207 protein-coding genes, 4 tRNA genes, 4 pseudogenes, 3 riboswitches and 1 other annotated feature (1 of these 219 cut by a window edge) are annotated in these 225413 nt (G+C 41.7%); of the genes and pseudogenes, 58 read left to right on the top strand and 157 right to left on the bottom strand.

Annotated elements, in window-relative coordinates:
- The 15 genes from cydC to MHB69_RS18365 form a co-directional block, all read right to left on the bottom strand.
- Nucleotides 1–1630: the 5' portion of a thiol reductant ABC exporter subunit CydC gene (gene cydC / locus MHB69_RS18295; protein ID WP_061110253.1), read on the bottom strand. Its footprint begins 104 nt before the window's first position; the window shows 1630 of its 1734 coding nt (coding positions 1–1630); its start codon is at nucleotides 1628–1630; its stop codon lies off the left edge, out of view.
- A complete protein-coding gene (cydD, locus tag MHB69_RS18300; protein ID WP_065214943.1) occupies nucleotides 1620–3356 on the bottom strand; it encodes a thiol reductant ABC exporter subunit CydD in 1737 nt (578 codons plus the stop codon). Before cydD ends, cydC begins: the two co-directional genes overlap by 11 nt.
- On the bottom strand, nucleotides 3356–4372 hold the full coding sequence (cydB, locus tag MHB69_RS18305; RefSeq protein ID WP_065214944.1) for a cytochrome d ubiquinol oxidase subunit II: 1017 nt from the start codon (nucleotides 4370–4372) through the stop codon (nucleotides 3356–3358). The genes cydD and cydB overlap by 1 nt, the downstream gene beginning before the upstream one ends.
- Nucleotides 4359–5774: a cytochrome ubiquinol oxidase subunit I gene (locus MHB69_RS18310; protein ID WP_034281341.1), complete on the bottom strand. Its 1416-nt coding sequence runs from the start codon at nucleotides 5772–5774 to the stop codon at nucleotides 4359–4361. The genes cydB and MHB69_RS18310 overlap by 14 nt, the downstream gene beginning before the upstream one ends.
- Before the next feature lie 321 nt (nucleotides 5775–6095).
- Nucleotides 6096–7217 (bottom strand): heme oxygenase, encoded by a 1122-nt coding sequence (gene isdG, locus MHB69_RS18315; RefSeq protein ID WP_144496452.1) that lies wholly within the window; start codon nucleotides 7215–7217, stop codon nucleotides 6096–6098.
- 1 nt (nucleotide 7218) lies between these two features.
- Complete coding sequence (locus MHB69_RS18320) at nucleotides 7219–8232, bottom strand: iron ABC transporter permease (protein ID WP_061110257.1); 1014 nt, start codon at nucleotides 8230–8232, stop codon at nucleotides 7219–7221.
- Complete coding sequence (locus MHB69_RS18325; RefSeq protein ID WP_070326182.1) at nucleotides 8229–9167, bottom strand: ABC transporter substrate-binding protein; 939 nt, start codon at nucleotides 9165–9167, stop codon at nucleotides 8229–8231. The genes MHB69_RS18320 and MHB69_RS18325 overlap by 4 nt, the downstream gene beginning before the upstream one ends.
- 18 nt (nucleotides 9168–9185) lie before the next feature.
- The gene (gene srtB / locus MHB69_RS18330; RefSeq protein WP_144496453.1) at nucleotides 9186–9938 is read right to left on the bottom strand and encodes a class B sortase; all 753 of its coding nucleotides are present in this window, start codon (nucleotides 9936–9938) and stop codon (nucleotides 9186–9188) included.
- A 26-nt stretch (nucleotides 9939–9964) separates the two neighbouring features.
- Nucleotides 9965–10735, bottom strand: coding sequence for an ABC transporter ATP-binding protein (locus MHB69_RS18335; protein WP_070326184.1), 771 nt, complete (start codon nucleotides 10733–10735; stop codon nucleotides 9965–9967).
- Nucleotides 10722–11708, bottom strand: coding sequence for an iron ABC transporter permease (locus MHB69_RS18340; RefSeq protein WP_041118234.1), 987 nt, complete (start codon nucleotides 11706–11708; stop codon nucleotides 10722–10724). The genes MHB69_RS18335 and MHB69_RS18340 overlap by 14 nt, the downstream gene beginning before the upstream one ends.
- Before the next feature lie 33 nt (nucleotides 11709–11741).
- The gene (gene isdE / locus MHB69_RS18345; RefSeq protein WP_070326185.1) at nucleotides 11742–12629 is read right to left on the bottom strand and encodes a heme ABC transporter substrate-binding protein IsdE; all 888 of its coding nucleotides are present in this window, start codon (nucleotides 12627–12629) and stop codon (nucleotides 11742–11744) included.
- A gap of 75 nt (nucleotides 12630–12704) precedes the next feature.
- Entirely contained in the window at nucleotides 12705–14516 is a 1812-nt protein-coding gene (locus MHB69_RS18350; protein ID WP_070326186.1) for an NEAT domain-containing protein, read from the bottom strand.
- Between the two features lie 19 nt (nucleotides 14517–14535).
- Nucleotides 14536–15189, bottom strand: a complete 654-nt coding sequence (isdC, locus tag MHB69_RS18355) for a heme uptake protein IsdC (protein WP_342495833.1) — start codon at nucleotides 15187–15189, stop codon at nucleotides 14536–14538.
- A gap of 20 nt (nucleotides 15190–15209) precedes the next feature.
- A complete protein-coding gene (locus MHB69_RS18360) occupies nucleotides 15210–15668 on the bottom strand; it encodes an NEAT domain-containing protein (protein WP_034281350.1) in 459 nt (152 codons plus the stop codon).
- 365 nt (nucleotides 15669–16033) lie between these two features.
- Nucleotides 16034–16366 carry a helix-turn-helix domain-containing protein gene (locus MHB69_RS18365; protein WP_034281352.1) on the bottom strand — a complete coding sequence of 111 codons (333 nt, stop codon included), beginning with the start codon at nucleotides 16364–16366 and terminating at the stop codon, nucleotides 16034–16036.
- A 177-nt stretch (nucleotides 16367–16543) separates the two neighbouring features.
- Between MHB69_RS18365 and MHB69_RS18370 the strand changes: the two genes are divergently transcribed.
- The 3 genes from MHB69_RS18370 to ribD are packed head-to-tail and all read left to right on the top strand — an operon-like array spanning nucleotide 16544 to nucleotide 19254.
- On the top strand, nucleotides 16544–17398 hold the full coding sequence (locus MHB69_RS18370; protein ID WP_070326187.1) for a VOC family protein: 855 nt from the start codon (nucleotides 16544–16546) through the stop codon (nucleotides 17396–17398).
- A 16-nt stretch (nucleotides 17399–17414) separates the two neighbouring features.
- Nucleotides 17415–18176 carry a GTP cyclohydrolase II gene (locus MHB69_RS18375; RefSeq protein WP_034281353.1) on the top strand — a complete coding sequence of 254 codons (762 nt, stop codon included), beginning with the start codon at nucleotides 17415–17417 and terminating at the stop codon, nucleotides 18174–18176.
- On the top strand, nucleotides 18163–19254 hold the full coding sequence (gene ribD / locus MHB69_RS18380) for a bifunctional diaminohydroxyphosphoribosylaminopyrimidine deaminase/5-amino-6-(5-phosphoribosylamino)uracil reductase RibD (RefSeq protein ID WP_070326188.1): 1092 nt from the start codon (nucleotides 18163–18165) through the stop codon (nucleotides 19252–19254). Before MHB69_RS18375 ends, ribD begins: the two co-directional genes overlap by 14 nt.
- 44 nt (nucleotides 19255–19298) lie before the next feature.
- Here ribD and MHB69_RS18385 read toward each other — a convergent pair whose 3' ends face one another.
- The 7 genes from MHB69_RS18385 to MHB69_RS18415 form a co-directional block, all read right to left on the bottom strand.
- Entirely contained in the window at nucleotides 19299–19667 is a 369-nt protein-coding gene (locus MHB69_RS18385; RefSeq protein ID WP_024423896.1) for a VOC family protein, read from the bottom strand.
- A 321-nt stretch (nucleotides 19668–19988) separates the two neighbouring features.
- Nucleotides 19989–20822: a polysaccharide deacetylase family protein gene (locus MHB69_RS18390; RefSeq protein ID WP_251027170.1), complete on the bottom strand. Its 834-nt coding sequence runs from the start codon at nucleotides 20820–20822 to the stop codon at nucleotides 19989–19991.
- Nucleotides 20823–20902: 80 nt separating this feature from the next.
- On the bottom strand, nucleotides 20903–21232 hold the full coding sequence (locus tag MHB69_RS18395) for a PTS lactose/cellobiose transporter subunit IIA (protein WP_024423898.1): 330 nt from the start codon (nucleotides 21230–21232) through the stop codon (nucleotides 20903–20905).
- A 19-nt stretch (nucleotides 21233–21251) separates the two neighbouring features.
- On the bottom strand, nucleotides 21252–21575 hold the full coding sequence (locus MHB69_RS18400; protein WP_024423899.1) for a PTS sugar transporter subunit IIB: 324 nt from the start codon (nucleotides 21573–21575) through the stop codon (nucleotides 21252–21254).
- A 12-nt stretch (nucleotides 21576–21587) separates the two neighbouring features.
- Nucleotides 21588–23021, bottom strand: coding sequence for a glycoside hydrolase family 1 protein (locus MHB69_RS18405; RefSeq protein ID WP_144496456.1), 1434 nt, complete (start codon nucleotides 23019–23021; stop codon nucleotides 21588–21590).
- Between the two features lie 31 nt (nucleotides 23022–23052).
- Nucleotides 23053–24363: a PTS transporter subunit EIIC gene (locus MHB69_RS18410; RefSeq protein ID WP_041118250.1), complete on the bottom strand. Its 1311-nt coding sequence runs from the start codon at nucleotides 24361–24363 to the stop codon at nucleotides 23053–23055.
- Nucleotides 24364–24452: 89 nt separating this feature from the next.
- Nucleotides 24453–26411: a BglG family transcription antiterminator gene (locus tag MHB69_RS18415; RefSeq protein ID WP_144496457.1), complete on the bottom strand. Its 1959-nt coding sequence runs from the start codon at nucleotides 26409–26411 to the stop codon at nucleotides 24453–24455.
- A gap of 136 nt (nucleotides 26412–26547) precedes the next feature.
- Between MHB69_RS18415 and MHB69_RS18420 the strand changes: the two genes are divergently transcribed.
- The gene (locus tag MHB69_RS18420; RefSeq protein ID WP_342495834.1) at nucleotides 26548–26757 is read left to right on the top strand and encodes a hypothetical protein; all 210 of its coding nucleotides are present in this window, start codon (nucleotides 26548–26550) and stop codon (nucleotides 26755–26757) included.
- Nucleotides 26758–26805: 48 nt separating this feature from the next.
- Here the strand turns inward: MHB69_RS18420 and MHB69_RS18425 are convergent, their stop codons facing one another.
- From MHB69_RS18425 to MHB69_RS18450, 6 genes are all read right to left on the bottom strand, one after another.
- Nucleotides 26806–27231: a DUF5082 family protein gene (locus MHB69_RS18425; RefSeq protein ID WP_065214959.1), complete on the bottom strand. Its 426-nt coding sequence runs from the start codon at nucleotides 27229–27231 to the stop codon at nucleotides 26806–26808.
- Between the two features lie 289 nt (nucleotides 27232–27520).
- Nucleotides 27521–27784, bottom strand: a complete 264-nt coding sequence (locus MHB69_RS18430; protein ID WP_034281361.1) for a YwqI/YxiC family protein — start codon at nucleotides 27782–27784, stop codon at nucleotides 27521–27523.
- 37 nt (nucleotides 27785–27821) lie between these two features.
- Nucleotides 27822–28247 (bottom strand): DUF5082 family protein, encoded by a 426-nt coding sequence (locus tag MHB69_RS18435; RefSeq protein ID WP_024423906.1) that lies wholly within the window; start codon nucleotides 28245–28247, stop codon nucleotides 27822–27824.
- A 296-nt stretch (nucleotides 28248–28543) separates the two neighbouring features.
- Nucleotides 28544–29950, bottom strand: a complete 1407-nt coding sequence (gene nhaC / locus MHB69_RS18440) for a Na+/H+ antiporter NhaC (protein ID WP_034281362.1) — start codon at nucleotides 29948–29950, stop codon at nucleotides 28544–28546.
- 143 nt (nucleotides 29951–30093) lie between these two features.
- Nucleotides 30094–31515, bottom strand: coding sequence for an aspartate ammonia-lyase (gene aspA / locus MHB69_RS18445; protein ID WP_024423908.1), 1422 nt, complete (start codon nucleotides 31513–31515; stop codon nucleotides 30094–30096).
- A gap of 28 nt (nucleotides 31516–31543) precedes the next feature.
- Entirely contained in the window at nucleotides 31544–32533 is a 990-nt protein-coding gene (locus MHB69_RS18450; protein WP_024427527.1) for an asparaginase, read from the bottom strand.
- A gap of 205 nt (nucleotides 32534–32738) precedes the next feature.
- Between MHB69_RS18450 and MHB69_RS18455 the strand changes: the two genes are divergently transcribed.
- On the top strand, nucleotides 32739–33086 hold the full coding sequence (locus tag MHB69_RS18455; RefSeq protein ID WP_065214960.1) for a helix-turn-helix transcriptional regulator: 348 nt from the start codon (nucleotides 32739–32741) through the stop codon (nucleotides 33084–33086).
- A 54-nt stretch (nucleotides 33087–33140) separates the two neighbouring features.
- Here MHB69_RS18455 and MHB69_RS18460 read toward each other — a convergent pair whose 3' ends face one another.
- From MHB69_RS18460 to MHB69_RS18480, 5 genes are all read right to left on the bottom strand, one after another.
- On the bottom strand, nucleotides 33141–33605 hold the full coding sequence (locus tag MHB69_RS18460; protein ID WP_024423909.1) for a helix-turn-helix transcriptional regulator: 465 nt from the start codon (nucleotides 33603–33605) through the stop codon (nucleotides 33141–33143).
- A 99-nt stretch (nucleotides 33606–33704) separates the two neighbouring features.
- The gene (locus MHB69_RS18465) at nucleotides 33705–34232 is read right to left on the bottom strand and encodes a YfjD family protein (RefSeq protein WP_070326190.1); all 528 of its coding nucleotides are present in this window, start codon (nucleotides 34230–34232) and stop codon (nucleotides 33705–33707) included.
- 21 nt (nucleotides 34233–34253) lie between these two features.
- Complete coding sequence (locus MHB69_RS18470) at nucleotides 34254–35012, bottom strand: hypothetical protein (RefSeq protein ID WP_034281364.1); 759 nt, start codon at nucleotides 35010–35012, stop codon at nucleotides 34254–34256.
- Nucleotides 35013–35024: 12 nt separating this feature from the next.
- Nucleotides 35025–36221, bottom strand: coding sequence for a glycine zipper domain-containing protein (locus tag MHB69_RS18475; RefSeq protein WP_024427531.1), 1197 nt, complete (start codon nucleotides 36219–36221; stop codon nucleotides 35025–35027).
- A 4-nt stretch (nucleotides 36222–36225) separates the two neighbouring features.
- Nucleotides 36226–36549, bottom strand: a complete 324-nt coding sequence (locus MHB69_RS18480) for a WXG100 family type VII secretion target (protein WP_024427532.1) — start codon at nucleotides 36547–36549, stop codon at nucleotides 36226–36228.
- A gap of 226 nt (nucleotides 36550–36775) precedes the next feature.
- Between MHB69_RS18480 and pepT the strand changes: the two genes are divergently transcribed.
- Together pepT and MHB69_RS18490 are read left to right on the top strand one after the other, a co-directional pair.
- Nucleotides 36776–38008, top strand: coding sequence for a peptidase T (gene pepT / locus MHB69_RS18485; protein WP_342495835.1), 1233 nt, complete (start codon nucleotides 36776–36778; stop codon nucleotides 38006–38008).
- Between the two features lie 289 nt (nucleotides 38009–38297).
- Nucleotides 38298–38477, top strand: coding sequence for a hypothetical protein (locus MHB69_RS18490; RefSeq protein ID WP_008345664.1), 180 nt, complete (start codon nucleotides 38298–38300; stop codon nucleotides 38475–38477).
- Nucleotides 38478–38562: 85 nt separating this feature from the next.
- On the opposite strand, the gene MHB69_RS18495 is transcribed toward MHB69_RS18490, so the two are convergent.
- On the bottom strand, nucleotides 38563–39240 hold the full coding sequence (locus MHB69_RS18495; protein ID WP_342495836.1) for a DUF3298 and DUF4163 domain-containing protein: 678 nt from the start codon (nucleotides 39238–39240) through the stop codon (nucleotides 38563–38565).
- Between the two features lie 210 nt (nucleotides 39241–39450).
- A riboswitch (SAM riboswitch) is annotated at nucleotides 39451–39563 on the top strand.
- An 88-nt stretch (nucleotides 39564–39651) separates the two neighbouring features.
- Between MHB69_RS18495 and MHB69_RS18500 the strand changes: the two genes are divergently transcribed.
- The gene (locus MHB69_RS18500; protein WP_034281370.1) at nucleotides 39652–40776 is read left to right on the top strand and encodes a 5-methyltetrahydropteroyltriglutamate--homocysteine S-methyltransferase; all 1125 of its coding nucleotides are present in this window, start codon (nucleotides 39652–39654) and stop codon (nucleotides 40774–40776) included.
- Between the two features lie 54 nt (nucleotides 40777–40830).
- Here the strand turns inward: MHB69_RS18500 and MHB69_RS18505 are convergent, their stop codons facing one another.
- From MHB69_RS18505 to MHB69_RS18555, 11 genes are all read right to left on the bottom strand, one after another.
- Entirely contained in the window at nucleotides 40831–42249 is a 1419-nt protein-coding gene (locus tag MHB69_RS18505; RefSeq protein ID WP_217008652.1) for a glycoside hydrolase family 1 protein, read from the bottom strand.
- Nucleotides 42221–44128, bottom strand: a complete 1908-nt coding sequence (locus MHB69_RS18510; RefSeq protein WP_342495837.1) for a beta-glucoside-specific PTS transporter subunit IIABC — start codon at nucleotides 44126–44128, stop codon at nucleotides 42221–42223. The genes MHB69_RS18505 and MHB69_RS18510 overlap by 29 nt, the downstream gene beginning before the upstream one ends.
- Nucleotides 44129–44455: 327 nt before the next feature.
- Entirely contained in the window at nucleotides 44456–45289 is an 834-nt protein-coding gene (locus tag MHB69_RS18515) for a PRD domain-containing protein (protein ID WP_034281373.1), read from the bottom strand.
- A gap of 235 nt (nucleotides 45290–45524) precedes the next feature.
- Entirely contained in the window at nucleotides 45525–46340 is an 816-nt protein-coding gene (locus MHB69_RS18520) for a YwqG family protein (RefSeq protein WP_075621455.1), read from the bottom strand.
- Nucleotides 46341–46509: 169 nt separating this feature from the next.
- Nucleotides 46510–47349, bottom strand: a complete 840-nt coding sequence (locus MHB69_RS18525) for a methyl-accepting chemotaxis protein (protein ID WP_041108429.1) — start codon at nucleotides 47347–47349, stop codon at nucleotides 46510–46512.
- Nucleotides 47350–47499: 150 nt separating this feature from the next.
- Nucleotides 47500–48234 carry an energy-coupling factor transporter transmembrane component T gene (locus MHB69_RS18530; protein ID WP_342495838.1) on the bottom strand — a complete coding sequence of 245 codons (735 nt, stop codon included), beginning with the start codon at nucleotides 48232–48234 and terminating at the stop codon, nucleotides 47500–47502.
- Complete coding sequence (locus MHB69_RS18535) at nucleotides 48224–49822, bottom strand: energy-coupling factor transporter ATPase (protein WP_342495839.1); 1599 nt, start codon at nucleotides 49820–49822, stop codon at nucleotides 48224–48226. The genes MHB69_RS18530 and MHB69_RS18535 overlap by 11 nt, the downstream gene beginning before the upstream one ends.
- A complete protein-coding gene (locus MHB69_RS18540) occupies nucleotides 49797–50396 on the bottom strand; it encodes an ECF transporter S component (RefSeq protein WP_061110279.1) in 600 nt (199 codons plus the stop codon). Before MHB69_RS18540 ends, MHB69_RS18535 begins: the two co-directional genes overlap by 26 nt.
- A complete protein-coding gene (gene tenA, locus MHB69_RS18545; protein WP_025093767.1) occupies nucleotides 50393–51079 on the bottom strand; it encodes a thiaminase II in 687 nt (228 codons plus the stop codon). The genes MHB69_RS18540 and tenA overlap by 4 nt, the downstream gene beginning before the upstream one ends.
- A gap of 87 nt (nucleotides 51080–51166) precedes the next feature.
- Nucleotides 51167–51270, bottom strand: a riboswitch (TPP riboswitch).
- Between the two features lie 56 nt (nucleotides 51271–51326).
- Nucleotides 51327–52454, bottom strand: a complete 1128-nt coding sequence (locus MHB69_RS18550; RefSeq protein WP_065214972.1) for a hypothetical protein — start codon at nucleotides 52452–52454, stop codon at nucleotides 51327–51329.
- A 141-nt stretch (nucleotides 52455–52595) separates the two neighbouring features.
- Nucleotides 52596–53252 (bottom strand): type 1 glutamine amidotransferase domain-containing protein, encoded by a 657-nt coding sequence (locus MHB69_RS18555; RefSeq protein WP_034281379.1) that lies wholly within the window; start codon nucleotides 53250–53252, stop codon nucleotides 52596–52598.
- A 255-nt stretch (nucleotides 53253–53507) separates the two neighbouring features.
- On the opposite strand from MHB69_RS18555, the gene MHB69_RS18560 reads away from it, so the two are divergent.
- Nucleotides 53508–53672, top strand: coding sequence for a hypothetical protein (locus tag MHB69_RS18560; protein ID WP_003214630.1), 165 nt, complete (start codon nucleotides 53508–53510; stop codon nucleotides 53670–53672).
- Nucleotides 53673–53706: 34 nt separating this feature from the next.
- On the opposite strand, the gene MHB69_RS18565 is transcribed toward MHB69_RS18560, so the two are convergent.
- The 11 genes and pseudogenes from MHB69_RS18565 to MHB69_RS18615 form a co-directional block, all read right to left on the bottom strand.
- Nucleotides 53707–54078 (bottom strand): DUF1304 domain-containing protein, encoded by a 372-nt coding sequence (locus MHB69_RS18565; protein WP_034281380.1) that lies wholly within the window; start codon nucleotides 54076–54078, stop codon nucleotides 53707–53709.
- 5 nt (nucleotides 54079–54083) lie between these two features.
- Nucleotides 54084–54338 (bottom strand): ORF6C domain-containing protein, encoded by a 255-nt coding sequence (locus MHB69_RS18570; protein ID WP_012011773.1) that lies wholly within the window; start codon nucleotides 54336–54338, stop codon nucleotides 54084–54086.
- Between the two features lie 206 nt (nucleotides 54339–54544).
- Nucleotides 54545–56926, bottom strand: coding sequence for an immune inhibitor A domain-containing protein (locus MHB69_RS18575; RefSeq protein WP_342495840.1), 2382 nt, complete (start codon nucleotides 56924–56926; stop codon nucleotides 54545–54547).
- A 189-nt stretch (nucleotides 56927–57115) separates the two neighbouring features.
- Nucleotides 57116–57409 carry a putative quinol monooxygenase gene (locus tag MHB69_RS18580; protein WP_024423933.1) on the bottom strand — a complete coding sequence of 98 codons (294 nt, stop codon included), beginning with the start codon at nucleotides 57407–57409 and terminating at the stop codon, nucleotides 57116–57118.
- A 25-nt stretch (nucleotides 57410–57434) separates the two neighbouring features.
- The gene (locus MHB69_RS18585; protein WP_041118286.1) at nucleotides 57435–58073 is read right to left on the bottom strand and encodes a nitroreductase family protein; all 639 of its coding nucleotides are present in this window, start codon (nucleotides 58071–58073) and stop codon (nucleotides 57435–57437) included.
- Between the two features lie 13 nt (nucleotides 58074–58086).
- A pseudogene (locus tag MHB69_RS18590) lies at nucleotides 58087–58571 on the bottom strand (MarR family transcriptional regulator).
- 151 nt (nucleotides 58572–58722) lie between these two features.
- Nucleotides 58723–60024, bottom strand: coding sequence for a pyrimidine-nucleoside phosphorylase (locus tag MHB69_RS18595; RefSeq protein WP_041087525.1), 1302 nt, complete (start codon nucleotides 60022–60024; stop codon nucleotides 58723–58725).
- 25 nt (nucleotides 60025–60049) lie between these two features.
- On the bottom strand, nucleotides 60050–61231 hold the full coding sequence (locus tag MHB69_RS18600) for a NupC/NupG family nucleoside CNT transporter (RefSeq protein WP_041118288.1): 1182 nt from the start codon (nucleotides 61229–61231) through the stop codon (nucleotides 60050–60052).
- Nucleotides 61232–61397: 166 nt separating this feature from the next.
- Complete coding sequence (gene deoC, locus MHB69_RS18605) at nucleotides 61398–62069, bottom strand: deoxyribose-phosphate aldolase (protein WP_024423938.1); 672 nt, start codon at nucleotides 62067–62069, stop codon at nucleotides 61398–61400.
- An 84-nt stretch (nucleotides 62070–62153) separates the two neighbouring features.
- Nucleotides 62154–63098 carry a sugar-binding transcriptional regulator gene (locus MHB69_RS18610; protein WP_034281387.1) on the bottom strand — a complete coding sequence of 315 codons (945 nt, stop codon included), beginning with the start codon at nucleotides 63096–63098 and terminating at the stop codon, nucleotides 62154–62156.
- 60 nt (nucleotides 63099–63158) lie between these two features.
- Nucleotides 63159–64034 carry an aldose 1-epimerase family protein gene (locus MHB69_RS18615; protein WP_120207980.1) on the bottom strand — a complete coding sequence of 292 codons (876 nt, stop codon included), beginning with the start codon at nucleotides 64032–64034 and terminating at the stop codon, nucleotides 63159–63161.
- A 226-nt stretch (nucleotides 64035–64260) separates the two neighbouring features.
- Between MHB69_RS18615 and MHB69_RS18620 the strand changes: the two genes are divergently transcribed.
- On the top strand, nucleotides 64261–66084 hold the full coding sequence (locus MHB69_RS18620; RefSeq protein ID WP_046313457.1) for an acyltransferase family protein: 1824 nt from the start codon (nucleotides 64261–64263) through the stop codon (nucleotides 66082–66084).
- A 175-nt stretch (nucleotides 66085–66259) separates the two neighbouring features.
- On the opposite strand, the gene MHB69_RS18625 is transcribed toward MHB69_RS18620, so the two are convergent.
- The gene (locus MHB69_RS18625) at nucleotides 66260–67357 is read right to left on the bottom strand and encodes a saccharopine dehydrogenase NADP-binding domain-containing protein (protein ID WP_120207982.1); all 1098 of its coding nucleotides are present in this window, start codon (nucleotides 67355–67357) and stop codon (nucleotides 66260–66262) included.
- Complete coding sequence (locus MHB69_RS18630) at nucleotides 67354–68061, bottom strand: class I SAM-dependent methyltransferase (RefSeq protein ID WP_081125137.1); 708 nt, start codon at nucleotides 68059–68061, stop codon at nucleotides 67354–67356. The genes MHB69_RS18625 and MHB69_RS18630 overlap by 4 nt, the downstream gene beginning before the upstream one ends.
- 129 nt (nucleotides 68062–68190) lie before the next feature.
- Between MHB69_RS18630 and MHB69_RS18635 the strand changes: the two genes are divergently transcribed.
- Nucleotides 68191–69198 (top strand): helix-turn-helix transcriptional regulator, encoded by a 1008-nt coding sequence (locus tag MHB69_RS18635; RefSeq protein WP_342495841.1) that lies wholly within the window; start codon nucleotides 68191–68193, stop codon nucleotides 69196–69198.
- 35 nt (nucleotides 69199–69233) lie between these two features.
- On the opposite strand, the gene yidA is transcribed toward MHB69_RS18635, so the two are convergent.
- On the bottom strand, nucleotides 69234–70046 hold the full coding sequence (yidA, locus tag MHB69_RS18640) for a sugar-phosphatase (protein WP_041118302.1): 813 nt from the start codon (nucleotides 70044–70046) through the stop codon (nucleotides 69234–69236).
- A 301-nt stretch (nucleotides 70047–70347) separates the two neighbouring features.
- Between yidA and MHB69_RS18645 the strand changes: the two genes are divergently transcribed.
- Both MHB69_RS18645 and MHB69_RS18650 read left to right on the top strand, forming a co-directional pair.
- Nucleotides 70348–70707 carry a MerR family transcriptional regulator gene (locus MHB69_RS18645; protein ID WP_061110289.1) on the top strand — a complete coding sequence of 120 codons (360 nt, stop codon included), beginning with the start codon at nucleotides 70348–70350 and terminating at the stop codon, nucleotides 70705–70707.
- Nucleotides 70708–70836: 129 nt separating this feature from the next.
- Nucleotides 70837–71820 carry a Gfo/Idh/MocA family oxidoreductase gene (locus tag MHB69_RS18650; RefSeq protein ID WP_061110290.1) on the top strand — a complete coding sequence of 328 codons (984 nt, stop codon included), beginning with the start codon at nucleotides 70837–70839 and terminating at the stop codon, nucleotides 71818–71820.
- A gap of 40 nt (nucleotides 71821–71860) precedes the next feature.
- Here the strand turns inward: MHB69_RS18650 and MHB69_RS18655 are convergent, their stop codons facing one another.
- Entirely contained in the window at nucleotides 71861–73375 is a 1515-nt protein-coding gene (locus tag MHB69_RS18655) for a PAS domain-containing protein (RefSeq protein ID WP_342495842.1), read from the bottom strand.
- Nucleotides 73376–73689: 314 nt separating this feature from the next.
- On the opposite strand from MHB69_RS18655, the gene MHB69_RS18660 reads away from it, so the two are divergent.
- Nucleotides 73690–75027 (top strand): amino acid permease, encoded by a 1338-nt coding sequence (locus MHB69_RS18660; protein ID WP_041118308.1) that lies wholly within the window; start codon nucleotides 73690–73692, stop codon nucleotides 75025–75027.
- Between the two features lie 31 nt (nucleotides 75028–75058).
- Here the strand turns inward: MHB69_RS18660 and MHB69_RS18665 are convergent, their stop codons facing one another.
- The 6 genes from MHB69_RS18665 to MHB69_RS18690 all read right to left on the bottom strand — a co-directional run bounded on the left by MHB69_RS18665 (nucleotide 75059) and on the right by MHB69_RS18690 (nucleotide 81148).
- Nucleotides 75059–76042 carry a hypothetical protein gene (locus MHB69_RS18665; RefSeq protein WP_342495843.1) on the bottom strand — a complete coding sequence of 328 codons (984 nt, stop codon included), beginning with the start codon at nucleotides 76040–76042 and terminating at the stop codon, nucleotides 75059–75061.
- 215 nt (nucleotides 76043–76257) lie between these two features.
- Nucleotides 76258–77586 (bottom strand): GntP family permease, encoded by a 1329-nt coding sequence (locus MHB69_RS18670; RefSeq protein WP_034281397.1) that lies wholly within the window; start codon nucleotides 77584–77586, stop codon nucleotides 76258–76260.
- A 24-nt stretch (nucleotides 77587–77610) separates the two neighbouring features.
- Entirely contained in the window at nucleotides 77611–79155 is a 1545-nt protein-coding gene (gene gntK / locus MHB69_RS18675; RefSeq protein WP_342495844.1) for a gluconokinase, read from the bottom strand.
- Between the two features lie 185 nt (nucleotides 79156–79340).
- Nucleotides 79341–80198, bottom strand: a complete 858-nt coding sequence (locus tag MHB69_RS18680; protein ID WP_342495845.1) for a MurR/RpiR family transcriptional regulator — start codon at nucleotides 80196–80198, stop codon at nucleotides 79341–79343.
- Between the two features lie 164 nt (nucleotides 80199–80362).
- Entirely contained in the window at nucleotides 80363–80701 is a 339-nt protein-coding gene (locus tag MHB69_RS18685; protein WP_051627327.1) for a DUF3969 family protein, read from the bottom strand.
- 3 nt (nucleotides 80702–80704) lie between these two features.
- Nucleotides 80705–81148, bottom strand: coding sequence for a hypothetical protein (locus tag MHB69_RS18690; protein ID WP_024427564.1), 444 nt, complete (start codon nucleotides 81146–81148; stop codon nucleotides 80705–80707).
- A 398-nt stretch (nucleotides 81149–81546) separates the two neighbouring features.
- On the opposite strand from MHB69_RS18690, the gene MHB69_RS18695 reads away from it, so the two are divergent.
- A complete protein-coding gene (locus MHB69_RS18695; RefSeq protein WP_098677070.1) occupies nucleotides 81547–83223 on the top strand; it encodes a hypothetical protein in 1677 nt (558 codons plus the stop codon).
- 15 nt (nucleotides 83224–83238) lie between these two features.
- Here MHB69_RS18695 and MHB69_RS18700 read toward each other — a convergent pair whose 3' ends face one another.
- The gene (locus MHB69_RS18700; protein ID WP_034281399.1) at nucleotides 83239–84138 is read right to left on the bottom strand and encodes a LysR family transcriptional regulator; all 900 of its coding nucleotides are present in this window, start codon (nucleotides 84136–84138) and stop codon (nucleotides 83239–83241) included.
- A gap of 172 nt (nucleotides 84139–84310) precedes the next feature.
- On the opposite strand from MHB69_RS18700, the gene MHB69_RS18705 reads away from it, so the two are divergent.
- From MHB69_RS18705 to MHB69_RS18735, 7 genes are all read left to right on the top strand, one after another.
- Nucleotides 84311–85306 (top strand): LacI family DNA-binding transcriptional regulator, encoded by a 996-nt coding sequence (locus tag MHB69_RS18705; protein ID WP_034281400.1) that lies wholly within the window; start codon nucleotides 84311–84313, stop codon nucleotides 85304–85306.
- A gap of 172 nt (nucleotides 85307–85478) precedes the next feature.
- Nucleotides 85479–86744 (top strand): extracellular solute-binding protein, encoded by a 1266-nt coding sequence (locus MHB69_RS18710; protein ID WP_046312690.1) that lies wholly within the window; start codon nucleotides 85479–85481, stop codon nucleotides 86742–86744.
- 167 nt (nucleotides 86745–86911) lie between these two features.
- Nucleotides 86912–88129: a sugar ABC transporter permease gene (locus MHB69_RS18715; RefSeq protein ID WP_282102253.1), complete on the top strand. Its 1218-nt coding sequence runs from the start codon at nucleotides 86912–86914 to the stop codon at nucleotides 88127–88129.
- A 1-nt stretch (nucleotide 88130) separates the two neighbouring features.
- The gene (locus tag MHB69_RS18720) at nucleotides 88131–88973 is read left to right on the top strand and encodes a sugar ABC transporter permease (protein WP_007497274.1); all 843 of its coding nucleotides are present in this window, start codon (nucleotides 88131–88133) and stop codon (nucleotides 88971–88973) included.
- Nucleotides 88974–88984: 11 nt separating this feature from the next.
- On the top strand, nucleotides 88985–90193 hold the full coding sequence (locus MHB69_RS18725; protein ID WP_061110302.1) for a glycosyl hydrolase 53 family protein: 1209 nt from the start codon (nucleotides 88985–88987) through the stop codon (nucleotides 90191–90193).
- Nucleotides 90194–90216: 23 nt separating this feature from the next.
- Nucleotides 90217–92283, top strand: a complete 2067-nt coding sequence (locus MHB69_RS18730; RefSeq protein WP_342495846.1) for a beta-galactosidase — start codon at nucleotides 90217–90219, stop codon at nucleotides 92281–92283.
- 283 nt (nucleotides 92284–92566) lie between these two features.
- On the top strand, nucleotides 92567–93895 hold the full coding sequence (locus MHB69_RS18735; protein WP_046312681.1) for a citrate:proton symporter: 1329 nt from the start codon (nucleotides 92567–92569) through the stop codon (nucleotides 93893–93895).
- A gap of 41 nt (nucleotides 93896–93936) precedes the next feature.
- On the opposite strand, the gene MHB69_RS18740 is transcribed toward MHB69_RS18735, so the two are convergent.
- The 8 genes from MHB69_RS18740 to MHB69_RS18775 form a co-directional block, all read right to left on the bottom strand.
- The gene (locus MHB69_RS18740) at nucleotides 93937–94365 is read right to left on the bottom strand and encodes a DUF4064 domain-containing protein (protein WP_046312679.1); all 429 of its coding nucleotides are present in this window, start codon (nucleotides 94363–94365) and stop codon (nucleotides 93937–93939) included.
- Nucleotides 94366–94389: 24 nt separating this feature from the next.
- On the bottom strand, nucleotides 94390–95340 hold the full coding sequence (locus MHB69_RS18745) for an ABC transporter permease (protein WP_125586948.1): 951 nt from the start codon (nucleotides 95338–95340) through the stop codon (nucleotides 94390–94392).
- The gene (locus MHB69_RS18750; protein ID WP_034281408.1) at nucleotides 95337–96266 is read right to left on the bottom strand and encodes an ABC transporter ATP-binding protein; all 930 of its coding nucleotides are present in this window, start codon (nucleotides 96264–96266) and stop codon (nucleotides 95337–95339) included. The genes MHB69_RS18745 and MHB69_RS18750 overlap by 4 nt, the downstream gene beginning before the upstream one ends.
- Nucleotides 96267–96504: 238 nt before the next feature.
- Nucleotides 96505–97026 carry a hypothetical protein gene (locus tag MHB69_RS18755; RefSeq protein WP_034281409.1) on the bottom strand — a complete coding sequence of 174 codons (522 nt, stop codon included), beginning with the start codon at nucleotides 97024–97026 and terminating at the stop codon, nucleotides 96505–96507.
- Between the two features lie 262 nt (nucleotides 97027–97288).
- On the bottom strand, nucleotides 97289–97627 hold the full coding sequence (locus MHB69_RS18760) for a zinc ribbon domain-containing protein YjdM (RefSeq protein ID WP_034281410.1): 339 nt from the start codon (nucleotides 97625–97627) through the stop codon (nucleotides 97289–97291).
- A 93-nt stretch (nucleotides 97628–97720) separates the two neighbouring features.
- On the bottom strand, nucleotides 97721–98860 hold the full coding sequence (locus MHB69_RS18765; RefSeq protein ID WP_342495847.1) for a glycerate kinase: 1140 nt from the start codon (nucleotides 98858–98860) through the stop codon (nucleotides 97721–97723).
- Nucleotides 98861–98889: 29 nt separating this feature from the next.
- Nucleotides 98890–100161 (bottom strand): GntP family permease, encoded by a 1272-nt coding sequence (locus MHB69_RS18770; protein WP_081125160.1) that lies wholly within the window; start codon nucleotides 100159–100161, stop codon nucleotides 98890–98892.
- Between the two features lie 118 nt (nucleotides 100162–100279).
- Nucleotides 100280–101392 (bottom strand): sugar diacid recognition domain-containing protein, encoded by a 1113-nt coding sequence (locus MHB69_RS18775; protein ID WP_342495848.1) that lies wholly within the window; start codon nucleotides 101390–101392, stop codon nucleotides 100280–100282.
- 160 nt (nucleotides 101393–101552) lie between these two features.
- On the opposite strand from MHB69_RS18775, the gene MHB69_RS18780 reads away from it, so the two are divergent.
- The 5 genes from MHB69_RS18780 (at nucleotide 101553) to MHB69_RS18800 (ending at nucleotide 108459) form a co-directional block, all read left to right on the top strand.
- On the top strand, nucleotides 101553–102203 hold the full coding sequence (locus MHB69_RS18780) for a TetR/AcrR family transcriptional regulator (RefSeq protein ID WP_342495849.1): 651 nt from the start codon (nucleotides 101553–101555) through the stop codon (nucleotides 102201–102203).
- Between the two features lie 69 nt (nucleotides 102204–102272).
- Nucleotides 102273–103526: an MFS transporter gene (locus tag MHB69_RS18785; RefSeq protein ID WP_120208002.1), complete on the top strand. Its 1254-nt coding sequence runs from the start codon at nucleotides 102273–102275 to the stop codon at nucleotides 103524–103526.
- Nucleotides 103523–105850, top strand: coding sequence for an ABC transporter permease (locus MHB69_RS18790; protein ID WP_342495850.1), 2328 nt, complete (start codon nucleotides 103523–103525; stop codon nucleotides 105848–105850). Before MHB69_RS18785 ends, MHB69_RS18790 begins: the two co-directional genes overlap by 4 nt.
- A 13-nt stretch (nucleotides 105851–105863) precedes the next feature.
- Nucleotides 105864–106625 carry an ABC transporter ATP-binding protein gene (locus tag MHB69_RS18795; protein WP_342495851.1) on the top strand — a complete coding sequence of 254 codons (762 nt, stop codon included), beginning with the start codon at nucleotides 105864–105866 and terminating at the stop codon, nucleotides 106623–106625.
- A gap of 655 nt (nucleotides 106626–107280) precedes the next feature.
- Nucleotides 107281–108459, top strand: coding sequence for a Rap family tetratricopeptide repeat protein (locus tag MHB69_RS18800; protein ID WP_046312658.1), 1179 nt, complete (start codon nucleotides 107281–107283; stop codon nucleotides 108457–108459).
- A 97-nt stretch (nucleotides 108460–108556) separates the two neighbouring features.
- Here MHB69_RS18800 and MHB69_RS18805 read toward each other — a convergent pair whose 3' ends face one another.
- The 4 genes from MHB69_RS18805 to MHB69_RS18820 all read right to left on the bottom strand — a co-directional run bounded on the left by MHB69_RS18805 (nucleotide 108557) and on the right by MHB69_RS18820 (nucleotide 113999).
- Complete coding sequence (locus MHB69_RS18805) at nucleotides 108557–109405, bottom strand: PRD domain-containing protein (RefSeq protein WP_034281420.1); 849 nt, start codon at nucleotides 109403–109405, stop codon at nucleotides 108557–108559.
- Between the two features lie 30 nt (nucleotides 109406–109435).
- A complete protein-coding gene (locus tag MHB69_RS18810) occupies nucleotides 109436–110902 on the bottom strand; it encodes a glycoside hydrolase family 1 protein (protein ID WP_046312656.1) in 1467 nt (488 codons plus the stop codon).
- Between the two features lie 4 nt (nucleotides 110903–110906).
- Nucleotides 110907–112766: a beta-glucoside-specific PTS transporter subunit IIABC gene (locus MHB69_RS18815; protein ID WP_046312654.1), complete on the bottom strand. Its 1860-nt coding sequence runs from the start codon at nucleotides 112764–112766 to the stop codon at nucleotides 110907–110909.
- Between the two features lie 330 nt (nucleotides 112767–113096).
- Complete coding sequence (locus MHB69_RS18820; protein ID WP_046312652.1) at nucleotides 113097–113999, bottom strand: hypothetical protein; 903 nt, start codon at nucleotides 113997–113999, stop codon at nucleotides 113097–113099.
- Nucleotides 114000–114189: 190 nt separating this feature from the next.
- On the opposite strand from MHB69_RS18820, the gene MHB69_RS18825 reads away from it, so the two are divergent.
- Nucleotides 114190–114741 (top strand): PadR family transcriptional regulator, encoded by a 552-nt coding sequence (locus MHB69_RS18825; RefSeq protein WP_046312650.1) that lies wholly within the window; start codon nucleotides 114190–114192, stop codon nucleotides 114739–114741.
- 4 nt (nucleotides 114742–114745) lie between these two features.
- Entirely contained in the window at nucleotides 114746–115228 is a 483-nt protein-coding gene (locus MHB69_RS18830) for a DUF4188 domain-containing protein (RefSeq protein WP_034281425.1), read from the top strand.
- A gap of 11 nt (nucleotides 115229–115239) precedes the next feature.
- Here MHB69_RS18830 and MHB69_RS18835 read toward each other — a convergent pair whose 3' ends face one another.
- A complete protein-coding gene (locus tag MHB69_RS18835; RefSeq protein ID WP_342495852.1) occupies nucleotides 115240–115863 on the bottom strand; it encodes a CoA pyrophosphatase in 624 nt (207 codons plus the stop codon).
- A 170-nt stretch (nucleotides 115864–116033) separates the two neighbouring features.
- On the opposite strand from MHB69_RS18835, the gene MHB69_RS18840 reads away from it, so the two are divergent.
- Nucleotides 116034–116240 carry a helix-turn-helix transcriptional regulator gene (locus MHB69_RS18840; RefSeq protein WP_003215336.1) on the top strand — a complete coding sequence of 69 codons (207 nt, stop codon included), beginning with the start codon at nucleotides 116034–116036 and terminating at the stop codon, nucleotides 116238–116240.
- On the top strand, nucleotides 116237–116917 hold the full coding sequence (locus MHB69_RS18845; protein WP_041118373.1) for a DUF3169 family protein: 681 nt from the start codon (nucleotides 116237–116239) through the stop codon (nucleotides 116915–116917). Before MHB69_RS18840 ends, MHB69_RS18845 begins: the two co-directional genes overlap by 4 nt.
- Nucleotides 116918–116964: 47 nt before the next feature.
- Here MHB69_RS18845 and MHB69_RS18850 read toward each other — a convergent pair whose 3' ends face one another.
- Nucleotides 116965–118311: an amino acid permease gene (locus MHB69_RS18850; protein ID WP_061110315.1), complete on the bottom strand. Its 1347-nt coding sequence runs from the start codon at nucleotides 118309–118311 to the stop codon at nucleotides 116965–116967.
- A 164-nt stretch (nucleotides 118312–118475) separates the two neighbouring features.
- Nucleotides 118476–118555, bottom strand: a riboswitch (glycine riboswitch).
- 264 nt (nucleotides 118556–118819) lie between these two features.
- On the opposite strand from MHB69_RS18850, the gene MHB69_RS18855 reads away from it, so the two are divergent.
- The 3 genes from MHB69_RS18855 to MHB69_RS18865 all read left to right on the top strand — a co-directional run bounded on the left by MHB69_RS18855 (nucleotide 118820) and on the right by MHB69_RS18865 (nucleotide 122388).
- Nucleotides 118820–119839 carry a LacI family DNA-binding transcriptional regulator gene (locus MHB69_RS18855; RefSeq protein WP_034281429.1) on the top strand — a complete coding sequence of 340 codons (1020 nt, stop codon included), beginning with the start codon at nucleotides 118820–118822 and terminating at the stop codon, nucleotides 119837–119839.
- A 446-nt stretch (nucleotides 119840–120285) separates the two neighbouring features.
- On the top strand, nucleotides 120286–121467 hold the full coding sequence (locus MHB69_RS18860) for an MFS transporter (RefSeq protein ID WP_034281431.1): 1182 nt from the start codon (nucleotides 120286–120288) through the stop codon (nucleotides 121465–121467).
- Nucleotides 121468–121485: 18 nt separating this feature from the next.
- Nucleotides 121486–122388, top strand: coding sequence for a quinate/shikimate dehydrogenase (locus MHB69_RS18865; RefSeq protein WP_214755314.1), 903 nt, complete (start codon nucleotides 121486–121488; stop codon nucleotides 122386–122388).
- Between the two features lie 109 nt (nucleotides 122389–122497).
- On the opposite strand, the gene MHB69_RS18870 is transcribed toward MHB69_RS18865, so the two are convergent.
- From MHB69_RS18870 to MHB69_RS18895, 6 genes and pseudogenes are all read right to left on the bottom strand, one after another.
- Nucleotides 122498–123691 (bottom strand): MFS transporter, encoded by a 1194-nt coding sequence (locus tag MHB69_RS18870; RefSeq protein ID WP_342495853.1) that lies wholly within the window; start codon nucleotides 123689–123691, stop codon nucleotides 122498–122500.
- Between the two features lie 761 nt (nucleotides 123692–124452).
- The gene (locus MHB69_RS18875; RefSeq protein WP_075621406.1) at nucleotides 124453–125118 is read right to left on the bottom strand and encodes a hypothetical protein; all 666 of its coding nucleotides are present in this window, start codon (nucleotides 125116–125118) and stop codon (nucleotides 124453–124455) included.
- A 20-nt stretch (nucleotides 125119–125138) separates the two neighbouring features.
- Nucleotides 125139–125531, bottom strand: coding sequence for an HNH/endonuclease VII fold putative polymorphic toxin (locus MHB69_RS18880; RefSeq protein ID WP_041105818.1), 393 nt, complete (start codon nucleotides 125529–125531; stop codon nucleotides 125139–125141).
- Nucleotides 125508–126083 (bottom strand): annotated as a pseudogene (locus MHB69_RS18885) (pre-toxin TG domain-containing protein); the annotation flags it as partial. The gene MHB69_RS18880 and the pseudogene MHB69_RS18885, both read right to left, overlap by 24 nt.
- Nucleotides 126084–126656: 573 nt before the next feature.
- The gene (locus MHB69_RS18890; protein ID WP_041118379.1) at nucleotides 126657–126974 is read right to left on the bottom strand and encodes a hypothetical protein; all 318 of its coding nucleotides are present in this window, start codon (nucleotides 126972–126974) and stop codon (nucleotides 126657–126659) included.
- 21 nt (nucleotides 126975–126995) lie between these two features.
- Entirely contained in the window at nucleotides 126996–128588 is a 1593-nt protein-coding gene (locus MHB69_RS18895) for a T7SS effector LXG polymorphic toxin (protein ID WP_342496247.1), read from the bottom strand.
- A 296-nt stretch (nucleotides 128589–128884) separates the two neighbouring features.
- Here MHB69_RS18895 and MHB69_RS18900 point away from each other — a divergent pair, with 296 nt between their 5' ends.
- Nucleotides 128885–129046, top strand: a complete 162-nt coding sequence (locus tag MHB69_RS18900) for a hypothetical protein (protein WP_342495854.1) — start codon at nucleotides 128885–128887, stop codon at nucleotides 129044–129046.
- Nucleotides 129047–129050: 4 nt separating this feature from the next.
- Here MHB69_RS18900 and MHB69_RS18905 read toward each other — a convergent pair whose 3' ends face one another.
- The 3 genes from MHB69_RS18905 to MHB69_RS18915 all read right to left on the bottom strand — a co-directional run bounded on the left by MHB69_RS18905 (nucleotide 129051) and on the right by MHB69_RS18915 (nucleotide 133534).
- Nucleotides 129051–130031, bottom strand: coding sequence for a restriction endonuclease (locus tag MHB69_RS18905; RefSeq protein WP_075621405.1), 981 nt, complete (start codon nucleotides 130029–130031; stop codon nucleotides 129051–129053).
- 155 nt (nucleotides 130032–130186) lie between these two features.
- On the bottom strand, nucleotides 130187–131626 hold the full coding sequence (gene bglA, locus MHB69_RS18910) for a 6-phospho-beta-glucosidase BglA (RefSeq protein ID WP_342496248.1): 1440 nt from the start codon (nucleotides 131624–131626) through the stop codon (nucleotides 130187–130189).
- 9 nt (nucleotides 131627–131635) lie between these two features.
- Nucleotides 131636–133534 carry a beta-glucoside-specific PTS transporter subunit IIABC gene (locus MHB69_RS18915; RefSeq protein WP_342495855.1) on the bottom strand — a complete coding sequence of 633 codons (1899 nt, stop codon included), beginning with the start codon at nucleotides 133532–133534 and terminating at the stop codon, nucleotides 131636–131638.
- Nucleotides 133535–133689: 155 nt separating this feature from the next.
- Here MHB69_RS18915 and MHB69_RS18920 point away from each other — a divergent pair, with 155 nt between their 5' ends.
- Nucleotides 133690–134400, top strand: a complete 711-nt coding sequence (locus MHB69_RS18920) for a GntR family transcriptional regulator (protein WP_087978680.1) — start codon at nucleotides 133690–133692, stop codon at nucleotides 134398–134400.
- Between the two features lie 42 nt (nucleotides 134401–134442).
- Here MHB69_RS18920 and MHB69_RS18925 read toward each other — a convergent pair whose 3' ends face one another.
- Complete coding sequence (locus MHB69_RS18925; RefSeq protein ID WP_342495856.1) at nucleotides 134443–135033, bottom strand: Imm64 family immunity protein; 591 nt, start codon at nucleotides 135031–135033, stop codon at nucleotides 134443–134445.
- Nucleotides 135034–135206: 173 nt separating this feature from the next.
- Here MHB69_RS18925 and MHB69_RS18930 point away from each other — a divergent pair, with 173 nt between their 5' ends.
- Nucleotides 135207–136103, top strand: a complete 897-nt coding sequence (locus MHB69_RS18930; RefSeq protein ID WP_342495857.1) for a PhzF family phenazine biosynthesis protein — start codon at nucleotides 135207–135209, stop codon at nucleotides 136101–136103.
- 39 nt (nucleotides 136104–136142) lie between these two features.
- Here the strand turns inward: MHB69_RS18930 and MHB69_RS18935 are convergent, their stop codons facing one another.
- From MHB69_RS18935 to MHB69_RS19020, 18 genes and pseudogenes are all read right to left on the bottom strand, one after another.
- The gene (locus MHB69_RS18935; RefSeq protein WP_342495858.1) at nucleotides 136143–137018 is read right to left on the bottom strand and encodes a LysR family transcriptional regulator; all 876 of its coding nucleotides are present in this window, start codon (nucleotides 137016–137018) and stop codon (nucleotides 136143–136145) included.
- Nucleotides 137019–137026: 8 nt separating this feature from the next.
- A complete protein-coding gene (locus MHB69_RS18940) occupies nucleotides 137027–137533 on the bottom strand; it encodes an LURP-one-related family protein (protein ID WP_041118400.1) in 507 nt (168 codons plus the stop codon).
- Nucleotides 137534–137638: 105 nt separating this feature from the next.
- Nucleotides 137639–137919 (bottom strand): annotated as a pseudogene (locus MHB69_RS18945) (Darcynin 2).
- Nucleotides 137920–138088: 169 nt separating this feature from the next.
- Nucleotides 138089–138937 (bottom strand): MBL fold metallo-hydrolase, encoded by an 849-nt coding sequence (locus MHB69_RS18950; RefSeq protein WP_342495859.1) that lies wholly within the window; start codon nucleotides 138935–138937, stop codon nucleotides 138089–138091.
- Between the two features lie 67 nt (nucleotides 138938–139004).
- Nucleotides 139005–140171 (bottom strand): MFS transporter, encoded by a 1167-nt coding sequence (locus MHB69_RS18955; protein WP_025093702.1) that lies wholly within the window; start codon nucleotides 140169–140171, stop codon nucleotides 139005–139007.
- Nucleotides 140172–140308: 137 nt separating this feature from the next.
- Complete coding sequence (locus tag MHB69_RS18960) at nucleotides 140309–140611, bottom strand: metalloregulator ArsR/SmtB family transcription factor (RefSeq protein WP_025093701.1); 303 nt, start codon at nucleotides 140609–140611, stop codon at nucleotides 140309–140311.
- Nucleotides 140612–141172: 561 nt separating this feature from the next.
- A pseudogene (locus MHB69_RS18965) lies at nucleotides 141173–141808 on the bottom strand (MBL fold metallo-hydrolase).
- Nucleotides 141809–141967: 159 nt separating this feature from the next.
- A complete protein-coding gene (locus tag MHB69_RS18970) occupies nucleotides 141968–143731 on the bottom strand; it encodes a DNA cytosine methyltransferase (RefSeq protein ID WP_342495860.1) in 1764 nt (587 codons plus the stop codon).
- 430 nt (nucleotides 143732–144161) lie between these two features.
- Nucleotides 144162–145973, bottom strand: coding sequence for an AIPR family protein (locus tag MHB69_RS18975; RefSeq protein WP_342495861.1), 1812 nt, complete (start codon nucleotides 145971–145973; stop codon nucleotides 144162–144164).
- A gap of 3 nt (nucleotides 145974–145976) precedes the next feature.
- Nucleotides 145977–146906: a PD-(D/E)XK motif protein gene (locus MHB69_RS18980; RefSeq protein WP_342495862.1), complete on the bottom strand. Its 930-nt coding sequence runs from the start codon at nucleotides 146904–146906 to the stop codon at nucleotides 145977–145979.
- A gap of 17 nt (nucleotides 146907–146923) precedes the next feature.
- Nucleotides 146924–149569, bottom strand: coding sequence for a Z1 domain-containing protein (locus MHB69_RS18985; protein ID WP_342495863.1), 2646 nt, complete (start codon nucleotides 149567–149569; stop codon nucleotides 146924–146926).
- On the bottom strand, nucleotides 149556–151034 hold the full coding sequence (locus tag MHB69_RS18990; protein WP_342495864.1) for an ATP-binding protein: 1479 nt from the start codon (nucleotides 151032–151034) through the stop codon (nucleotides 149556–149558). Before MHB69_RS18990 ends, MHB69_RS18985 begins: the two co-directional genes overlap by 14 nt.
- Before the next feature lie 148 nt (nucleotides 151035–151182).
- On the bottom strand, nucleotides 151183–151662 hold the full coding sequence (rlmH, locus tag MHB69_RS18995; RefSeq protein ID WP_342495865.1) for a 23S rRNA (pseudouridine(1915)-N(3))-methyltransferase RlmH: 480 nt from the start codon (nucleotides 151660–151662) through the stop codon (nucleotides 151183–151185).
- Nucleotides 151663–151742: 80 nt separating this feature from the next.
- Nucleotides 151743–151913 carry a CxxH/CxxC protein gene (locus MHB69_RS19000; protein WP_065215011.1) on the bottom strand — a complete coding sequence of 57 codons (171 nt, stop codon included), beginning with the start codon at nucleotides 151911–151913 and terminating at the stop codon, nucleotides 151743–151745.
- A 164-nt stretch (nucleotides 151914–152077) separates the two neighbouring features.
- Nucleotides 152078–152905, bottom strand: coding sequence for an energy-coupling factor transporter transmembrane component T (locus tag MHB69_RS19005; RefSeq protein WP_075621389.1), 828 nt, complete (start codon nucleotides 152903–152905; stop codon nucleotides 152078–152080).
- On the bottom strand, nucleotides 152896–154611 hold the full coding sequence (locus MHB69_RS19010; protein ID WP_327827971.1) for an ABC transporter ATP-binding protein: 1716 nt from the start codon (nucleotides 154609–154611) through the stop codon (nucleotides 152896–152898). The genes MHB69_RS19005 and MHB69_RS19010 overlap by 10 nt, the downstream gene beginning before the upstream one ends.
- A gap of 19 nt (nucleotides 154612–154630) precedes the next feature.
- Nucleotides 154631–155188: an ECF-type riboflavin transporter substrate-binding protein gene (locus tag MHB69_RS19015; protein ID WP_024424020.1), complete on the bottom strand. Its 558-nt coding sequence runs from the start codon at nucleotides 155186–155188 to the stop codon at nucleotides 154631–154633.
- Between the two features lie 14 nt (nucleotides 155189–155202).
- Entirely contained in the window at nucleotides 155203–156063 is an 861-nt protein-coding gene (locus MHB69_RS19020) for an S-adenosyl-l-methionine hydroxide adenosyltransferase family protein (protein ID WP_024427616.1), read from the bottom strand.
- Nucleotides 156064–156174: 111 nt separating this feature from the next.
- Nucleotides 156175–156445 (bottom strand) — a binding site (T-box leader).
- Nucleotides 156446–156637: 192 nt separating this feature from the next.
- Here MHB69_RS19020 and MHB69_RS19025 point away from each other — a divergent pair.
- Complete coding sequence (locus tag MHB69_RS19025) at nucleotides 156638–157327, top strand: ABC transporter permease subunit (protein ID WP_034283580.1); 690 nt, start codon at nucleotides 156638–156640, stop codon at nucleotides 157325–157327.
- On the top strand, nucleotides 157328–158209 hold the full coding sequence (locus tag MHB69_RS19030; protein ID WP_024427618.1) for an ABC transporter ATP-binding protein: 882 nt from the start codon (nucleotides 157328–157330) through the stop codon (nucleotides 158207–158209). It abuts the gene before it with no gap.
- A gap of 40 nt (nucleotides 158210–158249) precedes the next feature.
- Here the strand turns inward: MHB69_RS19030 and MHB69_RS19035 are convergent, their stop codons facing one another.
- From MHB69_RS19035 to MHB69_RS19085, 11 genes are all read right to left on the bottom strand, one after another.
- A complete protein-coding gene (locus tag MHB69_RS19035) occupies nucleotides 158250–158714 on the bottom strand; it encodes a GNAT family N-acetyltransferase (protein ID WP_034283585.1) in 465 nt (154 codons plus the stop codon).
- A gap of 68 nt (nucleotides 158715–158782) precedes the next feature.
- Nucleotides 158783–159970, bottom strand: coding sequence for a trypsin-like peptidase domain-containing protein (locus MHB69_RS19040; RefSeq protein ID WP_103132535.1), 1188 nt, complete (start codon nucleotides 159968–159970; stop codon nucleotides 158783–158785).
- Between the two features lie 81 nt (nucleotides 159971–160051).
- The gene (locus tag MHB69_RS19045; protein ID WP_034283589.1) at nucleotides 160052–160846 is read right to left on the bottom strand and encodes an MBL fold metallo-hydrolase; all 795 of its coding nucleotides are present in this window, start codon (nucleotides 160844–160846) and stop codon (nucleotides 160052–160054) included.
- Between the two features lie 6 nt (nucleotides 160847–160852).
- Nucleotides 160853–161716 (bottom strand): two-component system regulatory protein YycI, encoded by an 864-nt coding sequence (gene yycI / locus MHB69_RS19050; RefSeq protein ID WP_217008633.1) that lies wholly within the window; start codon nucleotides 161714–161716, stop codon nucleotides 160853–160855.
- The gene (yycH, locus tag MHB69_RS19055; protein ID WP_217008632.1) at nucleotides 161703–163082 is read right to left on the bottom strand and encodes a two-component system activity regulator YycH; all 1380 of its coding nucleotides are present in this window, start codon (nucleotides 163080–163082) and stop codon (nucleotides 161703–161705) included. Before yycH ends, yycI begins: the two co-directional genes overlap by 14 nt.
- The gene (gene walK, locus MHB69_RS19060; RefSeq protein WP_024424029.1) at nucleotides 163072–164910 is read right to left on the bottom strand and encodes a cell wall metabolism sensor histidine kinase WalK; all 1839 of its coding nucleotides are present in this window, start codon (nucleotides 164908–164910) and stop codon (nucleotides 163072–163074) included. The genes yycH and walK overlap by 11 nt, the downstream gene beginning before the upstream one ends.
- A 7-nt stretch (nucleotides 164911–164917) precedes the next feature.
- Nucleotides 164918–165625, bottom strand: coding sequence for a response regulator YycF (gene yycF / locus MHB69_RS19065; protein WP_024424030.1), 708 nt, complete (start codon nucleotides 165623–165625; stop codon nucleotides 164918–164920).
- Nucleotides 165626–165972: 347 nt separating this feature from the next.
- A tRNA-Phe gene (locus MHB69_RS19070) sits at nucleotides 165973–166045 on the bottom strand.
- Nucleotides 166046–166072: 27 nt separating this feature from the next.
- A tRNA-Asp gene (locus MHB69_RS19075) sits at nucleotides 166073–166149 on the bottom strand.
- Nucleotides 166150–166231: 82 nt separating this feature from the next.
- Nucleotides 166232–166303: transfer RNA gene (locus tag MHB69_RS19080), tRNA-Glu, on the bottom strand.
- Nucleotides 166304–166309: 6 nt separating this feature from the next.
- Nucleotides 166310–166385, bottom strand: a tRNA-Lys gene (locus MHB69_RS19085).
- 343 nt (nucleotides 166386–166728) lie between these two features.
- On the opposite strand from MHB69_RS19085, the gene MHB69_RS19090 reads away from it, so the two are divergent.
- A complete protein-coding gene (locus tag MHB69_RS19090) occupies nucleotides 166729–167253 on the top strand; it encodes a peroxiredoxin family protein (RefSeq protein ID WP_024424031.1) in 525 nt (174 codons plus the stop codon).
- Between the two features lie 28 nt (nucleotides 167254–167281).
- Here MHB69_RS19090 and MHB69_RS19095 read toward each other — a convergent pair whose 3' ends face one another.
- The 7 genes from MHB69_RS19095 to MHB69_RS19125 all read right to left on the bottom strand — a co-directional run bounded on the left by MHB69_RS19095 (nucleotide 167282) and on the right by MHB69_RS19125 (nucleotide 174238).
- On the bottom strand, nucleotides 167282–167479 hold the full coding sequence (locus MHB69_RS19095) for a hypothetical protein (protein ID WP_342495866.1): 198 nt from the start codon (nucleotides 167477–167479) through the stop codon (nucleotides 167282–167284).
- Nucleotides 167404–168540 (bottom strand): DUF418 domain-containing protein, encoded by a 1137-nt coding sequence (locus MHB69_RS19100; protein WP_342495867.1) that lies wholly within the window; start codon nucleotides 168538–168540, stop codon nucleotides 167404–167406. Before MHB69_RS19100 ends, MHB69_RS19095 begins: the two co-directional genes overlap by 76 nt.
- Nucleotides 168541–168677: 137 nt before the next feature.
- Nucleotides 168678–169967, bottom strand: a complete 1290-nt coding sequence (locus MHB69_RS19105) for an adenylosuccinate synthase (protein ID WP_024424032.1) — start codon at nucleotides 169965–169967, stop codon at nucleotides 168678–168680.
- 255 nt (nucleotides 169968–170222) lie between these two features.
- Entirely contained in the window at nucleotides 170223–170636 is a 414-nt protein-coding gene (locus MHB69_RS19110) for a VOC family protein (RefSeq protein WP_046312594.1), read from the bottom strand.
- A gap of 129 nt (nucleotides 170637–170765) precedes the next feature.
- Nucleotides 170766–172130 (bottom strand): replicative DNA helicase, encoded by a 1365-nt coding sequence (gene dnaB, locus MHB69_RS19115; RefSeq protein WP_003214779.1) that lies wholly within the window; start codon nucleotides 172128–172130, stop codon nucleotides 170766–170768.
- Nucleotides 172131–172530: 400 nt separating this feature from the next.
- Complete coding sequence (locus MHB69_RS19120) at nucleotides 172531–173067, bottom strand: hypothetical protein (RefSeq protein WP_342495868.1); 537 nt, start codon at nucleotides 173065–173067, stop codon at nucleotides 172531–172533.
- A 226-nt stretch (nucleotides 173068–173293) separates the two neighbouring features.
- Nucleotides 173294–174238, bottom strand: coding sequence for a DUF4885 family protein (locus MHB69_RS19125; RefSeq protein WP_342495869.1), 945 nt, complete (start codon nucleotides 174236–174238; stop codon nucleotides 173294–173296).
- A gap of 107 nt (nucleotides 174239–174345) precedes the next feature.
- Here MHB69_RS19125 and MHB69_RS19130 point away from each other — a divergent pair, with 107 nt between their 5' ends.
- The gene (locus MHB69_RS19130) at nucleotides 174346–175203 is read left to right on the top strand and encodes a hypothetical protein (RefSeq protein WP_070326252.1); all 858 of its coding nucleotides are present in this window, start codon (nucleotides 174346–174348) and stop codon (nucleotides 175201–175203) included.
- A 161-nt stretch (nucleotides 175204–175364) separates the two neighbouring features.
- Here the strand turns inward: MHB69_RS19130 and MHB69_RS19135 are convergent, their stop codons facing one another.
- Complete coding sequence (locus MHB69_RS19135; protein ID WP_024424038.1) at nucleotides 175365–175583, bottom strand: hypothetical protein; 219 nt, start codon at nucleotides 175581–175583, stop codon at nucleotides 175365–175367.
- A 534-nt stretch (nucleotides 175584–176117) separates the two neighbouring features.
- On the opposite strand from MHB69_RS19135, the gene MHB69_RS19140 reads away from it, so the two are divergent.
- The 12 genes from MHB69_RS19140 to MHB69_RS19195 all read left to right on the top strand — a co-directional run bounded on the left by MHB69_RS19140 (nucleotide 176118) and on the right by MHB69_RS19195 (nucleotide 194080).
- The gene (locus MHB69_RS19140) at nucleotides 176118–177002 is read left to right on the top strand and encodes an alpha/beta hydrolase-fold protein (protein ID WP_268456247.1); all 885 of its coding nucleotides are present in this window, start codon (nucleotides 176118–176120) and stop codon (nucleotides 177000–177002) included.
- A gap of 4 nt (nucleotides 177003–177006) precedes the next feature.
- The gene (locus MHB69_RS19145) at nucleotides 177007–177792 is read left to right on the top strand and encodes a 2,3-dihydro-2,3-dihydroxybenzoate dehydrogenase (protein ID WP_111927493.1); all 786 of its coding nucleotides are present in this window, start codon (nucleotides 177007–177009) and stop codon (nucleotides 177790–177792) included.
- A 25-nt stretch (nucleotides 177793–177817) separates the two neighbouring features.
- Nucleotides 177818–178996: an isochorismate synthase DhbC gene (gene dhbC / locus MHB69_RS19150; protein ID WP_342495870.1), complete on the top strand. Its 1179-nt coding sequence runs from the start codon at nucleotides 177818–177820 to the stop codon at nucleotides 178994–178996.
- Between the two features lie 27 nt (nucleotides 178997–179023).
- On the top strand, nucleotides 179024–180643 hold the full coding sequence (locus MHB69_RS19155; RefSeq protein ID WP_342495871.1) for a (2,3-dihydroxybenzoyl)adenylate synthase: 1620 nt from the start codon (nucleotides 179024–179026) through the stop codon (nucleotides 180641–180643).
- Nucleotides 180644–180661: 18 nt separating this feature from the next.
- Nucleotides 180662–181570 carry an isochorismatase family protein gene (locus tag MHB69_RS19160; RefSeq protein WP_342495872.1) on the top strand — a complete coding sequence of 303 codons (909 nt, stop codon included), beginning with the start codon at nucleotides 180662–180664 and terminating at the stop codon, nucleotides 181568–181570.
- 15 nt (nucleotides 181571–181585) lie between these two features.
- Nucleotides 181586–188734, top strand: a complete 7149-nt coding sequence (locus MHB69_RS19165; RefSeq protein ID WP_342495873.1) for an amino acid adenylation domain-containing protein — start codon at nucleotides 181586–181588, stop codon at nucleotides 188732–188734.
- Between the two features lie 20 nt (nucleotides 188735–188754).
- Nucleotides 188755–188982: an MbtH family protein gene (locus MHB69_RS19170; protein WP_025093680.1), complete on the top strand. Its 228-nt coding sequence runs from the start codon at nucleotides 188755–188757 to the stop codon at nucleotides 188980–188982.
- Between the two features lie 123 nt (nucleotides 188983–189105).
- A complete protein-coding gene (locus MHB69_RS19175; RefSeq protein WP_176967093.1) occupies nucleotides 189106–190731 on the top strand; it encodes a helix-turn-helix domain-containing protein in 1626 nt (541 codons plus the stop codon).
- Between the two features lie 98 nt (nucleotides 190732–190829).
- Nucleotides 190830–191795 (top strand): iron-hydroxamate ABC transporter substrate-binding protein, encoded by a 966-nt coding sequence (locus tag MHB69_RS19180; RefSeq protein WP_061110347.1) that lies wholly within the window; start codon nucleotides 190830–190832, stop codon nucleotides 191793–191795.
- A gap of 94 nt (nucleotides 191796–191889) precedes the next feature.
- On the top strand, nucleotides 191890–192624 hold the full coding sequence (locus MHB69_RS19185) for an alpha/beta hydrolase-fold protein (protein WP_061110348.1): 735 nt from the start codon (nucleotides 191890–191892) through the stop codon (nucleotides 192622–192624).
- Between the two features lie 72 nt (nucleotides 192625–192696).
- Nucleotides 192697–192843, top strand: coding sequence for a YycC family protein (locus MHB69_RS19190; RefSeq protein ID WP_064498621.1), 147 nt, complete (start codon nucleotides 192697–192699; stop codon nucleotides 192841–192843).
- 22 nt (nucleotides 192844–192865) lie between these two features.
- Complete coding sequence (locus tag MHB69_RS19195; RefSeq protein WP_034283619.1) at nucleotides 192866–194080, top strand: MFS transporter; 1215 nt, start codon at nucleotides 192866–192868, stop codon at nucleotides 194078–194080.
- Nucleotides 194081–194120: 40 nt separating this feature from the next.
- Here MHB69_RS19195 and rplI read toward each other — a convergent pair whose 3' ends face one another.
- The 3 genes from rplI to MHB69_RS19210 are packed head-to-tail and all read right to left on the bottom strand — an operon-like array spanning nucleotide 194121 to nucleotide 197515.
- The gene (gene rplI, locus MHB69_RS19200) at nucleotides 194121–194570 is read right to left on the bottom strand and encodes a 50S ribosomal protein L9 (RefSeq protein WP_008359128.1); all 450 of its coding nucleotides are present in this window, start codon (nucleotides 194568–194570) and stop codon (nucleotides 194121–194123) included.
- The gene (locus MHB69_RS19205) at nucleotides 194567–196546 is read right to left on the bottom strand and encodes a DHH family phosphoesterase (RefSeq protein WP_046312571.1); all 1980 of its coding nucleotides are present in this window, start codon (nucleotides 196544–196546) and stop codon (nucleotides 194567–194569) included. The genes rplI and MHB69_RS19205 overlap by 4 nt, the downstream gene beginning before the upstream one ends.
- A 30-nt stretch (nucleotides 196547–196576) precedes the next feature.
- A complete protein-coding gene (locus tag MHB69_RS19210; RefSeq protein ID WP_034283621.1) occupies nucleotides 196577–197515 on the bottom strand; it encodes a YybS family protein in 939 nt (312 codons plus the stop codon).
- A 303-nt stretch (nucleotides 197516–197818) separates the two neighbouring features.
- On the opposite strand from MHB69_RS19210, the gene MHB69_RS19215 reads away from it, so the two are divergent.
- On the top strand, nucleotides 197819–198745 hold the full coding sequence (locus MHB69_RS19215) for a manganese-dependent inorganic pyrophosphatase (protein ID WP_024424048.1): 927 nt from the start codon (nucleotides 197819–197821) through the stop codon (nucleotides 198743–198745).
- Between the two features lie 54 nt (nucleotides 198746–198799).
- Here the strand turns inward: MHB69_RS19215 and MHB69_RS19220 are convergent, their stop codons facing one another.
- The 4 genes from MHB69_RS19220 to MHB69_RS19235 all read right to left on the bottom strand — a co-directional run bounded on the left by MHB69_RS19220 (nucleotide 198800) and on the right by MHB69_RS19235 (nucleotide 200959).
- Complete coding sequence (locus tag MHB69_RS19220) at nucleotides 198800–199657, bottom strand: DUF3298 and DUF4163 domain-containing protein (protein ID WP_034283623.1); 858 nt, start codon at nucleotides 199655–199657, stop codon at nucleotides 198800–198802.
- Complete coding sequence (locus tag MHB69_RS19225; RefSeq protein WP_034283625.1) at nucleotides 199658–200152, bottom strand: RNA polymerase sigma factor; 495 nt, start codon at nucleotides 200150–200152, stop codon at nucleotides 199658–199660.
- Between the two features lie 148 nt (nucleotides 200153–200300).
- Nucleotides 200301–200453 carry a hypothetical protein gene (locus MHB69_RS19230; RefSeq protein ID WP_342495874.1) on the bottom strand — a complete coding sequence of 51 codons (153 nt, stop codon included), beginning with the start codon at nucleotides 200451–200453 and terminating at the stop codon, nucleotides 200301–200303.
- A gap of 8 nt (nucleotides 200454–200461) precedes the next feature.
- Nucleotides 200462–200959 carry a hypothetical protein gene (locus MHB69_RS19235; protein WP_342495875.1) on the bottom strand — a complete coding sequence of 166 codons (498 nt, stop codon included), beginning with the start codon at nucleotides 200957–200959 and terminating at the stop codon, nucleotides 200462–200464.
- A gap of 105 nt (nucleotides 200960–201064) precedes the next feature.
- Between MHB69_RS19235 and katX the strand changes: the two genes are divergently transcribed.
- Entirely contained in the window at nucleotides 201065–202654 is a 1590-nt protein-coding gene (katX, locus tag MHB69_RS19240; RefSeq protein ID WP_342495876.1) for a catalase KatX, read from the top strand.
- 49 nt (nucleotides 202655–202703) lie between these two features.
- Here the strand turns inward: katX and wrbA are convergent, their stop codons facing one another.
- From wrbA to MHB69_RS19290, 10 genes are all read right to left on the bottom strand, one after another.
- A complete protein-coding gene (gene wrbA / locus MHB69_RS19245; protein WP_034283654.1) occupies nucleotides 202704–203318 on the bottom strand; it encodes an NAD(P)H:quinone oxidoreductase in 615 nt (204 codons plus the stop codon).
- A gap of 72 nt (nucleotides 203319–203390) precedes the next feature.
- Nucleotides 203391–203999, bottom strand: a complete 609-nt coding sequence (locus tag MHB69_RS19250) for an alpha/beta hydrolase (protein WP_034622294.1) — start codon at nucleotides 203997–203999, stop codon at nucleotides 203391–203393.
- The gene (locus tag MHB69_RS19255; RefSeq protein ID WP_046312559.1) at nucleotides 203996–204946 is read right to left on the bottom strand and encodes a ring-cleaving dioxygenase; all 951 of its coding nucleotides are present in this window, start codon (nucleotides 204944–204946) and stop codon (nucleotides 203996–203998) included. Before MHB69_RS19255 ends, MHB69_RS19250 begins: the two co-directional genes overlap by 4 nt.
- Before the next feature lie 210 nt (nucleotides 204947–205156).
- The gene (opuFB, locus tag MHB69_RS19260; protein ID WP_342495877.1) at nucleotides 205157–206674 is read right to left on the bottom strand and encodes an osmoprotectant update ABC transporter permease/substrate-binding subunit OpuFB; all 1518 of its coding nucleotides are present in this window, start codon (nucleotides 206672–206674) and stop codon (nucleotides 205157–205159) included.
- Nucleotides 206667–207632, bottom strand: coding sequence for an ABC transporter ATP-binding protein (locus tag MHB69_RS19265; protein ID WP_034283633.1), 966 nt, complete (start codon nucleotides 207630–207632; stop codon nucleotides 206667–206669). Before MHB69_RS19265 ends, opuFB begins: the two co-directional genes overlap by 8 nt.
- 203 nt (nucleotides 207633–207835) lie before the next feature.
- Nucleotides 207836–208075, bottom strand: a complete 240-nt coding sequence (gene rpsR / locus MHB69_RS19270) for a 30S ribosomal protein S18 (protein WP_008359105.1) — start codon at nucleotides 208073–208075, stop codon at nucleotides 207836–207838.
- A gap of 40 nt (nucleotides 208076–208115) precedes the next feature.
- The gene (gene ssbA, locus MHB69_RS19275; protein ID WP_007497456.1) at nucleotides 208116–208658 is read right to left on the bottom strand and encodes a single-stranded DNA-binding protein SsbA; all 543 of its coding nucleotides are present in this window, start codon (nucleotides 208656–208658) and stop codon (nucleotides 208116–208118) included.
- Between the two features lie 36 nt (nucleotides 208659–208694).
- Complete coding sequence (gene rpsF, locus MHB69_RS19280; RefSeq protein WP_024424058.1) at nucleotides 208695–208982, bottom strand: 30S ribosomal protein S6; 288 nt, start codon at nucleotides 208980–208982, stop codon at nucleotides 208695–208697.
- A gap of 108 nt (nucleotides 208983–209090) precedes the next feature.
- A complete protein-coding gene (gene ychF, locus MHB69_RS19285; RefSeq protein ID WP_024424059.1) occupies nucleotides 209091–210191 on the bottom strand; it encodes a redox-regulated ATPase YchF in 1101 nt (366 codons plus the stop codon).
- 217 nt (nucleotides 210192–210408) lie between these two features.
- A complete protein-coding gene (locus tag MHB69_RS19290) occupies nucleotides 210409–210615 on the bottom strand; it encodes a DUF951 domain-containing protein (protein WP_008347561.1) in 207 nt (68 codons plus the stop codon).
- Nucleotides 210616–210909: 294 nt separating this feature from the next.
- On the opposite strand from MHB69_RS19290, the gene MHB69_RS19295 reads away from it, so the two are divergent.
- Nucleotides 210910–212229, top strand: coding sequence for a hydrolase (locus MHB69_RS19295; RefSeq protein WP_342495878.1), 1320 nt, complete (start codon nucleotides 210910–210912; stop codon nucleotides 212227–212229).
- Nucleotides 212230–212244: 15 nt separating this feature from the next.
- Entirely contained in the window at nucleotides 212245–212655 is a 411-nt protein-coding gene (locus MHB69_RS19300) for a hypothetical protein (RefSeq protein ID WP_034283636.1), read from the top strand.
- A gap of 38 nt (nucleotides 212656–212693) precedes the next feature.
- Here MHB69_RS19300 and MHB69_RS19305 read toward each other — a convergent pair whose 3' ends face one another.
- Nucleotides 212694–213734 carry a hypothetical protein gene (locus tag MHB69_RS19305; protein ID WP_227001755.1) on the bottom strand — a complete coding sequence of 347 codons (1041 nt, stop codon included), beginning with the start codon at nucleotides 213732–213734 and terminating at the stop codon, nucleotides 212694–212696.
- A gap of 75 nt (nucleotides 213735–213809) precedes the next feature.
- On the opposite strand from MHB69_RS19305, the gene yyaC reads away from it, so the two are divergent.
- A complete protein-coding gene (gene yyaC, locus MHB69_RS19310) occupies nucleotides 213810–214436 on the top strand; it encodes a spore protease YyaC (RefSeq protein WP_034283638.1) in 627 nt (208 codons plus the stop codon).
- Nucleotides 214437–214461: 25 nt separating this feature from the next.
- Here yyaC and MHB69_RS19315 read toward each other — a convergent pair whose 3' ends face one another.
- From MHB69_RS19315 to rpmH, 11 genes are all read right to left on the bottom strand, one after another.
- Nucleotides 214462–215316, bottom strand: a complete 855-nt coding sequence (locus MHB69_RS19315) for a ParB/RepB/Spo0J family partition protein (RefSeq protein ID WP_046312548.1) — start codon at nucleotides 215314–215316, stop codon at nucleotides 214462–214464.
- Entirely contained in the window at nucleotides 215309–216070 is a 762-nt protein-coding gene (gene soj / locus MHB69_RS19320) for a sporulation initiation inhibitor protein Soj (protein WP_008360890.1), read from the bottom strand. Before soj ends, MHB69_RS19315 begins: the two co-directional genes overlap by 8 nt.
- 236 nt (nucleotides 216071–216306) lie before the next feature.
- Entirely contained in the window at nucleotides 216307–217131 is an 825-nt protein-coding gene (locus tag MHB69_RS19325) for an orthopoxovirus pf05708 family protein (RefSeq protein ID WP_034283641.1), read from the bottom strand.
- Nucleotides 217132–217260: 129 nt separating this feature from the next.
- Nucleotides 217261–218136 (bottom strand): nucleoid occlusion protein, encoded by an 876-nt coding sequence (noc, locus tag MHB69_RS19330; RefSeq protein WP_024424067.1) that lies wholly within the window; start codon nucleotides 218134–218136, stop codon nucleotides 217261–217263.
- Nucleotides 218137–218241: 105 nt separating this feature from the next.
- Nucleotides 218242–218961 carry a 16S rRNA (guanine(527)-N(7))-methyltransferase RsmG gene (gene rsmG / locus MHB69_RS19335; RefSeq protein ID WP_024424068.1) on the bottom strand — a complete coding sequence of 240 codons (720 nt, stop codon included), beginning with the start codon at nucleotides 218959–218961 and terminating at the stop codon, nucleotides 218242–218244.
- Between the two features lie 13 nt (nucleotides 218962–218974).
- A complete protein-coding gene (gene mnmG / locus MHB69_RS19340; protein ID WP_046312540.1) occupies nucleotides 218975–220861 on the bottom strand; it encodes a tRNA uridine-5-carboxymethylaminomethyl(34) synthesis enzyme MnmG in 1887 nt (628 codons plus the stop codon).
- A gap of 17 nt (nucleotides 220862–220878) precedes the next feature.
- Complete coding sequence (gene mnmE, locus MHB69_RS19345) at nucleotides 220879–222258, bottom strand: tRNA uridine-5-carboxymethylaminomethyl(34) synthesis GTPase MnmE (protein WP_024424070.1); 1380 nt, start codon at nucleotides 222256–222258, stop codon at nucleotides 220879–220881.
- A gap of 401 nt (nucleotides 222259–222659) precedes the next feature.
- Nucleotides 222660–223283 (bottom strand): RNA-binding cell elongation regulator Jag/EloR, encoded by a 624-nt coding sequence (gene jag, locus MHB69_RS19350; RefSeq protein ID WP_034283644.1) that lies wholly within the window; start codon nucleotides 223281–223283, stop codon nucleotides 222660–222662.
- Nucleotides 223280–224062 (bottom strand): YidC family membrane integrase SpoIIIJ, encoded by a 783-nt coding sequence (spoIIIJ, locus tag MHB69_RS19355; protein WP_087976621.1) that lies wholly within the window; start codon nucleotides 224060–224062, stop codon nucleotides 223280–223282. Before spoIIIJ ends, jag begins: the two co-directional genes overlap by 4 nt.
- 158 nt (nucleotides 224063–224220) lie before the next feature.
- The gene (gene rnpA / locus MHB69_RS19360) at nucleotides 224221–224580 is read right to left on the bottom strand and encodes a ribonuclease P protein component (RefSeq protein WP_024427652.1); all 360 of its coding nucleotides are present in this window, start codon (nucleotides 224578–224580) and stop codon (nucleotides 224221–224223) included.
- A 78-nt stretch (nucleotides 224581–224658) separates the two neighbouring features.
- Entirely contained in the window at nucleotides 224659–224793 is a 135-nt protein-coding gene (gene rpmH, locus MHB69_RS19365; RefSeq protein WP_073208224.1) for a 50S ribosomal protein L34, read from the bottom strand.
- Nucleotides 224794–225413 lie beyond the last annotated feature (620 nt).

Below are 225413 nucleotides of genomic sequence, written 5' to 3' on the forward strand. Positions count from 1 at the left end.
CAATAAACATGATGCGGTCACACGCCTCACAGCCAGTCAGATGATGGGTGATCCAAATAACTGTTTTCCCTTTTAACACACGGAAGATGGTTTCAAGCAATTCACGCTCTTTCCGTGGATCAAGCCCGACGGTGGGTTCATCTAATACAACAACCGGCGTGTCCTGAAGCAAAATTCGAGCTAACGCCATACGCTGTCTTTCTCCACCTGAAAATCGAACCCCTGTCTCCTGAACACCTGTGTGATAACCTTCTGGCAAAGACTCGATGTCATCATGCAGCTGCACTTGTCTAGCTGCTTCTTTTACCTGCTCTTCTGTTGCCTCTGGAGATCCTAAACGAATATTGTTTAAAACAGACGTATCGAATAAATATGGCTGTTGATTCAGCACAGATACATAGGCAGACACCTTCTCTTGAATGCTTTGAACCGGTTTTCCTTGAATGCTGACAGTCCCTTGATTTGGAACAACTGCCCCTTCTAACAATTTCAAAATGGTCGATTTTCCTGCACCGCTTTTTCCTAAAAGCGCGAGTGATTCCCCTTGCTTCAGAGAAAAGGACAGGTCTTGAAGGACATATTGATGCGTGTCATACCGAAAGGACACTTGATCAAAACAGACAGCTTCATCGTGAGAAAGGGCTGATTGATCCACTGCCTTGCTCTCAGCTTCTCCTTCATATGACTGCTTTTCATAATGATGTAATCTGCTGACAGCATGCTGATAGACGGGAATATCACCTGCCGCATCTGACAGCGGAAGAAAGGCTTCTGTTAATGGAAACAGCACAAGTACAAAGGCTGCAATCAGTGTGTGTGACATGGATCCTGACTGAACGACCGAGCCGCTCCAATACACAACAAGCACGACAGCCCCTCCAATCAAGAGCTGTGCCAAAAATTGACGCACGCGGATAAATCGGTGTTTCGCTGCTTCAAGCGCTAACAGCTGCGCTTCTTTTTGTTCATATCCATCCACAAAATCTTTCTGCCTGCCGCTGAACAGCCAGTCACTAACGCCCATGACTGCATCTGTTAAATGGCTGTACAGTTCATTTCTGCCTTTTTTCATTTGAATTTGTCTTGCCCGGTTCACAAGCACTGTGACGTATGGGAAAACGAATACGAGAAGTGCCATATAAAGCAGCATCAGTCCAGCAAAAGGCCATGAGAAAAGGCCAAGTGCTCCAATGGATGCGGCATATAAAAGCAGTGCACCGATGGATGGAAAGATGGTTTTTAAATAGGCATCCTGCAATCTCTCCACATCATCTGACAAGAGACCAAGCATTTCACCTGTCCCAAGCTTAGTCTGTTTGGCACTTCGTTCAGCCATGTCATAGAGGCGTACACGCATTTTTTCAATCATTGTCAAAATGAGCTGATGGCTTGCCAGCCTTTCTGCGTAGCGGGCAGCAGAGCGCGAAATACCAAAGGTACGTACAGCCACAATTGGGACGTAGACCATGAGTATATTCTCAGGTCTTGTCGCAGCCTTTGAAATGAGAAATCCCGACGTGTACATCAGCATAGAAGCAGAGAATACCGCAATGGCTCCTAAAAATAAAACCAAGGCAAACAGCTTTTGATTCTCCTTGATATAAGGTATAAACCAGCCTTTACTGACCATGTGTGACCGCCCCCATTTGCTCCTGTACCAATTGATAATACACGCCTTTTCTTTGCATTAATGATTCATGTGTCCCCATTTCTGCGACGGTTCCTTGATCCATGACAATGATTTCATCCATGTCCGGCATCCAATGGAGTCTGTGTGTCGCTAAGAACACAAGTTTATGTTCAAACAGTGGAAGCATTGTTTTCTTCAGTTCATACTCTGTTTCAATATCGAGATGCGCCGTTGGTTCATCTAACAGCATAATGGACCGCTGGCCCAGAACAGTTCGAGCAAGCGCAATTCTTTGCGCCTGTCCTCCGCTTAGCTCTCTTCCCTGTTCTCCAATGACTTCGTCCAATCCGTTTGGCAGCTGCGTAACCAGCTGAGATAAGCCAGCTTCATGCACCGCTCTTTCCACTTCTTCCTCTGTTGCATTTGGTTCATAAAAACGAATGTTTTCTCTTAATGTCATGTGAAATAAATAGGGGTGCTGCGGCATATAGACAACTTCCTTTTGCCATTCGTTCATCTGTAAATGACCAAGCGGCTGGCCGTTTAGCGTGATTTGACCCGAAGACGGCTCAACAAAACCGCCGAGGACATCGGTTAGTGTCGATTTCCCTGAACCACTGGCACCAATGATGCCGATTTTTTTCTTCCCTTTGACAGTGAGATCCACATCCTGAATGGAATAAGGGGCATGTTCATCATGCTGAACACAAACATCCTGCAGGGTGAGCACGGATTGTTCATCCCACTTATTCAGCTGCACAGATTGTGTCTCCTGGGCGCGGAAGCCTTTTTCTTCTAGAATGACCTGCATGGCTTCATTCGCTTCTTTTCCATTTAACGTCGCATGATAATCATTTCCCACTTCACGTACCGGCAGAAAATACTCCGGCGCCAGCATAAGCGCCGTCAAAGCCGGAAATAACAGAAGCTCTCCTTCAATTAAACGTAAGCCAAGAAAAACAGCGACGGTTGCAATTGATAGCATGGAAAAGAAATCGAGGGCAAACGATGACAGAAAGGCGACCTTCAGTGTACTCATGGTCGCTTTTCGATATCGCTTTGACACCTCCGCAATATGACGGGAGTGTTTTTTGCTGATACCTAAGTAACGCAGCGTCTCAAGGCCCCGGAGAGAGTCAGTAAAATGATTGGATAATTTCTCATACGATCTCCATTGTTTGGCCGCTTTACGCTGAGCAACAAGGCCTAGCAAAATCATAAAAATAATTAAAATTGGCAGCGTCACAATTAAAATGACGGCTGATGTTTCATCTAATGTCCACACATAGATAAGGACCATCGCCGGAATCACTGCCATGTTCACCATTTTCGGCAAAAACAGCTGTAAATACTGACGGTATTGAGCAATTCCTTCCATTGCTAATGTGACAAGCTTTCCTGTCCCTTTTTTCTTTGCGAAGGCAGGCCCTAATCGAAAGAGTTGGTCTAACAGCTGCTTTCTGACGTCTGCTCCAATTCGGGAAGAGTAGGTAAACATGACCTTCTCCCGAATCAAGGTGAGACCGTGCCGCACAACAAAGGCAGCAAGAAACAGCATGACATAAGGCGTTGCCTGCGAGAGGCTTTTCCCGTCAAACAGCGTTGTAATGGCATGTGCCAGCCACTGTGCTTGGAAAATAATACTTGCTCCTTGGATGAGTGACACAATACCTAAGAGGGCAAGAAGCCCTCTCATTCCTTTTAATTGAAGCAAACGTTTATCCATTAGTAGGTCATTGGCTCCTTACCGCTTACACGTTTACGGAAGACGTAATAGCTCCAAATTTGATACCCAAGCACAAAGGGCAGCAAAGAAACAGCAACAATCGTCATGACCGTCAGTGAATAAGATCCAGATGCAGCGTTTTGAATTGTGAGATCAAATGAATGACTGATTGAACTAATCATGACGCGCGGGAACAATGCAGTGAACAGCATGGACACCGTCACCATGATGCCTGCGCCTGTGAATAAGAAAGTCCAGCCATCACGTTCTTTTCTCATCAAAACAAGGGCAGCTACATAACAAACCACAATCAGCACAGTTAACGGAATGGTGATGATCGGGCGTACAGAATAAATATCTGTTTCAATGATGGACACACCGACAAATATAACAAGAACAGGGAGTGCAATGAGCAGGACACGCTGGCCCAGTTTTCTTGCACGATCTCTTAAGTCACCCTCTGTACGAAGTGTGACAAAAATCAAGCCATGCAGCAGGCAAAGAACCGTCACAGCTAACCCGCCGATCACTGAGTAAAGATTCACAAAGTCCGTAAATCCAGCGTACATGTTCATGTCTTGATCAATTGGCATCCCGCGTAAAATACTCGTGAATAACACACCGAGCAAAAACGGCGGAAGCAGACTGCCAAAGAAGATCACCCAGTCCCACGCCTTAATCCAAGAGGCTTTCTCAACCTTCCCTCGGAATTCAAAGGCGACTCCGCGCCCAATGAGCGCTAAGAGGAGAACCGCAAACGGAATATAGTATCCGCTGAACATCGTGGCATACCAGTGAGGAAATGCAGCGAAAATAGCGCCGCCAGCTGTAATCAGCCAGACCTCATTCGCATCCCAGAAAGGACCAATCGTATTGATTAAAATTCGGCGCTCGTGCGCGTCCTTTCCAAGCAGCTGCATGGACATCCCGACACCAAAATCAAATCCTTCTAAGAAGAAAAATCCAACAAACAATACTGCGACAAGAATAAACCAAATCTCGTTAAGATATGCCATGATATGCGCCTCCATCAAATGGATCTGTAGACAGGTCCGTTTCATCCTTTTGATCTGTATCCTCTTCAGAATGTGCACCTTTTTTAATTTCTCGAATGAATAAGTAGGCAAGCAAAATGGCAAGAATCAGATACATCACCGTAAAGCTAATGACTGAGAATAACAGCATGCCATACGATACGTTCGGTGAAATCGATTGAGCTGTCGTCATCATACCAAAGACGGTCCACGGCTGACGCCCAATTTCAGTCATGATCCAGCCGGCTGAGTTCGCAATAAACGGAAACGCGATCATCCCTACCATGAAGCGTAAAAACCATTTGTTCGTTTCTAGTTTCTTTCTAAAGCTCAAATATAAGCCAATCATACTAGCAAAAATCATCAGCATTCCAGCACCGACCATGATTCTAAAGCTCCAGAATGTTGTTTTCACTGGCGGAATGTAGTCTCCAGGGCCAAACTTGGCTTCATATTCTTTTTGAAGTGTCAGCATGCCTGGAACATCTCCACTGAACTTCTGATACGCCAAATAACTTAAAGCAAACGGAATATTGATCTCCGCAGAGTTTTCTTTTTTATCTGTGTCAATGTTGGCAAATAGTGTCCAAGCTGCTGGATCTCCACTATCCTTCCAAAGGGCTTCACTTGCTGCCATCTTCATTGGCTGTGATTTCATTAAGTGTTTCGCTTGATCATGTCCAGAGAACGCCACACCTAAACCAGAAATTAAAGCGAGGACCATCGCAATCTGGAATGACTTTTTGAAAAAGGCGATTTCTTGTTTTTTGATCATTTTATAGGCACTAACTCCTGCAATAAAGAAAGCTCCTGTTGCCAGTGCACCAAATAGAACGTGCGGAAACTCAACCCAAAGCTGCGGGTTCGTCACAAGAGCGCCAAAATCATTCATTTCTGCACGGCCATTTTTAATGGCAAATCCAACTGGCTCCTGCATAAATGAGTTAGCGAGTAAAATCCAAAATGCCGAAAAGATCGTACCAAGGGAAACAAGCCAAATGCACAATAAATGAATCTTCTTCGGCAGACGATCCCAGCCGAATATCCAAAGTCCAATAAATGTAGATTCAAGGAAAAAGGCCAAAAGTGCTTCAATGGCAAGCGGTGCACCAAAGACATCACCGACAAACCTTGAATAATCTGACCAGTTCATCCCAAACTGGAATTCCTGCAGAATCCCTGTTACCACACCTACTGCAAAGTTAAGTAAGAACAGGTGACCCCAAAACTTCGCCATCTTTTTATAGATGTCTTTTTTCTTGACGACATAAAGGGTCTGCATCAATGCGACGATAAACACCAAACCTATTGACATAGGAACAAAAATAAAATGAAATAATGTCGTTGAAGCAAATTGAAATCTTGCTAAAAACAGCTCACTCACAGCCTTACATCCTCCCTTACTTTCACATGCCGAACGATTCATGCTCACCACTTCACAAAATATTCACCATTTGTTCAATGTTTCACAAATAAAAGTCCATTTGAAATGGTTCACTCGGTGAAATTTTACTCTTGATTTTCATTCGGTTAGTTATTTATACCTGTACTTTACACCCATACGCTTCAAAAATAAAGTAAATTTTACCTAAAAATTGGATGGTATTGTGTCAGTTGTTTGAATACTTTGTCAAAAATATGTGACGGAAAATAAAAAATCGCAAAAAAACAGCGCTGCATGTGGGCCGCAGCGCTGTGTTTCTTTTTAGGCTTTTTTCTGTAAAGCAGGTCTTGTCACTTGGACTTCATAGTACGTAATTTTGTTTTTTAATAGGCCTTCAGGTTTCGCTTTTCCGTGAGCGTGTGCATCTCCAAATGCCTGAGATTTTGTCCAGTTCACAAAGTCTTCTTTTCGATTCCAGCGGGTATGAATGGTCACCTCATCGTAATCAGTTGTCTGCTGCGTGACCCAGACTTCCATGCCTAAAAATCCTTCCATGAATTCTACTTGTCCCTGCTTGTTAAAACGCTTAACAAGGTGGTCTGCACTGCCTTTTTCTACTCTAACCTGGTTGTTTACAATGATCATGTTTGGTTCATCTCCCTTTTGTTGTTGGATCGAAGCGATTGGGATAATGAGCGGATGCTCTCCAGCTAGGTGAACCTCTGCCTGAATCCCAAATACCTCTTTGAAAAAGTTTTCTGTTAATACTTCCTTTGGTGTCCCTATTTGGTAAACTTGACCACGCTTCATCGCAATCAGGCGGTCACAATATTTTGCTGCCTGCTGCAGGTCATGAAGTACCATTAAAATGGTGATTCCATGTGTTTCATTCAGCTGTTTGAGCAGCTCTAGTAAATCAAGCTGGTGCGCAATATCTAAGTAAGTGGTAGGCTCATCCAGAATAATCGTCTCTGTCTTCTGAGCCAGTGCCATTGCAATATACGCCTTTTGCCTTTCTCCGCCTGACAATGTATGCAGCATCCTGTTTTCATTCACGCGGCTATTTGTCACATCAAGCGCCCACTCTACCGCTTCCTGATCTGTCTTCGAGCTCTTTTTCCAGAACGAACGATGCGGACTGCGTCCAAGTGCGACCAGCTCACGTACTGTCATCGATGGGATCGCCGTTCTCGTCTGCATCAGAACGGCGATTTCCTTTGCAATCTCCTGTGCTGTCATTTCTTTTTGCGGGATATCGTGAATATAAATCATGCCGCTTTCAATCGACGTAAGACGTGCGGCTGCTTTAATAAACGTCGACTTCCCTGACCCATTTGGTCCAATAATGCCTGTTACACTTCCTTTAGGCACAGCTGCTGAAATAGAAGACAGCCGAAAGCCTCCTTGACTGAGGCTCACGTCATCCATCGCAATCACATCCAACTTAACCCCTCCCTTTCTTTTTTAATAAATAGAGGAAGAAAGGTGCACCGATACAGGCAAGCAGGATACCAACAGGCAGTTCAACCGGTGTAAACCATACCCGTGCTGCTGTATCAGCAAAGACCACAAGTACGCCGCCGCCAAGCATTGAGATCGGCAGCAGGTACCGGTAGTCATCTCCAATTAAAAGGCGGATAAAATGAGGGACGACAAGACCGACAAATCCAATTAATCCGCTCACGCTTACAGCTGCACCCGCCAAAAGCGCCGCCAGTGCAATTAAGAAAAATCGGGTTCGCTCGACTCTAAGTCCTAGCAGCTGCGCTGACTCATCACCTAGCAAAAGGAGATTTGCCGGCTTGATCGCAAAAAAACAAAGACACAATCCAGCAATCGCATAAGGTGACACAAAGCTCAGGTGATGCCAGCTCCGTCCATTTAATCCTCCTGATAAAAAAGGCAGAACAGCCTGCACACGCTCACTATAAAGCACCATAAATCCATTCATGACCGCACCAAGCAGGGCATTAACTGCCACACCCGCCAGAATCAATTTCAGTGGTGAAACTCCTTGATCAAACGACAACATATACACAACAAGTGCCGCTAATAAAGCGCCAAGGAAGGCAGCTGCTGGAAGCAGATATGTGAATTGCGGAAACACAATCATGCTGAGTACAGCAGCTAACCCGCCGCCGGCGGTCACACCGATGATCCCGGGGTCAGCGAGTGGATTTCGGACGACTCCTTGTAAAATGGCTCCTGATGCTGCGAGACAGGCCCCGACGATGAAACCTATGAGAACGCGCGGCAGGCGTAAATCCATGACGATTTTTTCATGGACTGGCTGGCCTGATCCCGTCAAAGCAGCGATTAAATCTGGCAGCGATAATTGAACAGAACCTAAGGCAAGCCCTAAACAAATGCCCACACCTAGCGAAAGAAGCAGTCCCGGTATCAGCCATCTTCGTCTCGACTGTCTTTTTTGAAAATCTAACTCTGCATTCATCTTCATGATGACAATCGCTTCAATCTCTTCTCTAGTTCATCAATCGCCTTTATGACGTCTGCGCCTGGATTCGTCCCGAATAGATCACTAGGCAGAATCTCCACGCGGCCATTCTTGACAGCTGATACGTCGTGCCATGCTGCATTCTGTTTCATTTCACTCATAAAACCTGCTTTCACATCTTCAGGATTGCTGTGTGTCATGAGCAGAATGAGATCAGGATCGGCTTCGATCACCTTTTCTGCATTGATTTGGGCGTATTGAGGGAATTTTTCGAGTGCCGGTTCATTCTCAGCGATGTTTGCACCCCCTGCGATATGCAGTAAATCTCCGCTTAAGGATTGAGGAAGCGCCGCCATATATGTGCCGGGTGCCCCGTACACAACGAGTGTTTTCACTTTTTTCTTAGGCTGCTTGACCTGCTTTTTTCGCTCATCAATTTGATCATTGAGTGCTTTAGCCTGTTGCTGCTTTCCGAGCAACTCCCCAAATAACGAGATTTGGCGCTGGATGTCCTTCACTGAATTGGCGCTTGTCAAAAGAAGCTGTGAACCAATTCCTTCTATTGTAGAGATGTCCTTGCTGTTTAACTGTTCATTTCCAAGCACAACATCAGGCTTTAAGCTTGTGATCAGCTCTACATCAAATTGATGCGTTGTGCCAATCGTTTGTACGGACTTTGCCTTTTGTAAGCTGTCTGGTAACTCGGCAGTTGGCCGGCCGACCACCTCACCGCCTAAAGCATACACAATACTCATGTCCCCAGACGACAAAGCGACGATACGCTGAGGGGGTTCATCAAACGACAGCGTTCTTCCGGTAAAATCCTTTATCTTCAGCGCTCCTTGCCCGCTTCCATTCTCTACAGGTGCTGCCTGACTGCATCCCCCGAGGAGAAGCATCAAGACGAGTCCCGCCAAGATCACATGTGAAAATTTCAACCGTCTGTCTCTCCTTTTCTAGTAAACTTTCTTTAGCTTTGCCTGTACCACGAGACGCCCGTTTTTAGGTGCAAGCACATGATCACAGGTCGATAAGGTGAGGATGAGGTCATCTGTGGACACGTCTGTCTTCGTTTGATAGATTGATTTCTTCCGTACAGCTTGCAAGTAGTGCGCATATTCGCCAAGATCTTGAAAATCGGTTTGAATATAGTCGAAGTCAACCGTCGTTTCATACACAGCAAAAATCTCCGCTTCATAGCTTTGATACAGCGTATCGTAATGAAATGTCCGGTGCTCTTGGAAGAAATCTTTTTTTAGATAGTTTGTGAGTCCAGCGAACATGGATCCATCCCTCATCCGATGGCCGTACACGACTGTATTTGGGCTTTCATGCAGGACATCATTACGATAATCCATAAAGATACTGCCTGCCCGGGTGTCTTTTTTTAAATAATTGCGAGTTAAGTAGAATGCATTATCCCGAGATTGAACAATCGGATACTGAATCATCGTGTCCTTCATATTGATCCAGCCGACAATATCCTCATTCACCTTCCGCAGCTCATCAAATGACGAACGGATCTTTCCCGGCTCCCGTTTTTCAGTCATTTCTTCTTGATGTCCATACATCGTTTGGGCCTTTGCAAGCACCTGGCGATTTTGATAATAACCGAAAAGTTCGAAGCCGATGGCTGTACCGCTATAAATAAACACGCCTAAACAAACAATCGTCAGCATCCGCTGCCAGAGCCGTTTTCCTCGTTTCACACTGTCTCACCTGCTTTTTGCACAGCTTATATACCAACAGGCACGATATACATCCCTGTTTCTGCATCCTGTCTAATCGTGACGGACACATCATAAATGTGACGCACGTTTTCCTCTGTTAACACATCGTTTGGCTGTCCTTCACTGATAACCTGTCCATCCTTCATCGCTATGATGATATCGCTGTAGCGGACAGCCTGATTCATGTCGTGCAGTACCATGACAATGGTTAATCCATGCATGGCATTCAGCTCACGGATCAGCTCAAGAATGTCAAATTGATAGTAAATATCCAAATAAGTTGTCGGTTCATCTAAGAAAAGGATTGGTGTTTTTTGCGCAAGTGCCATCGCAATCCATACACGCTGCCGCTCTCCACCTGACAGTGAGGCGAGCGGCACCTTTCGTTTTTCCGTTAGCTTTGTACTGGACAGCGCCCACTCTATTGCTCTCTCATCCTCTTCCTTGTCTCCTCCGCGCATCGTCTGGTACGGCGTTCTGCCGAATGCCACGACCCGTTCGATCGTTAAATCAAGCGGCGCTTCATTTTGCTGATGGACGACAGCGAGCTTTTTTGCCAGCTCCTTTGGCTTGAACGCATTCAGCGCTTGCCCGTCTAAGTGAATCTTCCCTTTATTTGGACAATGATTATTCGCCATCAAGGAAAGCAGTGTGGATTTTCCCGAGCCATTTGGACCGATAATGGTTGTGATTTTCCCCTTTTCAATCTGTGTTGTGACCGATTGAACGATGTCCTTCTGCTGGTCATATGAGAATGACACCTCACGAATGTCCATGGAGACGGTCCCCCCTTCTTAATAAAAAGATCAGAAACGGCCCGCCTATCACGGCCATGATCGTAGAAGCAGGAATCTCATTTGGCGCCACAAGCGTCCTGCCGAGCGTATCAGCCGTTAAAATAAGCAAAGCCCCGCTTAACGCAGAAAATGGAATCAGTACCCGGTGATCCGAGCCGACGAGTCTTCTTGAAATATGCGGAATGAGCAAGCCGACAAAGGCTATCACGCCCGCTACTGCAGCTGTCACCGCCGCAAGTAAAACGGCTGTGATGGAAATCAAAAGGCGCATTCTGGTCACACGCAATCCTAAATTTTTCGCTGTCTTGTCCTGAAGAGCCAGGAGGTTGCACCATCTGCTGAAGAAGAGTGCAACGACAAGGCCGGCGACACCATAGACACCGATTAAACGGACATCTCCCCACGTTTTCATCGTGAGATTCGACTGCCCTGACTGATTAATTGTGATATTGAAATAGCTGCAAATGGTCACAAATGCTTCAGCCATCCCAGTAAACATGGCATTGATGGCGATCCCAACCAAGATCATGCGGATCGGGCTTAAACCACCCTTCCAAGACAGAACGTACACGAGGAAACACGCAATAGCCCCGCCTAAAACCGAAAATAAAGGAGAGTAGAAATAAAATTGAGGAAGCGCTGTAATCGCCATTAATGAAAAGAAGCTGGCTCCTGATGAAATGCCAATGACGCCGGCATCAGCTAACGGATTCCTCATGACCGACTGCAGCAGTACACCGGAGACAGATAAGGCGGCCCCTGTAAACATCGCGATAAGCATGCGGGGAATTCTCAAATCTTTAATGATTTCTACCTGTGCATGTTGACCGGTGATGAGCCCTTCTAATAATTCAAATGGGGTGACATGAATGCTCCCAGTAATGGCTGAATAAATAAATACGCAGACCAGTAAGAGACTGACTATCAGAAATAAAATCCCTGTTTTTTTCATCTTGAACGTCCTTTTATCATTAAGATTCGCCGCTTATGACGGATACAACATACGAGTCAATTCATCTAATGCTTCTGCTGCCTTTAAATTGCCTGTTGTCCCGAATAAGCTTTCTTCGAGATCATACACCCGGTCTTGTTTGACCGCATTGAAATGTTTCCAGATGTCATTTGTTTTGAATTCTTGATCAAACATTTGGACGACTTCGTCTGGCATCCCATGTGCGGCCCGGAGAATGATATCTGGATTGGCTTTTTGTAAATATTCCGTATTGGATGCCAAATACTCCATTTTCTCGCCTTTGACAATATTCTTTCCTCCTGCGATACGCACAAGATCACCAATATATGAATTCTCTGTCGCCACCAAATAACTGCCTGGCACACCAAGCAAAATCAGAACGGACGGCTTGCGTTTTCCTTTCGTCCTCTCTTGAATGTCTTTCTTTTTTTGCTCAAACTCAGACACAATGCGTTCAGCCTGCTTCTTTCTGTCATACTGATCTCCAAGCTTCGTGATGGCCTTCTCCATGTCAGCCATGCTCTCGAGATTTAGGTATGTGGCAGGGACACCTGCTTGCTGAAAGGGTGTCTCTAAATCATATTGAAGGGTTGTGACAGACAGGACATCTGTCGGTTGAAGTGATTGGATGATTTCCATGTCCGGGCTCATTGGGTTACCGACTTCCGGCAGTCCTTTGTAACGAGCTGGCAAGGATTTTTGACTTGTTGGCACCCCGACAAGATCCACCTCTAAAGCATTCATGATCTCCGCAGCAGCTACAGTCGTTGCTACAATGCGCTCACTTGATTCAGCGCTTTTTTTGCCTTTTGCTGAGCTTTCAGCTGACTGTGAGCAGCCCGATAAGATCATGCACACACTGAAGGCAGCGATCAAGGTACATAATATTCGATGCTTCAAAAATAGAAGCCTCCTTTCGAAAAAAGAGAGTGGATGCGCCAGCATAAATGGCGCATCTCACATAAAATAAACAGTCTATCTTGTCCGTGTTTGATATTTTCTGACGAGTACGAATAACGAACCGCCGAATAAAAGAATATACACCCAAAGAAGAGAGGTATCTCCCGTTTTCGGATTCAGCTGTCCAGACTCAGATTTGGTTTGATCATCTGATGGCGTAAATGTCATCTGCTCCGCACCCGTTTCCTCAGGTACTGCATTCTCAAGTTGATTCGTTTGAGAATCGTGATCATTTGGATTTTTGATAAAGCCGATACTCTCATCGTCTCCAATGACCGTTGCAATTCCGCTTCCCTCACCGAGAGCGATTCCTTTTGTGTCATAGACGAGTTTGACATCGTACTGCTCATGGTAGTTCGCAGCTGGAATATCAATTTTTACGCGTGCAGCCTGAGCTCCACTTAAACTTTTTGCTTCATATTGAATGACGCGTGTATCTGCTTTTTGATCTGTCTTCGCGACAAGTGTCTCCTCAAACTTTCCGCCTGTTCCTACTTGGAATGACGTGATCGCTGAGCTGTTCTTCACTGTATATGAAACGAAATGGCGGCCATTTTTTACAACCAGTGTCGCAGGACTCACAACGTAATCGTTCATGCGAGAAAGCTCATCCTTGTCTGCCTTCTTCATTGAGAAAGGAAGCTTGTATACACCATCTTTTAGCTGAGCCGTCTCTTGATTTGCTCCGCCGTTATTTGTTTCTGTTGTTGGTGTGTTTGGTTTTGGTGTTTCTGGTGCAGCTGGTGTTTCTTCCTCTACCACCTGCCCGTCCTTCACTGGAGCGATACTCTTTGAATCAAATTGAAAACGAATATCGTAGGTTTGGTCATAGTTAGCGGCTGCTACTACAATGTGTACTTTTCCTTTTACCGCTTTTTTCAAATCATCTACATCAAATGAAACCACTCTTGTGTTCTTTGCTTCATCCTTGCTGACTGTTTTGGCTTCTTGATAAGAACCATTTTTCTCTGTTTTTAAAGAAGCGACAGACTTATGGTCCTTCACCGTAAAGGAAATGGTTTGCTTTCCATTTTTGACAGTTAAGGATGCAGGATGTGAGAAGTAATCACTCATTCGAGATGCCTCATCCGTATCCCCTTTTAGTACACTGTAATTGATACGATATACGCCATCTTTTAATTGATTTTGCGCGGAATCATCTGGTTTTGTGCCATTGTTATTACCTGGTTTTGTCGGTTGATCGTCTGGCTTTGTACCGTTTTGATCATCCGGCTTTGTTTCGTTATCGTCTGGCTTTGTACCGTTTTGGTCATCCGGTTTTGTTTCGTTATCGTCTGGCTTTGTACCGTTTTGGTCATCCGGTTTTGTTTCGTTATCATCTGGTTTTGCAGGCGTAACGAGTGTGAGGCTGCTTTGATCGAATGCAAGCTGTACGTCATATGCTTCGTCATAAATAAAGCCGCCTAAATCCCAGTAAATTTTCACCCAGCCGTTTAATTTCGCTGATAAGTCGTCGACATTAAATTTGATCACACGTGTATTGGCTGTTTCGTCCTCACTGACCGTTTCAGTGGTAACGAGAGCACCATTTTGTTCGACCTTGAAATCTGTTATTTCTTTGCTTTGCTTCAGTGTGACATAGGCTGTTTTCTTGCCATTTTCCACAATCAGCTTAGCTGGCTTTTCTGTATAAGTATCCATCATGGACGCTTCTGTGCTGCCATTTTTTAAAACGGTGAATCCAACTGTGTATTCACCATCAACGAATGATGCCGCTTGAGCTGTTCCTTGAGGAATCTGAAACGCAGTCAACAAACTGAATAAAATGAGCAGAATGGCTGCCTTTAGATGAAAAAGACGTTTCAAATGGTGACACTTCCTTCCGTTAATGCTTGATGATCCACTTTCTTGCTAAAAACCCGCCTGAACATAAGACAAGCACAAGGAGCCACCCTGTCTGGCTTGTATCACCAGTCTGAGGATTTTCTTCTTGTTTCTTCGTGGATGAATCAGCTTTGTTCGTTGATTCTTTTGATGGCTGCTGACTTTCTGCTGCACCCGCTGATTGATTTGCATTGTTAGACGAAAGTGACTTGATGCTGCTTTCATCGAATTTCAGCTGAATGGTGTAATCATGATCATAATCAGCAGATTTCACAGTGACATGAATTTTTGACTTGATTGGTTTAGACAAGCTTTGAGCTTGGAACTGAACGAGCCTTGTATTGGCTTTTTTATTTGTTGAGAGAACGGTTGTATCGACATAGCCGCCATTTCCCGGTACTTTAAATTCCGTTACCCAGCTGCTATTTTTAATTGTCATTTGCACTTTCAGGTTCCCATTTTTCGCTATCACTTTTGCTGGTTTTAGCCAGTAATCATTTGCCATTGAGACCGCATTTCCTTCAGCTTTTAGCACTGTATAATTGACGGAGTATGTACCATCCTTTAATGCGGCAGCCTGTGCGTTTGAAAAAGGCAGCATAAGTGCCAGTAAAAAAACCGCCATGAAGACTGACAGCCTCATTCTTTTTTTCATCAAGCGAATTTCCTCCCTTTCTATTGAACAGATGCCGCATCAAACTTGAGGCGAATGTCGTAATTGCCTGTATATCCGATAGCCGGTACAGTCACACTCACTTTTGCTGGTACGGCCTCAGTCAGGCTGTTCACATTGAATTCTACTGTTCTCTTATTAGCAGCTGTATTTGTACTGATCACCTTCGCATCTTTATAGACACCTTGATCGAGCGTTTTAAAGCTTGTGATCCAAGAGCTATTCGTTAACGTGACTTGCGCTTTGATTTTTCCATCCTTTACGACAAGCTTGGCTGGTTTTTCGAAATACGTATTCGCTGTTGAAGTCGAATCGCTATCAGCTTTCCATACCACATATTGCGCTGAATATTGACCATCTGCTAAGCCAGCTGCTGAGGCTGAGCTAACAGGAGCTAGAGCAAATAATAGAACAAAACTAAGGAATAATAATACGGGTGACGTTGAACGAATGACTTTCATGTGAGCCCTCCTAAATGATATTGATAATTATTCTCAATAGACAATAAAAAAAATAACCTTCATAAGTGCTGGAACACACTTATAGATGATTATGATAATCATTATCAATTGAGTTGAAAAAATAAATCTTTGCTTCCTAAAGTCAAAGATGTCTGCTTCTAAATGATGGATAAGAGTTTTAGGCAATCTGTCCCATTCATAATACCATGGCATAACCTCCATTCCATTACAGGGAAAAGAACCCTCTTCTCCTTGATATTATATAATGGGTGAAATAATTGTCAATATCATTTTTCATACTATTGTCTTAGTTTTCTGGAAAATCACACAAAAAAATTTCGATCAGACACACTGATCGAAATCGATTAAGAAGGAACATGTTCCTCTATTTTGCTGTTTTTACGCTCTAAAGACCATGCATACATTTCACGAATAATCGGTTCAGTTTTCTTTCCTTGCACTGTTAATTCGTATTCTATCCGCACTGGAATGTCGGGATATACTTTTTTCTCAACAAGTCCCTCAGCTTCTAAATCCTTCAGCCTTTCTGATAGTAATCTTCCGCTGATGTTCATTTCATTTTCAAGCTGACAAAAACGCTTAGGCCCTGTCAGAAGCTGATTGATGATGAGAATGACCCACTTCTTGCCTAGAATCTCCATGGCATCTGTAATTGGGCAGCCATCTACTTGAGCCATATCTTACTCCCTCCTGCTTTTTTCTCTTTTTTTCATTATAACACAATTAATTACTTGAAATAAGTCACTAACTATTATATAGTTTAGTTACTAAAAGTAACAAGGTATTCATTTTTTATAGATTTTCAAAAACATTTGAACATGCCGATGCATATATCATGAAGGAGATGACCGAGCTTGAAGACAATTGAGCAGCTAAGGTTGGGTGTGACAGAATTACATGTGTCCAGCTTTGATCGTTCTTTACCTTTTTATACAGACATTTTAGGATTTACTATATTAGAAAAAACAGATTCCACGGTGACACTTGGCAGCAATGCAAAGGAACCGATTCTTTTGTTAAAAGAAGATGCACAGCTCAAAGAGAAGCCTGATCATGAGCCAGGACTTTATCACTTTGCTGTTTTATTACCTACCAGAAAAAACCTGGGCACATGGCTGGCACATGTGATCAAAAAAGGCTATCCTTTAATTGGAGCAAGCGATCACTTTTTCAGTGAAGCCATTTATTTAAGTGATCCTGACGGCATTGGCGTAGAAATTTATGCTGACCGTCCTGAGGACATTTGGGTAGGTGAGCATGGAGAACTGAAAGGTGGCGGAAATGCGCCGCTTGATGGAGATGGACTCCTGCAGGAAGCCGCTGATACCACATGGGAAGGACTCCCTGCCGGCACAGTGATGGGACACTTGCATTTTCATCTCAACCCAGAAGAAGCAGATTCCTTTTATGTCAATACGCTCGGTTTTCATATCCGAATGGCTCCACCAGCAAGCCTATTTATCGCTGCTGGTGTGTACCACCACCACCTTGCATTTAATGCATGGGGACGCGGACGAAAAGGAGCCATTGATCCACGTTTTTCAGGAATTAGAAGCTATACACTGGTTTTCCCAGAAGAAGCAGACAGACAATCCGTCATCGAACGCCTGACAAAAGCAGGCACTCAAGTCAACACGACAGGAAAAAGCAGCGAATTTGTTGATCCATTTGGCGTTCTCGTTCGTTTACAGATTGAAGAAACAGACTAAAAAGAAGGTGCAGAATATGGACAAACACACAGAGCTTAAAACAGCCATATTAAAAGATAAAATCAAACGAGTACAGCAAGAAGACGGGTATATATATATCACTGGACCCATTAAACTGCCAGTGAATTTAGACGGCAGAACCGTCATGTTCAACTGGTATTCATGGTTAAAAGACGATGGAAGAGAGCCATTGTCAGATGAAGCTTTAATTGAAAGCCTCTCGTCCCGCCAGCTTGCTGATCATCAGCAGTCAAGCGTTCTAGTATACGGGGATTTTGAGCAAGCTGACGAAGCCCTTATCCGCATGCATTCCATTTGCCACACTGGCGATATTTTCGGAAGCAAGCGCTGTGACTGCGGATTCCAATTGAAGCAGTCTATGCGAATGATCGAGGACAATGGGGCAGGAGCCCTGTTTTACTTAGCCAATCATGAAGGCCGCGGCATTGGTCTTTTCAGTAAAGCCATGGCTTATATTCTTCAAGAAAACGGCTACGATACAGTAGAAGCGAACGAAGCACTTGGTTTTGAAGATGACACACGTCAATACGAAGAAGCCATTGCCGTTCTTCAAACACTTCGTACAAAGCCAGTCAGACTCATTACCAATAATCCGAAAAAGACAGATGCGATCAGCCATGCAGGCTTATCTCTTTCTGGACGCATTCCGCTTTGGGGAGATGTCTCTGAATTTAACGAAAAATACTTGCAGACAAAAATCAACCGCTCAGGTCACATGAAGGCGGAGCAAGAGGTGCGTACGATTGCCACATCATGAGCGATATATGAAGCTAGCCCTTGATAATGCACGGGCAATGAAAGGTCAGACATCTCCGAACCCGCTCGTCGGGGCTGTGATTGTGCGAGAGAATGAAATTGTTGGAGTCGGTGCTCATATGAAAGCCGGTGAACCGCATGCTGAAATTCATGCACTCAACATGGCCGGAGACAAAGCAAAAGGAGCCACTATTTATGTGACCCTCGAGCCTTGTTCCCACCATGGCCGCACAGGCCCTTGCGCGGAAGCGCTTGTGAAAGCCGGCGTCGAAACTGTTGTCGTGGCGGCACTTGATCCGAATCCGCTTGTCGCTGGCCGCGGGATTGCCATTTTACAAGACGCAGGCATACAAGTCATCACAGGCGTACTTGAACAGGAATCCATTCTGATGAATGAAGTATTTAATCACTTTATTACGAAAAAAACACCTTTTGTGACGCTCAAAGCAGGCATTACCTTAGATGGAAAAATCGCCTCTGCCACGTCTGACAGCAAGTGGATTACATCTGAGACATCCCGTTGTGATGCTCACCATATCCGCAGTATCAATGATGCGATTTTGGTCGGTGCTCAAACCGTCATTCACGATGATCCTTCATTAACTGCGCGGATTCCAAATGGGAATAATCCGATTCGAATTGTCTTAGACTCTAAGCTGTCAACACCACTGACAGCAAAGATCGTCACGGATCAGATGGCACCTACATGGATCTTTACAACAAAGCAAGCCGATAAGGAAAAACGAGCGGCTTTAGAAGAAGCTGGCGTCCGTGTCTTCATGACAGACAGCGACACGCGGGTGCCCCTGAAAGAAGTGCTTCAAGTGCTGGGAGAAAAAAATATCTCCTCTCTCATGATTGAAGGCGGCGGCCAGATTAACGCCTCATTCTTAGAGCAGCAGCTTGTAGATAAACTCGTCATCTATATGGCGCCTAAGCTCATTGGAGGACGACTTTCCCCTTCCTTTTTCGGAGGCGAAGGCATACGCCTCATGAGTGATGCCATTGAACTGGATCAACTCACCGTGGAACCACTCGGAAAAGATATCAAAATGACGGGCTATCCCGTTTATCAATAACAAGTAGGCTGTCGAGAAAATCTCGACAGCCTTATTTTTGTCTTCTAGTCTCTTCTCTCTAAAAACTCAATTCGATTCCCAAAAGGATCTTCTACATAAAACCGATTGGCTCCCTCCAATGGCTCATCTTCTTTTATACTAATCTGATGCTTCAATAATACCTCTTTTAATTCCGATAGACTCTTTACAAGAAAAGCTGGATGAGCTTTCTTTGCAGCTTGAAAATGTTCCTGAATGCCAATGTGAAGCTGATGATGACCGCATTGGAACCAGACACCTCCGCGTTTAGCTAAATTACTAGGCTTAGGTATTTCTTTCATCCCTAAAATTTCACCAAAAAACAAACGAGCTTTCTCTTCACTGCCTTTTGGGGCAGCTAGTTGAACATGGTCGATTCCAAAAAAGTTTGACATATTCCCCTCTCCCTTTCTTTTCTCAATTGGTTTTTCTATGTAGTGTGTCTTAAGTTTTTGCGATGCTGAGAAAATTTACTTGTTACTTCATTGGCGGGCTTGATACTTGGTGACTTTCTTTGAGGTGTTTCATACGATGTAGGGTTTGAATGACAATGCAGTATTTTTTTCAAAAACAGAACTCCCACGGTCATGAAAGTTCTGTCTATCTAAGTGTCTTGTAATAACAGTTGAAACCAAGACATATCATGTCAAGGTGTATGGGCGGTGATTCATTTTGGTGAAACTTGTCGAAAAATTTTTCATGTGAAACATTGATCGTTACTTCCCTTCTACCAGCCTGCCAAAGCTTTCTGGTGAAAGTCCCGGTGAAATACGGACGCGGTGCAATGACATCATGCCTTGTTCCTTCTTCGCATGTCCTGGTTCAGTGGTGACAGCCATTTGATATCCGGCTTCCTTCGCCAGCTTCAACGTCTCTTCATTATAGCGCCCGACAGGATAGCTGACCATTCTCGTACGCTGAGAAAATCGCTGATCGAAGAATGTCTTTGATCCTTTTAACTCCTCTTCCTGCTGCTGCTTTGATAATCGATTGAGCTCTAAATGATGAATCGTATGACTCTCAATCGATATCCCATGTGCCATCATCTCGTCCATTTGCTCATCCGTTAAGTGATTTGGACGGCCAATGGATTGCTCAATCATGAAAATCGTTGCTTTCAATTCATACTGCTTTAAAATCGGAAATGCCTTTGTATAGTTATCCGTATATCCATCATCAAATGTAATGAGGACACTCTTCTTACTTGGCATCGAATTTGTTGTGAAAACGCGGTACACCTCTTCTGGCGACAGTGTGACATAGTCGTTGTCCTTCAGCCATTTCATATGAGCTGCAAATTCGCTCTTTGGCACACGTAACGAGTTGCCGCTTGAGATACTATGATACATCAAAATCGGAAGCTCGACCGGCTCCTTTTGCTTGATCCAGTTTTTTGTCTCTATCACTGCCGTTTCTTTTTTCTGCTGAATGTCTTTTGTTTGTAATCGACCCTTTTCCTCTTTGATGACTTGCTGGCTTCCTCCCGCCTGCTCCTTCATTCCCATACAGCCCGAAATGAGCAGCAGCATAAGACCAATCGTCATCAGCATACATGTTTTCTTCATTCACCAATCCTGCTTTCTCTTTATCTACCGAATGATTATAACAGAAATTGGTTATTCATTGACAACTATTTTGACAGGGTATTCATTTTTTTACACATTTCGATCATTTCGATGGCGAGCAGATGAATGGTCTCTGTTGTGAGCATTTGATCTTCTGCGTGTATGAGCAGTAAAGAAAAAGGAAGCTGTTCACCTGCCGCTTCTTTTTGAATCAGCGACAGATGCAGGTTGTGGATGCTTCGAAACGCTTCCTCCCCTTTTTCGATCAACTGCTGCGCTTTTTCAAAATCATCCGCTCTTGCTAGACGAATCGCTTCTACATAATGACTTCTTGCCTCGCCTGCATGGGCAATGATTTGAAAGGCTGCTCCCTGCATTTCCTCTAATACCGTCATCTGCTTCTCCTCCAATTATTCAAGATTCATTTGCTAGTTTCAGTGCATGCTCTAGAATTTTTTCTCCGTTTGCTGTTCCGTATAATCTTACATTGACGACATCGACAGGTATTTGATAGGGTGCCGCCGTTTTTTCAGCTGCTTTTTTCATAAAGCTTACTTGCGGTCCAAGTAAAATCGCCTGTACATCCTCTCCATGCTCTTCTAGTTCATCTGCAATGGCTCCTTCAGGTATAGCATAAATATAGTAATCCAGCCCTTTAGCTTCTGCGGCAGCCTTCATTTTGGACACCACAATAGACGTTGACATTCCTGCTGCACAAGCGAGAATGATTCGTTTCATTTCTCATCACTCCTATTGATAAATGACTTCTGTTTCAACCTGCAGTTCCCTTGTTTTGATTAATGTCTGGTACCAATACGCAGATGCTTTCAGCTGACGATTTCGTTCATTCTCCAGCTGGATTTCGACTAATCCGTAGCGGTTTTTAAAGGCATTCATCGGTGAGACATTGTCTGTAAATGCCCAAAGCATATAGCCTATGCAATTTGATCCTTCTGCTTTCGCTTGAAGTGCCCGCTTCAAATGCTGGCTGATAAATGAAATGCGATATTGATCATCAATGATACCGTCTTCTGTTTTAAACCGTTCTTCCTTTTCTACACCCATGCCATTTTCGGCCACAAACCACTCAATATTTCCGTATTCTTCTTTTATCCTCATCCCCATATCATAGACAATGTTCGGGTAGATTTCCCAGCCTCTGAAAGGATTCATTTTTCTCCCTGGAAGCTCAAACATATCGTAATAATAGGATGGATGAAAAGGCGTCCCTTCATTCCAAGCCTTACTCGGTGCCTTGACACGATGCGGATAGTACAAGTTAAGCCCAACAACATCCACCGTATGATTCTTGATGATCTGAAGCTCTTCCTCTGTGGAATCGAAAAGAATATCATGCTTTTTCAACACATCGATCAGTTCCTCTGGATACTCCCCTTTGATGGAAGGATCTAGGAACACTCGATTAAAAAACAAGTCATACATACGTGCCGCTTTTTGGTCATGGGGAGCAGACGATCTTGCATACGTCACTTCTGGATTGAGAATCACGCCGATTTTGGCTCCTGCCGATTCCTTCAAGCCCATCTCCTGAAACAGCTTCACCACTTTTGCTGTTGCCAGCGCTTTATGATAGTTCCACTGCATCCATTTCTTCGTATTTTGCTCAAACGGATATCGTATCGCATCTAGATAAACACGTGTCTGAACAACAATCGGTTCATTAAAACTAAACCAATGCTTGACTCGGTCTCCGTAGCGTTCAAACACCTTTTCTGCATAGAGAACAAACAGCTCGACAACATGCTTTGATGACCATCCGCCGTACTTCTCAAGCAAAACAGCAGGAAGTTCATAGTGCTCTAAGCAAAACATTGGTTCTACACCTGATGCGATTAATTCATTGATCAGATCATCAATGTAACGAGCATAGGCCTCATCCACTATCCCATTCTCGTAATCTATGAGAAACCTCGACCAATTGATCGATGTCCTGTAATGTGTCAGCCCAATCTCTTTCATTAAGGCGACATCTTCAGGGTAGCGCTCGTAAAAGTTTGTCGCACCAGCAGGACCATAGCCTTCGTGCCACACGTGATATCCTTCCTTATACCATAAGTCGATGTACGAGTCCTGATGCGCCCGCTTTCCCTTCCATCCCTCGGTCTGCCAAGCAGAAGCCGCAGCACCTAGGATAAAATCACTTGGAATCTCAATTCTGTTCATGTCGCCGCCTCCCTTTTCTTCGTCTGAATGTTTATTCTGAATCTGGTGCTGCTTCTGGCTTGCGATTAGACAATAGAACAAACGGTAAATAGATGAAAACAGCAACTCCAATGCAGATAAGCTGTGTGATGACAGCGCCCATACTGCCAGCGGTGGACAGCCATGCATTCACAAGCGGTGGTGTCGTCCATGGCACCATCACGACCGCTTTTCCAGCGAATCCTGTAGCCGTCGCAATATACCCAATCGTACCGGTCACAAGGGGCGTGACGATAAATGGGATCGCCATCACAGGGTTTAGCATCACAGGTAATCCAAAAATAACGGGTTCATTGATGTTGAACAGTCCGGGTCCAGATGAGAGCTTGGCAATGCTTCGCATCTCTTCCCTTCTCCCAGCAATAAAAATCGCAATCAAAAGACCAATGGTCACACCTGAACCACCGATGCTCATATACACATCCCAAAACGGCATCGTGATGATATTCGGTATCTCTTTTCCCTCTTGAAATGCTGTCATATTCACTGCAATCGATCCTAATAAGAGCGGCTCCCGGATCGGCTTAATCATCTGGTTGCCATGAATGCCGATCACCCAGAAAAATTGCGCCACAAACATCAACGTTAAAATCCCAGGCAGCCCCTGTACAACACTTTCTAACGGACGCTGCACCACGTTATACACTGCTTCATGCAGATAAATGCCTGTCAACCGGTGAAATGCAAAGCCAAATGAGCTAATGATTGTAATTGTAATGATCGATGGGAAAAGTGACGAAAAAGACGTTGCCACATTCGACGGAACCGAATCCGGCATCTTGATTTGCAGCCATTTCACCTCGGTCAGCTTACAAAAAATCTCCACAGATACGATCGCAATGATCATCCCTAAAAATAAGCTTTTTGGATCAGAAAATTGTCTTGCCAACACGTCAACAACCTCACGCATCGATCCATCGACTTCAAGAAGAAGTGTCGTTGGAATAACAGATATAAATGAAATCAATGCCATCAATCCTGGGAACAGAGACTTGTGACCGTTGATTTTCCCAAGCTCAATCCCAATGAGGAACACAGCCCCAATGGTTAAAAAGTTCAGTGTGGCATAATTGATTGCCTTCATAATAGGCTGAAGCTCTGCTAAAAACCTGAATATCTCAAAATGAGCAAGCCCTGTTTCCGGGCTCATGATCATATTCGCCACCAGTACAGCAAAAGCTCCTGTAATGATGATCGGCATCAGTGTCACAAATGCCTGTTTAATCGCCATAATATATTTCTGGTTGGTGATGCGATAAGCCACATGCCCCATGACATCTGCCGCTTTCTCCTTGAAGCTCATGATCCGTCTCCCCCTTTGCAAAAACTCGTGATCATCCTCCTTTTTGATGTTATTTTAAAAGCGCTTTCATTAACATCTAATCTTTTTCCTCACAGATGCGGAAATGGGTGCCGCGTTTTTTCATTTGGATGCTCCAATATTTGAAGCGCAGCTGTCAGTTCTTCAAATGAAGCGGCTTTGATGAGCTGTTCCACCACTTCCTTCCGTTCTGTCAGCCGCACAAGAAATTGATAAAGCGACTGTAATTCTTTTTGATACGTCTTCTGGATGCTTAACAAGCATACGACTTGTACTCGATCTTCACCCCACAGCACCGGCTTTTTCAACGTACAGATCGCACAAAATGTATCATCTGTTGCCGGCTTAATTGGATGAGGAATCGCAACCAAATGACCGAAAGATGTGGGTGACACCTGCTCTCTTTCTAGCAATAATTGTTCAAACTCGTCTGGGATTCGATGCTGCTCCTTTAGCACGTTCACGAAAAATTGAAGAACCTCTTCCCTTGATTGGAGATCTTGCTGAAAAAATGTCAGCGCCGGACTCACATACCGCAAAACTCCTGTATCCTGTGAATTCTTCACAAATCGTTTCAGCCGTACAATATCATCGTCACTTAGAATCGTATGTACATCAATTACTGGCACCGGCAATGTATTCTGAAGCGGAATGGTACTAATAATAAAATCAATGCTTCTCAAATCATACGAAGGAAGTTCCCCGACACTTGCAGTTCCAGCGATCTCCAGCCTTCCGCTAAAAGCCGCCGTGAGCTTATGAAGAAGAAGCTGACTGCTGGCGACACCCGTCGCACACACAATAAGACATGTCTTTCTCACATGCTGTGATTTTGTCCGCTCGATTGCAGCCCCAATATGAAGTGCCAAATATCCGATTTCATCCTCAGGAATCTCAACACCCTCTTTTTCCTTCAGCCATCTCCCCATATAAACACCCGCCTCAAACGCAATGGGATAATACCTTTTAATGTCTGGTAAATAAGGATTTCGGATGTTCATATCGTATCTAAAACGATGAATGGCTGAACGCAAATGAAGACTTAAACCAACGATCAGCTCCTTATCAAACTGAATATCAAGTGACATGTGCTCCTCTACATAAGCAAGCAATTGGTGAGTGAAACGAAAATGATCTTCGTCCAGCAGATGAAATAGCGTATGGCCAGCCTCTCCATATGCCATCATCTTTGCCCCCATTAAGTGAATCGCGATGTACGCCATTTCTGATAGCGGAAAATCAATCGATAATACGCGGCGAATATCTTCAGCCATTTGTTGAGCTACCTGAAAAACTGGCTGTACTTGAATTTCTCTCAATTCCGCTTCTGGCATCTTGACCAGCTTTTTTTCTTCAATTCGTTTGCATGCGATAGCAATGTGGGTTACTAAATTACTTAAACCGATTTCTGATAGATGAAGTCCGGTGGCTTTTGTACGTGAACGCACGATGTCCTGAATCAATTGATATGTTTCTTCAGGTAACAGTGCAGCGTTCGCGTGCTCCTGCTGAAACACATGCTCTGCCATACAATATCTTAATTTCATTTCATCGCCTGTCAGACGCAGTCCATATTTAGGCCGGTGCGATATAGAAAGTCCATGCAATGAAAACAAGTGCCTGACAGCTTTCAAATCATTTTTCACTGTAGATTCACTCACAAATAATTCCTCTGCCAACCCCTCTAATTTGATATAGTCTTCTGACAGAAGCAGCCTTTTCAATAGATAAGCCACACGGTCCTCAGGCTGATTGGGAATGAACGGTTCCTTTTTCTCATTCCTTTCTCTCAGTGACGTTTTCAAAAATGTACGAAATGCTCCATAATCTTCAACGCTCAATGTATACCCTGCTCCGCGTTTAATATGCAGTGCGGCACCATGTTCTTCTAAGATCTTTTTAAGCGCTTTCATATCTGTTCGAATAGTTCGTGATGTGACTCCGATCACACGGGCAATTTCTTCACTTGTCAGTTCCTGCTCCGCTTGCATCAATCGTTTCAAAAGCTCCTCCTGACGTAGAGTTAGCATGGGCTCTCCTCCCTTGGCATTTACTTTTGCCTATCATCATAAACGAAAATAGAACTCTTTGCCCAGTATTTCTTTCAAATCGGGAACCTTGATATGGCTCATTCGTATGAATATGAAACTAGAGGAGGGATGCATTATGGGTACTTTTATGTTTGTGATCATATTAGTTTTTTTAGGAGCTATCATTGCCAACCAGTTCACATCAAAGGATAAACGTGCATCTGCTAACCGTTCTGCACATCATAGCTCAACGACAAGCACTTATACTGATTCGTATACCCATCACGCTTCTGATGCCTCCTGTGGGAGTGTTTCAGGTGACAGCGGCGGTGGTGGATGTGATTAAACAAAAAAACAGCCGCCCTTTTATGAGTCGGCTGTTTCATTTATGGTTTTAAAGAGCTTTCCAGCCCCGTTCAATCAAATGTTTAACATCCTTTGCAAAATCCTCGCCCTTTTCCATCACGTCCTGAGCTCTTCCTGCAAAATTACTGGCTACGGCCAGCTCCATTTTTTTCAATTCAAAGTGTAAGATTTTTTGATCAATCTCTGTTATATATTTTTCATATTCATTGTTGACGATGTCATGCATCACGCTGTAAGCGTCTTTCCGATGGCGATGAAAGTCGATCCCTCTCTTGCCTTTCCATGACGAATCTAGTGCAGGCTTCTTGATTTCTTTGATATCTGACTGGGCAAGATCTTGTTCTGTTTGAATATTGCTTTTGGCTGTCTTTAACCGAGAGATCATTTCGTCAAATTCTGCACGTTTGTTCTCAATTCCCATATGCAGATGGTACAGCATCTCGGATAAACTCATGTCATCCACCTCTATCTGACCTCATACGAAAGCATGGCGTGAGCGCCTTTGGAAACCAACGAATCACATGATTTTTCCAATCCTGACATTTCTATCGTTTTGCTTTCATTAAGTATAGTATAAGGCGAAAAGCCTCAGCCTTAAATAGGGAAAAGGTGTCCTTTTAGTGACGCGTTTGGAAGAAAAACGGAATAATACAAGGTCTTACACCCCTAATTTAATATGAGTCTTTAAGACTATAATTATACACCGCGTTAAATGTACCTATAAATAAAAGCGAGTGTGCTGATTATTTTGCAGCAATCGCTTCGTCTTGTTCTTTTAATGTTTTCACGTTAGAACGTGTATCCTGAACATTTTTAATTAAGGCTTCTTTAAAGCTTGAGACCATTTCGCTCACTTCTCTTTCACGTGCCGTCCACTTAGTTACAAATTCAAGGCTGTTTTCACCCGCTTTATCTGCTGCTTTTTTCATCGCTAAAGCTTCTACGGCTTGGGAGACTTCATCTAGTTTATCCATGACTGTTTGGTAGTTTAACTTAATTTGTCCCATTGTGATTTCCTCCAGATTTGTTCAGCATGACGCTCTCTTACAAGCTGCTCCATGCTTTTGAGATCAAGCGTTTTGCGTCCTCTACTGCGTCTTCTCCTTTTTCAGCAAGACGTGCAGCGTCTCCAGCTAAGGAACTGGCAAAGGATAACGCAGCTTGTTCTGCTTCTAATGTACTGATTTTGAATTCGATGCGGCTCACGTAGCGTGGGTATTGATCGTTCACGATTGTTTGCAGCGCATCATGTGCTTCATTTCGGTCTGTTTTGAAATCCTGGCTTCGCTCACCTTTCCAAGAGGTCCCAAGCTTTGGCTGCTTGATTTGCTTTAAATCTGTTTCTGCCGCATCTTGTTCACGTTCAACCTTGCTTTTCGCCTTTTTGAGTCGAGCAATTTTCTCTTCAATTTCTGCTTTTTTATTTGAAATGCCACCGTTAAGGGCAGACAGCATATCCGATAAGCTCATATGGGTTCCTCCTCCTGTCCAAAAATAAAAACGCTGCTTAGAGTCCCTCTAAACGAGCGTAAGGTGAATAGCACTTTTTCCAATATTGTTATTATAAGGTTCAAAGACTCATGTTTGAATAGGGATTTATGCCCTTTTTATGGGATAAATATGCTTTCATTCTGCTTTATACCACCCCTTTCGACCTCTTTTATTGGAGGTCTAAATTCCTGTTCGTTTGCTATAAGCCACATATAGTCTCACAGTCCTAGGACAAACAAAGCCGCCCCCGTTCAGGAGCGGCTTTTGCAAACGGCTTATGAGGCCGATTCTTCTCTTTCTTGTTGATCTTTCACGTACCAAATGAATTTACCCGTATATCCGTAAATGATCGCAAGACCAATGGCGACAAAGCTCAACCACATAAATGGTAAATAAGAGAATGTCGATACGCCAAGAATTCCTGCCATGTAAATACCGTTATCTGACCATGGAACCATACCAGACGTAAGCGTACCACCGACCTCAGAGTTTCTGGATAAAACTCGTCTGTCTAACTTTAATTTATCGTAGCTCTTTTCCATAATTTTTGGTGTAAGGATTAACGATACATACATCGCACAGCCAAAGATATTGGCGAAGAACGCAACAACGAGTGTAGACAGCGTTACATTCCCTGCATTATGTAATTTTTTCTCAAATGTCGCGACGATAACTTTTAATACGCCTAAATATTCAAGTACTCCACCGAAGCCAAGTCCCAGGATAATCACCACTAGAGACCCTAACATATTAACGATACCACCGCGGTTTAACAATGTATTTAAGAATTCTACATCTGAATTAATAGAGAAACCATTATAAGCTGTACCAAGTGCATCGGCTGGATTCATTCCTTGGAATGCCATTGCCCAAACTGCGCCAAGAAGCGCACCAATCGCAATAACAGGCATTGAAGGCTTTTTCAAGACAAGTAATAGCACAACAATAAGCGCCGGAATGATCATCCAAATATTAATCGTGAATGTATCTTGCAGTGCTTGTTTCAAAAACTCTACTTTTCCTTGATCAATATTTTTTCCGCCATACATAAACCCGGTAATTGTAAACATAATAGCAGTTATGACAAATGCAGGTATGGATAAGACCATCATTGCTCTAACATGTGCGAGCACGTCCACTTTTGAAAGTGAGGAAGCAAGCACAGTACTATCAGATAAAGGAGATAACTTATCGCCAAAATAAGCTCCAGATAAAACAGCACCAGCCACGATAGGTAATGGAATTCCCAAACCTTCACCAATCGCTATCATGGCAATACCTGCGGTTCCAACTGTCCCCCATGATGTTCCTGTAGCAACAGACATAATGGAACAGATAATCAGTGTAGCTAGTAAGAAAATATTAGGATGAATAAATTCCAGTCCATAATAAATTAATGTGGGTACCACTCCGCCGGCAATCCATGTTCCAACAAGTGCACCTACAGCAATTAAAATCAAAACAGCCTCTAGACCATTCGATATCCCTTTTGTAATGGCGTTTTGAAGATCTTTGTATGAATGCCCCAATCGAATACCTAAAGCAATAACCATAAACCATGAGATAAACAATGCTAACTGAATATCTAATTTGAAGTAAAGAGTAAAAGATAAAACAATCGCTAAAAACAAGCCAAGTACAGCTACGACTTCTAAAATAGATGGTAGACGTGGTGATTTCATTGTGTTTCCTCCCTTTGTGCGTTCGTTAAGCGTTTTCAAAATATTGTGAAAAAAGTGTGTCAATTCGAAAGAAAGTGAATTGCCTGTTTTTCTCTTTTTCACAGGCAATTCCACATATTAATAAAATAAAATTTTTGATATTATTATCGCTCTAGGAGCTCTGCACCTGCAATGCCAGGCTTTGTCATCTCGAATGGATTTAAGATAATATCAAGTTCTTCTTCCGTTAAAACATCGTACTGCAAGCAAAGATCTCTAATCGATTGTCCTGTTAAAATGGCTTCTCTTGCAATTCTAGCGGCTGCTTCATAGCCTAAGTGAGGGTTCACGGCAGTGATCACGCCTGCACTTTTTTCTACATATTCTTTCAAACGTATTTCATTTGCTTCAATGTCCGCTAAGCAATGATCTGTGAATGAGCGGAATCCGTTATTCATTATACTAATAGATTGAAGCAAGTTAAAGACCAGAACTGGCTCCATCACATTTAACTCAAGCTGTCCTGCTTCAGAAGCAAGACAGATCGTGTGGTCGTTCCCAATGACCTGGAATGCGATTTGGTTAATGAGCTCAGCCATGACTGGATTGACTTTCCCAGGCATGATGGAAGATCCAGGCTGGCGGGCTGGCAATGCGATTTCAGCAAGACCTGCGCGCGGACCAGATGCCATTAAGCGAAGGTCATTGGCAATCTTAGACATGTTCATCATACATACTTTTAAAGCGGCGGATACTTCTGTGTAAGCATCTGTATTTTGCGTTGCATCCACGAGATGCTCTGCGCCTACAAGAGGAAGACCAGATATATCAGCGAGCTTCTTCACCACGATTTCAATATAACGAGGATCTGCGTTTAAGCCTGTCCCAACTGCTGTTGCACCCATATTGACTTCATATAAATGCTGTTTTGATTGGTTGATCCGCTTAATATCACGGCTCAGCACGCGGCTGTAAGCTTCAAATTCCTGTCCCAAACGGATTGGAACAGCATCCTGAAGGTGCGTACGTCCCATTTTGATCACATGATCGAATTCTTTCGCTTTCTTTTGAAAGACGTCCTGCATGACTTGCATCGTTTCAAGCAGAATATCTAACTGCTTGAGCACAGCAATGTGGATCGCCGTTGGGAATGAATCATTCGTTGATTGCGACATGTTCACATGTGTGTTTGGGCTTAAATGGATGTATTCTCCCTTTTGATGTCCCATGATTTCTAGTGCTCTGTTTCCAATCACTTCATTGGCATTCATATTCATGGACGTTCCTGCCCCGCCTTGAATTGGGTCGACAATAAAGTACTCGTGCAGCTTGCCTTCAATGACTTCATCAGACGCTTGAACGATGGCATTTCCAATTCCTTCATATAAACGTCCAACTTCCATATTGGCTTGAGCTGCTGCTTTTTTCACGATGGCAAAGGCTCTGATTAGTTCCTCGTGCATCCGATATCCTGTAATCGGGAAATTCTCTTTTGCACGAAGGGTTTGAACCCCATAATACACGTCTGCTGGAATTTCTTTTTCACCAAGAAAATCCTTCTCATAGCGATAAGTTGCTTGAACCATCTCTTATGACCTGCTTTCTATAGAATAGTTAAATCACTAAATCTTCTGCGATTGGCGTTTCCATAATCTTTTTGACTTCTCTTGGATCTGTTGTTTTGCCTAGTGCCCACATCAGTTTCGGCACGATAGCTTCTGTATTCATATTTCTTGAACGTGCCACCAATTCTTGATTGATCTTGCGCCCTACCTCATACACACTCATGTCTTCTCCTTCTTCAAGACACTGAGTGGTGATGACAACAGAAATGCCTTCTTCCAGCAATTCGTTAATCTTTTCTAAAAGGTTTCTTCCTTCGAAAGGAATTCCGCCGCTGCCGTAGCTTTCAATGACAACCCCTTTGTACATGCTTTTGACTGCATCTAAAAACTCGGGCTTCAGGCCTGGGTGCAATTTTAACAGACACACATCTGTGTTCAAGGATGCATCTAATTTAAGCGGTTTCATTGGTGTTCTTTTTACTTTGCTATTGTATTCAATTTGATGGTTTTCAATTGATGCAATATATGGGTAGTTAATGCTTTCAAATGCATCGTAGCTTTTCGTTCTTAGTTTGATCGCACGTGTGCCTTGGATGACCCTGCCATCAAACACGACATACACCCCGCCAACACCGTCACATGCAAAGCGAATCGCATCTGTGATGTTTTTCTTCGCATCTGTTTTCTTAAAAGTAATCGGAATTTGTGAACCTGTAATCACGATCGGCTTATCAGGATTTTGCAGCATATAAGACAGCGCTGCTGATGTATAGGCCATTGTATCGGTTCCGTGAGTAACGACAAACCCGTCATACTGATCATAATTCTCATAAATGGCTGTTGCGATATCAACCCAGTATTCAGGCTGCATATTTGTACTATCTATACTCATTAGGGACTTTGTGTCCATTGTATATTCTGCATTAATTTCGTTTAAATAGCTCAAAAGATCCTCAGCTTTAACACCTGGAGCTAAACCATTTTCACTCTCTACAGATGCAATCGTCCCACCAGTCGTTAAAAGCAATAATTTCTTCAACAGGTCCACCTCTTTCGTAAAATTACTTCGTTTGTCACACATATTATAAGCTAGCTTGTGCTATTCTATAATATACGCTTTACGCGTACCTTCATTGCCATTATAGTCACATAACGCGAATTAATCAAGAAATTGTTACGCATAACGCGTACATTCTATGTCAAAATATGATATACTGTTGTTGTAAATAAAGGAGCGTTCATGTATGATACTCGATCGTTTAACCACCCTTAGAAAAAAGAAAAAATGGTCTCTCCAGCATACGGCAGATCGCCTAGGTATCGCCAAAAGCACCTATGCCGGTTACGAATCTGGGTACCGACGACCTTCGCTTGAAGCAGTTAAGCTGCTGGCTGATTTGTATGATACGTCCATTGATTTTTTACTTGGTAGAACGGACGAGCCAGAGATACAACGCAAAATCTCTGATATCAAAATTGAACTGACGGAAGCAAAAGAAGGAACCATTTATGTAGACGGCGTTCCCCTAAATGAAGAAGAAATCAAACAGCTTGTTGCCTTTATTCGGGCGAAAAACACTCTAAAAGTATAAACACAGAAAAGAGAGGCACCTTATAAACAGATGCCTCTCTTTCCTTTTCCAATCTCAATATGGAGAAGACAGCTGGCTTAATTCCTCTAGCCGCCGCTTCGCTTCTTCTTTATTAAACGAACTATAATAGCGATAATTCTCCTCATCTAAGATGCGGTAATGCTGACTAAGTACATTTTGCTGAAGCCGAAACGTGCCTTTTTTGACAGACGTCCTCCACCAAACCTTGCCGCCAATCGTACGCTCTACTGATAGATGCAATTCATCATGTGCCACAACTTCCAAAATCTCGAGCGGGTCATCCCCCAGGGTGCCTTTTAAAATGTCACTATCTCTGAATAATGCACATACGGCCGCGGATTGCGTCCAGTTGAGACGCAGCCTGTTTTTTTCAACCTGCTGTAGATGCCGTTTCGATAGACCAAGTACCTCCGCCATACGATCCTGCGTATAATCCTTTTCTTTTCGAATCCGTGCCATTTGCTCTGTGACGAGGTCGATTACCATCTCTTTATCCATCTCTCATCACCTCTTTCGAGTGTTCAGTCTTTACTGACATCATACACGATTTCTTCGAAAAAGTGGCGTCTCATCCTATGGAATTCTGACAAAAACAGCTTAGTCGGTCTTCTCTTCTCCTTGGCCATGCTGCTGTCTCCAATTTTCTTGGGCTGTCTGATGTAAATATGGATAGATCTCCTGTTTGACGGTCTGCTCAAATACTTCTTCATCTAAAATGCTGTATGCCGGAATTTTGATCAATTTCCCATCTACTTTCCGAATGAGCACATCCATGAAAAGAAATCCTCTTATACTGTAACGATGCCTGCGCATGTCGATTGATTGAATATCTTGAAAAGGAATCATTCGCTCCCGGTGCAGCACAGCGCCATTCTCTCCGCGCTGAATGTGAAAAATCACATTTCCCCTCTTCGTAAAAGCAGGCAAAATCATCAAAAAGGAGATCCAGCCATAGACAATACCTAATAGTCCGCCTAAAAATAAAAACAATGTATAGTTTGATTCAAATGTAAGAGCTTCTGAAAATAACCAAATACCGATAATACCGAAGCCGCCCGTTGCTAAGAATGCCCATACTCTTAAAAAAGGTCTGCTCCTTACTTCTATTACTTCACTTGGATTCAAGTGTCATTCTCCTTTTCTCCATTAGAATATAGAACGTAACCCGTCTCGATGAGCCGTCTCAATGCGAAATTGATTTTCTTTTATTCCTGATACAAGCCACGATTGGTTCTCACCTGGAATCACAAATAGCATGGACTCCACATCAGGCGTATTATTTTTGTCATAGACGACCTTCATGAGGGAGTCCATCTTTCCTTTTCTCGTCTGTACATCAGAAACAAATGCCTTCACGAGCTCTTGATTCTCCGCTTTATTCAGAAAGGATGGCCACTCATTTTTCGCTTCGCTTGCTTGTTCTAATAGCATTTCAAATTCCTCTGCCTGCAGGCTGATGACAGGTTCAGGGTGATCATTCATCTGTATGTTGAAAAAGGCTGTCACTTGCTCCTCTGCCTGCTGATCGCCATCCAGTTTGCGAATCTGATGTACTTGTTGATCATAAAGCGTATGATGCGCATATACACCCGCTTGTGTTGTGTGAAAAGAGGTGCTGACTTCTTCATCTAAATCTCCAAATCTAGACGCCTTGATCGTGTGGGAGGCATCATTCATCGCCTGGATGAAATGACGGTATTCCGTTTTATAACGGTATTGTCTGTTTCGAAATTCCAGTACACCTTTTGCGAGCAAAGAGCGGCACGCAATTTCAAATAAAAACCCCAAGCGCTCGTCCTCTACTTCAGGATAATAAGCCTCCTTTAAGGACATACCTTGTTCAAAATAGCCTTCACTGTAAAAACTAAAGATGAGTTCCTCAATACTTAGACTTAGCTGATCCAACTTGATCTCTCCTTATCCAAAAGAAAATGCACCCTTAAAGAAATCGCCTGCACCCTTTATGAGCGAATCTGCGGTTTCTTTTGTTTTTTCTATCCCTTTATGTATTACCTGATTTGCCTGATCAATGGTATCATTCACTGCTTTCACACCTTGACCCGCCAGTTCGAATGCTTTTTTCCCTTTATCCACGACTGCATGAATCGGGTCCTTTAATTTCACTGCCATCTGTTCAGCAAAACCGGATGTCAGCTTGGCGACTTTTTCTCCAATAAATCCACCTACTGCTGAACCAATGGCTCCGCCAACCACGGTTCCAATCGGACCTGCAAAGCTGCCAAGAGCACCGCCGACAACGGCACCTGCGACAGAACCGCCAGCGATAAAGACCGTATTGTTCACTGCATTTCCAACAGCCTTTGCATTTTCACGCTTAAGAACTTCTGGTTGATCGCCGAATTCTGCATAGTTCTCGGCAATTTTCAATCCACAGCCAACCGTCTCAGTTGCACCAGTGACAACTGTTGCAATGATGGCATTTCCTTTCGCAAATCTTGCACCATTTTTCAGAACAGACTTAATAGCAGCCGTGTCCTTCCAATTAATACTTCCTTTTGTAAAATCACGAACACTGTTTGTGAACGCAACTGTATCGTCAGGATAAAATTTTGTGAATTTCTTATGAACCAAGTCAGCCATCGGCCAGTTCGATCGTTTTAATAATTCTTTTTTACTCAGCCAAATCCTTGCTAACCGGTCAAATCTCGTTCCTTCTACCCGGCTGGTCAGATCAAGCAGCAGCTTTGAATGCTGCGCTGCATATCGGCCATTCTCTTTAATGAAAGTCGTCATCCCAAGCCCGTAATATTTCGCCTGCATCATCACGATACCAGCTAAGCTCGTGAGTGTACCATATTGATCATAAATACTGTACAATTTCCGCAATATATCATCTGCTTCGACCATTTTATCCGTTGCATGACGAATGGCAATATCATCACTGCTCAATTTGCTGATTAATGCCTGTCCTGCTCCCCATGCATCCCCGACACCAGAAAAACAGCTTCTATACCGAGGATCGCAGCCTAAAATCAGCCCGTCCAGTTCACTATGTAAATCGCGGTGCTTCGTTTCAATGGCTGACAGCTCGCCTACAAAATCATTCGCCAGCCCAGTCAGCTGATCTGGATCAACCACAATGTCACGTGCCATCACATCATCTCCCTTCTCGGTTTCTTTCTCTCCGTTCTTCTCGTCTCTTTCGCTCAAGCTCTTCCATTCTGGCAATTTCAGCTTTACGCTCCTCAATTTTGACCGCTGCATCCCGCAGTTCCTGACTTGTTTCAAGCAAATCCTTTTCAAATTGATCATAGCGTGCCGTTGTTTCTTCAAAGCTTTGATCAAATTTATCCCTTGCTTCTCCCTGCCAGCCTGATCCTACTGCCTTCAGCCGATTTTCCAGCAGCTGCTTGGACTGCCGAATCTCATCAGCCGCTTCCTGAAACTTTTGAGCGAGTGCCAGCGTTTGACTAGAATCCAACTTTCGCACCCCTTTCTCCCAATTTAACGTACAAATGGATGATTTTATATGTCCTCATTATAAATAAAAAGACACCCAAAAAAATCACCCTAAAGAACCATTCAGCACATCACCTAATGAAAGTAGGCCTTTTTCCTCTCTAATTGCCAGAGAAAGCCTTTCTTGTTATGAAGCGCATTCAAGACGTGATAAAATGGACGTATTCTACAAAAGGAGTGACGTATAGATGAAAGAGGAAATGATTCAGCGTTTCACAAGTTATGTGAAGGTAGATACGCAGTCGGATGCAGAAAAGGAAAGCTGCCCATCTACTGAAGGACAATTGAATCTGGCGAGACAGCTTGTTGAAGAAATGAAATCCATTGGGATTCAAGAAGTAACAATGGATGAAAACGGCTATGTCATGGGAACGATCCCTTCTAACACAGACAAAGATGTGCCGACCATTGGCTTTCTGGCTCATATTGACACAGCCACTGACTTCACCGGCAAAAATGTAAAACCGCAGCTTCATGAGAACTATCAAGGCGGCGACATTACCTTAAATGAAGATCTACATATCGTTTTATCTCCACAACAGTTTCCAAATTTACAAAAGTACCAAGGACATACACTGATCACAACAGATGGCACAACCCTGCTTGGTGCAGATAACAAAGCTGGTATCGCAGAAATTATGACCGCTATGCATTACCTCATCGAACACCCAGACATCAAGCATGGAAAAATCCGTGTCGCTTTTACGCCAGATGAAGAGATTGGCAGAGGGCCGCACAAGTTTGATGTTGATGCCTTTGGCGCTTCCTATGCGTACACAATGGACGGCGGACCGCTTGGCGAGCTGCAATATGAAAGCTTCAACGCAGCGGGCGCGAAAGTATCCATTAAAGGAAACAATGTCCACCCAGGAACAGCAAAGGACAAAATGGTCAGCGCTGCGAAAATTGGGATGCTCTTTCACAACAAACTTCCTTCTGACGAATCTCCGGAGTATACAGAAGGCTACGAAGGCTTTTTCCACCTGACGAAATTTGTAGGAGAAGTAGAAGAGGCTGAGCTGCAATATATTATCCGTGATTTTGATAAAGAGAAATTCAACAATCGCAAGGCCCTGTTTGAAAAAATAGCAAATGACTTAAAAGCCACATACGGAGAAAACAGCATCACCCTCAGCATTCAGGATCAATATTATAATATGAGAGAAAAAATTGAGCCGGTAAAACATATTGTAGACATTGCTCATGAAGCCATGGAAAACCGCTCAGTAACACCGGTTATTGAACCAATCCGCGGCGGCACAGATGGCTCCCAGCTTTCATATAAAGGTCTTCCAACGCCAAACATCTTTACCGGCGGTGAAAACTTCCACGGTAAATATGAATTTATTTCCGTTGAAAACATGGTGAAAGCAACCGAAGTTATCGTTGAAATTGCCCGTTTATTTGAAGAAAAAGCATAAACATGTTTACAACCGTTCCTGTTCGGGAACGGTTTTTTAATAAAAGTTTACAATTTTCTGAAACTTTTATGACACTTATTCGTACTAATAGAGACAACCCCAGAAAAAATTCTTCTTGACGAGTGAAATAACTGGAAATATAATAGTTAAAAACAACCAGTATTTTAGACCTAAAATAGCAGATCGAATGAACCTTAAGAACTAAACCGATTCTACTGCTTATTTTCAGTTATAAACATCACTCACCCTGTCTACACTTAAAGAATAGGATGAATTGGAGGAATGTCATATGATGATTTTATTGATTATCGCTTCACTTTGCTGCTACTTACTATTCTCTTTCAAAAAAGATAACCGCACCCAAAAAAGAAAAAGCGCAGAGCTTTCGGAGTTTGAAATCTTTCGTATGCGCCGCCACTACAACGGAAAACGCCGTCACCCACTAAACGATGCACCTAAACAAGTATAAATCCAAATAAAAGAGCCTCATGAGGGGCTCTTTTTTGTTTGCATAAACAGCAAAAAACGACCAGATTCAGTGGTCGTTTTTCTTTTTATTTATATACCTTCGCAGGAACTTGAATCATAGGAATTCCAACATAATAAGGTGAAATTTCATATGGCTGGAAGACAACAGCAATTCCCTTTTTCGTGAAGTAATACTGCGTGTTGTAGTTGATTTCAATGTCGCTTTTTTTCAGGTTCGCGTAGAATTTGCTTTTATGTTTCTTTGTGTAGTTATAAATATAATCTCTTACTTTCGTACGCTTTTTCTTTGTTTTCACAACGTCTGTCAAGAACAGCTGCTTTGTTTTTTCCTTTGTTAACACATAGTTCATGCTGGAAACCATTGTGTCTCCGTGCGCTCCACCGTTATACATGTAATCATAGTTTAAGATACTCAGTTTCTTACCATTGTTAAATTTCGTTTTATACGTTCTCTCATACGTGACCTTCCCGTAGCCTTCCTTTTTCGCTTCGTCCTTTAAAAACAAGTACGTAGAATAAGAGAATGCAATATCTTCTTTTAAATCACGATTGATGGTTTTCATATGCGCCTTGCTGAGGTTTTTCACCTGTGCATATTTGAACGTTTTTTTCTTTTTATAATAGTGTGTGCTTACTTTTGCCTTTTTTGCTTGTTTGGCATCCGCAGATCCAACTGGCGCAAACAAGGAAACAATCAGTGAGAATATGAGCAGGCTGATCGTTAGGCCTTTTTTCATTGTCATAGTAAAAACCCCCATTTTTGTCTATTACCAAATGAGTATACCATGACAAAAGAACCAAAAGAAGTATTTTTTCCATATTATTCTTCATTTTTCCACATCGGGTTTGTTTCCCTTGATTTGTTCATTTTGAAAATTAAACGATAAAACCATTGACTTTTCCTCGAAAAGGTTGAATAATTGTGTTTATTAAGAAAATTGAATCAAAAGGTAACCTTATTAAGAGTGGTGGAGGGACTGGCCCTGTGAAACCCGGCAACCGCTGTTCCTAGGAACAGAATGGTGCTAATTCCTTAAGCAAGCAAATGCTTGTTTGAAGATAAGGCAGAGTTCTCACAGTATATGATGCTCTTCCTTATCTAAGGAAGAGCTTTTTTATTTGATTTTTTAACCTGAGGAAAGAAGGGATTCAGCATGACACAAGTACAAACCATTGGAAAGAAAACAACGAAACCGCCATTCCGCGCAGATCAAGTAGGAAGTTTACTTCGTTCAGAGCGCATCAAGGAAGCACGCAAGCAAAAAGCAGACGGTACGCTGACAGCAGAGCAGCTCCGACAAATTGAAAACGAAGAAATTACACGTATTGTAGAGAAGCAAAAAGAAATTGGGTTAGAGGTTGTCACAGATGGTGAATTCAGACGTGCATGGTGGCATTTTGACTTTCTTGAAGGACTCGATGGAGTTGAAGGATTTGAAGCAGATCAAGGCATTCAATTCCATAACACAACGACAAAAGCTAGAGGTATCAAGGTAACAGGTAAGATCGATTTTACAGATCATCCAATGCTGGAGGATTATCGTTTCCTTCACAGCATCGCTGGTGATCATACGGCTAAAATGACGATTCCAAGTCCGAATATGCTCTTTTTCCGTGGAAAGCTTGAAGAAGGAGTGTATGACAGCTTAGAGGAATTCCACCATGATGTGGCACAAGCGTATAAGAAAGCCATCCGTGCTTTTTATGATGCAGGCTGCCGCTACTTGCAGCTGGATGATACGGCATGGGCAGTGTTCTTTTCTGAAAAAGGCCATGAACAAATCAAAGCCTTTGGCCGTGAAGAAGATGAACTTCGTGAATCGTTTGCGAAGACAATCAATGAAGCTGTTGCCGACCGCCCAGAGGATTTGGTGATCACCATGCATATTTGCCGAGGTAACTTTAAATCGACATGGGCAGCTGAAGGTGGTTACGAAGCAGCGGCAGAAACAATTTTTGCCGGCTTAGATCTTGATGGTCTCTTTTTAGAGTTTGACGACGATCGTTCTGGCGGATTTGAGCCCCTTCGATATGTGAAGAACCCAAACCTTCAAATCGTACTAGGCCTTGTCACTTCAAAATACGGAGAGCTTGAGCCAGTTGAACAGATTAAAAAACGCATTGAGGAAGCGGCTCAATATGTAGACATTAACCAAATTTGTTTGAGTCCACAATGCGGATTCGCCTCAACAGAGGAAGGCAACCTGTTAACAGAAGAGCAGCAATGGGAAAAGCTGCGTCATGTGATTGAGATTGCAGATCAAGTGTGGACTTCGTAGTCCCTCAGAGAAGAAAAAAAGACAAACCGCAGTATGGCGGTTTGTCTTTTTCTTTTATGCATCCAAATGTTCACCATTCGTCGCAATCACTTGTTTATACCAATCGAAACTTTTCTTTTTCTTTCTATCTAATGTACCGTTTCCTTCATTATCACGGTCAACATAAATGAAGCCGTAGCGTTTTTTCATTTCAGCCGTTGATGCGCTGACAAGGTCAATTGGGCCCCAGCTTGTATAACCGATCAGGTCAACTCCGTCTGCGATCGCTTCTCTCGCCTCTAGCAAGTGGCTTCTGAGGTAATCAATTCGGTAATCGTCTTGAATGGATCCGTCTTCTTCTACTTGATCGACAGCACCCAATCCATTTTCTACGATAAACAATGGCTTTTGGTAACGGTCATACAGCTGATTCAGTGTTGTACGAAGTCCTTTCGGATCAATTTGCCAGCCCCAATCACTTGCTTCTAGATAAGGGTTTTTCACACCTTCAAATAAGTTACCGCCAGTCACTTGTCCAAGAATCTCTGGATCTGTACTTGTCACAAAGCTCATATAATAACTGAAGCCAATATAGTCCACTGTATGGTTTCTTAAAATGTCTTCGTCCCCGTCTTGGAACTCAATGTTGATATCATTTTCAAGGAAATAACGTTTCATGTAACCTGGGTAATAGCCTCTTGCCTGTACATCTGAGAAGAACAATGTTTTACGGTCTTGCTCAATTGCAGCAAACATATCTTCTGGTCTTGAGCTGTACGGATAAGTTGTCATCGCTGCAATCATACAGCCGATTTTCGCATCAGGAATGATTTCGTGTCCTGCTTTGACAGCCAAAGCACTTGCAACAAATTGGTGATGCGCTGCTTGATATTGAATGCTTTTCTCGTCATCACCCTCTTCAAATACAAGTCCGCCGCCAGTGAAAGGCGCATGTAATACAACGTTGATTTCATTGAAGGTCATCCAATATTTTACTTTGTCTTTAAAGCGGGTGAACAATGTTTTCGCGTATGTTTCATAAAGATCCACAAGCTTACGGTTTCTCCATCCGCCGTAGTTTTTCACAAGTGCGAGCGGCATTTCATAGTGAGAGATGGTGACAACTGGCTCAATTCCATGCTTATGCAGTTCATCAAATACTTTTTCATAAAAAGCGAGGCCTGCTTCATTCGGTTCCGCATCGTCGCCATTTGGGAAAATACGCGGCCAAGAAATGGATAATCTGAAGCACTTGAATCCCATTTCTGCAAAGAGTGCAATATCTTCTTTATAGCGATGGTAGAAATCGATTGCATCATGATATAAGTTAAGGTCTTTCATTGATTCATCGAATGGGTGCATAATACCATTTGGTGATACATCAGCTGTCGATAAGCCTTTTCCATCTTGATTATATGCGCCTTCAACTTGGTTGGCTGCAACAGCGCCGCCCCATAAGAAACCTTTAGGAAATGTTTTTTCTAACTTGTTCATGTTGAATACCCTCCTCTTTTTCTTCTACACTGACTGTAAGCAGTGTCTCTTTCACTGTGATCGTTCCATCTGTTTTCGCATCAACTTGTGCAAAATCGTTTGTGTTGGTGACAATTACAGGTGTGGTGACATCATAGCCTTCTTGCTGAATGCCCTCGATATCAAAATCAATGAGTACATCTCCTGCTTGAATCAGATCACCTGACTGCACATGACTTGTAAAATACTTTCCGTCAAGTTTTACCGTGTCAATCCCCACATGAATGAGAAGTTCTGTACCTTGTTCACTCTTCAAACCAATGGCATGTTTTGTGTGGAAAATGGTTTCAACCTTGCCGTTGAAAGGTGCTACAACACGCCCAACTGTTGGTACAATGGCTGCACCTTTACCCATGATTTCATTAGAGAATGTTGCATCATTTACTTGATTGAGCGGCTTTAGTTGACCTTCAAGCGGGCTTTGTACCACTTCATTTTGAAGTGCTGCTGTGTCTTTCTTTTCTTCTGGTTTGTCTGCTTTTGTATCATCTTTCACTGGTACATCTTTGAATCCGAGAACAAGTGTCATGATCGTTGCTACGACAAAGGCGATTACTAAGCCGATGATTGAGTAGACAAATGTTGGTCCAATGAATGTTGGGAGACCTGGAAGGCCTGCTGATCCAGATATCACATATGATTTTACTTTAAAGATTGACATGAACACGCCGCCTGCTGCTGCACCAATAAGGGCTGCAAGGAACGGTTTTTTCAATCGCATGTTCACACCATACATAGCAGGTTCAGTAATACCCATTAATGCTGTGATACTTGTAGACATCGCCAATGATTTAAATGTTTTGTTTTTTGATCTTAAGAAGACACCGAATGCTGCGCCTGCTTGTGCCATATTTGCTACAAACATCATTGGAAGAATGAAGTCAAAACCGTTTAACGTAATGTTGTTGATCATGATTGGAAGCAGTGCATAGTGCATGCCCGTAATGATCAATGGTGACATGAAGCCGCCGATCAAGAGTCCGGCCAAAAGACCTGCATGTTTGAACAATAAATCAATTCCACCTGAAAGGCCACTTCCGATAATCCCGCCAAGCGGTCCAACCGCGATGAGCATAACTGGTACAACGACTAGAAGTGTGACGGTTGGAACAAGGATGATCTTTAATGATTTCGGACTATATTTTTCTGCGAATCTTTCAACATATGAACCAAGCCAGATGGTGAGTAGAATTGGAATCACCGATGAAGAGTACACAACGGCAACCACTGGCAAGCCTAGAAATTCTGTATTTCCCGCGCCCAGTAAAGCGGTTAACTGCGGGTGCAGTGCTGCTGCTGCAATGGCAGCCGCGATATACTGATTTGTGCCAATTTTTTTGGCTACGCTTACAGCAAGCAGAATCGGTAAGAAGTAAAAGGCTCCATCTCCAATGGCTGTTAAAATCGCATACGTACTGCTTTTATCTGATATCCACTGGAATGTGAGCATCAGTGCCAAAATCCCTTTGATCATACCGGCCCCAGCGATGGCTGGAAGAATCGGTGTGAAGACACCAGAGATAAAATCGAAAAGCTTTGATATCACATTTTGCTTTGACGCTTCTTCTGTACCGCTTGACTTTACATCAGATGATAGACCTGAGTCAGCGATCATCGCTTGATAGACATTTGAGACATCATTGCCGATAATGACATGATATTGGCCTCCGCTTTGATTCACGCCCATGACGCCATCTGTTGATTGCAGCTTCTCTTTATCTGCCTTGCTTTCATCGTATAAGTTGAAGCGAAGTCTTGTCATACAATGCGTAACTTGCTTAACATTCTTTTCACCGCCGACAAGTTCTAGCACTTCTTTTGCTGTTTGTTTGTGGTTCATTGTATTACCCTCCAATCGTTGATTTCATCTTGATATAGAAAAAACCTAAACATCCATTAATGTCCGAGAAATAGCGATTCAGACATTAATCGATATTTAGGTTTTGCCTGCTTAACCAGTAACAATCCTTCATAGCGATTGATCGTTATTTAATTTTTATAAGTCTTTAGATATAAAAAAACCTAAATCACGCCTTATCATAGATAGGGACAATGATTTAGGTTTTGCCTGCTTGATCAGTAACAATCCTAAAAGATTGTGGTTATTTAGTTTATAGTTATAAATTATCATGTTAATTTTGTGATGTCAACGCTTTCTTTTTTGAATTTATTTTCTTTTTATTACTCTGTCTATATGCAAAGTTAAATATAGCATTTCATCTTCTATGAGACTTCGGTTGTATTCTTTTTGAACATAATCGTTAATTTTTTCTGCGCACTGAAAAGCTGCGGTGTTTTTCTCTTTTACCACTTCATACAGAAACTCGTTTTGATTTTCCATCTGTGTTTCGTTAAACAGACGCTGACCAAAAAACTTCAAATGCGTAACAAAACGGAAATAATTTAATGATTCCTCGTCCAAATCAATTTGAAAGTGATACTTAACGATGTTTAAAATGTCTTGAATGAGTTTGGTGATTTGAATAACGTTTGGCATTTCTTCATTGAGCTCTGCATTGACAATATGCATGGCAATAAAGCCGGCTTCATCCTCAGGAAGATGGATGCTCAGCTTGTCCTCAATGATCCGAATAGCTTCTAAACCGCATCTGAACTCATCTTTATACAGCCGTTTGATTTCCCAGAGCAAGGCATTTTTGATGTCCATTCCTTTTTGATGACGTTCAATGGCAAAGGTGATATGATCCGTCAGCGTCACATAGATGCTGTCATTTAAATTTTTGTTAAGGGTTGTTCTCGCATGCTCAATAATCGCCTCACACACTTGCATATACTCGATTGGAATATCATAAAGCAGGGTTTTGAATTTTTCTGATATATCTTTATTTTGAATAGAAAATACTTTTTCGATTCGTTCTTCGTCAATCGGGTCTCCACTTTTCTTTTGAAACGCGATCCCTCTGCCCATAATGACCAGCTCATGCTGCTCGTCATCATATGCACTGACAACATTATTATTGATTACTTTAGAAATGATCAATTGATACCCCCCAGTACATTCCGCTTTTTCGAGCATTTTATCGTTGATTCATATGTCATGTTATTATTATTTTCAAAAAAGAGGACTTTAAGATGATTTTACATTTTTTTTTGATACGGTCAACTAGAAAGAATGACATATTACCTCTCAAAAATGACGAAATAGGGGCAAAAAAGTCTAAAAAAATACACAAAAACACTCTAAAAAGAGTGTTTAAAGTGTGTATTTTACAAAATCAAGAGCAGTCCCAATTATAGACGACATTCTCGAAATTTTTTCGTTTAAGGTCTTCTGGTTTGATAAAAAAGTTGGCAATACCGCAATCTCCCCACATCAGATCTACTTCATCATCTGAGTCAATTTGTAATAACAGAACGGTATGTTCTTGATCTACATAGGTACGCGGGTCTTCTTGTGTAAACCCTGGATACCCGCCCAATTTGTGACCAAAGCCACTCGCTGTTTCATAAAACTCATCCAGCAGGGCATCTGCTTCATCGCCATTAACACCATCTGCATCTTCGAATAGGTCCCAGCTGTTCTTTCCTGTGACTTTTTCAAAGCGGAAATCTCCTACACTGATCGTTTCGCTTGATAATTCACCTGTAATCGCACCTTCCTTCGTCACAGGAAAATAAAAATCATCTGGAATTTTCACAAAAGAAAAATCAGTCATTAACTCTTCTTCTGCCAAGAAAGGTTCCTCAATAAATTTGATGCGAAAATCTTTTTGCTCTGTTTTATGGTCAATATTCATCCCATAAAGATCATCATGCACAGAAATAAAAACTTGCAAAAGTCCTGTTTCTGGATAATCCTTCAGCTTGGGCAGCTGGCCGAAATTAATTTGTGCCAAAAGTTTCATAGGATGTCCTTCGCCGTCAACTGGATATTCGTCGTTTTTTGGAAAATAAGGATCACCAGCTATTTTGCTGTCGTATGGTCCTGTTTTTCCTTGTTTCATCTGTAATTGAATCATTGGTTTTTCCGTTTCATCTAACAACGGACGGTAGGGTGCAAGTATTTCCTGCAGCTTCGCTGATTGTGTCACGATGATCTTCCTCCTTATGAATAGGTCTAATGCCAAAACTTGTCTCTCTTTTTCTATCATACAGAAGTGTACCCTGCCTGTCAGCGATAAAACGGTCATAATCCTAACAAGTTTCTCACCTTGAAATGATAAAAAAACCTCCGATTCAGCTGGAGGTTTTGTCGTTCTTTTATTTCACTTGATAGTTTACTAAGTCGTTTGCTAATGCTTTCATCGTTTCGTTTGTTTCGTGAAGACCTTCAATAATTTTCGTAAAAGTGCCTACTAGCTCTGCCTGATGCTCAGAGGAAGCGACAATTTGCGCAATTTCTTCTTCCATTCCTTTGATCGATCCCTGCACATCTTTTAGGGCTGTTTCAATATCAGTCGTCGCTTGTTTCGCATGAGTTGACAGCTTTCTCACTTCTGTTGCGACCACTCCAAAACCTGCTCCTGCTTCCCCTACTCTTGCAGCTTCTATTGATGCGTTGAGTCCAAGTAAGTTCGTTTGATCAGAGATACCTTTGATGAGATTGGACACTTGATTGATTTTAGAGGAATTTTCGACAGTGGTTTTCGTATTTTGTAGAATTTGTTCACTTGTCGCTTGTAGTTCCTCTGAATGTGCGGCAACCTGCTGTACCATTGCGACTAGTTTTTCGGAAGCTTCGTTGCTCTCCGTCATGATGTGATCTAATCGTTGTTGATTCGTTTGGTCATAGGCCACACAGAAGGCAGCAACCACTTGACCTGATTCATCAGTAATTGGAACGGCTACGATATCCATTGGAATCCCGTATACTTCTTTTGGAATTTGAATAAACGATGGTTCTCTCCCATTTTTCAGCATCGCAAAGTTTTGGAATCCAGCATCTACTGTATCACCAGCTTTAAATCCTAAATCAATATTCCCATGCTGCTGATAATAAAGAACCTTCTCTTTCCCTAAAACAGAAAAGGTTAGCTGCTCTCTCATAGCAAGTCCAATGATTGGTAAAGCGTCTATTATGTTATCAATTCTCTGTGACATTCGCTTACGTTCATCCTCTCTATTTCTCAGTACACCTTCTTTATCGGTTCGTTATATGATCTATTACAGCCTGTAATGTGCACTAATATCAATCAAATGACCTAAGACATATAAAAAGCCCACATTCTATCAAGAGAATGTGGGTGTTTTTTAAACAAAGTAAATGCACATGAAGACACTGACACCGATGAGAAAAAGATACATATAGTCAATCCATGAGGTGCTGATGTTTTGATAATACGTTCGCTCTTTCGTCCCTGTGAAGCCCCTGGCTTCCATCGCAATCGCTAAGCGCTCTGATTTTCGTACACCTTGTGTAAAAAGGGGCAATGCATAACGCATAAAGGCTTTCCAGCTGTTTTTTTGCTTGTAGCCTCTGATTTTATGTGCAGCTTTCATTTGTTTTAATTCACTTTGAAATAACGGAATAAACCGGAAGCCGGCAAGCATGCCATACGCCCATTTTGGGGACATTCGGCATTGGTGAATCAGACTCATCATAAATGCCGTCAAATCTGTTGTGGACGTAAAAAGGAGACCAAATGTCACAAATCCAAGCATTCTAAAAGCGATGGTGAGCCCATTTCTTAAACTCTCCTCTGTGATATGAAACCACGCCCACTTCCAAACGGTATGATCTCCCTTGCCGAAGGCCGCCATCATCCAGAACACGAGAATAAAAAAGAGCAGATAAGGGACAAGCCTTGTAACGATATACTTCATATTCCATCCACCTAAAACAACTCCAATGCCAAGAGCAAACAGCCAAATGATAAAGGTTGTTTTAGGGTCAGAAATCGCCATAAGACAGCACATCGCAAGCAGATGAGCGAGTAATTTCATGACTGGATTCACAGTAGAAAGAAAGGAATGATTACTTTGCAATCGTCAGCACGTCCTTTCTTTCTGCCACATAGCGATAATGCAAAGGAGCTCTTAGCCGATAAGTATCAACAAGTTCCTGATTTGAAAATAAATCATAAGGAGTGCCATCATACACATGCTTCCCTTGATGAAACAGAAGCACTTGATCGGCACACTCATCGACAAGCTCCATATCATGTGTGACCATCACAATGGTAGTGCCTTGGCGCTGACGCTCTTTTAAACGCCTCATTAATTCCTTCGCCGTTTTTTCATCCTGCCCGAAAGTCGGTTCATCTAACAGCAATACATCTTGATCAAAGAGGAGCATCGTGGCAACACTCAATCTTCTTTTTTGCCCTAAACTTAAGGTGAAGGGATGTGCTTTTGCATGCTTCTCTAAACCGAACTCTTCCAGCAGCTGAACCGTTTTTTCTTGGACGACTGATTCTGGCCAGTTTCGCTGTCTGCCGCCAAAGGCAATTTCATCGAATACTGTGTCTTGTATGAATTGAAGCTCCGGATTTTGAAACACAAAGCCTGCTTTTTCATATAGTTCTCGGTCTGACCACTTTTTTAGGAGTGTATCTTTTAAGAAAATGTGGCCTTTTTTCGTTGGCTCTAAACGAACCAAATGTTTGAGAAGTGTGCTTTTTCCACTTCCATTTTCCCCAATGATCGCCACCCAATCTCCTGATTTGATATCAAGCTGGAGATCACTCATAATCCTTTTTTTCCCGTAGCTTAATTGAAGATTTTCTGTACGAATCATTGTCTTTCGTTCGATTGATGGCACTTTTTCACGCTGCTCTTTTCGTGCTTTAAAGGTTTGCATAAAGGTTTGACCCAGTGGATGAAATGGATCTTGAATGATCGTGGACCATTTCTCGGGAAATAATTTGGGCCGCCAAATTCCTGCCTCTTTCATTTCTTCCTCATATGCCGCGAGCACATCATTTGGAGCTCCATCTGCTAAAATGCTGCCTTGATCATCTAATAAAATCACCCGGTCCATCCATTCGATGACACCATCAAGCACATGCTCTACAAAAATCATGGTCTGATGCTGATCGGCTGCAAGCTGCTGCAGCAGTTGAAATATGTCCATTCTACCTGCCGGGTCAAGCTGTGCGGTCGGTTCATCAAAGAATAGAACATTCGGCTGTAATGCGAGTAGACAAGCAAGTGCCAATCGCTGCTTCATGCCGCCAGATAAAGTGTGAATCTCTGTATGCGGATCGACATCCAGTTGGACTTTTTGCATGAGCTGCTGAATGATGTCATCCATCTCCTCACGAGGGACGGAACGGTTCTCTAAGCTAAAGGCAATTTCTTCATTGACGCGGTGCATACAAAACTGAGAGTCTGGATCTTGAAACATGACGCCTGTATGTCTTTGTAACACCACTTCGCCCTGCATGTCTGCTTCCACATGCTCTGGAATGATTCCAGCCAGAACCGAAATGAGCGTAGATTTCCCGCTTCCGCTCGGTCCTAAAATAAGCACCTTTTCCCCTTTTTGAATCGTAAGGGAGATTTGATGCAAAACGGGCTTAGGCTGTTCATAAAAACGGACAGAGAGTTCATTGCACGCGAGAAATGAATTCATGCTGTTCACCTTTGTTTCGTTTTTCTTTCATGATGGCATATTGATTCAGTACACCTGTTTTGGATAGTGCGTCCACCACCACTTTCGCAAGGCAGCCGCCAAGTATCATTCCACTAATGATTTGAGTCACAAGCGTCATAAGTAAAACTTGAGGCGTGTAATATCCAAAGCCATTTGCCACGAGACTGTAAGACATCGCTCCGATAGCGGCAAAGGCACCAGAGAGCATCAGTGTCCACATGCGATACCGTTTATAACCAAAAAGAGCAAAGGCGATTTCTGCCCCAAGCCCTTGGCATACACCAATCAGCAGAGCTGAAAGTCCAAAGTGGCTTCCTGTCAATAATTCCACAGCAGCGGCGGCTGTTTCCGCAATCAGAGCAGCTCCCGGCTTTTGAATGATATATGCAACGATTGGACTGGCAATGACCCATATTCCAAACATGATGTTGCCTCCTGCTGGGCCAACAAGTGCTGTAATCGGTAAGTATAGCGTGGACCATCCTAAATAGATCACACCGCATGCAACGGATAAAATCACCGCAAGAACGACTTCTTTCATCTTCCATGTCATGATGAATGCACCTCCAGTTGAACTGGCCACTCTTCAACAGTGAAGGCCATTTCCCAAAACTTGTACTCGAGCTGGCAGCTTAAGATAAAATGCTGTTTCATTTTTTCCTTTTCCTTCTCACTTGCTGCTTCCGCCAACTGATCGAGCCGCTTGCAAAGCTCACCTGTAACAGAATCGGTTAATCCTCCATAAAACGTGATCCACTCATAAAACGGATGTGACGGGTCCGGCTGCACATCTGTAAGCATTCGTTTCCCTATTTCCCAATATGTCCAAGGACATGGAAGCAGGACAGCGATGATTTCACCAAGCGTGCCTTCTTGCGCAACTTGCAGCATGTGATGAATATAGTGATGAGCACTCGGAGCCAAAGAAGCACCTTGGAGCTCATCATATGCTACTCCTGCCACTCGGCAAAGGTTTTGATGAGGGTGCGTCTCACTATCTAGTACAAACGCAATCTGCTGATGAAAAAACGCAATATCCTCTCTGTCTGTACATCTGCTGAGCGCTGCTGCATAAATTTTAATGAATGCTTGTAAGTATTCTGCATCTTGTTTGACGTAATGAATGATTTGTTCCTTTTCCAGCTTTCCTGCTGCCAGGCCTCTGACGAACGGATGCTGATAAATGGCTTCAAATAACGGTTCTGCTTCTTTCCTTAATTGCGTAGAAAATGTCATAAAAAAAGCCTCCTCTTCTTCAGTTGAATAAATGAAAAAGCCACCCCAAATGGAGCGGCCTTCTTATCAATTCAATCATGAATAAGACAAGGTCCAGCTCCACTTCCCTCCGCTAGTACGAACTAGATCAGGTTCAAAGGGTCCAAGATTTTCTCTTGTCTCAGTCATACATGACTCCCCTAGTGGACTTTTGTCATTTAATTATCTTTACTCTACACATGTGGCGATTTGATGTCAACCGCCTTTATTAATTCAACGTTCTGATTGTTGGCAGCTTCTCGATCCCTGCAGCATAGTAGAAATTCAGCACACTGAAGAAATCAATCGGCTTTCCTGTTTTTAAATCTACAGCTAAAATATGATCACCGTAATTTGTCATATCATCAATATCTAAGCGTCTTGGTGTTGTCTTCCCGAGTGTATCAACAAAGGTATCATGGTAATATTGCCCGCTTGCATATGATGATTGATGGTACATAAACAATGTCTCAACATCTAAGTAAACGAGGATGGCTTCTGAGGAGCTCGCATAAGGAGCTGAGTATGACACAGGAGCCGAAATGTTTTTTACTTTCACACTTGAGATTGAATGAGTTCTTTGTTCGTATTTTCCATCATAAGAGAAATAAAAAACACGCTCCCATTCATAATTTGCTGTCTTTGTTTGCTTATTGTATACTTTTGTACCATTTGCAAATACATCACCGTTTGCATACTCAGCTACAAAATATTGCAAGGTGGACGAAAGAGATACAGCCCCCGTGAAATTGGGCGGGTTTTTTGCATTTACTTGTATCGTGTAGGAATCTCCAAATTCTCCGCCGCTTGTAATACCGAATGCATAATCACCTGCTGGTAAGTTGGTCAATCCAAGCAGGCTGCCTGCCGGTTGAATCAAATCTGTCGGGTAGGCTTGTCCTGTTTCATAATCAACAACAAATAATTGAACAAAATAATCAGGGTTTGAAGAGGTAATCCGGCTGATGAGTGCCTGAGGTGAAGATGTGCTTAAAAACCATAAATCAACTGGGTCGTCCTCTGTTAAGACAGCCGATTGATTAATAGCTAGTCCATCAATGGAGCGAACGGCAGACGTGCGCATTTTGCCTTCTTTAGCAGCTTTTCGTTTGATACTGATTCCTTTCTTCTTATTCACTTTAAATGATTTTTTCACTTGCTTCTGTTGAATAGCGGTTCCTTCATCCTGCTTTTCAAACGATTCTTGCACTTGCTGAATCGCTTTTTCCGTCAGTGGTGATATTTTCCCTTCTGATTTCGGTGCTTCTTCTGCTTTTAATGCTGGTGACAACAAACCTGTTGCGACGAGTAAAACAGATAGTAAAGCTGCGGTGATTTTGACATAAAATGCTCTCACAGGAACATCCCCTTTTTCCTCATTTGGGTTTTTTACCCTGTGATTATTTTACCATTATTCTAATTATTGTTTTGGTCTTTTTTGGGACATTTTTATAACAAAAAAACCAGCCGCATGAGTCACGACTGGTTTTTGATCGTTTTATGCAATAGTTTTGACAAACAAGCGTGCTGTTTCTGCACTTGATCCCGGGTTTTGTCCAGTGATGATTTGTCCGTCAACGACAGCAAATGGCGCAAAGGCGTCTCCTTTTTCAAACGCTGCCCCCTGCTCACGAAGTTTTGTTTCCAATAAAAATGGAACCTTTGATGTCAGCTGCACGGCTTCCTCTTCTTCGTTTGTAAAGCCTGTGATTTTTTTGCCTTCGATAAATGATTTGCCATTTTCATCCTTCACATCAACGAATGCTGAAACACCATGACAAACGGCTCCGATCGCACCATTTTTATCTGAAACTGCTAAGATCGCATCCGCTACCAGTTGATTAGACGCAAAGTCGATCATAGGACCGTGCCCTCCAGCAAAGAAAATTCCGTCATAATCAGCGGGATTCACATCTGTAAGCGCCTTTGTGTCTTGAAGTAATTCATATACATCTTGATATTGCGCTGGGACACCTTCAGGAATTGAATTTTTGTCAATTGGTACAGTGCCACCTTGAATAGAGACAATTTGTACTTCTAGTTCATTTTCTTTAAAAATATGAAATGGCTCTGCCAACTCTTCTAGCCATAAGCCTGTTGGATGTCCATTCATTTCTGGGCTGCTTGTCGATACTAATAACACTTTCTTACTCATCTTGATCATCCTTTCGATTTATCCTGTGGTTATTTTATATTTTGCACAATTAAATATCAAGCAATATGACTTTAGGCCAGCTCATTATGTTATACCCGATTTTCTAAAAAATATGGTATGACTCGAAATCTAATCAATATGTCACATTCTATTGGTAGGGAATTTCATGTAAAATTGTCATTGAGTGATATAATATGAGGAAAGATTGACAGATCTCTCGTCACATGAGGGGATTTTTAAAGGAGTGGAAAAGAGATGAAAACCTATTCGATTGTGATGATCATCATCACGCTCTGTATTATATTGGCCGTCTTTTTGATGAACCTAACGGGGGTCATGTACGGAAAAATCATTTTGGCCGTTGCCGTTGCCCTTTGTCTGACATCCATTATTCGTTTAATGGGTCTTCGAAAAAGATAAAAGCCGCCCTCACCAGGGGCGGCTTTATTTAAGATTAGATCGCCAGCATCAGTGCAATGAGTGCAAGCAGTGCTGGTACTCCTTGTTTGATGATAATTGATTTATTGGATGTTACACCGCCAAATACTGCTGCGATGATCACACAAAGAATGAAAAACAGCTGAATCATATATCCAACGGTATTCGATCCAAGAATGAGCCCCCAAATGAGTCCTGCAGCTAAAAACCCGTTATAAAGCCCCTGATTGGCAAACATTACTTTGACATTTGGATCTTTTTGCAAGTGTTCTGGCAGCTTAAAAGACCGCTTCGCCATCTTTGATTCCATAAAAAACATTTCTAATAACATGATGACAATGTGTTCTAATGCGACAATTCCTACTAAAATCATTGCTAAAATATTCAATTTAGTTAATTCCTTTCTGATAGACGGTCACGAATCTCTATTTTGTCCGTGTATAAATCAAAGTCTTGTATTAATTCTAGTGCTTCTGTAAAGCGACTTTGTGGAATGTCTTTCATTTTTCTCACGCCGAATTCCTTTTTAATAAAAGCCATGATGGTATTGATATGAAGCTTACCGTGGCCATCATACTCCAAATGGCTGCAAAAAGTCTGCATCGTCCCTCGAATCACCTTTAATTGCTTGGCAGTGACACAACTCATTGGTAACGCTCATCCTTTCCTTTGTTTTAACAGCTAAAAAGAATCTTGGTTGAAAGAAAAACCTTCCAGTGTCTATTATATAATGGTTTCATTCGGATATCAAAATAAAAAAGAACAGACATTCGATTTAAAAAACAATCGTGCCCTCACAATCCTTTTCTCACATATCAAAAAGCCGGATTCAATGGTAGAATCCGGCTTTCTATTTAGTTACTTTTCGAAATTAATACCTTTCCAACAGAACGATCCTTACTTTGTCCAACGACTTTAAAGGATAACCCATATGTCGGTACATCGCGTCCTGCATCTGGGTTGTTTGGATTCACATAGTTCTTTTTATCACTAAATGTACGAGCCGGTCGAATGTAGCGATCTTGCAAAGTTAAGCCCGTTGTTGCTGTATAATCTATATTCAGCTTCGTACTTGGATTCAAAGAGAATGCTGCATCATGTACTTGGAACCCTGTGGCGGCAATGGAACCGTCACTCCATTTTAATACTTGCTGATCTGCATCTACTACGCCAAGGAAGCCGTTCCCCGGATGTTTTCCTACCCAGTTATCACTGTATGATTGATCGACATACCAAACGACCAACCCGTTATTGTAGCTCATCAGACTTGCCCCGCGTTTAATATGCTTTAAGCCTTTATCGACATCAGCATAAGAGCGCCACTCTAGTAAATAGTATTGTGCTGCATATTGTTTTCCATTAGATTTTGAGAATCCATTAAAGGTAAAAGTAGACGTGCCCTCGGCATCATCTGACCATACTTTCGCTCCATCTGCCGTGATGTTCAGGTCATCTACGAATAAGCCTGGAAGTGAATAGCCTGCATCAGTTGTGTAACGGAATTGCAGGTCGATTTTCTTCCCTGCATAAGCAGACAGGTCAAAGGCTGCATCTACCCAGCCGTCTGATTTTCCGTCGATGCCATTGCCTTCGTTTGCACCTGCTTCATTTCGATCATTCGTGATGTTACCCGCGATGGTCTTCCATTGATCAGTCCCTGTTTCACGCACTTCGACATACGCATAATCATAATCTTCTTCAATATCGTACCATGCTTTAAATGTCAGCTCTGCTTTGCTTCCTTTTGACAAATCAATACCTGTTGTCGTCATGGTTGCATTCAAATTGTCACCCGTTCCGCTGAAGTACGAATATTTCCCTTGAGCAGGTGTCGTGACGACAATCTCTTTATCTGGTAAATCGACTCGAACGGCATCATGGTTCGTTCCTTTTGTTGCTGCTTCATCAATTAATACTGTTTTGCTTTTCTTTAATGTTTTACCATCGATGGTTTGTCCAGAAAGCCAGTTGCCCCCATGCAGATTTTGAAGCATTTCTTTCGCATATGGGCTAAAGCCTGTTGGTTCCGTACCAGGAACTTTACCTGCCCAGCTTCCGCTTGACATGATCGACCAGTAAGAAACGGGCTCTCCTCTGCCTGTGTACTGTGTATCGTACTCGTCAGGAAGACCAAGATCATGTCCGAATTCATGTGTGAACACACCTGCTGCGCCATCTTCAGGCTCGATGGTGTAATCCAACGCGCCTAATTTCCCGCCTTGACCAACTTCAGATTCAGTATCCGGAATTTCAAATACATCACCAAGTGACCAGCGGTGTGACCAAATCGCATCAGCGCCAAGTTGACCGCCGCCTGCTTCTTCACCTACGCCGGCGTGAACGACCATCAGATGGTCAATGATGCCGTCTGGCTCGTTATAAACCCCGTCGCCATCAATATCATAGCGATCCCATTGATCATACTCGCTGAGATCAATATTCGGATCTTTTGCTGCAGCTTCGAGTGCTTCTTTCACCAATTCGCGCGGCCTGCCGTCACTGCCTGAATCGTCAGGTACGTTCCCGCCGTAATAAGCTGCTTCATGCTTCGCTGTATACCATCCTGCAACTGTTCCACTAACTGTGTAACTGCCGCCAGACTGCTTTTCATAATATTGCTTCATGGATACTTTCCGTTTCCCATCTGGACCGATGTAGCCATTTTTTCCGAAAAGCATATCTTGATAGTGCTGTTGATCGTACTTGTCATAGTACATATCAGTCTCTTCTTTTTTGATACTATTATGCTTATAATCTTTAAAATCTACTAATAAAACCAATACTTTATCATTGCGGACGTCACCTTTATACTTTTCCTTTTTGACCGGTTTTACTTCATTGCCTTCTTTTCCTTTATGCTTCTTTAATTTTTTCTTTTTGGCAAGTTTGTTATGTACCTCTTGTTTGTATTCTTTCAGGAATTCAGGCTCTTCTGTTAAGGTGCTGGCACTTTGTTTCATTGCCGATTCTTCTTTTTTCTTTAGATAGTTCTTTAATGCTTTTTGGGTTTCTGCCTCATTGGCATTCTTTTTGATCTTTCCTTGTTTTTTCAAGGCTTTGATAAGACGGTCTTCATTCACGACACTTGAGTCAAATGGAATACCTGAATAATGACCGCCATCTGAGGATGTTGATTTTTCTGTGGTGTGGGCAGATAGAGGGGTGCTGAAAGCTGTCAATGTGCCTAAACTTAGGACAGCGGTTAGTGCAATTTTCGTCCATTTCCCTTTTTTCATATTGGTTCCTCCCTATTTTGGTAATAAATAATATCTAATTCTAGCATATTCCAATATAGTTAAGTCGAAAAACATTTTATTTTCAGAAATTTTGTGGAAAATGCACAATACGTGAATGAAATGGGTGGAACCATATGTCGAAAATAAAAGAACCCTAGGCGATAACCGCCTAGGGTGTTTGTTGTTTTTCTATGAAAGCTGCTGGCCTTGAAAAGCAACCACGTCAAGTGGAGCGGCTAAGAATTCTTTTGCCTTCGCTACGAAAGCCTGGAAATGAGCACTTGCATTATGGCTCTGAACCGCAGCGTCATCTTTCCACACTTCTACCATTAAAAATGTATTTTCCTTTTCTGTATCCTTGAATAGCTTGTAGGAAACATTGCCTTCTTCAGCCTGTGAAGCTTTCATTAATTCGTTGATTTCTTCTAAAAATACGTTTTCTTTTTCTGGATGAATGGTCATCCCTGCATGAATAATGATCATGTGATCGTCTCCCTTTTTTTAAAAATTATTTCCACTCTGTGATACGGTCGATCGGTAAACGGTAAGATGCATAACCTTCGTCAGCCGCTTTCCCAATGGACAGAAGCATGACTGGTACATAACGTTCTTTATCCCATCCAAATGTTTCAGCGATGACTTCTTTATCATATCCGCCAATTGGATTTGTATCATAACCGTGTGCACGTGCAGCAAGCATAAGCTGCATAGACACAAGTCCACCGTCAATTAAGATTGTTTCACGATTCACTTGTTCTGGAAGAGCTTCAAAATGTGCAGTTAATGCAGCAATTTGTCTTTCTTTCACTTCTTGCGGCATGTAGCCATTTTCTACTGCTTTTGAATAAATTTCTTCTAAGTATTCATTGTTTTTCATATCTGCAAAAACTGCAATGACAGCTGCTGATGTTGACACTTGAGTTTGGTTGAATTTTGCAAGTGGTGCAAGCTTTTCTTTTCCTTCTGGGCTGTCAATCACCATGAAGCGCCATGGTTGTGCATTTACTGATGATGGTGCAGTTGTTGCTTCTTCTAAAATCTCTGTCATTTCTTCTTTGCTGATTTTCACAGATGGATCATAGTTACGAATAGAGCGGCGCCCTTTCATAATTTCCATAAAATCGTTTGTTTTTAATGTTGTAGCCATGTGTAACACTCCTTTAGGTTGTTTGAATCTTTTCGATGTTTTGTTGTATACGGATGAGCACATCAGTCAGAAGCCTTCGTTCTTCTTCACTTACGTTTTCAAGCATTTCTGAGATAAATCGTTCTTTTTCTATTTTAGAAGCTTCGATTCTCGTTCTGCCTTCTTCTGTTAAGCGGACAAGTGTGACTCGATTATCTTCTGGTTTTCTTCTGCGTGTGACCATTCCTTTTGTTTCCAGCTGTTTTAAATGACGCGTCACAGCTGCACTATCAATATTTACTTTTTTCTGCAAATCTGATTGGCTGATTTCATCGGCTTGGAATAACAGCGATAGCAACTCAAGTCTTGATTGGCTGATGCCCGTACATGCTTCGAACTTCACGCCCATCATACGGTTCACGCACTGCAAACGATATAATACCTCTGCCTCTTCAGAGCAAAATGCAGTCAATGCCATCCCCTCTTTTCTATTCAGAAATCAATTACTTGATATATCAATCATTGACTCGTCAATTAATATACACCCATTGTTTGATGATTGCAAGAGGTTTGTTTCATAAAGTGAATTTTTTTATTTCAATAGAAAAAGACGCGCCTAAAATAACCATAAAAAAAGACAAAAGCGACGAATCGCTTTTGTCCTTTTTCTTTATTCAGTAATGACCGTGTGGATCAATGTTGGTGCATCGGCATGATCAGCAATGCGGATGTTGTCATAAATTTTCTCCATGACATTTGCAACATCTTCACGATTCGCATGCAGAGTCACAAGTGAATCTCCTTTTTCAACACGATCTCCCACTTTTTTGTTCAGCATGATGCCGACAGATAGGTCGATATCGTCCTCTTTTGTTGCGCGTCCTGCTCCAAGGATCATCGCTGCAACACCAATTTCATCCGCGACGATTTCAGCTACGACACCTGATTCTTTGGCAGGTACTTCAATTTTGTAAGGTGCTTGCGGCAGTTTTTCAGGCTGATCCACAATTGAGCTGTCTCCACCTTGGTTTTCTAAGAATTCCTTGAATTTCTCAAGTGCTTTACCGTTTTTCATGACTTCAATTAGCTTTTCTCTTGCTTCATCAAGTGTGTCTGCTTTTTTCGCAAGAACGACCATTTGACTTCCTAATGTGAGCACAAGCTCGTTTAAGTCTTCAGGGCCTTCGCCTCGGAGTGTGTCAATCGCTTCTTTCACTTCAAGGGAATTCCCAATCGCTAATCCTAGCGGCTGAGACATATCAGAGATGACCGCCATTGTTTGTCTGCCTACGTTGTTTCCGATGCGAACCATGGCTTTTGCAAGCTTTTCTGAGTCTTCTGGTGTTTTCATGAAAGCACCTGCGCCTGTTTTCACATCAAGTACAATCGCATCTGCACCAGCAGCGATTTTCTTACTCATAATGGAGCTTGCAATAAGCGGAATTGAGTTAACAGTTCCTGTCACATCACGAAGAGCATACAGCTTTTTATCAGCTGGTGTCAGGTTGCCTGATTGCCCAATGACCGCTACTTTATGACGGTTCACGAGCTCGATGAATTCGTCTTTTGTAATTTCTACGTGGAAGCCTTTCACCGCTTCAAGCTTGTCCACTGTACCGCCTGTATGCCCAAGGCCGCGCCCAGACATTTTCGCAACAGGTACATCTAGTGCTGCAACAAGAGGGGCGAGTACAAGCGTTGTTGTATCGCCTACTCCGCCTGTTGAGTGCTTGTCTACTTTAATACCGTCAATGGCAGACAAGTCAATTGTATCTCCTGAGTTCGCCATAGCGAGTGTTAAGTCTGCACGTTCTTGATCCGTCATATCTTGGAAGAAAATTGCCATAGCCAAGGCACTTGCTTGGTAGTCAGGAATTGTTCCATCCGTATAACCTTTGACAAAGAAAGAAATTTCCTCTGAAGATAATTCTTTTCCGTCACGTTTTTTCGCAATGATATCTACCATTCTCATTGTTTTCACCATTCCTTTTTTTAAATTAGAAAATTAAACCGACTACACCTGCTGTTAAGAAGCTGACAAGAGTTGCACCGAACAACAGCTTTAATCCAAATCGTGCGACGACGTTCCCCTGCTTTTCGTTTAAGCCTTTGACTGCTCCAGCAATGATACCGATAGAAGAGAAGTTCGCAAATGATACAAGGAATACAGAAATGATCGCTTCTGTACGAGCAGTGAAATGCAGACCGTCTCCAGATAGAGCGAGCATCGCAACAAATTCGTTCGATACCATTTTGGTTGCCATAATGCTTCCTGCTTGTACCGCTTCGCTCCAAGGTACACCAACAAGGAACGCAAATGGAGCAAAGACATATCCAAGTACATCTTGGAAAGAAACACCAATGACTGCTGTAAAGATACCGTTAATCATCGCAATTAATGCAACGAATCCAATCAACATTGCAGCAACAACAATCGCTACTTTGAAACCATCCATAATGTATTCGCCAAGCATTTCGAAGAAGGATTGTCTTTCTTCCTCAACGACTTCAAGCATGTCTTCGTCCTTAGACACTTCATATGGATTGATGATCGATGCGATAATAAATCCACCAAATAGGTTCAGCACAAGTGCTGTAACCACGTACTCTGGTTTAATCATTTGCATGTATGCACCAACAATCGACATCGATACCGTCGACATTGCAGATGCACATAATGTATAAAGACGCTGCTGAGGTAATAATCCAAGTTGTTTCTTAATAGAAATAAAGACTTCTGATTGACCTAAAATCGCAGACGCTACTGCGTTGTAAGATTCTAGTTTCCCCATACCGTTCACTTTACTAAGCAAATATCCGATTCCGCGTACGATAAGCGGAAGAATACGCCAATGCTGCAGGATACCGATTAACGCCGAGATAAAGACGATCGGCAGTAAAACATTGATGAAGAAAGTGGACGCATTATCATTCATTAACCCGCCAAATACGAAGTTGATTCCTTCACCGGCATAGCCTAGAAGCATTTGGAATCCTTTTGCAAAACCTCCGACTAGGAAGTTTCCAACACCTGTATTGAGCAGAATATAACCTAAAATAAATTGCAGTACAATCATGACAATTACTGGACGGAATTTCACTCGTTTTTTCCCATTACTAGCCAGCCATGCAATGGCAAGAATCACTAGCAAACCGATGATACCAATCACGTATTTCATGTTTTTCCTCCTTGAATGAATTCGTTTACATTAATGCGCTTGTATAGAACAAACCCTATTTTGCAAACAAAACGCGGAAGAAATTCCCAGAAGTGAGATCCTTCCGCATATGACTTTTTCATCATTTATGAGTCATGAATGTTATCCTACCATAGGATCGTATGAATTAATAGTCTTTCGAAGGAGCTGATTGATCCCCTTTGATAATGGAAACGCCTGCACTAGCGCCAATACGGGTAGCACCTGCTGCTGTCATTGCCTCAACGTCTTCTTTTGTTCTCACGCCGCCTGATGCTTTCACACCGATGTCAGGTCCTACTGTTTTACGCATTAATGCGATGTCCTCAGCAGTCGCACCGCCTGTACTAAATCCAGTCGATGTTTTCACAAAATCAGCGCCGGCTTTCACTGAAAGCTCACAAGCTTTGACTTTCTCTTCATCAGTAAGTAAACATGTTTCAATAATGACTTTCACTAATGCTTTGCCTTTTGCTGCGTCTACAACTGCACGAATATCTTGTTCAACCACATCATATTCGCCGTCTTTCAATGCCGCAACATTGATGACCATGTCCACTTCTGTGGCACCGTTTTCAATGGCATCCTTTGTTTCGAATGCTTTTACCGCTGTTGTGTTTGCGCCTAACGGGAAACCGATGACTGTACATACATCTACACCTGTTCCTGCTAGTTCTTTCGACGCTAGAGATACCCAAGTTGGGTTTACGCAAACAGATGCAAATTGATGAGTCTTTGCTTCTTCAAGTAACTGCATAATTGCAGCTCTAGTTGTATCTGGTTTTAGTGCTGTATGATCAATGAGCTTTGCTATCGTCATGCTTCACACTTCCTTTTAATTATGATACTTTCATCATATATGACGAGTGAACAATTGTAAACACAGTTATGAAATTTTGTTCATCTATTTTGTGACATTTAAAAGAGCCCTCGCTGTGTGCTGATCGATGATCAATACATTCGCATATTTTCCTCTTAGTGCGCCGTGTATAGAAGCCACCTTTCGATGACCGCCAGCGACAAGAATGGATCGTTCTTTTGTCCTTAAATCATCTAGCTCCACGCCAATTGTGCGATTGTTAATGGCTTCACTGCAAATGCGTCCATCTTGATCATAAAAACGCGAGCAAATGTCTCCGACACTGGATGCCTTGAGGAGCGCTTTTTCTTCTTCACGGAAATAACCTAGTCTAAACAATAGCGCCTCATCTCTTACCGTTCCAACAGTAAACACAGCGATATTCGCCTGCTTGCCCATTTCAATAATTCGCTGAATATGTCTGTCCTGCTCAACCATCTCTTTGACGGCAGCACTATCAAATACTACAGGAAGCGGCAAATAACGGGGTGCTGTTTGAAAGGCCTCAGCAAACAGCTGGATGGTTTCCGCAGAATATGTATTCACATGAGAGTGGCTGATTCCACCCTTGAGCTGGACAACCTCTACTCCTTTTACCTGTTTAGGTTGCATCTTTTGTGCAATTTGATACATAGTCGTTCCCCAGCTCACGCCAACGATATCACCGTCTTTCACCGTTTCTTGCAAGTAATCTGCACCAAATCGGCTCAAATAATCGGTGATGGTTGGATAGTCGTCCTTTGGCGAAAACACCACATGAGCTTCGAGCAGGTCATATTTTTCCTTGAGCAATGAAGAAAGCTCATTTAAATCCTCAAACGGATCCATCACCGTAATCTGGACGTACCCCTTCTCTTTCGCATATTGAAGCAGACGAGATACAGTCGGTCTCGACAGGTCGAGCTGTTTGGCAATTTCCTGCTGGCTGTAATCAGACAAATAGTAAAGCCTTGCCGCTTCAATACTCAGCTGTTGTTTCTCTCGATCCATTCATACGCCCCCTTTTTTCTTCTATCATAACAAATTGTTCACCTCAGCATGCACAAATGTTCATTTGAAGAAAATTGTATAAGCGGCATGAAAGGTCTCATTCTTTTCTAATGTTTGAATCCCAAACTTCTCTTTATACTGTCCATTCGTCCCTTCCATATCGGCGATGCCATACCACGGCTCAATACAAACAAAAGGAGCCATCGTTCCTTTTTCTTGATCATAAGGCGACCAAATGCCAACGAAAGGAAAGCCTGTGAGATCGACCTCAACTCCGTGACCTGCACCTGAAGTCAATGACACTCGATTGATATGGCTAAAAATCATCGCATCATGCTGAAAAAGCTCTGGCCGAAGCTGGATCGGCTCAAGCTCAATACCTTTTTCTTTCTCCCTGACAAGTGAATTCCGCAGTTCATATTGCACAGGGAGATGATCAGTGGAAGGTGTCAATGTGAGTGAATAATCTGCTGTTTGATCGCCTTCAACAAGAGGAATGCGAAATGCTGGGTGCCCTCCAATAGAGAAATACATCGTATCCTCTCCGTCATGATCAATTTCCCAGGAAATCGTCAGTCCATTTTCCGATAGTTCATAACGAATTCGCGCTGTAAATTCATACGGGTATTGCTTCACGTGCCTTCCTCTTGATTCATATTGAAAGGTCACCGAATGCTTCGTTTCTTCATATAAATCAAAATTGACATCACGCAAAAATCCATGCTGCGTGAGCTTAAAGGTTTGATCGTCCATCTTGTATTGGTCATTCATTAATCGCCCAACAATCGGAAACAAGACAGGCGACACCCTGCCCCAATAAGCTGGATCACCAGACCACATATAGTGACGCCCGCTTTCCTTGTCAAGCACCTCCCTGACTTCCGCTCCTTTTTCATGAATCTGAACCAATAACTGATCATTTTCGATCGTTTTCATTCAATACATCCCCTTTCCTTCTACTTTTATTATGACAGGGATTTTGGTTTTGAGTATCAAATTCGACATCTCTTAACCCATCAATTAAAAAAATTTTAAAAAAGACAGAAATTCGCCAACAAAATGTAATGCTGATTCGTCTAATCTTATATAAAATAAAAGAATCGTTGCTCTTTTGAATGAACAACAAAAAGAAGCGTTTGACATTGATGGGGGATTCATTTTCATGAACAGCAAGGAAAATCGTTTTCGTTATATTTTAGGATTAGATGGACTAAGAGCCGTTGCTGTATTGGCAGTCATTGCTTATCACTTACATATCGGACCCGCAAGCGGCGGGTTTCTTGGCGTTGATTTATTTTTTGTCATTTCTGGTTACTTGATTACAACGATCTTGTTACATAAGCAGGAATTAGGCTATCAAGAGCTTTTGCCATTTTGGATGGGACGGATCAGGAGGCTTCTTCCAGCCGCTTACATCATGATTTTTATAACCGTCAGCTGGTGCGCGATTGCTGGATCAAATGCATTATTGTCCATTCGTGGCGATGCCATATCGTCCTTTTTTTATGTCAGTAACTGGTGGTACATTTTTCACCAGCTTTCATATTTTGATAGCTTCAATGCCCTATCTCCACTGAAAAATTTGTGGTCTCTGGCAATAGAAGAGCAATTTTATATCATTTGGCCGGTACTGTTGATTGCAGGGCTGAAATGGGTAAAAAACAGATCCCATCTGCCTATGATCACCTTTGGACTTGCACTTGTCTCTGCCTTATGGATGGCGATTCTTTATTCACCAGATACCGATCCAAGCAGGGTTTATTATGGAACAGATACTCGTGCATTTGCGCTCCTGATTGGATGCAGCCTGGCATTTGTGTGGCCTATGCAAAGACTATCCAGCAAAAGATTACTTCCTGTTGGCAGACGTATTTTACATATTGCCGGTTTCGGTTCGTTTGCGATTTTCCTTTTTTGTGTTTATGCAGTGGACGATTTCGATGCCTTTCTCTATCAGGGCGGCATGCTTTTATTCTGTCTGAATGCGGCCATCTTAATTGGGTGCGTCTGCCACCCTGCAAGTCTTATAGGGAAATGGCTGTCCTTTCAGCCGCTCGTCTGGCTAGGTAAGCGGTCTTATGGTATTTATCTGTGGCATTACCCCATTATCGTACTGACCACACCGGTCATTGAAATTGGACAGCCTTCCATAGCGCGTGTCACATTGCAGCTCATCGCCATTTTACTAGTTGCTGAGGCTTCCTATCGCTTCATCGAACAGCCGATCCGCCAGCATGGCTTCAGACAATATTTTTCCTCTTGGTCTATTTGGAAAAAAGGAATCAAACAGTGGTCTACATCTAATAAGGTGTTCCTTGGGATCACCGCAGCTCTTTTGATCTTATTTATCATTGGCATGTCTAACTCGTCCACTTCCTCCCCACATGTGAAGGAAGTGACGCAAATTAAGACAGCACCGAAAAAAACAGCCGAACCATCGGAATCAAAAGCGAAGAAAAAGAAAGAAAAGCACGAGAAAAAAGCAGCTGATCAAAAACAATTTCACCAAGTTCTTGCCATTGGTGATTCTGTCATGCTAGACATTGCGCCGAATCTCGAAAAAGCATATAAACAAATCACCATCGATGGGAAAGTTGGCAGACAAATGAACGAAGCCGTCAGCATTGCCCCTCAATACAAATCATTTAATCAATCTGATGCCGCTGTTATCATTGAACTCGGCACAAATGGTTATTTTACTGAGGACACGCTGAAAGCATTCATTCAAAACTTTTCTAAGGCACATATTTTCCTAGTGAATACGAGGGTTCCAAGGTCATGGGAAAATGATGTGAATGCGGTCATTCAGCGAGTGGCTGATCAAGATCAAAATGTCACCTTGGTCGATTGGCATTCAGCCGCTACTGGACAGCCATCCTATTTTCAGTCCGATGGTGTCCACCTTTCAAAAAAAGGTTCTGACACACTGACACAGCTCATCACAGCAAGCATTAAGAAAAAAGGGGATGTGTCAACGTCATCATAAAAAGACTAGCAGAATGCTAGTCTTTTTTTCAGCGTGATAGAAAACCTTTGCAGTCCTAGGAAGGGCGAGTACCGGCGCGGAGCGAATTTGACATTCGTGAGCACCGGCACGCAGACCTGACACCGAATGCGAGGGTTTGTCTGCACGCTGAGACTAGCAGAATGCTAGTCTTCTTTTATGCCGTCAAAAGGCTGGCCCTTATCGCTAATGTCTGCTCTTCCCTTGTTTTTTGATCCACCAAAACAAAATGCCCGTTCTCATATGCTAGTGAAAATAATTCTTCAATATGAAAAATCCCTGGCTGAAACCGCCTGTTCAATAAATGCAGGGCCGCAGCACAGGCGACTTGAGCTGTTGCTTGAGACTCGTCGTGTCCTTTTATTCCAAGCGCTGCATGATGAACCTTTTTCCCATCCGTCCCTGCCGCTTCCACTTTGACCGCATATTGATCTGTTCCCACTTGAGAAGATTGAATCATTGAAATGGCTCGATCCTTCATTTTCGGTAATGTAAGGAACGACGTCAGTCCAAGGCTCCTTGTGAAGGCCAATGCACCCGTCGCTAGACGTGAATCAAAACAAAGCCTTGTCGTCACAGATGGCACATGAATTGTGGAAGGCAATGTCTGTTGATCAGAGAAGGGGAATCGATAGGCATACCGCTTTCCAAGCTGTCCACCAAAGTTGACCGGTCTGCCTCCAGTAAAGCTTTTCACTCTTTTCTGCTGATCATGTTCAGTGAGTTCATATTCAGTATGGACATGATCAATCGTCCATTCAATCGCGGCTTTTCCATGCTGATCCCCCAATCCAAGCATAATCCCAATATCTATTTGATCCACTGATGAAAGCATAGAAGCCGCTTTCGCAGCTAATAAATTTGTAAGACCGGGTGCGAGGCCTACACTGAGCAAAGCCGTTGCACTGATTTGCTGCTGATCCAGCTGTGCCATTTGCTCCATATACGCCCCCTTTGCAGAAATATCGATATAATCAATGCCTGCCCGCAGAACGGTTTCAGCAAATGACGTGTCTTCTTGATCGAGACACATGATCACCAGCTTTGTTTCATTCATCCAGTCAGAATCTAATGGCTTTCTAACATCTAGTTTGTAAGGACGGACTCTGCCTTTGGTCTGCTGTGAAAATTGTTCAGCCTTCTCATAGCTTCTCCCCGCCGCAACAATTTGCCCTGTATACACTTCACTTAACTGAAGACATATTTGCTGTCCGACATGTCCATAGCCGCCAATTACCATTACCTGTGATCTCATCTCTCATACGCCTTTCTACGACCTCGCTTGCAAACAAGCCCTTTGATCATTCCTGCCTGAAAATAAGGTCTGATGTCTCGAAACCCCGCCTCAATTAAATGTCCCCTCATTTCCTCCTCAGGCACAGGATATGTTGCACGTCCCAATCTGTCATGAAAGGACGAAAACACTTCTTTTCCTAGACCTTGCCGCTTCATGAAAAGAGACAGCATATGAAGCTCTTGCTGAAATGCGCTGGAATTCATCTCTCCTTGTATAAATGCGAGTACAAACGGGGCCCCTGGTTGAAGCCTTTGTGCAATCTCCTGTAAAAATGGCAGCCGATTTTCTACAAAATGAATCACGAGCAGGCTCACTGCGGCATCGTAAACAGCTTCAGCAGACACCTTGTTTAATGCGGTCTCATACCATGTGACACGCGCCTCCATATGGAGCTTTGAAACCCGCTGTTTCGCCATATCCAGCATAGATGCAGACGGATCGACTCCTGTGATGAGCCAGTCTCCTTTTCTCTGAAGCATGTTGATGATCTCTTCGCCCCCACCCGCTCCGACAGTTAGAATACGAGAGGCCGCTCCCTTTATTTCAGTTTCTAATACATCTACTGTTAACTCATGCAAAAGGTGATAGCCGGGTACTTTATGTGAAATCGTTGCTGCGTATGATTCAGCAACAGGGTCGTGCCAATGCTGGTTTCCTTTCATATGATTCTCCTCCAGTTCCTTTCCGCTTTCCATCGTTTCCTGTACACTAACGATATGACACCTTTATTGTAAAAAGAGGCACCAGAAAAAACGATCCCTAAAAGTGGGGGTTTTTGAGGAGGAGATCCTGTGGTCAATCCAGCCACTCATTTTCAGCAGCTAAGGCAGCACATTCGGGACGAGCTTGCTGCTGTCATTGATTTTGATGCCGCCTGTATCACAACCATCGATCCAGCCACTCTCCTCTCGACAGGTTCCTACACTGATGAACCGATTGAAGAAATTCATGACCAGCTCTTTCAAAATGAATTTTTAAAAAAGGACGTGCATCAGCATGAGTTTCTAGCCAAAGGCCCTATTCATGCTGCGAGTCTCGTCCAAAGCGGAGAATATCTGAGCAGCGAGCGCTATCTGCATATTTTAATACCAAACGGTTGGTCTGATGAATTGCGGGCAGCCCTTGTGATCCAAGGAGAATGCTGGGGTATCGCCAGTCTTTATCGTCAACAGGGCAAGGAACCTTTTCGGAAGCGAGATATACAAGCAGTCATCGATCTAACACCGTCACTTGCAGCCAAGCTGAGAGATGAGATTTTCAATAAATGGGCCACTGAAGATGATGATGCGGCGGAGCAGCAAGGATTTCTCATTCTTACAACTCATTACAAGCTTCTTTATGGAAATGAGACAGGGCTCCATTGGCTTCATACATTTCAAGTCTTTGAGCAAATCCATGACCAAGCCGTCATGCCCCGGCCGTTCAGAGCATTAGGCGCTAAACTTTTATACGGCGGCACCGATCAAACAGCAGCAAGCATCACAAGAATGCCTACGGGGGTCTTTCTTTCCCTTCAAGCCTTTCGATTGGCGCAGGCTGACAGGCAGGAGAAGGCTGTCATGATTCACATCAAACGAGCCCAAACAAATGATATTCTTCCTTATGCAGCGAAAACGTACAGGCTGACAGAAAGAGAGATGAACGTCCTCGACTGCTTATTAAAGGGCCAGTCGACAAAGGAAATTGCGAGTACGTTATATATTTCACCCCATACCGTTCATGATCATGTGAAAGCGATGCTGCAAAAGACGAATTTAAGCAGCAGACGTATGCTTGTTTACTTTTTCTCCAATATATAAAAAAGCGGCTACCGCACTGGCAGACCGCTCTTTTCTTATTTTCCTAAAACCAGCTCATGCAGGACATGTGCTACTCCGGCTTCATTATTAGATTTTGTTACAACATCTGCTACGGCTTTGACATCATCAATGGCATTTCCCATAGCGACGCCGCAGCCCGCAAACTCTAGCATTGAGACGTCGTTCCCGTTATCACCAATAGCCATGACTTCTTCACGAGGAATTCCCAGCTCCTTCGCTAGAAGCTTCACGGCATTTCCCTTACTCACATCAGGATGCAGGATTTCAAGGAAGAAATCTGTACTTTTCACCATCATATACTTTTCCTTCACTTCAGATGGGATGGCTTGTATCGTTTTTTCCAAACGTTCTGGCTGATCAATATACATCATCTTCGGAAGCCTCATAGATGAATCTGCCTCTTCGACAGGTAAATACTTAAGCGGCAGTTTTGTTAAATAGGATTCAAGAACTGTGTATTCACTAATATCGCGATTCGGTGTGTATAAATTGGCTGAATCGAAATAATGCATCGGTGTATCCAGCTGACGGCTCAATTCATATAAAGAAGCTAAGTCATCATAGGATAATGTCAGCTCTGACACCACTTCATTTGTATGGCTGTTTTGAACAAGTGCTCCATTATACGCGATCACATAATCTCCCTCTTGATTAAGCTGAAGATCAGCTAAATAGCGATTTACCCCGCCAATCGGCCGGCCTGTACATAAGACAATTTTAATTCCTTCTGCCTTAGCCTGTTGAATGGCTTCAAACACTTCATCCGGCACCATATGTTGATCATTTAATAACGTACCATCCATATCAATTGCGACTAATTTATACATTCACTGGTCCCCTTTTCTCAGCAAAAACGTGCTGTCACTATTTTGAGCCACCATTACGATGATGACAGGTTATTTCATTACTATTTACCTATTTTAGCCTATCGTTTTTTCTTCACGCTGTCTACTTGTTCATATCTGTAACAAATATCACATGAGTCTACTCTATTATAACGCATTCTATTCATCGCGCTGATCCCCCATTTGAAACTAGTAAAACAGAACAATTGTCCACCACTATAGAATGTTTTGAAACGAGTAAATCTAATTGTATGATGGATAGCAAAGAAAGGAGGTGCAGGGAATGATTACGTTTACGAGAGGTAAATTGTCAAAAATGTCTGGTGTACATATTGAAACCATTCGTTTTTACGAAAATGAGGGAGTGCTCCCAGAGCCAAAGAGAGCACATAACGGCTATCGTCTATATGATAAAAAATATGTACTCATGCTGTCATTTATCACGGAAGCGAGAAAGCTAGATTTCTCGCTTAAAGAAATTCGTGAAATTATCAAATCACTTTTCGAAAGAAAGTCAAAAACAGAAGCTGAACAGCTGCTCGAGCAAAAAGTTGAAGATATCCAGCACTCTATTCAAGAGTTAAAAAAAAGGAAGGCAGCTATTCAATTGTTAACAAAGCAAACATTAGCAAATATCAGCTGATTGTAAGGGCTGCCAAAGGTGTGCCGGTGTTGATCACTGGCACACCTTCGCTCAGGTATCTCAGTACACGTTCAATGAAAACATCGGTTATACTAGAGTCAGCTTAAACGAGTGGAAGGGGTTTTGAGAATGAACATCGCAGCCATCGGAACAGGTATCATTGTGGAAGGCTTCCTGCAAGCGGTTGAACAGCTCGACGGTGCTTCTTGTCACGCTGTCTATTCAAGAAAGGAAGCAACGGCAAAGAAGCTCGCAGACAAATTTGGGGTGCAGACAACTTATACGGATCTAACTGCTATGCTAGAAGATCCCCACGTAGAAGCCGTTTACATCGCATCACCGAATCGTTTACATAGCGAGCATGCAACGAAAGCATTGAAACACGGAAAACATGTGATATGCGAAAAGCCTTTCACCTCTAATGTGAAAGAGCTGGAAGCCTTAATCGCTCTCGCAAAGGAAAAGCAGCTTCTCCTATTTGAAGCCATTACGACCGTTCATATGCCAAACTATCATTTGATCAAAAAGCACCTTCATCAATTAGGTAAAATCAAACTGGTTCAATGCAACTATAGTCAATATTCAAGCAAATATAATCAGCTGCTAGCCGGCGAAACGCCAAATGTCTTTAACCCTGAGTTCTCTGGAGGAGCGCTGATGGATATTAACATCTATAATGTCCATTTCATCATGAACCTCTTTGGATCACCAGAGCAAGTCCGATATCAGGCAAACCGCCATCCAAACGGTATTGACACATCTGGTGTTTTGACGTTCACTTACAATGATTTTATTGCGACAAGTGTCGGCAGTAAGGATACAAGCAGCATGAACTTTGCATTGATTCAAGGAGAAAAAGGCTTCATTCATGTGAAAAATGGGGCGAATGGGTGCGAAGAAGTGCTGCTGCATGTTGATGACAGGGTCATCTCACTCAATGCACAAACGAATCCAAACCGTCTGTATTATGAGGCAGAAGCTTTCCAGCAGATCATTGAAACAAAAAATCATGAACAGTGCTATGCATGGCTTGATGAAAGTCTCTCCGTGATGAAAGTTCTTGATGCCGCAAGAAAAGATGCAAGTATTGTTTTCCCAGCAGATCAAATTTAATGAAAAAAACCGCCTTCTATGAGAGGGCGGTTTTTCACGATTAAATACTCTTTGAATACGCCACAAGACGCTGAGACATGTGATTCACTTCATCGACTGCAGCATTCACTTGCTCTGTTAAAGCAGCCTGTGTTTGCGTAAGAGCTGTCATATTCGAGATATTTTCAAGAATTTCATCAATTTGTGTTTTCATTTCCGTTAAACTAGATTCGATATTTTCCGTTGCATTGGCACTATGCAGCGCCAGCTTCCGTACTTCATCTGCAACAACAGAGAATCCGCGGCCCTGTTCACCAGCTCTAGCTGCTTCGATTGCAGCATTCAGACCAAGCAGGTTCGTTTGGTTCGCCACTTCTTTGATTAAGTCAGAAATGTTTTTCGTCTCATCTGCACTATTTTTTGCTAGATTTGCGGCAGACGTTGACTGCTCTTGAGCAACAGCAAGCTCCTGTGCTTGATTTGTCACAGAGCTAATGCCCGATACCATCTCGCTAATAGAACTTGAAAGCTGTTCTACTTGTGAAGCCATTTCATTCGCTGTTTTCTCTTTGTTTTTCTCTAACGTGATGTCACGAATGGTTCCTGCTACACGAAGAGGAACACCTTTTTCATCACGAATGGTTTCACCACCCGCATGATACCAGCGGTACTCCCCATTTTTGCGCTGCAATCTGTAATCAACATCAAACGGTGTGCGTCCAGAGTGGTCATTTAAATGATCTGCAAAGGCTTGAAGAGCCATTTCTTGATCTTCAGGATGCAGACGGTCGCTCCAGCTGCTTAACACGTTCGGGAAATCTTTTTCGTCTGTAAAGCCAAGCGTTTTTCTGAACTGCGGAGACCACCAGAATTCGTTATTTGGATTGACTGGATCACCGGCCTCTACCACCATGTCCCAAGGAGCTTCGACAAGCGCACGGTTGATTAAGTCATATCTTGTGACGAATGCTTGCAGCTCTTCTTCTTTCAATTTCTGATCATGGATATCAAAAAGAGCTCCCGCCACACGAAGAGGGACACCATTTCGATCACGAACGGTCGTTCCAGTTGCTTTGAACCAGCGATAATCTCCGTTTTTTAACTTTAAGCGATATTCGATATCATATGGCGTACGCCCTGAATGATCCAATAAATGCGAAGAAAATGCATCTAATGTATATTCTTGTTCATCCGGATGTATTCGAGATGCCCAGCTGTCTAATAGATTTGGAAAATCGTGCTCATTTTGAAAGCCGAGCATTCTGCGGAATTCATCCGTCCATGTGAATTCATTTTTTGGATTGACCGGGTCTCCAGCGATGACGACCATATCCCATAAGCCAACTTGAATGGCTTTTGTCACTAATTCCACCCGCATTTGAATATTTTCATGTGCTTCCTGCATCTTTTGCAGCGCTTCATTCATTTGTGCCACTGCTTCTATTGTTTGGCTAGAAGAAAATGCAGCAGTATCTAATCTTGCTGAAAGGTCTCCCTTTTCGATTCGTTCTATTAATTGGCTGCTTTCACTCAGAAGGATTCCAGCCGATGAATCATTTGCTTTTTTCATAAACATCTTTCATAACTCCTTTCAACTCTTACATTTTTGAAATATTTTACAGTTATAAACAATTCTTTATTAGGACTTTAGTAATACAAAAGATATATCGACAAAAACTGAAAATTGTTTATGTCATAAATAAGGCAAATGTTCATTTATTTGAAGTTTCATTTTTAGAATATGGATGAAATAAGGGAATTATGGATATAAGTATATGTTTTGATAGAATCAACCACTATTTTTGTCTGAAAAATCTCTTTTTTTATATTGACACTGACGTCTTGAAAAAAGAAAATGGAACATAAGCATTTTTAAAAAAGGAGAACGTCATGAGCGCGAATCAGGAGCAACAAGAATTAAAAAAGCTTTTATCACCGCGTCACATTCGCATGATTGCGATGGGCGGGGTCATTGGTACAGGAATCTTTAAAGGAAGTGCCGATACAATTGGTTTAGCAGGCCCTGGGGTCATTTTTTCCTATGTATTTGCTGGATTGCTGCTCCTCATTGTGATGGCAGCATTAGCCGAAATGGCCATTGTGTATCCGGGAAATAATCTTCGCGACCTTATACAAATTGCGCTTGGTCAACGTTTTTCATTTGTCGTCGGCTGGGTTTACTGTTTTATGTGGCTCACTGTATGTGTCATTGAGATTATTGCAGCTGGCAGTCTGCTTCAATACTGGCTGCCGAACGTGCCGCTATGGTCACTATGTTTACTTTGTTCACTCTTAGTCATCGGAATTAACTTAAATAATGTAAAATACTTTGGTGAAATTGAGTTTTGGTTCGCTGGAATGAAGATTTTCGTTATTATTGTCTTTATTATTCTTGGTGCAGCATTATTATTTGGGATCATTCCAAACGAACAAAGCACACCAGCCTTTACCAACTATCAAAACTTCGTCCCGAACGGATGGGGTGCGATCTTTGCATCACTTTTAGTGGTTATTTTCTCTTATGGAGGCTCTGAATTGATCGGGCTGACCATTACTGAAACAAAGGATGCGGAGAAGGTCCTGCCTGGAGTAGTCAAAAGTATGATGTGGCGGATTATCTTATTTTACACATTGCCGATTTTGATCATCTGCGGCCTTATTCCTTGGAATCAAATTGACCCAAATAACAGTCCTTTTGTCCAAGTCTTTTCTGCTGCTGGTATGCAAGGCGCCTCTCACTTCATTAATTTCGTCTTGATAACAGCCGTTCTATCTGCGGCTAATTCCGGAATTTATGGAACGACGAGAATGATTCATTCTCTGGCTAAATCAGACGGCGGTCCGAAAAAACTGGCACGGGTCAACAAAAGAGGCGTACCCATTTTAAGTTTATGGGTTACCGTTCTATTTCTTCTTATCGGAACATTTTTTGCTTACTTATATCCGGACCAAATTTTCAGCTATATGCTGGCTATTCCTGGTTTTGCTGTTTCACTCATTTGGATCAGCATTTGTCTGGCACATCTGAAACTGCGTCCAAAATATCCACAGGAGCCGTATTTCAAGGTGTGGCTGTTTCCATATTTAACTTTATTTGCAGGTCTTGTACTCAGTTTGAGCTTTGTTTTGTTCCTATTCAGACAAGAAAACCTGCCTAGCTCCATTATCAGCATTGGTTTCTTAGTCGCTGCCATCATCGCTTCATTCTTAATGAAAAAGAAGGCTTAAACGCCAAAACCCGCCGAATTGGCGGGTTTTTTTATGAGCTGCTATCTTCTGTTACCTCAAAATCAACCGACGCTTTTGGAATGCCGTTGATGATAATCGTTAAAGTATGGGTTCCCTCATAATGTTTTCTCGTCGTCATATTTTGAAAGGATTGAGACCTGATAAATTCTCTATGTAACGCTGAACTTGTTTCAAACTCTGTGATTTTAAATACCTTTTGATTGCGGGTACCCCGAGCTTTGACATAGTCTATGGCATACTCTACACGCAGCTTTAGTGGCTTAGCGGCCTGAAGTGTAAATTGAAAGGTCATTTTCTCTCCAATACGAATAGGGTCCTGCACTACCTTCAAATCTGTTACTTGAACAGATGGATTATCCCCATAGCCAAACAAAGCCATGATATCTGGATCGCCTTTTTTTAGTAAGGTACGAGATGCATGTTTGATGATCCAGTTCGTATGTTCATTCGTTCCATACCAGCTTTTAGCCGTTTTCTTCATCAAATCAGGCTGAATTGCAGAAATATCATTTAGGTGGTTCGCTACACTTTTTTGCACATAGCGCGCTGGGTCCGACTTCAAGTTTTCTAGAATAGGCAGCGTAACCGAAGGATTCTTTTTAAGCGCAGGAACAGTTAATCCCCATGGCAAACGTGGTCTGCATCCTTCACTAGCCAGCCGCCGAATATGCTCATTTTGATTCTGTGACCATACAAGCATTTGCGCCAGCATTTTGTCTTGATCCTGAATCAGAAAAGGCCGAACGGCAAATTCAGAAGTGGAAAAAGGCGTAAAGAATTCGAGCGCCTTGATCGAGATATCCCAATGTGCTAGGCCATATGTTTCGACGTAGTCTGGAAATACAAGCGCACTAAGTCCTGAAAAATGCGGGGCTGTCTGACGCAGCACTTCAATGGCCTGCTCATAATCCTTAGGCAGACAGGCATGCATCGATTCAGTGACTCTTCTCATTCTGCCTTTTAACTCAAGCTGCTGCCAATCCTTTTGAAACACAAGCCGCTGGAATTCTTCAGCATCAAACCCAGTCGACGCTTGTGCAAGTTTCTCCGCTAATTCTTCAATAAATAATTCATGATAAACGTGTTTTAATGGTTCGATCGTGTCCGCCTCCCGCTTCTCAATATCTTTATTTTACCCCAATCTGACAAAGGTGGTATTGCCAAAAGCAAAAACAGCCCAATTCCGAAGAATAAGGCTGTTGCGTTTCACTATATAAACATATTAATGATCATAATAAATGCAATAGCACTAACAGAAATGATCGTCTCCATAGCCGTCCATGTCAAAAACGTTTCTTTAATGGTCATACCAAAATACTCTTTGATCAGCCAAAAACCAGAGTCATTGACGTGAGACAAAATCAACGAACCCGCCCCTGTTGCTAACACTAGAAGCTCTCTGCTCACATCCGGCATAGTTGCAGCAATCGGTGCGACAATACCTGCTGCCGTCATCATGGAGACCGTAGCAGAACCTGTTGCCACACGAATAACCGCAGCAATCAGCCAGCTAAGCAAAATTGGCGAGATTGGCGAATGCTTGGCTAAATCCGCAATATATTCACCAACACCCGAATCGATGAGCACATTATTGAAAGCCCCGCCTGCTCCAATGACAAGCAGAATGGAAGCAATCGGTCCTAAACACTCATTACTAAAGGAAAGCACTCGGTCACGGCTCATTCCTTGCACAAAGCCAAGACTGAAGAAAGAATACACCGTTGCAATCAGCAGTGCTGTAATTGGATCTCCAATGTACTTAAATACCTGATACCAAATATTGTCCTCTGGTAAAATAATATCCGCCAGTGTGGCAAGAAGCATTAAAATCACTGGCACCAAAATCGTAAACATCGTATTTGCAAAGCCGGGAAGTTTTCGATCTTCATTGCGTTCAGTAAATTGCTTTCTCAGCAGCTCTGGAACTGGTTTATGAATCCGCTTTCCAATCCACTTTCCATACAGCGGCCCAGCAATAATAGCTGTCGGCAAACCGACAATAATGGAAAAGAAGATGGTTTTCCCCACGTTGGCATGATAGATGCCGACAGCTGCCATGGCAGCTGGATGAGGCGGCACAAGACCATGAACGACAGACAATCCAGCAATGAGCGAAATCCCAATTGTCACGAGCGAGATGCCCGTTTCAATCGCAATCGTAAACAATAAAGGAATGAGAAGAACGAATCCGACCTGGAAAAAGACAGGTATTCCCACAATAAAGGCAACAAACATCATCGCCCAATGCACATTTTTCGTCCCAAACCGGCCGATTAATGTGTGAGCAATCCGCTCAGCTCCACCTGATTCAGCCATCATTTTCCCAAGCATGGTTCCAAGCGCTAGAACTATGGCCAGCAATGATAACGTATTGCCTAACCCCGTTTTGATGGATTGAATGATTTCCTGCAGGTCCATCCCTGTGGCAAAGCCGACTAACATAGAGGTAATAATTAAACTCACAAACGGATTCAACTTAGCAACTGTTATGAGGATGAGTAAAAGGACAATTGCGGCAATCACGATGAATAAAAGCATGCTCTCCCACCTTTTCCCTGATGTTTAATGATTTTGTTTTAATTGAAGCGCACTAATGACATCAAATTCATCCTTGAGTTTGTCATAGAGACGCTCATATAAGTAAAACAGTTCTATGTATGTTTCATTGTTCTCCATATTTGGTTCATGCCGGGCAGAGATTCGAATCCAATCTTGAACCTCTTCTATCTCTTCCATATAACCTAAACTATGAAGTGCGAGCACAGCCGCCCCAAGTGCTGATGCCTCGTAGCTTTCTGGAACAAGTACTTCCCTGCCCATCGTATCCGCTAAAATTTGCCGCCACAGCGGAGATCGCGCAAATCCGCCCGACGCCCTGACATCCTTTGCTGAACCGGTTAAATCCCTTAAGGCCACACCGATTGAGAAAACACTCATAATGACGCCTTCTAACACAGCTCTGATAAAATGCTCCCGCTTATGCTGAAGACCGATCCCAAAGAAAGTGCCTCTCGCATTTGGATTCCAATAAGGCGCTCGCTCACCTGTTAAAAATGGCAGAAACAGTAGCCCCTCTGAGCCGGCTGGAACTTTTTTCGCAATGTCAATCATCAGGTCGTAAGGGTCCACTCCAAGGCGCTTTGCTACCTCTACCTCCGAGGATCCAAATTCATCCTTCAGCCATCTCAGCATGATCCCGCCATTATTCGTCGGTCCTCCAACCACCCAATGCTTATCAGTCAGCGCATAGCAGAACGTTCTTGATTGTTCATCTGTTATTGGTTTGTCCACGACCGTACGAACTGCACCGCTTGTCCCAATCGTGACAGCCACCTCACCTTTTCCAATCGCTCCCACACCTAAGTTCGCTAGAACCCCATCATTCGCACCAACCACAAATGGTGTATCTTCCGCAATGCCCATTCGCAGGGCGATCTCTGGCTGAAGCCCTCTCAGCTGATACGTCGTGGGAACAAGTTCAGACAATTGATCAGCTTCAATTCCAGCAATACGCAGCGCCTGCTCATCCCATTGAAGCGTTTCCAAACGGAACAGTCCCGTTGCTGAAGCGATTGAATAATCGACGACATACTGACCGAAGAAATGATAAAGAATATATTCTTTGATGGAAATGAATTTCGCTGCCTTCTTAAAGACATCAGGTGCCATTTCCTTGATCCACCGTATTTTTGAAAGCGGTGACATTGGATGGATCGGCGTGCCGGTTCTTGTATACACTTGGAAGCCGTCCATGTCTGAAGTGATTCGATTCGCTTGTTCTGCACTTCTGTTATCTGCCCAAATGATACTGTTCGTTAACGCCTTGCCATCCTTATCCATCACAATCAAGGAATGCATCGCTGTACTAATTCCGACGCCTATGAGATGTTTTGCATCAAATGCTGCTTTTGTCAACGCACCTCTTACACTTGCAATGACGGCTTCTAATATATGTTCAGGGTCCTGTTCAACCCATGCTGGCTGGGGCTGAATGAGATCATAAGGAACCGAATGCTTTGCTATCACTTTCCCCTGTGGTCCAAACAGAACCGCCTTTGTACTTGTTGTTCCAATATCCAAACCAATTACCGCCTGGTTTTCCTTCATCTGTATCACGCCCAATCATTGATTTGAAATCATATTTTATTGTTTTGATATACCTGTTAAATCCCATTATAGGAATAATTTTTTCGACATTCAACGACTGAAAAGAAAATTATTTTCACTTAAAAGCTCAAAATCGTTACCACAACGGCATTTTTCACTAATAGAAAAATTTATTTTTGAAACCATTACACCCTTTTTTGTGAAATGGTTTCTCTCATTTGTTTTAAATTGGTTAAAGTTTCCTGCTGTCTTAAGTGAGCAAGTGCAAAGTATAGTACGTCAATGACAGTGAGCTGAGCAAGTCTTGCAGACATCGCTTCTGTTCGAAAAGCCGTTTCCTGTGTCGAAGTATACAACGTGACATCGGCAAGCTGGCTCAATGGAGAGCGTTGATAACTTGTAATACCGATGGTTTTCGCTCCTTTTTCCTTTGCTGTTTTCATCGCATCGAGTAAATCTTTATTACGGCCAGAATGAGATATACCGATCACTGTACTGTGCTGGTCGAGAAGACCGGCAGACATCGCTTGAAAATGGGAATCGGTGTGAACAATACAGTTGATGCCTGTCCTCATAAATTTATGAAAAGCGTCTGTTGCAATAAGTCCGGACCCGCCACTCCCATAAAACTCTAAGCGCTTTGCTTCATGAATGATTTGAATGGCTTTTTCTACATCCTCTGGATTCAGTAATTGAAAGCTATCCTTTAATGCGGATATATTCGCCTGAAAAACCTTTTGCATAAAAACGGCTGTATCATCATCAAGACTCATTTCTTCATCTACATAATCAGACTTTGTTTGATCTATTTCCTGGGCAATTGCGATTTTCAAATCTTGAAAGCCCTCAAATCCAAGCCTTTTACAAAGACGAAAAATCGTCGCCTCTGAACTCGCTGTCTTTTTGGCAAGCTCAACAATAGACAAATGAATAATGTCGCCGGGTTCACTCGTAATATGTTCTGCAATTCCTTTCAGTTTTGGCGGCAATCCTCTGCTTGCTGCTCGTATTTTTTCAATACTACTTAAACTGACAGAAGCCAATTGACTTCACTCCTTCCTTATTCATGTGAACGCATACATTTCCTCATGTTCCCATCTTATAAAAAAGAAGCCTGTTTGCACAGACTTCTTTTTTTATGAATTCATCGTTTTGATCAATAGATGAAAACAGATTTACTCAAAATTTTATAATATACACTTTTAGCTCAATAATCTACCACATTATTTTTAACTTCATTTTCTGTATTTCTTTCCAGGAATTTTAAGCATTTTACCCTTATTTCTTCTAAACTATCACTTAATTCTTGTGGTATTAAACTTTCTACATCTTCAAGTTCTGTTCCCAAATGAAGTATATTTATCAGTTCTTCATTTATCCCTTTCTTCTTTAAAACATCGATTGTTCGTGGACTGAACATGAGCTTTTCCGCTTCTTCTATAGTGATTAAACCTTCTTTTAGCGATATGATTATACCAATGATATTTATAACAATAATCCTATCTAAATCTTCATGTGAAGAATATCTTAGTTCTATTTTATTCATAAATCATTTCACACTCCAACCTTTTTTAACTTTCACATCATACACCAAACCAGATTTACTTTGAAAATAATGTACAGAAACCTTTTTTCCGTCTTTATAGCCATCTTTATATACTTTTTTCCAAGTCCCTCCTTCAATCTGTTTTAACTCAGATAACAACTTCTTATTATTTACTGTAACTTTTTTAGTCCCATTTTGAACAGCTTTAAAACCAGCAGGATATTTAGGGGCATATTTTATTGATTTATACAAATGTTTACTTGCTTTCACCCCGTTTACAAAAATAGTTCGAATGACAAGACCCCATACAGCATCGGCTTCTTTATAACCAATTTGGACACTTTTGTCTCTTGAAGAAGCCTCTCGATTAATATTGAATGTTACAGAAGGTGAAAATAACGATACAATTAAAGTAAAAATAATGAGAAAAGGGATACGTCTTTTCAATTTAAATTACCTCCTAATATTAACTATATAAAAAATAATATAACATAATAGGAATGTTACAACTATTTCATTCTGTAGAAAATTAAAATGAATCTTTATACTATTTAAAAGATATCTCTGTCTTTTAACATCTTATTTATTACAATATAAATTCATAAAGTAATGAATAAAAAGAATATACACTCCTCGGAGATAAAAATTAATGTTTACGTCCACAAAATATTCACTAAAATCTAATCATCTAGCGCAAGGACAATATCATTTAACCTACCGAAATATTAAAAGGCCCTTTTCAACTCATTTTTTCATAAAATCGAATTGGTATGATTCTTCTGAATCTTTTCCCCCTCACACTCGTATATACTAAAAGAGTGATTGATTTGAAAGGAGATCTGTTTGTGGGATATATTTTGTTATTTTCGGTTGTGATCGGTCTTGTCTTGACCCTTTTGCTCACACCGCTCAGGTTGATCGTTAGAAAGAAAGGGACAAAGCAGCAGGTGCCGCTCATGTGGATTGCTGGCCTTGCTTTGCTGTTCATGATCGGTATTTTTGTTTTCTATTACATCACCAATTTAGACCGGAACCCTTCATCTCTATGGCTGATTGGACTTGTTGTGACAGCAGCAGGAGCCTTTTTGTCGGTTGGATTGGAGCGTAAAATCAAAGGCGTGCTGTTTCTTATTCTATTGCTGCTCGGTGTTTACATGGCGACAGCTTTTCTATTCAATGCGAATGAGAAATTCGATGTCTCCAAAATGGAGCAAAAAGTAGAAATCAAAGCATTTGATGAAAAAGAAACACCTGCGAGTGTGCCGCCTCAATTTGCCCGGAACAAAATGAAGAAATCGTTCGGACAGGTGCCAAACACAAGCTACTATGAGCTTGGCAGCTTGCAAATTCAGAAGGTCAACGGTGAGTATGTATACATCGCTCCAGTGGAGTTCTCGGACTTCTTTAAATGGATTCGTGCAGGCAGCACGCCGGGTTACTTTACATTAAGTGCGACCGACTCCTCTGCTAATCCAAAGTTCGTGAAAACGGAGATGGTCTATACGCCTTCCTCCTATTTCAACAAAGAAATTGAGCGGCATATCCGTCTCCAGTACCCAGATTTGATTTTCTACGGCGGTACACAGCTGGAAATCAATGATGACGGCAAGCCTTATTACATTCAAACGTATGGCGATTTCATCTCTGCCCGAAACGGCTTTAAAGCTTCCGGTGTCGTCGTTGTTGATGCCAAAACGGGTGCAACGAAGAAATATGCTCTAGATCAAGTACCTGCCTTTATCGACGGTGCTGTTTCACCAGAGGCAGTCAGTCTGCAAAACAGCTATTTCGGAAACTATATTCACGGGTTCTGGAACAGTATGTTTGGAAAGTCAGATGTAAAGCTGCCTTCAGATGAAGGAACGGAAGCCAATGTGAGCCCGGTATTTGATTCAAAAGGAGATATGTATTACTTCACAGATTTCACAAGTCCGAAAGAGGGCGTTGATTCCATGCTCGGATATGCCCTGACCAATGCCCGAACAGGAAAAGCGACTTATTATACCGGAAATCTTGAAGAATCCTACATGGATTCTCAGGGCGCTCTGCAAATTATTGAGAAACGATTCATCGAGAAGAAATGGAAAGGGCGCATGCCGATTCTCTATAATTTCTATGGAGAAGCCAGCTGGCTCACACCGGTTCTCGATTCAAATGGATTCCTGCAAAACTACTTTATTGTTTCTGCAGCCAATCCTGAAATCGCCGCGTATGCTTCTACACCAAACGAAGCACTGAGAGCCTATAAGACAGCTCTTCAAAAAGGCGGCGGTACCGTTAACAGTTCCTCTAAGCAGGAAAAGAAAGAAGCGGCAGGGAAGGTCAAACGAGTCTACAAAGAAAAGACCGGTGATTATACAACCGTCACCTTCCTGCTAGACGATGGAAAAAGCTACACTATGTCATCTGAAAAGGAACCTCTCGTCATTTATTTAAAAGAGGGCGATCAGGTCACGATGAAATATACAGATACAGGTGAGATTTTCCTTCCAGTCGATGAAATCAAAATTAAAGGGTTATAAAAAAAGACGTTTCTCCTACTGAGGAGAAGCGTCCTTTTTCTCTTTCCTTAACAATTCAACGAGCAATTCCTTATTTTTATTTCCCCCGGTCATCGGTGACTCGACATAGGAGAACTTTCGTTTGAAATCCATGCCTCTGACAGAAATAACAGCCAATTCACCGCCAATGCTGCCTCGCTGGAGGACATATTTAGATAAAACAGAAAGACCCATTCCATGGATCACAGCTTCTTTAATCGCTTGATTGCTGCTAAAGGTCACAAAGGTTCGCGCTTTCAGTCCATTTGATTTCAGGACATGCTGTAAATATTCTCCTGTCCCTGATCCCTCTTCTCTCGTGATCCATGTTTCGTTTTGTAATTGATCAATGGTGACATCTTTTTTCTTGGCAAAAGGATGATCTAATGGCGCCACAATATAAAGTTCGTCCTCTAGAAAAGTTTCTACAGAAAGCTCCTTGTCATTGGTCTGTCCCTCGATCAAACCGATGTCGACATGGAATAAACGGACATGTCTGGCGATCGCCTCTGTATTATCAATGACCACCTCAATATCAACATGCGGATAGAGCTGATGAAACTCTGCCAATATTTGCGGCAGCACATACTCACCAATTGTGAAGCTCGCCCCGATGGTCAGCTTTCCTCTTGCCAAATGATGATGTTCATAAATGTCCTGCTTCGCCTGTTCATAGAGACGAATGATTTGTTTTGATCGATGGTACAGCATATCCCCAGTTGGTGTAACGGTTAATTGCTTTGGTGAACGATTCAGCAGAACGGTCTGGAATTCCTGCTCCAAGTTCTTAATATGAAGACTGACACTCGGCTGAGAAATTCGCAGCTTTTGGGCTGCTTTTGTAAAGTTCTTCTCCTCCACCACTGTCACAAATGTCTTCAGTGCATCGTAATACATCGGTCCCTCTCCTATCAGAAATCTTAATCCAACACCTTACCTATATATATCTTACTAATTCCTCTCCAGCACGTAAAGAACCGCCTAAACGAAAACAATTTAATAAAAATATTTACTAATTTTTTTAAAGACTCTATACTAAGAGGAGATATTTCCTATAGGAGGTGCTGATTTGGCAGCTAAAATAAAGGACATTGCAGAAAAAGCAGGCTTATCCATTGCAACGGTATCTCGCGTACTGAACCAAGATCCCAACCTATCCGTCACCGATCAAACACGCGAAAAAGTATATGCCGCCGCAGAAGCTTTGTCCTACCAAAAGAAGACATTCAAACATTCATTAAAAAAAATCGCCTTTCTCTATTGGATGACCGAAAAGGAAGAGCTTGAAGATATTTATTTTAAATCCATTCGACTCGGCATTGAGGAACTCACCAATACTCGGAGCTTAAATGTCACCGCTTACAATCCGTCTGATGGGCTTCATTCCATTGATTCTGCTACAGAAGGAATCATCGCCATCGGCCGCTTTAAAACGTCAGAGCTTGACCAATTATATGCGATCACTCCGCATATTGTCTTTATTGATACAACGCCAGATGAAGACCGTTTTGATTCTGTAAAGCCGAACCTGAAACGAATTGTTGAAAAGATCATCGATTCCTTTATCGAAAAAGAGCACCAATCCATTGGATTCATTGGCGGTACAGACCTTGATCTCAATACGAACGTGCACATTCCAGATATTCGTGAAACGACTTTCCGTGAATACATGATAACCCGCCATATGCTTGATGAGCGATTGGTCTATATCGGCCATCATTTCTCAGTAGATGAAGGCTACTCGCTGATGATGAAGGCGATTGACGAGCTTGGTGATGATCTGCCCACCGCTTTTTGTGTCGCTAGTGACCCTCTTGCCATCGGCTGCTTACAAGCATTAAATGAGCGCGGATTTTCTCTGCCGAATCGCGTCAGCGTCTTTAGTATCAACGATATTCATGTGTCTCAATATGTGTCGCCGCCGCTCACCACGTATCACATCCATACGTCATTACTTTGTGAGACAGCGATCGATTTACTTTTAGAAAGACTTGTGGATGGCAGAACATTGCCTAAGACTGTTCTGATTGCCTCAGAGCCTGTCTTTCGAAAAAGCACCATATAAACAAACTGGAAGTCCTGCCAAAGTGGAGGGCTTCTTTTCTCTCTATACGAGTAAAAAATTTTACTTAATAAATTTAATAAAATATGTTTACTTTTTTTACTTAAGTTGATATTCTCACATTAAGAAAGCGTTTTCTTATCATCTGTGAAAAAAGAACGAGAGGGGATTACCAATGAAAAAGGGAAAATGGGCGACATTATCAGCAGTCGTTGGTACTGCTGTGCTTCTGCTTTCAGCATGCGGGCCAGGAGATGACAATTCAAGCGGGACACAGCCAGCATCTACAGGTACAAAGACCTTGCTAGTATGGGAGGATGTCAAAAAGTCTGATGGGATTCAAGACGCTGTGAAAGAATTTGAAAAACAAAACGATGTGAAAATCAAAGTGGTCGAAAAAGCGTATGCCGACCAAATCGAAGCTCTCCGCCTTGATGGAGCAGCCGGGACAGGCCCAGACGTCATCACGATGCCTCACGATCAAATTGGATCAGCCGTCACTGAGGGGCTGTTACAGGAAATCAAGCCTGATCAAAAAGTGATCGATTCCTTTACAGACGAATCCATTCAATCACAAACGGTAGACGGCAAGCTGTATGGCCTTCCGAAATCCGTCGAAACGACAGTGCTTTTCTATAACAAAGACCTTGTCAAAAAGGCACCAACTACACTTGATGGCTGGTATGACCTTTCGAAAAAGCTGACAAAAGACGGGAAATACGGTTTTGTAGCGAAATGGGATGAAATTTACTATGCACAAAGTGTGTTAGGCGGGTCAGGGGGCTATATTTTCAAGCAGAAAAGCGATGGCTCTTATGATGTCAATGATATTGGTCTTAATAACGATGGCGCCATCGAAGGCGGAGCATACATTCAAAAATTCTTTAGCGAAGGACTTTTCCCGAAAGGCATCATTGGTGAACAAGGAATCAATGTCCTCAACTCCTTATTCACAGAGAAAAAGGCAGCAGCTGTCATTTCTGGTCCATGGTCATTTGGTCCATATAAAGAAGCTGGAATTGACTATGGCGTAACAGAGCTGCCAACACTCCCTAACGGAAAGCATATGAGCTCATTCTTAGGTGTAAAGAGCTACAACGTCTCCTCTTATTCTAAAAATAAAGAACTTGCTGAGAAATTTGTTGAGTTTATCACGAATGAAAAAAATTCGAAGAAGCGATTCGAAGTGACAGAGGAAATTCCACCAGTGAAAAAGCTGATGAAAGATCCAATCATTACTAAAAACGCAAATGCGGATGCTGTTTCAAAACAAACGAAATATGCCACGCTGACACCGAATACCCCTGAAATGGCAGAGGTGTGGAAGCCGATTGACAGTGCATTAGGTCTCATTGCAACAGGCCGGACAGATGTGAAAAAGGCATTTGATGATGCGGTCAATCAAATCGACTCTCAAATTAAAGCAAATCACTCTAAGTAATCATCAAACACGGGTAGCCTTTAAGTCTATCAAGCTGCCCGTATTTGATCTAATTTCATATGAAGTAGGTGTTAGACGTGACGGGTAACCTTGAACTAGACCGCACACACATAGTGGAATCAAAGACACACCGGAGACGGGCGCTAATGTTCTCCTTAATACCCGGGATGGGGCAGATGTACAACAAACAGTACGGCAAAGGGGCACTTTTTTTCCTGTTCGGCGTCTCTTTTTTCATCGTATTTTATGATTTATTCAATATTGGCTTTTGGGGGCTGTTCACACTTGGTACGATGCTGCCTCGTGACAACTCTGTTTTTCTTTTAGCAAAAGGGATTATTGCGCTGTTAACAGCTTGTTTTGGTATCGGCTTTTACGTACTCATGATGCGTGATGCTTTTATGAACGGAAAGAAACGTGATCAAGGGATTCCGCTTCATTCTATCCGAGCTCAATATCATCAGCTGATCGACCAAGGCTTTCCTTACTTAATGAGCACTCCTGCTTTCTTTTTACTTCTATTCTCTGTTGTCTTTCCTATTATGTTCAGCTTTGCGCTTGCCTTTACGAACTACGATTTATACCACTCGCCTCCTGCCAATCTGATCGATTGGGTAGGGATCAAGAACTTTCAAAATATCTTTTCAATTGATATTTGGAGAGACACTTTCATTGATGTACTTGGCTGGACCGTCGTATGGACGCTGGCTGCTTCGACCCTTCAATGTGCTGTCGGCATCTTTCTAGCGGTTCTGCTCAATCAGAAGGATTTAAAAGGAAAACGGTTTTTTAGAACCATTTTGATTCTCCCTTGGGCTGTTCCGGGCTTTGTGACCATTTTGGTGTTTGCCGGACTGTTCAACGATACATTTGGAGCCATTAACAACACACTTTTTGCATCGATTGGAATTGATCCAAAACCATGGCTGACAGATCCATTTTGGAGCAAAATTGCCCTCATTGCGATGCAGACTTGGCTTGGATTTCCTTTTGTTTTCATTATGACAACCGGTGTTTTGCAAGCAATTCCAGAGGATCTATACGAAGCTGCGACCATTGATGGGGCAAACTTCTTTCAGAAATTCCGGTCCATCACGCTACCGCTTGTCCTTTATTCCATTGCGCCTATATTAATCACGCAATATACGTTTAACTTTAACAACTTTAATATCATCTACTTATTTAATGGCGGAGGACCGCCTGTCGCTGGCTCAACTGCTGGGGGAACGGACATCTTGGTTTCTTGGATTTACAAACTCACGATGCAGTCTTCTCAATATGCACTCGCTGCAGCTGTCACGATCTTACTTTCAATCTTTGTCATCGCCATTGCACTCTGGCAGTTTAAGAGAACGAATTCATTCAAAGAGGAGGACATGATGTGATATGGGATCAAAACAAAACAAGCTCATTCGCCTGAGTATCACTTATTTCATCCTTTTCATTGCCTCCGTTTGTATTCTATATCCACTCCTTTGGACGATCGGCGCTTCCTTTAATCCTGGAAACAGCCTGATGAGCACAAGCATGTTTCCGAAGAATCCAACGTTCAGCCACTTTACAGAACTCTTCTTCGGTCAGGGAGCACTTTATGCAAAATGGTATTGGAACTCAATGAAAATCAGTATTGCGACTATGCTCTTAACGTTGATACTTGTCAGCTTTACAGGTTATGCCTTTTCTAGGTTCCGATTCAAAGGACGCAAGAATGGACTGATGCTCTTTTTGCTGCTGCAAATGATTCCTCAATTTTCAGCGCTGATTGCCATTTTTGTATTGGCTCAAATGCTTGGACTCATTAACAGCCACCTTGCCCTGATTTTGATTTATGCAGGTGGACAAATTCCGATGAATACGTATTTAATGAAAGGCTATCTTGATGCGATTCCAAAGGATCTCGATGAATCAGCCAGAATGGACGGCGCAGGGCATTTCCGGATTTTCATCCAAATTATTATGCCGCTCGCTAAGCCCATCTTAGCTGTTGTCGCAATCAACTCATTTACAGGTCCGCTGGGTGATTTCATCATTTCCAGTGTCATTGTCCGCTCACCCGAAATGTATACGCTCCCAATCGGTCTGTACAATCTTGTGTCAGACAAAATGGGTGCAAGCTACACGACCTTTGCAGCCGGGGCTTTACTCATTGCGATTCCAGTCGCTTTATTGTTCCTTGTTTTACAAAAACAATTTGTGTCCGGTCTCACACAAGGCGGGACAAAAGGATAAGGGGAGATTTGATGAAGAAATGGTTGCTTGTCACTGTTGTCGTTTTCTTTCTGATGGGATTAGGTATTCTGCCTGAAGCAAGGGCCGATACGATTTCTGTGAAACCGATCAATGGACTGCAAGGTGATTTCATCAAGGGAGCCGATATCTCGATGCTTGCAGAAGTGGAGAAAAGCGGCGGCAAATACTACAACCAGAACGGACAGCAGGTTGATCCGCTCAAGCTATTAAAGGATAAAGGTGTCAACTATGTGCGTATCAGACTGTGGAACCATCCATATGACAATCAAGGCCGTGCCTATAACGGCGGCACAAATGATCTCAATACAGCCATCGCTTTATCGAAACGTGCAAAAGCACAAAACATGAAAGTGCTGCTTGATTTTCACTACAGTGATTTCTGGACTGACCCCGGTAAACAATTCAAACCGAAAGCGTGGGCATCCCTCTCACAAAACGATTTAGAAAAAGCGGTCGGCACTTACACAGGCGATGTGCTCAAAGCGATGAGAGCGCAAAATGCCTTGCCGAATATGGTTCAGGTTGGGAATGAGTTGAACTCAGGTATGCTGTGGCCAAACGGAAAAAGCTGGGGTGAAGGCGGTGGTGAATTTGACCGGCTCGCTGCTTTGCTAAAAGCTGGCACAAATGCCGTCCGCTCTGTCGATTCAAACATCAAAATCATGCTTCACCTTGCACATGGCGGAGACAATGGTGCATCCCGCTGGTGGTTTGATGAAATCACAAAACGAGGCGTCTCCTTCGATACGATCGGTTTATCTTATTACCCGTATTGGGACGGCGGTTTTAGCGGTCTTACGTCCAATATGAATGATATTAGTGCCCGCTATAACAAAGACGTCATCGTGGTAGAAACTGCTTACGGCTTTACGACAGCAAACGGTGACAACCTAGATAACTCATTTAACCAAGACTCTGTCAATACAGCCGGCTATCCAGCCTCACCTCAAGGCCAGGCATCTTTTATACGAGATCTATCCGAAAAAATTTCACAAGTAAACAACAACCGCGGGAAGGGGTTCTTTTATTGGGAGCCGCTTTGGATTCCAGCGAAAGGTGCTCCGTGGTCTAGTCAATATGGGCTTGCTTATATCCAAACAACCGGGACTGTCGGAAATGCGTGGGAAAATCAAGCGATGTTCGATTTCAACGGAAAAGCACTGCCATCTCTTGATGTATTTAAACAAATGACACCGTAACTAAAAGGATAGGACGTGACAAAATGGGAAAGCGTTACCCACTCGTTCACCCAAATGTGAAAGGCTTTTTGCATGGTGGCGATTACAATCCAGATCAATGGCTCCATATGCCAGAGATCATAGACGAAGATTTTCGATTAATGAAGCTTGCACACTGTCAAACATTCTCCATCAACATTTTCGCATGGAGTAAGCTAGAGCCAAAAGAAGGTCAGTATGACTTTGCATGGCTGGATGACATCATGGACCGCTTAGCAGCGCAGGGGGCACACGCCATTCTCGCAACGCCAAGCGGAGCAAGACCTGCTTGGCTGTCACAAACATATCCAGAAGTATTGCGCGTCGAAGCGAATCGTCAGCGTAACTTACATGGACTGCGCCATAATCATTGCTTCACCTCTCCGGTTTATCGAGAAAAAACGAATACACTCAACCGGCTGCTTGCGGAACGCTACAAGGATCATCCAGCACTGATCATGTGGCACATTTCGAATGAGTACGGCGGCGAGTGTCATTGCGACCTGTGCCAGGAAGCATTTCGAGACTATTTGAAAGACAAATACAATCATGATCTTGAGGCTTTAAATCAAGCATGGTGGACAGGATTTTGGAGCCATACGTATAGTGATTGGTCACAAATCGAGTCACCTGCACCGCATGGGGAGCACATGATTCACGGCATGAACCTGGATTGGAAGCGCTTTGTCACAGCACAAACGATCAATTTTTATCAAAATGAAATTAAGCCGCTGCGGGAATTGACGCCTCATATCCCAGTAACCACGAACTTTATGGGCGACTATCCGCATATGCGTCCATTCCTTGGGCTGGATTATCATCAATTTGCAAAAGAGGTCGATGTGATCTCATGGGATAGCTATCCTGCTTGGCATAGCGGCAGAGAAACAACGGCAGAATTAGCATCAAACGTTGCCTTTGTACATGATTTGTATCGTTCCTTAAAGGACGGACAGCCGTTTCTCGTCATGGAGAGTACGCCTAGCCTTGTAAACTGGCATGAAGTGAACAAGGTCAAACATAAAGGCATGGCACACCTTTCTGCCATGCAGGCAATTGCCCACGGATCAGACTCCGTACTATATTTCCAATGGCGGCAAGGCCGAGGCGCCTCTGAGAAATTCCACGGTGCCGTTGTCGATCATTCTGGCCATGAACATACGCGTGTGTTTCAAGAGGTAGCTGATCTAGGAAAACAACTGGAGCAGCTGCAGCCAATTGCGGGCACGTCCGTTCAGCCAGAAGTCGCCATCATTTACGATTGGGAAAATCACTGGGCCATTGATGATGCGCAAGGCTTAAATAACACAAACAAACGCTATGTAGAGGCTTGTCAAACTCACTATCGAAGCTTTTGGAAAAAAGGAATCCCTGTTGACATTGTCGGAATGGAAAAAGATTTCTCATCCTATCGTGTGCTCATTGGGCCAATGCTCTACATGATCAAACCAGGCGTTGCAGAGAAAATTGAAGCCTTTGTCAAAGAGGGCGGCATTTTTATCGCGACTTACTGGAGCGGCATAGTCGACGAAAATGATCTCTGTTTCCTCGGCGGTTTTCCTGGTCCTCTCCGCCATGTACTTGGCATTTGGGCAGAGGAAATCAACACATTGATGCCTGATGAACATGTGTTAATGACCACAGGGAATGGACGCACCTATCATGTCGGACAATACTGCGAATCCATACACCCTGAGACGGCCTCTGTGCTAGGGCATTTTGAGAATGGCTGCTACGAAGGACAGCCGGCCCTGACTGTCCGTTCATTAGAAAGAGGGAAAGCATACTATATGGCCTCAGAAAATGATCAGGCTTTTTATGATGAATTTTACGAAGACCTTATCGCAGGTATTGGCATACAGCCCGTCCTATCCACTGCAATTCCAGAAGGAGTCAGTGTACAAAAACGAACAGACGGTACGCAGGACTATGTGTTTTTGATGAATTTCACAGAAGAGCAGCAGAACATATCACTAGATTCAGAGGCAAGTTATGAGAATATGCTGACTGGACAGCAAGTGTCTGAGCAGCTTCAACTTGATCCTTACGAGTATGTCATCTTGAAAAAATAGTTGAAAGAAGCGTCCATTTATTGGGCGCTTTTTGATTTAATAAGTCTAAATACCCATATTAATCATTGTGAACTTTAATCGTTATTTTTATCTAAATTTTTTTACAATATTTGATGCCGCGACACGACTGGTCTCTCCATCCTTTTTTACCATTGTATAGGTATGAAAGCGGTTGCTTCTTACTCATAAATTTGATACCCTTTTTTTTCAATGCAGCTGTGGGAATGCATTGGATGAAAAGTATAGACAAATGTAAACGGTTTATTTGTAGGGGGAGGGGCTTATGTTAACGTTTGTTGGATTGATGATTATTTTAACGATTGTTGTGCTGCTGATTTGGGGGAAAGCAAGTCCAATTGTCGCCATGGTCATGGTGCCTTTAATAGGGGCACTCATTGCGGGATTTGGGATCAATGACATTCAAACCTTCTTCGAGGAAGGGATTATCAAAGTATTGCCGGTGGCGACCATGTTTATCTTCGCCATTTTATTTTTTGGCATTTTGCAAGATACAGGGTTCTTTGAACCTGTAATTAAAACTTTAATCAAGCTGACAAAAGGAAATGTTGTCACAGTTGCAATGGGAACTGCTTTGATTGGGGTGATCGCACACTTAGACGGAGCAGGGGCTACGACCTTTTTATTAACTGTACCTGCACTGCTTCCGCTTTATAAAAAATTACATATGAGTCCTTATTTACTGCTGTTATTAATCGGGACGAGTGCTGGATTAACCAATATGATTCCATGGGCTGGACCGACTGGACGGGCAGCAAGTGTCCTGAATATGGACCCCTCTGAGCTCTGGGTTCCGCTCATTCCAATTCAGCTCATTGGCGTTGTGCTCGTGTTAGGGATGGCATTCATGTTAGGAAAGAGGGAAGAAAAGCGAATTCGGGTGAAAATTGCTGCAAATGAAATAGCTGCGGTTCAACTAGAAGGTGCAGATTGGGATCGTGCCATTCAGTCTATTAGTGAAACGGGAGACGCCTCTTTAAAGCGTTATCATCTCATTTGGGTGAACCTTGTTCTGTTTTTGTGTGTTGTGGTGCTTCTCGTGTTGAACGTGATTCCTGCTAGTTTTATGTTTATGATTGGTCTGTCTCTCGCACTATTAATTAACTTTCCGAATGTGAATCTGCAAATGGAAAGGATCAAGGCACACGCACCTAGTGCGCTGATGATGGCGGCTGTGATTTTTTCCGCAGGGTCATTTTTAGGAATTCTTGAAGGCACAGGGATGCTGAAAGCCATTGCTGTTGACAGTATTCACATTTTACCAGCCTTCTTGCTGCCATTTTTACATATCATTGTTGGGATGCTTGGAGTGCCGCTCGATATGCTGACAAGTACAGATGCCTATTATTACGCCCTTCTGCCAATTGTTGAATCCATTACATCTGAAGTTGGCGTACCAGGTACTTCTGCGGCATATGCCATGATGATTGGGAACATCATTGGAACCTTTGTCAGCCCGCTTGCTCCCGCTGTTTGGCTCGCCGTAGGTCTTGCAGGGGTTGATATGGGGAAACACATCCGCTACTCCTTCTTTTGGATGTGGGGATTTAGTATTATCCTTCTGTTTGTGGCGATGCTGATTGGCATCATTTAAAAAGAAAGACATGCGCGGATATGCGCATGTCTTTTCTTTCATTATGAAGGATATTCACTTGTGTGAATGTCTGTATTCGGCTTTCTAATAAGAGACATTAATCCAATGATAAACAATAGAACCATTGGAGCGAATGCAAGGCCAACTGTTCCAATTAAAAGAGTCACAGCAGAAACCAAGAAAAGAATACCTGAAAGCACGGCACGACGGTCAGTTTTCAAGAAAATCACACCTACAATCGACAGCACAGCCGCAATTGCGGAAACGACCATAAACTGAGTACCAAATGCATTGACAGAAGCTTGAAGTGTTTCAATCGGCAATGTTTCCCCTTCCTCTTTCAACACTTCATTGATTTCATCATAAAAAGATGGACCCACAGAAAGGATTAATGCCCCAAACCCGACACCAATGGCATTGAGGACAATACTAATAATCCCCATAATTTTTTCACCTTTACGTTTAATCATGTGTAAACCTCCTAAAAAATTAAATTAACCTGTTTTCACTTCTCGCTTTTGGAAGACGATTAAGGCAATAGCTAAGAAAATAGCCCAATAGATGACTAGGACGATTAGTGAGAATCCTAGGGACATACCTTCGATAACTGTAACCTGTTCCATAAAGTATTGGGATGGATCGTTTGCAAATAACAGATATTTTGACCAATCAAAAAAGAGCATTAAAATACCTGTGACTGATCCACCCACAATATACGCTAACACACTAATGGCAATGGAGATAGCTTCACTTCTAAACACTGTAGAAATGGCGAACGAAAGGGTTCCCAAAACGACAAACATTGCACAATGAGCGAGATAATAATAGACCATATTGGCAAACTGTGAACGTTCAATCACTTCACCATTTTGATACACCAAATTCACATAATCAGTGTTAAGTCCAAAGAAAATAGCACCCAATATGAATGACAAGATAAATAGCACCACAACAAGTAAAAGAGCATACAGCTGCACCGTAATATATTTAGATATTAGGATCTTTAGCCTTGATGGTGGACGAATCAATAATAATTTAATTGTACCATGCTTGTATTCAGCCGATACAATGGTGGAAGCAATAATGATCACAAACACACCGACTAGTTGAAGTAAATTGGCGTTTGTTTTCACATAGTCCCATACACTGTGGCTAAACTGATCAGCTGGCGGCAAATTATGCTTGATTCGATAATCATTAATAGCGATCTCTTTTTCAAGCTCTCTTTTAAAGAAACCATTCTCTGTCTCTTTGAGCTCCTTCTTGTTTTCCTTATTCATCATTTCTAGCTGGGTTTTCCAATCACCTGAAGCTTGATCTTTGTCATTTGTTTTCACTACAAAAATCAGCGTGGCAACCATACCTAATACAAGAAGCCCAACCATAATCCAAGTTCCAACACGATAACTGATTTTCATCCACTCGTTTTGAATGAGGCGAATCATACGTCTGCCTCCTTTTTACCTGTTAAGCTTAAGAACTTATCTTCTAAGGTTTGTTTTTCAATTTTGATCTCGTACAAATGAATAGACGCGCTGCTCAAATGACGGATTAATTCTGGCATTTTTTGTTCTGGCATAGAGAAAAATAAGTACTGCTCCTCTTCTCTTACAGTGACGCCTTCCTCAAATGCACCAATGAGCTTCTGTGCTTCTTCAAGCTCCCCTGCTGCCACCTTCATTCGATAATTAACCAAATCATCCTGCTTCGTCTCAGCACGCTGATCCTCAATCGCAATCAGCTTTCCGGTTTGGATAATTGCAAAGCGATCACACATCAATTCCATCTCTGACATGAGGTGACTTGAAACAATTACAGCCAGCCCTTCTTCCTTCGCAAGCCTTCTCAAGTAATCTCGTATCATTCGAATCCCCTCAGGATCAAGTCCATTGGTTGGCTCATCTAAGATTAGCAGTTTCGGTCTATGTATGAGTGCCTGCGCAATGCCCAATCGCTGTTTCATTCCTAATGAAAATGTACGCACACGTTTATGTTTCACATGCTGTAAGCTGACTAGCTCTAACAGCTCATCAATTCGCGCTTCATCCACTTTCCCATTCATTCTGGCAAAGTGAACAAGATTTTGTCTTGCCGTTAAATGATTATACATTTCTGGATTTTCAATAATCGCACCGACATGTTGGATAGCATGCTGATAGGAGGTTTGAATACTATGACCATTAATCAGAATGTCACCAGATGTAATGGGAGAAAGACCGACCATCATACGAATGGTTGTTGTTTTCCCTGCACCATTTGGTCCTAAGAAGCCAAAGACTTCGCCCGCTTGGACAGAAAAGCTCAAGTCTTGAACAATCTTTTTCCCGTGAATATGCCTAGATACATTATGCAGTTCTAAAACGTTCGTCACGTTACCTCTCCTTCTGTGTCTAAGTATCATCTATCATTCTATTTCCTGATAAACACCATGATCCGTCAAAAATAGAAGAACACTTCCATATGGTACAGCAATGCCCAAAAGTTGTGAAGGGGATTAGCCGAAATTTACCGAATCATCTGCCTTTTTTAAGGTAGGGTTAAGGTAATGATTTAAAAAACTCTAATTCTATATTACTTAAAGACTGTGGGATTCAAAATACGCTCCCGCCTTACTCTCGTAACATAAATATATAATAGAGGCATGCAATAAGATGTAAAGATAAGTCCCCCTGTTTTTTTTCAATACTCACTGTTGCAGGAGGTATTATTTTATCGTATGTAATTTCAGCTATCGTCTGCTCTGAGCTTTCTAATCTTACACGATTATTGGCAAAACCCTTCTTTAGATAATATGTAGTATCATCTATTACTAATTTCATCATTGGATTTATTTTGATTTTAGTTCTATCTTCTAATATTAACTTTCCTTTATCTTTACATTCTATCACCCAGTTTGAACGAAACATGGATTGGAGGGATTTATTTTCAATAGCTGTTACAACCATATTAGAATTCGAATCCATTACCTCAACATTCACATAAAACTCATCAAATATGTAATCAATCAACTTTTCCACTTTATTTGTATAAAATCTTTTTATAAATCCAATGTTAACACCATCTTTATTAATAATTGGTATACATTTGGTCGTTTTTTTGATTACAGGCTTCTTAAAATACCCAAACTCCATTTTTATCTCCCATTTATTTTTTGGACTCAATTAATTTATGAAATGTTAAGCTTAAATTATTCCAATAATGTATACGGATATTCCTTTGAATAGTTCCTCATCATTTTAAAAACTGTATAAAAATATAAAACACCTAATTTATTAAGGGATATGTTTCCTTTAACAATTTAGGTGTTTTTTGTACAACTATAACATTCTTATACTTATTTCTTGCTCAGATTTAGCCTTCATCGGCAAGTTCTAATAGTATAGCTTTTTTTGTTTATATCTTTTTCACAAACTCTGATTTTAATTTCATTGCGCCGAAGCTAGGAATTTTACAATCAATGTTATGATCGCCTTCAACTAAACGAATGCCTTTGACCTTCGTTCCTATTTTCAAAACGGATGATGAACCTTTTACTTTTAGATCTTTAATGACAGAGACCGTGTCCCCATCACTTAACAGGTTCCCATTCGCATCTTTGACAACAAGCTGTTCCTCTGCCGCTTGTTCTTGTTCAAGTGACCATTCATGCGCACATTCAGGACAAATCAGCAAACTGCCGTCCTCGTAAGTATAAGGTGAGCTGCACGAAGGACAATTCGGTAGATTAGACATTTTTGTTTCCTCCAACTTTCTACATCATTTATATCGATTTTACCACATTTCTTATAGAAGGAATGTGATAGAAAAGGAAACATTTTTCATCGTTTACTTCTTTCTTCCAATTTTTAACGCAGCCGCGATATTCCGAGCCGTTCTCTCTACATGAAGATTCGCATCTTGTATCGCCTCAGAAAGAGAGGTAATACCTGGAACGATACTAAACAGTGCATCAATTCCATGATCGTGTACGACTGCACTGTCATTTGCAAGAGAGCCTGCGATGCCAATCACAGGCAGATGATACTGCTTCGCTGCTTTTGCTACACCGATTGGCGTTTTTCCATAAATGGTCTGCCGGTCAATTCGGCCTTCTCCCGTAATGACAAGGTCTGCCTCCTTGATGACGTCATCAAAATGAACAGCCTTCAGCACAATATCGATTCCTCTTTGCAAATCGGCTTGTAAAAAGCCTAATAAACTCGCACCAAGCCCTCCTGCCGCTCCTGCCCCTGCTGCATCTCCAAAAGAGACATTGAACTGCTTTTCAGCTACTTGTGCAAAATGAGCCAGATTCTTGTCTAACACTTGAACCATTTCTTCATCTGCTCCTTTTTGAGGACCGAAAACAGCAGACGCTCCTCTCTCACCCGTTAAAGGATTATCCACATCACAAGCCGCCTCCAGACGGACGGATTGCAGTCTTGGATCGAGTCCAGATAAATCAATTGAAGCTAATTGATGAAGTGCCCCGCCGCCTGACGTCAGGGAATGTCCTGTGTTATCAAGGAAAGCTGCACCTAATCCTTGCATCATCCCAACACCGCCATCATTTGTTGCACTTCCTCCAAGCCCAATGATCACATGCTTCGCTCCTATATCCAGCGCTGCAAGTATTAATTCACCCGTTCCTCTCGATGTCGTCCATAACGGATTACGTTTTTCTCGGGGTACAAGATGTAAACCAGAGGCTGCAGCCATCTCTATGACAGCAGTCTGACCGTCTCCTAACATGCCAAAAAAGGCATTCACTGGCTCACCAAGCGGGCCCGTGACCACTTGATGAACAATGTGTCCGCCCGTCGCATCAACCAACGATTGAACGGTCCCCTCTCCTCCATCTGCCATTGGCAGTTTGATATACTCTGCGTTTGGCAAAACAGAACGAAATCCTCGTTCAATGGCACATGCTGTCTCATAAGCAGACAAACTTTCTTTAAATGAATCTGGTGCGATCACAATTTTCATCCTAAAGCCCCTCTTTTCTTGTCATATCCTCAGCCAAACAGCTGGAAAACGCCAAAAATAATGGTCGATACAACGGTTAACGTCAAACCGATTAACGATTCAAAAGGCATGAGCTTCAAACGCTCTTTGATATCCATTTGAACACTTCCTGCTGTTGCATGGAAAAAGCTCCCGTGCGGCATATGGTCAAGCACTGTTGCGCCAGCATGAATCATGGCTGCCCCTGAAAGAGCAGATACACCAAGCCCAATCAGCGTTCCGCTAAACACACCACTCGCGACCGCCGTTCCTGCTGTTGTCGAAGCGGTCGCGGCTGACATAAATATTCCTGAAGTTGGCGCAAGTAAATATGGAGGTAAACCCGAGGCATCCAGTGCCTGAATAAACACATCTTTTAAGGACGAATTCGATACGATTCCTGCTAGTGTACCTGTCCCTAATAACATGATCGCGACACCTGACATTTTATGGAGCCCCGACATCGCATAATCATTGAGAAATTTCCCTTTTTTCATGAAAAGAGCACCTACAATCCCTCCAATCGGTAAGGCGATCATTGGGTCTATATTGATTTGAAAAAGCGGTCTTAAAGCCAACAATAAAATGGTAACCAGCGGACCAGCCAGTGCTTGAAAAAAGGCAGGTATTTGAACTTTATTTTGCCCAGTTTCCTCTTCAAGAACGGGTGTCCCTTTGTTTGCAAGCTTTTTAGCTAATACATATGTAACCGCCAACCCGAACACAGCCGGAATGATTCCTGCAGCCATCATTGAAGTCAGAGGTACACCAAAAGCGTCTGAAGCGGCAATAGCATTCGGATTCGGGGACATGATATTTCCTGCCTTCCCTCCTCCAATCATAGCAAGGAGAATTCCCGTTTTTGAGAGCTTTGCGCGTTTGGCAATAGCAAGTGCGATTGGCGCTACCGTAATAACCGCAACATCTACAAAAACGCCTACTGTTGTTAAAATCATTGTTGCAAGAGCGAGTGCTAATAGTGCCCTCGCCTCACCAAGCCTTCTCACGATGGCCTCAGCGATAGATAACGCTGCACCTGATTCAATGAGAACACCAGCCAGTACACCTGCGGCCATAATTCTAAGGACAGCCGGAATCATGTCCTTAGCACCTTCCATCATAACGTTGACGGTCTGAACAATGTCTACACCGCCAACCAATCCGCCTATAAATGCACCTGCCAGCATGCCATAAGCAGGTGATACTTTTTTTAGAATGAGAACAATCGCGATCACAAGCGCCGCCATGGCTCCCAGAGTACTTACCGTCACATCTCCACCCATTCTCAATCCCCCTAAAAATATCTTCCTCCAATTGTAAGCGTTTACCCAAAGGGATTGTGTTGTGAATCTGGATGAATTTTTTTAACTGACCACTCTACCGAATTGTGCATTTGCACAATCAAGATAGTTGAGTCATTAGCTGCGCCATATAAAGCTCGATTAACTGTTTTACATGACGAGGGTCTTTTCCGGTCAATCCTTGAATTTTGTCTAAACGATAACGCAATGTATTTCGATGAATAAATAAACGATCAACAATTCTTTGCAAATCACCGCCCTCTTCAATGTAAACCCTTAATGTATGGGCGAGCTCTGCTTCTTGTGTCAAAGGCTTGTAAAAGTCAGTCCATCGACTGTTCTTTTCAGCAATTCCCGCCATCATGAATAAGCTTTCCAGTTGATAAGACTCAAAGAAATACATACTTTCCTCCGGATCAAGAGCCTTCCCTAACCTCAGGGCTTCCCTCGCATGCTGAAAAGAAATTGGCAGCTGGCTGATGTCTTCAGCGACAGTCCCTATCCCCACTAACACTTGGCTTCCTACTGCTCTTTGCATTGTTTTTTGCAGATGACCTGCCGCCTGCTTTACTTGATGTTCAGGTATGGGCTGACTTAAAAGAATCAATTCATGACAAAAGGTCATGCCAAGTAAATCATCTGCCTTCTTATCATATTGAATCGCATGCATCAATTTATGAACAGCATCCTCTAAGGAGGGAACTGGCTGAAAAACAATAGCCATTCGGCGCTTGTCTAAATCCATTCCCAGCCAAGCCGCTCGATTTTTCAGCTGATGATCCCCAGCATCAGAATATGAAATCAGCTGATTGACAATTTCACTTTCTATTCGATGACGCCATTGAACCCGCTCAAGCAGAAAAGATTGCTCTAACACCAGTTCAGCTGCCATCTTCACCAGCTCGGCATGATGCCGAATGTCCTCTGGCTCACCAGTAATCCCAATCACACCAACTACTTGTTCATGGAAGCAAATAGGCAAGTTAATCCCGGGTCTCACTCCTTCTAAGCGCAAAGAGGTCTCCTGGTCAATTTCCACACTGTTCCCGCTTGTCAGCACAAGTCGTGCACCATCATGTTTCTGGCCAATCCTGTTTCGTTCACCAGAACCAATAATGACACCATCTGCATTCATCACATTGATGTTTTTATGTAAAATATGCATCGTACGTTCAACCATTTCTTGAGCCAATTCACTGGTCAAAAATTGCATTTTCCATCTCCCCTGAAGGTTTTTTCATTCAATGTATCATAGTGTCTTTGAACAATAAATGCAAAGTGTTTAAAAACCAGCCATTGACAAAGACACCCTGAAAAGTGTTTAATCAATTCAAGGACCGACCGACAGTCTAGTTAAAAGAAAGGATGGCTTTATGAGAACCGTTAAACATCCTGAGGAACGTAAAAATGACATAATAAACGCAGCAGAAGCGCTTTTTTCAACCAAAGGCTATCAGAAAACAACAATTATTGACATATTAAAAGCCGTTGGCATTGCAAAAGGCACCTTTTACTACTACTTTGCATCCAAAGAAGAAGTAATGGATGCCATTATTGACAGGATCATCAAAGAAGATATCATCGTGGCAAAGCGGATTGCAGCTGACCCAGACCTTCCAGTCGTTGACAAACTATTTCGTATCATCATGGTGCAATCACCTCAGCAAGGAAGCCATAAACAGGGCATGATCGATCAGTTCCATCAGCCTTCTAATGCAGAAATGCATCAAAAAAGCTTAATCAAAGCCATTAAAGAACTATCACCAGTGTTGGCAGATGTTATTCAGCAAGGTGTAGAGGAAGGGACATTCAAAACGAAGTATCCGCAAGAGACGGTTGAATTCCTTCTTGCTTCTGCGCAGGTCATATTTGATGAAGGCCTTTTTCAATGGACAGCCGAAGAAAGTCTACAACGCGCTTTAGCTTTTATCGAAATACTCGAATCCTCATTGCATGCAAAAAAGGGAATTTTTTCCTTCCTGCTCAAGCGATTATCTGGAGAGCTGGATGAAAATAATCAGTGATTGGTCACTTCAATACCAATCCTGCATACATTATAGACTGACGGTCGGTCTAAAAGGAGAGTGATATTTATGTCTTTGTTATCCAAAAGAGGCTCATCCCACTTTATATACCTCGTTCTCGGACAGATTATTTCCGTTTTCGGATCTTCTCTCATTCGGTTTGTTCTATCTTTACACGTACTGGATATGACGCATCGAGTTGATTTATATGCCTTACTTTTCGCTTTATCCAATATCCCGCTCCTTCTCTCCCCGTTAGCTGGTGCAATCGCTGACCGGTTTAACAGAAGGAACTTAATGATTTTATTTGATGTCCTCACCGGCATGATGATTCTTGCCTTTTATTTTTGGTTATTTTCGGGAAATGATTCACTCTATATGATCGGAGCTGTCATGATACTGCTTGGCGTGATGAGTACGTTCTATGCTCCCGCTGTCATGTCCAGCATTCCACAGCTAGTGAAACAAGAGCAATTAGAACAAGCAAACGGCATTGTCAATGGCGTTCAGGCACTTTCAGGTGTTCTCGCACCTATTATCGGAGGAGTTCTATACGGAATGATTGGAAGCCAATCCATCATCGGTGCAAGTGCCATCGTATTTTTTCTATCAGCCTGCATGCTTTTAAGGTTAAACATTTCCTTCTCCCCTAGTCCGCTGACAGAGTCTATGGGCAAAGTGCTCATAAAAGATATGAAACAAGGATTTTCTTATATTGGCAGTCAGCCATTTTTAAAAAGGGCCATGCTGCTTGCCGCAATGTTAAATTTCATCCTTACACCATTTTTTATTGTTGGGGGACCAATCATTTTAAGGGTCACAATGAAGAGCAGTGACATCATGTATGGAATAGGCATGGGCTTGATTGAGTTCGCTGTCATCGCAGGGGCTCTGCTAGTTGGACTTGTAGCGAAGCGATGGCGCATTCCTACTTTATATCGCTGGCTTCTTGTCATCGCAGTCATCTTGCTGCCTGTGGCGTTCTCAACATCCAAAACAGCTCTTCAATTTGGCACTTATCCAGCTTATTTTCTCTTTTTAGCAGGATGCCTTCCAATTGCTATGCTGCTGACTATGATCTCAATCGTTGTGATTTCACATGTTCAAAAGAAAACACCAAATCATCAGTTGGGAAAAGTGATGGCCAATCTGACAATGGTTTCTCAATGTGCTGCTCCGCTTGGCCAAATGATGTATGGATTTTTGTTCAATACGTTTTCAGCCACCATGTATGTGACGGTGCTCATCGTCAGTTCTTTCATGTTTGCACTAGCCTGCTTAACAAAAAATATGCTTCAGCATGAAGGAGAATCAGCCTCATGAGATTAGCGTTTATAAAGAAAGACTTAACCCGTCACCGTCTTATTTCAATCGGCTTAACCATTTGCATCATGATGACTTCATTTCTCGCAGCAAGTGCAGCTCAAATGATCGTACACCTGAATGGTTCCATTTCTAACCTGCTCCATTCTGCCAAAGCGCCAGACTTTGTCCAAATGCATGACGGCGGCATAAATGAAAAAGACATTGAAGCATTTTCAAGCAAACAGTCCATGGTAAAAGCCCATCAAATCGTCCCAATGATACCAATTGAACATGCAAACATCAGGTTCGGACATGAGCCTGCCAAAGCAGGTGTGATGGATCATTTATTTGTGAAGCAAAATCGTGATTTCGATTTCCTGTTAAACGAACAAAATGAAAAGCTCACGGTCAATAAAGGCGAAGTGGCTGTCCCAATTTATTTTCAACAAAAGTATCAGCTCAACATAGGTGAAACGTTACTGATTGAGAAAGGAGCTAATCAATTCACCTTTCGCATCAAAGCGTTCTTGCGAGATGCACAAATGAACCCCAGTCTTGTCAGTTCAAAAAGATTTCTTCTTCATAACGAGGATTGGGATGCAATAAATCAAGTGTTTCATCACAAAGAGTACTTAATCGAATTTTTACTACATGATGCCGCTCAGACAGATACCTTTCAAGCCATCTATCAATCATCACAACTGCCACAACAAGGCCCATCTGTCACACTACCTTTACTGCGTATGCTGAATGCATTGACAGATGGAATGGTCATTGCCATTCTCCTGCTTGTTTGCCTGCTGCTCATCAGTATAGCCCTTCTCTCACTCCATCTTGCTATGACGGCTTCAATAGAAGAGGATGAACGTGAAATTGGCATACTGAAGGTGCTTGGGATCCCTTTAACAAGAATCAAGCAATTATACGTTGGTAAGTATGCCGCGCTTGCTTGTGCAGGGTGTATAGCAGGATATGTGTTAACGCTTATATTTGGTGATATGTTTACAACCAATATCCACCGTTACATGGGGAATCAGCCTTCTTTTGCTCATTGGTTAATCCCGCTTTTTGTTTCTATTGCGACGGCAATGATCATCATCTCTTGCAGCTATGCTGTCTTAAGAAAGTTTGGTCAAATATCAGCTGCTCAAGCACTTCAAGGCGTTATCAACCCACTGGGTCAAAAGAAAAGAATACCTATGCACCTCAAGAAAAGCAGGTTCTTACCCGTCAATATTTGGCTTGGTTTAAAAGATCTGATATCACGAAAGAAGCTGTACACAACGATTTCTTGTATTATTGCACTCTGTACATTTTTAATGCTCATGCCTATTCAGCTATGGCATACCTTACAATCACCGGATTTCATCACATACCTTGGCTCTGGTAAAAGTGACCTTCGAATAGATATACGCCAAGGGAATCATCTAGCGAAAAATACAAACGAAATAGAATCAATGATTCGTGAAGATCAGAGCATACAAACAGCAGCCATCTATAAAACTACTTCTCTTCAGGTGAAATCAAAGGAGAACACATTAGAAACGCTCTACTTAGAAACAGGTGAGCTCTCAGCATTTCCCCTCAACTATTTACAAGGACGACAGCCTTTAAAGAATGAAGAAATTGCCTTATCCGTATTAAATGCAGATTCACTTCAGAAAAAGATAGGAGAAAGAATCACTCTCGTAACTAATGGGCATGAAATCCAAAGAACGGTAACAGGTATTTATCAGGACGTGACCAATGGAGGCAAAACAGCAAAAGCAATATCACAGCCATTTCCTCAAACAGCTCTTTGGCAAACCGTTCAAATTCAACTAAAACCAGGAGTAAATATCGCAGAGAAAAAGACAGTATTTGAAAAGAAGGTATCTCCTGCAAAAGTGACAGATATGAAAGAATACGTTCATCAAACGATCGGCAGCACAGCAGCTATTGTAAAAGTCATTGCATTTTTTGCTGCATTAGCTGCCTTTGGAACCGCCAGCTTAATGCTATTCATGTTTCTGCACATGTTAAAGGCGAAAGATTCAAGCCGAAACCACATGCTAAGAACAATTGGATTTTCTATAACAGATATAACAGTACAATATATAACGAGTTTTATCGCTGTTCTCTCTTTTGGCGCCTTTATTGGAACAATCGCGGTCAATACCATTGGTCCTGCTTTGATGAGTATAGGAGGAGCAACATTAGGGGCGTCGAGCCTCCAGTGGCTGTCACCACAATGGGTGTCAGTTGTGTACCCGTTTACACTATTTATTGTCAATTTAGCTTTGACCACCTGGTTATTGAAGACGTTTTTTTCTAGTCAAACGGCAAGGCAAACACTTTTATAAGGAGATGTTTCACATGGAACACTTGATTGAAACGAAGCGATTGTCTTTGCATATCAATTCATTAAAAGGACAAAAACAAACCATTCTTAAGGATATTCATTTATCGATAAAGCATGGGGAATTCGTGACCATTATGGGACCTTCTGGATGCGGGAAAACATCATTACTTTATCAGCTTAGCGGCATAGAAACAGCTTCAACAGGAGAGATCGAATATAAAGGCCGATCACTATCAGAAATGACAGACAAACAGTTAACTGCTCTGCGCTTAACAGAGATGGGGTTTGTCTTTCAGCACAGCCACTTATTAAAAAATCTTAATTTATTTGACAACATCATAGCTGCAGCTTATTTAGCAAAGAAAAAGCCAAGACAAGAATTGAATGAACGAGCTCAATATTTAATGAAAAAACTCGATATTGATCATTTGGCAAATAGATATTTGACAGAAGTATCGGGAGGACAGCTTCAAAGAGCCGCTATCTGCCGAGCGCTCATGAATGAACCAGACATACTTTTCGCTGATGAACCAACAGGTGCTCTTAATTCCAGTACAACGAAGGAAGTGATGAATATTTTTTCAAGTATCCACTCTGAAGGAGCAACACTGCTGCTTGTCACACATGACCCCAAGGTGGCTCTTCGTTCTGAAAGAATCATGTTTATGAATGACGGGGAAATTGTAGCCAGTTTACAACTAGGAAGATATGATCACTCAACTGCCGAGAATCGAGAAATGAGATTAAATCAATGGCTGCAAGATTTAGGTTTTTAATTTGAGAACAAACAGGCAGGAAACTGCCTGTTCTATTTTTTTTGGCACTCAAACGAGTAATCCATAGACAAACTATTTGTTTCTAAGATGATTTTGCCGCCAGCTTGTTGACAAGATTCTGTCAGCAGCTCAATTTCTTTGCTATAAAAGTATCTCTTTGACATATAAACAGTCACTAAAACAAGTAACAGAGTCGCGATAATGACTGTGATTTGTCTATTTAAACTTGGAAATCTTTTTTTCATTTCAACATCCTTTCTAAAGGTCTAAGTTTGTGTTTAATACTTACTTTTGGCTGCATCTATCAGTTTCTTATCTCATGATCTAGCAACATCATACATGATTTTCTTTCCTAGATCGACCTTCCATTTTCCCTCTGAAATAGCTAAAACTTCTTTATTCCAAATATACGAGTAATATTTTCGTTCATTATCATAAAATCCATATTATATATTCCTTTTTTAGACTTCCAAAAAGAGATTTTATTCATTTGTGCTAACAAGCAATCACCCTTACAATATCGTACATCACATGACCTTAGGTCCCTTTTATTACCTCTTGTCAATCACTTCACAGAAACGATTATATTTTTCCAAAAATTGTGATATCGTTTTTTATGAAACAGGTGAAAGGATCTTAAAGAGGTGAAATTTCCATGGCTATCATTTCTGCTGAACAGGTGGGGAATCGTTTAAATGATTGGAGAATTGCAATTCGCAAGCATGATGTACACAGTGCAAAAGCAATGTATACAGAATTAAAAGAATTACTTCAAAAAATGGAAGAGAATCAGGAGGTCTTGACCTATTACTCATTGCTAGAAGGCAAGTATAAGCTCATGTTATATGAACGAAGAGGTACAAAACTGAAGGAACAGACAGAACCAGATTGCCCCTCTAAAACAAACGACTTAATTGAATACTATTTTTACCTATACAAAGCCCTTTACGCTTCATATAAAAGAGACTATGCATCAGCCATTGGACTGTTTAAAATTGCCGAGAAAAAACTACAACACATTCCTGATGAAATAGAAGTAGCAGAATTCCATACGAAAATCGCCAACTTATATATGCTGCTTCGTCAAAGCCTGATTTCTCTACACTACATTCAGAATGCTATTGATATTTTCAAAAGTCATGAAGGATATGAGAGAAGACTAGCTGCAGCCTTTGTCATCGCCGCTGCTAATTATATGGACATTGGTGACTTTATAAGAGCAGAAGACTACTACAAAAAAGCATTACACATCGCAGACAGTCTCAACGATCATTTTCTAACATCACAGCTTTATCATAATATCAGCATTTTGTACGCCGAAGCTGGCGAATCAAAAAAATGTATCGATGCCCTAGAAAAGGCTCTTAGTGATGAAGACTATCTCTCTTCGTGTTACTTTCATCACTCCATGTACATGTTAATGAAAGAGCTGCTTTCTATCGATGAAAGGACACAAGCTCTCTATTACTTCGAATTGGTGAACCAAAAACATGAATCAGAGAAATGCCCCATCTATACAGCAAAAATGAATTTGCTTTACCATCTATATTTCACTGAAGATATGGCTCAAAAAGCTCAAGCCTGTTTCGATGAAATCAGCATTCTTAAAAAATTAAAGGATGCTGAAGGAGCCTGTGAATTAAGTGCATTAGCTGCAAAATACTTTGAAGAGCTGGGAGCAATTCATCAAGCCTATCTTTTCTTAAAGGAAGCTGATCGCATGAAACATCCTATCATTGACTGGGGGAATTCTAATGAAAAAAATGAGTTTATTGATTATCGCTTTAACCATCGTTGTTTTAGGACAAACAGGGGCTTTCAATTCATTAAATGATGAAAATCCTGGTACAACAGAACGACCTATCGGAACTTAATATAAACATTGGTCATACAAAGAACCACTCGCCTCATCAAGGCAAGTGGTTCCACATTTATTTTAGTTGCTGATAAGATATGAGGCGGTGTATATGTACCGCAAGATAAGTAAGCTCATCATTAGGAATGACGATACTATGCACCTGTTTAATATAGTCTTTGATCTTAAAAGCAACATCCATCGCTTGAGGATATAAGTGTGCAATTTGTTCAAACAACTCATTTTCTTGATCTGATAATAATTTATCAGCATAAAATCTTTCTACAAAGAATTTCACATGTGTAATGAACCGGCTGTAATGAATATTCTCTTGATCCATTTTCATATTCAATGTATAGCGCACAAGATTGACAATACTCCCGATCATCTTGGCATATTTCATACCATCTTTCGAATCGGATTTTTCACCTAATGCATTAATTAAGTGAAAGGCGATATTAGCAGCTTCTTCTTTTGGTAATTGTATGCCCAATGTGTCATTGACTAACTCAAGTGCGTAATTCCCTACTTCAAATTCTTCCGTATAGTAGTTTTTGATTTCCCAATACACGCGATTCGTAATATTAATATTCTTTTTATGACGTTCCACTGCAAAATTCAAATGATCCATTAAGGTAAAATAAACACCTGAATTTAAAGTTGAGTTTAAACGTTTTTCTGCATATTGGACGATGTGCTGAGTTAAATCGATAAACTCCTGAGGCATTGAATCTAACAGTTGAAGAAATTCTTTTGCTCTCATGTTATCAACTGACATAAAGACTTGGTCCGCTTTTTTCTCTTCTATCATTTGACCTGGTTTCTGTCCATAGCCAATTCCTCGGCCGAACAATACCATCTCCTGTTGGTTCTGATCTTCAGCCAGGACCACACTCGAGTTTAAAACTTTTTTGATTTTAAACATCGTCATCACCTGTTTTCATGATTGTGGTGTTCAATCAAGCGATTCACCATTTGTCTCAATGACTTTTTGGTACCAATAAAATGAATCTTTTCGAGATCGTTTTAATGTCCCGTTCCCGTCATCATCTTGATCGACGTGAATGAAGCCATAGCGTTTTGACATTTGTGATGTACCTGCACTAATAATATCAATCGAGCCCCAGCTCGTATATCCAAAGAGATCGACGCCTTCTTCAATCGCTTCTCTCATTTGACGGAAATGCTCTTTAAAATAGTTAATACGATAGTCGTCATGGATAGAGCCATCACTTTCAACTACATCCTTTGCACCCATGCCGTTCTCGACAATGATAAGAGGTTTTTGATAACGATCATACAATTCGATCAAAGAAATTTTCAGACCAACCGGATCAATTTGCCAGCCCCAGTCAGTTGAAGGAAGATAAGGGTTTTTAACCCCGCGAATTGTGTTCCCTTCTGTCTCTTCTAATCCTTCTTGGGCTGACTCCGTTAAAGACATATAGTAGCTGAATGAGATAAAATCTACTGTGTTTTCTTTTAAAATGGTAAGGTCATCTGCTTCCATTTGAATATGAATATCTTTTCTCTCAAGCATGCGCTTGATCAGTGGCGGATACTCGCCAAACACTTGAACATCTGCATAGAAATAGTTTTCTAAGTTTTGTTTCAAAGCTTGTTCCACATCATTCGGGTGGCACGTATGCGGATACGTTGTCAATTTTGTCAGCATACATCCTACCTGGCTGCCTGGGATGATGCGATGGCAATCTGCTGTTACGAGAGCAGATGCGACAAATTGATGATGAAGTGCTTGGTACACCGTTTCTTCCACTTTTCCTTCTGGGCAGCGATCAGGAATAATTCCTGCTGTAATGAAAGAGTGGCGGTGAATACTATCAATTTCATTAAAGGTGAGCCAATATTTCACATCATGTTTATATCGTTCAAAACATACATTGGCGAACTTCACAAAGAGATCAACGACTTTTCTTTCAACCCAGCCATTATATTTCACACTAAGCGCTAAAGGCATTTCATAATGAGAGAGAGTCACGATCGGTTCTATGTTGTGTTTTTTCATTTCTGCAAAGACACGATCATAAAATTGAAGCCCTTTTTCATTCGGTTCCGCTTCTTCTCCAGTAGGGAAGATACGACTCCATGCAATAGAAATCCGAAGTGTTTGAAATCCCATTTCTGCAAAGAGAGCCAAATCCTCTTTATAGTGATGATAGAAATCGACACCTCTGCGTTTTGGATATTTTTTATCGTCTGGATCTTTCATTGCACGATCTATATTTTCAGTGGTAACAGCAAGATGACCTTCATAATCTTCTACACTCAAGTTGGAACGGTACATTGCAATATCTGCAACAGACGGTCCCTTTCCATCTATATTCCAGGCGCCTTCTGCCTGGTTAGCCGCAATGGCGCCGCCCCATAAAAATCCTTTTGGAAAACCTTTGATTTTTGTCATATGATTAGCCTCCTAATTGTGTAACAACCATCAATGTATCTTGACGATTGACCTCTTGTAATGGCTGTACCTTAATATCATATTGATCTGTATTTGTGATTACAGCAAGTGTTATTGGATCATATCCTGCTTCCATGATTTTTTCTAAATCAAATTCAATCAATAAATCTCCTGCTTGAACACGATCTCCTGCCTGCACTTTTGGATGGAAATACTGTCCTTCCAACTGAACAGTGTCAATGCCGATGTGGAATAATACTTCAACCCCTTGGTCCGTTTTCATACCAAGCGCATGGTTTGTTTCGAACAGCAAGGTCACCTCACCATCTACTGGTGCATAAAGTGCTCCTTTTGAAGGTACAATGGCAATTCCGTCCCCCATGACCTTTGAAGAAAAAATATCATCTTTTACTTCAGATAGAGAGATCATTTGACCAATCACAGGGCTTTTGAAAGTTTCTCCTGCTCCAATTTGTTCAGCAAATGCAGCTTGGTCCTTTGTCTTTTCTTCTACTGTTCGATCTTTACCTAATACAAAAGCAGCGATAAATGCGACAATAAATGAAATGACTGCTCCAATGATAGCAAACATCAGATTTCGCGGAAGTTCATCTGATATAAACATCGACATGCTTGCTAATCCAGGGCCAACAAGCACAAAGGCTTGTATACCAACTAAACCAATGAAAATTCCGCCAACAAACGAACCAATCATAACACTTCCAAGGACTCGCTTATTTTGAAGTGTTACACCGTATAACGCCGGCTCTGTGATACCAAAAAAGGCTGAAATCCCTGCCGAAATGGCTGTTGATCTGAGTACCTTGTCTTTTGTTCGAAGTGCCACAGCAAAACACGCTCCACTTTCCGCAATATTATGCGCAAGTGATGCCGGTAAATAAAGTGCTTCTTTCCCAAGGGTTCCCATCGTTGTGACTGCATAAGGGACCATTGCTTTGTGCATGCCTGAAGCAACCATGAATGGGAGGACCGCTGCTAAAATTGCGACAGCTACCCAGCCTACTGTATTAAACATTGCAAGAATAATTGATGAAAAACCTTGTCCTGCTGTAAAACCAATCGGTCCTAATAGAAGCAACGTAACTGGTACAGTAATGACCAATGACATCATCGGAACGAAGAAAATTCGAATTGGTTTTGGTGAAAACCGCGTAAAGAATTTTTCCATTTGAGCGTAAAGCAATACAGAAAGGATTGCCGGAAACACTTGATACGCATAAGCTATATTTTTTACATCGAATGACAGTAATTGTGCACCTTCTGTAAGCATTGCTGTCATGTTCGGCAGAAGGAGCGCACCGACTGCTGATAATGCGACCAGTGGATTTACTTTTAGTTTATTCGCCGTCGTTACAGCAACTAATAAAGGCAGAAAGTAAAGTGGTGCATCACCTACCATGTTCAGTATTTGATAGGTTTGTCCCTTTGCATCCATCCAGCCTAATAAAGAGAAAAGGAGAAGAAATGATTTTAAAATTCCTCCGCCTGCGATAGCTGGTACAAGAGGCTGGAAGACACCGACAATGAAATCTAACAGGACTGTGCCTGCTTTTCTCTTTTCTTTTGGCTGATTGGATGGCACGTCTTGGCTTGATGAGCTGCTGCCTATTAAACTTGTTACCTTTTGATACACTTCAATGACGTCATTCCCAATCACCACTTGGCATTGTCCTGACATTCTGACAGCTATGACACCTGGTGTTTTTTCTAGTGCTGGTACATCTGCTTTTTTCTGATCAATTAGCGTGAAGCGAAGTCTTGTTGAACAGTGCTCAAGGTGCGCAATGTTTTCTTTGCCGCCTATATGCTGTAAAACGTCTTTGGCAACTTGTGTGTAATCCATTTTTTCTCCCCCTTTTCTCATACATGAGACCTATATTTTGGCAATAAAAAAAGGACCTAAAACGACAAATAAAAGAAATTCATCGTTTTTAGATCCTGCCTGCATGACCAGTCACATGTCTAATTTATTCATATTGGATTTGTTTTTAGTATATATTGATTATATGAAAGCGTCAACATTTATTTTTCTAAAAATTATTAAGGTCTATAGACCCAAATTCATTTTCCTTAATTAGTTGAAGCGTTTGCCTTCCTCTCTTTTTTCACCAATAACTATCTTCATTATAAAAAACCAGATAAATTTATTCATTCATCTGGTGGTTATCATCATCTATTTTTTCTTTTCTTCTGCCTGCTTTTTAAATGCTTCAGATTGTTTTTGATATTCCTGCTTTGAGACTGGTTTAAATTCTACGATGCCGCCTGCTATTTTCAGAGGAAGTTTTATTGATTTTGCACCTCGATTCGTTGAACCTACGATAATACCAGTTTTGTGCTCTTCGATTTGAGGATAGGTACTGATATCAAACATGATTCCATCAGAAACACCACCCGCTTTATGTTTCGTCTCTTTATAAGGTTCACCACCATCCCCTGGAACTGTTCTCATTAGAAAGGCCCCTGACCATTCAGACTCAATATGCATATGCTTTACTTGTAGAAATAGTTGGTATGAACCATCCTCCGCAGTATACAGATAACCATAAGCACCTGTTACTTTCTTGATGTAGTCTCTTAAATAATCATAAAATCTAGTTTCTGAGTCATCAATTAACTCATCATATCGATCTTGAATGGCTTTTTGATACGCATTTAATTTTTTTTGATCAACTGCTTTGTATGTGATGCTTTTGTTTTCACCTTGTTTTTTCACAGAAAGATCTTTTCCAGCAACATGTACTTCATACATCACCGGATCTTTTCCTCGCTTCACTTCAAATTCATAACCGTTTTCTATTGCTTTTCCAGTTAATTGATATTTATGTTTAAATAAATTCGGATCAAAATGCATTTCCGGACTTTCTTCTAAAATGGTTTCATTCAAGTGACCGGTTACTTTCCCTTTTCTCTCCGTTACCTTAAACCAATTCACGCCCTCTTTTGTTTTCTGCGCAAAGGCGTAGGATTGATTTAATGCACTCTTTTTTCCGATTGCTTGATAGGCTGACCAGCTGACTGCACCAAGGACTAATACCGTCAGGACAGCCACAAACCAGATTTTCGATTTACTCATACGTACCCCTCCAATATATAATCTGATGAATGATCATCCATATATATGAGTGATTCACCTCTCTGATTAACAAAATCAGGTAAATATCCACTCCCTTTATCGAATTTATTTTCAACAACCCCTTGTATCTGCCACTTCACATCATTTATTATATATCTAAAAGATATATCTTTTAGATAGGTGTGCTGATATGAAAAAATACAATGATACGACGTATGCGATTTTAGGTATTTTAACGACTGATTGTAAGTCGGGGTACGAAGTGAAGCAATTAATTGATAGAAGCCTGCATCATTTTTGGAAAATCAGTTATGGACAAATTTATCCAGCTTTAAAGTTAATAGTCGAGGAAGGCCTTGCGGAAGTTTCACCTGCTGCTGCTTCTAGCCGCTCAGACAAGCGGGAATATCATTTGACTGAAAAAGGACTGGATACGTTAAGAGAGTGGCTGGCGCAGCCGCTCGACCAGTTACCAACAGAGCGTAATGAGGTGTTATTAAAGTTATTCTTCGGTCAATATCTTTCGTTTGAGAAGAAACTAGTGCTTTTACAGGATTATGAGAGGCAGCTCCGTATTCGTTATGAGACATATGTTGCGATTGAACAAAACATTCAAGAGCTTTATCCAGATGAAGCGGATGCGAAGTATTGGCTGTTTACTTTAGATTATGGAAAAAGAGTGGCTCAAGCAGGAATTGATTGGTGCGTGGACACATTCCATTCGATGAAGAAGGAAGGGTAAATGAATGAAAAAAGACATACGTGCGGGTAGATTTACAACGGACAATTCTGATTCGATTGTTGTGTTCATCATCGGAATGAGGATCAACAAACGCTGGGCCATTCATCAATGGCTGCCTGTGTTCATGGCGATGCCTGGCATGATCAAGGAGCTGTATACCCATCAAGATGAGCTTGGCTTTCTTGGGACAGAGAATTACTTTGGATTACGCACGACAGCGATGATTCAATATTGGAAATCAACAGATGACCTCCTTGCCTATGCCAAGATGGAGAAGCATTTGGCTGCTTGGAAAGAATTTAACCAAAGAACACGAAATAATGACGCCGTCGGAATTTATCATGAAACGTACCAAATTCAAGCCGGCTCGTATGAATCCATCTACGTGAACATGCCTTCCTACGGACTGAGCCAAGTGAAATCCCCTATTTCAATAAGTAAAGGTCAACAAACAGCGAAGGACCGTCTGAATACAACAAATTCCTAGAGAGCGATTCTCTAGGAATTTCTTTTTGTAACGGTCACAAAATGCTTTAATATGCGGGCTGTTAATCCCCATATGGTGTAGTTTTCGTAATCATAAAACCATTCCTCAATCGAACGGCTTCCCCAGCTGTATTTTTCACCATTCATGATTTTTTCATAAGGGAAGTCCTCTCCTGGTGTTGGCTGAACGGATACATGATGTAAGTATGGCTCATATTGGCTGAGCCATGATAGAGGCACGATAAAAGTCTCCTCTACTTCTTCTTGATTAAAGGAGTGCTTCACTTTTTGCTCATCAATGATACCGACATATGGGTATACCACAAAAGATGGAGAAGCGATATAAGGACTGAGCTGTCCAAGGATCTCGACCGATTCTGGCGGAATGCCCAGCTCTTCATGTGTTTCTCGCAGTGCAGCTTCCTGTGCAGTTTCGCTGCCGTCAAGCTTGCCCCCAGGAAAGCTAATATCACCCGGCTGTTTTCTCATAGTTAGCGATCGTACCTCAAATAATATATGCCATTCTCTATTTACTTGCACCAAAGGGATAAGGACTGCTGCTTTGAACGCTGTCTCTTCTCCAATGAACAACGGTTGTGATTGATGCAAGTCATTTTTTAATTGATCAATGAACACGGACATCACCTGTTTTCTGTTTCTCTTTCCTTTAGCGTATCATGGTTCACCTTTTCAATAAAGATGATTGTTCTGACAATTATTTTTATCATTTTGACAACTTTACTTGTCAAAATGAATATAATGCTTTACAATTAAGGAAAGATTTCAACCAAAATTGAGGTGACAGAATGAAAAATCGGTTAAAAGAGCTTCGTGCGCGAGATGGTTTAAACCAAACTGAGCTTGCAAAGCGTGCAAAGGTCTCTCGTCAAACCATCAGCTTAATGGAACGAGATGAGTTAATGCCGTCTCTATTGCTCGCTGTTAAGCTTTCACGAATTTTTCAGGAACCCATTGAACGTATTTTTCTATTCGAGGAGGATGAACTCTCATGAAAACTGTATACAAAATGCTCTTAGGTGCTCTCCTTGGCTTTCTCGGCGCTTACTGTCTGCTAGCAGCCGAATTTGAAATGACACTTCTTGATGTTGCATTTGAAGCGACTCTTGTCATCAGTGGATTGACGATTTTATTGATTATTTATTGTTTTTCAGGGATTTCACGTATGAAAAAAAGAGTATCTCTTTCGGTTTCTGGAGATGAAGAGGATGAACTGGAGGCAAAACAATATCGGACCTTTACTGATTTGACTTTAGCCAATACGGTAAGTACCATTTTTTCCATTGTTGCCATCGGTATCGCGATCGTCACCGAGCAGCCCATTTGGTTGATTCTCGTCAATGCTGCTTTATTTATTGTCTCCATTATCAGTTCATATATAGCGATATCTGTTCTAAAGCTTGTCTACCCTAATCGCAACCTGCCAAGTCCATCTGACAAAGATTATAGTAAAAAGCTGCTCGCTATTTCAGACGAAGGCGAAAAGCATGTGATGCTTGGCGGACTGTTTCACACGTATCAAATGATGAATGTTCTATTGACCGGCGCCATGTTTATTTTGATTGTGTATTCCCTTGGAGCCAATCACTCTCAGCTTTTCTCAATCATGGTCATTGGTGTTGTTTTGATCATTTTGAATGCAAATTATGTGCTAAAGATTAGAAATCGTTAAATGAACAAAAGCACAGCCTAATGCAAAGGCTGTGCTTTTTCCGTTCATTATGACGCGCGGCGTTTCTTTCGTGCATAAATCAATAGTAAGAAACCAAACCAGACCGGCGTTAATAAGAGCGCGGGGCGTGTTGCATCTGCAAACAGCATGATCACTAGAATCGCAGCGAAGAGAACCAAAACACATATATTCACAAAAGGTGTGAAAGGTGCTTTAAAGGTAGATGCTTCATGCAATTCAGGCCGTGTTTTTTTATATTTCAAATGGCTAATTAAAATAATACTCCATACCCAAATGAAACAAATGGCACTGATCGTTGTCACAATACCAAAGGCTTGTTCGGGAATCAGCTTGCTTAAAAGAGCTCCAACCGATACCACAATCGTCGAAACAAACAGGGCATTGCTTGGGACAGCATGCTTGTTCAGACGTCCGAAGGAAGCTGGACCCTGCTTTTGATGACTAAGATTATACAGAATACGGCTCGTCGAGAACATGCCGCTATTACAAGCTGATGCCGCAGACGTCAACACAACAAAATTAATGAGCCCTGCTGCTACTGGTATCCCAATGAGTCCAAAGGTTTTCACAAAAGGACTTTCTGATGCGCTGAGTTCAGTCCATGGGTTGATACATAGTAAGACAAAAATCGCTCCCACATAGAAAAATAGAATTCTTAATGGAATCTTATTAATCGCAGAAGGGATGTTTTTTTGCGGATTGGCTGTTTCTGCTGCGGACACACCGACCAGTTCAACTCCCACATACGCAAAAATCACCATCTGGAATGACAATAAGAAACCTGTGACACCATTCGGGAATAACCCGCCATGAGACCATAAATTCGTTACTGTCACCGGTCCGGCATCTGTTTGAAAACCAATGATTAAAAGAACCATTCCAACCCCGATCAATAATAGAATCGTAATTACTTTAATGAGTGCAAACCAAAATTCCATTTCTCCGAAAAGCTTCACCGTTAATAGATTCAATCCTAGTAAAATCAATAAACAAATGATGGCAGGAATCCACTGCGGGATGTCAAACCAATACTGCACGTACACACCGACCGCAATGACATCCGCCATCGCTGTCATAATCCAGCAAAACCAATAGGTCCATCCTGTCACAAAGGAAGCCCACGGGCCGAGATAGTCCTCTGCAATATCGGTTAATGACTGATAGCCTGCCTTCGATAAAAGCAATTCTCCGAGTGCCCTCATGACAAAAAAGATGGCCATCCCGACAATTAAATAAGCAAAAATGATTGAAGGACCTGCCAATTGAATAGCCTTTCCGGATCCTAAAAACAGCCCGGTTCCAATGGTTCCGCCAATGGCAATCAATTGTACATGACGGTTTGATAAATCTCGTTTTAATTCTTGTTGTGCCAATGCTAACACCCTCCTACGACACGATCTTATCCTGAAATAATGAACCCTTTAAAAAAGTCCATAAAAAAAGAGATTGGATGCGCTCCAATCTCACGGTCATAAAAGAATAGCAAAATAGAGAAAAGTCATACACGGCATCATCCATGCACCACAAATACAATATTTCGTACTCTTCTGTCCTTTTGCCTGAGATTGTGAACCCTTCGGCGCCGCACATACATGCGGTCTCTCCAGAAGCTGCTCCTGCTATAGTGTGACCCACAGCATTCATAGCCTTCGTTATTTAATTAAAATGTTGCTATTTCTGAATAATTTCATATTTTACGCCTCAATCTGAAAGCTGTCAATGGTAATCTTTTATGATTTACGGCGTTACTCATATGTCTTCACTTCATCAATCCCCCCTGATTCATGTATAATAAATCAAAAGATGTTCGGCTCGTCTGATAGAGAAATCCCTCTTGATGATGAACAAAGTTAGGCAATCCATTGAAGTTGGTGAAGATAAATGAAAAAAATGAACAAGCAGCGTGTCACATTACAGGAAGTCGCCAAGCATGCCGGTGTCTCGACTTCAACGGCATCACTCGTTGTTCGAAATAATCCTAGAATCTCTGAAGCCACTCGAAACAAAGTACTGCAATCCATGGAGGAATTAGGATACGTATACGACCGCGTTGCTGCCAACATGCGGTCAAAAAGCTCAAATATCGTGGGTGTGATTGTGACGGATATTTCTAACACCTTTATTTCGGAGTTTTTAATTGGCGTACAAACCACGCTTGAGTCACTGGGCTATACTGTTTTACTTGGTACGACCTTTGACAGTGTCGATAAACAGGAGCGGCTCATTTCCACCATGGTAGAGCACCGAGTGGGCGGGATTATTTTAAACCCAGCTTCGAAAAGCTCTGCTCGAACGGTCAAACAATTAAATCAAATTCGCACCCCAAAAGTACTGGCAAATCGTGAATTATCAGATGTGCAATGTGACTATGTCGGTGTTGATTATGAACAAGGTACTTGGATGGCGGTTCATCATCTTCTTCAAAAAGGGCATCGCCGCATCGCTTTTTTAGGCGGCATCAAGACTTCTTCGACTTGGATTGAGCGGATGAAAGGTTTCAAAAGAGCTCATGACGAAGAAAATGTGACGATTGATGATTCTCTTATTATTGATATAGAACCTACTCGTGAAGGCGGGAAAGAAGCACTTGCCCAAGTGATGGATCAGCCTGAGCCCCCTACTGCTATTTTTTGTTTTAGTGACTTATTCGCTTTTGGGGTCATTCAAGCCCTGTCAGCACGGGGCATCAAGCCTGGTGAAGATATCGATGTCGTTGGATTCGATAATGTTCCTGAAGCAGAAATGTATCATCCGCCGCTCACCACTGTTTCCTCCTTCCCACGATCCATCGGGGTAAAAGCAGCGAACCTTTTATATCATAAAATGAACGAACAGGATGAAGAGCTGCAGCGATTGATTTTAAAGCCTCAACTTCATATTAGAGAAACCTCTCCATCATGATGAAAAAGAGAATTGCGTGCAGCAATTCTCTTTTTTTATTGATCAAGTCAACTATTTCTTTGTTTCATTTTTCTTTTTTTAAATCACAAAGTCATAAACTTGACACATTTAAAATGCAGGAGTATATTTATCTCGTTGCTTCTTTTAGTATATCGTTATACCTATTTCGTCATATCATCATTTCTATCAAAAAACAGTTAAAAGTGGTTTTTTATGATTCTGATCAAATCATGAAGTTTCACTTCCTAATCAAGGCTGTTATTATTTTTTACATTTTAGTAGAACGATGTACTTGATCGAAGAACAGATGAATATTCATTATTTTTTCATCAATCACATAAGGGGTGTTGTGATGGGCTTCATATTATTCATTTTGAAGGAAACAATAACAAAGGGTACACAAAGAATTTGACCTTAAATGGGGTTTCAAATATAGGAGTGGGAACATGAAAAATCCTTATATAAAATCGTCACTTGGCATGTATTTAAACTACTTCATGCTTGGCATGATCAATATTATTGTAGCTTCCAACATGGACAGCTTATCTGAACGCTACCATGTGGATATTCCGAAAATCAGCTTGCTTGTATCGGCGATCGGAATTGGTAAACTCATTGCGCTCTTTTTCTCAGGCCGGTTAGCCGACAGCTGGGGACGTAAGCCTGTCATTATTACAGGAAATTTTCTTTACTTATTATTCTTAATTGGTATTCCAACGACAACAAGTTATACACTGGCATTTATCTTTGCGATATCAGCAGGTATTGCCAACTCACTGCTTGATTCAGGAACCTATCCTGCTTTGTCAGAGTCATTTCCGAAAAAAGCAAGTTCGGCTTCTGTTTTAGTAAAAGCGTCTGTATCCATTGGGGCGACTGTTCTTCCATTTATCTTGGCCTTCCTAGTGGCACATGACATCTTCTGGGGCTGGGCGTTCTTTGGACTAGGGCTTCTTTATTTACTTGTAGGGATTTACTTACTCTTTATGCCATTCCCGAACCATAAGCAAGTTTCTTCACAAGACGCTCTTCCAGTACAGGACCAGCTGAAAGAAGAACCAAAAATGCTTGGCGAAGGCTTAGCTGTTGTACTGATGGGATTCACATCGACTGCATTGTTTGTCGTATGGCAGACATGGCTTCCGCAGCTCGGGTTAAAATTAATCGGACTTGGCACAGAACAAGCTACACAGCTTCTATCTTATTTTAGTATTGGTGCACTGGTATCTGTTCTATTACTTTCGATCGTCTTAGATAAATTCATTTCACCGATTATGGTGGCGATCATTTATCCAATTGGGGCGTTCCTTGCGATGCTTGCACTATTCCAAGTTGAAACTTACAGCATTGTCATTGTCAGCACCTTCTTCTTAGGACTATTTACAGCGGGAATCTTCCAGCTGGCGATGAGTATTATGATGAAATTGTTCCCGACAAACAAAGCAACGGCTTCATCCTATGTCAACATTGCGGCAAGCTCAGCATTTATACTCGTGCCGCTCATTACAAGTGGATTGGTCAGCACGTACGATATTAAAATGACGTTATTTTTCGATATGATCATCGCAGTTATTAGCATATTACTAGCGGTCTTTGTTCTTGGACGCATGAAAAAATTATTTAGATAATTAAAGGAGATGTCAATCATGACAAACATACATGAACGTAATATTGATGGGAAAACAAAATTAGTTGGTCTTCTTGCTACACCAATCGGGCACAGCCTTTCACCACGTATGCATAACCTTGGCTATACACTAACAGGTATCAACTATGCTTACCTTGCATTTGAAGTAGGGAATGATGAACTAGAAGCAGCCGTAAATGGTATGAAAGCAATGGGTGCAGCTGGATTTAACGTCTCTATGCCGAACAAAATGAAAGTATTGGATTACTTAGACGAACTAGATGATTCTGCAAGATATACACGTGCAAGTAACACTGTAGTGAACAAGAATGGTAAGCTCATCGGCTACAACACAGATGGTCTTGGATATGTAAGAAACTTGATTGAACATGGTGTTGAATTAGCTGGTAAGAAGGTCACTCTCGTTGGCTCTGGCGGTGCTGCGACTCCGATTGCGATTCAGCTTGCACAGTCCGGCATTCGTGAAATTAGTATTTTTGCTCGTAATGATCAATACTTTGTTCAAGCAGAAGAAAATGTAAATTACATCAACAACGAAATGAAATCATTCGGTGTCAAAGCAAACATTTTCCCACTTGAAGACAAAGACGCGTTCCGCCGTGAAGTAGCAGAAAGTGCAATCCTGGCAAATGGGACAAGCCTTGGCATGAAACCACTGGATCAACTCAGCATTATCGATGATACACTTGATGTACTTCGTGAAGATTTGATCGTGACAGATGTCGTATACAACCCGCAAAAAACAAAGCTTCTTGCGCAAGCACAGGAAGCTGGCGCCAAAACCATTAACGGTCTTGGAATGATGCTGTGGCAAGGTGCACTTGCTTACAAACTCTTTACTGGTGAAGATATGCCAGTTGATCAAGTAAAACAAATTCTTTTTGAAAATGACCGTTTCTAAAATAAAAAAGACAAAGGGCTAAAATGATGATCATTTTAGCCCTTTGTTTTCTTTTCAGCGTGAGGGTTTGTCTACACGCTGAGACGACTTCCTGCGGAGGTCGTCTTTTTTAATCATGTATCATGATTTGACGGTATCGATACAGGATATACAGTGCGCCGATAATGGCCGCAACAGCCACCACTGCATCGAACATAAAGATTTGTAAAATGGACGCGTGACTCTGAATTAAACCTGTTACGACCGGGATGACGATAGCCGACACGCCGCCCGCTGTAGAGATAATCCCTGTCATCGTCCCTTTGTTTTTCCAGAAGAATTCAGCCATCACAGTTAACGTCAGCTGAAAAACTCCTGCCGTTGAAAATCCCAATACAAACGCATTGACGGTTCCTATGACTGGGGATTTCACGACCAAGAGCACACAAATGGAAACAAGTGTAATGATTGGGTAGATCAGCAGTACAGTGACCGGACGGACAAAACGGCGCAAAAGAAACGCGAGCATCACGACAGACAGCAGCCCGCCCATGCTATAGTAACTGAGCAGTTTTACAGCACTGCCCGATGCCATCCCCAAGATGGCCTCACCGTACGTAGGAAGCCAAATTTGCGGCAGCGCATACAGTCCATTTGACGTAAAACTGATCAAAATGAGTGCGATCCCTTCCCTCCAAAATGTAGGCTCTGTCGAGAAGCGCGGAAGTCCGTCATACTCCGTTACCTGGATTTGCTCCACCTTACGATGATTCGGAAATGGCAAGGTCCACAGCATCAAGACATTCACAAGATAGATCAGAGCAGGGACAAAAAATGAAATTCCATAAAACAAATCATACTCTGCTAAAAAGAAAATCGCCAGTGGCAAAATGGTTGCCCCAATGGAGATAAAGGCCTTCACCATCACATTCGCAGATCCCGAGTTTTGCGGAAAAGCCTCCATTAACGCAGGATATGTTCCTGCATCCATTGCCGAATTCGCGACGCCTGCCAAAATCGCAAATGCAAACGCGATTTGATAATTCGGAGACAATGGGATTCCGATGAGGAACACCGCCATCAGCACACCAGAAATCAAAATGACTGGCTTTCGCCCAAAACGATCTGACAGTACGCCTGATAAACCATACGTGAGCACCCTGCCAATGCCAAGCGCCGAAATCATATAACTAATTCCCGCACTATTGGTATCTAACTGTTTGATTAAAAATGGCATATTTGAAGCCAAAATAATATTGACCATACCTAATAAAAAATAATTAATATACAGACTAGAAGCCGTTCTCACATACGGATTCCTCATCCTGACACACCCCTCAACACCATCGCAATGAAGTGACAAATAATGGTTACGCTTACAAGATCTCATATGTGAGGAAGAACAGCTTTGCAGCCTTCACGTTCATACATCTCATCATGTCATGCAGCTCACAGCTTACACGCCCTTCATGTATCAAGCATTTCTTCAATTTTTCACTGCTCTTATTTTATACGAATGCGAAAGGTAAAGATAGTGAATTGCTTAAATTTGAAGGGAATTCATTGATCAAGCGTATGACACCATCGATAGAAAAAAGGAGTGGTTCATTCCACTCCTTAAATGATGTCTCAATTCTGTTCATCGCAGCCCCCAAATACTTAGATCATAAAAATATTCCGTTCTCTCGATGCATAATCCAAAACGGAAATATTCTGCCAAAAATAAAATCCCCACACCCACTTAAAAATTTTGTTTGCTCAAGAAGGTGATTTAAATGAATAAAGACTTCATACACATTCACTTTAAGTGCTTCAATTTCATGCTCTCGATAGTATTCTCCATGTATTTGGATTTTATGTTCTCTCGATTGAAGGAAAGCAAATACCTTCTGACAAACAGTACTCAGCGATTTTATAAAATCCATATACCACTATTCGAATTCTATAGAAATGAAACAACCAGTCCTCGAAAGAGTTTCGACAACTGGCTGTTTCATACGGTGTTTTGATCCCAGTCTCTCAAAACCGGGGATCAGTCCCGAATATGGTGATTGTTTAAAATATTACGGGATCATTTTGAAGATACTATGAATGGCTTTGTATTCGCTCCCGTATTTTCTGGGTATGATCTTGATTTAAAATCATTGCCAATTCGGCCTCATTTAGAACAGATCCCCATCTAAAGATAATTTCACTATTCAAACCATACTTCAAAAAAAGCGCTTGATAATCTATTTCATGACTATTCTTATCCAATCCTGAGTAAAACAAATCTTTTATAGATTCCTCTGAGAGCATTGAATCCCTTCTACTGGCAATCATGAAACTAGATTGATACTGATCCATTATTCGCAATGCTTTATCTAAATCATGTTGAGGAACCTTGGCCATACTGACATAAAACGGTTTTTCATGTTCATCTAAAAGTAATTCTGGCCCCTTTTCAAAACCTGAAGTATTTATGTCTGAATCAATAGATTTCCATACTTTTCGGAATCTCTCTATTCGCGAATGTACATCACTTACTTTCTTACTCAGAAAGATATAAAAATGGTAATTAGTCAATTGATCGCTAAAAATTTCGATTAGTTCATTTTGACAATAACTTTGAAAAGTCTTAATTCCACCATTATCTAAAAAGTAATATCCATTAATACTATATACACTTAACTGTTTAAGTTCATTTATTTTTTGATCTAACCACTTATAGTAGTTTGTCACTTCTTGTTCGAATTCAAGTTCTATTTTCATTTATAATCCTCCAATGATAACTATTTTTCATAGTCATAGTGGTTTCCATAAATATCATTAAAATGAGCATCTCTATTCTGACTTAAGTCGTCTGGATAATAATGACCTCCTGCATGATCTCTAACCACTTTATCACCTTTAAAGAAATAATCCTTACCAGGGATAGGGTTACCTCTTTTGTCCACTGCTGGTCTAACTTCTATGGGTTGTTCACTTACTGGTATACCACTTGCCCTTTTAGATTCTCGAAAAGCCCCTCTTCTTTTGGCTCCTTCAGGTGAAAAATTAGGAGGACGCTGCCCATTTTCAGCTTTCACATATCTTTGATAATTTTCTCTTTTAGTTATTATTTCTTTTGGTTTATGTTTAAATTGAAGTTGTTTTAAACTCTTACTTCCAAACGGTAAAAGCATTCCAAGCGCCGCGTTCATACTCGCTTCCTGCTGTTCTTTGGAGATCTTATTTCCAAACATGTCTCGGCCTGTGATCGCTTCGCTGAAGCCGTTTGTGGCGGTGAGGCCGTATAAACCTTTTTGGGATGTCTTTAGGGCGTCAAAGGATTTTTGTGATGTCTTGTAAATGTCGACTGCCCTGACTGCGGCTGATGTGGCTTGACTCGTTTTATAGACAGCTTTTCCGCCTTTGAAAATGCGGCCTGCCCAGCCAACGATAGGAATGTAGCCGGCCGCTGCCATGCCTCCTGCCGCGACACGCTGGCCTGCGGTGAGTTCCTCGCCCGTGATTGGATCAACGCCTGTTGCGGCACGTTTTGCATCGTTCACACCTGTCAGCTCATTGACAATATTTCCGCCATAATCTAGGGCTTTTTCATACCAAGGACGGTTGGCGAGTGCTTCTTGTTCCTTTGCGATCTCACGGGCTTCTTCTTGTTCTTTTTTGATTTTCAGATATTCAGCAGTTTGCTTCTCAATATCGCTTTTTGCCTTGTAGATTTCGCTATTTTGATCAAGCTGCAATGCTTTTCGATTGCTTTATTGTCTCTTTCGAAACAGAACACTGTTAGCTGAATAAACACCACCTTACGCTATTCGCTTAAATAGATTTTGAAATGATGACTACACTCCGAGAGGATGCCAATTACAGTCAATCATCAATTGAAATGAAAAACTGTCCTCGATACGGCTGTCGCAGACCAGCTGCTATTCAGGCTCAGAATGTCCCTCTCGTATAGCCACATTCCTCAACACTTTTGTTCCGTATCCAGATACACCATTGATAAGGGAGAGGCGCGTCTCCCAATAAAAAAAGGGGACACCAACCAAGGCACTTAGAGTGCTCAATACGTTCGTTTTGCTTGTCTCTATCATACGATGATCCACTCAGGAAAAAGATTCCCATTTTATCGGTTTTTTCTCGGGATGAAAGCCAATAAACACAAAAACCTTGAAAGGCATATAGCCAGTCAAGGTATGATAACAATAACATTAAATTTAGAAGTATCAACTACTTCACCTACTGATTTATCTGAGAGAATATCATAATTGTTTTATATTTCTTTCTAATACAATAAGGCTATTTTAAAGTAACTCCACTCCAACTTGTTTATAAAATTTAACTTTTAGCCTCTCTTCTTCGCCCACGTTCATTACCATAGCATTGTCATCTTTTTTTATACTTGTTACATTATTAAAATCACCTGTAAATACTATAGAATCTTTAAATGTAATACTTAGACTACTCGTTTGCTTATATACATCTAAAGTTAAAATCACCTTGAAATTTTGGTCATCTTTGTAAGTATAAATTAATTCTCCATCATCTATATTGCCTGTTATACTCACCGGCTCACTTTGAAAAAGTTCTAAGAGATCATATTCATCATACTTGATAAACATTCGTATTCATCCTTTTATTAATTATTTCGGTATAACTGTGATAACATCGCCTGCTTCATTTATAATCACTTTGACATCCCGTGTTTCATGAACAAACGTTCCGCTTCTATTACCAGGTATCTTTTTCGTATTCATTATAGCGTCTTCAATAACTGAAGGTGGAATATTTCTTGGATCAACATATTTTTTAATGAAATCACTAAATTCTTTTGTTTGTGGTTTAAATCCTAATTCTTCAGCTTTTTTGATTGCTCTACTTGTTAAAGTAGCTTTTACTTCAGGAATATCAGGTGCCATTCTTTCCAAAGCATGCTGAGAATAATTTCTTCCATTTATTTCTCCTCCGCCTTTTAACATATTCCAACCAATTTCACCCGTACCCTTAATCCCCATTTTACCATGAAACCCTTTCGCTCCAAATGGCAAAAGCATCCCAAGCGCCGCGTTCATACTTGCTTCCTGCTGTTCTTTCGAGATCTTATTTCCAAACATGTCTCGGCCTGTGATCGCTTCGCTGAAGCCGTTGGTGGCGGTGAGGCCATATAATCCTTTTTGAGATGTTTTCAGGGCGTCAAAGGATTTTTGTGATGTCTTGTAAATGTCGACTGCTCTGACTGCGGCTGATGTGGCTTGGGTGGTTTTATAGACTGCTTTCCCGCCTTTGAAAATGCGGCCTGCCCAGCCAACGATAGGGATGTAGCCAGCCGCTGCCATGCCGCCTGCCGCGACTCTCTGTCCTGCCGTGAGTTCCTCGCCTGTGATTGGATCAACGCCTGTTGCGGCACGTTTTGCATCGTTCACGCCAGTCAGTTCATTCACGATGTTTCCACCATAATCGAGGGCTTTTTCATACCAAGGGCGGTTGGCGAGGGCTTCTTGTTCCTTTGCGATCTTGCGGGCTTCTTCTTGTTCTTTTTTGATTTTCAGATATTCAGCAGTTTGCTTCTCAATATCGCTTTTTGCCTTGTAAATTTCGCTATTTTGATACGCTTTCTTATCAAAATTCATAGGCGAAATCGCTTTTCCGTCATTTGTCGCATTCATCATTTCAGCATACAATGCCATTGTAGCTTGCTGCTCCGTCTCTGACAAAGCATATTCATCTTTTAAATTTTGATCAAGCTCTCTTAGTTCTTTGACCGTCTTTTTTCGTTCATCTTCCGCATCTTCTATTTTTTCATCAAAGGTTTGGCTATCAAATACCTCTAGAGAAATGAGATCATCAATGTCTTGAAAAATCGTTTTGAGTGCCTTTTTTTGATCCTTCACAATGCTTTTGGCATTCTTGATGCCCATATGTACTGCGTTGTCTAAAAAGTGTTCTTCTACAAAGGTATCGCCGCCAAAACTCGTATCATCCAGTGTTCCAGAAACACCTTCATGAAAGGCTTTTTGCTTATCAATGAAGCTGATAAACATGTCTACATTTCCAGACAGCTCTTTATAGAAACTTTTAATGTTATCGGCACCTTTCCCAGTGAAGTCATCTCCGAGGTTGGCAACACCTTGTAATGCCTTTTTTAAATCTATCATTTGTTCGCGGAGTTCCTGATAGTGTTTTGCCCTTGTGTCCATGGCACTGGTTAGTGCTTTTGCATCAAGTATCTTGCCCAGAAGAAGTCACTCCCTCCATTATTGATCATAAAGTCTATTTTACCGTGACCTTCAAAACGGAAAAATAGGCTGAATGACATAAAAAATGGAATAGACTTTCTATCTCAACAAAGTCAGGAAATAGAAATAGGCTAGACAATACATTTTGCTCTGTCTAGCCTTACCTTCGTCCTATTTATAATTATTGATTGGTCCTTTATTCCAAACTATGTGATAGAACCTATTAAAACATTAATCCCTGTTCAACCTCTTCAGTGATATGAGATAATGCCAACTAAATCGAAAGGAGAATCAATGTGTATAAAGGAATCATTTCTGCAATTATGGTGATATTCGGCTTTTGGATTTTTCTACAATTATCCTTGAACATCAATGTCTTTCAAAACTCAATAAACTATTTTATTGTTATTATCCTCTTCTTCCTTTGTATTCAGGCGTTATTGAAGCGTAGGCAATAAAAAATCACTCAGGTACATACACTTTTTTCAAAGGTAATAAAGATCTTGTCTCAGTTGGCATATGCTCATACCAATGTACAATAAGGTCTACGAGTTCTTCTAAATCTACTAGATGAACTTCATTATGCTTCGCAACAGCTTTGGCATTAGAAGTGAATCCACCAGTAGAAACAAATAAACTGTTTGCATTCATAGGATTAGCCCCTAATAATTGTTGTACTTCTGGGGAACTGGCTGAGTTTTGTCGATGCTTAACTTGTACTTTTATAATAGGTTTTTCAAATCCAAATGCATCTTTATAAGCTAATACATCAACACCACCATCAGGTCCTTTTGGGCTTACGCGAACATTGTATGACATAGCTTGCAGTAAACCCCCGACTAGATCTTGCATCTGCCACGGATCCAGTTTATCTACCTTATCTGCAATCATAACAGTTGCTTTGCTGACTAAATCTTCAATAATTTCATCTTCTTCTGTTTCATCTTCGTATGCTGCAATAGAAGTAGGGTTCTTGAGTAAATGTTCGATCTCTTGCCCCCAATCATCTACACGAAAAACAGTTGATATAGAACCGAGGCTGTTCTTAGCTGGTTGACTGAGAGAATCTCGTTTAACGGCGATTGGCTCCCAATTCACCTTAATGTGATTTGGATACATTTTATCTCCAGCTGCTTCATCAAAAAAATGCGGAGCAGTCACAGTACCTACTCGATATTCACGACTCTCTTTTAAATATGTAATAATTCGATCTCCCTTTTTAATTTCTCTACTGAACCTCCATATCTGACTAACCCAGCTTCTCCTTGTAAAAGGTTTGTTCTCGGCGAATATGACATCAGCTCGAGCATTCATCTCTTGCTTTGTTTGATATTGTTTTGGATTACCTAATTTCGGCCACCCGATAGATGCGATACCTTTCTTTTCCCAAATTGAAATTAAATCATTTTGGTCACCTGCACGAACCATCCACCATTTCGTCATTAACGCTCTCTCCTATTCCATTCCATAAATATTCTTACTAAATTATAAGACTTATTTATTGTGAACAAAAGGATATACTCACCATTTTTGTCGAAAGAAAGAGAAAAACCCGAACAAGCATATACCACGCTCATCCGGGCTTCTATTTTCCTTTATTACACTTCTTCGCCGTTCGTTGCGATGACGTTTTGATACCAAGTAAACGAATCTTTTTTAAGGCGCTTCATCGAGCCGTTACCTTCGTTGTCGCGGTCAACGTAGATCATGCCGTAGCGTTTTTTCATTTCACCTGTTGTGAATGACACGATATCAATGATGCCCCAAGGTGTGTAGCCAATAAGGTCCACACCGTCGTATTCAATCGCTTTTTTCAGTGCTTCGATATGAGAAGCGAGATATTGAATTCTTTCTGGATCGTGAATAGAACCGTCTTCTTCTACTTGATCTATTGCACCAAATCCATTCTCTACGATGAACAGCGGGATTTGATAGCGATCGTAAAAACGATTCAATGTATATCTTAAGCCTGTCGGGTCAATGGACCAGCCCCAGTCACTTGATTTGATATAAGGGTTATCTACACCATGCGGCAGGGCTCCGTTGACAATGTCTCCGTTGTGATCAGACACCGTATCACTTTTAACCGTTGTCGACATGTAGTAGCTAAAGCCTAGATAATCCACTTTCCCTTTTCTTAAGCTTTCTTCATCGCCTTCTTCAAATGGAATATGATACCCTTCGCGTTCGAATTCTTTTAATGCATAGCTCGGATAGTAGCCGCGAACCTGTACATCTGGGAAGAAATAGCGCTGTCTCATATACTCCTCTGCAAGCATGACATCCTCTGGATTTGAGGAATACGGATAGATTGGCACGTGAGAAACCATTGCTCCAATTTGGAAAGCAGGATTGATCTCTTTTCCTTTGGCTACTGCCCATGCACTTGCAAGTAATTCATGGTGTCCTGCTTGATACATGACTTCTTTGGCATTTTCGCCTTCTTTGACTGATACCCCTGAATTTGTCCAAAGGAATAGTGGGTTGTTGACATCCATTTTGTTATTGATTTCATTAAATGTCATCCAGTATGTGACCTTGTCCTTGTATCGATTGAAGCATACTTCTGCGAATTTCGCGAAATACTCAGCGACTTTTCGGCTGCGGAACCCGCCGTACTCTCTTGCTAAATGGAGCGGCATCTCAAAGTGAGATAGCGTAATCACAGGCTCGATGCCATGCTTGAACAGTTCATCAAATACATCATCATAGAATTGTAAGCCTGCTTCATTCGGTTCCGCTTCATCTCCCTTAGGGAAAATCCGGCTCCAGCCGATCGATGTACGTAAGCATTTCAAACCCATTTCGGCAAACAACGCGATATCTTCCTTATAACGATGGTAGAAATCAATCGCTTCATGGTTCGGATAAAATTTATCTTCTTCTATCGTTTCAGTTATTTGTCTCGGTACTCCGTGAGCACCTGCTGTCATCACATCTACAACACTTGGGCCTTTTCCTGCTTCGTTCCATCCACCTTCGAATTGATGTGCAGCTAATGCGCCGCCCCATAGAAAATCTTTTGGTAAAGTCATTATTCATTCCTCCTATTTCACAATTGTGATCATGACGTCCGTTGGCTGACATGTCGATTGTTCTTCTACAATCACATCTTCGTACGCTTGTGTATTGGTGATGATGACTGGTGTGATTGTTTTTAATCCTTTGCGTTCAATGGCTTCTTGATCAAATGTCATCAACAAGTCACCCTTCTTCACCTTGCTGCCTTCTTTGATATGAAGAGTAAATGCTGAGCCATCTAGCGAAACCGTATCAATTCCTACATGAACAAGTAACTCCACACCGAATTCTGAACGCAGTCCAATCGCATGCTTTGTCGGCGCAAGCATGACGACACTGCCGTCAAATGGTGCATACATCTTATTGTCTGTCGGTTCAATCGCAAATCCTTTGCCCATCGCCCCCGAGCTAAATACAGCATCCGGCACTTCAGATAACGGGAGCACTTTCCCTGCAAGCGGTGCAGGAATGGTTTCTTCATTGTTCATCGAAGCATTCATTTTTTCTCCAACTTGATCTTTATCAGATGTTGCCCCAGCTGTCTGTTCCACTGTATCTTCCCCATAACCAAACATTTGAATGAGCACAACTGGTAAGATCAGCGCAATGACCACACCAATCAAAATGCCGATGATTGACGTTGGATAATCTGAACTAATTCCGTTTACAATCGTCAGTGGACCAGGCAAACCTGCATACGCAAAGTAATAAGGCGTAAAGAAGCTGGCAACAATGGCACCGACCGCTCCAGATATACATCCGAAAATAAATGGTTTCTTGAAACGCAGGGTGACCCCATAAATCGCAGGCTCGGTAATTCCAAAGAGACCCGTGATTCCCGCTGAAACCCCGACTTTTCTTGTTTCACGGTTTCTTGCTTTTAAAATAACCCCTAACACTGCGCCGACCTGAGCGATAACAGCGATGGTTTGATATGCCTGGAAGGAGTCACGTCCATATTGTTCAAAGTTGGCGAGCACCATTGGGGTGATGCCCCAGTGAACACCGAAAATGACAAGCACTTGCCAGAAACCTCCGATAATGGCGCCTGCTAAAGCTGGTACATTTTCTGCCAAGACATTGTATCCGTTTGCAATCCCATTTGCGCCTGCTGTCGAAAGAGGACCAATTAATAGAATAGTTAACGGAACCATGACGACCATACAGATAAATGGGACAAATAACGGTTTGACCACCTCGTGAATGCGTTTGTTTAAAAATCTCTCTACATATGAAAGGATCCATACCAAGAATAGCGGCGGCAAAACAGATGACGTATAAACAGTTTCAGATAACGCTATGCCTAAAAAGGTAACGCCTTCCCCTGATGCCACGCGTCCAGCAATCTCCGTCCAAGCCGGACTGACAAGCGCTGCTGTACACGCTACTGCGATATACATATTCGTTTTAAAATGCTTGGCAGCTGTTATAGCAATAAAGATAGGCAAGAACGTAAACGGCGCCCAGGAAATAAAGCTAAAGACTTCATACGTTCCGGTTTTCGAGAAGCTTGGAAATAATAAATTAATGAGGATAAGTGCACCTTGTAAAATACCAGCTGCGGCCAAAATATACACAAATGGTGCAAACACAGCAGACATTGTCGCGATAACTCGATTCAGCACCGTTCCCTTGTTTTCATTTACCTGATCATCATCAGACGGCTGCAGCTGAACAAGGCTGGAAAAATGCTCATATACCTCACCAACATGCTGACCGATGACGACCTGGAATTGACCGCCGTTTTCCACCACGGTAATGACGCCAGGCATTGCATTAACTGCTTCCTTTGCCTTTGGATTCGAACGTTTCAACACCAAACGCAGCCGCGTGGCGCATCTTGCGGCACTCACCACATTTTCTTCTCCGCCAACTGCCTCTAAGATGTCTTCTGCAAGCTTTTGATAATCCCTCACTTTTGACATATAAAACCCCCCTTTATCACTGCTAGTATATGTACATTATAATTATACCGGTACAATTTATCAATACATATATAATTTCAAATAGCATATCAAAGTAAATTTGGTATGTGCTATAATACAAAGACAATAAATCGTGAAAACAAAGAGGAATAGCCATGTTAAAGTATCAACAAATTGCGAGCGATATTGAAAAATATATTGTCACCCATGAGATGCAGCAAGGGGATAAGCTCCCCGTACTCGAAACACTCATGAGCCAATTTGCTGTGAGCAAAAGTACCATTATTAAATCGTTAGAATTACTCGAAAAAAAAGGAATTATCTATCAAGTGAGGGGCAGCGGCATCTTTGTTCGAAGACACCGCCGTAAGGGCTACATCAGCCTTTTATCCAACCAAGGGTTTAAAAAAGATTTAGAGGAATTTCAACTGACATCAGAGGTTTTAATGCTAGACACCATCAAGCCGTCCGAAGAAGCTGCACTTAATTTGAACATTGAACAAGCAGAGGATGTTTTTTATCTAAAACGAATTCGTTACATCAATGGACAAACCTTATGTTTAGAAGAATCCTATTACCGAAAAACGATCATTCCTTATCTCAACACAGAAATTGCTGCCGACTCTGTTTTTAAATTCGTCAGTGAAGGGCTTGGACTCAAAGTCGGCTTCTCTGATATGTACTTACAAGTAGGCAAACTAAACGAAACCGAAGCAAAGCACCTCGGCCTCAAACAAGACGATCCCGCCCTCCGCGTCGAGACGGTCTTTCATCTCACAAACGGCCAGCCCTTCGACTTCTCGAAAATCACATATAACTACATGCAATCCCAATTTTTTATTCAAGCGAATAATTATTATGGGTGATGGATGAGAAAAGCCCCCTGGTGTCAGGAGGCTTTCTTACTTTTATCTTTTAACCTTTAAACATTCCACCCTTCTTTCTTGAGAAGATAGGCCATCAATCCCAACATCACCATAATAAATGTCTATGTGTTTTCCTTTGCCAATTAGAGCAACTGGAAAAGCATGCTGGTCTTGCAGACACTTTTCAAACTCATCTGGATGAATTTCGACTTCAATTTCATGTCCAATGAACGCATATTCAAACGTCATCGTATGATAAAGATCCACAAGACAGCGTATGATCTCCTGCTGAAGATGAATGACATCATGAGAAACAACCTCTGTCCACTTTAAACAGATAACGAACCCTACATAACCTGTTTCTTTTTGTATGTTGATGGTCATATCATTTAGCTTCGACCCCGACAATTCAAACTCTGTATAATAACCTGAAAAGTTATCATCTTTGATGATGTTCTCTTTTATACTTTGTTCAATCCATATTTCGCCATCAGAATCCTTACTAAACTTTACTTTGGTAATAGACATTTCTTTTTCAGCTAGATAATCAGCCAATTGGCGAAAAGCATTTGGAAAATGAATCGTCTCATAAAAAACGATTCCAATATTGATGTATCCACCTATAGCTATCATGCACCCCTCGCTTTATTTTTTCTTTCATTATACTTTACTCAAACCTTTATTCTGAGAAAACTCCTTCTCTTACATGAACACTTCCGATTTAAAACATCAAAAAAATTCATTTTACGAATGCATCAAACAAACTTATGATAAACGTAACAAGAGTGTATAGGAGGAGTCATCAGATGAGAGACATTAGAGTGTATCATGTTGATGCGTTTACAACTGAGAAATTTGGAGGAAATGCCGCTGGGGTGGTGTTGGATGGTGAGTTTTTAACAGAAGATGATATGCAGAGCATCGCCAAGGAGTTGAATTTACCGGAATCTGTCTTCTTGCTTCCTGCCCATGATAAGAAAGCCGATTATCGCGTCAAATACTTCACACCGACGGAAGAGGTCAATTTTTGCGGGCATGCGACTGTTGGATTGACTTGGCTTCTAGCGACGGAGCTAGGACTGGCTAAAGAGAGATCAGGGGTCGTGTTAGAAACAAAGATCGGCCATGTGCCTGTTGTATGGCACGAAGAAAATGGAAAGGTCGTTGATGTGGAAATGACGCAGGTGACACCGAAGACGCGGGATTTTGTCATCGATTTAGAAGAGCTTAGTGACATGCTTGGTGTGAGCATTGACCGCCTTGATCCATCCTATCCTATCAAATTAGCAAACACCGGAAACTGGCATCTTCTTGTTCCGATGAAGCACCAACAGGACATTGATCAAGCGGCACCGAACTTAGCGGCTTTAGCTAAAATGAATAAAGAGCATGGTATCTCGACAACCCACCTTTATACGTTCCACACTTCAAAAGAATGCGATCTTTATACGAGGGATTTTGCACCTGGGATTGGTATACCGGAAGATCCTGTGACGGGGGCTGCAAACGGGGCGTTGGCTGGATATCTTTATTTGGAGGGTATCATTTCTCAGCAAGAAATCACTCGCCTGAACATTGCCCAAGGGGATGCCATCGGCAGACCTGGCATGCTTCGTATCACAGTCATTCCGAATGAATCAAAGCCGGTGATTAAAGTGGCAGGCGCAGCTGTCATCACGATCCGCGGCGTGTTAACTTTATAAAACATCAGCTTGAATGGGGACTTCCTGTTCAAGCTGATTCTATTTAAAATGATTTTTGACCGTTTCGATCCATCTTTTGGCCGATGGGGAAGCTGCTTTGAATGATTTGAGCGCCAGGTTGACCTCACGAAAGATGCTCGTCTCCAGTGGAATGACTTTCGTATGAGGTATGTGCGGCAGCAAAACCAATTTTGGAATGATCGTGACCCCAAGCCCTTCTTGCACCATAGAAATGAGCGTATTGTTGTCTTCAATTTCAAACAAAACATGAGGCTTCACGCCGCCTCTTTCTTTTAACAGCTTCTTGACGAGTATGTCACAGCCCGCTTTCGGCATGATAAAGGCTTCATCATGTAACGAGTCCACTTCAATCACTTTCTTCGTATGAAAGCGATGATTCTCTTGTATGAGCACCACCAATTCATCCTGAAAAAGTGGAACGGTCTCAAATTCCCTCGATGACTGCGTTAAAAAACCAACATCAACCGTGCCAGAAGTGATCCATTCCTCAATCTCCTCATAACCTCCTTCATATAACTCCAGCTTGATATGCGGATAGATTTGCGTAAAACGATGAATAAGGCGTGGAAGGACATTTGAGGAAAAACTAGGGAATGTCCCTATCTTGATACTCCCCACTTCCATCCCTTGAATGAGCGCCGCCTCCTGCTCAAGCAATGCTGCATGATGCATGATTTGCCGGATATGCGGCATCACCCGCTCACCTGCGTCCGTTAACGAAAGCCCGTTTCGATTCCGCCGAAGCAGCACAATCCCTAATTCCGACTCAAGCTTCGCAATATTATGACTCACCCCAGACTGCGTCAGCCCAAGCTTCTCCCCGGCTTTTGTAAAACTGCCGCATTCTACGACTGTTAGAAATACTTTGTATTGGAATGTGATCAGTGTGCTCACCTCACTTATTAATTCGTCGTTGCCGACGACGAAGACCTAGACGCTGCTTCATCAGCCTTCACACAATCAATCGCAACAACCAATGCAATCATCACAGGCTCCATCTCTTCTTTCAAAATATCAACCTTATAGCTGTCACCCCAAGTAAACCATTCCTTCTTCACCTGGCCGATCACATCACCATTCTGGAGCACCTGGAAATTCATATCCCACCAGTTACCTTGCACTTCTATACCCGCGGCATCAATTGAATATTTTGCTTTAAAGAACGTAAACTCTTTTTTGATCGTCAATACCTCTTGACCACCAACTTCTACTAAAAACTTCGGTAAAAAGCTAAACATTTTCTTCGTAATCACAGCGATTTCTTCTCGTTCTGTATTCAGAATGGTAAACGTCTTCGGTACCTTCAAAAAACTGCCTTCGACCAAATACACATCGTTCTCCTGCTGATCCTTTACTGTAAACCTGCCGCTCAGACTAAATACTTTCTGCTTCATGTAAAGCTGTTTCATATGGACCTCCGATTCAGTTCAAAAATTTATCCGTTCTTACATTACCTCTGATTATACCAAAAAATAGAATGTACAAAAAACCACCTGCTATCAGGTGGTTTTCGATTACTGATTCATTTTCAGAGATTCTTTTTCATATGTTTGAAAAGCATTTTCCATTCCCATGATGACCTCTTTAATTTTGACATAACCACTTGTGTAAGGAATAGAATCTCTAATCTCTTCCCACATAAAATGATCGTTTCACACATCACAAAATCTGTGTAATCTTTATCTGGAAGAGCTTCTGCATCAAAAAAACGCACCGTCACATGTTCTTTATATTTCTGCATCAACTCTTGCAGCGAAGCCGCATGGTTCTTATTTTGGTTTTGAAAGTGTCGTATGGGTCAGTTATTTTGTCCATCTGTTTTTTACCTCCTAATAAGGAAAACTCAAGCCTACTTGGGGATTGTTTTTATGATCAATGCTAAAAATAAGTCTGTCACAATACGTGATGCAAAAAAAGTCTCGTTTGAGGGAAATCACCCAAATGAGACTTTTTTTAGTGTTTATTTAATACCCATTTACAAAGTAAGCAATGGTTTCTAATTCATCTTCTTTCAGTTCTCTGTTCACGTACTTTTGATACTCATTCGTGATTTTCTGTTTATCTCCACCACATTGATCAGTGAATTTCGCTATCATCCGAAGTTTGTCTGTTTCCTGACGAAACTCCTCTTTTGTCCATGGTCTTTGGTGTGAAGGAATATACGTTTCGGCATCAAAAGCATCTAACTCATCTAAAAGACGCAACGTTTCCTTCACTGTATAATGAACTTTTTCGGCATACATTTTCGGATAAATACAATCACCAAGAAACAGGATTTTCTCTTCTTTCACATACACGATCACGGAATCAGCCGCATGATCGCCTCCAACATGCTGCACGATGCAAGTGACCCCGCCAAGATCAATCTCTATCCGACGGTCAAACGTGACATCCGGTAAAACCACCTGAATATCTCGATGACCCTGATATTCTTCCTTAATAGCCTTCGCGCAGAACTCAATCTCCGTTCCTTCCCTCACCCGCTCATCAATCGCCTCATCTGACCACGAAAACGGAACAAGCTCCTCCATTTCCTTTCTTGTCTGTGCAGAAGCAATTGAAACCGTATCAGGCAGCGCAGGCAGACCAAAAATATGATCCCAATGCCAATGCGTGAGGACAACCATATCAGGCTTGGCGTTCTCGTGCTTTAAAGATCTTTGGATGAAATAGTTCGCATGATCTTCTGAGTTACCGGCATCGATCATTAATGTTTTGTTATTGCCAACGACCATGCCTAGGATGGGGCGGTCGGTGAGTGATATTGGTGTGATGTACCAAAAACTCTGACCTATTTTTTTAATTGAATGCATTGGTGCTTCCTACTTTCTGTCATTATTTTTTAAATTGAATCACGTTTTTTCCCATCGTTCTACTTGTTTAAGTATATCGAATTTCATTACTCGAAGTAGCACGCGAAGCCAATATTGTGACAATGATCGCGATTGCAACGCCTAAAGCACCTGCCCAAGTAACGGAAGATAGAGAAACCCTCTCTACAAAGATACCTCCAATAGCTGCACCTGCAGCCATCGCCAATTGCATCATTGACTGATTGAGACCTAATAGTATACCTGATGACTCTGGCTCCATTGTAGCTAAGTGATATTGTTGAGTCGGGCCAGAAGACCATGCAGCAAATGACCATAATATTAAAATGAGCAATACTCCAACATAAGAATGCGTAACTAGTGAGAGCAATATGAGCATGATGACATGTAATGTCATTCCACTAATCAGCGTAAAATTCACACCCCATCGATCGGTACTAAATCCACCAAACTTTGACCCAACTAGACTAGCAATCCCGAATACGAGGAGAACTCCACTCAGCAATTTGCTGCTTACACCTGATATATTTAAAAGGTAAGGGGATAGGTAGGTATAGGCAATTGAATAACCACCAAGCCAGAAAAAGGTGATGGCTAATCCCAACACTACTTTTGGTTTTTTAAAAAGAGCGAGTTGTTGAATTAAAGGTACAGGTTTATCCCCTTGGATTTTTGGAATCGTAAGAGAAATGATCACCATGGCTAATAATCCGAGTAAGGCTATTCCTCCAAATACAGCTTTCCAACCAAAGAAATCACTAGTCATTCTCCCCAGTGGGACTCCAATGATCAATGATGCTGTAAATCCCATTACTACTGTAGCAATAGCGGTACCTTGCTTACCTTTTGGTGCAATTTTTTCAGCAATTGTTAATGCAGTAACTACGACCATCCCCGCTCCAAGAGCCATAATAATTCTTGACACAATAAATAATTGATACCCAGGGAGGACGAATGCCAGAATATTACCTAGAATAAAAACGCTAAGTGAAAATAACATTAACTTGCGTTTATTCATTCCCGATGTTAAAGCCATTAATACTGGGGTGAAGATGGCATACACAAGAGAAAAAATCGTAATTAACTGGCCAGCTGCAGCTATCGTAATCCCTAATGATTCAGAAATATTATCCAAAATACCAGAGATGATATACTCTGATGTACCAACTAAAAAACTGACAATAGCTAAAATGTAAATCTTTACAGTGTTTGACAATGTAGATCACTCCTTATATATAATACATTTACATATCTAGAATTGTTAATATGTATGGACAAAAAAACATATTACGATAAGTCGATTTGTATTTAATAAATGAAACTGAATTCTGATGTATGAATTCAGTTCATTTATTAAATATTTTTTTCTAGAATCTCAGCAATTTTTTTTATGGCATTTTCATCTCTTTTATAATACGTGTATTTACCTATACGCTCTGTCGTAATTAATCCAGCTCGAAGTAAAATTGAAAGGTATTGAGATGCTGTTGATTGCGTCATTTTCAATTTATCTGTTATTTGACTAACACATACCCCTGTAGTATTCATATCAATCCCTTCATGGGGTGTAAAATGACGATCAGGTTCCTTTAGCCATTGTAAAATTTGCAATCTGGATTCATTGGATAAGGCTTTGAAAACTTCTATTGGCTCCATACAAACTATTATATCGATAAATAACGATATGTCAACACGTGTTGTTTGAGATTCATTACAACTTTCTATTTTCCTAGATTATTCTCGCCGCTTTAGGCTTAATCGTGGTTTATGCGGGGTGGTTATATCTTCTATTCTGGTGCAAAGGAGAGTTTGATGGAAAAGGATTAGAGTACTTTTTTGCTGCTTGTACAGCTAAATTTAACCTTCTCCCCTCACTAACTTATGATAGGGCTCACCGTGATGCCCTTAAATGAGGTTATTATCTACCAAGATTCTTAAAGTATTATTTAATGTTGGCAGATCTCTAGAACTACATTTAAATTAGCTCATGAAACACTCAAGTGATAATGAAAGGAGAAACAATGAAAAATTATCATTTTAGAACCATCAATTGCGTGAAGCGATTTGATTTTTTTGGACGAAAACACTACCTGAAAACTAAGCCTACGTGGGATTGTTTTTATTATCAATGCCAAAAATAAGTCTTCCACAATCCGTGATGCAAAAAAAGTCCCGTTTGAGGGAAATCACTCAAATGAGACTTTTTTTAGTGATTATTTAATCACCATTTACAAAGTAAACAATGGTTTCAAATTCAACATCTTTCAGTTCTCTGTTCACGTAATTTTGATATTCTTTCTCGGCATCAAAAGCATCTAACTCATCTAAAAGACGCAATATTTCTTTCACCGTATAATGAACTTTTTCGGCATACATTTTCGGATAAATACAATCACCAAGAAAAAGAATTTTCTCTTCTTTCACATACACGATCACTGAATCAGCAGCGTGATCGCCTCCAACATGCTGCACGACACAAGTAACCCCGCCAAGATCGGTCAAACGTCACATCCGGTAAAACCACCTGAATATCTCGATGATCCTGATATTCCTCCTTGATGGCCTTCGCACAGAACTCAATCTCCCTTCCTTCCCTCACCCGCTCATCAATCGCCTCATCTGACCACGAAAACGGAACAAGGTTCTCCATTTCCTTTCTTGTTTTTGCAGAAGCAATCGAAAGCGTATTAGGCATCGCCGGCAGACCAAAAATATGATCCCAATGCCAATGCGTAGGACAACCATATCAGGCTTGGCGTTCTCGTGCTTTAAAGTTCTTTGGATGAAATAGTTCGCATGATCTTCTGAGTTACCCGCATCGATCATTAATTTTTTGTTAGTGCCTGCGACCATGCCTAGGATGGGACGGTCGGTAAGTGATACTGGTGTGATGTACCAAAACCTTATGATTTATCTTGTTTTTTTATCCAAAGCTATTTCAAAAGAGTTAATTTAAATTAATTTACTTTAAAATTAAATAGGTTATATAAAGCTTACAGGCTATAGTATTTATCAGACCTTTATCCGCAAGTTTTTCGCTTCAGAAAATGCACATTCTTTTAACGAATTTTCACCAACACGATTAGACAAAAGTATTTCTCTAATATTCTCCTCAACCTCTTCACCTAAAGATTGCAAAATTCCCTCTGCAATAGCCCTAGCAAGCAATGGGGGAACCGCATTTCCAATTTGTTGATACTGTGAGTCCTTTGATCCACAGAATTTATATGAATCCTGGAATGATTGTAGCCTAGCCGCTTCTCTAATACTGATAGCTCTGTCTATAACAGGATGAACCCACATCGATTTTCTGGCATTAAGTACAGTATCTGAAGGCTCATTATATGCAAGTCTTCTGTAAATAGTATTTTGTGTTCTGCTATGATCTGTGTAGGTTGTCTTCAATGAATCATCCAGATTATGGAAATTCTGACCTTCTTTAAGGGCCTTAAACCTTTTTAGAGCTACTTCACCAGTTTCAGTTCTAACATGGTTGTAAATCTTATCTATATTATTAAGATAATTATTAAGAGGACTATTAAGTAGCGGTTGATGGGACGACTTAACTAGTTCATCATCTTTAACATTTACACCTGGTGAAATGTTTTCTAAATCACCTATAGCATCATAGATTTTATTATACTCTTTCTTTTTATGAAATAATGGCTCAGGCGTTTTAACTGTTTTCGTTTTTAAACAAGTACCTTTGATTCCCATTAAAACTAATCGGCTTCTTTCTTGCGCTACTCCATAATGAGCAGCATTAAAAATATACTTATTCTCATTTAATACATAACCCAAGCTGGTAAACTTTCTTTTAATATAATTAAACACATTAAATGATTTAATGATAATCTCAATATCGTCATGATTTTCTTCTATATCGAATAACAAAACTTTATTTTCAATTACTTCTGATATCTTGCGTATTATCTTCTGAGCCTCAATGATGTTTTCAAGAGTATCTGTATATGAAGCGAAATCTTCAGTTGTTTTGTCTAAAAGATTCTTCAGCTTTTCTCCCAGGTCAGTCCAATCTAATTGGTATAGGCTATTCCAGTATTCACAATGCTGACTAAGCCATTGCTTGTTTATTACCTTCATAAAAAATTTATAGTTTGCCTCTTTTTCTATAAAACGCAATAAATCAATGGGCGATTTCTTTTTAGCATGTTTTAAAAGTGTATTTAATTTAGAAAAGAGTTCATTACTTATCATAAAAGGTGTTAAATCTGTCCTCTGTTCGTACGCATTCATAAGAAAATTTCTCAAGTTAACAGAATAAGATGTCCTTCTGCCAATCTTAATATGTTCTTCCACAGGCTCGATTTCCAGCTTAACAAGTTCGACTTCGTCACCTTCACTCAAAAAAAACTTATGCTTTTCTGACTCCATACTTTTCACGTTTTCCATCACAAAAGCTAAAGGACGAATTTCTTCAATCGCCCGCAAATACTCCTTAACAAGATTATTATTCGAAGAAATTAAGGTATTCTGCTGCCGATTCGCATTGGAAAATCCTTGACATGGCGGTCCTCCGATCACAACATCAATATCACAGAATTCACCAATCTTTTTTCCATTTTCGTCTGCATATTGAAGTTTTGTAATATCCTCATGTAAAATGACATCATTATGGTGGTTTATTTTGAAGGTTTTACGTGCGTTCTCATTAATTTCGACAGCGACTTTCACTTCGAACCTGCCTGTCTGTTCAAAGCCGTTGCTGAGACCGCCTGCCCCTGCAAAAAGATCCATTACTTTAAATTTTTTCATTATAAAACCTCACTTCATTAAGAAGTAGTCTTTCATACTATATTTTCGATAAGAACATAAGTTCCTAAATTTGTTTTTTAATTAACTTTTCAATTATATCATAATTATATTTATATCAAGTGGTTTAATGTTGGGTACTCGAGTAAGATTCCTGAATTTACACTAGACAATTTTTTCTCACAAAGAATAACAAAACCACAGCGCTCCTATCCATGCCAGAAAATGCTCTCTAAAGTTCTCTGACAATGTCTTCAGATATCAGGAAGTGAATCAAAAAGACTGCTATGTAATGAAGTTAATATGCATTTGGGAGCATGAACTCATGCAGGACTTCAACACTCCGTTAATCATATTGCATCGTATATAAAACACTATATGCCCTTAAATTAAAAACACCCTGAATCTCTGTCAAAAGATTAGGGTGATAAGATTAAATTAAGTTTTTTAATTCCTGTGCGCAGGTTTCTTTGTACTGAATCCAGCATGCTTCTTGCTTCGCCCATTGTGTAACGTTTCGCTCTCCCGCAGATTCCCTAAGGTAGGACAATGTCTTTTCTGCGATTATTCGAATAATATCATCCCATTTTTCGGAAAGGGATTGTTTTTCCCATACTTCAACTAAATCTATCTGTTCACTATATATTTGATGAAGCATTGCAGTTGTATAATAAAGGACGTTTGCTTTGTAACCTCTTAGCTTCATTTCATCAACAATTTTCTTTACCCTAAGATTAATTATAGCTCGGGCAATTAGTTTTTGATAGACAGATAATGTTATCTTATCTAGGGTATTTCCGCTCCAGAAGCTCTTATTCAACTCCATGAATTTTTTAAAAGCTTCTTCCCCTCCTTTACTAGAAACGTGAGGATAGCCTTCCCATGACATGAAATATTTAGCCAAATCAACTTTTGTGAGGACTTTATTTTTCGGATATTGCTTCTTAAAGTCGGTCTGTTCTTTGCCTCTAATGCGTCTATTTATATCAACCATATACTGCCCTCTGGCACGTTCAAAGTACCATTTGCTTTCGGATCTTCTGCCCTCTATTCCAGGAATCCAGATATTTCTTGAAAATTTTTCGAGGTCAGACATGAAACGTGTATTGGCTAATAAATCTGATTTATTAATCTTGTTTTGTGTATTAGCATACTGTGATATGCGTGAAATCATCTCATCTTCGATCTGGTGCTGATCCCTTTCAACAAATTCATTCACCTGTAGGATAGTAAGTTTTGCTTGAACATAGACATCCTTCAGGCTGATACCATCCTTGTAGGCTTTATGAATAGAAGCTGTCGTTTGACCTCCGTTGACAATCTGCCAGCCACTTAATTCCTTAATCTTAAATTGGTTTACCCCGTCTTTTACTGGTTCAAAGTCACCAGTACGAGCAACTGTTGATATACCATTGTTATATGCAACAAACATTTTACGCTGAAAAGGGTCCTTTAATGTATCGCGAATGCCTTTGTTGGTTCCGCCCCTCGCTTGAAGGAATGAACGTACATTTCGCTCAACAAGCTTTTGCCCCCATTCATCATAAGCTTTAGCTAGTAACTCAGCTGAAATATAACCTATATAACATTCAAAATCCTTCACACCACTTGAAGGGCCAGGGACAAACATCATTTCAAATGTTTCACCGTAGTCCTGTTCAAAATTAATGTAGTCTGTTTCAATAGCTTGCTCAGAAGTGATCAGTTGCTGAACTCGATCGATATCCCATACTTGAACATTAACCGTCTCAATTCCAGGGATGGTTATTTCTACAGGCTTATTGGAAGTATAATACATGTTCGTGATAACAAAAATATTAATCTCATTTAAACTATTCAATACTTTATCAATGATTTTAGCAAGATCATGAGCTTCCAAAGAATGATCAATCGTCTGAAGGAGATTCTTTGAATTTGTAATAAAGCGTTTTGCCCTATTGGCTATTTCAGTAACAGCAGTCATGTTGATGGAAAGCAAATCTTCTTCATTCTGCTCAAAGTTATAATCAACAACGTAAACATCTAATACTTGATTCTCATCATCATAAGAATAGGCATTTACGGCAATGTTTTTTCCAGAATCCTTAAAAGGAGGTAACAGAATTTCAGGTTCATCTGGTCTATCCATAAAAGAAATCATTTTTTCCAGGAAAGGAACCTGGTAACTACCAGATTTTATTGCTTTTTCCTCTAACTCTTCTGTAAAATCGAGCAGGAATTCTTTTCTTTGTCTTGTTTCTATCATCTTTTATCCTTCCACTCTAAACAATTGATATATGGTTTCCAGCTGCTTCTCATGTGCTGAACAATGAGTCAAATCAATATTATAGCTTACATGTGAAATTCCTTTTGGCAGATGCTCCTTTATTAAGCGGGGAAATTTTTCACCAGCCTCATACACCTCTGTCTTTTCCATAAAATACAGTGCCTGTCCTGCCAGCTCTTGAAGAGAAAGTCCATGAGTTCGGCTTTGCTCTAGAAAACATACATAGAGATAAATTGAAGATACGGCTTCATTCAGCTTTAGCTGGTTTTCATTTGATATTTTAATCGTTTTTGATAATTTTTCAATAATTGTTTTGATCTCAATTCCGCATCTAGTCCCCTTAAAATCAATGCGACCTTTCGTTGGTCCTTCCCAATGCTCGATTATAAGAGGCGGCTGGCCAGGATGCTTTTCCAGCCATTCATTAATAAACCATAATTCCCCAAACAACCCACGCTGTTGCTCTTCCGAAAGCCGCTTAAATCCTCCGCGCTGAAAGAAAGTCCTCCATCGATCAAGTACTTTATAGACTGTTGAAAAGAGTGAGCCTTCTTCTTCAGCTACTGCCAGATGATCAGCGAGATTCTGCAGAACAAGTTCAAAGATTTCTGGACTTTGTTCATCCTCTTGTCGGATAACAAGAAAATAATGTTCCTTTAAGAGGGATAGTTTTTCAAAGTATTCCACCTTAACGGACATTCCCCTCCATTTAGGCAATGCTTTTTCCTGGTCTTCGTCCCATCCTCCTGGCCCCAAATCAATGTACAGCTGCCTATGATGATTAGCAGGATCAATTCCTGCAAACATAATTGGATTCTCATAAGTCAAGACATTCAATTTGTAAACTTCACTATCATCCTTGCCCCTAAGTTCTTGTATCAATTCCTCAAATTCTAATTTTAGGTTCAACACAATACTCTCCTTAAAAATTATATCGTTTTATTTGTCTGGTAGATGCCTTTCTCTTCGATTTCCGTCGCAGGGAAAGAAAACGCAATTCCAATTGGCACTAGTTTCGAGGAGAATTTCACATCTAAACTCTTAAAGATAGGAACTTCTGGATGCAAAGGATATATTAACATTAGGCCATTTTCCTTTGAACGCACTCCTCGTTTATCTTTACGCTCTTTAAGTTCTTTAATTTTATCGAAGTCCAAATCCATGTCCTCATGGTTTGGAGACACAATAGCCCCAATGTCTCTAATTTGATACTTGCTATCAGGCTCTTTGATTTTATTCCCAAGTGCAGAAGCAGATTTCAAACTGATTTTCCCTAATTCAACCGGGTATTCCGATAGACCATTAGCAGATTTAAGCTGACCTTCTACAATTGAAACTGTCCAATTTAATAACTCGCCCTCTTTGTTCACTCTATCAATATAGTCAGCAATTAGTGCAGAATTTACAATATTACTGTCAGCCGTTCGATATTCTGACAGAAATCCCTTTATGTGTTCTGCGTTCACACCAGATGCCGAGTAGAAGTTGGTCTTTTTGTATGTTGTCTTTGTTAAAGGAAGTATATTAACGAGTTTAACAGCCGCATCCATGTTTCCTTTCATTACATCTTCACTTGGATCAAATAGTCTTGTCTGTTGTAGGGTACCAGCATAAATGACATTTGAAGAAACTGCATTTCTCATTTTCAAAGGACTTGTAAGCTTCATTGTTGGATGGCTGAGCATTTTTATTGCATATTCAGAAGGTGTCTTCTTCATTGCAGCCAGACGGTCAAATTCCTGTCGAAGTTGAATCATCGCAATAGACAGATGTTCAAAATTTGAAGCAATCTCATTAGAAGTATAAATGCGGCAGATATCCATATAACCCCTTCTATAGCCAAACCAGCGCCCCATCTGCATGAGAGTATCGTACATAAGCGTATTACGGAAATAATAGGTGATACTTAAGCCTTCTAGTGTTAATCCTCTGGATAATTTGTCTCCACCAACAGCAATGACATTTAACCCTTCTTCTTTATATTGATGGTAGTCTAATGCATCCCGGCTGTTACCATTTATCTCAAAAACTTGGATACTTTCACAGCAATTCATCAATTCTTTATATACTTCATTCCAGCTGAATTCTGGATGATTTTCATTAGGCCAATCTTTACTTGTTGGGAGAATATCATTTTCATAAAGGTCTTGTAGCTCTGCAATCACAGTGCTTTCTGGATTATACTGTAGTTGCTTTGATATAGCATCAAATGCCCGCGCCACTGCGTCTTTTACACTTGACTGGACATCTTTAAAGCGAGAAGTATGTATGAGCATTGAATTATGCTTATTTCTTTGTCCTCTCAGATTGCGGATAGCAATCACAAGGAGGAATTCAAGTATTGCTTCACGCATTTGAGGAGGAACTTCTTCGAATTTATTTGCGTCAGATTTCTTTTTAATTTTTGTAAATACATCAAGGTCTTCTTGACGCAAATGGCGGATCAGACTTGGGCGAGTATCTTCAGCGTCCTCTTCCACATTAAAATATTCCTCAGGTCCGCAATATTCCTTCGGCTTTGGTAGGCCGACAAGGAAATCTTTTGGATACAGGTCATCGCCTTCTTCATTTGTACTTCCTTCATTGCTGATTAGAAGATTTGCAAAAGGTGTTGCAGTATATCCGACAAAAGCCTTCCGACTAAAAATTTCAAGAATTTGCCTGATTAAACGATTGATCGTTTTCGGATCTTCATTTTTATCAGGGTTGGAAGTGTCAACGGATGCCTGATCTGCTTCGTCATCAACAATTAAGATGGGAATATCCAAATTATATATATCCCGATGATAAATTAACTGGTCTCGAAGTGACTCTAGTACAGTTTTATTTTTCTTAACAACCATTAATGTTGGTGAATTTAGGTTACTAGTACCCCTTTGGCTTGATTTGATATCATGGTCTTCTGTTGTCCAAGAAGAAATGATATGATCAGCCGTATTTGCGCTTATTTGGGCAACCCCTATTGGATTTCCATCTTTGTCTGTTCGGTTTCCGATCACCTCTTCATTCAGACGGATCTGTGTCTGAGTTCTTAAATCATTATGAATACCTGACAGCACAATTATTAGCATATAGCCGACATCAAAAGCTTTATTGATTAAGCCAGTGAAATTAGCTGTTTTACCTGACTGAACGTAACCTAATACAAGCCCACGTTTATCGAATGGATCCATCGAGCTTGGATTTCCTATAGATGCCATTATCTGATTCGTTGTTTCATCTATTGCAGTAACTGCCTCAAAAGGCCAGTTTTTCGAACTGGAGAGATATCTACGGTACCTGGACCAGAAAAATCCGCTAGCTACCATCTTAGGCTCAAACCAGCTTTTTTCTTTGGATTCTCTCATTACATAATCCTTTGGAACTTCCAAACCAATTTTGTACTTTATGTACATTTCAAGTGACCATCTTTGAAATGTTGGATCGTCAATATGGCTCTCCGCCGACGCTAATCCTCTTGCTGATTCCAAGGCTTTTTCAGCTGCCTCTTCCTGATTTTTATAAACTGTTTTTAGGTAATAATATGTATTTGAAAAATTCTGTTCAAAAAAATCTTTCAAATCAATTGCTGACATTCAAATTCGCCTCCAATAAAATTACTTTTAAAGTTGCACGGTTTAATTCATCAAATGCAGGTTGCGTTAACAAAATATTCAAAAGCTGTTCTACGTTTTCAGCAACATTCAACTGCATCATAGAAGAAGCAAATTGGACTACCAATTCTTTCTTGCTGTCTGAAACCTTTTGCACTTCTTCTTCTGGAACCTTAGGAGCATCAATAATATTGCTTGGCGAGCCAAGCTGTACAAATTTCAAGTATAAGTTTAAGAGTTTTACATGTTCATCATCCAAATTTTTAAGCAACTCAGAAAGAATCGGATGATTCCGATTTAAAATAAATTGAGGACCATCATCTTTTCCTGACTGCTCCCATGTATTTAGACTTCCCTTAACAGAAGGATTTCTAGGACCAGACTGTGTCCGGAAATAAAACATATCCCTTGAAACTTTTCGTGCAATGGATGAAATGGATTCAAGTCTTCTTTTAGCGTCTTCAGGCAAATTAATGCCCGATTTTTTTATATCAACCTGCCAGTCTGAGTCAGCTGAATTCGGAAGATCGATGCGAACCCTGGCCAGCTGTGAAGCTGCATCCTTTGGAAACAGCCCCATCCAATCACCAAAATATAGAAGGCGATTTTCTCTATAGATATATAACCCCTGGTGATCACGCCAGCCTTTGTAACCGCCAGCCTTCTTATATTCAGATTCTGTTAGATTGGATGCATGAGGCAAAATAAAATACTGTACTTTAATTCTATTATCATTAATTTTAAGAATCTGCATTTCTCCTTCCAGTGTATTTGAATGACTCCTCATAAAGGGATCCCACGGATCTATCACTTTACCGTTAATAAAGAGGCTTACTTCTTTTTCTTCCAGTATAGAGTGAAAGACAAATTCCAGGTGTCTATTAATACGGGAAACTTTATTGTAGAAGCTTGTTTCCTTTAATCTGCGCTTTCGTCCGACTCCCATAAAACGGTCAAGTTTATCAATACAGACGACTGTGCCGTTTTCTTCCTTTATTTCACCCATTTTCAATTTGATTTCTTCAGGAATTCTGGTAAAAAGCTGCCATTCATTACATTCCGATACATGATCAAGATCCCAGCATCTCTCATAATATACTCCATCTTTTTTTGTCAAAACACTCAACCGCTTCCCAAGTGAAAAAGAAGCCGTTTTTAACCCCATTCCAAAACGACCGAGTTCGTTTGCTCTTCTATGCTCTCTTGGGTCTTTAGAACCAATACTCATGGCAATTTGAAGCATATCTTCAGTCATACCGAAACCATTATCTTTTATGGTAATCATTCCATCTGTATCGTTATAAGTAAAATTAATTTTAATAGTTGATGCCTTAGCATCGAGACTGTTATCTACAAGGTCAGCAATAGCTGTGCTAGCGTTATAGCCAATAGAACGAAGCGCCTGAATCACAGGCGCTGCTGATGGTCTTGTCAGAACTGTATTCATCTATAAAACCTCGTTTCAAAGCACTATTCATCTTAATTATAGCAAATAATTAGTAGAATAAAGTGTAGATAATAGTTTGTACTTAAGTTTACAGATAGATAAAACAAATGTTTCTTATTAGGTTTTATTAAATGGTAAAATACCTCATCTACTTATGATAAGGCTCCCCCCGCACAATCCGAAACGCCCGATAAATCTGCTCCACCAGCACCAGCCTCATCAACTGATGCGGGAACGTCATCCTCGAAAACGACAGTTTCTCATTCGCGCGCTTCATGACAGCGTCGCTTAAGCCAAGGGATCCGCCTATGACGAAACATACTTTGCTTTTTCCGTATGTTGCCAGCTTATCTATTGTATCGGCTAATTCTTCGGAAGTTTTCATTTTTCCTTCGATGGCGAGGGCGATGACGTGGGCGTCGGGGTTGATTTTGCTTAGGATGCGTTCGCCTTCTTTGTCTTTGATGATTTTCATGTCTTGATCGCTGAGATTCTCGGGTGCTTTTTCGTCCGCGAGCTCAATGATCTCGATTTTTGCGTAAGCCTGTAATCGTTTTGTGTATTCGGCTATGCCTTGCTTTAGATATTTCTCTTTTAATTTTCCTACTGTGATAATTGATATATTCACAGGTCATCCCCACCTTAAGAACAAGTTATTCATATAAGTTATCAACAATTGTGGATAAAATTTGTGTATTTTGTGTCCGATCATTCGTTCCCCACTATATATATTGCAGGTTCATCGCACAATTCACAGGTTGTGGATAAACTGTGTGTATGTTCGATTTTTCTGAATTCCGGCGGCGTTTCGTGATCATCTATGTACATGTCTAGTACGGTTTCTATGTGTTCTGCACACGCATAAAATGTTTTGTTCATAAGTTTCTGATTCCTCCAATATGTTGTCTGGTTATTCACAAGTGTTTCGCTCATTGTTCAATATAACCGATTTATTCACATGTTAATAGTCTTTTACCATTTCCCACACCTTTTATCCACAAACCAAACAAAAAAGCCCCCACTCCTGTGAAGGCTTCCTTCTATCAAAACGGATTATAAAATCTCGTTCCTCTAACAAATGTAATCACTAACGACACGATCAGCACCACACCAACAAACAATAACGCAGCATAATCTGCTTTTTGAAAGTCTTTTGCCGTAAACCATGTACGCTTTTTATGTTTCCCAAACCCCCGCAGCTCCATCGCATTGCTGATCGTTTCGATCCGCTCCAAGCTGGAGAAAATCAGCGGCATGACAATCGACAGTGCATTTTTGATTCGTTTCCCCAATTTTTCATTCTTCGATAAATCAATGCCTCTTGCTTGCTGAGAAATCGCGATCGTGCGAAAATCTCTCTGAATATCAGGAATATAGCGAAGGGCAATCGCTACAGCATACGAAATCCGGTAGCTGACCCCAATTCGGCTGAGGGATGAGGCGAATTCACTTGGATTTGTTGTCACAATAAATAAAAGCGCTGCTGGCATCACGGTCACATATTTTAGCGTAATGTTCAATTGATAGAAAAGCTGTTCAAGTGTGACATTATACCAGCCGGCAATATGAAATAGCTCGTGCTTCGCTCCGTAGATGGCGACACCTTGCTGGGGTGCAAAGATGTAAATGGCGATGTTATTGATCACTAGGAAAATCGCCAGGACGATTACCACGAAGGAAATATCACGAAATCGTACGTTCGACATCTGAAAGAATACGATACTGGCGGCTAACATAAAGACTAAAACGCCTGTATCATACGTGAGCATCGCTGCGGATGACCAGAGAATAAAGCAAATGAGTTTGGTTGCTCCTGTCAGCCGGTGAATCGGCGACGGGCGATCGATATAGGACAGCATGTCTACAGCCATGTCATTCGTTCCTTTCTGTCAACCTCAATGAAGCGATCTACGAGTTCATTTGGATTCGGCCAATCTGCTTTCAGCGCCAGTTCATACAGCGACGTTTCTTTTAAGCTCGCCTTTTGGACAAGCAGTTGATCTGTCAGCACTTTGGCTGGTGTATCATCTGCAATTTTTTCTCCATCTGAAATGACAATGGTTCTTGTTGTGTATTCGAGCATGAGATGCATATCATGGGTGATCATCAAAATCGTGACGCCCTGCTGATTTAATTGCTCTAAAAACGTCATCATCTCTGTGTAATGTTTAAAGTCCTGTCCTGCGGTTGGTTCGTCTAGAATGAGGATTTCTGGCTCTAGTACAAGTATAGATGCAATGGTGACGCGTTTTTTCTGTCCAAAGCTGAGGGCTGAGACCGGCCAGTTCCGAAATGGATACAGTCCGCATACTTTCAGGACCCGCTCCACCCGTTCCTTGATCTCGTCTTCCTTTACGCCTCTTAAAACGAGACCGAGTGCCACCTCATCAAAGATCATTTGTTTTGAAATCATTTGATTTGGGTTTTGCATGACGACGCCGATTCGTTCGGAGCGCTGTTTGATCGTATCTCCTGTGATGTCATCACCATTTAAAAGAATGGACCCCTTCGTTGGCTTTTCAAATGCACAGAGCACCTTGGACAATGTCGTCTTGCCCGCTCCATTGGCTCCTGCGATGCTGATCATTTCTCCTTTTTTGACGGTAAAAGAGATGTTGCTCAGCGTATTTGGTCTTGTTGGATAGTCAAAACTCAGCTCGCGCACTTCTAGTAAATCCTGTGCTGCATTCTGCTCGACTGACGGCTCAGATGCTTCCATCCATTGCTCGATTTTCTCTTTTGCCTCGTCATTTAAGGTGAGATGCTGTAAATTAGCGATCTGATCTCCTGCTTCAACCGGAATACCTGCATATTTCATCGCTTTCACATATAAAGGCTCACGCAAATACGCCGCTTCTAATACATTTGAGGCGAGCAATTCATCTGGTGTCATATCCGCTGCAATCGTTCCTTCATTGACAACGATGATGCGGTCCACATGACGGAAGAGGACGTCCTCTAATCGGTGCTCAACCATCACAATGGTTTTTTTCGTTTGTTTTTGCAGCCGGTCAATGAGGTCGATGACTTCTTTGCCTGTTGCGGGGTCAAGGCTTGCAAGTGGTTCATCAAACAGCAAAATGTCGACATCATTGACAAGTACACCCGCAATGGCGACACGTTGTTTTTGTCCGCCTGACAGCTCATGCACGGACGATGCCAGCTTGCCGTCTACCTCTGTTAATCTAGCTGCTTCCTCGACACGTGTTTTCATTTCTTCGCGTGTGACTTGATCATTTTCAAGCGTGAACGCGATATCCTCTCCAACGGTCAGCCCAATGAATTGTCCATCAGGGTCCTGAAGCACCGTTCCGACAAGCTGTGAGAGCGAGAAAATGTTTTCTTTCTCTGCATTTTTCCCGCCGATGTGAAGACTTCCTTCCATAGAACCTTTATAAGACGCAGGAACTAGCCCATTGATACAATGGGCTAGTGTGCTTTTTCCCGATCCAGACGGGCCTGCGATGAGAACTTTTTCTCCTTCATAGATCGTCAGGTTGATATCCTTTAATGTTGGTTCTGCCTGACTGCGATACTTGAATCCGAAATGTTCGAATTGAATCATCGGTTTCTTCATTTATGTGTTCCACCTTGCTTCATGATGTTTCTTTCGATAGGCTGCCGCTTTTGCTTCTCGTTTTCGCATAAGCTGCAATGATGATGGTTCCTAGTACACCAACTGTGATGATGTTTGAAATCCCTGCCACGATGCCTTGAACAAACACTTTGTTCGCAGGTTCTGCATAGATCACAATGTCGAGTACAGGAGCAATGATAAACCAGCCTAATGCCTGTGCGCCTGCTTGTACGGCGTTAAAGAGCGTGATTTTCTTCCAGCCGAAGTCTCCCTCTTCTACTTTTAAACGGTTAGAAATAAAGCCGATCAATAAACCAACGACACCCGATACAATAATCCAGCTCCACCAAGGGCCAAATGTGGTCGCATCTTTAATGAGATGGCCAATAAAACCAATCAGTGCGCCTGCAACAGGACCAAATAGCACGGCCATTAATGCAAGGAATGCGTATGAGGTTTCAATTTGTGTATTCGGAATTCCAGTTGGAATGGAGACGAAGCGTCCTAAAATCACAAAGACGGCTGCGCCAATTCCAATGGCAACAACAGTTTTCGTTGAAAGTTGTTTTCCTGCCATGATGTATCCTCCTCTTATTCGTATATAATGCGCGGAGCTTTGCGAATCGAAAGGCGCCAGCCTGTGCCTGTACCGATGTTATAAGCCTTTGCAAATGACCCTTGATTGATCGCCACGCCTAAATGGTCGAGTGAATTGACATATACGAGTGGTTCGCCTACCTTTAAGTCGGCAAAAGATCGTCCATAGGTCATGATATTTTTATACACATTTTTCGGCCCGTTGGCAATGGTAACTTCTATTGCATCCCCATAATTAATTGAAAGCTGTTCAAATAGCGTGTGATGAATGTTTGTCCATAGGTTTCCGAATCTCACATCTAAAATATCAATCGTCCCTGTGATCACATCTTCTTCCGCATAAGCCTGTACGACTGGAAGATGGATAATATCATCAATATTCGCCTTTGGCCCAACCTCTTCAAAAGAAATCACACCTGATGCAATTCTCGCCCCTGTATAAGCGTAAATGTCTCTCCCATGAAATGTATGTGATTTTCCCGACTTTGGCAGCCGGTTAATGGTTTCATCTAAGTAACGGGCTTCCACAATGCCAATATCCTGGGCAACGTGCGTGAGTGTCCCGTTATCTGGGGTAATGATATAGTGAGAGCTTGTCGTTTTGACGACAAGACTTTTTCTCTCGGATCCAACGCCCGGGTCAACGACAGAAACGAATACGGTCTCTTCCGGCCAGTATGTGACGGTTTGAAGCAGGCGATAAGAAGCCTCCCAAATGTCATACTGCGGAATATTGTGTGTTAAATCAAAAATGCGGATGCTGCTGCTGACCGTATTTGCCACTCCGTACATTGCACTGACAGCTCCATCATCAATGCCGAAATCTGATTGTAAAACCAATGCATGTTCACTCATGTCAATCTCCCTTTCATTTGAAAAAATGGATGTGGTGTTTCACGTGGAACATTTGAACAATTGTATGAAAAAAAGTGGACAATAAAAAATACCCCATCCTTATCTTTGAATCATAAGGACGAGGTATTTGTCTCGTGGTACCACCTTTATTTACTGTTTGCTCGCGCTAAACAGCCTCTACAAGTACAAAGCTCCAATCTGGCTCATATACTGTGGTTTTGATAACGAGTACCAACTCTCGTCGTCACCTACTAATATCATAGATATGTTCAGCACGAGGCTCAGAGACCATTTTTCGAATCATTATTTTTGCTTCTTTTCAGCTGCCGAAGCTCTCTGTGGAAAAATTGATGATTGTACTTTCTCTCGTCATTGCCTGTATAACTATCTTGAATTAAAGCTATCATACATGATGTTTTTTGATAAATCAAGATATTTTTCTGAACATTTCTAAAAATGAGTCAACTGGTGCTGGAAGAGTCTTCTTTTTATGAAATTTAAACAAATGTTAAAGAGCGAGATATGGTGTCTTTCTTTTCTAGGGGTATAATAAAGGTGAAGGGAGGTACAGCGTGTGTGGACCATCTGTATGAATGAGTTTAAGCAGCTCTTCAAAAGCACAAAATCTATTTTAACAATTGTTATTATTTTCATTTTATCTACTTTTGTTTCAAGTCTTCCGTTTATCGCTGCTCATCAGGAAAAATGGGAACTGGCAAAGGATCCTTATTCTATTGGGAATGAACTGGTGATGTCTTTATTTGGTTTCTTCCTTATTTTTTTGTTGTCTCATGATATTTTAAGCCGCGAAATTCATTTGAAAACCATTCGTTTTCTCGTCAGTAAAACAACCCGTTTGAACATTATCATCGGGAAATATCTTGGACTGATGCTATTTTGGCTTAGCTGTATTATGACGACATATGTGCTGAATATGGTGATTTCACACCGTTTTCTGTTCTCAGATGCCTTAAAAATCTTAACCTTTATCAGTGTCGGTATCTCATGTGCTTTATTTTTGTCCATGCTCTTTCCAACACCGCAGAAATCAATGTTTGTCGGCATGTTATTTTCCTTTCTTTTCCCAATCGTCAGTTTGATTTCTGTTCTTTCTTCAGAACGAATGATTCATTGGTTCCAATATATGACGCCTTATTATTATGCGCGCTGGAGTGAACCGCTGACCTACGTCCTAATGAACACGGCATTGACCGTTATCTTACTCATTGGAACTGCACTGCTGTTTCAAAGGAGGGATGTGTAGATGCTTCATACAAAGGGGCTCACAAAAAAATACCGTACAAAAGTCGCAATAGATCATATTAATCTTGATGTCAATCAGGGCGATATCTTCGGCCTCATTGGACCAAAGGGATCTGGTAAGACGACGTTTTTCAATATTATTACCGGGATCTCCCGCCCTACCTCTGGTACGTTTACAGTGATGAATATGCCTTCGCTAAAAAAAGTGAGACAGCATATCGGTGTCCTGCCAGAATATACGGATTTATATGAAGGTCTTACGGCTCTTGAGCATATTGCCTATTTATCAAAAATCACCGGAACACGCCAGAGAACGAGTGATTATGAAGAACTGCTCGAATTTGTCGGTTTACATCATGATCATCAGGAGAAGGTCGGTGCCTTCACACCTGGTATGAAGAAACGGCTCGGAATGGCGCAGGCCATCGCCCATCAGCCGGAATTTATTTTACTTGACGAACCTTTTGCCGATATTGATGCAGATTCGATCTTGCACATCCAGCGGGTCATTGAAACATTAAAGGATGAAGGAAAAACCGTCTTTTTAACAGCTGACCGTCCAAGGTTCACCAATAGTATTTGTACCAAAACGGCGTTCATTTCTGAAGGAAAATTAGTGTCCCCACATACTCATCCTCAAGAAAAAACCATCACATCCTCAAACATACGTGCAACCTTCAAGCATGCATGGATTGATGATGAGGTGAAACCTGTTCTCACGCAGTACCTGCAAACTGTCGGAACAGATCTTGTGATCAGTGATGACGAGACCTCATTGTTAATTCGTTCAGAAGCTCAAGTTCCAGCGATCATTCGTGCTTTCGTGAAGTGCAAAGTCGATTTATACAGAGTCACGGCTCAGGATGCCATGATGTCCTCATAAAAAAGTACCGTACGCTTTCTGCACGGTACTTCTTCTTTTTTTATAAAGGTTTACTCATATAGATACCGGTTTCTGCAAATCCCGTTTTCTCGTACAGCGAACGGGCGATTTGATTGTGAGCAAAGACATGGAGCGAGAGCTTTTGCACACCTAATGACTTTGCCTGCTCCTCTAATGCAGCAATGGCCTGCTTTGCAAATCCTTTTCCTCGATAAGCTTCAAACAAAATAAAGTTATAAATAAACCCTTCGTGCTGCGGGTGATTCGGGTCATAGCAAAGCCAAACCCAGCCAATCGCTTCATCTCCGTTTAAGAAATTCCACAGCTCATGATGCTCTGTCTGAAGACCTTCTGGAAGCAGCCTGTCAAATTGTTCTTCTGCGTTCGCAAGTGATTCTTCCTTTTCCCATGTCCCTGCGAGTACCTTTTCTTCCGCGTACCGCTGAATGGCTTTCTCCATCAATACATCGTAATCAGTTTGTGACATCCGTTGTAGTGTAACCAATCGTACCGCCCCCTTTCCTTCATCATATGTCAGTCATGCCAAAAAAACCAGTTCCTAGTTGGAACTGGTTAGCCGCCATATCGGTCGGTTTGAGAAAGTTTGATCTCTGCTGATTTTTTCTTTCCGCTTCGATAAAACTGCACCTTTACCTTGTCGCCGACCTTCCTTTGATATAAATACTTACGAAGATCTACGATATTCTGTACACTCTTGCCATCAAAGGAGGTCACGACATCCAGCTCTTTTAGTCCCGCTTTTCCTGCTGGAGACAACGGCTCAACACTCATGACAACGACCCCAGATGTAACCTTAGATGGCAGTTTCAACGTTTCCTGCCAGTGATAGCTCGCAATATCTGCTAATGATTTCATGCCGACGCCAAGATACGGACGCTTTACCTCTCCGTAGCGCTCTAAATCCTCTATGACAGGGATGACCAGATTCGCTGGAATAGACAGCCCGATTCCTTCTACCTCTGATTCAGCAATCTTCATTGAGTTGATGCCGATCACTTTTCCGTCCATATTGATCAAGGCCCCACCGCTGTTTCCAGGATTGATGGCGGCATCTGTTTGCAGTACTTCTGCATTCCAATCCGTCTGTCCGTCCCCATTTGAATCCACAGGGATCGCACGCTCCGTGCCTGAAATGACTCCTTGTGTGACAGAACCTGCGAATTCAAGCCCTAATGGATTTCCAATGGCGATGACTGGCTCACCCGGCTTCACATGATCTGAGTTACCGAAGGCTGCCGTTTTCTTGATTTTATCACTTTTGACAGTGAGAACTGCTAAATCCATGAGTTGATCGCTGCCAACAAGATTGGCACTAATTCTTGTCCCGTCATGGAGGCTCACTTCAAGCTGGTTGGCGCCTTTGATGACGTGATGGTTTGTGACAATATAAAACGTGTCACCCTTTTTTTTATAGATCACACCTGACCCGCTGCCTGCTTCTCCGCCTTCCTCCCAAAAGCTCGACTTTTGGATATTAATGACGCCGACCACCGTATCTGACATATTAGACACCACTTTCGTGACAGCATCATTGACGTTTACATTCACAGTTTTTAAAGGGCCCTGAGATGCTTGTCCATCACCGTTCTGCTGCCATCCAAAGGGACTGCCGCTCTGTCCAGATACATAGGGGAAAAAGAATCCCATTAAAAAAGCTCCTACCAATACACCGATCAAACCAGAAAGAAAATATCCTTTTCTGCTTCGTCTCGGCTTCCACTCTACATCGCGATAATCCACTATGTTTCCTTCCTTTCAGTGAATAGATGATGTATATAGTGTTGGTAAGAAGCTCTTATCTTAATCATACGATTGTAAAAATCATACGGCGCAAAGCGGGGTTGCTTTTTTCGGGTCCGTATCAAATAAATCAAAGCCGTCCCCCACAACAAAGCCCTTCATTTCAAGCGTCTGCTGGACCGCCATACGGGCTAAATCCTTCATGTTGTTATCTTGACTCAAGTGAGCCAAATAAATGCGTGAGGTGGCATCTCCAATGACATCTGTCATCGCGAGAGCAGCATCTTCATTTGATACATGTCCGACATCACTCAGAATTCTGCGCTTAATGCTCCATGGGTAGCGGCCCATTTGCAGCATCCCGACATCATGATTGCTCTCAAACACAAACGTATTGGCTGACTTAATAATGCCTTTCATGCGGTCACTCACATAGCCTGTATCTGTCATGAGGGCAAGTTTGCGCCCTCCATAATGGAACACGTAAAACATAGGCTCTGCCGCATCGTGTGAGACGCCAAATGACTCGACATCAAGGCCGCCAAAGGATTGAACGGTCTCCATATCAAAATGGAATTTCTGCTCTGTGTCAATCTTTCCGATATGAGACTCCATTGCCTTCCATGTTTTCGCATTTGCATAGACAGGAAGCTTGTACTTTCTTGCCATGACACCAAGCCCTTTAATATGATCGGAGTGCTCGTGTGTCACAAAAATGCCGTCCAAGTCCTCAGGCTTGCGGTCGATTTGGCTAAGCAGCTCGACCATCTGTTTGCCGCTTAAACCAGCATCCACCAAAAAGGCATGCTCGTCTGTTTCTAAATAAAAAGCGTTCCCCGTACTTCCGCTCGCTAGTACACTGAACTGCAAGCTCATGTTCTCTCACTCCATTGAAGATTTGTCATCTTTCTCTATATGATCAAGTGTTGAGCCATCAATGGCATTGATCAAATATTCTTCTTCTGTCTTTTTCTTTGAACCTGCTGATACGCCTTCAAGCTCCACCCGCCAAACAGGAACCATGACTTGCGTGCTTGCCCCCGGGTATTGCGTATAGTAGCCAAGCTCTACCTTTTTCACGGTCGTGTTTTGACTCAGCATATTTTGCGTATATAAGTCTTTCACGGTTTCAAGTGCTGGGACAAGGGTTTCTTTTCTCACTTCATTAATCGATGTCACCATTGATTGCTCATATGAGACGATTTCGTTTTGATCGTTGAGATTTAAGGTGATTTGCCCGATGGTTTCGGTGTCATCAAGGCCTTCTTGGAAGATGTATTTTCCTTTATACGTTTGGAAAAAGACGATTTTCCCTGTCTCTTCATCTATACTCCACAGCTTATAATTCTTCCCATCCAGCAAACGCTGGTTCACAAGGTTCGTCGCCGCTGTTTTGATATCCTTTTTCGGCAAGGCAACGGGTTTGTTGAAGGTCATTTCAAGCAGCGTGACAGGATCATCTTTGTCTGTTTTCGGGAATTTGCTTTTCGCCTTTTGATCAGCTAATCCGTCGACATCCTTTTTCGTATATTGCTTCTTTTCAGCTGTAATGCGGTATCCAATCTTCGCTTCATCTGATAGATTGCCATATTTGATCCCGTCTGCCTTCATTTCTTCCAGCGTATCCGTTTTTTCGATAATCGCAAAATGATCGGTTGACCGTTTTTCAAAGTATTGAAAACCTAGAAAGATATCGAGAACGAGAAAGGCTAGGATAAAGATCGTTTTGGTCTTATTCCACTCCATGATTCTCGCTCCCCTCTGTCAAAAGATCATTCGATAGAATCACGGTTTTGCCGTTATATTTCATGCACCATACAGGCTCCAGCCAGACAAACATTGCTTGATCTTGATCTGATGCAGTTGAAGCAGCTTGATATGCAGGGAAAATCTGTTCAATTTTCTCCAGATCATCATATTTCGTCTGCTTGATGATCAAGTCCTTCAGCTCTGTCCCGTTCATCAGCTTGACCTGTTCACTTTGACTCGCTTTATTGCCAAGAATATAGTTTGGGCGCTTGTAATTCAAAATGTCATCATTCGCCCATTGTACTTCAAGGGAGGTCATCCCAAATGGATGCTCTGTACTGTTCACAATCGGCAGACCGTCCATAAACATATTAAAGGACAGCTGCTGGTTGCTGTTGATGCCAAAATATTGATAGTCATCAGTAAAGCTTCCCGTATCATTGAAATATTTCACGCTTCGCTTAATCAAATCCCCCGTTTGGAAAACAGTGCTGGAATTGATATTGCGGTGCTGATATTGAATACGGTGGTCTTTTTGATTGGCTTCAAGGCGGCTTGTGCCATCTGTGTACACCGTCCGGTTTAAATTAGATTCCTCACCGACAAGGCTCGGGTCCGTAAACAAAGCGTCTTTGAATTTATTTGTCTTAATCGTTTCGATAAAGAACATCTTCGCTTCAAGCTGCTTTTGCTTTCTCGGAAGAAGGAAATCTCGTTTAGAATTCGTTGAGAATGTATAAAGATCATAGCGCGGCATCTCGTTTTGAGCGGCTGCGATACTGTTCATTAGATTACGGTAATTGGCGGACTCAATTGTCAGCTCAAGCACCGTCTCCTTGCTGTATGAGACCAAATACACTTTCTTATTGGCCTTATCCTGCTGGGCGAACGGCACGATCATTCGATCAAACGAGTTGTATTCAATGGACTTGTTCGGCCATTTAAAGAGCGCTTGAAAAATATCAATTGGAATCGGATCATTGAACACAAGATCCAAAGTCTTCCCTTGTCCTTCGCGTCCATAGAAGAAATTCTTAAATTTCTGCTCGGAATATTGATCTGACACATCATTAATCTCTTTGACATCCCAAAGGCTCACATCATTCCAAAAGTTTTGAAAGAGTTCCTTTTGATCCACTTTAAAATGCTCCCCATTTGAATGGATGAACATCTCGCGCGGCTTCACGACATCAATGAGACTTCTAGGCTCGTCGCTTGAAATCTTCTTCGTTTCCACGACCTGTGTGCCGGTATCTGCCTGATCCTGCATGACGGGCTGGAACATCCAGATATTCCACGTAAATACAAGACTGATCGCAATTAGGATTGTCAATATTATGGTTTTAAAGGTCTCACGCTTCATCCCAATCATCCTCTTGTTCTTCATTGTACGGAAGGGTAAAGGTCACCGTTGTCCCTTTTCCTTCAATGCTGTCAGCCCAAATATCTCCGCCATGAGCCTGAACCATTTCTTTTGCAATCGCAAGACCGAGGCCGGTTCCGCCAAGCTTTCTTGTTCTTGCTTTATCCACCCGATAAAAACGTTCAAAGATTTTATCCATATCCTTCTTCGGAATACCGATTCCTTCATCTTTTACGCTGAATAACACAAGGCCTTTCTCCTCATCCAAATCGACGGTAAACGTGATGTGTCCACCCTCTGGTGAGTATTTCATGGCATTGGAAATGATATTATCGAGCACCTGAGTAATTTTATCTTGGTCGATTTCCACATATACTTCACGCTGCGGCAGGTTGCGGATAAAATCGACATGCTGCTCCTTCGTCATTTCAAAACGATCAATGACGAGCGAGATAAACCTGATAAAGTTCGTCCACTCACGGTTGAATTGATAATCCTTGCTGTCGAACTTAGACAGCTGCAGCAGGTCATTAACAAGCCGGATCATGCGCTCAGTTTCATTTTGCGTGACACTGAGGAATCTTGGCGCAAGCTCTTTATCACCAATCGCACCTTCAGCCAGCGCCTCAAGGTAGCTTCGCATCGTCGTCAGCGGTGTGCGCAGCTCATGCGATACGTTCGCGACGAATTCACGGCGTTCAGCATCAATTTTCTCCTGCTCTGTGACGTCATAAATGACCGCAATTAAGCCATCAATTTTCCCATGCTCTTTCTGAATGACGGAGAAATTCACACGCAATACAGACAGCTGATCTTCGCGCTCAATTTCGATCAGCATGGAATCTTGATTTTCGACTAAATCTTCAAATGTATGAGTTTCCTCTAAGCCAAGCAAAGACGTGATCGGCATCTCTAGTGCTGTTTCACGTGAAACATTTAACAGCTCTAATGCAGGGCTGTTTAATAGAATAATTGCACCGTTTTGATTCGTTGCGATGACACCGTCCGTCATATAGGCAATGACAGAAGAAAGCTTTTTCCGCTCCCCCTCCGTCATCAGCTGAGCTTCCTCCAGCTCTCTCGTCAGATGGTTAAAGGTTGTCGCAAGCTGGCCAATCTCGTCATGTCCATACTTCCGGACCTTTCTGGAGAAGTTCCCTTTGGCAAGCTCGATCGCCTGCTTTCTCATATCTGAAATAGGATGAGTGATCGTTCTGAAGATGAAGATACCAAGTAGAGCAGTCGTCCCAAGTGCAATCAGTGTCCCAGTCGCTAAAATGGTGTTAATGGTTCGCATTTGGTTAAACACACTTTCCATTGAAGACACAACATAAATCACACCAACGGTCTCTTGGTTCTCATTTTTTACGGCTGTCGCAGAAATACGCACCCTTTTATTTGACTCAGGGTCATAGAATTTTTTCTCATAGTCTTTGCCGACCGCGAAAATACGGCTAATGATTTGATCAGTGATTTTCTTGCCGGCAATCTCTTGGCTGCCGTTATTTACAGAAGCAATGACCTCTCTGCTTTCGTCAATATAGCTGACTTCAGAGATTTCATTAGACTCATCTTTGTTGTTAAAATCGTTTAATATCTTTTGAGCATCCTCTTTTAATTCTGCTTTGCTTTTCGATGAATCTTGTTCTAGGTAATACGATAACGAGTAGATTCGCTGATTCAAGGAATTATCATATGAATTAATTAAGGACTGCTCTAGCTGCTTCACAAAGTACACGCCAATGATCTGCATGGCGACGATGATCAGCAGCACGTAAATCAAGGTCAATTTGAAGTGAATCGAGCGAAAAAAACCTACTTTACTCATAAGAATCTTAGTCCTGCTCTGGGTTTCTTAAATAGTAGCCGACGCCTCGTCTTGTCACGATCCAGCTCGGGTGGCTAGGGTTGTCTTCAATCTTTTCACGAAGACGGCGGACTGTGACGTCTACTGTACGGACATCTCCGAAGTAATCATAGCCCCATACGGTTTGCAGCAAGTGCTCACGTGTCATGACTTGTCCGATATGTTTCGCTAAATAATGAAGCAGTTCGAACTCACGGTGCGTCAATTCAATCGTTTCCTCGCGCTTAGACACCACATACGCATCTGGATAAATAACAAGTGATCCAACCTCAATATCATTTGATTCAGATTCTTCCTCCGTCTGCGGAGCAGCGGTTTGTCTTCTCAAATTCGCTTTCACGCGGGCAAGCAGCTCACGTGTGCTGAAAGGCTTTGTCACATAATCATCTGCGCCAAGCTCAAGGCCGATGACTTTATCAATTTCAGAGTCTTTTGCTGTCAGCATGATAATCGGCATATCATATTTCTTTCTCACTTCACGGCATACTTCAACACCATCTTTATTCGGCAGCATAATGTCGAGCAGAATAATGTCCGGCTTGATTTCTTCTACCATTTCAAGGGCTTCGTTTCCATCATATGCACAATGAACCTCATAGCCCTCTTTCCTTAAATTAAATTCCAATATATCAGCAATCGGTTTTTCATCATCTACGACAAGAATCTTTTTTTCCATTGTGATTTCCTCCTGCATTTTTAGCATCTATGTCATTCCATTTTGCATGTATCATTACACCTTTTCCATTTATGAAAAAAAGGCTCACTGTCTATTATAACGTTTTACGAGGCAAAGATAAAAATAATAACGGCTTTCTTTTCTAGTAAACGTTGGATAGGAAGGCGCCGCTCGAAAAAATTGATGACTTTTTCCTTTTTTATTGAAACTTTTCCAATCACCAGCCGTCTATATAGATGTAACGTCTTCTTCTTATGGAGCCGGGCCCTACCTAGGTCCGGCTTCTCCCTTTTTATGCCTTCTTTTCATAATAAAAACGCACCTGCGATTGCAGATGCGTTTGGAAGTGGCTCGGGACGGAATCGAACCGCCGACACACGGATTTTCAGTCCGTTGCTCTACCAACTGAGCTACCGAGCCATCATCAAAAAGATGAATATGTATAAATGGCGGTCCGGACGGGACTCGAACCCGCGACCTCCTGCGTGACAGGCAGGCATTCTAACCAACTGAACTACCGGACCTCAGTAACTTGCCCGAAAAAGCAATCGTGGTGCTCCTTCAAGCAAGTGAGGAAAAAATTAGCTTAACGCTAAAGTAAATCAATGACCCGTACGGGATTCGAACCCGTGTTACCGCCGTGAAAGGGCGGTGTCTTAACCGCTTGACCAACGGGCCAATACATGGTGAGCCATGAAGGACTCGAACCTTCGACCCTCTGATTAAAAGTCAGATGCTCTACCAACTGAGCTAATGGCTCTCGGCTTGTGAAAAGTGAATCTGAAGAAGCTGTATTGCGCCAAACCAATCGCTTTAAAAAAGCTGGAACATCGCATCCTAACAAGTTTCAGAGACCTTTGCAACAACGAGATTTATAATATCATAGAGTAAATACATATGGCAATACGTTTTTCGACATTTTTTTAAAAAAAGTGTCGGATTTAAATATCTTCTATCAAAGCTCCCACTTCTGCAACCGCCTTCATTAGATAGCCCTTTTCTTATGTCTTCTGCCTACTCAAACACATAGACACGTTTCAGGCCGCTCAAAAATGGCTATACATGAAACAAGTGACATTGTCATTGAAAAAGGAGGAAGCAGTATGAGTTCATTCAAATTAGGAGATAAAATGCCCAACTTTTCACTTCCAACAATACAGGGCGATCACATTGATTTCGACAAACATTTAGAGGAGCATCAAAGCTGGCACCTGATCGTCTTCTTTAGAGGGTCTTGGTGCCCGGTATGTGTAGAAGAATTAAAAGAGCTCGAACAGCAGCAGTCATACTTTCAGGACAAGGATATTCACTTGATGGCGATTTCAACGGATAACCCTGATGACTTGAAGGCATTTGCGGATAAAGAGGGACTATCCTTCCCGATCATGTATGACCATGATCTCACGTCATTAAAAGCATATGAAGTCCACTATCACGGGGAAGATGCCCCATATGAAGATCACGGGGTGCACGGTGAACCTGCTTATTTCTTATTAAATGAAAAAGGTCAAGTGCTCTATCAGCAAAGACAAACAAGTCCGTTTGGCAGACCGCATGCCAACGAACTACGTAAAATCATTCAGTACATCCGTAAAAATTTAAAAGGCCAATATAAAAGCCTGAAGTAAGGAAAAAGCCCTCGCGATGAGGGCTTTTTTATGAACGTTTTTTGTTAAATAGCCAGTCAGCGGAGAAAAAGACAAGGAGTCCCGCCATTAAAATGACAAAAGTAACCGGTGGTCTGTCACCTTGGAAAAACGCGTACAGCGCATGCCCTCCTAATGCCAGAAGATAAAAGACAAATGCCGGCGAAGTGCCCGTGAACGGATATATTCCATTGGTCCAATTCTCCAAACCTTTAGGCAAACTGCTGAAATCGCGATTTGCAGAAGTGAAATCAACAGCCATGCCAATACAATAAGGGGCGCATTGATTTGACCGCCAAGACCCAATCCCCAGCTATAAAAAAGAATGGAACAGATGACATTTTGCAGGATGTAGCAGCTAAGCGCCATTTTCCCTACATATTCAAACCAAGTCCACATGAACCAAGACTCCGTGCGTGCGAGGAGCTTCGCAATGACAGCTATATAGAAAATAGAGAGAAATGGTGAAAAGGCGTAGCGAACCACAAATTCCACTAAATCGTTCGGTACGAAAACTAGTGCATTCAGCGGCAGACCAATCCACAGTCCGATTCGGAACAATATTTTCCGGAGAGATTGTCCGCGTTCATTTCCATAAAATACACCGGCTCTCATCATCCGCACACCCAATAAAAACAGAAATGTGTTCATTGGAATAATAAAGATCGCTTCTTCTCGATACATGAAGAAGTATTGTAACCGTTCTTGAATCTGCGAGATCCATGTCTCTGGCAGCTGCTCTTCCAGCGCCGGTTCACCGCTTTGATCATCAGTCGCTGACTCCATTTCAGAGAAGGAGTACACCATCAGACATGACGTGACAAGCAGATGCATCACACCTGAGAAAATCATGCCCTTTTTGATGCGCCTGCTGCCTCCCCGTACAATGTAAGCCACAAGCAGCCCCGTAACGGCATAGCTCATGAGCACATCATATTCCATTACAAGCGCAAAATGGACAAAGCCTTCGATAAATAAAAATAAAAGAATCCACAAATAAGTACCCGGCCAAGGCGTGTCCTTCCTTTTTGCCTGCTGGTATTTCAGCTCCAATCCAACACCAAACATGATCGTGAGCAGCGAGAGCATTTTTCCATAAACGAACATGGAGACAAGACTTTCTAGAAAACTGCCATTTTCATATTCATCCGCAATCTGATCTGTCGCAAAGGTATCCCCTGCATACGCAAAAAACCAGACGTTCGTTCCCAAGGTGCCTAGTATGGCAAAACCTCGTAAAATATCTAATAATCGTATTCTTTCTTTCACTAGAACGCTCCTTCCCTCCTATACAGTTATCATATTTTGGTAATGACCGGAAGTCCGTTCTAGTGAAATTAAGGAATATTTAAACAAAAAAACACCAGTAAAATGCGAGATTTTACTGGCGCTTCATCAATCTATTCTTATGGACGGTACACGCTGCGGACAACGTTCGTTTGTGAACGATCTGGTCCGACTGAGAAAATGGAAAGTGGAATACCTGTTAATTGTGAAATGCGTTCTAAATAATGGCGGGCATTTGCAGGCAGCTCACTTAAGTTCTTCACACCTGTAATATCCTCTGTCCATCCTGGCATTTCTTCGTAGACAGGCTCACATTTCGCTAATTCATTTAGGCTTGCTGGGAATTCCTCAGTGATTTCTCCATTCAATTTATAAGCGACACAGATTTTCAATTTTTCAATCCCTGTTAGTACATCAATTGAGTTAAGAGATAAATCTGTAATTCCGCTCACACGGCGTGCATGGCGGACAACAACGCTGTCAAACCAGCCGACACGGCGCGGGCGTCCAGTTGTCGTACCGTATTCACGGCCAACCTCACGAATTTGATCACCAATTTCATCATGGAGTTCTGTTGGGAATGGGCCATCTCCAACACGTGTTGTGTACGCTTTTGACACGCCGACTACATGTTGAATTTTTGTTGGTCCTACACCAGAACCAATTGTCACGCCTCCAGCTACCGGGTTAGATGACGTCACAAATGGGTATGTCCCTTGATCGATATCAAGCATGACCCCTTGTGCTCCTTCAAATAGCACGCGGCGGCCTTCATCTAGTGCATCATTCAAAACAACAGATGTGTCTACGACATATTTTTTCACTTGCTGGCCATATTCATAATACTCGTCTAAAATATCTTCAATCTTGAAGCCTTCTGTGTCATACATTTTCTCTAAGAGACGATTTTTCTCTTCTAGATTACGTGCAAGCTTCTCTTCAAATACTTCACGATCTAATAGATCTGCGACGCGGATACCAACGCGGGCAGCTTTATCCATATAAGCTGGTCCGATTCCTTTTTTCGTCGTACCGATCTTGTTAGCCCCTTTCCGCTCTTCTTCTACCTCGTCCAATTTTAAATGGTAAGGCAGAATAACATGGGCTCTATTGCTGATTCTGAGGTTATCTGTACTCACATTCCGTTCGTGAAGATACGCAAGCTCAGTGACCAACGCTTTAGGATCAACCACCATTCCATTACCGATGACACAAGTTTTCTCTTTATAAAAAATACCGGATGGAATGAGGTGTAGCTTGTATGTCACTCCATCAAATTTGATCGTGTGACCTGCATTGTTTCCCCCTTGATAACGGGCAATCACCTCTGCATTTTCTGAAAGGAAATCGGTAATTTTCCCTTTCCCTTCGTCACCCCACTGCGTACCTACTACGACTACTGAAGACATATCGTGCACCTCCGTTAACCTTTCAAAACGTTATCTCTTTCAAACACATTTATTTTATCAATGCACAACGAAAAAGTCAACGTGAAATCCGAACATTAATATCTCGAAATCAAATTTTGTTCGTTTTAAATATAAAGAAAAGCGCTTTAATCACTTTTCCAGTGCTTAAAAATGGAGATTTTGAGCAAAAACAACTTTTTATCGTTTCCATCTGTTCATCAACATAAAAAAGACCCCCAACAATGGACGTCTTTTTTAAACAGGTGTAATACCATCTGTGTTCATCAGCACAACTCGATACCCATCTGGGTCTTCAATGGTTGCTCCTCCCCGGTCCCAGTATGGATTCGTTGAGGTGACAAGCCGTCCGCCAAATGAGAGCAATCTCTCTTTCATTTGCTGAAATTCTTCTGCATCTGGAATATAGAAAACAAGCAGCTGTTCTGGATGCGGGACGGGCAGGCTTTCTTCTTCTTCATGTTTGGTGATTTCTAAATGAACATGCTGGTGAGGCAGCCCGAGCATCACACCATCGTACCCTTCATGCTGATCAAATGAGCCTATTCGTTTGAGCCCTAAGCCTTCTTCATAAAAGGAAACAACCTCTTTCATGTTGACGGTTGGGCGTGCGATACGTAATTGAGCGGCTTCAAACTGTTGAAATTTCATCAGTCTTCACTCCTTTTCTCCTTTTAGTATACGCTCTCTCTTTTTCTCTCTCCTCCTCATTTTGATTGTTTTTTCAATCATTCTTTCGATGTAGATCAACCAAAAAAGCCCAGCTTCTTGAGCTGGGCTTTAAGCACCGGGCGGAACACCCGCATCATCAAATCTTCTTTCCAGATTGACGAATTTGTTATATTCTTTGACGAACGCCAGTGATACTGTACCAACTGGACCGTTACGCTGTTTGGCAATAATGATTTCGATAATGTTCTTATTCTCTGATTCTTTGTCATAGTAATCATCACGATAAAGGAATGCCACGATATCGGCATCCTGCTCGATACTTCCTGATTCACGAATATCAGACATCATCGGACGTTTGTCCTGACGCTGCTCTACCCCACGGGAAAGCTGAGACAAGGCAATAACCGGAACTTCAAGCTCCCTTGCCAGCGATTTTAATGCCCTAGAGATTTCAGAAACCTCCTGCTGACGGTTATCGCTTGATCGCCCGCTCCCTTGAATGAGCTGCAAGTAGTCAATCAGGATCATGCCAAGACCATTTTCTTGCTTCAATCGGCGGCATTTCGAGCGAATTTCACTTACTCTGATTCCAGGTGTATCGTCAATGAAAATTCCGCTGTTTGACAGCGACCCCATCGCCATTGTCAGCTTGCCCCAGTCCTCTTCTGTCAGATTACCGGTTCTTAGGTTTTGTGCATTGATATTCCCCTCTGCACAAAGCATACGCATAACGAGCTGCTCAGCACCCATCTCTAAACTAAAGATAGCAACACTTTCGTCCGTTTTGGTCGCGACATTTTGGGCAATGTTCAATGCGAAGGCGGTTTTCCCTACTGATGGACGGGCCGCTACAATGATTAAATCATTTCGCTGGAATCCAGCTGTCATCCGGTCAAGCTCAGAGAAACCTGTTGGAATCCCTGTGATATCGCCTTTGCGATTATGAAGCTGTTCAATATTATCGTATGTTTGAACAAGAACGTCCTTAATGTTTTGAAAGGCTCCTGAGTTTTTACGCTGCGCCACTTCCATAATGGTCTTTTCCGCATCGCTCAACAGGTCCTCTACTTCATCCTCACGCGTGTATCCATCTTGTGCAATGGTTGTCGCCGTACGGATCAGACGTCTTAAAATGGATTTCTCTTCTACAATTTTTGCATAGTATTCAATGTTTGCGGCAGTTGGGACAGAGTTCGCAATGTCGGTTAAATACGAAATCCCGCCTACCTCTTCTAGTAAATCTGTATTGGCAAGCTCAGATGTCACCGTGACAAGATCGACCGGTTCTCCTCTATCGCCAAGTACAAGCATCGCATTGTAAATCTTTTGATGCGACATTCTATAGAAATCCTCTGGAATTAATACCTCAGAAGCGAGCGTTAGCGCAGATGGTTCTAAAAAAACAGCACCTAATACGGCCTGCTCGGCTTCTATATTTTGCGGCGGCAGCCGGTCATCGAGAAGTTCCGTCATGCCAAGCACCGTCCTTTCATAAAAAAATACGCTACTCATCATTTTAACATTTTCATCAATAAAAAAGTGAAAAACATCGACTATAGTCAAAATTACCATGAGGATGTTTTGTTGAACAGTGTGGTTTTTGAAAAGACAATGTGTTAATAGTGGTTTTGCTGGAACTCCTTCAGCTTGAATACCTTCGCTAAAAGAAATAGCCAATAAAAAAGTAAAATTATAATAGTCTTTTTCATGAACACACTCTCCAAAATTTATTTGAAACAAAATATAATATCAAACAACAAGGTAAATGAGACAAAAAAGAGCAGACCCATGAGGATCTGCTCTTCTATGTGATTATGTAATTTTTAATGCCAACATAGAAAGAATCAATAAACGCATTTTATTCACTCTTATGCTACCACTTATAGTTATATTCTAATGAGCCCTGTTTAATATTAATTTTACCAGAATTTTTTGCACTAACTAATTTAAATTTATAAGATTTCCCTTTTTTAGCAAGAGGTTTCCAATTAAACGTAACCCAATGGGTAGCATTCTTAGCTACACCTTTTCCATGATACTTACCATTAGCAGTATACATCCACACCTCAAGCTGTTTTGCATTACCCATTACTTCGACAGCCATCGAATCAGGATTTTTAAATGCAGCACCTTTCTTTACCCAAAGGTAATTTGAAAAGCTAGCCCTACCAAAATCATAAAATGAAAACCTACCATTTACTGATGTAGATTTAGCTGATATTACATCAGTAGAACCCTTATAAAAACTTTCAACGTCAACTAATTTGTTATCGGCATTATAATATTGAATATCCGCAATATTTTGCTCAATAGTATTATTTTTTGTATTTTCCTTAGCACTAATTATATTAGGTGAAGCAAGAAAAATAATTAAGATAGACATTAATGGTAAAAATAATATCTTTTTCATAAATAAACCCCCATATGTTTTTTATAGGCAATATTATAGCATACTTTTGTATTTGTTTTTTAATATTCTTCAATTTTTTAAAAACTAAATATATAGAAAAGACTCTGTAACATAAATTGTTATAGAGTCCTTCTGTATCGCTAATGGAATTTGGATTTTTTGCCGTTCACACATGTAATCGACGCTTCAACATGGCATGTTCGGATGCGTTTTTCTAGTCTATCGTTTACTTAACCCCATAATTCACTTTTTGCCCAATGTCTTGTAAAGAACCGTTTTGATAACCAATAGATAAAACCAAATCTGGAATGGAATCAAACCCGTTTTTCGCTAGGTCAAATAGCTGTGCTCCGTAATGTGAAGCGGCAATGCGCGCATTTTCTGCTGTATATGGATTTTTAAGAAGTTCTTCTTTGTATAGATCAAAAATATTCGTTCCGTTATCCGTTACAAATTGACCATTTACAATGCTTAAATCCTTTAAATTGTAGCCTGTGACCGTTTTGATTTGATTAACAAGATGGAACTTTGCTAGAGAATCCGGTGTGAATTGAGTAGAATCATCATTTCTGCTTTTCATGATATGGAAAAATAATTCTCTTGTATTGTTGGTTGTATTTAATAAGTCTTCTATTTGTTTCATCAGCGATTCGTCTTTTGAACCACTTACCACTAATTTAAAATTGTTCGGGTCAATGGTAAAGGTTAAATTTGTGTTTTTAGGAATGGTTATCCCGTTTTTAGAGAATAAATCTTGTATTTGTTCGTTGACCTTTTGCCGATTGAATATTTTTTTCTCTACGCTTTCTTGAGTAGGATCGTACCGTTTTTCGTTACGGAAGATGGCGTCATTAAAGTCATATTGACCTCCTTTTCCAGAATTAACCCAGCCAATCTCCATCGTATATGCAGCTTCTCTTTCTACTTTAGTTAGATCACTCCTGAAATAAGGAGAGCGTGGATTTCGATACTTATCGTGTATATGCCCATGAGGATTTTCGAAACGTTTATTTTGTTCATTTATTTTTTCGTATTTTTCATCTAGTATTTTCATCCGTCTATCAGATTCGGTCATCACCTCATTTGTACTTTTAATAGCTGATTGACCCTTATAGTCTATTCGGTTCTGATTGTTTAAAGCACCTGCCGTGTACGACGTATTAATATTCATTTTGATTCTCCTTTTTAAAAAATAGTGATTATTAAATATATCGGCAATTCAGTTAAAATTTGTTAGTTTCGATCCGATATAGTAATTATTACAAGGAGGGTTAAAATATGACAAATACTATCTTCAAACGTTTTTTGTTACCTGCATTGGTATTAGTGCTTGTTACTAGTTTTTTTGCACCTAATTCAGCAGAAGCAGCGATTACGGGGAATAACAGCCCTAACACAGCAATCTCAATGGGATATTGGAAAAATAGTCGCCCAGATACAACAATCTTACCTGAAGGTGAAAATGAAGCGTATTATCAGTTCACGATCAATAAGGGTGAAAGGGTCTATGTGCGAAGTTCGTATAATAAGCAATATACGGGGATGAAAATCGAGGTATATAATTCGAAGAGTTCTAAACCAGGGTCAAGAGTGATTAATCCTGATTCAGTAACACCCTTTATATTTGCAAATACTGGTGACGTTACTTCAACTTCAGAAACTTATTTTGTGAAAGTGACCCGTGGCTCATATACAGGGAATATGTATTTTACTGTCTCCATTCAAGATCGTATCAAATCTGGGAATGGGACATTCAATTTTACCGGGACTGCTACCAACTTGGGGAATTCATCTTTGAATCTAGCAGGTGTTGATTCTTCTGTCATTACAATGGATTTAACGAACAATTCTTCTATTCCTAACAATGCTATCGTTAAATCGATTTCAACAACTAGTACCCAATCGCCTAACCAAGGAAATGTCACACACAAACTGATGGCTGATGAAAACAAGATTTGGAACCAATCACTTTTTTCATCTGCAACAAGTGGGTCCTATCGTATTTCACTGGAAGATGAATTAAAAGTGGCTCAAAAATGGAGCTTTAAGTACAACGCAAAGGCTACTGCGAGATCTACTATGAGCAATGTCAAAGCCGATATCCGTTACGAATATGATGTCACAGATGGATTCTAATTGAATGGTGTTTACAGACATGTACACCAATTGATCAAAAAGTAAGGGGACATCCCTTACTTTTTTCATTTCCGCATTTTTGATGCTATATGATATTTGGCCAACTTTAAAACAGCACCGTCCTTTCATAAGAAATACGCTGCTCATAAAAAGTGAAGGTGTTAATGGTGGTTTTGCTTGAGGGCGTGTTGAAAGAGGAGGATGGTGATCATATCGGTGGCCCGCTGGTATAAATCCCATTGTTCATAGGCCGCAAATGTCATCCGTATTTCATGTAATGATTGCTTCATTTCTTGATATTCTTCCACTGTAAACGTATTTTTCAGTTTGAGCTGATGTTCAAGCAGTTTTAGCCTTAGCTTTCCTAATGGAGTTTTCATTCTGCCTACATTCCCTTCGATCTTGTTTTACTTAGAAAATTGTATATGAATTTACGCATGAGATTGAATAAGTTGTGAGATATGCTCACCAGCTTTTCGAAAAATTCTCCTCTTTTTTCCTAAAAATACAAGAAGGTCTATAGACTTATTTTTCCTCAAAATGATTTCAAGAAGAAAAACCTATATATATTCCTGAATCAAACAGAAGAAAATGGTAAATATCCCGTGACGGTCAAGGTCTTTTGGCATTTCTCCTCTTTTTAAATGACTCAGTCCGGCATTCCCTATTTCCATTCATTTGGTAGTTATTTAGTCCTTTATTTTCCGAAAATTTAGATCAAATTATCAATTACACCACTTAATGAACATTTGACTTCATAATTGATAACCATTATCATTTGATTTGCTTGCGTGATAATTGAGAATCATTTTCATTTGAAGGGACCATTCTTCAATCTCTACACTCATCCTATATCCGCAAGCCTGCTTTTATCAGCATATGAGAGTCAATTTGAGGAAGGGGATTTTTTACACATGTCCAAACGCCCTGAAGGAATGGGTACTGAGGATTCTCTTTTCGGAGAAAGCCGTCCTTTTTTTATACCCGGGACGGAGCAACTGGATATCACAGCACACCCATACAGACTTTTTATATTTAAACCGAATACTACTCCTCCAGCGGCTGGTTTTCCAGTCATGTACGTGCTTGATGGGAATTCACTTTTTGGCACAATGGTCGAAGCCATTCGTTTACAGTCAAGAAGACCCGAAAAAACAGGTGTTGTACCTGCCATCATTGTTGGAATTGGCTATCAGACAGAAGCGCCCTATCATCCGCTCAGGCATTATGATCTCACTCTAACCGGCCCTGACGCTTCCATTGGTGGCAAAAGAAAGGATTTCTCCACCCATACATATGGCGGCGCCTCTGCGTTCTTTTCTTTTTTAGAAAAGATTGTAAAGCCTTATATCGAGCAGCGCTTTCCGATCAACCAGAGTCGTCAAACACTATTTGGGCACTCTCTTGGCGGTCTTTTTGTATTACACACACTATTTGAGCACCCTGATGCTTATCAAACATATATTGCAGGCAGTCCTTCTATCCACTGGAACAAAAAATTATTTCTAGAAAAAGAACACCAATTCACCAGCCATATACGTCAGATGCCTATGGATGTCAGGCTGCTTGTAGGTGTAGGTGAGTTAGAAAAACATCATCCGTGTCAAATGAATGATCATGCAAATTCACTAGCAAATCGTATGCTGCCCTTATCCCCATATGGCTTGCATACAGCCTATCACGAATTCCCTAAAGAAGGACATACGTCCGTTTTACCGGTGCTGATGAATGACGCTTTTCGATTTGCACTCTATCATGATGATCCTTTCACAACCACAGACATGAAGGAAAGGCAGTGAACACATGAAACACAGTGGTCTATCTCAAAAAGTTGTCCTTATCACAGGCGCAGGACAGGGTATTGGACAAGCAGTCGCAAAAAGACTAGCCGAAGAAGGTGCGATTATTGCAGCAGTTGACGTAAAAGAAGATCAGCTGCAAAGCACCGTCCAGCAAATGAAGGATGAAGGCATACGTGCCTTTGCCTATCCAGGTGACATTACCGATCAAGCATCTGTTCAGCACATAGTCGATCAAATTGAAAAGCAGCTTGGCCCCATTTATTTACTGGTCAATGTAGCAGGCATTCTTCGAATGGGTTCTATTGACCAGCTTTGTGCAGATGACTGGCAACAAACTTTCGCAGTCAACACACATGGTGTCTTTTACGTATCTCAAGCTGTCTCCAAATACATGATGAAAAGATCAGAAGGGGTCATTGTGACCGTCAGCTCTAACGCAGGTGCCATTCCTAGAATGAATATGGCTGCCTACGCCGCTTCAAAAGCAGCAGCCACTTCATTTACAAAAACGCTTGGATTAGAACTGGCTGCCTATGGAATCAGGTGCAACGTCGTCTCTCCTGGGTCTACCGCAACGCCTATGCAATGGGCTTTATGGCCTGATAAACAAGGAGAAAATCAGGTGATTAAAGGTTCACTAGAGACGTATAAAACCGGTATTCCTTTACAAAAAATCGCTGATCCTCAAAATATCGCTGATGCAGTCATTTTCTTTGCATCTGAGCAATCCAGTCATATTACGATGCAGAATCTCACGATCGATGGCGGCGCAACACTCGGAATCTAGCATTTCATTAAAAGGAGGCTTTTTCATGAAACATCCATTATTGTCGTCCGAAGAAAAAGTACAATTGCTTCAAGACTATCAGCCAGGCGCTTTTTTTCTTGCTTCCCCTAAACGCACGATACTTGCCGAAGGGATTTTCCAGCATATTGAAACCAATCAGCTAAATGAACTATCCACAAGGGTAGCGCACGTATTTGAAGATGCCAAACAAGCTGGAATTCAAACACCGATTGTGGCTGGTGCTGTCCCGTTTGATCCGGCGCAGCCCGTTCGTTTAAATGTACCATTCCATGTACAGTTTAGTGATCCACTCGAATTTCAACAAGGTGATGAGGAGTCAGAAGCGGCATCGCCATCCTATGAGGTGACACCTGTCCCCGCTCCAGAGGTCTACATGAATGGTGTGAACGAAGGATTAGCTAAAATTGAGAACGGAGAGCTTAGCAAAATCGTACTCTCTCGATCTCTCCATCTCAAATCAAATCAAGACATTCCTACGAAAACAATACTCGAACGACTGGCTCGTCATAATACGACTGGCTATACGTTTGCTGCAAATGTAGCTGATCCGAAGGCTTCCCAAAAGCGCACACTTCTTGGGGCAAGCCCTGAGCTGCTCCTTTCTAAAACCGGTTCATCTGTGATTTCCAATCCACTCGCTGGTTCCCGGCCGCGCAGTTCGGATCCAATAGAAGACCAGCGCCGCCGCGATGAACTCCTTACCTCAGCGAAGGATTTACACGAGCACGCAGTGGTTGTTGAAGCTGTCACTAAAGCGCTTACTCCATACTGTCATACACTAGATGTGCCTGCATCACCATCCGTCATACAAACAGAAACGATGTGGCATTTATCTACTGTGGTCAAAGGTGACTTAATAGATTCCGGTGTGTCCTCAATTGATTTGGCGCTTAGCCTTCATCCAACACCCGCAGTATGCGGAACACCTACAGCAGATGCACGTGAAGCCATTGAAGCGATTGAACCCTTCGATCGAGGATTTTTCACAGGAATGATCGGTTGGGCAGATACAAATGGTGATGGTGATTGGATTGTCACCATTCGTTGTGCAGAAGCTGAGGGTCACTCCCTACGTCTCTTTGCTGGTGCAGGAGTGGTCAAAGGATCAAAGGCAGAAGAAGAGCTAGCTGAAACATCTGCAAAATTCAACACGATGCTTCACGCGATGGGCATCCATCAGTGATAAAAATAAATAGGAGATGACAAAAACATGTTTGTTCAACCACCTACATGGCCAGAAGAATTTGCAAAACGCTACCGTGAAAACGGCTGTTGGCGTGGGGAAACCTTTGGCGGTATGCTTCGTGAACGCGCCGCATCGTTAGGAAATAAAACAGCCATTACATACGCTGATACGCACATAAGCTACCAAGAACTTGATCAGCGCGTCAGCAGTCTTGCTGCCGGTTTTCATCAGCTTGGAATTCAGAAAGGAAGTCGAGTTGTCGTGCAGCTTCCTAACATTCCTGCTTTTTTTGAAGTCATTTTCGCTTTATTTCGAATCGGTGCTTTACCCGTCTTCTCTCTGCCATCTCATAGAAGCAGTGAAATCACTTATTTTATTGAGTTTGCCGAAGCAGACGCATATGTCATACCAGATATCGATAGCGGCTTTGATTATCGATCACTCGCACGTCAAGTGAAAGAAAAGCTTCCCTCATTACCTCATGTCATTGTTGCAGGGGAAGCTGAGGAATTCCTTGGCTTGGATGATCTGCGCAAGGACCCAGCACTCGATCCTCAAATTCATGTAGAGGCAAGCGATATTGCGTTTCTTCAGTTATCTGGAGGCAGCACAGGCCTTTCAAAGCTTATTCCTCGCACGCATGATGACTATATTTATAGTCTTTGGAAAAGCAATGAGGTGTGCGAGCTCACACAAGAAAGTGTGTATCTAGCTGCACTTCCAGTTGCGCACAACTATCCATTAAGCTCGCCTGGCGTCCTTGGGACGTTATACGCAGGCGGAAGAGTCGTTCTTGCACCTGGATCAAGCCCTGATGTCGTCTTTCCACTCATTGAAAAAGAACGGGCGACCATTACCGCTGTCGTTCCACCAATTGCATTGATTTGGCTAGAGGCCGCTCCTCATCGGTCAGATGACATATCGAGTCTTGAAGTCTTACAAGTCGGTGGTGCTAAATTCAGTGCTGAGGCAGCACAACGAGTGATGCCTACACTTGGATGTAAGTTACAGCAAGTTTTTGGCATGGCAGAAGGTCTGGTCAACTATACCAGATTAGATGATCCTGAACATGTCATTATTCATACACAAGGACGCCCAATGTCTGAATATGATGAGGTACTAGTGGTAGATGATGAGGACAAGCCCGTCCCGCATGAAGTGGCTGGACATCTTTTAACAAGAGGACCTTATACGATTCGCGGCTACTATAAAGCCGATGAACAAAACAAAAAAGCATTTACACCCGATGGCTTTTACAGAACAGGTGACATCGTGCGATTAACCAAAGAAGGAAATGTTGTTGTAGAAGGCAGAGACAAGGATCAAATCAATCGTGGCGGCGAAAAAGTTGCCGCTGAAGAAGTTGAAAACCATTTACTTGCGCATCCTGACATTCATGATGCCGCCATGGTGTCTATGCCAGATCCATTTCTTGGCGAACGCTCATGTGCCTTTGTTATCGCGAAAGGAAACAACAAACCAGCACCGCACATCTTAAAATCATTTCTAAGAGAACGCGGGCTCGCAGCCTTTAAAATTCCCGACCGCATTGAATGGATCGATGCGTTCCCACAAACAGGTGTAGGCAAAGTCAGTAAAAAAGCATTAAGAGAATTAGCTGCAACCCATACTGCCAACGTATAAAAAAGAGGAGTGAAAACCATGGCAATCCCTACTATTCCTGCATATCCAATGCCAAGCACACAAGATTTACCCGAAAATAAAGTGAACTGGATACCAGATCCGAAACGTGCTGTTCTGCTGATACATGACATGCAACAATATTTTTTAAATGCATTTCAACAAGATACATCACCGATCACAGAGTTAGTGCAGCATATTCAACAATTACGTGATACATGCAATGAACTTGGAATCCCCGTCGTCTATACAGCGCAACCTGGTGACCAAGACCCGAAGGATCGTGCCTTATTAACAGATTTTTGGGGACCTGGACTTGGTGATGATGAAGCATTGACAAAAATCATTGATCAGCTTGCTCCATCTGAGGCAGATACAATGCTGACAAAATGGCGTTATAGCGCATTCAAAAAATCTAATTTTTTGGATATTCTTCAAGAAGACGGGCGTGATCAACTGATCATTACTGGCGTATATGCACATATTGGCTGTATGCTGACAGCCGCAGAAGCATTCATGCTCGATATTGAAACCTTTTTTGTCGCCGATGCCGTCGCTGACTTTTCACTGAAACATCACAAAATGGCCATGACCTATGCAGCTGAACGCTGTGCAGTCACCACAACGACAAACCAAATCATCAGTCGTTTAACAGGACAAGAAGCAAACAGTGATGATTTATCCTTTGAGGCCATCGTTCACCAAGTAGCTGAGTATCTCCAAATCGAGCCAAATGAAATACCACTTGATGAGAATCTCGTCTACCTTGGGCTTGATTCTATTAGAATGATGAGCCTAGCGGAAAAGTGGAGGCAGCAAGGAGCGACAGTCAATTTCGTTGAGCTTGCAGCAAATCCAACGCTCGCTCATTGGCGGACTCTTCTTTTCCCAGAAAAGCAGCCATCTATCCCAAATATCGATTACTTGTAAAGGAGGAATAGACCCTTGTCGATCCAGTCAGTCGATTCATTCCCGCTAACCGGTGCCCAATCAGGCATTTGGTACGCGCAGCAGCTTGATCCAGCTAATCCTATTTTCAATACAGCTGAGTATATAGAGATTAAAGGTCCTATTGATCCCATACATTTTGAAGCCGCCATTAGAAAGACTGTCTTAGAAGCAGATTCCTTGTATATGCGCTTCATTGATGATACTGACGGTCCAAAGCAATGGATGACATCTAAGAAAGAGATTCCATTTCAATATGTTAATTTACAAAATGAAAAACAGCCTCTTGATGCGGCTAAAGCATGGATGAAGGAAGATCTTTCAACGCCAGTCTCTTTAGAGAAAGATGTATTATTCCGTGAAGTACTTTTTCAACTTGCTGACGACCGATTTATTTGGTATCAGCGCATTCATCACATTGCCATTGATGGATTCGCCTTTTCGCTCATTGCGCGTCGTGTTGCTGAGGTCTATTCAGCCCTATCGAAAGGGACACCAATGCCCCCTCAAACATTTGGATCCTTACATGACGTAGTCCAAGAGGAGCTCACCTATCAACAGTCTAATCGATATGAAGATGATCAAGCGTTTTGGAAAAATCGCTTTGCTGATCAACCGGAAATTGTCAGCCTTGCTGAGCTTGCCCCAAGAACGTCGGATCATTTTATCCGAAAAACGGCTGGCTACGATGCCGAAAAGGTAAGCAAAATGAAAAAAAATGCTCAAGCCTTCGGTGGTACGTGGCATGAAATGATCCTTGCTGCATCCGCTTTATATATGCATCGTATGACTGGTGCACATGATATTGTTTTAGGGCTTCCTGTGATGATGCGCCTTGGATCGTGCGCCTTACAAACACCCGGAATGGTCATGAACCTGGTACCGCTTCGTTTAACATGCAAACCAGAAATGACGCTATCAGCACTTGTTCGCCAAGTATCTGAGGAACTAAAAGCCATTCGCCCTCATCAAAGATATCGTCACGAGGACATGCGGAGAGACTTTAAACTCATCGGAAGAAATCAGCGATTATTTGGCCCACAGATCAATATCATGCCATTTGATTATGATCTCATGTTCGATCAGAGCATGGGTCAAGCACATAACCTCTCAGCAGGACCCGTGGATGATATATCGATCAACATATACGACCGCGCGGATGGGAACGGATTTCAAATCGACTTTGATGCAAACCCTGCCGTTTACAAAGAGCAAACAGTTGACGCTCATCAGCAGCGTTTTCTTCAATTGCTGGAGGAAATAACCGGACTAGAGCAAGATCAAACGATCAGTCAATTCAACCTTCTTTTGTCTGAAGAGAAAGAGAACATCCTCAAGCACTGGAATGATACAAAACGAGAATTACCAAAGGAATCTTTACGAGAACTATTTGAAAAACAGGTGAGCAAAACACCACAAGCAAAAGCATTACAGTTTGAAGGAATTACTTTGACCTATGAGGAGTTGAATCAGCGGGCTAATCAATTAGCTCATTATTTGAAAAAACATGACATTGGACCAGAACAATTTGTCGCAATTGCTCTGCCTCGGTCCATCAATATGGTCGTAAGTCTATTAGCCGTCGTCAAAACGGGAGCCGCATATCTGCCACTAGACCCTGATTATCCTAACGATCGTGTCGCCTATATGCTAGAAGATGCCAAACCAGCGTGCTTGCTCACAGTCAAAGAGACAGCAGACGGTTTGGACCATCCGCACATCGTTCAGCTGGATGATTCAACTGTTCATCAGGAGATAGCAGACAGTCCGCACATCAATCCGGCTTGGAGCGAGGGCTCTCCACATCACCCAGCTTACATCCTCTACACGTCAGGATCGACAGGCAAACCAAAGGGTGTTGTTGTAACAAAACGAAATGTGATCAACTTTATATTGTCCATGCAAGATTCATTTTTATTAGATCAAAAAGACCAGCTTTTAGCGGTAACAACCATTGGCTTTGATATTTCTGGGCTGGAAATGTTCCTACCGCTTTTACATGGGGCTGCTATTTTATTGGCAAAAAAAGAAACCATACAAGAACCAGCAAAGCTTTCAGACATGATTCGTTCTCATCATGTCACAATCATGCAGGCAACACCAACGTTGTGGCATGCGTTGGCAGATGAATACCCTGATGTGATCACAGGTATGCGTGTTCTTGTTGGAGGTGAAGCACTCCCTGCCTCCCTTTTGCACACATTGCAATCTCTTCAATGTGACATTACTAATTTGTACGGACCTACAGAAACGACGATCTGGTCTACGATGGAAAATGTCACAGCACATCGAGAAAATAGTGGACCGGCAATTGGTAAACCCATTTGGAATACGAGCATTTACATTTTAGATGAAGGACTAAACCCAGTCCCAGCAGGATCAATCGGTGAGCTTTATATTGCAGGTGAAGGAGTATCCAGAGGATATCTTGGACGATATGATTTAACGGCTGAACGCTTTGTCGCTGATCCATTCGGCACAAAAGGCACGAGAATGTATCGCACTGGTGATTTAGCCAGATGGCGTGAAGATGGTTCAATTGATTATATCAGCCGTGCCGATCATCAAATTAAAATCCGCGGCTTCCGTATTGAACTAGGTGAAATTGAAACAGTGATGATGCAGCATCAAGCCATAAAGCATACATCTGTTATCGTTCGTGAGGATCAACCTGGGCAGCAGCTGCTTTGTGCGTATGTTGTGCTGACAGACGGGTCTTCTCTGCACCCTTCAGAGCTCAGGCAGTTTGCGGCTGCATTACTTCCTGACTACATGGTGCCCTCTGCTGTTGTCGTTTTGCCAGAACTTCCACTTACACCAAACGGCAAAATCGACCGCAAAGCATTACCAGCACCAAATATGTCTTTAGTTAGTTCTGAGCGTACACCTAGAACACCACAAGAAGACATGTTATGTAGTTTATTTGCAGAAACCCTTGGCCTATCTCAAATTGGCATAGATGATAGTTTCTTTGACTTAGGAGGACATTCCTTACTCGCCGCTCGCCTGCTTAGACGTATACGCGATACACTTGGCGCAGACCTAAGCATGAGTACCATTTTTGAATCGCCTCGGGTTGCTGAGCTTGCGCAGCACATTGACAAAACGAAGGACATTCGGCCGCCGCTTCAGGTTGAAGACAAACCAGATGAGATTCCGTTATCCTTTGCCCAAAAACGGCTCTGGTTCCTTCATTGCCTTGAAGGGCCAAGTCCAACTTACAATATTCCACTTGTCATTCAGCTGACAGGTACACTAGATCAAACAGCTCTCATTGGTGCACTGGCAGATATCACTGAAAAACACGAAACCCTTAGAACCATTTTTCCAGATAAGAACGGCATGCCAAGACAGGTCATTTTACACCCGAAAAGTGTTCAGCCTGAACTCCATGTCACAGCTTCAAGCGATCAACAAATTGAGAATCAGTTAAACGAAGCCATTCGCTATAGCTTTCAGATTGAAGAAGAATCTGCACTTCGAGCTGAATTATTCACGCTTGATGCAAAGCGTTCCGTACTGCTTCTATTGCTGCATCACATCGCTGGTGACGGCTGGTCACTTGCACCATTGACACGAGACTTAGCTGCTGCTTACGAAGCCCGTATACAAGGAAAATCCATCTCCTTGCCAGCAGAACCTGTTCAATATGCTGACTATGCTATTTGGCAGCAGAAGCTGTTGGGCAGTGAAGAAAAGGCGGATAGTCTATTTGCCAAGCAGCTCAGCTATTGGAAAGGTGCCTTACATGACCTGCCTGAAGAACTTGAACTGCCTTATGACTTCCCGCGTCCACAGGAAATAAGCTTCAACGGTGCGACGATAGACTTTACGATTGAACCCGCTTTACATCAGAACCTCCTTGAGCTTGCAAAGCAGCATCAAGTGAGTTTGTTCATGGTGCTTCAAGCATCACTTGCAGCATTACTGACACGCCTTGGGGCCGGTACAGATATCCCAATCGGCAGTCCAATTGCTGGACGGAATGACGATGCTCTTGACGATATTGTGGGATTATTTGTGAACACACTAGTATTACGCACAAATACAGCTGGTAATCCAACCTTTAGTGAGCTTTTGAAGCGAGTGAGAGACGTTGACTTAGCAGCCTATGAGCATCAGGATCTGCCATTTGAAAGACTAGTCGAAATTCTAAATCCAACCAGGTCCAGATCACGAAATCCATTGTTCCAGGTCATGCTAGCCTTCCAAAATACACCGAAGGCGGAAATGAAGCTGACACAACTTGACTCAGATCTTTACGTGAAACCAGTAGGGTCAGCTAAATTTGATCTGACCATCGAATTGGCAGAACAAAGAACGGAAACTGGGTCAGCAGCGGGATTAACAGGATTGTTTGAATTCAGCACAGATGTATTTAAACAAAGCACCATTCGAGCAATCGCTGACAGAATGAAGCGCTTTTTAACAGAGATAGCTGAGCGCCCGCATCTGCCGATTGGTCAAGTGAACATTTTATCAGATAAAGAGCGGCAAACATTTCTCCCTGACAAAAAGACAATTGCTCAGTTAGACCAAGCACATAGTCTCCCGGCCTTATTTGAAAAAACGGCGCAGCAATACCCTGATCGAGTGGCTGTAACGTATGGCAATAGGCAGCTGACCTATGGTGAGTTAAACAACAAAGCCAATCGTCTTGCTCATTTATTAATAGAAAAAGGCGTTGGACCAGAACAGTTCGTTGCACTTGCCCTGCCTAGATCAATTGATATGCTCGTAAGCTTATTAGCCGTTCATAAAGCAGGCGCAGCCTATGTTCCGCTTGATCCTGATTATCCAGCAGACAGGCTGGCATACATGATACAAGATGCCAAACCCGTTTGCAGCATCACAACAAAAGCAGATGCAATGCACCTCCCTGCTGATTGCGATTTGATTTTGTTAGACGAAAAAGAAACGAGCGATCAATTGCTGACTACGCCAAATCACAATCCGGCTGATATAGACAGAATTGAACCGCTATCTTCTCTGCATCCGGCCTATATTATTTATACATCCGGTTCTACAGGGAAACCAAAAGGAGTGGTCATCCCACACCAAAATGTCATCCGTCTTCTGACATCTACTGAACATTGGTTCCAATTTGATGAAGAAGATGTTTGGACAATGTTCCATTCATATGCCTTTGATTTTTCAGTATGGGAAATATGGGGACCACTTTTATATGGCGGCCGGCTTGTCATTGTACCTCATACCATCTCTCGCTCCCCAGAAGAGATGCTGCAGCTTCTAGTTGAGGAAGGCGTGACTGTACTTAATCAAACACCTTCTGCCTTCTATCAGCTCATGCAGATAGACAAGGAACAACAAACACTAGGCCAAGCATTATCACTCCGCTATGTCATCTTTGGCGGTGAAGCATTAGAGCTTAGCAGATTAGAAGATTGGTACAGCCGTCACTCAGACTGTAAGCCAAAGCTCATTAACATGTACGGCATCACAGAAACCACCGTACACGTTACGTACAATGAACTCAATCGAGATATGATCACAAAGAACTCCAGCAGTTTAATAGGCGAACCGATTCCTGATTTACACGTGTACGTACTAGATGAATACTTGCAGCCTGTTCCCCCTGGAACGACAGGTGAAATGTATGTAGCTGGAGCTGGCCTTGCAAGAGGTTATCTAGGCAGACCTGACCTGACATCAGATCGATTCCCTGCCGATCCATATGGGGCACCTGGCACAAGGATGTATCGTACAGGCGACCTTGCGCGCTGGACAGAAGAAGGGGCTCTTGATTACATTGGCAGAGCTGATCATCAAATTAAAATACGCGGATTTCGCATTGAACTTGGAGAAATTGAAGCCGTTCTGGCACGCCACGATGCAGTTGCACAAGTTGCCGTCATGATGCGAGAGGATCAGCCTGGCGACAAACGCCTAGTCGCCTATATCGTCCCAACTGAAGAAAACCGTTTCGATACAGAGACCCTTCGTCATTTTGCAGCAGCCAGTCTTCCTGATTACATGGTGCCCGCGGCATATGTACAGATTGACGCCATGCCGCTTACAGCAAACGGGAAGCTTGATCAAAAATCACTGCCAGCACCTCAATTGCATATGCAGCAAGCAGATGGCCGCGGCCCTAGAAATCCGAAAGAGGAAATCCTATGTCATCTCTTTGAAGAGGTGCTTGATTTGCCTAAAATCAGCATAGACGATCGCTTTTTTGACATTGGCGGACACTCACTGCTTGCAGTTCGTTTAATCAGCCGCATTCGTGATGCACTTGGTGTCAAACTAAGCATTGGAACATTGTTTGAAGCACCAAATGTGGCAAGTTTGGCAGAGAAACTAGAAACAGGAAGCGATGAAAACGCACTAGAAATCCTGCTGCCGCTGCGAACAAATGGAGAAAGATATCCACTCTTCTGTGTTCATCCAGCAGGTGGTCTTAGCTGGTGCTATGCAGGTCTCTTGAATACATTAGAAAAAGACATCCCTATTTATGGATTACAGGCTCGAGGAATCGCAAGAAAAGATGACTACCCGCACACACTAGATGATATGGCTGCGGATTACATCAAGCACATCCAAACGATTCAGCCAAAAGGCCCTTATCATCTTCTTGGCTGGTCACTAGGCGGAAACGTTGTTCAGGCAATGGCTACACAGCTCCAGCAGAAAGGTGAAGAAATCGCACTCGTTGCGATGCTGGATGCCTATCCGAACCATTTCTTACCGATTAAAGCAGCACCTGATGAAGAAGAAGCACTAATCGCTCTTCTTGCGCTCGGCGGTTATGATCCAGATACCTTAACAGGTGAACCGCTCACAATGAAAAGTGCCATCGACATCTTGAAAAAAGATGGCAGTGCACTAGCTAGCTTAAATGAAGATGCCATTAGAAATCTAAAAGAAACCTATGTGAATTCAGTTCGATTGCTCGGAGAATATCAGCCAAAAACTTATCAGGGGGACATATTATTCTTTAGATCTACCATTATCCCAGATTGGTTTACACCAATTGATCCCGAAGCATGGGCACCTTATATCAACGGAACAATCGAACAGCACGACATTCATTGCCGGCACAAAGACATGTGCCAGCCTAAACCCCTAGCAGAAATTGGTGTCATCTTAGACAACGCACTGCATCGGGTCAAACAAAAGCACTAAGAATAAAGGAGAGATGACAAATGACAAATCCCTTTGATCGTGAAGACGGTGTATTTCTTGTGCTGGTCAATGAACAAGGACAGCATTCACTTTGGCCATCATTTGCACCAGTGCCAGATGGATGGGAAAAGGTCTTTGGTGAAGACACTAGAAATGCCTGCATCGATTATATCCAGACACACTGGCAGGACTTGCGGCCATTAAGCTTAACAAAAGAACCTGCGCTAGCACATGGAAAAACGGAATAAATCACCGCACCCTGATCTCCATCAGGGTGCTTTTTTGACAGAATAAACATCACCATCTTTCAGCTCTTTCTGCTACAATTTAATTGAGAATGTTTATCAATCAATAAGAGATCAGGTGGTTTTATGGGAAACAACAATCAATTACGTACATTGGCAAATGCCGAACAATTCATCTACCGATTAACATATACTGAAAAAATAAATAATGCAGAGCTTCCACATACAGAGCAGCAGCTATCAGATACATTCTGCCTCCTCTTCAGCATAAGCGGCAGCGGTCTACTCACATTGAACGATCAAAAATGGCGATTGAAACATCTGACACTCTATACAATCATGCCTGGGGAAACATTTATGTTAAAAACAGAGCCTTATCAAAAACACGAGCTCTATCTGTTTCGCTTTCAGCTCTACACGCTGCAAAATCAAAACATAGGAGAAGTATCAACGGAACATGCCCGTTCTTTACTGAATAAATGGCAATTTATCGATATTAGCTCGATTGAACATATTCATTCTTTATTGTCCGATATGACAGAGGAATGGCAAAGACCTGAATCCATTAGCTTTTTTAGAAGCCAAACTCTTTTTCAGCAGCTCATTATGCAGCTTTTCACACTGCATAAAGAAGATATTTGTGACACGGCACATGCCCTTTTCAAAACAAAACAATATATCGATCAACATTCCGAAGAACCCCTCAGCCTGACAAGTCTATCTCATATGGCTGGCATCAGCGCCAATCATTACAGTGAGCTATTTAAAAAGCATTTTGATGTGAGTGTCACTGATTATATCACCAAAAAAAGGATGGCTAGAGCCAAACAATTAATGGCAAAAGGCAACGCAAAGCTCAAAGACATTGCACTGGAAATCGGCTATCAAGATCCGTATTACTTCAGCCGCATCTTTAAGAAAAAAACGGGCATGACCCCTTCTACTTATATGAAAAGCCGTCAGCGGAAAATTGCAGCCTATGGCCATTCCATACTCGGCCAGCTCACACCCATTCATATCATCCCATATGCTGCCCCTCTTCACCCTAAGTGGACAGCACATGATTTTGAGCATCATGCAGAAGAAATTCCGATTCACCTGAGTGCACATCGGATCAATGAGCACGCTGAAGCCAATTTACAGCTATTAAAAGAAACAAAACCTGAGCTGATCATTGCCAATGATCATGTGACAGAGGAAGAAAAACAAGTGTTAAAAACCATCTGTCCTGTTCACTTTGTTCCATTCACACAATTAGATTGGCGCACTCAATTCAAACAAACAGCTACGTTCCTAAACGAAGCGAACGAAGCAGAAGAATGGCTGATTCATTACGAGGAACTCGTCAATCAAGCGAAAAAGGCATGCCTTTTTGATCATCCACCAAAAACCGTCCTGCCTCTTCGTATCTTTCAAGATCAGCTTTATTTGTCTGTGAATCGCACCATGTCAGAAGTAATTTTTCAAGACATTGGCCTTCTGCCAGCTTTTCAGAATGACGGTCAGCTAATAGAAAAGAAAATCAGCATTCGCTCTATACAACAGCTAGATCCAGACGCCATCTTCCTCTTCCTGCATAAGGAGCCAAAAACGATTGCTTTTTATCAAAAGTTAAAGCAACAGGAGTCTTGGCAAAATCTCAAGGCTGTGACGCAGCAAGCCGTCTATCCGCTCACTTCTGACCCTTGGCGTGAATACACAGCAGCCAGTCATCAACGGGTCATTCAGGACCTTTTATCTTTTTTTCCGTAAAAAGTCCATCATTTGACAGATCATTGTCTATGGATAAAAGGACAAAAGACTACTACAATCTTTAATTGAGAACAATTATCAGTTAAAGGAGAAAACAAATGAAAAAATGGTTCGCATTGCTTATCCTTTGTATCATGACGATCACCGCAGCAGCCTGTGGTGCTGCAGAAAATAAACCTGCTTCAAACACGACCAAAAGCAAGTCAGCTGAAACAGCAGAAACAAATATCAACTACTTAGATCAAACGTACAAACTCAAAACACCAGTGAAACGAATTGTCATTGCTGGAAGCCTTGAATCAATGGAAGATGCAAAATTACTTGGTATCGAGCCTATTGGTGCTTCTACTGTAGGCGGCACATTCCCTGAATTATTTAAAGACATTACAGCGAAAACAGAAGGTATCGGTGAAAAAACAGAACCGAACCTGGAAAAAATCCTAAAACTAAAACCAGATGTGATACTCGGATCAACCAAGTTCCCGCCTGCAACAATTAAAAAATTGGATAAAGTCCAAACGACGATCCCAGTATCCCATGTCTCTTCTGACTGGGAAAGCAATCTATTATTACTCGGTGAACTGACTGGAAAAAGTAAAGAAGCGAAAAACATCATCTCTGATTATCAGAAAGATCTCAAACAAGCGAAAGAAACCCTGAAAGATAAAAGCAGCAACAAAACAGCTGTCATTTTGCGCATTAGACAGGGCGACTTGTACGTGTACCCTGAAGACGTATACTTCAACTCTACCTTATATGGGGATTTAGGATTTAAAGTACCAAGTGATATCAAAAAAGCCAAAGCACAGGCATTGATTTCATTGGAGCGCCTAGGAGAACTCAATCCTGACTATATTTTTGTTCAGTTCTCTAAAGAAGAAAACTCATCGAATCCAAATGCATTGAAAGACTTAGAGAAAAATAAAATTTGGACAAGCCTAAAAGCTGTGAAAAATGGGCACATCAATGAAAATGCCGTTGACCCTATGCTTCAAGGAGGAACTGCACTAAGCAAAACAACCTTCCTTGACAAGGCTGTCAAATGGTTAGATCAAAACAACTAAAAAGATGCGTGATCAGATGGTTGACAAAGGGCTAAAATGTTTAGCCCTTTGTCTTCTTTTCAACGCAGTTGAAAACCGTTAGGAGAGGATACACATGAACGGAACGTTTCTATATGACGAGCTTAACGGGCGTCAGCTTGATATTTACCTTCCGCAGGACACCTCTATTGATGTTCCAGCTGTCTTTGTACAAGATGGCTCTTCTTTGTTTAGAACACACCTGCTAGAGATCGAAAGAATGATCGAAGCCAAAATCATCTCGCCAATCATCATCGTCGGCATACACCCCTTCAATCGACTTGACGAATATACACCATGGAAGGCGTCACCACTGCGATCTGGGTTCCCTGACTTTAAAGGCGAGGCACAGACGTATGTGTCATTTTTAGCGAATGACTTGCTCCCATATATCAAAAGAGAATATCCAGTTCAAGAGACCTGTCATGAACATAGCCACGTAGGTGCTTCATTAGGCGGGCTGTTTGCTATTTATACTTTATTCATGCACCCTGATCTTTTTAAAAACATCGCATCGATCTCCGGGTCATTTTGGTATCAAGATTTTCTACCGTTTGCTAAACAACAAAGCATTCAGTGTGTGGATCACTTTATTTATTTGTCTGTAGGCAGTGAAGAAGGGAAAGGCAAAACATCTGCTCAACAGCACATGCCTTTATTCAACAAACAACTGCATGACCTTTTATTACAGAAAGGGATGCAAGAAAGGCAGCTGCAATATCACATCGAACAAGGGGAGGGCCATCATCTGAAACAATTTCAAAAAAATTTCTTATCGGCCCTAAAGTGGTTTTATCAAAGAGAACGCTAATTTTTTATCAGCATGGCACAAAGCCGATATGATATATTGGAACGTATAGATTGAAAGAGGAGGGATTTGCGCATGAGACCTTTACAAATCTCAGCCGATACCGCACAAAAGCTTGCTGCATCACTCAATGTACCGTTAGAACAAATCATGCATATGCCGCAGCATATCTTATTAGCTAAATTAGCGGAGCTTGAACAGAAGAAAGATCGTTCTTCTTAAAGAATTAAAGGAGTTTACATTCATGGAACAACAACTAGAAAAATCAACATTACATCCTCGCAGTACAGGACAAACCATCCTGCTGATTGCTGGGATTTTGCTTATTGCATTTAATCTTCGGCCTGCCATTACATCCGTTGGCCCTGTTATCGGCGCGATTCGTTCCGATTTACAGCTTTCAAATGGACTGGCGGGTTTTCTTACGACATTACCACTGCTCTCATTCGCATTGCTTTCTCCAATTGCACCTAAAATCGGAAAACGACTTGGCAATGAACGAACCCTCTGGCTTGGACTTGCCGTCCTTCTCTTTGGGATTGTGATTCGCTCGTTTGGCTCCATCACCTTCTTAATGATTGGAACAGCGCTGGTCGGCGTTGGAATTGCGATTTGTAATGTGCTCTTACCGGGGCTTGTGAAGCATAAATTTCCTGCACATGCAGGCTTGATGACAAGTGTATATACAACTTCAATGTCCGTCTTCGCTGCACTTGCATCAGGTGTCAGTGTTCCGCTCAGTCATACGATGCCTGGCGGCTGGAATACATCATTCCTTGTATGGGCTGGACTTGCCCTTCTCGCCATGATGGTTTGGGCGCCGCAGCTTCTTCATCAGAATACAGCGGCCGTCAAAAGTATTTCTCTTACAGAGCAGCCAATATGGCGTTCACGTGTTGCATGGCAGGTGACCTTTTTTATGGGGTTGCAGTCATTCCTTTTCTATAGCAGCATCGCATGGTTTCCTGATATCTTAACATCCCATGGAATGAACCTGTCGACAGCTGGCTGGATGCTGTCCATTATGCAGTTTGTTGGGCTGCCATCCACCTTCTTAACGCCCGTTTTTGCAGAAAAATTAAAAACGCAAAGACCGCTTGTCGCCGGCCTTGTCCTTGTGTATTTACTCGGCATGATTGGACTTCTCCTCGGAGGATCGACGCCTATCCTTGTCATCTCTGTTCTATTGATCGGCATTGGACAAGGGGCCAGTATCAGTCTTGCCCTCACATTTATCGGTTTACGTACAACCAATATGGAACAAGCAGCTGCCCTCTCTGGAATGGCGCAGTCTCTCGGTTATTTATTAGCTGCTGTTGGGCCGTTCATGATTGGTATCCTTTTTGATTCCACACATACATGGACACCAGCGATTATCATCTTTATCATCATCCTATTTTTCATGTTTTTATCCGGTATGCGTGCTGGACGCAGTGTCTATATTTCAGATCCTTCATAAAAAAAGAACCCGCCTCCTCGTGAGACGGGTTCTTTTCTACTTATGCCTGCTCTGTCACATGTACCTTTAACGTTGCTTGTACCTCTGGATGAAGCTTCACCGGTACATTTGTGTAACCTAATGCACGGATGGCGTCATTCAGCTCGATTTTACGCTTATCGAGTTTAATTTGATGATCTTTTTGCAATTTATCAGCGATTTGTTTGCTTGTAATCGAGCCAAACAAACGGCCGCCTTCACCTGATTTTGCAGTGAGTTCCACTGTTAACGCCTCAAGTGTTTCTTTTAATTGTTTTGCTTGTTCAAGCTCTTGGATGGCATTCTTTTTCTCTTTGTTTTTCTGCCCTTCCAATGCGCTTAGGTTCGTTGGAGTTGCTTCAACAGCTAACCCTTGTTTGATGAGAAAGTTGTGCGCGTATCCGTCAGCTACATTCTTGACTTCGCCTTTTTTCCCTTTGCCTTTTACGTCTTTTAGAAAGATGACTTTCATCTTTGAACCCCTCCTTCGAAATATTCGTCTATGGCAGCCTTTAATTTCCCTACCGCTTCTTCAATGGTTATACCATAAATCTGGGTAGCAGCGTTAGTCAAATGACCGCCGCCGTCTAATGCTTCCATAATAATTTGAACGTTGATATCCCCTAATGATCTAGCACTAATACATACTGTGTCGTCATCTCGTCTAGCGACAGCAAATGACGCTTCTACCTCACTCATTGACAACAGGGAATCCGCTGTCTGGGCAATCGTAATTTGATCATAATACTCCGACCTGTCAGATGGCAATGAAGCAATGGCCACCTGATTTTGATACAGTTCTGTATGCTGAATGAGTTTTGCTCGTTTGATGTAATGATCGACGGTTTCTTTTAAGAACTTTTGCACAAGGACAGGATCTGCTCCCTTTGCACGAAGGTAGGATGCTGCATCGAACGTTCTTGACCCCGTTCTCAGGGAGAAACTCTTCGTATCAACGATGATCCCAGCCAGAAGCGCAGTCGCCTCAATCATGTTAATCCGTAATTTCTTCGGCTGATATTCTAAAAGCTCTGTCACAAGCTCTGCTGTAGATGAAGCATACGGCTCCATATAAACAAGTAAAGGATCACGGATAAATTCCTCGCCGCGTCTATGATGGTCAATGACCACGACATTTTCAATCTTATTCAGCAGCCGTTCTTCCATAACGAGAGACGGTTTATGTGTATCCACGACGACAAGCAATGTGTCATCCTTTGCAAGCTCCATTGCTTCCTCTGGGGTGATAAAACGTGACCAAAGCTCTTCATAATTTTTAATTTCACTAATTAAGCGTTGAACACTGTCTCCAATCTGATTGGCATCAATGACAATATAGCCTTCTTTTCCATTGGCCTGGGCAACCTTTAAAATCCCAATGGATGCACCGATCGAGTCCATGTCGGGGAACTTATGCCCCATGATCATGACATTACCGCTTTCAGATACAATTTCTTTTAAAGCATGAGAAATGACCCGTGCGCGTACGCGTGTCCGTTTCTCCATTGGATTCGTTTTTCCACCGTAGAATTTCACTTTTCCATTCGGCTGTTTAATGGCGACCTGATCCCCGCCTCGTCCGAGGGCAAGGTCAAGACTCGACTGCGCAAGAGCTCCAAGCTCTTTCAAGGAAGGAACGGACGCACCGATCCCGATACTTAGAGTAAGCGTCGCACTATGTGCCCCTGTTTTCTCACGGACCTCGTCTAAAATGGAGAATTTTGACGCTTCAAGCTCAGCTAAAATGCTCTCATTTAGAACCGCCATAAATCGTTCAGACGAAATTCTCTTCAGGAAAATACCGTATTCTTGTGCCCAATTGTTGAGCAAAGACGTCACTTCACTATTAATCGCGCTGCGAACTTGATCATCAAGGCCCTGCGTGACATCGTCGTAGTTGTCTAAAAAGATATAAGATAACACCGTTCGTTCATTTTCGTACTGTCGTTCAATCTGCACTTGTTCCGTGACATCAAAGAAATATAAAAGGCGCTCTGACCGTTTAATAATGACTTTGAATTTCCGGTCATTCAGCGTCACATTTTCGGTCTCGACCTCTTGTTTAATAAGAGGCACAATAGACTCGAATGTATCGTACAAGGATCTGCCGACAAGTGTGCTTTCATGAAAGCACGAAGCGAGAAACGGATTGGTCCATTCGATATAATACTGGTCATTAAACAGCATAATACCAATTGGCATCTCCATTAATGCTTCTTCTCCAACCTTTTTGACTCGATAGGATAATGTTGAAATATATGAATCAATCTCTTTCTGCACTTGCGTATCTGCCCACTTTAAGAAGTAGAGCACACCTGCAAGGACGATAAGACCAACTGCTCCTATGATCCAATTGAAATAAAGGTTGAGGAGGACTGTGACCACCGCAAGAACAATTAACGCGAAGATCGGATACTTGATGACAGGTTTTCTATAGAAGCTTGGCACTGATATCAACTCCTCAACATTCAGAGTGAATTATTTGTTTTTTACTTTTTCTCTTAAATCAAAGCCTATGTCAGCAATCCCTATAATTCGCACAATCACACCGATTGGCGGAAAGAAAACCGTTAACACGACAGCGAAAATGGGTACCGCTTTTGAGATGTTTTTTTCGTGGCAATAATAGAAGAGAAAAGAAAATCCCTGAATAAGCACCAGTATAAATAAAATTTGAAACGCACTCGTTTGAACGAGCCATAAAAAGCTGCCTTTTTCCGTCTGAATCAGCATCAAAAGCAATGTGAGTAAATAATACCATACCATGCTTTTTGGCAGCCGCATATCCTTAAATTTCTTCAAGGACGGCATGTCTGAAACAAACCGTTTGAGCAAAGGCCGCACGAACCAGTGATTCACAAAAGCCATCAGCGTCACCAAAATCAATAACGCTACAGGTAAAGCACTTAATGCCGTATCCTGCATCTCTTTAAACTGTTTGAGCTGTTTAGCTATGTCCTTTTCAGAAGCCCCGGATTGCTTTAAAACACTCTCTACCATCGGCATCATTTGCTCAATCGACTCTTTCGCAATATTCATAATATCGATTTGAAAGAGCTGGACACTGACAACAAAGGAGATGAGAATACTGAATAAATAAAGCAGCGCACCTGTAATGATGGCATTCCCAGGCTGCCTTCTGCTGTAGAAAACACCCATGCCTAATCCGACGGCAATTAAGATAGGTGCACTCATGAGTCCAGCCATAGACCCAATTAAAAAGCTGATCACTATGCCAATAGCGCCAGCAGCAATTCCTTTTTTCAAGCCGTGTCTGATTGTATAGAGGATGATCGGAATCGGAGCAGCTAGAAAGAAAATAATAGATAAAAGCGGCACATACAAATAAAACAGCATCATGACCGCAAAAATACTCATCATGATTGCGCCCTCTACTAACGCTTTTGTTTGTTTCACACCTTCACCTCTATCCAATCCTTTTGTCTATATCTTGCTCAATGTGTACTTCTATGTATACGTATGATGTCAGCTCCATCATGTCTTGCCCCAACCTTTATTTTACCATAGCGGTAAATCTCAAGTAAAATGCAGGCTGTCCTGGGAGCGTTTCACGTGGAACACCGATATGGAACCGCACATGCAAGTTTTCAAACAGCATGTTACAATTTTTTAGATTATTCTTAGCTATAAACCCTGAATTCAAGGTCAAAAGCTGTTAGAATAGAAACATCATCAATAAATGTAAGAAGGAGAATTCACATGGGAAAAACACTCGTATTCGGACACAAAAATCCTGACACAGACACGATTTGTTCTGCTATTGCTTACGCTGATCTGAAAAACAAAATCGGCGTTCAGGCAGAAGCCGTCAGACTTGGAGAAATCAATGGAGAAACACAATACGCATTAGATTTCTTTAAACAAGAAGCACCTCGTTTCATTGAAACGGCTGCAAATGAAACAAAGCAAGTCATTCTTGTCGATCATAACGAATTCCAGCAAAGTGTAAGCGATATTGATCAAGTACAAGTAACTGAGGTCATTGACCACCACCGTATTGCCAACTTTGAAACAAGTGAACCTCTTTACTATCGTGCTGAGCCTGTAGGCTGTACAGCAACGATCTTAAACAAAATGTATAAAGAAAACCAAGTGACGATTGAAAAAGAAATCGCTGGTTTGCTTTTATCTGCGATCATTTCTGATTCCTTATTATTCAAATCCCCAACATGCACACAGCAAGATATTGATGCTGCACATGAGCTTGCAAAAATCGCAGGGGTAGATCCAGAAGTTTACGGCCTAGATATGCTCAAAGCAGGCGCTGATCTAAGCCAAAAAACGGTTCAAGAATTAATTACACTTGATGCAAAAGAATTCGCACTAGGCAAAAGCAAAGTCGAAATTGCACAAGTCAATACAGTAGATATCGCTGAAGTGACAGCAAGACAGGCTGACATTGAAGCGAAAATCAATGAAGTCATTGCAGCAAAAGGTCTTGATCTATTTGTTTTAGTCATCACAGACATTTTGGAAAATGACTCCCTTGCTCTTGCACTCGGTGCTGAAGCAGCAAAAGTAGAAAAAGCATTTAACGTCACGCTTGAAAACAACACAGCTTTACTAAAAGGTGTTGTATCAAGAAAGAAACAAGTCGTACCTGCGCTGACAGACGCACTTTCTTAATCAACACGACAAGACTGCTGAATCATTCAGCAGTCTTTTTTGTCTATATTCTTTTTAATGAATATACATATCACTAACGAGAACATCCTTTAGCACGCTTGTTGGAATCGTGAATTCAACAACACCCATGTAGCCAGGTGCCACATCATATTCATTAAAGGAAATCACAAGCTTTCCTTTTGAATTGATATAGAAGTTTTGATCCGGCTTAATTTTCTTAAATGGTTCCGCCATATCTTGCTTGCCAATCCAATACATTTTGTTTGAATCCTCTTTCATCTGTTTCTTCATTTGTTCTTTAATATTTTCACTAATTACATCAATATAACGGTCATCTTTAAACAGGCTTGGTAATGTAATCAGGACATGGTTTTTCTTATCAACCGTATCATATGTCATTTCCTCTGCCGCAGAAGCCTGAGTCGTCACCTTGTATCGGCCTAGTGAAAGGATTTGATCATTGTTCGTTCTCACTTCATAACCGCTCTCAACACTTAAATGACCATTTTTATACCCCTTTGTTTCCTTTTCAAAATCTTGATACAGCTTTTTGTTTTCAGCTAAATATTTTTGATTCAGGCTGTCTTGTAATGTTCCGTCCCCAAGTCCTGAAACGTGTGGTGTTTTAAGATCAATATTCGTTCCTTGATCGCTCTTTTTAAATTCTGTAAACGTTACGACTTTCACCAGCTCGCCAATGACAGGCACCTCTGAAATCGCTCTTGCTGCCTGTGGACTGACATTAACCGTTGTGACAAAAAGAGCTGCCGCCGCAACAAGTCCTATTGTCCATTGCTGAAAATGAGGTTTTTTATTTTTTCTTTTTAACGTTCGTTCAACCATCGCATCATATTCCGGTGGAATAGGGATTTCTAAATATTCATCCTTTAAATGTTCCAAATACTTATCCATTTATATTTCCTCCTGTGATAATTCTACTTTTAAAAGCCGCAGCGCCTTATATAGTCTTGTTTTAATGGTGTTTTCATTTTCATCGAGAATCTGGGCGATGTCCTCTAGTTTTAAATCTTCAAAGAATCTCAATATAATGATGACCCGATACATCTCAGGCAAATCCTCTATAGCCCGTTTGACGTCTTGATCCTCGTATACATCTGATTCGCCCTGAGATAAGAATTCAAGCGTATCATCATCTGTCACCTGCACCCGTTTCTTCTTTCGTAAAAAGTCTAGGGCAGCGTTCACCACGATTTTATAAAACCAGCTATGCATTTTGCTCGCATCCTCTAATCGGTGAACAGATTTGAGTGCTTTATGAATGGCCTCCTGAACAACATCCATAGCATCTTCTGGGTTTTTGACATAACTATAGGACAACCGATAAAAACTGTGTTTATGTTCCATGACGTAATCCGCAAATTGATCGTCTATTTTTCGTTTCTTCATTTTACAAAGAGCTCCTTTATCTTAAATGCGCATCTGTTATTTCTTACATTGGATAGACGCGCACCTTTTGAAAATAGTTTGCGCTCGATTATTTTTTAACATGTCATCACATTTACGTTCCTATACAAAAAGAGCGAACCTGAGGGGTTCACTCTTTCCAAGCGGATATTGTTTGATGAACAAACTGTTTTAGTGAAGAAAGCGGATGAATGATAGGAACGCCTGTCTCCTGCTCCATCTCCTGTGCCGCATGAACCATCGAAAGCTGCATCACACAAATGTCTTTCCCTTTTTGCTTCATACATCTTCTCAGCTGCTCCTTGATTTGTTCATCATAGGCTTGCTATCACCGTTTAGACAGAGATGAAAGGCATCCTCCATCACAACCAATTCCACTTCAACCTGTTTGCCCCGCTCTGTGGCATATGATTCAAGCCGCTGCATCGTCCCTTCCACTGTATCTGGGTTGGAAAACACCAGTTGAAGAGGCCCTTGTTTCTCACAAATCATCTCAAATAACGGTTCATCGATCGGAACAATCGGTTGTTTGAAAAGGTGCTGCTGATCACCTAGAGCAGCAATGTATTGTGTACACGTGAGCAGAATGAGATCGGCTTCACTTTCTTGCTTTAATCTTTTGATAGCATACGTTTGCTGCTTGTATTGATCAAATGCAGGATCTTGAGTGGCGCGTTCTATAAATGATGAATCGACTGTGTGATGCAAATCAACATCTGTATCACCAAAAACATCTTCTATATATGACTGATTGGACGGATGGGCGTGAAGGCAGTGTAATCGAATCATCTGGTTTGCTCCTCGTGAAAGTTTTCAATCATTATATCAATCCTTGTATGAAATAGGGAGAAACATGACCATATTGTTAGGGAGATATTGAAGGAGGGATTCGAATTGAAAGAAGATCAACAGCCTAAACCATCTTCAGAGTCAGAAGAAACGTTAACGAATCGGCAAGGTCATCCCGTAACAGACAATCAAAATATGAGAACTGTTGGGAATAGAGGACCCACTACGCTTGAAAACTACGATTTCCTAGAGAAAATCAGTCATTTTGATCGTGAACGCATCCCTGAACGTGTCGTTCATGCACGCGGTGCTGGAGCTCACGGTTATTTTGAAGCCTACGGCACATTTGGTGATGAACCCATCTCCACCTATACGAGAGCGAAATTGTTTCAGGAAAAAGGGAAAAAGACGCCTGTTTTCGTTCGTTTTTCTTCTGTGATTCACGGCGGTCATTCACCAGAAACATTACGCGATCCGAGAGGGTTTGCGATTAAATTTTATACAGAGGAAGGCAACTGGGATCTCGTGGGGAACAACCTGAAGATTTTCTTTATCCGAGATGCTTTAAAGTTCCCTGATTTGGTTCATGCCTTTAAGCCAGATCCTGTCACCAATCGTCAGGACGGCGAGCGTATTTTTGATTTTGTCTCACAATCACCTGAAGCGACGCATATGGTGACATTTCTCTTTTCACCGTGGGGCATCCCCGCAACATACAGGCACATGCAAGGCTCAGGTGTCCATGCGTACAAATGGGTAAACCATGAAGGAAAAGCCGTGCTGGTTAAATATCATTTTGAACCGAAACAAGGCATTCGCAACCTGACCCAAGAACAGGCACAAGCGATTCAGGGAGAAAATTTTAATCATGCCACACAGGATTTATATGAAGCGATTGAGCAAGGAGATTATCCTGAATGGGAGGTATATGCACAGATCATGGAAGATGATGCCCACCCTCACCTCGATTTTGACCCGCTAGACCCGACAAAGCTTTGGTACAAGGATGACTATCCATGGAAACCAATCGGACGGATGGTATTAAACAAAAATCCAGAAAACTATTTCGCAGAAGTCGAGCAGGTTGCCTTTGGGACTGGTGTACTCGTAGACGGTTTGGACTTCTCAGATGATAAATTGCTTCAAGGCCGTACCTTCTCCTACTCTGACACGCAGCGATATCGTGTAGGGCCAAACTATTTACAGCTGCCGATCAATGCACCGAAAAAGCATGTCGCCACCAATCAGAGAGACGGTCAAATGGAATACCATGTCGATCAAGGCAAAGGGCAAAATCCCCATGTGAATTATGAGCCGTCGATACTCGGTGGATTAAAAGAAGCCAAACAGGATGGAAAGGATCATACGCCTTTTGTAGAGGGTGAAGTCAAACGAGAAGCCATTGACCGCCCAAACAACTTTGGACAAGCAGGAGAAACGTATCGCCGTTTTAATGATTGGGAGCGTGAGGAACTGATTAAGAACTTAGTCAACACCCTTTCCACATGTCAAAAGGACATTCAAGACCAAATGATCGAAAACTTTACAAAAGCAGACCCTGATTACGGAAAGCGTGTCGCTGACGGCTTAAAAGCCTTTAAACAAGAGCAGCCAAGCGGACCTATCGGCTCTACAGGCGCTGCCGAAGCCGTGGACGATGCCATCAACAACAGCACACCATCAGATCCTTATTAATGAAAAAAAGAATGCAGCGGCGAGGCTGCATTCTTTTTATTTACATCTATTAAGCGTTTTGACCTTTTTTGATCCATTCTGCTACATTGACTGTACGTTTTGCCTGATGTTTCACAGCTGCTTCTGCATCCTCTTGGATTTTTCCATTTTGGTCAACAGTGACACTTACGCCATAAGGGTTGCCCCCTGCACCGTATAAGGAATCATCTGTGTATCCAGGAGCGGCAATAATGGCTCCCCAGTGGAACATCGTCGTATATAGGCTGAGAACCGTCTGCTCCTGTCCGCCATTTGCGTTTTGAGCTGAAGTCATCGCGCTCACTGCTTTGTTTGCCAATTTACCTTGGAACCACAAGCCGCCTGTCGTATCTAAGAACTGCTTCATTTGAGCTGGCAGGTTACCGAAACGTGTCGGCATGCTAAAGATGATGGCATCTGCCCACTCTAAATCACTTAATTGAACCTCTGGCACATCCTTTGTTTCGTCTAAATGTGCTTTCCATGCTGGATTTGAAGCGACAACTGCTTCTGGTGCCAATTCAGCAACCTTTAATACTTTGACCTCTGCGCCAGCTTCTTTTGCTCCAGCTTCAGCCCATTTCGCCATCTGATAGTTTGTACCTGTTGAACTATAATAAATAATCGCTAATTTTACGTTTTCCATTTGTTCCATCTCCTTTTGTTTATTTTGCCCAAAAAGCTTCTGTAAAAATCCCACCTGTATTCCCCACCTTATTTAAAATTGACGACGATACCATAAAGCCGCAGCATCGACTTCTTCTCTCGTTAGCTGATGTCCGCGATTTTCCCAATGAAGTGTAACCGATGCACCTGCACCCTGCAGCAATTGCTCCAGCTCCTGTGATTCCTCTGGACGGCACATTGGGTCATTTTCACCTGCTGCTATAAAGACTTGTTTCCCTGCTAATGAAGGCAATGAAACTCCGCGTCTTGGAACCATTGGATGATGCAGGATGGCGCCTTTTAGGGCATCCCCATAATGGAATAACAAGCTTCCAGCAATGTTTGCCCCATTGGAATATCCGATAGCTACCACATTGTGACGATCAAATCCATATTCATCAGCTGCTTCGCCGATAAATGTATATAGTTCCTCAGTACGCTCAATCAAATCCTGTTCATCAAATACACCCTCTGCCAAACGTCTGAAAAAACGCGGCATGCCGTTTTCTAATACATTCCCTCTCACACTAAGAACAGATGCATCAGGATCTACTATCTGTGCAAGCGGCAATAAATCTTCTTCCGTCCCGCCAGTTCCATGCAGTAATAACAGGACAGGTCTTTGTTCATTCTTTCCTTTTCGAAAAAGATGCTTCATCATGAATCTCCTTTCCCTTTAACTTCTCTCACTTCAATTGGAAACACAATTTGTTCAATCTGGCTGCGCTGCGCCTCATATTGCGGTGGCAGTTTCAATGCTTCACCCATTGTTTCCACTGATTCATCGTGTGCAAACCCTGGAGGATCAGTAGCGATCTCAAATAATATGCCGCCAAGCTCTCTAAAATAAATAGCATTGAAGTAATTTCGGTCTTGCACAGGTGTCACTTGATACCCGCTTTGTGCAATATGTCTTTGCCAATCTAATTGATCATGATCATCTGTTGCTCTCCATGCAATATGGTGCACAACTCCAACACCCATACGTCCTCGTGGAACAGGTGTGATGTTCACATCAATGACATTGCCTATTTCACCAAACGAACGGAATCTCACATAGTCTCCTTCTGCTCCGACTCGTTCAAGTCCCATCGTTTGCTCTAGCAGCTGCATCGTTTGCTCCGGCTGCGAAGTTAATAAAACAGCTCCGCCAAATCCTTTAATGGCTACATCTGGTGTGACACCATTAAAGGTCCACTCGTTTTGTTTTCCTTCCGCACGCTCTACCAGCTCAATCAATAAGCCGTGTGGATCTTCAAATGAGAGAAAAGCTTCACCAAAACGTTCAACCGTTTCATAAGAGACATTAAACTGCTCAAGACGATCCTTCCAGAAAGAGAAAGCGCCTGTCGGTACAACATATGTCGTCACGCCCACTTGCCCTGCACCAATTTGACCTTTTTGTGCCCCCGGCCAAGGGAAAAACGTAATAATTGTCCCTGGAGAGCCGCCTTCATTTCCAAAATATAAATGGTATGTGCCCGGATCATCAAAATTCACGGTCTTCTTCACGAGACGAAGTCCTAAAACACCTGCATAAAAATCAACGTTCTCCTGAGGATGACCTACAATAGCTGTAATATGGTGAATTCCTTCTGTTTTTTTCACTTCTCATGCCCTCCTAATTTAAGTAAGAAACCCCTATTCATTATGTCTTTACTGACGTCTTTATATTATCTCGAATTCGAGATATTAGATCAAAAAAATATATTTATCTCGAATTAAGGATATGATGTTTTTAAATAAATGTCAATGTTTTTTGTTTTTCTTTTAAAAAAGCAGAGCTGCTTTGCATGAAACAGCTCTGCTTTCCCTTGATTATTGCAGCAATTTTTTCTTTTTTAAATAGGCCTTCGCTACCTGAAATGCATCCTTCTCCTTCACATTGACTTCATAATTCATTTCTCTCATCTCATCGTCTGTGATTTGACCCGCAAGCTTATTGAGAGAGGTCTCAATCTCAGGGAATTCAGTTAATGTCTCCTGCCTGAGCAGCGGTGCTCCTTGATATGGCGGGAAAACATGCTGATCATCATCAAGCACCTTTAATTTGTATTGTCTCAATTCACTGTCTGTCGAATACGCATCGACCAAATTGATATCTCCTTTTTGAATCGCTCGATAACGAAGCTTCGGCTCCATCGTCACAACATCGTCAAAGGAAAATTCATAAGCTTTTTGAATGCCTCGATACCCATCCTGACGATCAGAAAACTCTAAGGTAAATCCAGCTTTTATACGGTTTTTGATCTTACCTAGATCTGAAATGTTGGACACCTCATATTGATCAGCCAGTGACTGCGGCACGGCTAAAGCATACGTATTGTTGTATGCCATGGGCTCAAGAAGACGGAGCTGAAAGGACGATTCCAATCCACGCCGCGCTTGCTCATACACTTTTCTTTTATCTGTGCTTTTTGCTGTTTCTTTGAGGAATTCAGAAATCGCTGTACCCGTAAACTCGGGATAAATGTCAATATCACCAGAGCGTAATGCCTGGAAAACAAAGGAGGTTTTACCAAGACCGGGCTTCAGATTCACTTGAATATCTGTATCCTGTTCAATTAAAAGCTTATACATCGAGATCAAAATCTCAGGCTCTGATCCTAACTTCCCGCCAATGGTGATTTCTTTCTTTTCTTGCTGAAACAGCGAGGGGGCAGCGACAACTGCTCCTGCAATGAGAGCAAAAACAGTCACAGCGATCACAGTCTTTTTAAAGGAAATTTTCTCAAAGGTTCGCAGCACCACATCAAATAAAAGTGCGAGTAAGGCTGCTGGTATCGCACCAATGACAATGAGCGACATATCATTTCGATCAATTCCCAGCAGAATTAAGCTTCCTAATCCCCCAGCTCCGATCAGTGCTGCCAGAGTGGCGGTCCCCACAATGAGTACCATCCCGGTTCGGATACCCGCCATAATGACTGGCATGGCAAGTGGAAGCTCTACCTTTAATAACCGTTTGCGATGATTCATCCCCATGGCAAGCGCTGCTTCTCTCAGGGAAGGATCGACCTCCTGAATGCCTGTATATGTATTTCTTAAAATAGGGAGTAAGGCATAGACCACAAGCGCAATAATCGCAGGCACTTGCCCAATCCCCACGAGAGGAATCAGCAAGCCAAGAAGTGCAAGCGACGGAATCGTTTGCAAGACAGCCGTCACCCCAATGACCCACTCCGCTAGCTTTGGAACCCTCGTTAAATAGATACCTAATGGAATGGCAATCAAAATCGCTAAAAATAAAGCAATAAAAGAAATTTGAATATGCTCAAGTAAGGCGTGCCCCAATTGTTCTTTGCGTTCCCAAAACACACGGGTCCAATCATTCATGTGACTCGCCCCTCTCTTTAGAAGAATCAGCTAAAAACTGAATCACTGCTTGACGATTCACTAGTCCAATCCGCTCTCCATTCTTTTCAACAGCCAATTCCTCGTGCTTTGCCAATAGAGACAAGGCTTCATCCAGTGTGGCATCTGCTGAGACCGCCTCATAGAGGAAAAGAGCTTCGTGAGCCATCGGTTGGGCCAAGGTTTCCAGCTCGAAAGCTTGATGTCCCACATGGCGGGCAGCCCCTGAAACAAACTCCTTTACAAAGGCATTGGCTGGATGTTGAACCAATTCCTCAGGACGTCCGATCTGCACTACTTTTCCTTCATTCATCACACAAATCCGATCACCCAGCTTCATAGCTTCCTGCATATCATGCGTCACAAAAACAATGGTTTTTTGTATGCGGCGCTGCAAATCAAGCAGATCATCCTGCAATTTCTCCCTCGTTAGTGGATCTAACGCACTAAAAGGTTCATCCATCAGGACAATCTCAGGATCAGCTGCAAGTGCACGTGCCACACCGACACGCTGCTGCTGTCCACCAGAGAGCTCTGCTGGCTTTCGATGCCGATACATAGCAGGATCAAGCCCGACCATCAACATGAGTTCATGGACACGCTGATTGGTCTCATTCCGGCTCCATTGTTTAAGCTCTGGCACCACAGCAATATTTTCTTCTATGGTCATATGAGGAAAAAGCGCAATTTGCTGCAGAACATAACCGATATCCCAGCGCAGCTCATACATATCAAAATCACTTATTTTTTGACCCTTTATGTAAATCTCACCTTCTGTAGAAGAAATGAGACGATTGATCATTTTCAATGTCGTCGTTTTTCCGCTGCCACTAGGTCCAATCAATACAAAAAACTCACCTTGCTGAATCTCCAAATCAACAGATTGAACGGCATAGCGCTCATCAGAAAATTGCATCGATACCTTATTAAATTCAATCATCTTCCCACGCCCTGACTGCAATTATTTTCTAGACTACCAATATGACAGATCAACCTCATATTTGTATAGAATAAACTGTCACTTTTACATACTTCCCCTAGGTTGACTGTCAAAAACAACTCTAGCAAAAATAGATGGGATTCACAGTGAGGAAAATAAAAAAAGCGAAGAGCCCGGGGCTCTCCGCTTTTTAAGTCAACGACTTACTCACCAGTAACGTATGGAAGTAATGCCATTTGACGTGATCTTTTGATCGCTAAAGTCAATTTACGTTGATACTTAGCGCTAGTTCCTGTTACACGACGAGGTAAAATTTTACCACGCTCAGAAACAAACTTTCTAAGAAGATCAACATCTTTGTAATCGATGTGCGTGATACCGTTAGAAGTAAAGAAACATACTTTACGACGTTTCGCACGACCGCCTCTGCGTCCACCTGCCATTTGTTTTCACACCTTTCCTTTAGTCATTTTTTCAGATCAATTAGAATGGCAAATCATCATCGGAGATGTCAATCGGTTTACCATCGTTCGCAAATGGGTCATCATTAAAGCTATTTCCCTGATTACGATTTTGGTTGTTTTGATTGCCATATGGATTTTGACTTGGTTCATTTCCAAATGGATTCTGATCGTTTTGGCTACCGCCATAATACTGGCCTCCGCTATTGCCACCGCCGCTGTATCCACCTGAACCAGCACCGCCGCTCTTAGGCTCAAGAAATTGAACACTTTCAGCTTGAACCTCTGTCACGAAGACACGCTGTCCTTGCTGATTTTCATAGTTTCTTGTCTGCAAACGACCGTCTACACCGGCAAGACTTCCTTTTTTCAAGAAATTAGCCACGTTCTCGGCTTGTCTTCTCCAAGTAACACAGTTAATGAAATCGGCTTCACGCTCTCCAGATTGATTCGTAAACGTACGATTCACAGCTAGAGTAAACGTGGCTACAGCCGCACCATTAGGCGTGTAGCGAAGCTCAGGGTCTTTTGTTAGTCTTCCGACCAATACAACACGGTTTAGCATATTGAAAGACCACCTTTAAATATATATTTCAATGATTTATACTTCTTCTTTAACAACAATGTGTCGAATGATATCGTCACTGATCTTAGCTAAGCGGTCAAATTCTTGAACTGCTGCAGCGTCAGATTGAACGTTTACGATTTGGTAGAAACCGTCACGGAAATCATTGATTTCGTATGCAAGACGACGTTTACCCCAATCCTTTGTTCCAGTGATCTCCGCACCGTTAGAAGTTAACACGTTATTGAAACGCTCGATAACTGCTTTTTTAGCCTCATCGTCAACTGTTGGGCGGATGATGTACATAACTTCGTACTTTCTCATCTGATTGCACCTCCTTTTGGTCTAAGCGGCCCTAAACGGGCAAGGAGCAATAAATTATATTACTCACAATTGTATATTATAACAAATCACTTGGCCTATGACAAGAACCTATACATTAAAACGGAAATGAATGACGTCTCCATCTTTCACTACATATTCTTTGCCTTCTAGACGAACTTTTCCTGCTTCTTTAGCAGCAGACATGCTTCCGCCAGCTAGTAAATCTTCATACGCAACCGTTTCAGCACGAATAAATCCACGCTCAAAGTCTGTGTGGATGATTCCAGCACATTCTGGCGCTTTCATTCCTTTTTTAAATGTCCAAGCACGTACCTCTTGCTCACCTGCTGTGAAATACGTAGCTAATCCTAGAAGTGAATAAGATGCTCTAATTAGCTGATCAAGCCCTGACTCATTAATACCAAGCTCTTCAAGGAACATTTGCTTCTCTTCTCCTTCAAGCTCTGCAATTTCAGACTCGATCTTTGCACAAACGACGATGACTTCAGCGTTTTCACCAGAAGCAAACTCACGGATTTGCTGCACATATTCGTTGCCCTCATGATCCGCTACTTCATCCTCACTCACATTTGCTACATAAAGAACTGGTTTAGATGTGAGTAAATGAAGCTGTTTGACAAGCTTTTGCTGTTCATCTGTAAATTCTACAGATCTTGCCGATTTCCCAGCTTCAAATGCGTTCATTAGCTTCGACAAAATCTCAAATTCAGCTACTGCTTCCTTGTCCTTTTGTTTTGCAAGCTTACTCACACGAGCTAAACGCTTTTCAACTGTTTCTAAATCAGCCAAAATCAATTCGAGATTAATCGTTTCAATATCTGCTACAGGATCAACCTTACCAGCTACGTGTGTAATGTTATCGTCTGCAAAAGCTCTGACCACGTGACAAATCGCATCTACTTGACGAATATGGGAAAGGAATTTATTCCCTAAACCTTCACCTTTAGATGCACCTTTGACAATACCCGCAATATCAGTGAATTCGAAAGCAGTGGGAACTGTCTTTTTCGGCTGCACCAATTCTGTTAGCTTTTGTAAACGCTCGTCAGGAACTTCTACAATTCCGACGTTTGGATCAATGGTACAAAACGGATAGTTAGCAGACTCCGCTCCAGCCTGTGTAATTGCATTAAATAGCGTTGACTTCCCGACGTTAGGTAAGCCAACAATACCAGCTGTTAAAGCCATTCTTTCATCTCCTCTATATCAAACGTGCTCGTTATACTGCGTAATATGAACCTAGAGCAATTATAAGTAGGTTTACATGAAAAGACAAGCTAACCACCATGCATTTTCAATAGAAGAAACATCGTCAAAAAGAATAAATCAATGCTTCAAAACGAAGAAATTGCACCTGGCTTTGCTGTAGAAAAGACAAATTTAATGAAAAAAGCATGAGGCCTACTTAAGCAGTTGGCTCCTCATGCTTGACGAGAATTTTCTTCATTTTTCGTTCAAAATCTCTTCTTGGGATCATCACGCTGTGTCCGCAGCCTTCACATTTAATACGGATATCCATGCCCAAACGAATGACCTTCCACCGATTGGCACCACATGGATGGGGCTTTTTCATTTCTACAACATCATGTAACCCAAACGCTTTGTCTGCCATCAGCCTTCACCTCTCTTGCTCACTTCATTGAATCTATTGTACAAAAAAACGGCGATGGAGGGCAATGCACAAAACAAAGAGTCTCTTTCAATCGTTCATCCTATTCTTTTTTAGAGAAAAAACCCTTCTTTTAGATCATTTTATTTGTGACCAATAGTTACTTAAACTCCGTTTTTTTTCAATATTGTCACAAACACTGTAGGTCAAAAGGTTTTTATTGGTAGAACGCGGTGGTTTTTCCATATTTTTTGATTTATGATATCTGCATAAATGTTATGTGAGGGAGCAGGTACGATGGTCAATCGAAAGGATAGATTAACTGATAAAGAATATAAAATCATATCCGATCATGCTGGAAATATCGACAATTACCAGCAGCACCATACAATAGAAATAGGTCAGCAAACACTCACTGTCCACGATTTTCTAAAGATCGACCAAAAATTATATGGTTTAACAATGCAGCCGGAACAATCAGATGAATTCATCGTCGCTTTTCACTGCCCGCTGCCACATCAAATGACGGTGTCATCTAAGCAAGATGTACACAACGCGGCACAGTCATTGCTCAAAACTGACTATGCCTATCCAATTGAAAGAAAGTCCCTTGATGGCAATCAAGACCATGTCTTTTTTAAAGGGAAGGAATACATAGAGAAAGTCTGTCAGAAGCATCCGAATGCAGGTATCCATCTCACTGGACAAGCACTTGCCGGTGCTGTTTGTGCTTATATTGCAACAGAACAGCCAGCTGTCAAAAAAGCCGTCACCTTTGACAGCCCAAATATATGGAGCAGCCTGTCGCCTTCGATTCAGCAAAAGGCCCAGCAAGGTCAATATAAACGCATGTTGACTGAATATATTCAGCCTAGTCATTACGTCGGTTTACTCAATCGTCATGATCAAGGAGTTGGACAAATCAAGTACACCGTACCGCCACGGCAGCAAGACTCAGTCCAAGAATCCGTAAAATACAAAAAAAGAGAAATTGACACCTTTTTAAAATCAGCTTTTGCATCTATGAATATAGAATGGAACGAATCTTTTGATACAAATGCTTTTTTAGCTCTCGTTTCAGGAGAATTCAAAGCAAATGGATATTCATTCCATCCAAATGGATCTGCCCGTATTTTAGATGAACAGCTTGATCATAATACAAGTTTTACAGCCATGCTGCTGCAAGAGATTCATTCTGGACGTGCATATGCACAAAACGGACTTGAAATTATCATAAAATCCCATTTACTGAAAAATTCATCCTATGATCTGCAAAGTATTATTGAACATGAAGTGCACACTGTATTTGAAAAAATTGATGGAATTGATGAAAGCGTAAAAGACGCCGTCCATCATGTAAAACAAGAGCTTAAAGGACTCATAGGCTTTGGCCACTATGATTTATTAAGTCATAGTGATGTGGAAGCACTGGTAGACGAAGTCAGGATGGAACAGTCGCATTCCTCCTTTTATTCACACGAAAAACAGTTGAATGCCTTGTACACCCTGAGGGATTACGAACAAGAGCTTTCTGCTCTTTCAAGACATATGTACACAATGGGTGATGACTACGCCAAGGCAGATAGACGCCTTGCAATGCAAATGGGTATTCATTAAGAAAGGAGTCATCGCATGATCAATCAAAATAAGCCTCCTAGTGACGCCCAGCGTTTCTTGCAAAATGTGAGTGCCCGCCGCTCCATGTCTGTATTCGAAAATCAATCGGCACCACACACACAAACACAGTCTCCAGAAGAAATCGCCGCCATTCAGGCCATGCGCAGAGAAGGACAGCGAAAGGATCTAAAACGGCTGCTCAAAATGCGGCTGCACGACGAATTAGCAAATACTCGCGTGCACTTGGAATATCAATTATCTAAAACAGAAGACATGATAAACCAGACGACCATTGTCAAACAACACATTTCCCAGCATTTAAAGGGACAGGCCATTTCAGAATTAGAGGATCGCCTCCAGCGTCTCAAGCAAATGCCTGTCTATGATGATATCAAAGAAGCTATTGATTCAATTCAGATCAAATAAACACAGCTCTAAAAAAGAGAGGTGATTATTTTATTTTATCAATATAATTTTTTAGGACGAGAAAATATCTTTTTACTTAAAATCGGATACAGCATTAAACAGACGAGCAAATAAAGATTCAACAAACTATAAATTGGATACAAGAACGCAATCAAATCAGCAAATCCAAGAGATGTCAAAGGGGCCATCAAAAGAAGCATCACCAATACAACCAGCCAGCGGGGCATTCGTACAAAAGAAAGCATTCGGCTGGATAATCCAAATAAACCTGCTGCCGTCGTCGTATAAATCGCTAGACAAAGGACAATGGTCATAAACACAAACAAAGACGTCGGCGCCCCTTCTAATACTGTAAACAAAGGAATTCCCTCTGCTGAAAGGCTTCCAGAAATATCAACCAGTATTTCGTTATACACATACGAGATCACACCAAAGATGAGACCGCTTAATATACTCGCCACTTTGGCTTCCCCCAGCCCCTTCATTTCTTTCCCAACCGAAGACAGCACTGCCACAACAGATAATATATTCAAAGAAGCAAAGACAATGCTGGCAGGCCAATTGTACTGCTGCCCAAAATCAATCCTCCACATATGATCATGGTTCATATAATAAAAAACAAACGCATAGATGAGCCCCGCCACCAAAATTGGTATAATGAAAGCATTCACAGATAAGAGCCCTTTCACATCCCAGAAAAAAATCATAAATGAAAACAAACAGAACGCGCCGATGCCAACCCAAAAAGGCACATGATACATCTCAAGCGTCACCCCGCCGCCAGCAATCATGACCGTCGTTGTCGTGAATAAATAAAGGACAATTAACACGTCATACACCTTAGCCAGCCATGGACCGACAAGCCGTTCCAGCACTGGCACAAAGTGATCGGCACGCACCTCATAACTGATTTTTAACACCACATAGGTAGACAGCATAAACATCAATGTAAACAGTAGAATGGCTAGTCCGCTATCAATGCCAAAAAACTGCCAAATTTCCTGGCCGGAAGCATATCCCGCACCTATTAAGCTTCCTAAAATTAAAAGCGTCCACCTTGAACCAGCCTTCCACACAATCATCACCTCATAGGTATAGAATTAAGCTTGTTTCCGTATACTGTTACTAACTACTATGACAAGGAAGTGAGACCTATGAATAGCAAGAACGGTCTTTTTTTTAGAAATAGGGTAAAAGAATACGTGTCCCATACGGATACAAACGCCATTCAACAGCTTAAAAGTATTTTATTCTCGCATCTTCAGAAAGCAGGAAAAAGACCCGTTGCCATCGTTTGTATTGGTACAGACCGCTCAACTGGCGACTCTCTAGGTCCACTTGTTGGTTCAAAGCTTTCAGGTCTGGATTTGAAAAAGCTTCATGTATATGGAACACTCTCTGACCCAGTGCATGCGGTCAATTTAAAAGAAAAACTCGCTGAAATTGAACAAGCTCATAAACACCCGTTTATTGTAGCGGTTGATGCCTGTTTAGGAAGAGTGAAAAGTGTCGGTTCTTTCCAAATTGGAGATGGACCGTTAAAGCCTGGAGCTGGTGTGCAAAAAGAGCTTCCAGAGGTAGGAGATATTCATATTAATGGGATCGTCAATGTGAGTGGTTTCATGGAATACTTCGTCCTCCAAAACACACGTCTTCATCTTGTCATGTCTATGGCCAATACACTTTCTGAAAGTCTATCTCACATTGACCAAATGGATTGGACGAGAGAAAAAAGCCGGTCTCTCTTCACCCCTATTCAAAATATCACTGGAAGAATATAAAAAAGACCATCTCATATCAAGATGGTCACTCTGATGATTCCCTCGTAGAAAGCAATTCAAGGATTCTGTCTAAATCTTCATTTGAGAGGAATTCAATCTCAATTTTACCTTTTTTCTTCTGTTTCTTGATCGTCACTGAAGTACCAAAGTAGTTTTGTAAGAAAGACTCTCTTTCTTTCAACACTCGATCCTTTGGTGCTTCTTTTTTCTTTGTTTCACGTGGAACATTTTCGTTTAACTGCTGAACAAGTTTCTCAACCTGTCGTACGTTTAACCCCTCATCCACGATTTTCTTTACCAAAGGCGCCAGCTTCTTTTTGTTCTTTAAGCTAAGCAATGTCCGGCCATGTCCCATTGATAACGTTCCATTTGCAATCAGCTTTTGGATCTCATCCGGTAAAGTCAACAGACGGAGATGGTTCGCAATATGCGGTCTGCTTTTCCCTAATCGCTTCGCTAATTCCTCTTGCGTCACACTTAGATGATCCAGCAAGGAAGCATACGCTTCCGCTTCCTCTAGTGGAGAGAGATCCTCACGCTGCAGGTTTTCTAAAAGGGCAATTTCTCTCATCAGCGTTTCTGAAAACTCTCGAACGATTGCAGGAATTGTTGTCAGACCAGCTTGTTGTGCTGCGCGAAAACGACGTTCTCCTGCTACTATGTCATATCCTTTAATCGATTTACGAACAATGATCGGCTGTAAAACACCGTGCTGCTGAATGGATTCTTTCAGATCAGACAATGCATCATCATCAAACGTTTTCCTTGGCTGATAAGGATTCGGACGCAAATCCTTTAATTTAATTTCTTCAACCGTTTCTTCATTTGAGTCTACGTTGTTAAATAGTGCATTAATACCCTTTCCAAGACCTTTAGCCATTCGCATCCACTTCCTTTGCTAAGTCTAAATAGACATCTGCACCTCTTGAACGTGGATCATACAAGATAATCGGCTTTCCATGACTTGGCGCTTCACTCAGCCTCACATTTCTCGGAATGACGGTTTGATAGACTTTATCTCTAAAGTACTTCTTCACTTCTTCGATAACCTGAATCCCAAGATTTGTTCGGGCATCAAGCATTGTCAGCAAGACACCTTCAATGGCAAGATCGGTATTTAGATGTTTCTGCACGAGACGAACTGTGTTTAACAATTGGCTCAATCCTTCAAGCGCATAATATTCGCACTGAACTGGTATTAAAACGGAATCGGATGCAGTTAACGCATTAATCGTCAGCAGTCCAAGTGATGGCGGGCAGTCAATAATCATATAATCATAATTCTGCTTAACAGATTCAAGTGCTCTCTTCAGCCTCACTTCACGTGAGATTGTAGGCACAAGCTCTATTTCAGCCCCTGCAAGCTGTATCGTCGCAGGAATGACATCAAGATTTTCGACCTCTGTCGTCTTAATCACATCAAGAACATCTGCATCATCAACTAAAATATCGTACACACACTTCTCTACGTCGGCCTTCTCAATCCCAATACCACTCGTGGCATTGCCCTGCGGATCAATATCAACTAACAACACTCGTTTGCCTATGTATGCTAAACACGCACCCAAATTAACAGAAGTTGTCGTCTTCCCGACGCCGCCCTTCTGGTTGGTAATCGCTATGATTTTCCCCACGATGTCACCCACTTTCAACTTAACAAGTTTCTCAATCATTCATACTTCCTATTCTATCAAAAAAAGTATGAAACGTTTGCTTTTTTTGTTTCCCTATTATAAATTCGTCGGTGAATGTGCCTTTTCGTACATAAAAGAACGAATGATAACACATCTAAAAAGTATATTGATATATCTTTTTTAAGAAATAGACATGCATCAAAACCCTCACTTCTATCAAAAGTGAGGGTCACATATTAAAAGTATAATTCACCTATTTTACGGCCTTCACTGACAATGACCTTAGGAGTTACTGTTTTATAGCTTTTCTTTTTTAAAAATCCATAGGGTGTCTTAATGGTAAAAGTCGCATGTCCCAAAGCGTCCCCTGTTTTGCCATAGGCCTGCCACACGATCTTTGAACAATAAGTCGGGTCCAATGATTGAATTGACATGGTGATGGAGTAGCGAGCCTTCGGATGATCTTTCACATAATCGTGTGCCCATTCCCCTGCTAAATCTGCCTTCTCCTCTTGATTAATCCGAATTACCTTTGTATTGGCACTATAGCGAAACCAGTTATGAATGGAATCAAGTTGAGGATGCTTTCGAAACCCTGGAATAGAAGCATAGCTTTTCTCATTAATGACGATACCTGCATGTCCAACCAAACCCTTCACAGCATCAGTGGTTGTCACCAAGATATCTCCTTTTTTAGGGATAATATCGGTACCAGGATACGGCTTTCCTAAAAGTTGCTTGAGGGTGTGCGGCTTTTCATCCGTCACCAGCTCATCATGCTTATTTTGTCGTAAACCATAGTTCTTCAAATCATCGTCAGCTGTAATCAAGTCGATCGAATCGTCGGAAGACGCATACTCTTGATTAAATTGCTGTACAGTCACATCTTTAGAAACAACACCTTGCTTCTTCAAAACGTTCAATTCTTCGTTGGTCATCAGGCCTTCATCCGCATGAGCCGTTGGCGATTTCACAGCGTATATTGTCGCTTCATTTGGAAAAACAGAAAAAGAAATTAGTAAATAGCAAATAATGGCGAAAATAGTCTTCTTCATTTTCATCAGTAGTTGTCACCTCCTTTATACTATGAAAATCATATTTTACCAATTTATAAATATTATGTAAATATGGTGTGTGCAGGAAATAAGACAAACAAAAAAAGCTGACGAGTGGCGCTCATCAGCTTTTTTCTATTTAGGAATTCGAATCGTTAATTGGATATATTCCTCAAACTCTTCTTCCTCGGTATTTATTTTAAGTCCGCTGTCTTCTACCATGTGGAGAGACTGACGAATGGTATTCATCGCAATTCGTGTATCACGACTAAACGCCTTACGTTTTGGCTTCGGTTTGCGATCCGTTTTTTGTTCAAGCATCTTCACTACACGCTCTTCAGTCTGTTTCACATTCAACTGCTTTTCGATGATTTCCTGCAATAGCGCGATTTGTAATTCTGGAAGCTTTAGGGGCACAAGTGAACGTGCATGCCTTTCAGAGATTTTTTTCTCTAAAATGGCTTGTTGTACCTCTTCAGGCAACTTTAAAAGTCTTAATTTGTTAGCAACAGTTGATTGTCCCTTGCCTAAACGCTGAGCAAGCGCCTCTTGTGTTAAATCATGAAGCTCTAAAAGACGTGCATAAGCATGAGCCTCTTCAATAGAAGACAGCTCTTCTCTTTGCAAATTTTCAATCAATGCCACAGATGCCGTTTCCGTATCAGTAAAATCTTTTATAATAGCGGGGATTTTCTCCCATTGAAGAGTCTGTACCGCTCTCCAACGTCTTTCGCCGGCGATCAGTTCATATTTTCCTTCTTCTTCTGTTGGTCTAACAACAATCGGTTGGATAATGCCATGGGTATGAATCGTCGTGGCCAGCTCTTGTATCTTTTCTTCTGAAAAAATGGTGCGTGGCTGAAAACGGTTTGGCATAATTGTGTCGACCGGGAGCTCCTGTATCTCTTCCTTTAATGTATCATGCTCAGCAATCTCTGCTTCTATTTCGGTTTCACGCTCAGGATGTTCTTTGTCTCCAAGCCCGAAGAAGCGTGAGAGTGAATGCTTCATGAACCTACACCACCTTTAAAAACTACCTTTTTATAATTCTATTTTCTCATGTTTTTTCCTTCTGTAAAATCATAAATATTGAAGAAAAACCGACCTTTTACATGATCAACCTTCTATTGGTGATTTATTAGGTGTTCCTGGTTTTCTAGGATATTTTTTTGGTGTTTGCTTTTTCTTTTCAATGACAATGATGTTCCGTTCGCTTTCTTCTAAAGGAAGAACAAAGGAATGCTTTTCAACAACCTCTCCTCCGAGGACTGTGACAGCTTTTTTCCCTGCTTGCATTTCTTCATCAGCGGCAGATGCTTTTAAGGCAACAAACAATCCTTCCTTTTTCACTAGAGGCAGACATAGTTCGCTCAAGACGGATAAACGTGCAACTGCTCTAGCAGTGACAAGATCATAGCTTTCACGCTTTTCCTTACGTTGTCCAAACGTTTCCGCACGATCATGATAAAAAGTAGTATCTTGTAAGTTTAATCCTTTTGCTAACTCATTGAGAAACGTAATTCGTTTCTGAAGAGAATCAACAATGGTCACATGTAGATGAGGGAAACAAATCTTAAGAGGAATGCTTGGAAAACCAGCACCAGCTCCAATATCACAAATCGTCGTCACTTTGTGAAAATCAATAAAAAATGCTGCTGATATTGAATCATAAAAATGCTTTAAATACACTTCTTCCTTTTCAGTAATGGACGTTAAATTCATTTTCTCGTTCCATTCTACAAGCATGCGGAAGTAGGTTTCAAATTGTTCAAGCTGCACTGGAGAAAGAGTGATCCCTTTCTCCTCTAGTGCTGCTGTAAATTGTTCAATGTTCATGCCGACATCCTTTCTATTCTGCTATCTTCGCAATACGCCCCTGCTCTAAATATACTAAAAGGATAGAAATATCAGCAGGGTTAACGCCTGAAATACGAGAAGCCTGTGCAACAGAAAGCGGTCGGACTTCTTTCAGCTTTTGTTTCGCTTCAGTTGCAATCCCTTTGATGGCATCATAATCAATACGATCAGGAATCTTTTTGTTCTCCATCTTTTTCAGTTTTTCAACTTGCTGGAGTGACTTTTCAATATAACCTTCGTATTTAATTTGAATCTCTACCTGCTCACACACATCAGAAGGAAGCTGTGTTTCCGCAGGAGCTAATTTCACAACAGTTTCATAATTCATTTCTGGACGTTTCATCAAATCACTTGCACGAATGCCGTCCTTCAACTCACTTCCACCGAGTGAACGAATAAATTCTTGAGTCTCTGCTGTAGGTTTAATGATCACAGAATATAAACGTTTTTTCTCTGCTTCAATGGCTTCTTTTTTCTGCTGGAATGCTTGGAATCTTTCTTCAGAAATTAATCCAATTTGATAGCCAAGTTCAGTTAATCTTAAATCAGCATTGTCATGACGGAGAAGGAGACGATACTCAGCACGTGATGTCAAGAGACGGTATGGTTCATTTGTTCCTTTTGTGACAAGGTCATCGATGAGGACACCGATATATGCATCAGATCGGCTTAAAATGACTTCTTCTTTACCTAATGCTTTTCTTCCTGCATTAATACCTGCCATAATCCCTTGACCTGCTGCTTCCTCATAACCAGACGTACCATTAATTTGGCCGGCTGTATATAATCCAGAAATTTTCTTCGTCTCAAGTGTAGGCCACAACTGAGTAGGCACAATCGCATCATACTCGATGGCATAACCCGCTCTCATCATTTGAACATTCTCGAGTCCTGGGATAGTTGAAAGCATGCGCTGCTGTACATCCTCCGGAAGACTTGTAGACAATCCTTGAACATAAACTTCCTGCGTATTACGACCTTCTGGCTCTAAGAAAATTTGATGTCTCGGTTTATCATTGAAACGAACCACTTTATCTTCAATGGACGGGCAGTATCTAGGACCAGTTCCTTTAATCATACCTGAATACATTGGAGAACGGTGTAGATTTTCATCAATAATTTGATGAGTCTCTAAACTCGTGTACGTTAACCAGCATGGCAGCTGGTCAGTAATATATTCAACCGTTTCATAGGAGAACGCCCGCGGGACATCATCACCTGGTTGAATTTCTGTTTTACTATAATCAATCGAGTGGCTATTCACTCGAGGAGGTGTTCCTGTTTTAAAGCGAACCAAATCGAATCCTAGTTCTGCTAAATGATCAGATAATTTAATAGAAGGCTGCTGGTTATTTGGACCGCTTGAATACGAAAGGTCTCCTAAAATGATGCGGCCTTTTAAGAAAGTCCCTGTCGTTAAAACAACAGACTTCGCACGATAGTTCGCCCCTGTTTGAGTAACAACACCCTTACATTCATCATCTTCTACAATTAAATGATCTACCATACCTTGCAGCATTGTCAGGTTTGGTTCATTTTCCATTGTTTTTTTCATTTCATGCTGATATTGGAACTTATCTGCTTGCGCTCTTAACGCACGGACAGCAGGTCCTTTCCCCGTATTCAGCATGCGCATTTGAATATGCGTCTTATCTATATTTCGTGCCATTTCTCCGCCTAGAGCATCAATTTCTCTGACGACAATCCCTTTTGCGGGGCCGCCTACAGACGGATTACATGGCATAAAAGCAACCATATCGAGGTTGATAGTCAATACAAGTGTTTTGGCGCCCTGTCTTGCAGAAGCAAGAGCAGCCTCAACTCCAGCATGACCGGCACCCACGACGATTACGTCATAATTGCCAGCTTCATAACCCATTTCTTATGTTCCTCCCTTTACTTTCCTAAACAGAATTGAGAGAATAACTGATCAATCAAGCTTTCATGAACAGCATCTCCAATAATTTCACCCAGCTGTTCCCAGCAGCGTGTTAAATCTATTTGAACTATGTCGATCGGTACGTCCATTTCAATTCCTTCAAGAGCATCCTCAATGGATTGTTTTGCTGCCTGAAGAAGAGCAATATGCCTTGTATTACTTACATACGTTAAATCTCCACTTTCAATTGAACCCGTGAAGAATAGTGATTGAATCGCGATTTCAAGTTCATCAATCCCTTTTTCTTGTAATAATGATGTAGTAACCACCGGACGATCCTTCGCTAACTGCTTGACCTTTTCAATATCAAGCTTAGGCTCAAGATCTGTCTTATTCACGATTACGATGATATCCATGCCTGAGACGGCCTCAAAAAGTTTGATATCCTCTTCTGACAATTCCTCGCTATAATTGAGCACAAGTAAAATCAGGTCAGCTTCTTTTAAGACCTGTCTAGATCGTTCAACCCCTATACGCTCAACAATGTCCTCCGTCTCACGTATACCCGCAGTATCGACTAATCGAAGCGGTACACCTCTAACATTTACATATTCCTCAATGACATCTCTCGTTGTTCCAGGAATATCCGTTACAATCGCTTTTGTTTCCTGTACAAGACTATTCAACAAGGAAGACTTCCCAACATTCGGTCTTCCAATAATGACAGTGGATAAGCCCTCGCGAAGTATTTTCCCCTGCTGAGAAGTTGTTAGCAGTGACTCAATTTCCTTTTTCACTGATGTTGCCTTTTCAACTAAAACCCGATGCGTCATTTCTTCAACATCGTCATACTCAGGATAGTCAATATTGACTTCAACATGGGCCAGTGTTTCCAATATCTCGCCGCGAAGTCGTTTAATCAAACCTGAGAGGCGTCCCTCCATTTGAGTAATCGCTACATTCATCGCACGATCTGTCTTTGCGCGAATTAAATCCATTACCGCTTCAGCCTGCGAAAGATCAATTCTTCCATTTAAGAAAGCTCGTTTTGTAAACTCACCTGGCTCCGCTAATCTTGCTCCTTCTCTTAAAGCAAGCTGCAGTACTTTATTGACCGTTACAATCCCGCCATGGCAGTTAATCTCAATAACGTCTTCTCTCGTAAATGTTTTTGGCGCTCTTAATACTGACACCATGACCTCTTCTATGACTTGCTCAGTGCTAGAGTCCACAATATGACCATAATGAATCGTATGTGAATCCACCGATACAAGTTTTTTCTCCTTAGGACCTTTATACATCCGATCAGCAATCTGTACCGCATCAGGCCCGCTTAAACGAATAATCGCAATTGCTCCTTCACCCATCGGTGTAGAAATTGCTGCAATTGTATCCATCACTCATTCACCTCTTTCTCTACTTAAAAAACAGTCTGTTATCTATTAAATGGACAATGTCCATCTCTATATCAAAAACGCTTAATCCAAAATTTAAAGATACCATAAATGAAAGCGAAGTGAAAGTATCCCATATCTAATTATCCACAGCTTTGCATCTTATCTATTTTAACACTTAACTTATCCACATGTGAATAACGACGTTTGAAACTTGTCTTCACATCTTACACCTAAATCCAATAAATTTAAACGCCCTGATCCCTATACTTACTTGTTAAATTGGCGTTTTACACCCATATCACACACTCATTTTTTAGAAATAAAGGATGAATCCTCTATAAAAAGCAATTTTTCAATAAAAAAAGACTAAAATCCAGCTTTGCTGAATCTTAGTCTTTCTGCTATTTTTTATACAGCACCACAACATGACGTTTGCTGCCTGTATCTTCAGATGCCGTGGCAAGTTCTTTAGAAAATGCAGCAATCGCATCATGAACAATTTTTCGTTCATTCGAAGGCATTGGTTCTAAATGAACCTTTCTCTTCGTTTTTAAAACCCGATTTGCCGTTTTGACTGCATATTGTTCAAGTGCTTCTTGTCGTTTCTTCCTATAATCGCCAATATCAATTGTTATATGATGATACTGATCAGAATAACGATTAAACACTAGCTGTACCAACGTTTCTAAAGAGTACAATGTCTGGCCTCTTTTTCCAATCATTAATGACGTTTTATCTCCATCAATGTGGTAAGAAATGTTTTTCGGTTCCTGTTTGGAAATAATCTTTGCTTTAGGATCAATAGACTTAACAATTTTATCCAAATACTGTGTAGCTAATTTAAATGCATTTATCTTTTCTACTAACTTGACCACAGCCTGTCTTTTACCAAATAATCCTAAAAACCCTTTATTTCCTTCATCTACTATTGTGATTTCTACTTCTTCTTGTAGTAGCTGAATTTGTTTAAGTCCGGAATCTACTGCTTCTTCGATTGTGCGACCGACAGCAGTTATTTCCTTCATTTTTTATTCCCGCCAGCTTTTTCTTTTGTATCAACTTTTACTTGAGGTGTTTTAATCACCAATGTTTGAATGATCATGAAAATGTTACCTACAACCCAGTATAATGAAAGTGCTGCTGGGAAACTAATTGCAAACACAACGATCATAATCGGCATCACCCATAGCATGATAGCCATTTGAGGGTTGTCCGAAGGATTTCCAGCCATCATCAGCTTTTGCTGAATGAAAGTAGCTACACCCGCAATAATCGGTAATAGGAACAATGGATCTGGGCTGCCTAAGTCAAACCATAAGAATGTATGCTTTTTAATTTCTGCTGTTCTCATAATTGCATGATAGAAACCAATAAGGATTGGCATTTGAATTAAAATTGGGAAACAGCCTGCTAATGGATTGACGCCATTTTTTTGAAAAAGGGCCATTGTTTCCTGCTGAAGCTGCTGCTGTGTTTTTTGATCTTTAGAGCTATATTTTTCACGAAGCTTTTTCAATTCAGGCTGTAATGCTTGCATCGCTTTTGTACTTCTTAACTGTTTAATCATTAATGGTAAAATAAGCAAGCGAATTAACAGTGTTACAATAATAATCGCTACACCATAGTTTTCACCAGTTAAGTTTGCCATGTACGTGATTAATTGAGATAGCGGGTAAACAATATAAGAATTCCAGAATCCCTTACTATCTGATGTAATTGGTTCATTGATCTGTGTACATCCTGCCAATAAAACCAATACGCCAATCAAGCTAAATATTAGTAATAATCGCCTTTTCAACAAGATTCCTCCCATTACTTCAAACTTTATTTAAGTTGGAATTGATTAAGAAAGTGACTCACCTAATCAGTATGGTAACATTTTTTCTTTGCAAAGTGGTGGTTTCATTTTAATTCACTAGATGAAGGAAGCGCTTTTAAAAATTGATTCAACGAAAGTTTCTATTACGAAGACTTTTTCGGTTGTTGTTGATAAACAGCGGATTTTCTAAATAAATGTTGGAGAGACTTCTTTGTTTCTTCAAAGGTCAATTCACTCGCTGGTTTTCGTGCAATGACAATGTAGTCTTTTTCTTGCTTTAACTTATGGCCTTCCTCTAAAAACACCTGACGGATCAGACGTTTAATTCGGTTTCTAATCACTGCATTACCAATCTTCTTACTGACAGACAATCCTAGACGCAGTTCAACTTGATTTGGCTGATCCAGCTGGTAAATAACGAATTGGCGATTTGCCATTGATTGACCTTTTTTGAACACCTTTTGAAACTCTTCATTTTTTTTTAGCCTGTTTCGCTTCTTCATGTTTTCTTCCACTCCGATAAAAACTGACAGTTCATTTACGATTTTATGTAAAAAAGACCACTGACATTATTCAGTGGCCTAAGCTGATAATTTTTTTCTACCTTTGCTGCGGCGTCGCTTTAAAACTAGACGTCCGTTTTTAGTACTCATACGGCTGCGGAAGCCATGAACTTTACTACGCTTACGGTTATTTGGTTGAAACGTTCTTTTCATTTATGACACCTCCCTGAGGAATAGCTGTTTAAGACAGTCTAACTCATTATATTTGTGTAACCCATCGATTGTCAATATCAATGATAAAACTCTTATTATCAACCTTATAAGCATAACATAAATTATCAAACGAAGAAACCTTCTTTTTTAGTTTCCAACATTTTATTCTCTTTTTCCTCCTAAAAGACCTTTAAAACAAGAATGTGGATATTTTTCCGGCATATTTAGACTATCCACACCCATTATCGACATTTTTTTCACACAAATAACCGATGTGGATAATTATTTTTCAACAGGATGTAAAGTGTGTGGATAAGTTTGTGACACCCATTGCACCATCTTGTTTATTTTGATATTATATTTGTGTTTTAACTCTTAATTACTTATCTGGCCCTTTTATATTATCCACAATTTGTGGATAACCTGTGGAAAGTTATTACACAGCCTGTTGAATTGTTTATCCACAGCTTGTGTAATTTGTCGAAAAGACGTTTTTCTACTATATTAATTGTTTTCAACAATGTATGTGCACGAATGGTGATGACCATTTGCTCTTTTTCGTGTTCTATAACAGTTTGATACTGGTCATTTTAAAAAGAAAAGGAGGGGGGAGAAGCCTT

The organism is Bacillus sp. FSL K6-0994 (assembly GCF_038630815.1).
GTDB lineage: Bacteria > Bacillota > Bacilli > Bacillales > Bacillaceae > Bacillus > Bacillus safensis.

Coding starts and splice junctions, on each gene's coding strand:
- cydD (WP_065214943.1), bottom strand. CDS start 3,356: ATGGATAAACGTTTGCTTCAATTAAAAGGAATGAGAGGGCTTCTTGCC.
- cydB (WP_065214944.1), bottom strand. CDS start 4,372: ATGGCATATCTTAACGAGATTTGGTTTATTCTTGTCGCAGTATTGTTT.
- MHB69_RS18320 (WP_061110257.1), bottom strand. CDS start 8,232: ATGAAGATGAATGCAGAGTTAGATTTTCAAAAAAGACAGTCGAGACGA.
- MHB69_RS18335 (WP_070326184.1), bottom strand. CDS start 10,735: ATGGACATTCGTGAGGTGTCATTCTCATATGACCAGCAGAAGGACATC.
- MHB69_RS18340 (WP_041118234.1), bottom strand. CDS start 11,708: ATGAAAAAAACAGGGATTTTATTTCTGATAGTCAGTCTCTTACTGGTC.
- isdC (WP_342495833.1), bottom strand. CDS start 15,189: ATGAAAAAAAGAATGAGGCTGTCAGTCTTCATGGCGGTTTTTTTACTG.
- MHB69_RS18360 (WP_034281350.1), bottom strand. CDS start 15,668: ATGAAAGTCATTCGTTCAACGTCACCCGTATTATTATTCCTTAGTTTT.
- MHB69_RS18365 (WP_034281352.1), bottom strand. CDS start 16,366: ATGGCTCAAGTAGATGGCTGCCCAATTACAGATGCCATGGAGATTCTA.
- MHB69_RS18375 (WP_034281353.1), top strand. CDS start 17,415: ATGGACAAACACACAGAGCTTAAAACAGCCATATTAAAAGATAAAATC.
- MHB69_RS18385 (WP_024423896.1), bottom strand. CDS start 19,667: ATGTCAAACTTTTTTGGAATCGACCATGTTCAACTAGCTGCCCCAAAA.
- MHB69_RS18390 (WP_251027170.1), bottom strand. CDS start 20,822: ATGCTGATGACGATTGGTCTTATGCTGCTGCTCATTTCGGGCTGTATG.
- MHB69_RS18395 (WP_024423898.1), bottom strand. CDS start 21,232: ATGACGGTATTAGAGGAAATGCAGGGAGCAGCCTTTCAAATCATTGCC.
- MHB69_RS18400 (WP_024423899.1), bottom strand. CDS start 21,575: ATGAAACGAATCATTCTCGCTTGTGCAGCAGGAATGTCAACGTCTATT.
- MHB69_RS18405 (WP_144496456.1), bottom strand. CDS start 23,021: ATGAACAGAATTGAGATTCCAAGTGATTTTATCCTAGGTGCTGCGGCT.
- MHB69_RS18410 (WP_041118250.1), bottom strand. CDS start 24,363: ATGAGCTTCAAGGAGAAAGCGGCAGATGTCATGGGGCATGTGGCTTAT.
- MHB69_RS18415 (WP_144496457.1), bottom strand. CDS start 26,411: ATGCTAACTCTACGTCAGGAGGAGCTTTTGAAACGATTGATGCAAGCG.
- MHB69_RS18420 (WP_342495834.1), top strand. CDS start 26,548: ATGGGTACTTTTATGTTTGTGATCATATTAGTTTTTTTAGGAGCTATC.
- MHB69_RS18425 (WP_065214959.1), bottom strand. CDS start 27,231: ATGAGTTTATCCGAGATGCTGTACCATCTGCATATGGGAATTGAGAAC.
- MHB69_RS18430 (WP_034281361.1), bottom strand. CDS start 27,784: ATGGGACAAATTAAGTTAAACTACCAAACAGTCATGGATAAACTAGAT.
- MHB69_RS18435 (WP_024423906.1), bottom strand. CDS start 28,247: ATGAGCTTATCGGATATGCTGTCTGCCCTTAACGGTGGCATTTCAAAT.
- nhaC (WP_034281362.1), bottom strand. CDS start 29,950: ATGAAATCACCACGTCTACCATCTATTTTAGAAGTCGTAGCTGTACTT.
- aspA (WP_024423908.1), bottom strand. CDS start 31,515: ATGGTTCAAGCAACTTATCGCTATGAGAAGGATTTTCTTGGTGAAAAA.
- MHB69_RS18455 (WP_065214960.1), top strand. CDS start 32,739: ATGATACTCGATCGTTTAACCACCCTTAGAAAAAAGAAAAAATGGTCT.
- MHB69_RS18460 (WP_024423909.1), bottom strand. CDS start 33,605: ATGGATAAAGAGATGGTAATCGACCTCGTCACAGAGCAAATGGCACGG.
- MHB69_RS18475 (WP_024427531.1), bottom strand. CDS start 36,221: ATGGCACGTGACATTGTGGTTGATCCAGATCAGCTGACTGGGCTGGCG.
- pepT (WP_342495835.1), top strand. CDS start 36,776: ATGAAAGAGGAAATGATTCAGCGTTTCACAAGTTATGTGAAGGTAGAT.
- MHB69_RS18490 (WP_008345664.1), top strand. CDS start 38,298: ATGATGATTTTATTGATTATCGCTTCACTTTGCTGCTACTTACTATTC.
- MHB69_RS18495 (WP_342495836.1), bottom strand. CDS start 39,240: ATGACAATGAAAAAAGGCCTAACGATCAGCCTGCTCATATTCTCACTG.
- MHB69_RS18500 (WP_034281370.1), top strand. CDS start 39,652: ATGACACAAGTACAAACCATTGGAAAGAAAACAACGAAACCGCCATTC.
- MHB69_RS18505 (WP_217008652.1), bottom strand. CDS start 42,249: ATGAACAAGTTAGAAAAAACATTTCCTAAAGGTTTCTTATGGGGCGGC.
- MHB69_RS18510 (WP_342495837.1), bottom strand. CDS start 44,128: ATGAACCACAAACAAACAGCAAAAGAAGTGCTAGAACTTGTCGGCGGT.
- MHB69_RS18525 (WP_041108429.1), bottom strand. CDS start 47,349: ATGTCACAGAGAATTGATAACATAATAGACGCTTTACCAATCATTGGA.
- MHB69_RS18535 (WP_342495839.1), bottom strand. CDS start 49,822: ATGAATTCATTTCTCGCGTGCAATGAACTCTCTGTCCGTTTTTATGAA.
- MHB69_RS18540 (WP_061110279.1), bottom strand. CDS start 50,396: ATGACATGGAAGATGAAAGAAGTCGTTCTTGCGGTGATTTTATCCGTT.
- tenA (WP_025093767.1), bottom strand. CDS start 51,079: ATGACATTTTCTACGCAATTAAGGAAAGAAGCAGAACCGTTATTTGAA.
- MHB69_RS18555 (WP_034281379.1), bottom strand. CDS start 53,252: ATGAGTAAGAAAGTGTTATTAGTATCGACAAGCAGCCCAGAAATGAAT.
- MHB69_RS18560 (WP_003214630.1), top strand. CDS start 53,508: ATGAAAACCTATTCGATTGTGATGATCATCATCACGCTCTGTATTATA.
- MHB69_RS18570 (WP_012011773.1), bottom strand. CDS start 54,338: ATGAGTTGTGTCACTGCCAAGCAATTAAAGGTGATTCGAGGGACGATG.
- MHB69_RS18575 (WP_342495840.1), bottom strand. CDS start 56,926: ATGAAAAAAGGGAAATGGACGAAAATTGCACTAACCGCTGTCCTAAGT.
- MHB69_RS18580 (WP_024423933.1), bottom strand. CDS start 57,409: ATGATCATTATTCATGCAGGGATGACCATTCATCCAGAAAAAGAAAAC.
- MHB69_RS18585 (WP_041118286.1), bottom strand. CDS start 58,073: ATGGCTACAACATTAAAAACAAACGATTTTATGGAAATTATGAAAGGG.
- MHB69_RS18595 (WP_041087525.1), bottom strand. CDS start 60,024: ATGAGAATGGTAGATATCATTGCGAAAAAACGTGACGGAAAAGAATTA.
- MHB69_RS18600 (WP_041118288.1), bottom strand. CDS start 61,231: ATGAAATACGTGATTGGTATCATCGGTTTGCTAGTGATTCTTGCCATT.
- deoC (WP_024423938.1), bottom strand. CDS start 62,069: ATGACGATAGCAAAGCTCATTGATCATACAGCACTAAAACCAGATACA.
- MHB69_RS18610 (WP_034281387.1), bottom strand. CDS start 63,098: ATGGATCGAGAGAAACAACAGCTGAGTATTGAAGCGGCAAGGCTTTAC.
- MHB69_RS18615 (WP_120207980.1), bottom strand. CDS start 64,034: ATGAAAACGATCGAAAATGATCAGTTATTGGTTCAGATTCATGAAAAA.
- MHB69_RS18620 (WP_046313457.1), top strand. CDS start 64,261: ATGAACAGCAAGGAAAATCGTTTTCGTTATATTTTAGGATTAGATGGA.
- MHB69_RS18625 (WP_120207982.1), bottom strand. CDS start 67,357: ATGAGATCACAGGTAATGGTAATTGGCGGCTATGGACATGTCGGACAG.
- MHB69_RS18630 (WP_081125137.1), bottom strand. CDS start 68,061: ATGAAAGGAAACCAGCATTGGCACGACCCTGTTGCTGAATCATACGCA.
- yidA (WP_041118302.1), bottom strand. CDS start 70,046: ATGTATAAATTAGTCGCAATTGATATGGATGGTACGTTATTAAATGAT.
- MHB69_RS18645 (WP_061110289.1), top strand. CDS start 70,348: ATGATTACGTTTACGAGAGGTAAATTGTCAAAAATGTCTGGTGTACAT.
- MHB69_RS18650 (WP_061110290.1), top strand. CDS start 70,837: ATGAACATCGCAGCCATCGGAACAGGTATCATTGTGGAAGGCTTCCTG.
- MHB69_RS18655 (WP_342495842.1), bottom strand. CDS start 73,375: ATGTTTATGAAAAAAGCAAATGATTCATCGGCTGGAATCCTTCTGAGT.
- MHB69_RS18660 (WP_041118308.1), top strand. CDS start 73,690: ATGAGCGCGAATCAGGAGCAACAAGAATTAAAAAAGCTTTTATCACCG.
- MHB69_RS18670 (WP_034281397.1), bottom strand. CDS start 77,586: ATGCTTTTATTCATCGTGATTGCCGCAATTGTCCTTTTACTCATCCTC.
- gntK (WP_342495844.1), bottom strand. CDS start 79,155: ATGAAGGAAAACCAGGCGGTAATTGGTTTGGATATTGGAACAACAAGT.
- MHB69_RS18685 (WP_051627327.1), bottom strand. CDS start 80,701: ATGAATAAAATAGAACTAAGATATTCTTCACATGAAGATTTAGATAGG.
- MHB69_RS18700 (WP_034281399.1), bottom strand. CDS start 84,138: ATGTATTACGATGCACTGAAGACATTTGTGACAGTGGTGGAGGAGAAG.
- MHB69_RS18710 (WP_046312690.1), top strand. CDS start 85,479: ATGAAAAAGGGAAAATGGGCGACATTATCAGCAGTCGTTGGTACTGCT.
- MHB69_RS18715 (WP_282102253.1), top strand. CDS start 86,912: ATGGGGCAGATGTACAACAAACAGTACGGCAAAGGGGCACTTTTTTTC.
- MHB69_RS18720 (WP_007497274.1), top strand. CDS start 88,131: ATGGGATCAAAACAAAACAAGCTCATTCGCCTGAGTATCACTTATTTC.
- MHB69_RS18725 (WP_061110302.1), top strand. CDS start 88,985: ATGAAGAAATGGTTGCTTGTCACTGTTGTCGTTTTCTTTCTGATGGGA.
- MHB69_RS18730 (WP_342495846.1), top strand. CDS start 90,217: ATGGGAAAGCGTTACCCACTCGTTCACCCAAATGTGAAAGGCTTTTTG.
- MHB69_RS18735 (WP_046312681.1), top strand. CDS start 92,567: ATGTTAACGTTTGTTGGATTGATGATTATTTTAACGATTGTTGTGCTG.
- MHB69_RS18740 (WP_046312679.1), bottom strand. CDS start 94,365: ATGATTAAACGTAAAGGTGAAAAAATTATGGGGATTATTAGTATTGTC.
- MHB69_RS18745 (WP_125586948.1), bottom strand. CDS start 95,340: ATGATTCGCCTCATTCAAAACGAGTGGATGAAAATCAGTTATCGTGTT.
- MHB69_RS18755 (WP_034281409.1), bottom strand. CDS start 97,026: ATGGAGTTTGGGTATTTTAAGAAGCCTGTAATCAAAAAAACGACCAAA.
- MHB69_RS18760 (WP_034281410.1), bottom strand. CDS start 97,627: ATGTCTAATCTACCGAATTGTCCTTCGTGCAGCTCACCTTATACTTAC.
- MHB69_RS18765 (WP_342495847.1), bottom strand. CDS start 98,860: ATGAAAATTGTGATCGCACCAGATTCATTTAAAGAAAGTTTGTCTGCT.
- MHB69_RS18770 (WP_081125160.1), bottom strand. CDS start 100,161: ATGGGTGGAGATGTGACGGTAAGTACTCTGGGAGCCATGGCGGCGCTT.
- MHB69_RS18775 (WP_342495848.1), bottom strand. CDS start 101,392: ATGCAATTTTTGACCAGTGAATTGGCTCAAGAAATGGTTGAACGTACG.
- MHB69_RS18780 (WP_342495849.1), top strand. CDS start 101,553: ATGAGAACCGTTAAACATCCTGAGGAACGTAAAAATGACATAATAAAC.
- MHB69_RS18785 (WP_120208002.1), top strand. CDS start 102,273: ATGTCTTTGTTATCCAAAAGAGGCTCATCCCACTTTATATACCTCGTT.
- MHB69_RS18790 (WP_342495850.1), top strand. CDS start 103,523: ATGAGATTAGCGTTTATAAAGAAAGACTTAACCCGTCACCGTCTTATT.
- MHB69_RS18795 (WP_342495851.1), top strand. CDS start 105,864: ATGGAACACTTGATTGAAACGAAGCGATTGTCTTTGCATATCAATTCA.
- MHB69_RS18800 (WP_046312658.1), top strand. CDS start 107,281: ATGGCTATCATTTCTGCTGAACAGGTGGGGAATCGTTTAAATGATTGG.
- MHB69_RS18805 (WP_034281420.1), bottom strand. CDS start 109,405: ATGTTTAAAATCAAAAAAGTTTTAAACTCGAGTGTGGTCCTGGCTGAA.
- MHB69_RS18810 (WP_046312656.1), bottom strand. CDS start 110,902: ATGACAAAAATCAAAGGTTTTCCAAAAGGATTTTTATGGGGCGGCGCC.
- MHB69_RS18815 (WP_046312654.1), bottom strand. CDS start 112,766: ATGGATTACACACAAGTTGCCAAAGACGTTTTACAGCATATAGGCGGC.
- MHB69_RS18820 (WP_046312652.1), bottom strand. CDS start 113,999: ATGAGTAAATCGAAAATCTGGTTTGTGGCTGTCCTGACGGTATTAGTC.
- MHB69_RS18825 (WP_046312650.1), top strand. CDS start 114,190: ATGAAAAAATACAATGATACGACGTATGCGATTTTAGGTATTTTAACG.
- MHB69_RS18830 (WP_034281425.1), top strand. CDS start 114,746: ATGAAAAAAGACATACGTGCGGGTAGATTTACAACGGACAATTCTGAT.
- MHB69_RS18840 (WP_003215336.1), top strand. CDS start 116,034: ATGAAAAATCGGTTAAAAGAGCTTCGTGCGCGAGATGGTTTAAACCAA.
- MHB69_RS18845 (WP_041118373.1), top strand. CDS start 116,237: ATGAAAACTGTATACAAAATGCTCTTAGGTGCTCTCCTTGGCTTTCTC.
- MHB69_RS18855 (WP_034281429.1), top strand. CDS start 118,820: ATGAAAAAAATGAACAAGCAGCGTGTCACATTACAGGAAGTCGCCAAG.
- MHB69_RS18860 (WP_034281431.1), top strand. CDS start 120,286: ATGAAAAATCCTTATATAAAATCGTCACTTGGCATGTATTTAAACTAC.
- MHB69_RS18865 (WP_214755314.1), top strand. CDS start 121,486: ATGACAAACATACATGAACGTAATATTGATGGGAAAACAAAATTAGTT.
- MHB69_RS18870 (WP_342495853.1), bottom strand. CDS start 123,691: ATGAGGAATCCGTATGTGAGAACGGCTTCTAGTCTGTATATTAATTAT.
- MHB69_RS18875 (WP_075621406.1), bottom strand. CDS start 125,118: ATGAAAATAGAACTTGAATTCGAACAAGAAGTGACAAACTACTATAAG.
- MHB69_RS18880 (WP_041105818.1), bottom strand. CDS start 125,531: ATGCTTTTACCGTTTGGAAGTAAGAGTTTAAAACAACTTCAATTTAAA.
- MHB69_RS18890 (WP_041118379.1), bottom strand. CDS start 126,974: ATGTTTATCAAGTATGATGAATATGATCTCTTAGAACTTTTTCAAAGT.
- MHB69_RS18905 (WP_075621405.1), bottom strand. CDS start 130,031: ATGACGAAATGGTGGATGGTTCGTGCAGGTGACCAAAATGATTTAATT.
- MHB69_RS18915 (WP_342495855.1), bottom strand. CDS start 133,534: ATGTCAAAAGTGAGGGATTATCAAAAGCTTGCAGAAGACATCTTAGAG.
- MHB69_RS18920 (WP_087978680.1), top strand. CDS start 133,690: ATGTTAAAGTATCAACAAATTGCGAGCGATATTGAAAAATATATTGTC.
- MHB69_RS18925 (WP_342495856.1), bottom strand. CDS start 135,033: ATGATAGCTATAGGTGGATACATCAATATTGGAATCGTTTTTTATGAG.
- MHB69_RS18930 (WP_342495857.1), top strand. CDS start 135,207: ATGAGAGACATTAGAGTGTATCATGTTGATGCGTTTACAACTGAGAAA.
- MHB69_RS18940 (WP_041118400.1), bottom strand. CDS start 137,533: ATGAAACAGCTTTACATGAAGCAGAAAGTATTTAGTCTGAGCGGCAGG.
- MHB69_RS18950 (WP_342495859.1), bottom strand. CDS start 138,937: ATGCATTCAATTAAAAAAATAGGTCAGAGTTTTTGGTACATCACACCA.
- MHB69_RS18960 (WP_025093701.1), bottom strand. CDS start 140,611: ATGGAGCCAATAGAAGTTTTCAAAGCCTTATCCAATGAATCCAGATTG.
- MHB69_RS18970 (WP_342495860.1), bottom strand. CDS start 143,731: ATGAAAAAATTTAAAGTAATGGATCTTTTTGCAGGGGCAGGCGGTCTC.
- MHB69_RS18975 (WP_342495861.1), bottom strand. CDS start 145,973: ATGATAGAAACAAGACAAAGAAAAGAATTCCTGCTCGATTTTACAGAA.
- MHB69_RS18985 (WP_342495863.1), bottom strand. CDS start 149,569: ATGTCAGCAATTGATTTGAAAGATTTTTTTGAACAGAATTTTTCAAAT.
- MHB69_RS18990 (WP_342495864.1), bottom strand. CDS start 151,034: ATGAATACAGTTCTGACAAGACCATCAGCAGCGCCTGTGATTCAGGCG.
- MHB69_RS19000 (WP_065215011.1), bottom strand. CDS start 151,913: ATGAACAAAACATTTTATGCGTGTGCAGAACACATAGAAACCGTACTA.
- MHB69_RS19005 (WP_075621389.1), bottom strand. CDS start 152,905: ATGGCTGTAGACATGCTGTCCTATATCGATCGCCCGTCGCCGATTCAC.
- MHB69_RS19010 (WP_327827971.1), bottom strand. CDS start 154,611: ATGAAGAAACCGATGATTCAATTCGAACATTTCGGATTCAAGTATCGC.
- MHB69_RS19015 (WP_024424020.1), bottom strand. CDS start 155,188: ATGGCAGGAAAACAACTTTCAACGAAAACTGTTGTTGCCATTGGAATT.
- MHB69_RS19020 (WP_024427616.1), bottom strand. CDS start 156,063: ATGAGTGAACATGCATTGGTTTTACAATCAGATTTCGGCATTGATGAT.
- MHB69_RS19030 (WP_024427618.1), top strand. CDS start 157,328: ATGCTTCATACAAAGGGGCTCACAAAAAAATACCGTACAAAAGTCGCA.
- MHB69_RS19045 (WP_034283589.1), bottom strand. CDS start 160,846: ATGAGCTTGCAGTTCAGTGTACTAGCGAGCGGAAGTACGGGGAACGCT.
- yycI (WP_217008633.1), bottom strand. CDS start 161,716: ATGGAGTGGAATAAGACCAAAACGATCTTTATCCTAGCCTTTCTCGTT.
- yycH (WP_217008632.1), bottom strand. CDS start 163,082: ATGAAGCGTGAGACCTTTAAAACCATAATATTGACAATCCTAATTGCG.
- walK (WP_024424029.1), bottom strand. CDS start 164,910: ATGAGTAAAGTAGGTTTTTTTCGCTCGATTCACTTCAAATTGACCTTG.
- yycF (WP_024424030.1), bottom strand. CDS start 165,625: ATGGAAAAAAAGATTCTTGTCGTAGATGATGAAAAACCGATTGCTGAT.
- MHB69_RS19090 (WP_024424031.1), top strand. CDS start 166,729: ATGAGTTCATTCAAATTAGGAGATAAAATGCCCAACTTTTCACTTCCA.
- MHB69_RS19105 (WP_024424032.1), bottom strand. CDS start 169,967: ATGTCTTCAGTAGTCGTAGTAGGTACGCAGTGGGGTGACGAAGGGAAA.
- MHB69_RS19110 (WP_046312594.1), bottom strand. CDS start 170,636: ATGAAATTTCAACAGTTTGAAGCCGCTCAATTACGTATCGCACGCCCA.
- dnaB (WP_003214779.1), bottom strand. CDS start 172,130: ATGACGGAACTTCTCGATGACCGGCTGCCGCCGCAAAATATAGAAGCC.
- MHB69_RS19120 (WP_342495868.1), bottom strand. CDS start 173,067: ATGAAAAAGATATTATTTTTACCATTAATGTCTATCTTAATTATTTTT.
- MHB69_RS19125 (WP_342495869.1), bottom strand. CDS start 174,238: ATGAATATTAATACGTCGTACACGGCAGGTGCTTTAAACAATCAGAAC.
- MHB69_RS19130 (WP_070326252.1), top strand. CDS start 174,346: ATGACAAATACTATCTTCAAACGTTTTTTGTTACCTGCATTGGTATTA.
- MHB69_RS19135 (WP_024424038.1), bottom strand. CDS start 175,583: ATGAAAACTCCATTAGGAAAGCTAAGGCTAAAACTGCTTGAACATCAG.
- MHB69_RS19140 (WP_268456247.1), top strand. CDS start 176,118: ATGTCCAAACGCCCTGAAGGAATGGGTACTGAGGATTCTCTTTTCGGA.
- MHB69_RS19145 (WP_111927493.1), top strand. CDS start 177,007: ATGAAACACAGTGGTCTATCTCAAAAAGTTGTCCTTATCACAGGCGCA.
- dhbC (WP_342495870.1), top strand. CDS start 177,818: ATGAAACATCCATTATTGTCGTCCGAAGAAAAAGTACAATTGCTTCAA.
- MHB69_RS19155 (WP_342495871.1), top strand. CDS start 179,024: ATGTTTGTTCAACCACCTACATGGCCAGAAGAATTTGCAAAACGCTAC.
- MHB69_RS19160 (WP_342495872.1), top strand. CDS start 180,662: ATGGCAATCCCTACTATTCCTGCATATCCAATGCCAAGCACACAAGAT.
- MHB69_RS19170 (WP_025093680.1), top strand. CDS start 188,755: ATGACAAATCCCTTTGATCGTGAAGACGGTGTATTTCTTGTGCTGGTC.
- MHB69_RS19175 (WP_176967093.1), top strand. CDS start 189,106: ATGGGAAACAACAATCAATTACGTACATTGGCAAATGCCGAACAATTC.
- MHB69_RS19180 (WP_061110347.1), top strand. CDS start 190,830: ATGAAAAAATGGTTCGCATTGCTTATCCTTTGTATCATGACGATCACC.
- MHB69_RS19185 (WP_061110348.1), top strand. CDS start 191,890: ATGAACGGAACGTTTCTATATGACGAGCTTAACGGGCGTCAGCTTGAT.
- MHB69_RS19190 (WP_064498621.1), top strand. CDS start 192,697: ATGAGACCTTTACAAATCTCAGCCGATACCGCACAAAAGCTTGCTGCA.
- MHB69_RS19195 (WP_034283619.1), top strand. CDS start 192,866: ATGGAACAACAACTAGAAAAATCAACATTACATCCTCGCAGTACAGGA.
- rplI (WP_008359128.1), bottom strand. CDS start 194,570: ATGAAAGTCATCTTTCTAAAAGACGTAAAAGGCAAAGGGAAAAAAGGC.
- MHB69_RS19215 (WP_024424048.1), top strand. CDS start 197,819: ATGGGAAAAACACTCGTATTCGGACACAAAAATCCTGACACAGACACG.
- MHB69_RS19220 (WP_034283623.1), bottom strand. CDS start 199,657: ATGGATAAGTATTTGGAACATTTAAAGGATGAATATTTAGAAATCCCT.
- MHB69_RS19225 (WP_034283625.1), bottom strand. CDS start 200,152: ATGAAGAAACGAAAAATAGACGATCAATTTGCGGATTACGTCATGGAA.
- MHB69_RS19230 (WP_342495874.1), bottom strand. CDS start 200,453: ATGAAGCAAAAAGGGAAAGACATTTGTGTGATGCAGCTTTCGATGGTT.
- MHB69_RS19235 (WP_342495875.1), bottom strand. CDS start 200,959: ATGATTCGATTACACTGCCTTCACGCCCATCCGTCCAATCAGTCATAT.
- wrbA (WP_034283654.1), bottom strand. CDS start 203,318: ATGGAAAACGTAAAATTAGCGATTATTTATTATAGTTCAACAGGTACA.
- MHB69_RS19250 (WP_034622294.1), bottom strand. CDS start 203,999: ATGATGAAGCATCTTTTTCGAAAAGGAAAGAATGAACAAAGACCTGTC.
- opuFB (WP_342495877.1), bottom strand. CDS start 206,674: ATGAATGATTGGACCCGTGTGTTTTGGGAACGCAAAGAACAATTGGGG.
- MHB69_RS19265 (WP_034283633.1), bottom strand. CDS start 207,632: ATGATTGAATTTAATAAGGTATCGATGCAATTTTCTGATGAGCGCTAT.
- rpsR (WP_008359105.1), bottom strand. CDS start 208,075: ATGGCAGGTGGACGCAGAGGCGGTCGTGCGAAACGTCGTAAAGTATGT.
- ssbA (WP_007497456.1), bottom strand. CDS start 208,658: ATGCTAAACCGTGTTGTATTGGTCGGAAGACTAACAAAAGACCCTGAG.
- rpsF (WP_024424058.1), bottom strand. CDS start 208,982: ATGAGAAAGTACGAAGTTATGTACATCATCCGCCCAACAGTTGACGAT.
- ychF (WP_024424059.1), bottom strand. CDS start 210,191: ATGGCTTTAACAGCTGGTATTGTTGGCTTACCTAACGTCGGGAAGTCA.
- MHB69_RS19290 (WP_008347561.1), bottom strand. CDS start 210,615: ATGGCAGACAAAGCGTTTGGGTTACATGATGTTGTAGAAATGAAAAAG.
- MHB69_RS19295 (WP_342495878.1), top strand. CDS start 210,910: ATGGTCAATCGAAAGGATAGATTAACTGATAAAGAATATAAAATCATA.
- MHB69_RS19300 (WP_034283636.1), top strand. CDS start 212,245: ATGATCAATCAAAATAAGCCTCCTAGTGACGCCCAGCGTTTCTTGCAA.
- yyaC (WP_034283638.1), top strand. CDS start 213,810: ATGAATAGCAAGAACGGTCTTTTTTTTAGAAATAGGGTAAAAGAATAC.
- MHB69_RS19315 (WP_046312548.1), bottom strand. CDS start 215,316: ATGGCTAAAGGTCTTGGAAAGGGTATTAATGCACTATTTAACAACGTA.
- MHB69_RS19325 (WP_034283641.1), bottom strand. CDS start 217,131: ATGAAAATGAAGAAGACTATTTTCGCCATTATTTGCTATTTACTAATT.
- noc (WP_024424067.1), bottom strand. CDS start 218,136: ATGAAGCATTCACTCTCACGCTTCTTCGGGCTTGGAGACAAAGAACAT.
- rsmG (WP_024424068.1), bottom strand. CDS start 218,961: ATGAACATTGAACAATTTACAGCAGCACTAGAGGAGAAAGGGATCACT.
- mnmG (WP_046312540.1), bottom strand. CDS start 220,861: ATGGGTTATGAAGCTGGCAATTATGACGTAATCGTCGTGGGTGCCGGT.
- mnmE (WP_024424070.1), bottom strand. CDS start 222,258: ATGGATACAATTGCAGCAATTTCTACACCGATGGGTGAAGGAGCAATT.
- jag (WP_034283644.1), bottom strand. CDS start 223,283: ATGAAGGAAATAACTGCTGTCGGTCGCACAATCGAAGAAGCAGTAGAT.
- rnpA (WP_024427652.1), bottom strand. CDS start 224,580: ATGAAGAAGCGAAACAGGCTAAAAAAAAATGAAGAGTTTCAAAAGGTG.
- rpmH (WP_073208224.1), bottom strand. CDS start 224,793: ATGAAAAGAACGTTTCAACCAAATAACCGTAAGCGTAGTAAAGTTCAT.